Raw genomic sequence first — 225,079 nt, 5'->3', positions numbered from 1 at the left:
GCTCGCCGGACGCCTCTACTGGTTCGCGGTCCTGCCCTTCCACGGCATCGTCTTCAACGGCATGGCGAACCGGATCACGGCCACCGCGCTCGACCTGCCGGACGCGGGCGACGAGCGCTCCTCTGGCGGGCGCGGAGCGCAGCGGTGACAATGGAACGGCCGGAGAGCAGCGACACCGCTCCCGGCATCGATGAGAGGAGCACGATGAGCGATCTGTCGGACACGGACGCGGGGCGCGATCTCCAGCTGGGCACGGTCCTCTTCGTCGGGGACAGCATCATCCAGGCGGGCGCCTGGGACGAGTGGCTGACGGCGTCGACGGTCGTCGACGAGGGCCACGGAGGAGCGACCACGGCCGACGTCGTGGCGCGCCTTCCCGAGCTCGTCGAGCAGGCCCCCGACACGGTGGTGCTGCTGGTCGGCACCAACGATCTCGCCTGGCACCGCACGACCGAGCACATCGTGCGCAACATCGAGACGATCGTCGCGACGCTGCGCCGCGACCTCCCGGACGTGCGGCTCCTGGTCAACTCGGTCCTGCCGCGCGGGCACGAGTTCGCGCCGCAGATCCGCGACGTGAACCGCCACCTGTGGCAGTTCGCACCGACGGCGCACGCGGCGTACCTCGACCTGTGGCCCGTCTTCGCCACGGAGGACGGCGCGATGGACGACCGCTACAGCCCGGATCGGCTGCACCTCAACGAGGACGGCTACCGCGCCTGGCGCGAGGCGCTGGGCCCCGCTCTGGACGCCCTGCTGCGGATGCCTCCGCGGACGCGCCCGATCACGCTGCCGTTCGACGAGTTCGCGCGGCCCAAGACGGCGTAGCAGCAGCTCTGAGCTCAGCCCAGCGCCGCGGTGAACTCCTCGAGGGCGTCGTCCGAGAAGAGCACGAAGCGCACCTCCTCGATCGGGTCGTCGTCGGCGGTCGCTCCTCGGACGGCCGTCGCGGCGACCCGGGCGGCGTCGTCCATCGGCCAGCCGTAGACGCCGGCCGAGATCGCGGGGAACGCGACGGTCCGCGCGCCGAGCCCGCGGGCGACGGCGATCGACTCGGTGTACGCGGAGGAGAGGATCGCGGTGCGGTCCTCGCTGCGGGAGTGCACCGGCCCGACGGTGTGCACGACCCAGCGGGCGGGCAGCCGCCCCGCCGTCGTGGCCACCGCCGACCCCGCGGGGAGCCCGTCGCGGAGTGATCCCGCGCGCAGGCGACGGCACTCCTCGAGGATCTCGGGACCGCCCGCACGGTGGATCGCTCCGTCGACGCCGCCTCCGCCCAGGAGGGAGGAGTTCGCGGCGTTCACCACGACGTCGACCCGTTCGCGGGTGATGTCCCCGCGGAGCGCGACGAGCCGGGTCACGAGCGGTTGTTCGAGAGCTCGAAGATCTTCACGAGCTCGGCTATCGCCGCCTCACGCGCCTCGCCGCCCTCGTCGAACATCGTCGTCACGTGGGTGCGCAAGTGGTTCTCGACGATCAGCTTGTTCAGCGAGCCGAGCGACTTCTGGATCGCGAGGGACTGCGTGACGATGTCGACGCAGTAGTCCTCGTTCTCGATCATCTTCGCGAGTCCGCGCATCTGCCCCTCGAGGATGCGCGCGCGGTGGAGGGACCTCTTCTTCAGATCGTCGATCACTCCGCCAGCCTACGCCGACTCGGCGGATACCCGCCGGGGGTATCCCACCCGCCGCCCCGTACGATCGAGGAGTGAACGCTGCTCCGTCCTCCCGCGGCCCCGCCGGCCGGTACCCATCCCGCGCCACGTCGAAGATGGCGCTGGCTCCCGGTGTGCTCGCGGCGATCGTCCTCCTCGCCGGACTCGCCCTCGTCGGCGGCGACGCGTACGACTTCGTGCGGTACCCGGTCGCGATCCTCGCCGCCGTGATCGGCTGGTTCGCGATCCAGGCGCGGGCGCTGCTCTGGTTGATCGGGCTCGTGCCGATCCTCGTGCTCTGGAACCCCGTGCTGCCGTTCGCGTTCCCGGACGCGGTCTGGTCCTCCCTCCACCTGGCGGCCGTCGGCGTCGTCGTCGCAGCCGGGCTGATCATCAAGGTGCCCGTCGCGGAGTGATCCGCCGCGCCTCCTCGGGGCGGGCCGCACCGGGTCGGGGTGTGCCGCACCTCCTCGGGGTATGATGAGGGTGCACCCGCGCGCCGGGGATGCTGCGACCGGGTCTCAGATCCGTTGCTCGGAGCTCCCGACGGCCACCGGGTGCACCGACGCACGACCGCCTCCACGGAGGCGACACAGCGGCGGCAATGCCGACGGTAGAGCCCGGGAACCCCTCCTGCGCCCCCGTCGAACGTCGAGGAGGAGCATGGCTCGCAGCGGCCAGCGTCAGTCCGGTGGTCAGACGCGTCGTACGAACGCGGCCGGGAGCAGGCCGCGCTCGCGGCCCCGCGGAGGCGACAACGCCGGGATCATCCCGATCCTCGCGCGACGCGTCCGCGAGGTGGAGGCGAAGGCGCAGAGCGGCAAGGTCGGCCCGACCAACCGCACGAAGTTCCTCGTCATCGCCCTGCTCATGCGCGAGGAGCGCAAGCGGGTCAAGGTCGACACCGAGCTCAGCGACGCTCAGCGCGCCGAGGAGATGAAGCGCCTGGACGGCATCGCGACGATCCTCGCGAAGACCGCGGCGCGCGACACGAGCCTGATCAGCCTCCTCGAATCGGAGGCGGGATACACGGCCGCCGCGCAGAAGCTGCGCCGCGACTGGCTGCTCGAGGCCGGCGCCGAGCTCACTCCCGACGAGCTGCTCATCGTGACCGAGCCGGAGCCCAAGCCGGAAGCGCCCGTCAACCAGGTCGTTCCGCCGTCGGTCCGCGCGCGTCAGCTCGCCAACCCGTTCCTCCCGCCGGACTTCTCGATCGCCGCCGCTCCGGCGCCGACCCGCCGTCGACTCGACGACTGGGAGCTGCTCGGACCGCTCTTCAAGGCGTTCGAGTACGGCGCCGGCGGACGCGCCGCGAGCATGGAGCTGCCCGAGCCGCCTACCCTCGACCGGGTCTCCCCGCGCGGCCGGGAGCTGATGGAGCACCAGGCGCGCTTCATCGAGAGCGCTCGGGAGGGGCACCGCAGCTTCCTCCTCGCCGACGAGCCGGGCCTCGGCAAGACCGCGCAGAGCCTGCTCGCCGCCTCCGTCACCGGGTCGTACCCGCTGCTCGCCGTGGTGCCGAACGTCGTCAAGATGAACTGGGCGCGCGAGGTCGAGCACTGGACGCCGCAGCGCCGCGCGACCGTGATCCACGGCGACGGGACGACCCTCGACGCGTTCGCCGACGTGGTCATCGTGAACTACGACATCCTCGACCGCCACCTGGGCTGGCTCGGGAGCATGGGCTTCCGCGGCATGGTCGTCGACGAGGCGCACTTCATCAAGAACCTGCGGTCGCAGCGGTCGCAGAGCGTGCTCGCGCTCGCCTCGAAGATCCGCGAGACCACTCCGGGTCACGATCCGCTGATGATCGCCCTGACGGGCACGCCGCTGATCAACGACGTCGACGACTTCCGCGCCATCTGGCGCTTCCTCGGCTGGATCGACGAGACGAAGCCCGGCACCGAGCTGATGAGCCGCCTCGAGGACACGGGCCTCACTCCGGCCGACACGGCCTTCTACCCGGAGGCGCGCGAGGCGGTCATCGACCTCGGCATCGTCCGGCGCAAGAAGATCGACGTCGCCGCCGACCTGCCGTCGAAGCGGATCGTCGACCTGCCCGTCGAGCTCGACGACGACCTCGGCCGCTCCATCCAGAAGGCCGAGCGCGAACTGGGTGCCCGGATGCTGCAGCGGTACAAGGCCGTCACGGCCTCGATCACGCACGAGCTCGACACCGACGAGAGCGAGCGGTTCATCCGCATCGTCGCGCAGAGCGAGCTCGAGGAGTCGAAGTCGGCGAAGACCGGCGAGAACGTGTTCACGATGGTGCGGCGCATCGGCCAGGCGAAGGCCGCGCTCGCCGCGGACTACGCCTCGCAGCTCGCGCGCTCCGTCGGCAAGGTCGTCTTCTTCGCCAAGCACGTCGACGTGATGGACCAGGCCGAGGACACCTTCGAGAAGCGCGAGCTCGCCTCCGTCTCGATCCGCGGCGACCAGACGGCGACCTTCCGCCAGTCGCAGATCGACGCGTTCAACACCGACCCCGACGTCTCGGTCGCGGTCTGCTCGCTGACGGCGGCCGGAGTGGGCGTGAACCTGCAGGCCTCCTCGAACGTGGTCCTCGCGGAGCTGTCCTGGACGTCCGCGGAGCAGACGCAGGCCATCGACCGCGTGCACCGCATCGGTCAGGAGGAGCCGGTCACGGCGTGGCGCATCATCGCCGCGCACACGATCGACGCCAAGATCGCCGAGCTGATCGACGCCAAGGCTGGTCTCGCCGCCCGCGCCCTCGACGGGGCGGACGCCGAGACCGCCTCGGCGGACACCGTTCAGCTGGACGCGCTCATGCACGTCCTCCGCGAGGCGATCGGCTGAGCGGAGCCGCGAAGAAGTCGCGCTCGAACAGGCTGGAGCGCAGGAACGCGTCGCGCATCGCGGCGCGTTCCGCGTGTCCGGCCCGGGCGGACGCCGCCTCGGTGATCGCGATCGCCCGCTCGGTCGCCGCTGCGAATCCGGGGTCGGCGTAGGTCGAGAGCCAGTCCTCGTAGGGATGGCCCGGCCGGTTCGCGGCCCCCAGTCGCTCGCCGATGTCGGCGTAGAGCCAGAAGCACGGGAGCAGCGCCGCGACGACCTCGCCGTAACCGCCCCTGGCCCCCACGGCTGTCAGGTGGTCGACGTAGCCGCGGGTGGTGTCGGACGGGCTCTCGGAGCGTCCGCCGAGGCGGTCGCGGTGCAGCTGAGCCTCCGTCGCGATCGCCTGCGCGGAGCTCTCGGCCCAGAAGACCTGCTCCTGGGCGGTGGGAGCCTTCTGCGCCGCGACGGCGAGCACGCGCGCGTACTCCGAGAGGTACAGCGCATCCTGGGCGAGGTACCACTCGAAGTCGTCGCGCTCCAGGGTGCCGTCGCCCAGCGCGGTCACGAAGGGCAGCGCGTCGATCGCGCGGCGCAGCGGCTCCGTCTCCTCCCAGACGGCGCTGCAGAACGGCGGGGTCCTGTGCCGGTGGAAGTGGTCGATCGGGCCGTTGCCGCTGCCGACCTCGAGGGCGTCGGCCGCGCGCAGGGCGCCGGTCAGCCACTCCTTCGCCTGCGTCAGCGCCTCGGCGAGATCGTCGGCCGAGGTGGAGCGTCCGGCGAGGAGCACGGCCAGGGCGGAGGAGAGCGAGCAGCCCGTGCCGTGCGTGTTCGCAGTGGCGACGCGCTCACCCGGGACCTCGCGCACCTCGCCCTCGGGCGTGACCACGGCGTCCGGAGTCGAGGGGCCGTCGAGGTGGCCGCCCTTCACGAGCACGGCGGTGCCGAGGCTGCGGGCGAGCTGCGCGCCCTGCTGCAGCGCCTCGTGCCAGTCCTCTGCGGGCGCTGTCCCCGCGAGCACCGCGAGCTCGGGGAGATTCGGAGTGACGAGGTGTGCCCGACGGACGAGCCCGCGGACGCACTCCTCGGCCTCGGGGTCGAGCAGGCGGTGGCCGCTGGTCGCGATCATGACCGGATCGACGACGATCAGCGGCGGCTGCACCGTCTCGAGCCAGTCGAGGATCTCGGCGCCGATCGCGGCGGTCGCGATCATCCCGATCTTCACCGCGTCGATCTCGACGTCGTCGCTGACGGCGTCGAGCTGCTCGCGGAGGAAGGAGGTCGGGGGCAGATGGACGGAGCGCACACCGTGCGTGTTCTGCGCGACCAGCGCGGTGACGACCGCCATCCCGTAGCCGCCGAGCGCCCCGATCGACTTGAGGTCGGCCTGGATGCCCGCGCCGCCGGTCGGGTCGGTGCCCGCGATGCTGAGCACGCGGGGGATCCGCGCGGTCATCGGTCCCACTCCGAGCGCAGGCTCCGAGCGGCGTCGGCGGGGTCGGCCGCCGTGCAGATCGCGGAGACGACGGCGAGCCCCGCCGCGCCCGCCGCCCGCAGGGGAGCTGCGTCGCGGGCGTCCACGCCGCCGATGGCGACGCAGGGGAGCGCAGTCGCGGCGGCGAGAACGGCGAAGCCGTCGATCCCGAGCGGCGCCGGGTGGTCCGGCTTCGTCGTGGTCGGGCGGATCACTCCGACTCCGAGGTAGTCGACGGTGCCGGCGGGCAGGGCGTGGACGGCGTCGAGGTGGGCGGTCGTGTTCGCCGTCAGCCCGACGACCGCGTCAGGTCCCAGCAGCGCGCGCGCTGCGGCGACGGGCAGATCGGACTGCCCGATGTGCACGCCGTGCACCCGGGCGCCGGCGAGCCGGGCGGCGAGGGCGACGTCGACGCGGTCGTCGACCAGGAGGGTCGTGCTGTCGTCGAGCACCTCGGCGACGGCCAGGACGAGAGCGAGCAGCTCGGCGGCGGAGGCCTCGTGGTCGCGGATCTGCACCGTGCGGACACCGCCGACGACGGCTGCAGCGACCACCGCGGGCACCCCGCGCACCCCGCACTGCCGGGTGTCGGTGACCAGGTAGACGGAGAGGTCGAGGGGCCTCATGCGATCCTCGCCTCCTCCGCGACGACCGTCGCGTCGAGGGCCGAGACCGCGTCGAGCAGCGCCACGGCGAAAGATCCGGGGACGGCCGACACGGAGGCCGCGTGCTCGGCCGCGAGGCCCCACACGACCGATCCCGCGACGGCGGCGCGCAGCGCTGCTGCGGGAGTATCGTCCGACGCCCCGAGGAACGCGGCCATCACCGCGCCGAGAGCGCAGCCTCCGCCGGTCACCCGGGTGAGGAGGGGGTGCCCGCCCGTGACGCGCACGACCGTGACCCCGTCGGTCACGAGGTCCACCGGACCCGAGACGGCGACAGCGGCGCCGGTGCGCAGCGCGAGCTCCTTCGCGGCGTCGAGCGCGTCCTCGGCGCCGTGAACCGCGTCCACTCCGCGCCCGCCTGCTCCGAGTCCCGCCAGCGCGAGGATCTCGGAGGCGTTGCCGCGGATGATCGAGGGCCGCAGGGCGACGATCTCGGCGGCGAAGGCGGTGCGCACCGGCAGCGGGCCGACGGCGACCGGATCGAGCACCCACCGGCCGCCGGCGGCGATCGCCTCGCGGGCGCCGGCGCGCTGCTCGGCCCCGGGAGTGCCGAGGTTCACGAGCGTCGCGGAGGCGATCGCGGCGAAGACCCCAGCCTCTCCGGGCAGGTCCGCCATCGCCGGACTGGCGCCCAGCGCGAGGAGGCTGTTGGCCGTGAATCCGGTCACCACCGCGTTGGTGATGCACTGGACGAGCGGCGCCTTCCGGCGCAGCTCCTCGAGGTCGCGGCCGACGGCGGCCCCGTCGAGGTCGTGGAGGGTCGGGTGGGCAGGCGTGCGAATGCTCATTCGCGACATCCCTTCGCTAGTACGAACTAGATCAGGTTCAACGGGTCTTCTCTCAGCCCTGGCGGGCACCCCGTGTCACTGCGCACGACCCTAGCAGCGGCTCCGACCCTCCCTGGAGGCCACGAGCGCGGCGGGCGCGAGCGGGAGGAGCTCGATCTCCCGCGCCCCGCAGGGGCACTGCAGGTAGCTGAGGATCCCCTCGCTGGTCGGGTGGCGGGAGAGTCGTGTCCATCGGTGCTCGTGCATGCGCCGATCCTCACGTCATGCCTCGGTGACGTTCAACCATTACAATCGGCGGATGAGCTTCGACCACCGCCACCAGGTCGGCCCGCGACTCGCGGCCGCGCTCGTGAACGCGGCGCCCGACGACGCGATCGAGCCGCTGCTGCGCGAGCAGGGCGTCCGCGAACCGGCGCTCGCTCCCTCCGCGACGCTCGCGCTGCGGACCTGGGGGAGGCGGATGCGGGCGGTCTTCGCCGCGACCTCCGTCCAGGCCCGCTGCGACGAGGTGAACGCCCTGCTCGCCGAGGTCGCCGGGTCGCTGTTCGTCGCGACCCACGACGGCATGCCGCCGCACCTGCACCTCGTGCCGGACTGCAGCGACGTCGTCACCCGCGTCCGCTCGGTGACCGCGGGCGGCCTCGCGTTCTTCGTGTCCTCCTCCGCCGGGCTCCGGATGGGCGTCTGCGCGCGCGAGAGCTGCGACCGGGTCTTCGTCGACGAGTCCCGGGCCGGTCGGCAGCGCTACTGCTCCGCGCGCTGCGGGAACACGGACGCGGTCGCGCGGCACCGCCGATCGGCGCGGTAGCGCTCAGTCCGTGCGGAGCGTGCTGTCGCCGCGATCGCCGACCACGACACGGAGCCCGATCGGCAGCCGCTCGCGCATCGCGTCGACGTGGCTGATGAGTCCGATCGTGCGACCGCCGGACCGGAGCGCGTCGAGCGTGCCCAGCGCGGTCTCGAGGGTCTCGGCGTCGAGCGAGCCGAAGCCCTCGTCGATGAACATCGTCTCGAGCGTGATGCCGCCCGACTGCGCCGTGACGACGTCGGCGAGACCGAGGGCGAGGGCGAGCGACGCGAGGAACGTCTCGCCTCCCGAGAGCGAGGCGGGCTGGCGGCGCACGCCCGTGAACGCGTCGAGCACCTCGATCCCGAGGCCGGAGGAGGTGTTGCGGTAGGCGAGGGAGTCGTCGTGGAGCAGCGAGTAGCGGCCGCTGGTCATCGCGCCGAGGCGCAGGTTCGCCGCGCCCACGATCTCCTCGAGGCGGCCCGCGAGCGCGAAGGCCTCGAGATCCATGCGGCGGGTGTTCTGGCCCCGGCCGTCGATCGTCTCGGCGAGAGCACGCAGCTCCTCGTGCCGACGGAGCCGGCCCTCGAGCGAGCGCAGCCTGTTCTCGGCGAGGGCGGCCAGCTCGGCCAGTCGTGCGGCCCGGTGCTCGAGCACCGAGAGCCGCGAGCGCGCCTCGTCGCGGCGGGCGGAGGCGAGTCGGGCCGCTTCCTCGGCGCCGGCGAGGTCGACGGGGGTCGTGGGAAGCCCCTGCAGCTCGGGCTCCGCGAGCACCGCGTCGACGGCGGCCCTGCGCCGCTCGTGCTCGGCGACGACGGCCTCGGCTCGCGCGCGCTCGCCCGCGGTGAGCGCCGCCGCCTCGGCGGAGGCCGCGCTCGCGAAGCCGCGCTCGGCGAGCACCGACTCGAGGTGCTCCTGCGCCTCGTCGGCGGCACGGGTGCGCGCGACCAGGAGGTCCTCCGCCGCGACGAGGGCGTCGGCGACGCGGCGCCGCTCGGTCAGCTCGGCCACGCGGGCGGCGATGCTGTCGGCGCCGTCGCGCTGCGCCTCGACCCTCTCGAGGAGGGTCCGCAGCGCCTCGGCCGCGATCGTCGCCTCCCGGGTCAGGTGGTCGTCGTCGGTGCGGGCGCTCTCGCGGAGCGCGGTCAGCTCGTCGAGCCGGCGGCGCAGCGTGCCGCGCTCGCTCCGCAGGGCTTCGCAGCGCGACGCGGCGGCGCGGGCGGCGGCCAGCCGCTCGCGCCCCTCGATCAGCGCGAGGTCGAGAGACTCGGGGGTGTCCACTCCCGCCCGCTCCTCGAGCGCGGCGAGCGCGAGCGCCGCGGTGCTCTCGCGATCGCGGGCGCGGTCCATGGTTCGAGCGGCCGCGTCGACCGCCGCTCGGGCCCGGTCGAGGTCCTCTGTCGAGACCGGGGCGAGGTCGCCGTGCTCGGCCGGACGCGGGTGCTCGCGAGCACCGCAGACGGGGCAGGGCTCCCCGGGGATCAGGGCCGTGGCGAGCTCCCCGGCGAAGCCGGCGAACCGGCGGGAGATGAGGGCCGAGTGCTCGGCCGCGAGGTCGCCGTGCCGGCGTCCGGCCTCGGCGTAGGCCGAGCGGAGCGACGCGAGCGACGACGCGGCGGCCTCGCGCTCGGCGGCGGCCGCGATGCGTCGCTCCAGCGCGGCGAGCTCGTCGGTGCGGGAGGGGACGGTCGCCGCCTCGGGAGTGAGCGACTCCTCCTCGGCGGCGAGGGCGTCGAGCCGGACCGGCAGCTCCTTCAGCTCTCCCTCGAGCCGCTCGAGCGAGGCGAGAGCCTTCGCACGAGCGCGCTCGGCCCGCTCCACCGCCTTCTCGGCATCGGGGATACGGCGCTCCTCCGCGAGCGCGTCAGCCAGAGCCCCCAGCCGGCGCCCGAGAGCCTCCGACCGTTCGGCGGCCCGGGCTCGCTCGGCGGGCTCCGCGAGCACGGCGCCGAACAGCTCGGCCGCACCGTCCCTCTCGGCGGCCGCCCTCTCGGCCGCGGTCCGGGCGGACGCCGCGGACCGGAGCACCGGGAGCACACCGTCGGCCCGACGCGCGAGCTCGACGCGCTCGCGCTGGGCGACGACGACGGCCTCGGCGACCGCCAGCTCCTCGCTCTCGCGCAGGGCTCGGGAGCGGCGATCCTGGGCGCGACGGAGGAGCGACGCGGCGTCGAGGGCCGCCCGCGCCTCGACCTGCGCGTCGTCGGCCCGATCGACCTCCGACCGCGCCTCGAGGAGCGCCGGCTCGAGGGAGGCGACGAGGCCCGCGAACCACGCCGCATCGATCGCCTCGGCCTCCTCCGTTCCGCCCAGTCGGCGCGCCTCGTCGGCGAGGGCGGCGACGGCGGTTCGCTCCTCCTCCAGCGAGGCGGCGCTCTCCTGGCGCTGGTCGAGGAGGCGTCGGCGGAGCAGTTCGTAGCGCTCGGTCGCGAAGAGGGTGCGCAGCAGCTTCTGCCGGTCGTCGTTCTTCGCGAGCAGGAACTCGTGGAAGCGGTTCTGGGCCAGCAGGATCACCTGCAGGAACTGGTCCTTCGTCAGGCCGACGATGCGGCCGATCTCGACCCCCGTCTCCTTCGCGCTCGACGAGACGCCGCTCCAGGCGCCGCCGACGCATTCGAGCAGCGAGACCTTCGCCGCCTGCCTCGTCGTGCCGCCCCCGCGCTTGGCCGGGCGCTCGTACTCGGGGGAGCGGCGGATCCGGTAGAGCCGTCCGGCCGCCTCGAAGTCCAGCTCGGCGAAGGTCTCGTCCTCGGGGGCGCTGTGGTCGCTCCGGAGCCGCGCGGACGTTCCGTCGAAGCGGGGCACGGATCCGTAGAGCGCGAAGCTGATCGCATCGAGGATCGTCGACTTGCCCGCACCGGTCCGGCCGGCGATCAGGTAGATGCCGACGTTCTCGAGCCGGTCGAAGTCGATCTCCTGCGGGTCGCGGAACGGGCCGAGTCCGGCGAAGGCGAGACGCCGGATCCTCACCGCAGAGCCTCGGCGTCGACCGCGGCGAGAGCGTCGAGGACCGTCTCGCGCTCGGCGTCCGACGCACCCCGCCCCCGCACGTGAGCGAGGAAGTCGTCGACGATCTCGACGTCGCTGCGCCCGCGGATCCGCTCGGCGTACGCGGTCGGTTCGGCGGCCGGAGCACTCGGCGGCCGGTGCTCGAGCGTCACGCAGCCCGGGAAGCGCGACTGCAGCCGCGCCATCGCGTCCAGGGGCCGCACCTCGTCGGTCAGCACCGCCGAGACCCAGTCGAGCTCCTTCCCGGCGAGCGAGGGGTCGACCAGCAGCTCGTCGAGCCGCCCCTCGATCACGCTGAGGCGGCGGGGGACCGGCAGCGCGGACCAGCGCACCTCCTCGAGCCCCTCGGCACCGAGCTCGACGAGCCAGCCGCCGCGGAGCTTCGCGGCCTCGCCGAAGGAGTAGTGCAGGGGCGCCCCGGAGTAGCGGACGTTCGGCAGCAGCTCGGCCCGCCCGTGGATGTGGCCGAGCGCCGCGTAGTCGGCGTCGGCGAAGTGGTCGACCGAGACGTAGTCGATGCCTCCTGCGGTGATGTCGCGCTCGACGGTGCCCGCGGGCGCTCCGACCGCGAAGCAGTGCGAGAGGACGACCCAGCGGCGCCCGGCGGCCTCGGCGGAGGCGCGGATCCGGCGCATCGCGAACGCGAGCACGTCCTCGTGCCGGCGCAGCGCCTCCTCCGGGTGCCGATGACGGTAGAGGGCCGGCTCGAGGTAGGGGATGCCGTAGACGCCGACCTCGCCGTGCTCGTCGCCGAGGACGACCGGCTCGCCGTAGGCCTCGGGATCGGTGAGGACGTGCACGCCCGACGTGCGCAGGAGGCCCGCCTGGAAGCCGAGGCGCGCGGGAGAGTCGTGGTTGCCGCTGGTGAGGACGACCTCGGCGCCGGCGCCGCGGATCGCCTCGAGCACACGCGTCAGCAGGGCGTAGTGCTCGCCGGCCGGCACCGCGGAGTCGAAGACGTCGCCCGAGACGAGCACCACGTCGACGGCCTCCTCGCGCACGGTCGCCACGAGCGCGTCGAGCACCTGCGACAGCGCGGCGACCGTGGAGTGGCCGTGGAAGGTGCGGCCGATGTGCCAGTCGGAGGTGTGGAGCAGCTTCACCGACGTCGTCCCTCCTGGCGTGCGGGGTGGCCCCCTCTCGTCCCTCCAGGCTACTGACGGCCTCCGACACGGGCCGACCGCCGGGCCGCGGGCGGGGGCACCCGCTCGGACATCTCCTGTTCACCCCGGGGTGCACAATGGGTCCTCGGCGAAGGCGGAAGGAGTCGATCGTGAAGCTTCCCCGCGTCCCCTCCCTCGGACTCGGCTCGCGCACCCGCGCCGCCGCCGAGGACACCGCTCCGATCGAGCGGCTCCTCCCGCCGCCAGCGCCGTCCCGCACGAGCACGGTCGACAACGCGATCTACCAGGACGGCCGCCGGATCGTCTCGCCGAGCAGCATCCCGGAGGCGCTCGCCGCCCTGCAGAAGCTCCCCGACGCGATGGCGTGGATCGGCCTGTACCGTCCGACCCAGTCCGAGCTCGCGGCGCTCGAGGACGAGTTCTCGATGCACCCGCTCGCCATCGAGGACGCGATCAGCGCACACCAGCGGCCCAAGCTCGAGCGCTACGGCAGCGACATGTTCGTGGTGCTGCGCGCCGCGAGCTACGCCGACCAGCGCGAGGAGGTCGATTTCGGCGAGCTGCACCTGTTCGTCGGCCCGAACTTCGTCGTCACGGTCCGCCACTCCGAGAAGCCCGATCTCTCCCTGGTGCGGCGCCGGATGGAGGCCGATCCCGAGCTGCTGCGGAAGGGCCCCGTCGCGGTCCTCTACGCGATCCTGGACGCCGTCGTCGACCAGTACTCGCCGGTCGTCGCCGGGCTCGAGAACGACATCGACGAGATCGAGGCGCAGGTCTTCGAGGGCGACCCGGCGGTGTCCCGGCGCATCTACGAGCTGAGCCAGGAGGTCCTCGACTTCCAGCGCGCGACGCGTCCGCTGACCGGCATGCTCGGCCGCCTCGTCACCGACTTCGAGGTCTTCCGCGAGGACGTGGAGCTCCGGCGCTACCTCCGCGACGTCGCCGACCACGTCGCCGTCGTCGACGAGCGCGTCGAGGGCTTCCGGACGACCCTCCGCGAGATCCTCGCGGTGAACGCGACCCTCGTCGCGCAGCGGCAGAACGAGGACATGAAGCGCCTCGCCGAAGCCGGCAACCAGCAGAACGACGAGGTCAAGCGCATCTCGGCCTGGGCGGCGATCTTCTTCGCCCCGACCATGATCTCGAGCGTCTACGGCATGAACTTCGACGTCATGCCGGAGCTGCACGTGGCGTGGGGCTACCCGGCCGCGCTGGGACTGATGGTCGCCTCGAGCGTCGTGCTGCACCGGCTGTTCAAGCGCTGGGGCTGGCTCTAGCCGACTCCGGACCCTAGTCCTCGGTCCCGGGCTCCGCGATCTTCTCCCCGTCGGCCCCGGAGGCGTCGCCGTCGGTGTGCAGATCGGTGTCGCCCGGGATGCTGAAGTCGCTCAGCGGGTCGAGGGGCTCGTCGGCGGGCGTCCTGTCGGGGGTGCTGTCGTGGCTGCTCATACCTGAACCCTACGAGCGTCCGACGAGCCGCTGCACGGCCGTCACCGGGATCGACAGCCACTCGGGACGGTTGCGCGCCTCGTAGATGGCCTCGTAGACCGCCTTGTCCAGCTCGAACGCGTCGAGGACGGCGCGGTGGGCCTCGACGGCGTCGCCCGCGCGCTCGGAGTAGCCCTCGAGGAACGCGGCCCGGCTCGCCGCGGCCCACTCCGCGCGGCTCGAACCGGGCGAGGACTGCTCGTGCGCTCCGGCCGCGTAGTCGAAGGAACGCAGCATGCCGGCCACGTCGCGCAGGGCCACGTCGGGCATCCGGCGCTCGTTCATCGGCCGCAGCGGCTCGCCCTCGAAGTCGAGGAGCACCCAGCCGCGGTCCGGCACCAGCAGGACCTGACCCAGGTGGTAGTCGCCGTGGATGCGCTGCAGCAGCGGCCACGGAGCGCTCGCCGCGGCGCGGAACACGGCGTCGATCGCCTCGGAGTCCTCGGCGATCACCGGGACCTCGGACGAGGCGATGCGGAGGCGGCGGCGCATGGTCGCGACGATGCGCTCGACGACCTCGGGGGTCGCCTCCTCGGTCTCGAGCACGTCGGCGAGGGTCGCGTGCACCTCGGCGGTCGCGAGGCCCAGCGCCCGCGCGGGGCCGGTGAAGTCGGAGTCGGCGGCGACCGCCTCGAGGGCGACCCGCCACGCGTCCTGCACGCCGGGGAGGAACTCCTGCGCGAATGCCAGGTGCCCGAAGGCGCGGCCGGACGGCTCGCCCTCGTCGTCCCACTCGCCGGTGACGTTGCCGATCACCGGAGGCACGAGCGCGCTGCCGGCGGCGTTGAGCGCCGACTGCACGGTCACGTCGGGATTGTCGCCGTGGTGCAGGGCGCGGAAGACCTTCACGATCACCGGCGTCCCGATCGAGCCGTCCTCGGCCGTGGTCGACACGATGATCGAGGTGTTCGACTGCTCGCCGCTGAGGACCTTCGACGAGGCGAAGGCGCCGATCACGGCACCGGGCTGCCGGTGGCCCTCGGCCCGGGCACCGCCCTCGGCGCCGTCCGTGTCGGAGCGGCCGCCGTCGGCGATCATCGCCAGCAGCGCCCGCGCGAAGAACGGGTCGCGCGGTGCGTCGTAGACCCAGCGCTCGCCGTCGGAGTAGACCAGCGCGTCCTCGAGGCCGGCGACCGGAGCGGAGTGGACCGTCACCGGCACCTGGTAGAGCACGGGGCTCGTCCCGGCCGTGTCGATGAACAGATGGTCGACCACCTCACCGCCGTCGGGGCGCAGCGTCCACGCGCCGCGCACCTCGAGCTCGGGGCGCCGCCCCTTGCTCGCGTACCACCTCTGGTCCGCCACCCATGCGGCGATCCGGTCGATCGACAGGCCTGCGCTCATGCTCTTCCCCTTCGTCGGCACCCCGAACCCTACGCGTCGGGGACGACACCCGGCTGGGGCTTGCGGCAGGACGCTGCGGTCCGGAGCGGCGCACCGCCGATCGGGGTCGATTGCTCGCGTCGGCCCTCAGGACAGCCCGAGCACGTCGAGCGTCCACGCGTACTCGAACGCCACCTCGCGCCAGCGCTCGTAGCGCCCGCTCACGCCGCCGTGACCCGCCGTCATCTCGATCTTGAGCAGAGCGGGTGCACCGACCTCGCGCAGCCGCGCCACCCACTTCGCCGGTTCCACGTAGAGCACGCGCGTGTCGTTCAGGCTGGTCGTCGCGAGGATCCGCGGGTACCGCACTCCCTCCCGCACGTTCTCGTAGGGGGAGTAGGACTTCATGTAGGCGTAGACCTCGGCGTCGTTCAGCGGGTCGCCCCACTCGTCCCACTCGATGACCGTCAGCGGCAGCGACGGATCGAGGATCGACGTGAGCGCGTCGACGAAAGGGACCTGCGCGAGGACACCCGCGAAGAGCTCCGGGGCGAGGTTCGCGACCGCGCCGACCAGCAGACCGCCGGCCGAGCCGCCCTGGGCGACGAGCCGCTCCGGAGTCGTGAACCTGAAGTCGACCAGGTGACGAGCGGAGTCGACGAAGTCGGTGAAGGTGGCCTTCTTGGAGAGCGTCTTGCCGTTCTCGTACCAGGAGCGGCCCATCTCGCCGCCGCCGCGCACGTGCGCGATCGCGAAGACGACTCCGCGGTCGAGCAGCGAGAGCCGGGGGATCGAGAAGCCGGGGTCGATGCTCGCCTCGTAGGAGCCGTAGCCGTAGAGGATCAGCGGAGCAGGGGCCGCGTCGGGATCCGCGGCGTCGCGGCGCCAGACCAGCGAGAGCGGGATCCGCGTGCCGTCCTGGGCCGTCGCCCACTCCCGGCGCTGTACGTACTCCTCGGGGTCGTAGTCGCCGAGCACCGGCTGCTGCTTGAGCACGGTGCGTTCGCCCGTCGCGACGTCGAGAGAGAGCACCGTCGAGGGAGTGACGAACGAGGTGTAGGCGAGCCGGAGGGACGTCTGCGCCCACTCCGGGTTGCCGGCCAGCCCCGCATCGTAGAGCGGCTCGTCGAAGACGATCTCGTCCAGGGTCGCCGCAGCTCCGCCCTCGTGCAGGAGACCCAGCCGGGTCGCTCCCTCCGACCGGTACGAGACGACCACGTGGCCCGCGAAGGCGTCGACCCCCTCGATCCGGCGGCCGGGAAGGTGCGGGACGACGACACGGCGCTGCGCGGCACGCTCGGCGGCGTCGAGGGAGAGGTCCGCCGGCTCTTCGACGATCTCGAAGTCGAGCGCGTCGTCGTTGTGCACGATCAGGAGGCGGTCGCGCCCGTCGAGGACGGCGTGCTCGACCTCGTACTCCACTCCCTCGCGCCGCGGCCAGACGGAGCGGAACTCGCCGGTCGGGTCCTGGGCGTCGAGCAGGAGGCACTCGCTGGTGATCTTGCTGCCGATCTCGATCACGAGGAAGCGGCGGCTGCGGGTGAGGCCGACGCCGATCCAGTAGCGCTCGTCGGGCTCCGAGAAGACGACGGTGTCGGCGGAGGAGTCGGTGCCGACCTCGTGCCGCCAGACCGTGTCCGGTCGCCAGGACTCGTCGACGGTCGGGTAGAAGACGAACCGCGCGTCGGCGCCGAAGGTCGCTCCGCCGCCCGTGCCCTCGACGACGTCGGCGAGGTCCTCGCCGGTCGAGAGGTCGCGGATGCGGAGGGTGTAGCGCTCGTCTCCCTCGACGTCGGTGCCGAAGAGCAGGTAGCGGCCGTCGGCGCTGATGTCGAAGCTGCCGAGCGAGAAGAAGTCGTGCCCCTCCGCCTCGGCGTTGCCGTCGAGGACGACCTGCTCGCCCGGGAGCTCGCCTCCCTCGCCGAGGGACGGCGGGGTCCAGTCGTCCGGTCCGCTGATCGGCGCGCGGCAGTGCACGGCGTACTGGCGCCCCTCGAACGAGCGCGAGAAGTACCACCAGCCGCCCTCGCGCACGGGGACCGAGAGGTCGGTCTCCTTCGTCCGCGAGCGGATCTCGTCGAACAGGCGCTCGCGCAGCGGGGCCAGGGGCTCGAGCACGGCATCGGTGTAGGCGTTCTCGGCCTCGAGGTGCGCGAGGACCTCGGGGTCCTCCTTGCGCCGCAGCCACTCGTAGTGATCGAGGACCGTGTCGCCGTGATGACGGCGTTCCAGGGGGATGCGGCGGGCGACGGGCGGGACGGGCGCAGTCATCCCCTCAGCCTAGGCCGGAGCGGCTCCTCGGCGCCCCCGGGTGCGCGGCACCGCTGCGCCGTGCGCAGAATGGACCATGCCGAGCGCGAAGAAGACGAAGAAGCCCGCTCCGACCGCGCAGCGCGCCTCGCACACCCAGACGGAGGTCGAGCGCAAGTACGACGTCGGCGCCGACACCGCGCTGCCCGATCTCGTGGGTGCCGGGCCGGTGGCCGGGAGCGTGAGCGAGACCCCGGTCGCGCTCCGTGCCGAGTACTTCGACACGTCCGGTCGCGCCCTCTCCCGCGGCCGCATCACGCTGCGCCGACGCGCGGGCGGGGCGGACGAGGGCTGGCACGTGAAGCTCCCGGGATCGGCGGGGCGCACCGAGATCCACGCGCCGCTGACCGAGTCCAGCGCGGTACCCACGGTCATCCGCTCGGCTGTTCTCGGGCATGTGGGCCGCTCGCGGCTCGAGCCGCTCGCCCTCCTCGAGACCCGGCGCGGCATCACCCGCGTCCTCGACGCGTCGGGTCGTCAGCTCGCCGAGGTCGCCGACGACCTCGTGGTGGCCGTCGACGCCCGCACCGGAGTCGAGCGGCGGTGGCGCGAGTGGGAGGTCGAGCTCGTCGACGCGTCCGGCCAGGAGGGCGAGGCCGTCCTCGACGCGATCGAGGAGCGCCTGCTGGCGGGCGGTGCCCGGCCGGCCGAGAGCGCCTCCAAGCTCGCCCGCGCCACCGGGGGCCCGATCGACGACCGCCGACCCGCCCCTCGCGACGGGGGAGAGGCGGCGCTCGCCGCGATCGCCGCGCTCCTGCGCGAGCTGCGCGCGGTCGACCCCTTCGTCCGGCTCGAGGGCGAGAACGCCCTGCACCGGATGCGCACGCTCAGCCGGCGTCTGCGCAGCGTCCTCGCCGCCTCCCGCTCGGTGCTGGACCGCACCGCGACCGACCCGATCCGCGACGAGCTGCGCTGGCTCGGCTCGGTGCTCGGTGCGGCGCGGGACGAGGAGGTGCTCGGGGCGCGGCTCCGGACCGACCTCGACGCCGCGGCCGAGCAGCTCCCGGCGGCGGCGGTCGCGCCCGGCACGATCCTCGAGGAGGTCGAGCGGAGGCACGGCGTCGCGGTGCGCCGCGTCGCGCGGACCCTGCGCGGCGGTCGCTACCTCGACCTGCTGGCCTCGCTGGACGAGCTCCTGGGCGACCCCCCGCGGCTCCCGAAGGCCGCGTCGAGAACGAAGAAGCTCGTGAAGCGGTCGCTGAAGAAGGAGCTCTCGCGACTCGAGACGGCGAGGAGCGGACCCGACCGCCACGAGGTCCGAAAGGCGGCGAAGCGGCTGCGCTACGTCGTCGAGGCCTGGCGGTCCGTCGTCCCCTCGGCGGTCGGATCGACGATCCACCGCCTCGGCAGCGCGGCCGAGGACATCGCGGACTCTCTCGGAGAGCAGCGCGACGCCCTCGCGGCACGTCGTGCGCTGGGCGAGCACGCGGCCCGGGCGACCCGTCTCGGAGAGCCCGCCGCCGCCCTCGGCGTCGCCTTCGCCGAGGAGGGCCACCGTGCCCGCGATGCGGGACAGGCGGCGGAGGAGGCGTTCGCCCGATTCGACTCCCTGTCAAGGTGAACCGGCGGTAACGCGCAGGAAACGGGCGGCGGATAATGTGAATCATGCCTTCCGTCCGTGCTCTCCCGTCACCGCTCCTGCGTCCCCGCCATTTCGACCGCGACGACGTGGTCGTCCATGCCGGTCTGTTCTCGCTGGTGAACTCGAGTACGACGCCCAAGGCAGCGTGGACCGAGGATCTGATCGCGATCGGCGAGGTCCTCGACGAGGCCGAGTTCCCGTACCGCCTCATCCGCGGCACCGATGGATCGCCGTTCCTGGCCGTCGACCGCTCGCTCGGCACCGAGCTGGCCACTCTGCTCTCCCGTGCGTTCGCGACCGAGCCCTTCTACGTGAAGACCCTCGACAAGCGTGGCACCCCGCCGCACCTGGTCGCTGAGGGGATGATCGCGCCGTACCCGCGCGCCTACGTCTTCTCACTCTTCCGCCCTCGCGTCTCTTCGACCGGATCGCTCCGCTACGGCGCCCGCAGCGGCGTGCGCCTGGAGCTGTGGAAGGTGGGCGAGGAGGAGATCACCACTCCTGCCGAGAACGCCCTCATGCGGAGCAGCCTCCCCGTCGCCGAGGCGATCGACGCGCACGTCGAGGCCTACGGCCGCACCTGGCCGACCTTCGAGGGCATGTTCGAGCCGCTCGTCAGCGACATCCGCTTCGACGTCGACATCGTCTTCTCCTGGGTCGACGGCACCGATCTCGAGTTCCAGCGCGCCCGGGCGGCCCGCATGGCCAGCTACGTCGTGGGCGAGGGCGACGACGCTCCCGCGCGCTTCCGTCAGATCGACGAGCTCAAGTACGCCCTGCGCAGCGTCTACATGTACGCGCCGTGGATCCGGCACATCTACATCGTCACCGACTCGCCGCGCCCCCGCTGGCTCGACGAGCACCCCGACGTGACCCTCGTGCGCAGCGAGGACCACTTCCGCGACCTCTCGGTGCTGCCCACCCACAACTCGCACGCCGTCGAGAGCCAGCTCCACCGCATCCCGGGCCTCGCCGAGCACTTCCTCTACTCCAACGACGACATGTTCTTCGGGCGACCGGTCGATCCGTCGATCTTCTTCTCACCCGGAGGGATCACGAAGTTCATCGAGGCCACGACGCGCATCGGCATGGGCGATTCCAACTCCACGCGCAGCGGTTTCGAGAACGCCGCGCGCGTCAACCGCCGCCTCCTGCGCGAGCGCTTCGGAGCGATGACCACCCGTCACCTCGAGCACGCGGCGACTCCGCTGCGCAAGAGCGTCATGAGCGAGCTCGAGGCCGAGTTCGAGCCCGAGTTCACCGCGACCGCCGCGAGCCGCTTCCGCTCGGCGAGCGACGTGTCGGTGACCAACTCGCTGTACCACTACTACGCGCTGATGACCGGCCGAGCGGTCGTGCAGGAGAACGCGAAGGTCAAGTACGTCGACACCACGATGCACCAGGGCCTGAAGGACATGAAGAAGCTCCTGAAGAACCGGGCCGTCGACTTCTTCTGCCTGAACGACGGCAGCTTCCCCGAGATCTCGGCGGAGGCGCGCACGAAGGCCGTCATCGGGTTCCTCGAGGAGTACTACCCGATCGCCGCCCCGTGGGAGCGCGAGGACTGACCGTGCTCTGGACCGTCGGCGGCGCGGTCGTCGGACTGCTGCTCGGGATCGCGAGCTCGCTCGTGTTCCCGGGCATCGGAGTGTGGGCCGGCGTGGGTGTCGGCCTCGCGCTCGGCGCCGCGCTGGCCTTCGCCGGCCACCTGTTCGCGCGCGACCGGGAGCGGGGCCGCTCGGAGCGCTGAGGACTCGCTTCGCGTGTTCTCCTAGGGCTTCTCCCGGAGCCGGGCGACCGCCGCGCGAATGGTGTCGACCTCGCGGAATCCGGAGAGCCGGGTCGCCTCGGCGAGAGTGAACCTCTCCTCCGCCCTCAGATAGGCCAGTGCGAGGGTGGCCCGCCCCTACCTCACTACCGCTCGGGCGGTGCGACCGTGTGCGGGGAAGGCTGTGCGCGGGTGGCGGTCCGAGACGTGCAGCTCGGCAGCGGTCACCAGGCTGCGGCAGCCGGGTGGACGTCCGCGAGCACCTCGGCGACCGTTCTCCGTCGATCGGAACTGAGCTTCGTCTTCTCCTCGTCAGAACGCGGGCAGATCGACGTCACGCGCCGGTGCGTTCTGCCCTGCGAAGAACTGTTCTGGAGGCTCCGGCGGCTCCGGTGCGGTGGTGTGGTGTCGTCCGGTGGGGCTGGTCCACTCGAGGATCCCTCCCGGTCGATGGTGGACCTGCCAGGTGGTGGTGTGGCGGAGTCGGTGGTGGTGGCGGCAGAGGTGGGCGAGGTTGTCGGCGTCGGTGGGTCCGTCGTGCTGCCATTCGACCGTGTGGTCGACGTCGCTGTCGCGGGCGGACCGGGTGCAGCCGGGGAACCGGCAGGTGACGTCGCGGTGTGCGAGGGCCCGGCGCAGGTCGGCGGGGACGCGGTAGGTGGTGCGCCCGACGGAGAGGACGGCGCCGGTCTCCGGGTGGGTGAGGATGCGGGTGAACGAGGGCGCATCGGCGGTGAGGCGCCGTGCGGTGGCGGGGTCGATGGGGCCGTAGCCGTCGAGGACACCGGGTTCGTCGGAGCGTCCGAGGAGGGTCAGGACGGGAACGGTGACGGAGACCTGCGGTCGGATCCCGTGGGGCACCCTCGTCGTCGGTGGCGAGTCGTCGGAGCCCGGCGCGGTCTCGCCGTCGAGGAGGAGGGAGGCGGCGACGTCGGCGCGCAGCTGTCCGAGAGGCCGAACCTCCTCCGGAAGATCCTGCAGGCTGCGCGCGGCGTGGTCGATCCGGTCGAACGCTCCGTGTGCTTCGGAGGCGGGTAGGTGCAGATGGAGGGTGGCCATGCCGTCGAGGTCGCTGTCGAGCCAGACGCCGCGGCGGGCGGCGCACCGCGTGTGCCGGTCGGTGAGCGACTCCGGATGGAGACGCTCGCGCAGCGACCGCAGGCGCCGCCGGAGCTGGGGAGGGGTGCACTCGCGGGCGATGACCGCTGCGGAGTCGTCGAAGCGGCCGCGCACCTCCGCGGGGAGATCCAGTGCGGCCCGGATGATGACGCGGGCGTGCTCGGGCGCGATCGCGGCCTCCCGCAGAGCCGTGAGTGTGTCCGGCAGTTCGTTCACGAGCATCCGGCTCTCCTCCACGAGGACGCCCGCCAGGGACTCCGAGACCCGCATGCCTGTCGCGAGCTCGGCGACCAGTGCCCGCATCGCGGCTTCCTCGCGGTCGACGTGCGCCTGCACGCTCGGATCCACGAGCGCATCCGGGAGCGTCATCGCCGTGCGGCGGGCGAGCTCGATCAGCTCGGCCCGCTGCGCCTCGGCTCGCGAGCGGAACGCATCGACCGCGCACGCGGCTCCGACGGCGGCGACGAGGGCGTCGTCGAAGCACTCGCGCACGCTCGGACCACCGCCTGCCGGCCTTGCTTCGACATCCAGGAGAACCATACGAGGATGACACTAGGGACCACTGACACCACGGGCGCGATCGCGCCAGGAGGCGGTGGAACGCGCCAGGGAGGGGGTCGGAGGCGGCGCTGCTGGTGGACGTGGATCTCGATACGCCCGCTGCGCGGGCTACTCGATCAGCAAGAAGGAGGGAGCTGCACGATCAGCGAGGAAGGGCCGCTCGGTCAGCGAGAAGGTCTCCCACTGCGAGGGCTCCTCGGTCCGAGCCTCGCCCTAGGCGCTGACGCCGACGCGCTCCTCGAGCGGCGGGTAGAGCGCCTCGTCGCGCGTGACGGGAGCCGCGGTGGCCGGGGCGATCTCGACGCCGGCGGCCGCGAGGATCCGCTCGGTCTCGTTCGCGGAGACGTACGAGACCTCGGTCGAGGTGCCGATCGGCACGACCGAGTGCAGCACCGTGCCGTCGTAGACGTGGATGAGGTTGAACGCCTGGGCGCCGTTGCGCGCGCGGGTGCCGCCGACCGGGACGTTGAGGTCCTGGGTGTAGCAGGTGGCCGAGGCGACCGACACCGGGATCCCCGCGAATGTGGCGGTGGAGGAGTAGTGGAGGTGCCCCGCGATGATGCTGCGGACGTCGGACCCCTCGAGGACCTCGGCCAGCGCCGGCTGGTCGCGCAGCTCCACGAGCACCGAGAGGTCGAGCACGGACGGCACCGGCGGGTGGTGCAGCGCCAGGATCGTGCCGTGCGGAGCGGGGCTCGCCAGCTCCTCGGCGAGCCAGTCGAGCTGCGCGTCCGAGATCTCGCCGTAGTGGGCGCCGGGCACGGTCGAGTCGAGCGCGATGATGCGCAGCCCGTTCACGTCGTGCACGCGGTCGACGGGCTGCGTCGTGGGGAGCTGGTCGAGCAGTCCCGAGCGGAACGCGCCGCGGTCGTCGTGGTTGCCCATCACCCAGATCACCTCGGCGCCGAGGCGGGCGGCCGCGGGCTCCACGACGGCGCGGAGCTTGGCGTACGCCTCGGGCTCGCCCTTGTCGGCGAGGTCACCGGTGATGACGATCGCCTCGGGGCGCCCGCCCGACTCCTCGAGCTCGTCGAAGAGCCGACGGAGCTGCGCCTCGCTGTCGACGTCGGAGCCGTAGAGGCCTCCGTCGCCCGCGATGAAGTGCGTGTCGCTGAGATGAAGGATGAAGTGGTTGGGCCGCGGGTACTCGGCCTGACGGACGGTCATGATCCTCGGGTTTCACGATCGGCGGGAGCTGAATCGGTTGTTCCAGCATCGACACTAGCGAAGGTACGACGCGGGATCCAGGACTGCACCCGCTGACGCCAGTCCATCATCGCGGGGTGAACGAGGGGCCAACGCGGCACGGCGCGTCATCGAACGCTTTTCCCAGGAACCGGCGCGAACCGAAGGAACGAGTGCCGGTCGGCTCAGAGCCGGTGCAGCATCCGCTCGTAGAACACGATCGCGCGCTCGAACTGGTCGACCTCGACCGACTCGTCGGCCCCGTGGATGCCGAGCTGCTGCTGAGGGCTGATCTCGAAGGGGATGAAGCGGTAGACGCCGTCGCTGATCGCGTGGAAGTGCCGCGCGTCGCTGCCGCCGGTCTGCACGTACGGCGCCACGATCGCCTCGGGGAACACCTCGCGGATCACGGAGCGCAGCACGTCGTACGGTCCGCCGTCTCCGGGCTCGCCGGTCGAGGAGACCGGGGAGGGCTCGTGCGCCACCCGCACCTCGACCTCGACCTGCGGGTCGTCGATGACGTCGCGGATCCGGGCGACCACGCCCGCGACGGTGCCGCCCGGGTTGATCCGGACGTTCGCGACCGCGCTGGCGGTCGAGGCGAGGACGTTGGCCCCGGTGCTGCCGCGGAGCTGGGTGACCGCGACGGTGGTGCGCAGCATCGCGGCCGAGCGGTTGGAGTGCGCGGCGAGAGCGCCGACCACCGCGTCCGGGTGCTCGTGGGGGTGGGAGTACCAGACGGCGTGAGCCGCGTCGGCGTGCGGAGCCGCCGCCTGCACGAGCTCGGCGATCGGCTCCGGGAGCGTGGACGGGAACGGATTCTCGGTCAGCCGGTGGATGGCTCGGGCGAGCCGCTGCGTGGCGAGGAGCCCCGGGAAGGGCGGGGGAGCGGAGGCGTGGCCACCGGCGTCGCGGCAGGTCAGCTCGAGGTTCATGATGCCGCGCTCGGTCACTCCGACGACGGCGATCGGAGTGGTCACGCCGGGCAGGATGCCGCGGCGGACGTTGCCGCCCTCGTCGAGCACGAAGCGGGGCCGCACGCCGCGGGCGGCGAGCAGGGCGACGACCGAGGGCGCGCCGTCGCCCGCCGTCTCCTCGTTGTGCGTCGAGAGGAGGTAGACGTCGCGCTCGGGACGCTCGCCGCGCAGCACCGCGGCCTCGACCGCCTCGAGCAGGGCCACGAGGGAGCCCTTGTCGTCGAGCGCGCCCCGTCCGATGACCGACGTGCGGCCGTCGGGCCGCAGGACGGTGTCGGCGGCGAACGGCGAGCTCGACCAGTCCTCCGGCGTGACGCTGACGACGTCGTAGTGGGCCATCAGCACCGCGGGGTCGCCGTCGACGGTGCCGCGCCAGCGCCAGAGCAGCGAGTGCCCGGCGACGATCTCGCGCTCCAGCGTGCCGTGCAGGGCGGGGTAGAACTGCTCGAGCAGCTCGACGAAGACGTCGAAGCGCGACCAGTCGGTCGCGGATTCGTCGGAGTGCGACACCGTGTCGACCCGCAGCAGGGCCTGGAAGCGCTCGAGCGCGGAGGTGGTCGTCACCGGGCTAGCCTACGACGGCGGTCAGCGGCCTCCGGCCCGCGCGGAGCGGAGGTGCGCGGTGACTCCACTGCCCGAGGTGTGCGTGGTCTATGTGCTGCGCGAGAGCGACGGAACCGCCGAGGTGCTGCTCGGCGAGAAGCGCCGCGGTCTGGGACTGGGCCGGGTCGTCGCTCCGGGCGGGAAGCTCGAGCCGGGGGAGTCGCCGGTCGAGGCCGCCGTGCGCGAGCTCGCCGAGGAGGTCGGGCTGCACGCCGAGCCGGGCGATCTCGTCGCGCACGGGATCCTCGACTACTCGTTCCCGCACCGGCCCGCGTGGAGCCAGCGCTCGCACGTCTTCCTCTGCCGCCGCTGGCGGGGAGAGGTGACGGAGTCGGCCGAGCTCGCCGCCGAGTTCGTCCCGCTGCGCTCCGTCCCCTACGAGCGGATGTGGGACGACGCGCGCTGGTGGCTCCCGGGCGTGCTGCTCCGGGGCGAGCGCGCGCGCTTCCGCTTCGAGTTCGGCGAGGACCTCGCGACCGTCCGCGCCACCGACGTCCCCGGGTTCATCTCCGCGGGCTGAGCTCAGACCTCGAGGACGTCGCCGGGTTCGAGCGCGTGGTACTCCCCGCCGCCCTCGCGGGTCGCCCAGCCGAGGCGGTCGTGGCCCACGCCCCGGCCGGCCTCGGACAGCACTCCCTCGTGCGTCGCGAAGGCGTGTCGCGGCGAGAGGGCCAGCACGTGGTCCATCGACTCGGCGATCTTCATCCAGGGAGCGCCGGAGGGGGCGGCCAGGATCTCCACGTCGACGCCGTCGGGCCGGGTGAAGGAGTCGCCCGCGTAGTAGAAGCGCTCGTTCACCAGCACCGCGACGTTGTCGATCACGGGGATCGAGCTGTGGATGACCGCGTGCCGCGAGCCGAAGAACCGCAGCTCGAACGGTCCGACCTCGACGCGGTCGCCGTCCGAGACGGTCTCGATGGCGAAGCCCTCGGCGGCCGCAGCGACCCCCGCCGGTCCGAAGAAGCGGATCGACGGGTTCGCCGAACGCAGGCGCTCGAGCTGCTCGGGCGTCCAGTGGTCGGGGTGCTCGTGGGTGAGGACCACGGCCACGGTCTCGGCGGTGCCCTCCACGGGGCGGGTGAAGGCTCCGGGGTCGATCACGAGGCGGGATCCCGCCTCCTCGACGAGGACGGCGGCGTGCTCGAGCTTGGTCAGTCGCATGGCTCCGAGCTAACCGCCCTCGCCGCCCGGTCGCAAGGCGGTGCCGTCAGGCGAGGCGGTGCCGTCACGCCCGGCGGGCGGCCAGGGCGCCGGCGAACGCGGCGGCGGAGGAGGGCGAGCTGTCGATCCGCCAGTCCACCTCCTTGTCGTGGTGGAACCAGACCAGGCCGACGACGTCCGGCTGGACGTTCAGGTACCCGACCAGGTCGCTGATCCACGCGGCCTTGGAGCCGCCGGCCTCGGCGGACGCCGTCTCGCCGATGATGATCGGGGTGCCGGGGGACAGCGACCGCACCTGATCCAGTCCCTCGGCGAAGAGCGCGCCTGCAGTGGTCCAGGAGCTCCAGGTCGTCGCCGTGCCCCAGTTGTAGCCGTCCAGCGCGAGGACGTCGACGGAGGCGGAGCCCGGGTAGAGCGTGTCGAGCGGCACCGATCCGGAGTAGGGCACGTTCGGGCTCCACACCCACTGCACGTTCGTCGCGCCCTGCGCCTGGAAGATCCCGTGCACGTGGTTCCAGGCGGCCGCGTAGGAGCCCGGAGCGTTCCCGTTCACGCCGTCGGACCAGGGGTACCAGTCGCCGTTCATCTCGTGCGCGTAGCGGAGCAGGACGGGCGAGCCCCAGGCGGCGAGGTCCCGCGCCCAGCTCGTGAGGTAGGCGTCGTGGTCGCCGGCGAGGATGCGGGCGGAGGAGTACGCGGGCTGGTCGACACCGCCGCCCCAGCGCCAGGGCTCCCAAGTGATCAGGCTCGTCGCCCCGCGGGCGGCGACGCTGCGCAGATCGGCGAGCGGAGCCGGCTGCCCGAAGTCCTGGTACGAGACGACGATCGACGGGCTCTCGCCCGCCAGCGTCGCCACGGCGTCGAGCTCGGCGTTCGCCGAGGCGCCACCGGGGGTGGTGACTCCGAAGCGGAGCCGGGCACTGCTGATGACGGGTGCCGCAGGAGGAGCGGTGACGGTGAAGACCGCCGTCGACGAGGCGGTGCCGGCGCGAGCCGTGATCGTGGTCGGGCCCGCCGGCGCGCTCGGGATCGCGATCGGCGCCTGGAAGACTCCGGAGCCGTTCGTCGTGATCCGGACGGACGTGCCGAGCACCGTCAGGGATCCGCTCGTCTTCTTCGGGAAGGCCGCGCCGGTGACGACGACGGTCGTCCCGACCGGACCGGACGCGGGGGAGAGGGTGATCGACGGCGGAGTCGGCGCCGCGGCCGCCGCAGGAGCGGCGAGCAGCGCCGAGAGGACCACTCCGAGCGCGGCGATCGCGGTCAGGAGTCGGGGTCGGGAGTGCGGGCGGATCGGCATCGGACGGCTCCTCGGGGACGTGCCCCCGCCGATCGGCGGTGGGGGGACCTCGAGCGTAGGAGCCGGGTGCCCTGCGTCCCGCGCCCCGGAGGGGGGCTGTCCGCGCTGAGATTCCCGCCGGTCGGGCAGGCGGCCCCCTCGATTTGCATCGATGCGGATCCGTGTGCAACACTCTTCGAGTTGCAAAAACGCGGCCCCATCGTTTAGCGGCCTAGGACGTCGCCCTCTCACGGCGGTAACGCGGGTTCAAATCCCGCTGGGGTCACCACGGCAACACCAGGAGAACCCCCGGCTCAGGCCGGGGGTTCTTCTGCGTTAACAGCGCGTCACCGCACCTGGGCCGAGCGGTTCCGGCGACGATCGTGGGCCTGCGGAACCCCGGCCGACCCCCTCCCGCGGCACGCCGCCGACGGTAGGATCGCAACCGCGAAGGGGAGCGAACCGGCCTTCCCGCTCCCTCCGATCACGCCGCACCGCGCGCGCCGGGCGGAGCGAGCGCCGGACCCCGTCCGCGTGGTCCGCCTGCGGACCCGCTCCGCCGCATCCTCTTCACCCCTGAAAGGCCCCCATGCTCGATCTGCCCGTCTGGTTCGTCGTCGGCTCCTTCATCGGCCTGACGCTGATCCTGGCCGCCGACCTGCTGATCGTCTACAAGCGGCCGCACGTGCCGAGCCTGAAGGAGTCGAGCCTCTGGGTCGCCTTCTACGTCAGCCTCGCGCTGATCTTCGCCCTGCTGATGCTGATCCTGGGCGACGGCGAGCACGCGGGCCAGTTCCTCGCGGGCTGGCTGACCGAGTACAGCCTCTCGATCGACAACCTCTTCGTGTTCGTCATCATCATGGGGCGCTTCGCGGTGCCGCCGAAGTACCAGCAGGAGGTGCTGATGGTGGGCATCATCATCGCGCTGATCCTGCGCGGCATCTTCATCCTGCTCGGCGCGCAGCTGATCGAGAGCTTCAGCTGGATCTTCTACCTCTTCGGCGCGTTCCTCGTCTACACGGCCTACAACCAGGCCTTCGGCAAGGAGGACGAGGACGAGGGCACGGACAACCTGCTCATCCGCCTGCTCCGCCGCCGCGTGAACATCTCGGACAGCTTCGACGGCTCGAAGATCCGCACCGTCATCGACGGAAAGAAGTTCTTCACGCCGATGCTGATCGTGTTCCTGGCGATCGGATCGACGGACCTGCTGTTCGCGCTCGACTCGATCCCCGCGATCTTCGGCATCACGCAGAGCCCGTTCATCGTCTTCACCGCGAACATCTTCGCCCTGATGGGCCTGCGCCAGCTCTACTTCCTGCTGGGCGGCCTGATCGACAAGCTCGAGTACCTCAAGTACGGCATCGCGTTCATCCTCGCCTTCATCGGCGTGAAGCTCGTGCTGCACGCCCTGCACGAGAACGAGCTCCCCTTCATCAACGGCGGCGAGCCCGTGCCGGTGTGGGACATCGACACCTGGACGTCCCTCGCCGTGATCATCGTGAGCATGGCGGTCGCGACGCTGGCGAGCCTCGTCAAGATGCGGCGCGAGCACGCGCACATCGAGATGCACGACGGGCACCCCGAGGTCGTGGCGGACGCCGACGCGACGCGTCCCTCCGACGAGAGGTGACGGCCGGATGACCCCCCTGGACGTCGACCTGCCCCAGGGCGTGCTTCACCTGAGCGTGACCAGCAGCACCGACGTGGGGAACGTGCGGCGCGTCAACGAGGACGCGCTGCTGGCCGACGAGCTGCTCCTGGCCGTCGCGGACGGCATGGGCGGTCACGCGCGCGGCGACCTCGCCAGCGCCACCGCCGTCGACGCCCTGCGGGCGAACACCCCCGCGGTCATCGGACAGGTGGACGCCGTCTTCGATCTCGTCGAGGCCGCGAACGCCGCGGTCCGCGGGCTCGACGTCGGAGGAGCGCTCTGCGGCACCACCCTCACCGGGCTCACCCTGGTGCGGCCCGACGGGGCGGGGCCCGCGCGCTGGGCGCTGTTCAACGTCGGCGACTCCCGCGCGTACCGCTGGGACGGGTCCGACCTCGAGCAGCTCACCGTCGACCACTCCGCCGTGCAGGAACTCGTCTCGGCGGGCCTGCTCACCCGGGAGCTCGCGGAGACGCATCCGGACCGCAACATCGTCACCCGCGCGCTCGGCGCCGACGACGAGGTCGAGACGGACGTCTGGACCCTGCCGGTCCTCCCGCGCTCGAGCTACCTGCTCTGCTCCGACGGTCTGACGAAGGAGCTCTCGGACGCCGAGATCGCCGCTCTGTTCGCGCGCCGGGACGCGGGCGCGATCGGCGCTCCCGACCTCGCCGCGGCCCTCGTCCGCGCCGCGATCGAGGCGGGCGGGCGCGACAACGTGACCGTGGTCGTGATCGACGCGGTCCTCGAGCAGCGGCGCTGAGCCGCGAGGATCCTCCGCCGCGATCGGCCGGGAGCGGCCTCGTGGCGTCCCCGGGAGCAGGGCCGCCGCGGTGCTAGTCTCTGGGGATGCTGACCGGCCGGCTCCTTCTTCTCCGCCGCGACGAGACCTCGATCTGACAGGCCTCCCTCGTCGCGGTGTCTCCCGTGGGCTGACCACCATTCCTGAGGAAGAGAAACCCGTCATGAACGACAGCTCCATCGAGTCCGGGACCGCCCGGCCGCGCACCCTCGCCGAGAAGGTCTGGGACGACCACCTCGTCGCCAAGGGCGAGGACGGCACCCCCGACCTCATCTACATCGACCTGCACCTCGTGCACGAGGTCACCAGCCCGCAGGCCTTCGACGGACTCCGCCTGGCCGGCCGCCCCGTGCGCCGCCCCGATCTGACGATCGCGACCGAGGACCACAACACCCCGACCCTCGCCATCGACAAGCCGATCGCCGATCTGACGAGCCGCACCCAGATCCACACGCTGCGCCGCAACGCCGAGGAGTTCGGCGTCCGCCTGCACTCGCTGGGCGACATCGAGCAGGGCATCGTGCACGTGGTCGGCCCGCAGCTCGGGCTGACGATGCCCGGCATCACCGTCGTCTGCGGCGACTCACACACCTCGACGCACGGCGCGTTCGGCGCGATGGCGTTCGGCATCGGCACCAGCGAGGTCGAGCACGTCATGGCCACGCAGACCCTGCCGCTCAAGCCGTTCAAGACGATGGCGATCACCGTCGAGGGCGAGCTGAAGGAGGGGGTGACGGCGAAGGACATCATCCTGGCCGTCATCGCGAAGATCGGCACCGGAGGCGGACAGGGCTACGTGCTCGAGTACCGCGGCTCCGCCATCCGCGCGCTCTCGATGGAGGGCCGGATGACGATCTGCAACATGTCGATCGAGGCCGGCGCCCGCGCGGGCATGGTCGCCCCCGACGAGACGACCTTCGCCTATCTGAAGGGCCGCCCCCACGCCCCCTCGGGTCAGGACTGGGACGAGGCGGTCGCCTACTGGCGCACGCTGCCCAGCGACGAGGGCGCCTCCTACGACGCCGAGGTCGTGCTGGACGCCGACGCGCTCGAGCCCTTCGTGACCTGGGGCACGAACCCCGGCCAGGGAGTGTCGCTGTCGCAGTCCGTCCCGGACCCGGAGGCCATCGCCGACCCGAACGAGCGCTCCAACGCCCGTCGCGCGCTGGAGTACATGGACCTCGAGGCCGGCACCCCGATGAAGGAGATCCCGGTGGACGCGGTCTTCATGGGCTCCTGCACCAACTCCCGCATCGAGGACCTGCGGGCCTTCGCCTCCGTCATCAAGGGCCGGACCAAGGCGCCGGGCGTGCGCGTCATGGTGGTGCCCGGCTCCGCCCGCGTGCGGATCGAGGCCGAGGCCGAGGGCCTGGACCGCGTGTTCACCGACTTCGGCGCGGAGTGGCGGTTCGCCGGCTGCTCGATGTGCCTGGGCATGAACCCGGATCAGCTCGCCCCGGGAGAGCGCTGCGCCTCGACGTCGAACCGCAACTTCGAGGGACGCCAGGGCAAGGGCGGACGCACGCACCTCGTGTCCCCGCTCGTCGCCGCCGCGACCGCCGTGCGCGGCACCCTCTCCAGTCCCTCCGATCTGGAGCCCGCTCGAGAACTGGTGGAGGCCTGATCATGGACAAGTTCGAGACCGTCACCGGCATCGCCGCGCCGCTGAAGCGCAGCAACGTCGACACCGACCAGATCATCCCGGCGGTGTTCCTCAAGCGCGTCACCAAGACCGGTTTCGAGGACGCGCTGTTCCACGGCTGGCGCCAGGAGGAGGACTTCGTCCTCAACCGGCCGGCGTTCCAGGGGGCGCAGATCCTCGTCGCGGGTCCCGACTTCGGCACCGGCTCCAGCCGCGAGCACGCGGTCTGGGCGCTGCGCGACTTCGGCTTCCGGGTCGTCCTGTCCTCCCGCTTCGGCGACATCTTCCGGGGCAACTCCGGCAAGCAGGGGCTGCTCGCCGCGGCGGTCGCCGAGGAGGCGATCGAGCGCCTCTGGGAGCTCATCGACGCGCAGCCGGGAATAGAACTGACCGTCGATCTGGTTGCGCGTACGGTCACCGCCGGTGGCGAGTCCTTCCCCTTCGAGGTCGACGACTACACTCGTTGGCGCCTGATCGAGGGGTTGGACGACATCGGTCTGACTCTGCGCGACGAAGCGCGCATCTCCGAATTCGAGACCCGCCGCGAGAGCTGGCGGCCCAAGACATTGCCGGTGAAATAGCGTGAACACACTTCTTCAGGATGCGAAGGCCCTCCAGGACGCGAAGGCGTCCGGGGCGCGGGTGGGGATGATGACCGAGCGGATCACGATCAACGGCGGTCGCCCGCTGAAGGGCCGCATCGAGCTCAAGGGCGCGAAGAACCTCGTCACCAAGGCCATGGTCGCGGCGCTGCTCGGCGAGACCGCCTCGACGCTGCGCGACGTCCCGGACATCAGCGACGTCCGCGTCGTGAAGGGCCTCCTCGAGGTGCACGGAGTGAAGGTGCAGCAGGGCCCCGAGGTGGGCGAGCTGATCCTCGACCCCTCGAACGTCGAGTCGGCGCACTTCGCCGACATCGACGCGCACGCCGGCTCCAGCCGCATCCCGATCCTCTTCTGCGGACCGCTCCTGCACCGCCTGGGCGAGGCGTTCATCCCCGACCTCGGCGGCTGCCGGATCGGCGACCGTCCGATCGACTACCACCTCGAGGTGCTGCGCAACTTCGGCGCCATCGTCGAGAAGCTGCCCTCCGGCATCCGGATGTCGGCCCCCGAGGGCCTGCACGGCGCCAAGGTCGCGCTGCCCTACCCCAGCGTCGGCGCCACCGAGCAGGTGCTGCTGACCGCGGTGCGCGCCTCGGGCATCACCGAGCTGTCGGGTGCGGCCATCGAGCCCGAGATCATGGATCTCATCAACATCCTGCAGAAGATGGGCGCCATCATCTCGGTCGACACCGACCGCGTGATCCGCATCGAGGGCGTGGACCGCCTCGAGGGCTACACCCACCGCGCCCTGTTCGACCGCAACGAGGCCGCCTCCTGGGCGGCCGCGGCCCTCGCGACCGACGGCGACATCTTCGTCGGCGGCGCCCGCCAGCAGGAGATGACGACGTTCCTCAACGTCTTCCGCAAGGTCGGCGGCGCGTTCGAGATCGCTGAGGACGGCATCCGCTTCTACCACCCCGGTGGCGAGCTGAAGCCGGTCATCATCGAGACCGACGTGCACCCCGGCTTCATGACCGACTGGCAGCAGCCGCTCGTCGTGGCGCTCACCAAGGCGAAGGGCGTGTCGATCGTCCACGAGACCGTCTACGAGCAGCGCTTCGGCTTCGTCGACGCCCTGGTCGAGATGGGTGCGACCATCCAGATCCACCGCGAGTGCCTCGGCGGGCAGGCGTGCCGCTTCGGCCAGCGCAACTTCATGCACTCGGCCGTCATCTCCGGTCCGTCGAAGCTGCACGGCGCGGACATCGTGGTGCCGGACCTGCGCGGCGGGTTCTCGCACCTGATCGCGGCGCTCTCGGCCGAGGGCACCTCGACGGTCTCGAACGTGGGCATCATCAGCCGCGGCTACGAGAACTTCCTGACGAAGCTCGAACTGCTCGGCGCCGACTTCTCGCTCGACGCGTAGCCGCACCGCCCGTCAGACCCTCCGGAGGAGCCCGCATCGTCGGGCTCCTCCGTCGTTCCCGGGGGTCTTGCCGAGCTCCTCGTCCTGGGCGTACGGTGTGCGCATTCTCAGGCGGAGGGGTCCGCCGGAGCCGCCGCGGACGAGGAGCGACCATGGACGATCCGGCCGTCTCCACTGAAGGGCTGGTCAAGACGTTCGGCACGACCCGAGCGATCGACGGCGTCGATCTCGAGATCCCGCGCGGCGGGGTGCACGGCTTCCTCGGCCCGAACGGTGCCGGCAAGACGACGACCATCCGCGTCCTCGCGACACTCCTGCGGCCGGACGCCGGACGCGCACTGGTGCTGGGGCACGACGTCGTCACCGAGGCGAAGGAGGTGCGGCGGAAGGTCAGCCTCACGGGCCAGTTCGCGTCGGTCGACGAGGACCTCACCGGCCGCGAGAACCTCCGGCTGATCGGGCGGCTCTTCGGCTACACCGGCTCGCGCGCGTCGCGACGGGCCGACGACCTGCTCGACGCGTTCCACCTGGGCGAGGCGGCCGACCGGCAGGTGAAGAAGTTCTCGGGCGGGATGCGGCGCCGGATCGACATCGCGGCGAGCATCGTGGTCACTCCGGAGCTGCTGTTCCTCGACGAGCCGACGACCGGGCTGGACCCGCGCAGCCGCAACGAGGTGTGGGACATCGTCCGCGCGATGGTGGCGAGCGGCACGACGGTGCTCCTGACGACCCAGTACCTCGACGAGGCCGACCGGCTCGCCGACCGCATCAGCGTCATCGACACCGGCCGGGTGATCGCCGAGGGCACGCCGGGGGAGCTGAAGGCGTCGGTCGGATCCGGGTCGCTGCACGTCCGCGTGCTCGATCCCGCGTCCCGGGGCGAGGCGCGGCGGCTCCTCGAGGCGGTGCTCGGAGTCGAGGTGCGGGAGGAGGCCGATCCGGCAGCCCTCGCGGCGCGCGTGGACGGCTCCGCCCGTGACGTCACCCGTGCCCTGACCGCGCTGGAGGGCGCCGGCATCGAGCTCGCCCAGTTCTCGCTCGGCCAGCCCTCCCTCGACGAGGTGTTCCTCGCGCTGACCGGCAGGCCGCAGACCACGAGCACGGAGGAGGCCGCATGAGTCTCGACACCGCCCGCGAGACCGCACCGGATCGCGAGGCTCTCCTCGCCGTCCTCGTGCAGGGCGAGCGGCCGACTCCGCCGGGGCCCCTCTCGACGTCCCTCACGTTCGGCTGGCGCGCGCTGCTGAAGATCAAGCACGTGCCGGAGCAGCTGTTCGACGTGACGGTGTTCCCGATCATGTTCACGCTGCTCTTCACCTTCCTCTTCGGCGGGGCGCTGGCCGGGAGCACGGTCGACTACATCCAGTTCCTGCTGCCCGGGATCCTGGTGCAGGGCGTGATCATGATCACGATGTACACGGGCACGACGCTGCGGACCGATCTGGATCGCGGGGTCTTCGACCGCTTCCGGTCGCTGCCGATCTGGCGTCCCTCCGCGCTCGTCGGCATGCTGCTCGGCGACGCGGTGCGTTTCACCATCTCGGCGGTGATCACCGTCTGCCTCGGCCTCCTGCTGGGCTTCCGACCGGGCGGAGGAGTGGTCGGCGTCGTGCTCGGAGTGCTCCTGCTGCTCGTCTTCGCGTTCGCGCTCGGCTGGATCTGGACGTTCCTCAGCCTGGTGCTGCGCACCTCCGGCTCCGTGATGGGCGTGAGCATGCTCGTGATCACGCCGATCACCTTCGGCAGCAACATCTTCGTCGACCCCGCCACGATGCCGGGCTGGCTGCAGTCCTTCGTCGAGGTCAATCCGGTCTCGCACCTGGTCACCGCCGTGCGGGCGCTGATGGCGGGAGCGGACCCGGGTGCGGAGCTCGTGCTGACGCTCGTGTGGGCGACGGGGCTCGTCGCGGTGTTCGGGACGCTGACGATGTGGCGCTACCGCGACGCTCGGTAGCGGGAGCGTCAGCCGCGACGCGAGCCCCAGACTGCGCGGGACTTCGGCCGACCGACAGCGGGGATCCGCTGCTGCAGTCGGGCGTGCAGCCGGTCAGCCGTCTCCTCAGGAGCTCGCCGCAGTCCCAGCAGCCCGGGTCCCTCGACGAGACGGAGCGTCAGGAGGCGGGCACGGGCTCCCCTCGTGACGCCGAGCACGAGGACCGAGCCGTGGCGTTCCACTCCTCGAGTGCGCGACCACGGGATGCGCGACTCGTGCTCGCCGGTGGCGATCACCAGGTGGTCCGGCTCCGGGCGGACGACGACGAACGTGCGCAGGAGCGGTGACGGAGCGTCCGGGTCCAGCCAGCGCAGCAGTCGGTGCAGGCGACGCGTCCCGACGGCGGCGACTCCGCCGGAGGCTTCGGCGCGCACGAGCACGAGCGGGCCCGCCACGTGCCGGACGATCACCGTCGCGACCAGGCCGAGCACGAGGACGAGGACGATCGCGCCGGCGACGATCGGGGTCGTGCTCAGGATCTGCTCCAGCACGGCGTCGCGAGACCCGCTGTCGACTCCGATGGCGGAGAGCACCGCCCACAGAAGCAGAGGGCCGAGGAAGGCGAGCGCCGGGAGGCTCTCGCGCAGGACCCGGCCCGCCGCCCTCACAGTGCCGGAGGCACTCGGATTCAGCGGTCGCTCGGGCACGATCGAACGCTACAGCCCCGCGGAACGGAGCACCGGCCCGGGCGCGGCGGGCGTGGGCGGGCCGCGTCGACGAGGGTCGATGGCAGGATGGGCGGGTGTCTGAACGCAGCCGTCCGTCCGTCTTCTGGTTCCTCGCGGCCGCGGTGATCCCCGCGATGACCGCCTCCGTCGACCTCCGCGTCCGCGACGGCCACAAGGTCCCGAGCACCGGCGCCTTCGTCTTCGCGCCGAATCACTACAGCGAGATCGACCCGATCATCACCGGGTGGACGCTCTGGAAGCTGGGGCGCGCGCCGCGGTTCCTCGCGAAGGCGTCGCTGTTCAAGGTCCCCGTCCTCGGGGCGCTCCTGCGCGCGTCGGGGCAGATCCCGGTCGAGCGCGCCGGGACCGTCCGCGGGAACGAGCCGCTCAAGGCGGCGAAGGCGCTCGTCGACGAGCAGCGCTCGGTGATCATCTACCCCGAGGGCTCGCTCACCCGTGACCCCGAGCTCTGGCCGATGCGCGGCAAGACCGGGGCGGTGCGCATGGCGCTGCAGTACGACCTGCCCGTGATCCCCGCGGCGCACTGGGGCACGCAGCAGCTGATGGGCCGCTACTCCAAGAAGCTCACGCTCTTCCGGCGCAAGCGCGTCGACATCCTGATCGGCGATCCCGTCGACCTGTCGGCGTTCCGCGGGCGCAGCCTCGACGCCGTCACGCTGAACGAGGCGTCGGCGGTCGTCATGGCCGCGATCACCGCACTGCTCGAGGAGCTGCGCGGCGAGACCGCGCCGGCCACCCGGTGGAACCCGTCCGAGCACAACCAGAAGGGGACGGGACGCTTTGAGTCCGAGCAGTAGGAGATCCGCTCCGATCCCGGTCCCGCGCCGTGTCGCGGTTCTGGGAGCGGGGAGCTGGGGGACCACGTTCGCCAAGATCCTGGCGGACGGAGGATCGGACGTCGTGATGTGGGCGCGCCGGAGCGAGCTCGCCCGCGAGATCACCGAGGCCAAGCGCAACAGCGACTACCTGCCCGGCATCAACCTGCCGCGCAAGATCCGCGCGACACCGCGCATCGAGGAAGCGCTCGAGGGCGCCGACCACGTCTACCTCTCGATCCCGTCGCAGTCGCTGCGCGGCAACCTCGAGGCGATCACTCCGTTCCTCACCGAGCGCACGGTGCTGATCAGCCTGATGAAGGGCGTGGAGAAGAGCACGGGACTGCGGATGAGCGAGGTGATCGCGCAGATGCTGCCGATCGATCCGAGCCGCATCGCGGTCGCCTCCGGGCCCAACCTCGCTCTCGAGATCGCGAAGGAGCAGCCGACAGCGGCGGTCATCGCCTCCGAGAGCCTCGTCACCGCTCAGGAGGTGGCCCTCGCCGCCACCAACCGCTACTTCCGCTCCTACGTGAACACCGACGTGATCGGCACCGAGTTCGGCGGCGTGCTGAAGAACCTGATCGCGGTGGCCATCGGCATCGTCGACGGGGTCGGCTACGGCGAGAACACGAAGGCGTCGATCATCACGCGCGGCCTCGCCGAGATGACCGACTTCGCGGTCGCCTACGGGGGCCGGCCGGAGACGATGTCCGGTCTCGCGGGGCTGGGCGACCTCATCGCCACCTCGAGCTCGTCGCTCTCGCGCAACAACACCGCCGGGCGGCTGCTCGGGCAGGGCTACAGCTTCACCGACGTGGTGAAGTCGATGCAGCAGACGGCGGAGGGACTCGCGTCCGTGGCCCCCGTCCTGGAGCTCGCCCGTGCGCGCGGAGTCGACATGCCCATCGTCCAGCAGGTGTCGCAGGTGCTCGCCGGTACGCTCGACCCGAAGGACATCGCGCCGCACCTGACCACGGATTCGGACGAGCCACAGGGTGAGAGGAACCTCGATGACCAGCAAGCTCCGCGTCGCCGTTCTGTTCGGGGGGCGCTCCAGCGAGCACTCGATCAGCTGCGCCACGGCGGCAGGGGTCCTGAGGGCGATCGACCGTGACCGCTTCGAGGTGATCCCGGTCGGGATCACCGTCGACGGCGCGTTCGTGCTCGAGGAGGACCGTCCCGAGAAGTTCGCGCTCGACGCGGCGGCCCTGCCCCGCGTGCACGACGACGGCAGCCGCGTGCGCTGGCCGGAGTCGGTGCTCTCGCGCGAGCTGAGCGTCACGCGGGCCGACGGCTCGACCGAGTCGCTCGGGGACGTCGACGTCGTGTTCCCGATCCTGCACGGGCCGTGGGGCGAGGACGGCACGATCCAGGGGCTCCTCGAGCTCGTGGGCCTGCCCTACGTCGGCTCGGGCGTGCTCGCCTCGGCGCTCGGCATGGACAAGCACTTCACCAAGACGGTGCTGCGCGCGGCCGGCATCGAGGTCGCGCCCTGGTACACGGTGACCGAGGCGGAGTGGCGCGCGGCCCCCGGCGACGCCGAGGCGGCGCTCGACGAGCTCGGGTTGCCCGCTTTCGTGAAGCCGGCGCGAGCCGGCTCCAGCGTCGGAGTGAGTCGGGTCGACGACCGCGCGGACCTCGCTGCGGCTCTCGACGAGGCGTTCTCGCACGACTCCCGCGTGCTCGTCGAATCGGCGATCGTGGGCCGCGAGGTCGAGATCGGCGTGCTCGGCGGTCGTCGCGGGGAGCTGCCGCGCTCCTCCGTCGCCGGCGAGATCGTGATCTCGGGCCGCGGCTTCTACGACTTCGAGGCCAAGTACCTCGGGGCGGCAGGCATCGACCTGGTCTGCCCCGCCGACCTCAGCGCCGACGAGCTCGCCGAGATGCGCGAGCTGGCGGTGCGCGGGTTCGAGGCGATCGGGGCAGAAGGACTGGCCCGCGTCGACTTCTTCCTCACCGCCGACGGCTTCGTGGTGAACGAGATCAACACGATGCCCGGATTCACGCCGATCTCGATGTTCCCGCGGATGTGGGGGGCGAGCGGCGTCGAGTACCCCGACCTCATCACGGAGCTGATCGAGCTGGCCCTCGAGCGCCGCCCGGTCGCGGTGGCGTGACGGATCCGGCCCTGGGGCTGCGCCTCGAGGCGGGACCGACCGCTCCCTTCGAGCAGATCCGGGAGCAGATCACCGCGCAGGTGGCCGACGGCGCGCTGATCGTCGGCACGCGGCTCCCGCCGGTGCGCGCCCTGGCAGAGACGCTGGGCATCGCCGCGGGGACGGTCGCGCGCGCCTACAAGGAGCTCGAGGCGGCCGGTGTCGTCGAGACGCGCGGTCGCTCCGGCACCGTCGTCGCGCGCGGAGCGGAGGGTGTGGGCCACGAGGCGCAGCTCGCGGCGGTCGCGTTCGCCGAGCGGATGCGCGCGCTCGGCGTCGCTCCGGACGAGGCACTGCGGATGGTGCGGACGGCGCTCGGCCGCTGAGCTCAGCCCTCGGGCGTCCCGGTCGTGTCGAGGGTGTCGGTCTCGGACACGTTCGTGCACTCGCCGACCTTCGGCAGGTAGGACACCGACTCGGCCAGGTCGACGACGGCCGAGGTGCCGGAGGCGCGGCTCTGGTCGACGGTGATCTCGACGGCCGGATCGCGCCCGTACGTCGTCAGCGTGTACACGTCGTCGGCCGCCTGCGACTCGTCGATGATCCAGTCGACCCCGCTGACCGAGACGCAGAGGTCGGTCGTGGGGCCGGGCACCTCGACTCCGCAGTGCAGGATGACCGCGGCCGGGGTGCCCCAGGCGCCGGTGCCCTGCGCGTTCGTCTCGCGCTCGGGCTGGCCCGCCACGACATCCGGCAGTCGGACCGAGACCTCGGCGCACTCGGCGCTCGTCGCGTCCGCGGCCGGTTCGAGCGCGACCGGGGCGGAGCAGCCGCTGAGCAGGAGCACGGCGGACAGGGCGGCGAGGGGGCAGGCGAGGCGGCGGGGGGACATCGCGAGCCAGGCTAGCGTGTCAACCATGGCACCGGATCAGAGCTCCACCGCGGCCGACGCCGCCTCCCCGCCGGCCGCCCCGTCGCTGGCCGAGCTGAGCGAGCGCGAGGTCCTGACTCGGGTGCTCGCCCGGCTGTCCGCCGGATCCGCGGGTGCCGAGACGCTGGTCGGGCCCGGCGACGACTGCGCCGTGGTGCGTGCTCCCGACGGCCGCTTCGTCGTCACCACGGACATGATGGTGCACGGCCCGGACTTCCGGCTCGCGTGGTCCACTCCGTTCGACCTCGGCTGGAAGGCGGCGGCGTCCAACCTCTCGGACGTCGCGGCGATGGGCGCCCGCCCGACGGCGCTGGTGGTCGCGATCGCCGCGCCGCAGGAGCTCGGCGTCGACGTGCTGGAGGGGATCGCCGACGGTCTGGCCGCGGGGTGCGCGGCGATGGCTCCGGGCTGCGGGGTGGTCGGGGGAGACCTCTCGGCCTCGGCGACCCTCACCCTCTCGATCACCGCGTTCGGCTCGCTCGACGACCGGGCGCCCGTGCTGCGGAGCGGAGCCCGTCCGGGTGACGTGCTGGCCGTGGCGGGGAACCTGGGCGCGGCGGGCCTCGGACTGCGGCTGCTCTTCGAGCGGGCGCAGGAGGACGGCGTGCCGTCCTCGCGACTCGCGGCGCGGCTCCGGGAGCGGCTGCCGGCGGTCCTCGACGCACAGCTGCGGCCGACCTCGCCGATCGCGGCGGGGATCGCCGCCGGCGGCTCCGCCACCGCGATGATGGACGTCTCCGACGGCGTCGTCCTCGACGCGCGGCGGATGGCGCGTGCGAGCGGAGTGGTCCTCGACCTCGATCCGGCGGCGGTCGACGCGCACGCCGCTGCACTGACCGATGTCGACGGCATCGACGCCTCGCTGGCCCGCTCGCTCGTGCTGGGCGGCGGCGAGGACCACGCGATGCTCGCCTGCTTCCCGGAGGGCGTCGCGCTCCCCGTCGGCTTCACCGTGCTCGGGCGGGTCCGCGAGGGCGCTCCCGAGGTCCGGCTCGGCGGAGCGGCTCTCGAGGACCGCGGCGGATGGGACCCCTACCTCGGCTGGGACGGCGCCGCGGGGTGACCCGCTAGTCGGCCTCGGAGCGGGAGGCCCACCAGATCGTGGTGTCCCCGTAGTCCTTGCGGCGCTCGCGCTCGAGTCCGGCGGGCCACGTCGGCTCCGGGCTGCGGGAGCTCCGCTCGACGACCACGACGGCGTGCTCGTGCAGCAGCGGCAGCACGCCCGCCAGATCGGCCGCGAGCTCCTCCTCGGTGACGTCGTAGGGCGGGTCCAGGAGCACCGTGTCGGCGAGCAGTCCTGCGGCGCGGTCGAGGAACGAGCGGACGGACGAGGTGACCACCTCGATCCGCGGGCGCGGCAGCCGTCCGGCCGCAGCCGCCGAGACGACGGCCCGGGCGTTCGCATCGATCGTCCGGGCGGCGGAGGGATCGCGCTCCACGAGCACCACGTAGGCGGCTCCGCGGCTGGCGGCCTCGAGCCCGAGTGCTCCGGATCCGGCGTAGAGGTCGAGGACCGTCGCCTCGTCGAGGGCGTCGCGCGCCTCGAGTGCCGAGAAGACGGCCTCGCGGACACGATCGCTGGTGGGACGGGTGCCGGCGCGCGGGACCTTGAGGGTGAGCGACCCGGCGTAGCCGGAGATGATCCTGGTCACCGTCCGAGGATACGGGGGCGCCCGCAGCTGGGAGACCGCCCGATCCGACCGCCCGTTACCGGTTCGAGACTGAGAGAATCGATGATCATGACGTCCCTGGATGACACCCTCGCCCCTGTCGGCGGCCCCGCGGGCCCGAGCGGGGCTCGGGCGCCGATGTCCCGCGAGGAGTTCACCGCCCACTGCGGTGCGATCCTCCGCAATCTGACCAGCGTGATCGACGGCAAGGACGCTGAGGTCTCGATGGCGCTGACCGTCTTCCTCGCCGGCGGCCATCTGCTGATGGAGGACGTGCCGGGCACCGGCAAGACCGTCCTCGCGAAGTCCCTCGCCGCCTCGGTCGGCGGCAGCGTCGCCCGCATCCAGTTCACCCCGGACCTGCTGCCCTCCGACGTCACCGGCGTCTCGGTGTACAACCAGGCGACCCGGGACTTCGAGTTCAAGCCCGGCCCGGTCTTCGCGAACATCCTCATCGGCGACGAGATCAACCGCGCCTCGCCCAAGACGCAGTCGGCCCTGCTCGAGTGCATGGAGGAGCGCCAGGTGTCGGTCGACGGCATCACGCACCTCCTCCCTCGCCCCTTCGCGGTCGTGGCGACGCAGAACCCCGTCGAGATGGAGGGGACCTACAGCCTCCCCGAGGCGCAGCGCGACCGCTTCATGGCCCGGCTCTCGCTCGGCTACCCCGACGAGCGCGCCGAGCTCGAGATGATCCGCACCCGAGACGCGGCCAGCCCGCTCGACGCTCTGCGGCCCGTCGTCACGCGCGACGAGCTCGAGCGGATAATCGACTACGTGCAGTCGGTCTACGTCGCGCCCCCCGTGCAGGAGTACGTCGTCGCGATCATGCAGGCGACGCGCATCGATCCGGAGCTGCGTCTGGGCGGGAGCCCCCGCGCGACGCTGCAGCTCATCGCCGCGGCGAAGTCGCTCGCAGCGATCAACGACCGCGACTTCGTCGTGCCGGACGACATCGACGCGCTCGCGGTGCCCGTCCTCGGCCACCGCCTGCTCCCTGCGACCCGTCTGCCGGGACGCTCCGGATCGGGCGCCTCGCACTCGGTGACCGAGATCGTGCAGCGCATTCTGGCGTCGACGCCCGTGCCCTTCAGCGGCCGTGGCGACTGAGCGCCGCGGCCTCGACGGGCCCTCTCCGCGCATCGGCTCCCTCCCCGCGCTGGGCGGGGTCGCGCTCACGCTGCGCGGCTGGGCCTTCGTCGTGCTCGGCACGGCGGCGATCGTGGCCGCGCCTCTGATGGACTTCCGCGAGCTGCTGTTCCTGGGGCTCGTGCTCCTCGGACTGCCCTTCGGGGCCGTCGTGTCGCTCGCGGTCTCGACGCCGGTCGTGCAGGTGCAGCGGCGCTTCGAGCCGCGCGTCGTGGCGGTCGGCGACGTCGTGGACGTCGACGTGGTGCTCGAGAACCGCGGCGGGCCGCTGCGCTCGGCCCGCGCCGAGGACCGGCTGACGCGGAGGGACCGCGGCGACGACTCCGGCCGCTCCGTCGCGAGCGGCGGGTTCGGACTGCCTCCCGTGGCGCGTGCAGGACAGCGGTCGAGCCGCGTCCGCGCCCGGTACCGCCTGCCCGCGGGACGACGCGGGATCCACCGCCTCGGGCCGCTGCGGATCGTGCGCAGCGAGGCCCTCGGGCTGGCTCTGCGCGAGAGCATCGTCGGCTCGGCGCAGCCGTTCGTCGTCACTCCGCGCGCGGTGCCGCTCGAGAGCGACGTGCTCGACGCGTTCGGCGCCGGCGGATCGAGCCCGGTCGCGCACGCGACAGCGGGATCGGGCACCGACGACGTCATCCCGCGCGACTACCGGCCCGGCGACGCCATGCGCCGGGTCCACTGGCGCGCGAGCGCGCGCTCCGGCGAGCTGATGGTGCGCCAGGACGAGCAGAACACCGATCCGCACGCGTGGATCCTGCTCGAGTCGCGGGCGAGCCGCGTCCTGGACCGGCCCGCCGGTGACGGCCGTCGAGCGCGCGGCGACGGCGACCGACTCGAGTGGGCGGTCTCGATGACCGCCTCGCTGGCCGTCCACCTGCTCGACCGCGGATTCGAGACCCACCTCGTCGAGACCGGCGCGGGGCCCGACGTGCAGCACTCGGAGGACGAGCGCGAGGTCGCGCACGACGTCCTGCTCCGGCTCGCGGAGCTCGTGCCGTCCGAGGAGTCGGCCGACGCCGCCGCGCGGATCGCCGGCGAGATGCGCGAGGCCGGGGGAGTGCGTCCGGTCTTCGCCGTGCTCACCCGCCTCCGCGAGGAGGACCTGGACGCGCTCTCGTCGCTCGCCTCGCACGCCCGGCCCGCCATCGCGTTCCTCGTCGAGGGGACCGCGGAGGAGGAGGCCGCGCTCTCGTCGCTGGGCTGGTACCCGGTCGCCACGACCGCGCGCACGAGCATCGAGGAGGCCTGGTCCGAGGCCCTCGCGCTGAGGGCGATCGCATGAGCCGGCGCACCGATCGCGACCCGCGGGCCGGCTCCGCTCTGCTCTCGCTCCTGCTCTGGCTCGCCCTCGTCTCGGCGGCGTCGGGCACGGGCCGACTGCTCGAGGGCATCGGCTGGCTCGTCCAGCTGACCCTCGCCGTCGGAGTCGTGCTCGCGGTGCCCGCGGGTGCGCGGGCTCTCCGCGCGCACCCCGTCGTGCCGCCCGTGCTCGGCACGCTCACGGCGGTCGTCGTCCTCACCGCGATGTTCGTGCCGGCGCGCGCACTGTTCTTCCTGCTGCCGACCCCGGCGGCGATCGCCGACGCGCAGACCCTCGCCCAGGCCGGATTCACCTCGATCGCCCAGCAGGGCCTGCCCGCCACCGCCGACAGCGGCATCGCGTTCCTCCTGGTGGGCGGCGTCGTCGTCCTCGCCTGGGCCGCCGACCTCTTCGCCTTCTCGGTGCGGCTGCCCGCGCTGACCGGGCTGTTCCTCCTCGCGCTGCTCGCGGTGCCGGCGATCATCGACCCCTCCGAGGTGTCCTGGCCGAGTCTCGTGCTGACCGCGCTGGCCTACGCGGGGGTGCTCGCCGCGGGATCGCGTCCCGAGCGCCGGGCTCCCGCCCGCCGACTGTCCGCCGCCTCCGCCCTGCCGTCGGTCGCGGTCGTCGGCGTGGTCGTCGTCTCCGCGGGGCTGCTCGCGGGCTCCGCATCCGGCTACGTCCGCACGCCGTCCTCCTCCGGGGTCTCGGGCACCCTGTTCAACGGGTCGATCGATCCCGTCGTGGCGCTGGGCGACGACCTGCGCCGGCCCAACCCGGTGACGGTGCTGCGCTACTCCACCGACTCCGATCTGCCCGTGTACCTCCGCGTGCTCACGGTCTCGGACTTCGACGGCGAGAACTGGGCGCCGAGCGGCACGGAGGCGACGGCCCCGGTCGAGGAGCCGATCGCTCCCGAGGGCCTCGCCGAGAGCGTGCCGCGCGAGACCGAGCAGGTCGAGGTCGAGGTCGAGACCCTCCGCAGCCAGTGGCTGCCCGTGCCCTACCCGGTCTCCTCCCTCGAGGGCGTCGGGGACGGCTGGCTGCAGGACGTGCAGGACGGCTCGATCCGCGGCGACGCGACCACCCGGGCCGGCGACGAGTACCGGGTCGAGGCGCTGCGCCTCGCGCCCGACCCGCAGCAGCTGCTCGCCGCACCGGCGTCGGGCGACGCTCTCGAGCGCTACCTGGCTCTCCCGGCCGACGTGCCCGACGTGGTGGGCACCACCGCGGCCGACGTCACGGCCGAGGCGGGGAACGCGTACGACCGGGCGCGCGCGCTGCAGTCGTTCTTCCGCTCCTCCGAGTTCACCTACTCCGAGGACACCCCGGCCGAGGAGGGCTACGACGGCGACGGCGTGGGCGTCCTCGAGGCGTTCCTCGAGGTGCGCGAGGGCTACTGCGTGCACTTCGCCTCGGCGATGGCGGTCATGGCGCGCGAGCTCGGGATCCCGTCCCGCCTGGCGATCGGCTACCAGCCGGGATCCGTGGTGCCCTCCTCGGGCAGCGACCTGACGGACTACCGCCTGCTCTCGTCCGATCTGCACGCCTGGCCCGAGCTGTTCTTCGAGGGCGTCGGCTGGCTGCCCTTCGAGCCCACCCCGAGCCGGGGCGCTCCGGCGTCGTACACGCTGCCCAGCGCGACGTCCTCGGCCGGCGCGACGCCCGGGGCGTCGGCCGGTGCCGCTCCCGAGCAGTCCGAGGAGGCGGAGGCGACCCCGACGCCGACCGCGTCCTCCGCCACGGCGACCCCCGGTGCGGTCGGCTCCTCGACGGCGGCGACGGCGCCCGTCGTCACCGCGTGGGTGCTCCTGCTGCTCCTCCTGCTGGTCCCGTGGCTCCTCCGCCTCGTTCAGCGCTCGCTCCGGCGGCGTGCAGCCGCGACCGGGTCGGCGGAGGCCGCCTGGGCGGAGGTGCTGGCGAGCGCCAGGGATCTCGGCGTGCCGGTCGAGGAGACCGACTCCCCGCGTGCGCAGGAGGCGCTGCTGCGCGACGCCCTCGGCGAGGACGCGGCCGCGCGGAACGACCTGTCGCTCCTCCGCGACACGGTCGAGCGGGCGCGCTACGCCCCCGTGCCCGCAGCGGAGGCGGCGGGCTGGGCCGCCGGCGCGCGGGTGGTGCGGGCGCTGCGGATCGCGGCGGGCACTCCGCGCCGCGCGTTCGCCGCGGTGCTCCCGCGCTCCGCGCTCGGCGCCTTCTCCCACGTCGGACGTCCGAGCTCCGACCTATGATCGACGGGTGATCCCGGACCCCCTCGACGCCTCCCTCGCGCCGGTGATCGGCCCGCGCACGGCCACCGCGGTCGAGAAGGCGTTCGGGTACCGCACCGTCGGCGAGCTGCTCGGCCACTACCCGCGCCGCTACGCGCAGCGCGGCGAGCTCACGGAGCTCTCGCGGCTCCCGGTCGGCGAGAGCGTCACGATCGTGGCGGAGGTGCGCGAGGTGCGGGAGCGGCCGATGCGCAACCGCCGCGGCTCGCTCCTGGAGGTCGTCATCTCGGACGGCACGGGCACGCTGTCGCTGACGTTCTTCGGGCAGCCGTGGCGGGCGGCGAAGCTCCGCCGCGGCGTGCGGGGGATCTTCGCGGGGACGGTCTCGATGTTCCGCGAGACGGTGCAGCTCACGCATCCCGACTACCGGCTCTTCGAGGACGAGGAGGCCGCGACCGCTGAGGCCGACAAGGGGTCGGCGCTGGCGAAGGACTGGGCCGAGCGCCCGATCCCGATCTACCCGGCGACGAGCGCGATCTCGAGCTGGCAGCTGCAGGCCGCGATCGGCGTGATCCTCGACGGTCTGCGCGACGTGCCCGATCCGATGCCGGAGTCGGTGCGCGCGAGTCGCTCGCTGATGCCGCTCGGCGAGGTGCTCGAGCTGATCCACCGTCCCGCGCGCGAGGGCGAGGAGAGGCGGGCGCGCGAGACGCTGCGGTTCCACGAGGCGTTCCTCCTGCAGCTCGCGCTCCTCGAGCGCCGGGCCGCCGCGAGGGCGACCCCCGCCACCCCTCGCGTGCCCGGGCCGGAAGGCTGGCTCGAGCGCTTCGACGCGGCGCTGCCGTTCTCGCTCACGGGCGACCAGCGCTCGGTCGGCGCCGAGATCGCCGCCGACCTCGCGGGCGAGAGCCCGATGTCGCGACTCGTGCAGGGCGAGGTGGGCTCGGGGAAGACCCTCGTGGCGCTGCGGGCGATGCTCGCGGCCGCCGAGAGCGGCGGGCAGGCCGCGCTGCTCGCGCCGACCGAGGTGCTCGCCGGGCAGCACCTGCGCTCGATCGTGCGGACGCTCGGGCCCGAGCTGTCCACCGCGCTCGTGCCGACCCTCCTGACGGGCGGTCTCGGAGCGGCGGAGCGGCGCGCGGCGCTCCTGCGGATCGTCTCGGGCACGGCGAAGATCGTCGTCGGCACCCACGCGCTGCTGGGCGACAAGGTCTCGTTCTACGATCTGGCGCTGGTCGTGATCGACGAGCAGCACCGCTTCGGAGTGGACCAGCGCGACGCTCTGCGGCGCAAGGGGGCGCAGCCGCCGCACGTGCTCGTGCTCACGGCCACGCCCATCCCGCGCACGGTCGCGATGACGGTGTTCGGCGATCTCGACACGTCCACGATCCGCGAGCTGCCGGCGGGGCGCCCGGGCATCACGAGCCACGTCGTGCCGCTCACCGACAAGCCGGGCCTCATCGCCCGGGCGTGGGAGCGCGCCGAGGAGGAGATCCGGCAGGGCCACCAGGTGTACCTCGTCTGCCCGGCCATCGAGCCCGGCGAGGTCGCGGAGGGCGCCGCGGCGACGGCTCCGGAGGAGGCGGCCACCCCGCTGTCGACGGTCGCGCAGACGCTCGAGGGCGTGCGGTCGCACGCCCTCCTCAAGCACCGCCGCTCGGCCGCCCTGCACGGACGGATGAGCGCGGAGGAGAAGGACGCGGTCATGCGCTCCTTCGCCGCGGGCGAGATCGACGTCCTCGTCTCGACGACCGTGATCGAGGTGGGGGTCGACGTGCCCAACGCGTCGATGATGATCGTGCTGGACGCCGAGCGCTTCGGCGTCTCGCAGCTGCACCAGCTGCGGGGGCGCATCGGGCGCGGCGGCGTACCGGGGGTGTGCCTCTTCGTCACGGCGGCGGAGGCGGGCACTACGGCCCGCGAGCGGGTCGAGGCCGTCGCCGCGACGCTCGACGGCTTCGAGCTCGCCGAGGTCGACCTCGAGCTGCGGCGGGAGGGCGACGTGCTGGGCGACTCGCAGTCCGGCGGCCGCTCCTCCCTCCGCCTGCTGCGCGTCGTGCAGGACGCGCACCTGATCGTCGAGGCCCGTGCCCTCGCCGAGCGGCTGCTCGAGGAGGACCCCTCGCTCTCGGCGCACGACCGGCTCCGCGCCGCGCTCGAGCGCCGCGTGCAGGACCGCGACCGCGAGTTCCTCGCGAAGAGCTGACCCCGGACGGGTGGCATCCGCTCCCGGGAGGGCGCCGGAGTCGGCCGGTACGCTGTCGGCATGGCCCGCATCGCCGTCGTCCCCGGCTCGTTCGACCCCGTCACCCTCGGCCACCTCGACGTCATCGAGCGCGCCGCCCGGCTGGTCGACGAGCTGCACGTGGTCGTCGTCCACAACCCGTCGAAGACCGCGCTGCTGCCCATCGCCCAGCGCGTCGCCCTGATCGAGCAGTCGATCAGGGAGGCGGGGATCGAGGGCTCGATCGTCGTCGCGTCGTGGAGCATGGGGCTGCTGGTCGACTACTGCGTCGACGTCGGCGCGAGCATCCTGGTGAAGGGAATCCGCTCGCAGGTCGACGTCGCCTACGAGACGCCGATGGCGATCGTGAACCGCAACCTCGCGCACGTCGAGACCGTCTTCCTCCTGCCCGACCCGGCGCACGCGCACGTCTCCTCCTCCCTCGTCCGGCAGGTGTCCTCGCTCGGCGGCGACGTCTCCCCGTACGTGCCTCCTGCGGTCGCGGCGTACCTCTCGGCCTGAGCGCCGCGTCGGGCGAGCGCTCGGGGCGGGGGAGAATGGAGCGATGAGTGCGACACGCGTCCAGGCCTGGGCCCTCGACGGGATCCCCGAGGTCTCGCCCGGTGACGACCTGCTCGAGCTGATCCTCGCGGCCGTCGCCGGCGCCGCCGAGGAGGACCGCCCGCGGGGCGGAGACGTGCTCGTCGTCACGAGCAAGATCGTCTCGAAGGCCGAGGGTCGCGTCGTCGCCGCCGAGGACCGCGAGGAGGCGATCACCGCCGAGACCGTGCGCGTCGTCGCCACCCGCGCTCACGCGCACGGGATCACCCGCATCGTCGAGAACCGGCTGGGCATCGTGCAGGCCGCCGCCGGCGTCGACGCCAGCAACGTCGCCGAGGGCACCGTGCTGCTGCTCCCCGTCGATCCCGACGCCTCGGCGCGGGCTCTGTGCGGGGGCCTCCGCGAGCGCCTCGGAGTCGAGGTGGGGGTCGTCGTCAGCGACACCCTCGGCCGCGCGTGGCGGGTCGGGCAGACCGACGCCGCGATCGGCGCGGCGGGACTGCACGTGATCGACGATCTGCGCGGCGCCGTCGACGCGCTCGGCCGCACCCTCGGTGTCACGATGCCCGCCGTCGCGGACGAGATCGCCGCGCTCGGCGACCTCGTGAAGGGCAAGTCGAGCGGGCGCCCGGTGGCGGTCGTGCGGGGGCTCGGGCGCTACGTGACCGGGCTGGAGGCGCCGGGCGCGCGGAGTCTCACCCGGACCGGGCCGGAGGACATGTTCCGCCTCGGAGCCGACGAGGCGTACGCCGAGGGCCGGGCGGCGGCTCGCGCGGAGCTCGGGGCGGCTCCGGAGTGACCGGCCGCTGGAGTGCCGTCGTGGTCTTCAAGGGCCGCGGCACGTCCAAGACCCGCCTCGAGCTCGAGGGGAGGGCGGCGCTCGCGGAGGCGTTCCTGCTCGACACGCTCGCGGCAGTCACCGCCGCGGAGCGCGTCGGGACGATCGTGCTCGTGACCTCGGACGAGGCCGCCGCCTCGCTCGCCCGGCACGAGACCCCCGGGCTCGTCGTCGTGCCCGATCCCGGCGCGCTGAACCCGGCGGTGACGGCCGGGATCGAGGCAGCCCTCCTCCTGGATCCCTCCGCGTCCGTCGTCGCCCTGACCGGCGACCTGCCGGCGCTCGATCCCGCGGCGCTCGACGAGGTGCTCGCGGCGGCCGCACCGCTGCCCGCCGTCGTCGCGGACCGCGCGGGAACCGGCACCACGGCGCTCCTGGTCGGGACGACGGAGCGCGTCGACCCGGCCTTCGGACCCGGATCCCTCGCCCGTCACCGGGCGGCGGGCTGCCGCGTCCTCGACGTCCCCGTCGGGTCGACCCTGCGACTCGACGTCGACACCCTCGAGGACCTGCGGGACGCGGAGGCGGTCGGAGTCGGCCCCCGGACCGCGCTCGTGCTCGCGGCGGCGGCCTGAGCTCAGTCGGCGAGCAGGCCCTGCTCGAACGCGTCCGTGAGCTCGCGGTCCAGGCGCAGCCCGACTCCGTCGACCGAGCGGATCGGCACGGCGCGGCGGGTGCTCGAGACGAGCCACGCGGAGTCGGCAGCGCCGAGGGCAGCGGCGGGCAGCTCCCGTCGCGCGGTCTCGAGTTCTCGACCGGCACCGATCGCCAGGATCCGGGCGACCGTCGTGCCGTCGAGGATGCCGGAGCCCGCAGAGGGCGTCAGCAGCGCACCTCCGGTGAGCAGCACCAGACTCGACGTCGCTCCCTCCAGGAGCAGCCCGTCGCTCGTGCGCCAGACGACGTCGTCGGCTCCGCGGCGGTGCGCCTCGCGCAGGGCGGCCCGGGTCACCGCGCCCGAGGTCGACTTGACGCCGCCGAGGAGCCACGGAGCCGACTCCTGCGCGCCGCTCGGGTAGCCGCGGTCGAGCACGACGACGGCGACCCCGTCGCGCCGGAGGGCGCTCGCGTCGGCGGTGGGCTCGGCGCGCACTGTGCAGCGGGCGGCGGAGGCGCGGTGGCTCGCGACCAGGCGCACCGACAGATCGTCGACGGCGTCGTGCTCGGCGACCGCGAGCGCCACCGCCGCTGTCCAGGCCGCCCGGGGCGGCAGGGCGAGGTCCACGGCCGCCGCGGACGCCTCCAGTCGGCTCAGGTGCTCGTCGAGACCGTGCGGGCGGCCCCGAATGACGGCGAGGGTCTCGAAGACGCCGTCGCCGCGCAGGTAGCCGGGCTCGTCGACCGCGACGAGTCCGCTCGAGGGATCGCGCAGGACGGCGGTGCCGGAGTCGTCGATCTCGACGAGGACGGGGGAGGTCATTCCCCCATCCTGGCCCGCGCGCCCGGTCAGCGCCCGTCGAGTCCTTCGCGGACGTCCTCGGGGGAGGAGAGCTCGCGGCGGAGCTCCTCTGGCCGCACGCGCGCGCTGCCGAGGACGTCCGCCGCAGCGAGCGAGGAGACGTCCAGCGCGGTGAGGGCGCCGATCTCGGCGACCGGCACCTGGAACGTCCTGAACGCCCCGGGGCCGGGGACCGCGCTCTCGCGGACGGTCTCGACGAGCTCCGACTGATCGAGGAGGTACGCGCTCGTCGCGAGGCCCTCGCCGTCCGGACTCCAGGCCGCGATCTTCCAGAACCGACGCGGGATGCCGACACCGCGGTAGACCGGATCGCCGTCGGCCAGCACGGGGCCGGTGAAGACGCTCAGTCGCGACCGCGAGGTCTGCGCGTACTCGAGCACGAAGTCCTCGAGCCCCAGCCACAGCTCCTTCGACTGGTTGAAACCGCTCGCCTGCGGGGCCGCGTTCGTGTAGCAGAAGCTGTCGTAGTTGGCCGCGCGGGCCTCGGCAGGCGCGCCCCACACCGGATCGCGGCGACGGACGAGGTGCCCGCGGTCGAGGTCGTTGCGGGCGTAGACCTCGGGACCGGTCTGCTCCGACTCCGGCACCCGGTCGTCGAGGTGCCAGTCGTCGCCGCGCCCGAGGTCGAGCAGCGCCGCCCCGTCGATGTTCACCGCGGTCGAGAGCGCGAGGCGCCGCACCGGATCCAGCAGGACCTCGAAGTGCGTGTACGCCAGCACGCGGACCGGGCGGTCGGCCGAGGGAGCCGGCGCGACGAGCGGCGCACCGAGGAACGCCGGGTCGAATCCGGTGCTCATCCGTCGACGTCCGGGGTCGCGGTCGCCGTCGGGACCGCGGTGGCCGTGGCGGTGGGCTCCGGCACCGGCGTCCCGGTCGCGGCCGGAGCCGTCGCGGTGGCGGTCGGCGTCGGCTCCTGCGTCTCGGGCGCCGGGGCGGGCACCTGGGAGCCGTTGCTGATCAGGAGCGTGATGCTCGAGTAGCGCGCGATGGCGGTGCCCGAGGCGGGGTCCGTTCCGGCGACCGTGCCGGCGGGAGCGGCCGAGTCGACGGTGGCGCCCTCCTCCACGTCGAACCCGAGGTCCTCGAGGACGTCCGTCGCGGAGTCGACCGATCGGCCGGTCACGTTCGGGATGGTCACCTGGCGGCCGTTCAGCAGGGCCGAGCTGGGGTCGGCGAAGTCGTCGCCGCCGTACTTCTCGTCGGCCCGGGTCATCACCGCGTTCCAGATGTAGTGGCGGAGGTTGGAGGCGTAGGCGCGGTTCCCGGTCTCGGTGCTGCGCACGCGCACCTGGCGCATGGAGGCGTCGCCGGTGATGTTGCCGACCCAGACCACCGTGGCGACCCTCGTCGACGCGCCGTCCATCCAGGTGTGGATCGCGTCGTCGGTCGTGCCGGTCTTGCCGATGTGCTCGATGCCGTCGTCGGGATCGGACGCGGCGGCGGTGCCGCCGGTCACCACGTCCTGCAGCGCGTCGTTCGCTACCGCGGTGAGCTCGGGGGAGAGGGCCTGCGTGCAGGTCGACACGGGCGCCTGCACGGGCGCGCCCGCCGCATCGGTGATGGTGTCGATCGCGATCGCGGTGCAGGCGGCGCCGTTGTTGGCGAAGCCGGCGAAGGCGGTCGCCATCGAGAGCGGGGCGATCTGGTCGGCCGAGCCGAGGATGGCCGACGGGAGGTACTGCAGCTGCGCACCGGACGCCGTCTTCACGCCGAAGGCGGCCGCCTGGTCGCGGATCGCGCACAGGTCCAGCTGCTGGGCCATCGCCACGTAGACGGTGTTGATGGAGCGCATCGTGCCCTGCAGCACGCTGAAGACGCCGGTCTCGTCGTCGTCGTTGCTCACCGGGAACTCGCCGTACCACTCGCCGTCGGGAGCGCACGACGCGGGGAACTCCTCGAAGGTCCGCTCGCGGCCGTTCACCGTCTCGTAGATGGTGTGACCGTTCGCGATCCACTGCGCGAGCGTGAAGACCTTGTAGGTCGATCCGACCTGGAACCCGTTCGAGCCGCCGTACGCCGTATCGGTGTTGAAGTTGATGGCCGAGAAGTTCTCGCCGTTCACCGAACCGGCCGCGTCGTAGTCCTTGTTCTGCACCATCGCGAGGATCCGACCCGTGCCGACCTCCATCGAGACCGTCGAGCTGCCGATGTTCACCTCGTCGATCGGGGTCTTCGGCACCCACTCGTTCGTCGCGGCGGTGGCGACGTCCTGCAGATCGCGGTCGAGGGTCGTGTAGATCTTGTAGCCGCCGCGCTGGAAGTTCGCCAGGCGCGTCGCCTCGTCGGCGCCGAACGCCGGATCGTTCTGGATGACCCGCGAGACGTAGTCGCAGAAGAAGGCGGCGTTCCCGGCGGTCTGGCAGCCGGTGGGCGTCTCCTTGATCGCGGGCACGACCTCCTCCGCGACCGCGGCGTCGTGGTCGGCCTGCGAGATCTTCCCCTCCTCGAGCATGCGGCCCAGCACGTAGTCGCGGCGCTCCTTGTTCGCGGGGATGTTCTCGGGCACGTCGATGCGGAGCCCGTTGGGGTTGTTGACCGTGGCGATGAGGCTCGCGGACTGCGCGAGCGTGAGAGCGGAGGCGGTGGTCGAGAAGTAGTACTCGGCCGCGGCCTGGATGCCGTACACCTGACCGCCGAAGCCGGCGATGTTGAGGTAGCCCAGCAGGATGTCGTCCTTGCTGTACTTCTTCTCGAGGTCGACGGCGAGCTTCATCTCCTTGAGCTTGCGCGCCGGAGTGGTGGCGGTGGCCTCGTCGTACGCCGCCTGCGAGGCCGCCGGGTCGCTCAGCGCCTCGGCCTGCTGGATGAGCACGTTCTTGACGTACTGCTGCGTGATCGACGAGCCGCCCTGCAGGTCGCCGCCGATCACGTTGCTCACGACGGCGCGGATGGTGCCCTGCAGGTCCACTCCGCCGTGCTCGTAGAACCGCGGGTCCTCGGTCGCGAGGGCGGCGTCCTTGACGGACTGGGCGACCTGGTCGAAGGCCACCTCCTCGCGGTTCTGCGCGTAGAAGGAGGCGAGGAGGCCGTCGGTGCCGTCGGCGTTCTTCGCGTAGATCTCGGTCTTCTGGGCGAGCTGGCCCAGCTCGAGGTACTCGGGCACCGTCTCGAACAGGCCGATCGGATTGTTCGAGGCGAGACCGGTGACGGCGAGAGCGGGGGTGACGCCGACCGTGATCAGCAGACCACCGGCGACGCTCGCCCCGACGATCCCGAGGACGCGGGCGAGCACGCCGCCGCGGGCGGTTCCTTGCGCAGACATGGCTACGAGAGTAGGCGACGAGCCTGAGGAGCGCTCGCCGGAGCGCCCGGGAGTAGCGTGAGCGGATGAGCCGGACCCGCACGTGACCGCCGCCGCACCCGCCTCGCCCGAGGAGGAGCGCCGCCGCCGGGCCGTCCTCGTCGTCGCGATCCTCGCCTCCTTCGTCGCCTTCCTCGACGGCACCGTGGTCAACGTCGCCCTGCCCGCGATCACCGACGAGCTCGGCGGCGGGCTGGCCGTCCAGCAGTGGGTGGTCGACGGCTACCTGATCACCCTCGGCGCGCTGATCCTGGTCGCGGGGTCGCTCGCGGACCGCATCGGCCGGGCCCGCAGCATGATGATCGGCCTGGTCGGCTTCGGAGTCACGTCGCTGCTCTGCGCCGTCGCCCCGACCGCGGAGGTGCTGATCGTCGCGCGGATGCTGCAGGGCGCGGCCGGCGCGATCCTCGTGCCGAGCTCGCTGGCCCTGATCATCGCCACGGTGCGCGGTGCCGCGCAGGCGACGACGATCGGCGCGTGGACCGCGTGGACCGGGACCGCCACGATCGCGGGCCCGGTGCTCGGCGGACTGCTCGTGGACGCGGGCTCCTGGCGCTACGTCTTCGCGCTCAACGTGCTCCCGATCCTCGTGACGATCGTGCTCCTGCGCCGCCTCGGGCACGTCGACACCGGCAGCAGGGTGCCGATCGACGGGGTGGGCGCGGTCCTCGGGATCGTCGGGCTCGGCGGTCCGGTCTTCGCGCTGATCGAGCAGGAGCGGCTCGGCGCCACGGATCCGCTCGTGCTGGGAGCGCTCGTCGTCGGGCTCGCGGCGCTCGTGGCGTTCGTCGTCTGGGAGCGGCGGGCACCGCATCCGATGCTGCCCCTCTCGCTGTTCGCCTCGCGCAACTTCACCGTCGGCAACGTCGCGACCGCGTTCGTCTACGGCGCGCTCTCGTTCGGATTCTTCGCCCTCGGGCTGTTCCTCCAGCAGAGCCTCGGCTTCTCGGCCACGCTCGCCGGACTCGCCACCCTGCCGCCGACGATCCTGCTGCTGCTCTTCTCGCAGGTGTCCGGATCGTTGTCGGCCCGCTTCGGACCTCGGCTGTTCATGGGGCTCGGGCCGCTCGTCGCCGGCGGCGGGTTCCTCCTGATGGTCGGGGTCCGCGAGCCGGCGGACTACCTCACCCAGCTGCTGCCGGGGATCCTGCTGTTCGGTCTCGGGCTCGCGGTCACGGTCGCTCCGCTGACGTCGACGATCCTGGGCGCAGTGGCGAGCGAGCACAGCGGAGTCGGCTCCGCCGTGAACAACGCGGTGTCGCGGATCGCGGGGCTGGTCGCGATCGCAGCGACCACCCTGGTGGTCGGCGACACGCTCGACGACGGCGGCTTCTCGCGCGCGGCGTTGGCGACGGCGGTCCTGCTGATCCTCGGCGGACTGGTCTCGCTGCTGGGGATCCGGAACCCGGCGCGCGAGCCCGCATCCGCCACGCCCGGGCCGTCGGAAAATTAGTTGTAGCTACATGGAATAGCCGGATCCTCGATACGCTTGCATGTATCGGACGGGGAGCAGCTCTCCGCATCGACCACATCCTCGAGGAGTAATCATGACCGACACGCTTTCCATCCCCGGTTACAAGGCCGGCTCCTGGGTCATCGACCCCACGCACAGCGAGGTCGCCTTCAGCGTCCGCCACCTCATGATCAGCAAGGTCAAGGGCAAGTTCGAGCGCTTCACCGCGACGTTCACCACCGGTGAGAACGCGCTCGACTCGACCGTCGAGGCCACCGCCGAGGTCGCCTCCATCAACACCAACGAGCCCAACCGCGACGGACACCTCCGCACCGGCGACTTCTTCGAGGCCGAGACCTACCCCGAGATCCACTTCGCCTCGACCGGTGTGCGCGCGAACGGCGACGACTTCCTCGTCGACGGGAACCTCACCATCAAGGGCGTCACCAAGCCCGTCACCTTCGAGGTCGAGTTCGGCGGCTTCGGCACCGACCCCTACGGCAACTACAAGGCCGGTCTGACCGCGAAGACCACCATCGACCGCACCGACTTCGGCCTCACCTACAACGCCGCGCTCGAGACCGGCGGCGTCCTCATCGGCGAGAAGGTCACCATCACCCTCGACCTTCAGGCCGCGCACCAGGCGTAGTCCGCTCCGTCCGCTCCGACGCCGTCCGCTCCCACGGGAGTCGGACGGCGTCGGCGTTCCCGGGGGAGCGCGACCGAGCGGTCAGAGCAGTCCGAGCTCCGTCAGCTGCTCGGCGATGCCGGCGCCGTCCGGCGCGTAGACCCAGTGGGTGCCGCTGGTCTCGGAGCGGTCGGCCGCCTTCGAGCGGCCACCGGCCAGCACGGCCTCACCCGTCGACAGCTGCCGGATCGCGATCGCCGCGACCTTGTCGGGGTGCTCGCTAGCGAAGTCCGAGTAGATCTCCTCGTCGTGCTGGCCGTCGTCGCCGACCAGCAGCCACTGCACGTCCGGGAACTCGGCGGCCAGGCGGCGGAGGTTCTGCTCCTTGTGCTGCTTGCCGCTGCGGAACCAGCGGTCGTGCGTCGGACCCCAGTCGGTCAGCAGCAGCGCGCCGGCGGGGTAGAGGTGGCGCGAGAGGAAGCGAGTGAGCGCCGGAGCGACGTTCCAGGCTCCCGTGGAGAGGTAGATGACGGGCGAGCCGTCGTTCTGCCGCGAGAAGCGGTCGAGGAAGACCGCCATGCCCGGCGTGGGCATCCGCGCGTGCTCGTTCAGCACGAAGGTGTTCCACGCGGCGATGAAGGGGCGGGGGAGCGCGGTGACCATGACCGTGTCGTCGATGTCCGAGACGACGCCGATGCGCGCCTCCGGCCGCACGATGAACACGGGGGCCTCGACCGGCTTCGCGTCGGCCGTGGTGAAGGTGATCGTGTGCCAGCCGGGCTCGAGCGTGATCGGGATGTCGGAGTCGACCACGCCGCCGCGGTCGGCCACGATGTCGTGCCGCTGCCCGTCGACCTCGACGGACACGACGGCTCCGCTCACGAAGACGCTCGTGAAGCTCCGCCAGCCGCGCACGCCCTCGACCGGCCGCACCTCCTCGGATCCGGGAGGGGTCGGCCGCGTGTAGAGGACACGGGCGAGCACGCGGAGCTGCCCGGTCGAGCCGTAGCCGGTGTAGGGGATCACGCGGGCGACGTAGCCGCGGCGCTTCACGCGGCGCATCCGGAAGCGGTGGATCGCGTCCTCGAGGCGTGCGGCGCGGTGCATGACCTCGGCCGCTCCCGCGCTCATGGGCTTGCTTGCAGGCGTCAGCGGCATCCGCCCAGTCTGGCAGACGGTGCCTCCCGCCGCCGAGTGCTCCCGGCGGCGCCGGTCAGAGGGGCCGGATGAGCTCGGGGCCGTTGTTCGACACGGTGCCGACCGCCGGGCCGACCTCCGCGATCCCGAGCTCCTCGGCCAGCTCCGCCGCGCCGTCGGCGGCCGCGCGCAGCAGCGAGCCGTCGGGCTCCGCCAGCGGGTCGAGCCAGTCCTCGATGAGCTCCGGCTGCAGCAGCACCGGCATCCGCTCGTGCACGTCGGTGAGGGCACCCGCCGACGGGCGGGTGAGGATCGTGGCCGACAGCAGCCACGGCGAGCCGGGTGCCGCCGCGCGCCACCACTCGTACACGCCCGCGAAGAGCACCAGGGAGTCGCCACCGGGAGAGACGAAGACCGGGGTCTTCGCGCCGTCGGCGCCGACGCGCCACTCGTACCAGCCGGAGGCGGGCACGATCGCCCGGCGGGCGGCGTAGGACTCGCGGAAGGCCGGCTTCTCGGCGACCGACTCGATCCGCGCGTTGAAGAGCGGCGCACCGGCCGACGGGTCGGCCGCGGAACGGGGCACGAGGCCCCAGCGGGCCCCGGCCAGGCGCCGCCTCGGCGGGCTGCCCTCCTCGACGCCCTTCATCGACTCGGCGACCACCGGGATCCGCTGCGTCGGCGCGATGTTCCACGACGGGCCGGGCAGGTCCTCGCCGACATCGTCGATGTCGAAGAGCGCGACGAGGTCGGCCGTGGTCTGCGAGAGGACGAAGCGTCCGCACATGGGTCCTCCTGATGAGGGCGGTCCGTCCGAGCGCGGCGTCGCCCTTCGGGGGGCGACAAACACGAGGGACATTCGGCGAAGTGACGCGGACGGCGTGTCCGCGTGCGTACGATTGTAGGAACCGTCAGCGAAGGAGCCCGCCGTGCCTCTAGGAAATCTCGTGGATCGACCCTTCGGCGAATCCCCCCAGGTCCGGAACGAGCCCGTCCAGGTCCGCAGCGCCGCGCGCCTCGCCTCGCTCCTCGATGCCGCCGCCGCGGTCGTCGACGAGGTCGGCTTCGACCGGCTGACGACCGCCATGGTCGCCGAGCGCGCCGGTGCCGCGATCGGCACCGTCTACCGCTACTTCCCCGACCGCATCGCGGTGCTGCAGGCCCTGCGCGAGCGCGCGCTCGAGCGCTTCCGCAAGAAGGTCATCACCGAGATCCGCGACACCCACCCCGACAACTGGTGGGGCGCCGTCGACTGCGCGGTCGACGCCTTCTGCGACATGCACCGCACCGAGGCGGGCTTCCGCTCGATCCGGTTCGTCGACACCATCCACGCCCCCGAGGTCGCGGGCGAGGCGTTCGAGGCCGGGTTCTTCGCGCGCCGCTTCGCCGAGATCCTCGCCTCCGAGTACGGACTGCCGGGCGGCGCCCAGCTCTCGTTCCGCCTCGAGGTCACGGTCGAGGTGGCCGACGCCCTGCTCACCCGGGCGTTCCTGATCGACCCGAACGGCGACCAGCGCTTCATCGACGAGAGCCGCGCGCTGCTGCGCAACTACCTGTCGATGCACTACGGGCCCGTCGAGGGCTGACGCGGCCCGGTCCCTTCGGCGCTTAGTCCCTCCGGGGCCGGATCGCAACACTCCGCCATCCGGTTGGCGGCCGTCTCCGAATGATGTTTTGCTGACTGCCGGGTTCCCAGGGGGCCTCGGTCCGGGACGGGCTCGGTACAGCGGAGCGAGGGCAGGCACAGGCGTGATCGAATTCCGCGGAGTGAGCAAGCAGTACCCGGACGGCACCCGGGCGGTCGACGACTTCTCGCTCGTCCTCCCGTCGCGGCGCACCACCGTCTTCGTCGGCTCGTCCGGCTGCGGCAAGACCACGATCCTCCGGATGATCAACCGCATGATCGAGCCCACCGGCGGCACGATCGAGATCGACGGCGAGGACATCTCGACGCTCCCCGCCGTGGCGCTGCGCCGGCGCATCGGCTACGTCATGCAGAACTCGGGCCTCCTGCCGCACAGGAGGGTCGTGGACAACATCGCGACCGTTCCGCGGCTGAACGGGGTCGCGAAGCGCACCGCCCACGACCGCGCGCTCGAGTTGATGGACACGGTGGGCCTGGACCGCTCTCTCGCCGCGCGCTACCCGAGCCAGCTCTCGGGCGGCCAGCAGCAGCGCGTCGGAGTCGCCCGCGGCCTCGCCGTCGACCCCAACATCCTGCTGATGGACGAGCCCTTCGGCGCCGTCGACCCGCTCGTGCGCGCCGATCTGCAGCGCGAGACCCTCCGCCTGCAGCGCGAGCTCGACAAGACCGTCGTCTTCGTCACCCACGACATCGACGAGGCGTTCCTCCTCGGCGATCAGGTCGTGATCCTCGAGAAGGGCGGCCGGATCGCGCAGAAGGGCTCGCCCGCCGAGATCCTCGCCGCCCCTGCGAGCGACTTCGTCGCCGGGTTCATCGGCGCCGACCGCGGCAAGCGCTCGCTGCACATCGAGGAGCGCGACGGCGCGCGACTCGTCGTCGACGGCGACGGGCGGGCGACCGGGGTGCTCCGGCCCGCGGACGGCGGCACCGCGTGAACTGGGTCGTCAACAACGTCGACTCGATCGTCGCGAACCTGATCGCGCACCTGGTCCTCTCGGTGCCGCCGATCCTGCTGTCGTTCGTGATCTCGGTGCCGTTCGGCTGGTTCGCCAACCGGTACCGCTGGAGTCGCGGCACGCTACTCACCGCGCTCGGGGTGCTCTACGCGATCCCGTCGCTGGCGATGTTCATCCTGCTGCCGGCCGTGCTGGGCATCCCGCTGCGCTCGACCGCGAACGTGATCATCGGCTTGACCCTCTACGGCATCGCCCTCATGGTCCGCACGACCGCGGACGCGCTCTCGGCGGTGTCGGAGGACGTGATCCAGTCGGCGACGGCGATGGGCTACTCCGCCTGGGCCCGGTTCTGGAAGGTCGAGTTCCCGCTCGCCGGCCCCGTGCTCCTCTCGGGACTGCGCGTGGTCACCGTCAGCACGGTCAGCCTCGTGACGGTCGGCGCCGTGCTCGGCATCCAGAGCCTGGGGCTGCTGTTCACCGACGGCTTCCAGCGCGGCATCACGGGAGAGATCGTCTCGGGCATCGTCCTCACCATCGCGCTGGCGCTCGCGCTCGACGCGCTCCTGGTCCTCCTCGGCCGCCTGCTGATGCCGTGGACCGCGGCCGACCGCACCCGCTCGGCGCGCAGGGCGCCGGCCGACCGGACGGCGGTGTCGGCGTGAACCTCATCCTCGACGCGTTCGCCTGGATCGGCGACCCGGAGCACTGGACCGGGATCTACGGGATCCCCACCCGCGTGGCGCAGCACCTGGGCATCAGCCTGCTCGTGCTCGTGATCGCCGCGGTGATCGCGATCCCGATCGGCTACCTCATCGGCCACACCGGCAAGGGCAAGGGCATCGCCGTCCCGGTCGCGGGCGGACTGCGCGCCCTGCCGACGCTGGGCGTCCTGGTGCTCGCGGCCATGAGCCTCGGACTCGGGCTCGGCGCGCCGCTGATCGCGCTCGTCATCCTGGCGATCCCGTCGATCCTCGCCGGCGCCTACTCCGGCCTCGAGGCGGTCGACCGGCGCACCGTCGACGCCGCCCGCTCGGTCGGCATGACGGAGTGGCAGATCCTGACGAAGGTCGAGATCCCGCTCGGGCTGCCGCTGCTGATGGGCGGCCTCCGCTCGGCGACACTGCAGATCATCGCCACCGCCACGCTCGCCGACTTCATCGGCGCCGGTGGCCTCGGCCGCTACATCTTCCAGGGCGTGAAGGCGGGGGACTACCCGCAGATGCTCGCCGGGTCGATCATCGTCATCGTGCTCACTCTGATCAGCGAGGTCGTCTACGCCGTCCTCCAGCGGGTGGCCGTCCCGCGCGGAGTGGTCCTGGGTCTCGCCGGCAGCGCCGCCGGCCGTTCGAGCATCCGCGCCTCGTCGCCCCGACGACGCGCGGTGGTGGGGAATCCCACCGAGGAGAGGAAATAGCAATGTTCACAGCACACTTCACGAAGGGCCGTGTCGCGCTGGGCGCACTCGCGGTCGGTGCCGTCGTGGCACTGGCAGGGTGTTCCTCGAGCGATCCGCTGGACGAGGGATCGGGTGCCGCCGAGGGCGGCGACACGATCGTCATCGGCTCGCAGGACTACTACTCGAACGAGATCGTCGCCGAGATCTACGCGCAGGCGCTGGAGGACGGCGGCTTCACCGTGCAGCGCGACTTCCGCATCGGCCAGCGCGAGATCTACCTCCCCGAGATCGAGAGCGGATCGATCGACGTCTTCCCCGAGTACGGCGGCAGCCTGCTCCAGGCGCTCGAGCCCGACACGACCGCGACCACGGCCGACGACGTGTACTCGGCTCTGACCGAGGCGCTGCCCGACGGCCTGCGCGCTCTGGACGCGGCCGACGCCAGCGACCAGAACTCGTACACCGTGACCCAGGCCTTCGCCGACCAGTGGGGCCTCACCGACATCGCCTCGCTCTCCTCGGTGACCGACCCGATCGTGCTGGGCGGCAACTCCGAGCTGCAGACCCGCCCCTACGGACCGGACGCGCTGCTCGAGAAGTACGGCGTCGAGACCACCTTCCAGGCGATCGAGGACAGCGGCGGATCGACCACCGTCGACGCGCTGACCAGCAACCAGATCCAGCTGGCGAACATCTACACCGCCGACCCGAACATCGAGTCGAACGACCTGCTGCCCCTCGAGGACCCGGACGGACTCTTCGTGGCCGACAACGTGGTGCCGATCGTCTCCGACAAGGTCGAGGACGACGCGGCCGAGGTCCTGAACGAGGTCAGCGCGAAGCTGACCGCCGAGGACCTGGTCTCGCTCAACTCCGAGAGCGTCAACGAGCAGAAGTCGGCCGCGTCCATCGCGACCGAGTGGCTCACCTCGGCCGGCCTGCTGGGCTGACCCGGGGCACGATGCCCTGATCGGCTCCGGCCGATCGCACCGCGCAGAGGCGCGTCACTCGTCGAGGTGGCGCGCCTCTGCTCGTGAGAGCAGCTTCTTGCCGCAGACGACGAGCAGGACGAAGAGCACGATCACGCCGACGAAGAGGTAGCCGGCCCAGTGCAGCGTGTCCGCGAGCTCGCGGTACCCGCCGGCGACGGCCGTGCCGACCCCGACGTAGGCGAAGGACCAGATGACGCACGCGGGTGCCGTCCAGGCCATGAAGGTGCGGTAGGTCATGCCGCTCATCCCCACCGTGAGGGGGATGAGCGAGTGCAGCACCGGGAGGAAGCGCGAGAGGAACACCGCGATCCCGCCGCGCCGCGCGAGGTAGCGTTCGGCGCGCAGCCAGTTCTTCTCGCCGAGGCGCCGCCCCAGGCGCGAGGCGCGGATCCGCGGCCCGAAGAAGCGGCCGAGCGCGAAGCCGACCGACTCGCCTCCGAGCGCCCCGAGGATCACCGTGAGGGCGAGCGCCAGGAACTGCAGGGGAGTGGTGACGCCGGTCGCGCTGACGATGACGACCGTGTCGCCGGGCACGATCAGCCCCGCGAGGATCGTCGTCTCGAGGAAGATGGCGAGGCCCGCCAGGAGCGTGCGCCACACGGGCGGCACCGCGACGACGAAGTCGAGGATCGCACTCAGCGCGTCGTTCATCCGGACCCGGGCCTCAGCGCACGCGCTTGAGCAGCGCCCAGAAGGTCTCGACGATCGAGCCCATGTCGACCGAGTCGTCCAGGAGCCACTGCACCTGCAGTCCGTCGGACAGGGCGATGATCATGCGCGCGGCGGTCTCGGGGTCGACGTCCTCGGCGATGAGGCCCTCGTTCTGGTCCTCGCGCACCCGTGACGCGAGCGTCTCGGTGACCGTGCGGTAGCGCTCGAGGAAGAACGGGTGCGCGGGGTGGGACTGGTCCGTCCCCTCGGCCGAGAGCGTGGCGTAGAGGTGGACGAGGCCGGGCACGTCGCTGTTGTGCCGGATGAGCCGCACCAGCTGCTCGATCGCGGCATCGCCGGTGCGCCCCAGGTCGTAGGCGGCGCTGTCGAGCTCGTCGCGCTTGCGGAGGACCTCGGCGAAGAGCTCCTCCTTCGAGTCGAAGTAGTGCAGGAGACCCGCCTGCGTGAGGCCCACCGCCTCCGAGATCTCTCGCAGCGAGGCCTTCCGGTACCCCTGGCGCGAGAACACCTCGAGTGCGGTCTGCAGGATCTCCTCGCGCTTGGCGACACCCTTGGCGTAGCTCCCCTTGCTCGGCATGGCTAAAGCGTACGGGGCGTCGCAGGGCGAGCGGTGCGCAGGCGCCGGTGCCGGCGTCAGGTGCGGCGAACGGATGTTCACCGCTCCCGTGCGGTTCGTGCAACCTGGGAATCCACCGAGATTGAATGAGCGGGCTCCTCAGGTTCGACGATCCAGCGGAGTCGCTCGCCGTCGAGAGGAGTGCGGCAGCGGCTCCGACGGCGGGGAGGGCCGTTCGCCCGTCGCCCGGCGGTGGTGTCCCTCGACGTCGAGACACTCCCTCTCGACGTCGACAGACCTCCTGCACGCGGGCGTCGAGACGGGCTCGCCGACGGCCCGCGGAAGGGTGTCGTCGGAGGGGGCCCAGGGGCCGCACATCCGCTCCAGTACTGGGATCCGAGGCCGTCCGGCCCTCGTCGCCGACCTAGGCTCGGGGCCGTGAACGAACTCCTGGATCCGCTCCTGCTGTCGAGGTGGCAGTTCGGCCTGACGACGATCTACCACTTCCTCTTCGTGCCGCTGACGATCGGCATGGCGCTCACCGTCGCGATCTTCCAGACCGCCTGGGTGCGCACCTCGAAGATCCACTACCTGCAGCTCACCAAGTTCTTCGGGAAGCTCTTCCTGATCAACTTCGCCATGGGCGTGGTCACCGGCATCGTCCAGGAGTTCCAGTTCGGCATGAACTGGAGCGACTACTCCCGTTTCGTCGGCGACGTGTTCGGCGCTCCGCTGGCCTTCGAGGGGCTGCTCGCGTTCTTCCTCGAGGCGACGTTCATCGGCCTCTGGATCTTCGGCTGGGACAAGCTGCCCGAGAAGCTCCACCTCGCGACCATCTGGCTCACCTCGCTCGGCACGACGCTCTCGGCCTACTTCATCATCGCCGCGAACGCGTTCATGCAGAATCCGGTCGGCTTCCGGATCAACGAGGCGAAGGGCCGCGCCGAGCTGACGGACATCTGGGCGCTGCTCACGAACAAGGTCGCGCTCGCCGCGTTCCCGCACACGATCTTCGCCTGCTTCATGGTCTCGGCCGCGGTCATCATCAGCGTCGCCGCCTACCACCTCTCGCGCAGCCAGCACCTCGAGACCATGCGCCCGGCGCTGAAGTTCGGCGCCTGGATGATGCTCGTCAGCGGCGGACTCACCCTCCTCACCGGAGACCAGCTCGGCCTCGCCATGGTCGACACGCAGCCGATGAAGATGGCCGCGGCCGAGGCGCTCTACCGCACCTCGACCGGCGTCGACGCCTCGTTCTCGGTCTTCACCTGGGGCACGCCCGACGGCTCCAGCGAGCTGTTCTCGATCCGCATCCCCTACCTGCTCTCCTTCCTCTCGACCCACACCTTCACCGGCACCGTCGAGGGCATCAACGACCTGCAGGCGCAGTACGAGCAGGTCTACGGCCCCGGCGACTACACGCCGATCATCTGGGTCACCTACTGGTCGTTCCGCTGGATGATGGCGCTCGGCGTCCTCGCCATCGGCGTCGCCGCCGCCGGCCTCTGGTTCACCCGCAAGGGCCGCGAGCCGAAGCAGTGGATGTGGAGGATCGCGATCTGGGCCGCTCCGCTGCCCCTCTTCGCGATGATCGTCGGCTGGGTCTTCACCGAGATGGGCCGCCAGCCGTGGCTGGTCTTCGGCCTGCTGAAGACGGCCGACGGCGTCTCTCCCGGCGTCAGCGGAGTCGAGGTGCTGATCTCGCTCCTCTCCTTCACCGCCATCTACGGCGCTCTCGCCGTCGTGGAGTTCCGGCTCATCAAGCGCGCGGCCCAGGCCGGACCCGACGACGCTCCCGAGGTCGACGAGGAGAGCGGTCGCCCGCAGCTCGTCGGCACCGTCTACTAGGAGGCACCCGTGGATCTCCCCACACTCTGGTTCTGGATCGTCGCCGCGTTCTTCATCGGCTACTTCGTCCTCGACGGCTTCGACTTCGGCGTCGGCATGTCGCTCCCGTTCCTCGGTCGCGACGACACCGACCGCCGCGTGCTGATCAACACGATCGGCCCGGTCTGGGACCTCAACGAGACCTGGGTCATCGTCGCGGGCGCGGCCATGTTCGCGGCGTTCCCGGAGTGGTACGCGACGCTCTTCAGCGGGTTCTACCTGCCGTTGCTGCTGATCCTGCTCGCGCTGATCGCGCGCGGCGTCTCGTTCGAGTACCGCCACCAGCGTCCGGAGGCGCAGTGGAAGTCGCGGTTCGACCGGATGATCGTGGTCGGCTCGGCGCTGCCCGCGTTCCTCTGGGGAGTCGCCTTCGCGAACATCGTGCAGGGCGTGCCGCTGGACGCCGACCACAACTACATCGGCACGGTCTTCGACCTGCTCAACCCGTACGCGCTCCTGGGCGGACTGACGACCCTCCTGCTGTTCTTCACCCACGGAGTGGTCTTCGTCTCGCTCAAGACGGACGGAGAGATCCGCGAGCGGGCGCGACGGCTGGCGACGAAGGCGGGGCTCGTGACCATCGTGGTCGCGGCGGTGTTCCTCGCCTGGACGAACCTGCAGTCGGGCAACGGCCCCTCGTGGCTGCTCTCCCTCGCCGCTGCCGGCGCGCTGATCCTGGCGTGGCTCGCGAACATCCGGGGAAGGGAGGGACGCGCGTTCGCGCTGCTCGCCGGCACGATCGCCCTCGCGGTGCTCGCGCTGTTCACCACGCTGTTCCCGGCGGTCATGCCCGCGTCCAACGACATCGCGAACAGCCTCACGATCGAGAACGCCTCGAGCACCCCGTATACGCTGACGGTCATGAGTTGGACCGCCCTGGTGTTCGTGCCGCTCATCGTCGGCTACCAGGCCTGGACCTACTGGATCTTCCGCAAGCGCATCACCCGGACGCAGATCCCGGTGGACGCGCACTGACGTGACCGCCCCTCGTCCGTGAAGCCCCTCGATCCGCGGCTGCTCCGCTACGCCCGCGCCGCACGCCTGTTCCTCGTGCTCGGCGGCGCCCTCGCGCTCGCCCGCACGCTGGGCACGATCGCGTTCGCGTGGCTGGTCGCGCAGCTCGTGTCGGGAGCGGTCGACGGGCGCTCGGCCCGGGAGCTCGCTCCGCTGCTCGGCGCGCTGCTCGCCGTGATCGCCGCGCGGGCGGCCCTGGCGTGGGCGACCGAGGTGAACGCGGTGCGCGGCGGAGTGGGGGCCAAGGCGCAGCTGCGCGCGGCGGTGCTCGAGGCCCTCGTGGCGCTCGGTCCGTCGGGGCGGCCGGCCGGCGGCTCCGGCGGTGTCGTCGCGCTGCTGGGCGGCGGGCTCGACGCGCTGGACGGCTACTTCGCCCGCTACCTGCCGCAGCTGATCGCGACGGCGGTCACGACTCCGATCCTCGTCGGGGTGGTGCTGCTCGCGGATCCGCTCAGCGCGCTGTTCCTGATCGTGACGCTGCCGCTCATCCCGGTCTTCATGATCCTGATCGGCTGGGCGACGCAGGCGGTGCAGAAGCGCCAGTGGGATCGGCTCCAGGCGCTCGCGTCGGGGTTCGTCGACACGGTCGGCGGACTCGCGACGCTCAAGATCTTCGGCCGGGCCGAGCGCCAGTCGGCGCGGATCCGCACGCTGACGGAGGACTACCGCGTGCACACGATGAAGGTGCTGCGGGTGACCTTCGTGAGCGGATTCGTGCTCGAGCTGGCCGGGTCTCTCTCGGTCGCCCTCGTCGCGGTCTCGATCGGCCTGCGGCTGGTCGACGGCTCGCTGGCGCTGGCGGTCGGGCTCTTCGTGCTCGTGCTGGCGCCGGACGTGTTCCTGCCGGTCCGCCAGGTCGGCGCCGAGTTCCACGCGGCGGCGGACGGCGTGCAGGCGGCGGACGAGGCGTTCGCGGTGATCGAGCGGGCGGCACTGCTGCCCGCGGTGGCCGGAGGCACGGCGACGCGCGGCGACCTCGAGGTGCGCGGCGTCTCGGTCGACGACGGCTCGGGCCGCGTGCTCGCGCGGGTCGACGCGACCTTCGCCGTCGGCACGATCACCGCGGTCACCGGAGCGAGCGGCTCGGGCAAGTCGACCCTCCTCGCGGTCCTCGCCGGGTTCGTGGCCGCCGAGGGGACCGTGCTGCTCGGCGGGGAGCCGGTCGCGCCCGCCGCCGTCCGCGACCGGATCGCCTGGGCGGGGCAGCGCGCCGATCTGCTGCCGGGCACGGTCGCCTCGAACGTCACTCTGGGCGCGCGATCGGTCGATCCCGCGCTCCTCGACCGCGCACTCCGGCTGGCCGCCGTGGACGTCGATCCGACGCGCCGCGTCGACGCGGAGGGCACCGGGCTCTCGGGGGGTCAGAGCGCGCGCGTCGCCGTCGCCCGCGCGATCCACCGGCTGCTCGAGCGCGATGGCGCGCTGCTCCTGCTCGACGAGCCGACAGCGGCGCTGGACGACGCGACGGAGCGGCGGCTCCTCGCGGGGCTCCGTGCGCTGGCCGACGAGGGCGCGACCCTGATCGTCGCCACGCACCGCCCCGCCACGATCGCCGCCGCCGACGCCGTGCTCGCGCTCTCGAGTGCCGAGGCGGTGCTCCGGTGAGGCGCGCCGACGTCCTCCGCGCCGCGATGCCGCCGGCCCGCCGCTTCCTCCCCGGACTCTCGTTCGGACTGCTCTCCTCGGCCTCGGTCGTCGCCCTGCTGGCGTGCTCGGCCTGGCTGATCGTCCGCGCGGCGGAGCAGCCGCCCATCCTCTTCCTGTCGATGGCGGTCGTCGGGGTGCGCGCCTTCGCGCTCGCGCGCGCGTTCTTCCGCTACCTCGAGCGGCTCAGCGGCCACGACGCGGCGTTCCGCGCGCTCGCGGAGCTGCGGGCGGGCGTCTACGAGCGGCTCGTCCCGGTCGCTCCCGACGGACTCGGCCGCGTGCGCCGCGGAGACCTCGTCTCGCGGGTCGTCGCGGACGTCGATGCGCAGCAGGACGTGCCGCTGCGGATCGTGCAGCCGCTCGTCGTGGCGCTCGTCGTGTCGACTCTCGCAGTGGTGGGCGTCTGGCTCCTGCTCCCGGCCGCCGGGGTCGTGCTCCTCGCGCTCCTCCTGCTGGCGTTCGGGGCGGGAGCGGTCGGCTCCGGTCTCGTGTCGGCGCGCGCCGACCGCGAGCTCGCGCCGCTGCGCGGAGAGCTGGCCGAGCGCCTCAACCTCCTCGTCACCCGTCTCGACGTGCTGATCGCGTTCGATGCGGCCGACCGGGCCGTGGCCGACGTGGCGGAGGCGGAGGAGGCGCTCACCCGTGCCGCCCGCCGCCGGGCCGCGTCGGCGGGCCTCGCCGCCGCGGTGCTCGCGCTCTGCTCGGGAGGCGCGGTGTGGGCGTCGCTGGCCCTCGGCATCCCCTCGATGGACGCCCTCGGCGGGCCGGCGCTGGGCGTCCTCGCCCTGGTGCCGCTCGCCGTCTTCGAGGTGGCCGCCGCCGCCCCGCTCGCCGTGCAGTCGGCGCGCACCGCGCGCTCGAGCGCTCAGCGCCTCGCGGACCTCGACCGCGAGGCGTCGTCACCCGCCCTCGCGGCCGACGCTGACGTCGATCCGCTCGCCCCCGACCCGCACGGATCGGATCTCGTGCTGCAGGACCTCTCGGTGTCCTGGCCCGGCTCCCCGGCCCCGGCGCTCGCGCACGTGTCGCTCGAGCTGCGAGCGGGCGAGCGGATCCTCGTGACCGGCGCGAGCGGATCCGGCAAGACCACGCTCGCGCACGCCCTCGTGCGCTTCCTCGACTACTCCGGCTCGTACCTCGTCGGCGGAGTCGAGGCGCGGACGCTCCCGCAGGCCCGGGTGCGCCGGCTGGTCGGCCTCGTCGAGCAGCAGCCCTACCTGTTCGACGACACGATCCGGCAGAACCTGCTCTTCGCGCGGCCCGCCGCCGACGAGGAGGAGCTCCTGTCGGTGCTGGACCGTGTCGGGCTCGGTGGGTGGACCGCGTCCCGCGGAGGGATCGACGCACGGGTGGGGGAGCGCGGCTCCCTCGTGTCCGGCGGGCAGGCGCAGCGCCTCGCCCTCGCGCGGGCGCTGCTGGCCGACTTCCCCGTGCTGGTGCTGGACGAGCCGACCGCCTCGGTCGACGCTCCGGTCGCGGATGCGCTGCTCGCCGATCTGCTCGCCGCGGCGCGGGGCCGCACGGTCGTCCTGATCGCGCACCGCGTGGATCCGTCGTTCGTGTTCGACCGGCGCGTCGCCGTGACCGACGGGACCGCCGTCAGCTCCTGACGCGCGCCACAGCTCGGGCGAGCATCCCGCCCTCGTCGGCCCACCGGTCGAGCACCGCGTCCATCCGCCGTCGTGCTCGGTCGTCGAGGGCGGCGCGCAGCGGGCGCACGACGTCGGCCGCGAGAGGATCGACGAGCTCGGGCACGCGCCCGTCGCGGACGAAGCCCTCGAGCCGGGTGAGGTCCGACGCGCGCAGGAGCGCGACGCGCGTCTGGAGCAGGACGACGGCCGCGAGGCGGTGCTCGAAGACGGGCGGGTCCCAGAGCTCCGAGGAGAGCGCGGTGACGTCGTCGTGCGTCAGGCCGCGGAACTTGTTCAGCGCGTCGCGGACGCCGCCGCGGACGGCGCCGACGGACGCCCCGGTCGCGTCGAGGCCGTGACCGAGCCGCTCGCGCACGTCCTGCGCCCGCCACTGATCGCCCTCGTAGGCGAGCACCTGGCGGAGGAAGTCACCGGGCCCGCTCATCGCGCCCGGGCCGGAGGAGTTCCCGGCACCTCCGCGCACGCGGTCGATCGCAGGACCCGCGTCGGGATGCCCGCGGCCGGGACGCCGCGGACGGACGTCGTCGGGGAGGAGCGTGCCACACCTCCATCCTGCCCGAGGGACGCGCGGCACGGCGGGCCCGGCACTCCGAGCCCGCCGTGTCGGGATCAGAGACCGCGGCTCGCCCAGACCGCCCGGTTCCGGCCGTCGTACTGCACGAGGTTGCCGTCGTTCTGCATGACCAGGCGGAACGGCGCCAGTGCTGGGCCCACGTTCACGAAGTAGCGCGGGGACGCCAGCCAGAACGCGTTCGGGCCCCATCCACTGACCGTGAGGGTGCCGTCCGCACCCATCACGAACCGCGACGGGGAGAGAGCGTCGCTCGCCGATCGGGTCCCGGTCCACCAGGTCGGGCCACCCGGTCCGGAGACGACGAAGTTCCCGTCGGCCTGCATCACGGAGCGCCAGGCGCCGTTGGAGGAGACCAGCGCCTCGTCCTTCCCCAGCGCCCCCGACCCCGAGAGGGTGTCGGTGGTGACCGGCGGCCGACTGGTCCAGACGACTCCTGCTGCGCCCTGCAGAACGAGCGCGCCGTCGTTCCCCAGGATCAGGACGGCGCCCGGATTGCCGCTGGTCACGGTGGTCCACCTCACCGAGCCGTCCGCTCCGTAGATCACGACGTTGCCGTCGGTCTGCATCGCGAGCCGACTGCCCGACCCGGACGTGCCCGTCGACCATCGCGGACCCCCAGGGCCGTAGACGACGAAGTTGCCGTCCGCCTGCATCACGGCCTCGAACCGGCCGTCGGGCGACGAGAGCCGTGTGCCCGACGTCAGGACGTCGCCGCCCTCGAGCCGGTCGAGTGCCGGTGCGGCGATCAGGCCGCCGACGCTGGTCGCCCAGGCAGGAGAGCCGTCCGCGCGGTAGACGACGAGATTGCCGTCGTCCTGGACCGTCAGGACGGCGCCCGGCAGTCCGCTCGTCCCCGTGAACCAGACGGGGCGGTCGTCGGCGTCGTAGACCACGACATTGCCGTCGTTCTGCATCGCGAGGTGATCGCCGCGCCCCTGGGTGCCGCTGCTCCAGATCGCGCCGGCGCCGATGCGGTAGACCACCGCGTTGCCGTCGGTCTGGAAGACGAACTCGAACACCCCGTTCGTCGAGACGAGGCGCTCGCCGCGAGCGAGTTCCTCGCCGCCCACGAGCGCGTTGACGACGGTCTCGGAGGCGCGTGCGGCTTCGGCGTCCGCCACCACGGCCGAGTCGCCCGTCGAGGGGACGGCCGGAGCGTCGTGGGAGTAGGAGAGCGGACCGGACTCCGCCGCGAGCGCGGGAGGGGCGCCGAGGAGCAGAGCCCCGCTCGCGAGGATGGCGGTGATCCTCCAGGCGTGGGTACGGACGGAAGGTGCAGGGGTCATCGACGGTCCTTCTCGGAAGACGGCGGGTGGGTCCTGCGCAGACTGCCACACGCGGCCCGCGGGGACGAGCGCTGCGCGGGAACCGGGGCGATGTCGTCGCCCGAGGGCGGCACGGTGCTCGACGTCAGGGGAGGGGGCGACGCAGTGCGTCCAGGCGACGGCGCCAGGAGTCGAGCCGGCCCGGCTCCGCGGCGAGCGCCGGTCCGCCGACCCACGAGGTCGCCAGGCGCGCGCCGTGCAGCGCGTTGACGACCCAGACCTCGCGGCCGTCGAGCGACTCCGGCTCGGTCGGCGCCTCGAGCACGTCGACGCCGAGCGCGCCCGCGAGCACCGAGATCGTGCGGGCGGTGACGCTGCGCACCCGGGGGCTCGTGGGCGGAGGGAGGACGAGGGTGTCGCCGAGCCACCACAGGACCGCGCTGGTCGCGCCGTCGAGGATCGCGCCGTCCGCGTCGAGGAGCACCGCCTCATCGGCTCCGTTCGCGATCGCCCGCTGCCGCAGCAGCGCAAGACGGGCGATGTCGGGTCCCTTCCACTCCGGCACCCGCCGCGGATCCACGGGACTCGTCCACAGCACGACCGAGCGGGTGCGCGGCGGTGCCGATCGCAGGCGCAGGTGCAGTCCGGCGGAGTCGAGCTCGACGCGGGGGAAGTGGTCGCCGGTGCGGGGGAGCGCGGCGACGGAAGCGTCGAAGAACGCGCCCGCGTCGTCCGGCCCGTCCGCCGCCCGGACGGCGTCGAGGAAGCGCTCGCGGTGCAGCTCGAGACCGCGCACGCGGCCGTCCGAGACGAGCCACGAGTCGGCGGCCAGCAGCGCCACCGTGCCGGGCTCGCGCGGGGAGGCGAGCTCCCGCCCGTTCCAGTCCCGCACCTGCTCGCCGTCCACGACGGCCTACGCTAGCCCAGTGGTCGGCGCCCTGCTCCCCGATGGCCTGCACGAGGTCGTCCTGCCGTGGGTCGACCCCGAGCGGGCGTTCCTCGCCCTCTACCGCGAGGCGGACGCCGCCTTCTGGCTCGACTCCGGCCCCGACGCGGTGGCGGGTCGCTCCTACCTCGGGTCCTGCCGCCCCTCCGACGCGATCGTCGTCGAGGCCGGCCACGACGTGTCCGCGGCACTCGCCCGGGTGGAGGCGGAATCGACCGGTCGCGACCGCGCGCTCGGTCGCTACGGCCACCTCTCCTACGAGGCGGGTGCGCCCTTCGTGTCCCTGCCCGCCGTCGGAGCGACCGAGGGCGATCCGCCCGCGCTGGTCCTGCTCCGCGGCGACCCCGTGCTCGAGTTCGACCACGCCGCCCGCACGCTGCGCGTCGTGGCGACGGCGGAGCGGCGAAGGGAGGCGGACCCCCTGGTCGCGGCCCTGGCGGCGCTCGCCGACGAGCCGCTGGGCGATCCCGCTCCCGCCGAGCCCGTGGCCTCCGTGCGGCGCCGGCACGACCGGGCCGCCTACTCCGCTCTCATCGCGCGCTGCCAGGCCGCGATCCACGCGGGCGACGCCTACCAGCTCTGCCTCACGAACGAGGTCGTCGTGGAGGGCCGGTTCGACCCGGTCGAGTGCTACCGGCGCCTGCGCCGCTCGAGCCCCAGCCACCACGGCGGGCTGATCCGCTTCGGGGGCCGGGCGCTCGTGAGCGCGTCGCCCGAGCGCTTCCTGACGCGTGACGCCGGCGGGCTCGCGGCCACGCATCCGATCAAGGGCACCCGGCCCCGCGGCCGCGACACCGCGGAGGACGAGGCCCTGCGCGCCGAGCTGTTGGCGAGCGTCAAGGAGCGCGCCGAGAACGTCATGATCGTCGATCTCGTCCGCAACGACCTCGCGCGCATCGCCGAGCCGGGCTCCGTCCGCGTCGACCGGCTGCTGGAGGTCGAGACCTACCCGCACGTGCACCAGCTCGTCAGCGAGGTGTCGGCGCTGCCCGCGGAGGGGATCGGCGTCGCCGCTCTGATCGCCGCGACGTTCCCGGCCGGCTCGATGACGGGGGCGCCGAAACGGCGGGCCGTGGAACTCCTCCGCGAGTGGGAGGGCGGACCGCGCGGTGTCTACTCCGGAGCCTTCGGCCGCCTCGGCTCTGACGGCTCGATCGACCTGGCCATGACCATCCGGAGCCTCGTGATCGAGCCCGAGCGAGCGCGCCTCGGCACCGGCGGCGGCATCACCGCACTCTCGGTGCCCGAGGAGGAGGTCGAGGAGACGCTGCTCAAGGCGCGCGCCCTGCTGGCAGTGCTCGGAGTGCCCCGCGAGGTCGCGGAGGATTCGTCGCCCGGTCGCTGAGGGCCAGTAGGGTTGTTCGTCGGACGCCGCCCCCGACGGGCGCTGCGCGTCCGATCCCACCCTGATGAAGTAGGACACACCTGTGGCAGACGAGACCTCCCAGCAGACCGGCGCGAACGACGAGGACCGCTACGACTTCCGCGCACTGCAAGAGAAGTGGCTCCCGATCTGGGAGGAGACCCGTCCGTTCTCGACGGACCTCCCCGACGACAAGCGCCCCCGCAAGTACGTGCTCGACATGTTCCCGTACCCCTCGGGCGACCTGCACATGGGCCACGCCGAGGCGTACGCGCTCGGCGACGTCATCGCGCGCTACTGGCGCCAGCAGGGCTTCAACGTGCTCCACCCGATCGGCTGGGACAGCTTCGGCCTGCCCGCCGAGAACGCCGCGATCAAGCGCGGCCTGAACCCCCGCACCTGGACCTACGACAACATCGAGCAGCAGAAGCGCTCGATGAAGCGCTACGCCGCGTCCTTCGACTGGGACCGCGTCATCCACACGTCCGACCCGGACTACTACAAGTGGAACCAGTGGCTGTTCCTGAAGATGTACGAGAAGGGCCTGGCCTACCGCAAGGACAGCTGGGTCAACTGGGACCCGGTGGACCAGACCGTCCTCGCGAACGAGCAGGTCCTCGCCGACGGCACGTCCGAGCGCTCGGGCGCCGTCGTGGTGAAGAAGAAGCTCACCCAGTGGTACTTCAAGATCACCGACTACGCCGACCGCCTGCTCGACGACCTCAACCAGCTCGAGGGCTCGTGGCCGTCGAAGGTCATCGCGATGCAGCGCAACTGGATCGGCCGCTCGATCGGCGCCGACGTCGAGTTCGAGATCGAGGGCCGCGACGAGCGCGTCACCGTGTTCACGACGCGTCCCGACACCCTCTACGGCGCGACGTTCATGGTCGTCGCCCCCGACTCCGATCTCGCGACCGAGCTGGTCGAGGGCTCCGAGCCGGAGCTGCGCGACGCGTTCCGCTCGTACCTCGAGAAGGTGCAGAAGTCGAGCGAGATCGAGCGCCTCACGGCCGACCGTCCGAAGACCGGCGTGTTCCTCGGCCGCTACGCGATCAACCCGGTGAACGGCGAGCGCCTGCCGATCTGGGCCGCCGACTACGTGCTCTCCGACTACGGCCACGGCGCGGTCATGGCCGTGCCCGCGCACGACCAGCGCGACCTCGACTTCGCCCGCGCCTTCGACCTGCCGGTCCGAGTCGTGGTCGACACCTCCGCGCCCGTCACCGGTGCGATCCCCGTGATCCCCGAGGACCCGGAGGAGCTCGCCGCTCTCGAGGCGCGCTACTCGGCCGACCCCGCGATCACCGGCGAGGCGCTGACCGGCGACGGCCGCCTGATGAACTCCGGCCCGCTCGACGGCCTCTCCAAGCGCACCGCGATCGAGCGCGTGATCAAGCTGCTCGAGGAGCGCGGCCGCGGCCGCTCGGCGAAGAACTACCGCCTCCGCGACTGGCTGATCTCGCGCCAGCGCTACTGGGGCACGCCCATCCCGATCATCCACGGCGAGAACGGCGAGCTGATCCCCGTTCCCGAGGACCAGCTGCCGGTGGTCCTGCCGCCGACCGAGGGACTCGACCTGCAGCCCAAGGGCTCGTCGCCGCTGGGCGCGGCGGAGGACTGGGTGAACGTGCCCAACCCGGTCGACGGCAGCCCCGCGCGCCGCGACCCGGACACGATGGACACGTTCGTCGACTCCTCCTGGTACTTCCTCCGCTTCCTGTCTCCGAACGACGACACGCAGGCGTTCGATCCGAAGCTCGCCGAGAAATGGGCGCCCGTCGACCAGTACGTCGGAGGCGTGACCCACGCGATCCTGCACCTGCTGTACGCGCGGTTCATCACCAAGGTGCTCTTCGACCTCGGCTACGTGTCCTTCACCGAGCCGTTCACGGCGCTGCTCAACCAGGGCATGGTGCAGATGGACGGCGCCGCGATGTCGAAGTCCAAGGGCAACATCGTGCGCCTGTCGGAGCAGCTCGACGAGTACGGCGTCGACGCCGTGCGCCTGACCATGGCGTTCGCCGGCCCGCCCGAGGACGACATCGACTGGGCCGACGTCTCGCCGTCGGGCAGCGCGAAGTTCCTCGCGCGCGCCTGGCGCCTCGCGAAGGACGTCACCTCGAAGCCCGACATCGAGTGGAAGAACGGAGACGCGGCGCTCCGCCGCCACACGCACCGCTTCCTCTCCGAGTCGCCGTCGCTGATCGAGGCGTTCAAGTTCAACGTCGTCGTCGCGCGACTGATGGAGCTCGTCAACGCGACCCGCAAGACGATCGACTCGGGTGCCGGAGGCGGCGACGCCGCGGTGCGCGAGGCCGCCGAGGTCATCGCGATGGCGCTCAACCTCTTCGCGCCCTACACGGCCGAGGACATGTGGAGCCGCCTGGGCTACCAGGGCCCCGTCGCGCACGTCGTCTGGCGCAAGGCCGACCCGACGCTGCTCGTCGAGGAGAAGGTCACCGCGATCCTCCAGGTCGACGGCAAGGTCCGCGACCGCCTCGAGGTGTCGCCCAAGATCTCGTCCGACGAGCTCGAGGAGAAGGCGCGGGCCACGGCCGGCGTCGCGCGTGCTCTCGTCGGCCGCGAGGTCGTCAAGGCGATCGTGCGGGCTCCGCGCCTGGTGAACCTGGTGACGAAGGCCGTGTAGCCCGTCCTCTCGAAGGGGCTCCTCCACAGCGGAGGAGCCCCTTCGTCGTCCACGGATCGTCGCGGTGCCGCCGCTCCGGGCCGCGTCGCGCTCCTACCGTTCTCGGATGCGGACGAGCGACGAGACGGACGACCTCGCCCTCCTGCTGCGCCCGCGGCGTCCCCGGGCGCGCTGGCGGATGGGGATGGGCGCCGCCGTCGTGCTCGTCCTCGCGGCGGCCGTGATCGCCGTGCTCCTGGCCGGGGCTCAGGCGAGCGGCAGGAGCCGCGTGCTGCCGGTGGCGTCGTCCGCCGGTACCGCGCCGCCCTCCGCGGCGGCCACGACCGGTCCGCCGACGCTCTACGTGCACGTCGCGGGGGAGGTCGTCGCTCCGGGGCTCTACCTGATGAAGGAGGGAGCACGCGTCGCGGACGCGCTCGCGGCGGCCGGAGGGCTGACCGAGGCGGCGGAGAGCGACGCGGTGAACCTCGCGCGACGGATCGTCGACGGGGAGCAGCTGATCGTGCCCGAGGTCGGTGCGGCCCCCGCGCCGGGAGCGGTTCCCGGTGCCGTCGCCGGCTCGGGCCCGATCAGCCTCAGCACGGCGACGGCCGCCCAGCTCGAGGAGCTGCCCGAGGTGGGTCCGGCGACCGCGGCGAAGATCATCGCCTACCGCGAGGCGAACGGTCCCTTCGCGTCCGTCGATCAGCTGCTCGAAGTCCCCGGGATCGGCGAGAAGACGCTCGAGGGCTTCCGCGACCAGGTGGCGCCGTGAGGGCGGCGGATCTGCGGCTGCTCCCGGTGGCGGTGCTGACCTGGACGGCGGCCGCGCTCTGCGGGCTGCTGCCCGTCTCGGTCGTGTCGGCCGCCGGTCCGGGGATTCTGCTCGCGGCCTGGGCCGCCGTCGCCCTCCTCCTCGCGCTCCTCGTCCTCCTCCCGGGTCGGCGGACGCTCCTCGCCGTCGTCGCGGTCCCGGCGGCGGGAGCGGCCCTCGCGATCACCGCGGTCGTCCTCTCGGCACCGGGGGCGCATCCGGAGCCGCTCGTCGAGGCGGCCGAACGGCGCACCCGGATCGCGCTCGAGATCCGGGTCGAGACCGCGGCGCGCCCGCTCGCGACGGGCGGCGTCTGGTTCGACGCCGTCGCGCTCTCGATCGACGCCGAGGAGATCGCCGCGCCCGTGAGGGTCTTCCTGGCGGAGCCGGGAGGGCGCGTCCCGGTCGGCTCCGAGCTCCTGCTGGAGGCACGGGCCGACGGCGGACCCCGGGACCCCGTGGGGGAGCGCACGCTCGTCACGGTGTCCGGGATCCTCGACCGGAGCGCGCCGACGGGGATCGCCGCCGTCGCGGAAGTGCTGCGCTCGAGCTTCCTCGAGCGCACGGCCGTCCTCGGCGGTGACGTGGCGGGTCTGCTGCCCGGTCTCGCGACGGGTGACACGACCGCGCTCACCGCCGACCTCGAGGAGGACATGCGAACGGCCTCCCTCACCCACCTGACCGCGGTCTCCGGCGCGAACTGCGCGGTCGTGGTCGTCGCCGGCTGGCTGCTGGCGTCGCTGCTCGGCGTGAACCGGCTCCTCCGCACCCTCAGCGCCCTGCTCGCCCTCGCCGCCTTCGTCGTCCTCGTCACCCCCGAGCCGAGCGTCGTCCGCGCGGCGACGATGGCGACCGTCGTGCTGCTGGCCCGTCTGGGGAGGCGGTCGGGAGCCGCGGTGCCGGCGCTGCTGGCGAGCGTCGTCCTGCTCGTGATCGCCGATCCGGCCATCGCGGGGAAGCTCGGCTTCGTGCTGTCGGTGCTGGCCACGGCCGGTCTGCTGCTGCTCGCGGAGCCGATCGCGCGCCGACTCGGCGAGGTGCTGCCCCGGCCCCTCGCACTCGTGCTCGCCGTGCCGACGGCCGCCCAGCTCGCCTGCCAGCCCGTCGTGCTGCTGGTGGACCCCACCGTCCCCGTCTACGGCGTCCTGGCGAACCTGCTCGCCGAACCGGCGGCTCCTCTCGCGACGGGGCTCGGACTGATCGGGTGCCTGCTCGCGCCGTGGTGGCCGTGGGGGGCCGATGCGGCCATCCGCTTCGCCGCGGTTCCGACCTGGTGGATCGCGTCGATCGCCCGCGCGGTGTCGAGCTGGCCGATGCCCCGGCTCGCCTGGTGGCCCGGGCTCGCCGGGGTGCTCGCCCTCACCGTGCTGACCGTCCTCGCGCTGCTCCTGCTGACGCGGACGCGTCGCCTCGCGGTGCTGCGCCGCGCGGTCGCGGCCGCGCTCGCCGCCCTGCTCGCGGGCACGGCGGCGGCCGGAGTGGCCACGCCGCTGCTGCGCTCCGGGTCCGTTCCCCAGGACTGGCGGGTCGCGATGTGCGATGTGGGCCAGGGCGACGCGATCCTCCTCCGGGGCGACGGGGGAGTGCTGCTGGTCGACACAGGGCCGCTCCCGGAGCGTCTCGACGCCTGCCTGTCCCTCCTCGGAGTCGACCGGATCGCCCTGCTCGTGCTGACGCACTACGACCTCGACCACGTCGGCGGGCTCGAGGCCGCCGCTCACCGGGTCGACTCCGCGCTCGTCGGTCCCTCCGCCGAGGCCGGCGACGAGCGCGACCGGGGCGTCCTCCGCGACGCCGGGGCGGAGGTGCGCGAGACGGAGCGGGGCGAGGAGGGTGCCCTGGGGTCGCTCCGCTGGCGGGTCCTCTGGCCGGAGCGGGGCAGCTCGCTGCGGGGGAACGCGGCCAGCGTGACCCTGCGCGTCGACATCGGCCCCGACTCGGTCGGCGGGCCCCTGTCGATCGCCCTGCTGGGCGACCTGGGGGCGGAGGAGCAGGGGCGCCTCGCGCGGCTGCCGATCGGACCCGTCGACGTGGTCAAGGTCGCGCACCACGGCTCGGCGGACCAGGCGCCCGCCCTCTACGACGCACTCGACGCCGGTGCCGGGCTCGTCTCGGTCGGTGCAGACAACGACTACGGGCATCCGGCGCCCTCGCTGCTGTCCCTCCTCGCCGAACGCGGGGTCGAGGCGCTGAGGTCGGACGTCGAGGGTACGGTCGTCCTGGCCTCGCGCAGCGACGGGATCGCGGTGTGGGCGAGCGGTCCGACGGCCGTCCCCGCCGCCTCGGGCGGGCACGGGCAGACCGTAGGGTGGAGGGCGCTCGATCGGGCGGGCGACGGAAGGACGACGGCATGGCAGGCAGAGCTCCCGCGCGCGCGAAGGCGGCGCCCTCGAAGGCGGCGATCCCGCAGCTCGCCTGGAACGAGACGAGGCCCGCCCCCGTCGTCCTGATCACCGGACCCGAGCAGTTCCTCGCCGATCGCGCGCTGCGCTTCCTCCGCGACTTCCTCCGCGCCGAGGATCCGAGCCTCGAGGTCAGCGACATCGACGCCGGCGGCTACGCTCCCGGTGAGCTCCTGACGCTCGCGAGCCCCTCCCTGTTCGACGAGCCGCGTCTGCTGCGCGTCTCGAACGTCGAGAAGTGCACCGACGCCTTCCTGATCGAGGCGGTGGAGTACCTGTCGTCGCCCGCAGACGGAGCGACCGTGGTGCTGCGGCACGGCGGCGGCAACCGCGGCAAGAAGCTGCTCGACGCGATCCGCTCGGGCGCGGGCGGCGGCATCGAGATCGTCTGCGCCGAGCTCAAGCGCGAGAGCGACAAGGTCGACTTCGCCGTCGCCGAGTTCCGCTCCGCCGGCCGAACAGCGACGACCGGCGCGGTCCGAGCCCTCGTGTCGGCCTTCTCGGACGACCTCGACGAGCTCGCCTCGGCGTGCCAGCAGCTGATCTCGGACGCCTCGGGCGAGATCACCGAGGCGACCGTCGCCCAGTACTACGGCGGCCGCGTCGAGACCACCGCGTTCACCGTCGCCGACGCCGCGATCGCGGGGCGGCACGGAGAAGCGCTGCTGGGCCTGCGCCACGCGCTGGCGTCCGGAGCGGACCCGGTGCCGATCGTGGCCGCCTTCGCGAGCAAGCTCCGCACCATGGCGAAGGTCGCCGGCTCCCGCGAGGGCTCCGGCCAGATCGCCTCGCGTCTCGGCCTCGCCCCCTGGCAGGTCGACCGCGCCCGCCGCGACCTGCAGGGCTGGACCGGCGACGGCCTCGGCACCGCCATCGAGACCGTTGCCGACGCCGACGCGAACGTCAAGGGCGGCGGCCGCGACCCCGTCTACGCCCTCGAGCGCATGGTCTCCGTCATCTCCGCCCGCGGCCTGCACAACTGACGGGGGGTCTCGGTACGCCCCTGCGGGGCTACTCGACCACCGGGTCCGGAGGCGGAGGCCCGGCGGCGCGCTGCTCCGTCCCCCCTCTTCTGCTGATCGAGTAGTCCGCGCAGCGGACGTATCGAGATCTCCGTCCTCCCGGAGTCGCCGGGTCTCGGTACGCCCCTGCGGGGCTACTCGACCACCGGGTACGGCGGCAGAGGCTCCGTTACGTGCTTCTCCGTCCCCTCGTGATCTGCTGATCGAGTAGTCCGCGCAGCGGACGTCTCGAGATCCCCGTCCTCCAGGACTCGTCGAGTCTCGAGACGCGCCTCCGGCGCCACCCGAAGGGTGGCCGCATCGTCCATCGAGCGCACCCCTCGACTTCCGCATCACCCCACGCCCCCGCAGGCGTACCCGACCCGCGCAGCGGGAGCCCTCCTCAACCAGCCTGCGCCCCCGCAGCGTCACCCTCGATCCGCGTGCGAGCGGATCGAGGTACGCGGAACGCAGGCCGCTCCTCCCACCGCGACCGCCTGCGAGAGCCGACCGCGCGACGAGCGACGAGGAACGAGGAGCTCGTCGACCGCGAAGCGGAAACGACGAAGGGCCCGGCCATCGGCCGGACCCTTCGTCGTTGCAGCGAAGCGCAGAACTACAGCGCCGCGACCTGCTTCGCGATGGCCGACTTGCGGTTCGCGGCCTGGTTCTTGTGGATGACGCCCTTGCTGGCGGCCTTGTCGAGCTTCTTGGCGGCGAACGCGAGGGCGGTCGCGGCCTGGGCGGCGTCGCCGGAGGCGATGGCGGTGTGCACCGAGCGGACGGCGGTCTTGAGCTGGCTCTTGACGGCCTTGTTGCGCTCGTTCGCCTTCTTGTTGGTGAGGTTGCGCTTGATCTGCGACTTGATGTTTGCCACGTGGATTACCTTTTCTCGAATGTGCGTGTGTGCAGCCGGCTACTCGTCGGAGTGCCCCTTCCGGGCGGCGCGGGCCGTCCCGGTGCGACTGGAGGTCGCCGGCTTCTGATCACTCCACACACGTGCCGGTGGTGGAGCGCAAGCCAACAAGGAACTTTAGCGCACCCGTCCTCCCGCTTCAACCGCGCCCCGCCGGGCGGAAGCGGGCAGGGGCGCGCTCGGGCGATACGGTGATCAGCGATGCCACGTCTCGCCGATCACATCCCCGCGGTGCCGCCGTCCGGCATCCGCCGCCTCTTCGAGATCGCCCTCCGTCTCGAGGGCGTCACCTTCCTCTGCGTCGGCGAGCCCGACGTGCCGACCGCTCCGCACATCATCGAGGCCGCGCGCGCCGCGTGGGCGGCCGACGACACGGATTACGGCCCCAACGGAGGCATCCCCGAGCTGCGGCGCGCGATCGTCGACAAGCTCGCCCGCGACAACGGGATCACGGCCGACGTCGAGCAGGTCTGGCTCACCGTCGGCGGCACGCAGGCGCTCTACCAGGCGATGACGCTGACGCTGCGCGCGGGCGACGAGGTCCTCGTCCCGGATCCGGGCTACACCACGTTCACCATGAATGCGCGGATGATCGAGGCCGTCCCGGTGCCGTACACGCTCCGTCCCGAGAACGGCTTCCTCCCCGACCTCGACGAGCTCGAGCGCATCGTCACCGATCGCACTCGCGTGATCATCGTGAACAGCCCGTCGAACCCGCTCGGAGTCGTGCTCCCGCGCCCGCTGCTCGAGCGCCTCCTCGACTTCGCCCGGCGGCACGACCTGTGGATCATCAGCGACGAGGTCTACGAGTACTTCACCTACGGACGCCCGCACACGAGCCTCGCGAGCATCGCGCAGGAGCTGGGCCACGACGACGACCGCGTCTTCAGCGTCTTCTCGTTCTCGAAGTCGTACGCGATGACCGGCGTGCGCGTCGGCTACCTCGTCACCCCGCCCGGGATGACCGCGACGATGGTCACCGTGCAGGAGGCGGCGATCAGCTGCGTCGCCTCTCCCGATCAGCGCGCGGCACTCGCCGCCCTGACCGGTCCGCAGGAGGCGGTGGCGGAGGCCTCCGCGCACTACCTCGCGAACCTGCGGCTCGCCACGGCGATCCTCGACGAGCGCGGTATCCGCTTCCGCGAGCCCGAGGGCGCCTTCTACCTCTGGATCGACATGTCGCACGCGACCGGCGGAGACGTCGCCTCGTGGGTCGAGGCGTTCCTCCTCGAGACGCTCGTCGCCGTCGCTCCGGGCAGCGCCTTCGGTCGCACGGGCGAGGGCTGGATCCGGATCTGCCTCGCGGCGGATCCGGCCGACATCGAGCACGGCCTGCGCACGCTGCCTGCTCCGGTCCGCCCGTGAGCGCGGAGGGGATCCTCGTGCGCCGCGTGCGCGAGGACGAGCACGCGGAGGTCTCGCGACTCCGCCTCGCCGCGTACGCCCACGACTACGCGCTGGGGGAGGAGTACGCGGCCGACGTCGCGGACGTCGCCCGGCACGACCGCGAGGGCGAGGTCTGGGTCGCCGAGGACCCCGACGGCCGGATCCTCGCGACCGTCACCACGGCGGCCCCCGGAGCGAACCTCTACTCCCTCGGCCGCCCCGGCGAGCTCGACTGGCGGCTGCTCGCGGTCGCCCCGGAGGCGCGCGGGCGCGGCCTCGGGCGCCTGCTCACCGAGTTCGTGGTGATGCTCGCGAGCGAGCGCGGCCTCGAGCGCGTCGTCATGAACAGCGGGACCGACATGGTCGCCGCGCACGCCCTCTACGAGAGCATGGGCTTCGTCCGCCTGGCCGAGCGCGAGAACCCGCCGGGCGTCGAGCCGACGCGCACCTACGGCCTCGACCTGTAGACCATCGAGGGAGCCCGTCACGGCGCCCGCCCGCCGCCGCACCCCGGCCGTGGGACAATGGCCCCACGATGTCTCCACGTGCACACCTCGGGCTCGAGCCCGCCGCGACCGATCCGGCGTCCATCCGCAACTTCTGCATCATCGCCCACATCGATCACGGCAAGTCCACCCTCGCCGATCGCATGCTCGGCATCACGGGCGTGGTCGAGGACCGTGCCATGCGCGCGCAGTACCTCGATCGGATGGACATCGAGCGCGAGCGCGGCATCACCATCAAGTCGCAGGCCGTGCGCATGCCGTGGGAGCACGAGGGCCGGACCTTCGCCCTCAACATGATCGACACCCCCGGGCACGTCGACTTCTCCTACGAGGTGAGCCGCTCGCTGGCCGCCTGCGAGGGCGCGATCCTCCTGGTCGACGCTGCGCAGGGCATCGAGGCGCAGACCCTCGCGAACCTCTACCTCGCGCTCGAGAACGACCTCACGATCATCCCGGTCCTGAACAAGATCGACCTCCCCGCCGCCGACCCGGACAAGTACGCGAAGGAGCTCGCGAGCCTCATCGGCGGCGACCCCGACGACGTGCTGCGCGTCTCGGGCAAGACGGGCATGGGCGTCGAGGCCCTCCTCGACCGCGTCACGCAGCTCATCCCGCCGCCCGTCGGCGACGCCGACGCCCCCGCGCGCGCCATGATCTTCGACTCGGTCTACGACGCCTACCGCGGAGTCGTCACCTACGTCCGCATGATCGACGGCAAGCTCTCGCCGCGCGAGAAGATCCAGATGATGTCGACCCGGGCGACGCACGAGATCCTCGAGATCGGCGTTTCCAGCCCCGAGCCGGTCGCCACGAAGGGCCTCGCGGTCGGCGAGGTGGGCTACCTGATCACCGGAGTGAAGGACGTCCGCCAGTCGAAGGTCGGCGACACGGTCACGACCGCGGCAAAGCCCGCGACGCAGGCGCTGCCCGGCTACACCGAGCCGCTCCCCATGGTCTTCTCGGGCCTCTACCCGATCGACGGCAGCGACTACCCCGACCTCCGCGAGGCCCTCGACAAGCTCAAGCTGTCGGACGCGGCGCTCGTCTACGAGCCCGAGACCTCCGTCGCGCTGGGCTTCGGCTTCCGCTGCGGCTTCCTGGGACTGCTGCACCTCGAGATCGTGACCGAGCGCCTCGACCGCGAGTTCGGCCTCGACCTCATCACCACGGCGCCCTCCGTCATCTACGAGGTGACCACGGAGGACAAGAAGACCGTCACCGTGACGAACCCGAGCGAGTTCCCCGGCGGCAAGATCGCCTCGGTCACCGAGCCGATCGTCAAGGCCGCGATCCTCGCGCCGAAGGACTACGTCGGCACGATCATGGAGCTGTGCCAGAGCCGGCGCGGCACCCTGATCGGCATGGAGTACCTCGGCGAGGACCGGGTCGAGATCCGGTACCACATGCCGCTCGGCGAGATCGTCTTCGACTTCTTCGACAACCTCAAGTCCAAGACCGCCGGCTACGCCTCGCTCGACTACGAGCCGGCCGGCGACCAGGAGGCCGACCTCGTCAAGGTCGACATCCTGCTCCAGGGCGAGCAGGTCGACGCGTTCAGCGCGATCGTGCACCGGGAGAAGGCCTACGCCTACGGGGTCCTCATGACCGGACGCCTGCGGAAGCTCATCCCGCGTCAGCAGTTCGAGGTCCCCATCCAGGCCGCGATCGGCGCCCGCATCATCGCGCGCGAGTCGATCAGCGCGATGCGCAAGGACGTCCTGGCCAAGTGCTACGGCGGTGACATCACCCGCAAGCGCAAGCTCCTCGAGAAGCAGAAGGAGGGCAAGAAGCGCATGAAGATGGTGGGCCGCGTCGAGGTGCCGCAGGAGGCGTTCATCGCCGCGCTCTCGGGCGACGTCGAGACCAAGGACAAGAAGTAGCGTTCTCCCTCCGCTTGTGTGACGTCCCCGGACGGGGGACGTTGCGGCCGCACCGGATACCCCGATAGCTTTCAGACGCCAGACGCGGCTGCAGGTCATCTGCACGGGGGGCTCGAGCGTCGATGGTCGGCCCTTCACCAATTCAACGGAGGGTGGGGACCGTGCAGCTCACGCGCGCGCAAGTCTCGAACAGGAACAGAGTGCGAGCGGCAGTAGCGCTCGCCGGAGTCGCGGCAGTGGCGGCGAGCACGCTCGCCGCGGCAGGACCGGCGGCCGCGATCAACCGGACGGTGCCGGTCTCGCCGTCGCCGTACGTGTGGTCGGACACGTACAAGTACTCGACCGCGCAGGTGGAGGCCGTGTCAGGGGACGCGACGACGCTCGACATCGTCCTGCCGTCGACCGCGAAGCCTGCGGCGTTCACCGAGTGGTCGCATCCCGCCTACGAGACCATCGGATGGGAGATCCAGGACGGCGACGGCATCCTCCTCTCGGGCGACTCCACGCTGAACGCGACGACGAACTCGATCACTCTGACCCTGGAGCAGCCACTCGGCTCCTTCGGCCTGCCCGGGGCCAAGATCTCCCTCTTCGACGCGGTAGGACCCGCCGCGGACGCCGTCGCTCCGCAGGGAGCCGCGACGAACACCGGCTTCATCCTCGACATCGACACCTTCGTGAGCGTCGCGGCACCTGGCGCGGGAGCCGACAACGTCATCGACCTGTCGACCTCCACCGCCGCCGCGAAGGTCAACGGCGGCATCTTCTGGGCGGGCGGAGGACGCCTGTCTCCCGTCGCCTCGGGTGACGCACTCGTGCTCGAATCCGGAGTCCCCGGGTTCTTCGACCTCCAGGGTGCCGGCGCGAAGGTGGGCATCGGAGCGAACCCCGACATCACCGCGCCGTTCACGGTCGACAGCGACGCGTCGGCGATCTCGGTCACGCCCCCGCAGTCCTTCTTCGACCGCTACGCCGGCCAGGTCGGCACCACGCCCGACGCCGGCCCCTCCGTCGTGATCACGGGTGTGAGCAAGGGCGACGAGCAGCCTGCAGGCTCCGTCGTGCGCGTGAAGGCCCCCCTCACCGTCGACGGCACCCCGGTCACCCCGCCGCCCGCCGGCGGGCCGACCGTCACCCGCCTCGCCGGCACCGACCGCCAGGGAACGGCCGTCGAGGTCTCCAAGTCGGTCTTCCGGACCCCCGGCGTCCCGGTCGTCTACATCGCCACCGGCTCGAACTTCCCCGACGCCCTCAGCGCCGGCCCGGCGGCGGCGAAGCAGGGCGGACCGCTCCTGCTCGTCGACACCGACTCGGTGAGCAAGGTCGTCACGGATGAGCTGACGCGCCTCGCGCCGAAGAACATCGTCGTGGTCGGCTCCGCGCTCAGCGTCAGCGACCGCCTCCTCGGCCAGCTCTCCGCCTACGCGCCGGCCGGCAAGACCGTGCGCATCGGCGGAGTGGACCGCTACGACACGTCCCGTCAGCTCATCTCGCGGGTCTTCTCGGGCGGTTCGTCCGACGCGTGGCTCGCCACGGGTGAGAAGTTCCCCGACGCCCTGAGCGCCAGCGCGGCGGCCGGCTCGTCCGACGCCCCGGTGGTCCTCGTCAACGGCGGACTGCCGTCGGCCGACGTGACGACGCAGCGGATCGTCTCGGGGCTGCGCGTGTCCGATCTGACCATCGCGGGCAGCGCGCTGTCGGTCAGCACCGGCATCGAGAACTCGCTCACCGTGGCGAAGAAGACCCGCATCGGCGGAACGGACCGCTACGACACGTCGGAGCAGCTCAACCGTGCCGCCTTCGGCAAGGCCAGGACGGCGTTCTTCGCGACCGGTGAGAAGTTCCCCGACGCCCTCGCGGGAGCGGCTGCGGCGGGCTACGCCAACGCGCCCCTGTTCGCCGTCCGGCCGGACTGCGTCCCGCAGGCCGTCCTGAACGACCTGAAGAACGCGGGAACGACGCGGGTCGTCCTGCTCGGCGGTGAGGGCACCCTGTCCGACGCCGTCGCGAAGCTCACGCCCTGCGCCTGAGTCGACTCCCCGGAGCCCGGGTCCTCTCTGCCGACGGCAGGAGGGCCCGGGCTCTTCCCGTGCATCGGGCCCACCCGGCACACTGTCGGATACGCTGGGTCGAATGGACGGACATGCCCGCGGGACGGGATCGGCGATGCTGACGGACTCGAGGACCTCACCTCTCGGCGAGGCCGCACCGGCGACGGGGGCCGCGAAGTGAGCGTCCGGCGCTCGAGCTTCGAGGGGCAGCCGCAGGTCACCTACGCGGCCGTCGGCGGCACCCTCGCCCCCGACCTCCTCGAGTACCCGCCGGACGGCTTCACAGCGGAGCGGTTCGAGGCGCGCCTGGGCTCGGGCGACGAGCGCTTCGCCATCACGACCGCGTCGCTCATGACGTGGGGCGTGCAGCGCGGCAGCGGCATCCGCGTCGAGGACATCACCAGCGGCAGCGGCGTGCAGTACACCGGCGTCAACTTCGATTCGGCCGGCACCCCCATCGACCTCACGAGCCGCCCCACGGAGGAGCGGTTCGGCCCGGACGGCACCCCCTACATCACCGCCGGCGTCACCGCCGTGCTCAAGATCGACCTCCTCGGCCGGACCTTCGACGCCCCCGTCCGCGTCGTCTACGTCGTCGACGAGCCCGATCAGGTCGGCTTCGCCTACGGCACGCTCGAGGGGCATCCCGAGAGCGGCGAGGAGTCCTTCGTGGTCGAGAAGCGGGCCGACGACTCCGTCTGGCTCGTCATCCGCGTCTTCTCGCGTCCCTCCACCCGCCTCTACCGGCTCGGCACGCCCGTGCTGCGCGCGGTGCAGAAGAGGCAGGTCAAGAAGTACCTGCGCGCCCTGCTCCCGGCGCGCGTCAGCTGACGTGGGCAGCGCCCTCCCTCTCGCCGATCCCGCTCCGCTCGACGGGCTCCTGCCCGCCTCCGTCGCCACGGGCGCGGAGCAGCGCGACCTCGGCCTGTACGTCCACGTCCCGTTCTGCCGGGTGCGCTGCGGCTACTGCGACTTCAACACCTACACCGCGACCGAGCTGCGCGGAGCGAAGCAGTCCGACTACGCCGAGCAGGCCGTCGCCGAGATGACCCTCGGCGCCGAGGTGCTCCGGCGTGCCGGGCTCCCCGAACGGCCGGCCGCCACGGTCTTCTTCGGCGGAGGGACGCCCACGCTCCTCCCGGCCGAGGACCTCGTCCGCATGCTCGACGGGTTGCGCACCCGCTTCGGCATCGCCGAGGGCGCCGAGATCACGACCGAGGCGAACCCCGACTCCGTCGACGCCGCCTACCTGCGCACGCTCGCCGACGCGGGATTCACGCGGGTCAGCTTCGGGATGCAGTCGGCCGTGCCGCACGTGCTCGCGACCCTCGAGCGCACGCACGACCCCGAGCGCGTCCCGCTGGTGGTCGAGTGGGCGCGCGAGGCGGGCCTGCAGGTGAGCCTCGACCTCATCTACGGCACGCCGGGGGAGTCGCTCGCCGACTGGGAGCGCTCGCTCGACTCCGCCCTGGCGAACCGCCCCGACCACCTCTCGGCGTATGCGCTGATCGTCGAGGACGGGACGAAGCTCGCGCGCCAGATCCGGCGGGGCGAGGTGGCGACCCCCGACGACGACCTGACGGCGGACATGTACGAGCTGGCGGATGCCCGACTCGCGAGTGCGGGCTACTCCTGGTACGAGGTGAGCAACTGGGCGATCGACGACGCGCACCGGTCGCGGCACAACCTGTCGTACTGGCTCGGGCACGACTGGTGGGGCGTCGGACCGGGCGCGCACAGCCACGTGGGCGGCGTGCGCTGGTGGAACGTGAAGCACCCGGCGGCCTACGCCGACCGGCTCCGCGCGGGATCCTCCCCGGCGGCCGGCCGGGAGACGCTCGACGGGGCGACGCGCGGAGTCGAGGACGTGCTGCTGCGCTCGCGCCTGTCGGACGGGCTGCCGATCGACTCCATCGATCCGGAGCGCCGCCGCGAGGTCGCGGGCCTCATCGCCGACCGGCTGATCGAGGGGCGCGCAGCACTGCAGGGCCGCGTGGTGCTGACGTTGCGCGGCCGTCTGCTGGCCGACGCGGTCGTGCTACGCCTGACCGACGGCTGAGCCGGCGCCTCGAGACCCGCCGTTCCCGGGGACGCGACCAGCGGGGGTGCGGTGATCTCGTGCTTGCTGGTCGAGTAGCCCGCGCAGCGGGCGTATCGAGACCGACCCCTGCAGAGGACGTGGGTCTCGATACGCCGCCCGCGGCGGCTACTCGACCAGCGAGGAGGAACGCCGCCCGCGGCGGCTGCTCGACCAGCGGGGGCGACGTCACTCCACCGGTCGAGCAGCCCGCGCAGCGGGCGTCTCGAGACCCGCGACTCCCGGACCTACTTGAAGAACGGGATGCTCAGCGGGTACGTGTAGTACTCGCCGGCGCTCGCGCGCACCGAGGCGATGATCGCGAAGACGATCACGAGGATCGGCACCACGAGGAACACGATGAAGCCGACCAGCACGAACGACAGGATCGTGCCCGCCACGTAGGCGATCAGCGTCGTGAGGTGGAAGTTCAGCGCGGTCTTCGCGTGGGCCTCCAGGAACGGCCCGCGGCCCTTGAAGACCAGGTACACGATCAGCGACGGGATGAAGCTGAAGAAGATGCCGAGGACGTGGGTGACGATCGCCCAGGTCTTCTCGTCGGCCGGGTTCAGCGGCGGCGCGGGAGTGCTGTACGCGGGGGGCGGGGGAGGGGGCGGCGTGGTCGACATGTGGGCTCCTGATTCCGACGTGATCGCGCCGGGCGACCCCCGTGCGCACGGCGTCCATCGTGGCACGTCGTGCGGCGCGCTGTCCCGCCACCGCGCGGATCGCGGTCGGACCCCTCCGCGGCCCTGCTCGCGGGTATGATTGGCACTCGGAGTTGCGGAGTGCCAAGCTCCGAGCGGCGCGACGGCGCCGCGGTGGTCCGTGCCGCGAGGCACGCGGAGCCCGGCGGGAGGTCGGTCGTATGGTGACGGAGCGCGGTCTCCAGGTCCTGCGCGTGATCGTGCAGGACTACGTGGCCCATCGCGAGCCCGTGGGCTCGAAGTCGATCGTCGAGCGGCACGCCTTCGGCGTCTCGGCTGCGACCATCCGGAACGAGATGGCGCAGCTCGAGGAGGAGGAGCTCATCGCGGCTCCGCACACCTCCTCCGGGCGCGTGCCGACCGACAAGGGCTACCGCCTCTTCGTCGATCGGCTCACCGATCTGCGCCCGCTCACCGCGGCGCAGCGGCAGGCCATCGAGACCTTCCTCGGGCAGAGCCCCGATCTCGACGAGGTGCTGGTGAAGACCGTACGGCTGCTCTCGCAGCTCACGAACAGCGTCGCCCTCGTGCAGTACCCCTCGTTCGGAGCCGCGCGGATCCGCCACGTGGAGCTCGTCGCCCTCGCGCCGCGCCGCCTGCTCTCGGTGCTCATCACCGACACCGGCCGGGTGGATCAGCGCGTCCTCGAGACCCCCGCCGACATCGACGACGAGTTCCTCGGCGAGATCCGCGCCAAGCTGAACACGGCCGTCCTGGGCCTGGGGCTCCAGGCCGCCGCCGAGACGCTGCAGTCGGCCGCCGAGCGCTTCACGCCCGAGCGGCGCGACGTCCTGGCCCCGATCCTGCAGACCCTGCTCGAGCAGGTCGGCGCCAACCGCCAGGACCGCCTGGTGATGGCCGGCGCGGCCAACCTCGTCCGCACCGAGGAGGACTTCTCGGGCAGCATCTACCCGGTGCTCGAGGCGATCGAGGAGCAGGTGGAGCTGCTGCGCCTGTTCGCCGAGATGGTCCCGGATCCGCGCGGCATCTCGGTGCGCATCGGCCGCGAGAACGCGCCCTTCGGTCTCCAGGAGACGTCCGTCCTCACCAGCGGCTACAACACCGCCGGCGGCCAGGTCTCGCGCCTGGGGGTCCTCGGACCGATCAGGATGGACTACTCCGGCAACATCGCCGCGGTGCGCGCCGTCGCCCGCTACCTCTCCCGCCTCCTCAGCGAGGACTAGCCCGCTCTTCCCGACTCGCCGGTCGCCCCGGCTCCCATCAGGTCCGCCGTGCCCGGTGCACCGACCCACGAACGAAGGACGAAGCCACCTGTGGCCGATCACTACGAAGTGCTGGGCGTCGCCCGCGACGCCTCCGCCGACGAGATCAAGAAGGCGTACCGCCGACTCGCCCGCGAGCTCCACCCCGACGTCAACCCGAGCGCCGACGCCTCCGAGCGCTTCAAGCTCGTCACGCACGCCTACGACGTCCTGAGCGACGCGCAGCAGCGCCAGCAGTACGACCGCGGACCCCAGGAGGGCTTCCCCGGCGGCGCACAGGGCTTCGGCGGATTCGGCGACATCTTCGAGACGTTCTTCGGCCAGGGTGCGCAGGGCTCGTCCCGCGGGCCCCGCTCCCGTCGCGAGCGCGGCCAGGACGCTCTGCTGCGCGTCGAGGTGTCGCTCGACGAGGTCATCTTCGGCACGCACCGCGACCTCGAGGTCGACACGGCGGTGCTCTGCGAGACCTGCCAGGGCTCGTGCTGCCAGCCCGGCACCTCGCCGGTCACCTGCGACATCTGCCACGGCTCCGGCCAGATCCAGCGCACCGTCCGCTCGCTGCTGGGCAACGTGATGACGGCCAGCCCCTGCGGCACGTGCCGCGGCTACGGCACCGTCATCGCCACCCCGTGCTCGACCTGCCAGGGCCAGGGTCGCGTGCGCGCGCGCCGCACGATCCCCGTCGACGTCCCCGCGGGCGTCGACACGGGCCTCCGCCTGCAGATGCCGGGCAGCGGCGAGGTCGGCCCGGCGGGCGGCCCCAACGGCGATCTCTACCTCGAGATCAAGGTCAAGCACCACGACGTCTTCAGCCGCAACGGCGACGACCTGCTCGCCACCCTCGAGGTGCAGATGACCGACGCGATCCTCGGCTCCACGACGACGCTCGCGGCGCTCGACGGCGACATCGAGATCGAGATCAAGCCCGGGACGCAGAGCACCGAGATCGTCACGATCAAGGGGCGCGGAGTGACGAAGCTGCGCGGCAACGGCCGCGGCGACCTGCGCGTGGGCATCCAGGTCGTCACCCCGACCAAGCTCGGGCACCGCGAGCGCGAGCTCGTGCAGGAGTTCGCGAAGCACTACAAGCCGCAGAAGCCCGCGCTGACCCACTTCCAGCAGGGCCTCTTCTCGAAGCTCCGCGACCGCTTCCTCGGCTGATCGGAGCGCGGCCGTGGCCCACCACTACATCGACGAGTCGCTCGACTCCGGCGACGTCGTCGTCGGCGGTCGACTGGCCCTGACCGGCGCGGAGGCGCGCCACGCCGCGACGGTGAGCCGGATCCGCGCCGGTGAGACGATCCGCGTCGGAGACGGGCGCGGCCGCGTCGCGACGGCCGTCGTCGAGAGCTCGGAGTCGTCGCGGGTGGTGCTCGTCGTCGAGTCCGTGGAGGAGGCGGCCCCGCCGTCGCCGAGGCTCGTGCTCGTGCAGGCCCTCGCGAAGGGCGACCGGGACGAGCTCGCCGTGCAGGCCGCGACCGAGCTGGGGGTCGACGAAGTGGTGCCGTGGCAGGCCGCCCGCTCGATCTCGCGCTGGAGCGGCCCCAAGGAGGAGAAGGGCCGCGAGCGCTGGCGCAGCATCGTCCGCGAGGCGAGCAAGCAGTCGCTCCGGGCCCGGGTGCCCGAGGTCTCGCCGCTCGCGTCGACGCGCGCGCTCGCGGACCGCGCGGCGACCGACCGCGTCCTCGTGCTGGAGCCGTCGGCCGAGGTCCGCCTGTCGGCCATCGAGCCCGACGGCCGCGATCTCGTGCTCGTCGTGGGTCCCGAGGGCGGCGTCGCTCCGGAGGAGCTGCGGCTGCTCGCGGAGGCGGGCGCCGAGGCCGTCGCGCTCGGCGACACCGTGCTGCGCACCTCCACCGCCGGCCCCGCGGCCATCGCCGTGCTCTCGGCGAGGCTGGGCCGCTGGTAGCCGGAGCGCGCGCTGACGGCGAACGGGGCCCCGTTCGAGGCCGCCCGCCGTTTAAGATGAAGGCATGAGCGAACCCACCGTCTTCACGCGCATCGTCCGGGGCGAGATTCCCGCCGACGTGGTGTTCGAGAACGAGCGGGTTCTCGCCATCACCGACATCGCGCCGAAAGCGCCGGTCCACCTCCTGATCTTCCCCAAGACCCAGGAGTACGCGACGGTCGCCGAGCTCGGCGCCGCCGACCCGGCCCTCCTCGCTGAGATGGTGCAGGTCGCGCAGACCCTGGCCGACGCACATTGCGGCGGGCAGTTCCGCCTCGTCTTCAACTCGGGCGAAGCGGCCGGCCAGACCGTGTTCCACGTCCACGCCCACGTCCTGGGCGGACATCTGACGGAAGGCTCCCTTGCCACCGGTTGACCACGCGGGCGACGAGCCCGTCTCTCCGACCACCGCCGAGTCGCTCGCGACCGGCTCGACGACACCCGGCCCGACGCGGCGCGTCGTCGCCGTCGACGGAGTCGCCATGGTGCGCCTCCTCGGACCTCAGGACCGCCTTATCCGAGCGGTCGAATCGCGATTCCCCGACGTCCAGGTGCACGTGCGCGGCAACGAGGTGACGCTCGAGGGTGAGCGCGCACCCGTCTCCGCGGCGACGCGACTGGTGGAAGAACTGGTGACCATGACAGCAGGCGGCCACGACCTCGACCCCGAGGGAGTCCGCGAGTCCGCTCGCATCCTCGAGAGCGGCGGGCCGGTCAGCCCGGCCGAGGCGTTCGGGCAGGCGATCCTGACCGCGCGCGGCAAGAGCATCCGCCCGAAGACTCTCGGGCAGCGCGAGTACGTCGACGCCGTCGACCAGAACACCATCGTGTTCGGCATCGGCCCCGCCGGAACGGGCAAGACCTACCTCGCGATGGCGAAGGCCGTCCAGGCCCTGCAGCGCAAGGAGGTCGAGCGGATCATCCTGACCCGCCCGGCGGTGGAGGCGGGGGAGCGGCTCGGCTACCTGCCCGGCTCGCTCACCGACAAGATCGACCCGTACCTGCGCCCGCTCTACGACGCCCTCAACGAGATGATGGACCCGGAGATCGTTCCCAAGCTCCTGGCCGCCGGCACGATCGAGGTCGCTCCGCTCGCCTACATGCGCGGTCGCACGCTCAACAACTCGTTCGTCGTGCTCGACGAGGCTCAGAACACCACGCCCGAGCAGATGAAGATGTTCCTCACCCGGCTGGGCTTCGGCTCGCGGATGGTCGTCACCGGCGACATCACGCAGGTCGACCTGCCCACCGGCGCCAGCGGTCTGCGGCTCGTCACGCGCGTGCTCGACGGGATCGACGACATCCACTTCTCGAGGCTGACCAGCGAGGACGTGGTGCGCCACAGCCTCGTCGGCCGCATCGTGGACGCGTACACCGAGTACGACCAGCAGAAGCAGGCGCAGCACTACGAGCGCGAGCAGGCGCGCGAGTTCGCCAACCGCGCGGAGCGGCGCGCGGGCTCGGCCCGCTCCGCCGGCGACGCGCAGCCCAAGCGCCCGCGCGGCTGACCCGCGCACCCGACCCACTCCGACGAAGAGGAACACCGCCCCCGTGAGCATCGAGATCAACAACGAGTCGAGCGTCCCCGTCGACGAGGCGGCGCTGCTGCGCCTCGCCGGCTACGCGCTCGACTCGCTGCACGTGCACCCCGACGCCGAGCTCGCGATCGTCCTGGTCGACGAGGGCGCGATGGAGCAGCTGCACGTGCAGTGGATGGACGAGCCGGGCCCGACCGACGTGCTCAGCTTCCCGATGGACGAGCTGCGCCCCGGCACCGAGGACGAGCAGACCCCGGCGGGCCTGCTCGGCGACATCGTCCTCTGCCCGCAGGTCGCGCAGACCCAGGCCGAGGCCGCGGGCCACTCCGTCCTCGACGAGCTGCTGCTGCTGACCGCGCACGGGCTCCTGCACCTGCTCGGCTTCGACCACGCGGAGGCGGAGGAGGAGCGCGAGATGTTCGGCATCCAGCGCGACATCCTCGTGGGCTTCCACATCAGCGAGCGACGCCGCTAGGCCTCGGCGTGCTGACCCTCCAGCTCCTCATCGCCGCTCTGGCGCTCGTCGCCGTCGGCGGCTGGTTCGCCGCCACCGACGCCGCTCTGGGCGTCCTCTCGCGCAGCGACGTGCTCGAGATGGCGAACCACTCCCGCAGCGCCCGCGCCCTGCGCGCCATCGCGGGCGACATGAGCGCGCACGTCAACGTGGTCAACTTCTCGCGGATCGCCGCCGAGACGACCGCCGCCGTGTTCGTCACGACGGTGCTCGTCGTGGTCGTCGACCAGCTCTGGCTCGCTCTGCTGCTGGCCATCCTGATCATGGCGGCCGTCTCGTTCGTCCTGGTGGGCTCGAGCCCGCGCAGCGTCGGTCGTGCGCACGCCCGGGCGGTCCTGGCCACGAGCGCGTCCCTGGTGCACGTCCTGCGGGTCGCGCTGGGCCCCGTGGCCCACGGACTGGTGGCCCTCGGCAACCGCGTCACTCCGGGAACGGGTCGCTCGGCGGGCTTCTCCTCCGAGGAGCAGCTGCTCAGCATGGTCGACGAGGCCACCGAGCAGTCCGTCCTCGAGCAGGACGACCGCGAGCTCATCCACTCGATCTTCGAGTTCAACGACACGCTCGTCCGCGAGGTGATGGTGCCGCGCACCGACATGGTGACGATCGAGGCGACCGCGTCGATCGGAGCCGGCATGGGGCTCCTCCTCAGCCGCGGCATCTCGCGGCTCCCCGTCATCGGCGAGGGCGTCGACGACGTGCTGGGCGTGCTCTACCTCCGCGACGTCGCCCGCCACACCTACGAGCGCCCGGACGACGACGACGTCGTCGCCGACCTCGCCCGGCCCGCGCTCTTCGTGCCGGAGTCGAAGAAGGCGGACGAGCTGCTGCGCCAGATGCAGCTCGAGTCGAACCACCTCGCGATGGTCGTCGACGAGTACGGCGGCATCGCCGGACTCGTCACGCTCGAGGACCTCATCGAGGAGCTGGTCGGCGACATCTCGGACGAGTACGACCGCGAGGTCGACCTGTTCGAGGAGATCGAGCCGGGCGTGTACCGCGTCTCGGCGCGCCTCCCGGTCGACGAGCTCGGCGAGCTCTTCGAGATCGACCTCGAGGACGACGACGTCGACTCGGTCGGCGGACTTCTCACCAAGGCCTACGGACGACTGCCGGATCGCGGAGCCAGCGCCCGGATCGGCGGTGTGATCCTCGAGGCGGAGCAGGCCGACGCCCGCCGGGGCACGATCTCGACGGTCCTGGTGCGGCGCGATCCCGACCACGATCCCGCGAACGAGTCGGGCACCGGCCCGGTGCCGATCGTGGTCGACGGCGGCGAGGACGCCGCCGAGGTCGCGCGGACCGGGGATACTCGGAGCCGGGACCCCCGCTCGCGCGACACGCGTGCGCGGGACGGACGGGCCGCCCAGGCACGTGCCGACCGGGCCCGGGCAGCGGGCACCCCCGCCGAGGACAGACAGAACGAGGACGCACGATGACCGACACCAGCCCGCCCACGACGCCCTTCCGAGCGGGATTCGTGTCGTTCGTCGGCCGCCCGAACGTCGGCAAGTCGACCCTGACGAACGCCCTCGTCGGCGAGAAGATCGCCATCACGAGCTCGAAGCCCCAGACGACCCGCCGCGCGATCCGCGGCATCGTGCACCGGCCCGACGGCCAGCTGATCGTGGTCGACACCCCGGGCATCCACCGCCCCCGCACCCTGCTGGGCGAGCGGCTCAACTCCCTCGTCACCTCCACGCTCGGCGACGTCGACGTGATCGGGATGCTCTTCCCGGCCGACGAGCCGATCGGCCCCGGCGACCGCTTCATCAACGAGCAGCTCGACGCGTTCCCGCGGGCCCGCAAGGTCGCGATCGTCTCGAAGGTCGACCTCTCGTCGAAGAAGTCGGTCGCGAAGCAGCTGCTGGCCGTCTCGGAGCTGCGGGAGTGGGACACGATCGTGCCGATCTCGGCCGTGACCGACGAGCAGCTCGACGTGCTCGCCGTGGAGCTCCTCCGCCTGATGCCCGTGTCGCCCGCCCTCTACCCCGAGGAGGCCGTGACGGACGAGGACCTCGGCTCCCGCATCGCCGAGTTCATCCGCGAGGCCGCCCTCGAGGGCGTCTCGGACGAGCTGCCGCACTCGCTCGCCGTGACCCTCGACGACATGGTCGAGCGCGAGGACGGCTCGTTCATCGACATCTACGCCAACGTCTTCGTCGAGCGCGACAGCCAGAAGGGCATCATCATCGGCAAGGGCGGCCAGCGCCTGCGCGAGGTCGGCGCCGTCTCCCGCGAGCAGATCGAGCGGCTCCTCGGCCGCCGCGTGTTCCTCTCGATCCGGGTGAAGGTCGCGAAGGAGTGGCAGCGCGACCCGAAGCTGCTGGGCCGACTGGGCTTCTGATCCCGTCGGCGCACGCCGATCAGCCGCCGGGACGACGACGCCGCCGCGCTCGACGTCTAGCGTGAGAGGCATGCGCGTGCTCCTGGACCGTCCGGCGACGCTCCCGATCGCGGGGGTGCTCCTCGCGGCCGCGCACCTGCTGGCGCTGGCGAGCGGCGTGTCGAGCGCGCATCCGTCCGCAGGCCTGCTGCTCGGTCTCGCCCTCGCACTGGCCGGCTACCTGCCCGCGCTCGCGCCGACCCTCGCCGCCTCGGGCATCCTCCTCGGCGGCGCGGTCCCGGTCGCCGGGCTGCCGCTCGACGGCGTCGTCGTCGGAGTGGTCGTTCTCTGGTCGACGGCGCGCCGCCTCGGCCCGTGGACCCGGTCGCTGACACTGGTGGGCGCCCTCCTGCTCTCCGGGATCGGCGGCATCGTCGCGTCGGCGTCGCTCCGACCGTCGATCGACGCCCCGGAGCCGTCGCCGAGCATCGACTTCCTCGTCCTGGTCGCGGTGGCCGTGCTCGTCGCCGCGGTCCTTGCGGCGGTCGCGGTGCTGTCCTTCCTCCGCGGGGTCCGCTCGCCGGTCGGCGTCGACGACCCGACCGAGCGCCTGCTGGTCCGCCTCGCCGGGCCCCAGGACGCCTTCGCGGTCGGATCAGCCGGTGCGCAGGCGCTCGTGCTGCTCGCGATCTCGGTCGTCCCGTACTCGGTGGACGTCGATTCGCTGCACCCGTTCGTGGCCGGAGTGCTGGCCGTGGCGCTCGTGCTGCACCGCCGCGCGCCCGGACTCGCCCTCGGCATCGCGTGGATCGGCGCTGTTCTGCAGATGAGCGTCCGGCTGGAGCCCGCTCCCTCCGATCTGGCGATCCTCGTGGTGCTCTTCGGTGCAGGAGCGGCCGCGTCGAAGCGGGTGCGCACGGCAGGGGCGGTCTCCGCCGTCGCCGGCTCGATGGTCGCGGTGGCGTACCTCTCGGTCGCCTTCGGGCTGGCGCAGGGATCACCCAGGGATCTGATCTCCCTCGTGGCGTCGTTCGGCGGGATCCTCGCGACGCTCGGACTCTCGTGGACGATCGGACTGCTCTCCCGGGCCGCCCGACGCGCCCGCGAGGGGCAGGCGCTCCGCGACGAGGCCGAGCGCGAGCGGGCACGGGCCCAGCGCGAGCTCGACACCGTCGAGGAGCGCAACCGCATCGCCCGCGACATGCACGACGTCGTCGCGCATTCGCTCGCGGTCGTCATCGCCCAGGCCGACGGCGCCCGCTACCTCGGCGCGGGCAGCCCCGAGCAGACCGATGCGGCGCTGCTCACCATCTCGGGAGTCGCGCGCGACGCGCTCGGCGACGTCCGTCAGCTCCTCGCGCAACTGCGGCACAGCCAGGCCGACGGCCCCCAGCCCGAGGCGCGCGACCTGCCCGCGCTGCTCGAGAGCGTGAGCGGCACGGGTGCACCGGTGCGCTCGGAGCTCGGGCTCGACCTCGAGTCCGTGCCGCGTGCGACCGGGCTGGCGCTCTACCGCATCACCCAGGAGGCGACCACGAACGCCCTCCGCCACGGCCGCCCCGGCGCTCCGCTCGACGTCGCCCTGCGCCGCGACGGCGCCGACGTCGTGCTCACGGTCCGCAACGCCCGCTGCGAGGACGCGCTCGCGACGCCGGGGGAGGGCCACGGCCTCATCGGGATGCGCGAGCGCGCCGTCCTCGCGGGCGGAGTCCTCCAGGCCGGGCCGGTGGGCGACGACTTCGTGGTCGACGCCCGACTGCCCGCTCCCGTCGTCCCGTCGCGCACCTCACCCGTCCCGCTCGTCCCGCCGCTCGCCTCCGGAGGCACCCCGTCATGACCGATCCCATCCGCATCGTCCTCGTCGACGACCAGGCGCTCTTCCGCGCCGGCATCCGCATGCTCCTGAGCTCGCAGCCCGATCTCGAGGTGGTCGGCGAGGCGTCGGACGGTGCGGAGGGCGCCGAGCTCGTCGGCCGCGTCGCACCGGACGTGGTGCTGATGGACATCCGGATGCCCGGCGTCGACGGGATCGAGTCCACCCGGCGGATCCTCGCGCGGGCCGCCGAGACGGGGACCGAGCCGCCGCGCATCCTCGTCCTCACGACCTTCGACCTCGACGAGGCGGCCGCCCGCGCCATCCGCGCCGGGGCGAGCGGCTTCCTCCTCAAGGACACCGAGCCGGGGTTCCTCCTCGCCTCCGTGCGGACGGTGCACGCCGGAACGGCCGTCGTGGCCGCCTCCGCGACCCGGGAGCTGTTCGAGCACTTCGGAGCGCCGGGCAGCGGACGCGAGACGCCCGCCGCGTTCTCGACGCTGACCGATCGCGAGCGCGAGATCTTCCACCACGCCGCGAGGGGCCTGAGCAACACCGAGATCGCGACGGCCGAGTTCCTCAGCGAGGCGACGGTGAAGACCCACATCAGCCGGACCCTCGGCAAGCTCGGGCTCCGCGACCGCGTGCAGCTCGTCGTCTACGCCTACGAGAACGGCCTCGTCGCCTGAGCCCCCGCGGGTGACCCGGGCGCCGCGCAGTGCTAGCCTGGCCGCGTGCGCTTCGGTCTGCTCCTTCTTAGCTGCCGCGACGAGTCCTAACCCCCAGGCCTCCCTCGTCGCGGAGTCCGTCGACGCCTGATCGCAGTTCCCTTCGCGAGGTCGCATCCGACACCGGATCCCCGCGAGACCGACACGGGCGCGCATCCGCGCCAGGAGACCCCATGAAGAACACGCAGAAGCCCTCGTCCATGCCGATCCACAAGTACCGGCCCTACCACGAGCAGATCACCGTCGATCTGCCCGACCGCACGTGGCCGACCAAGCGGATCACCACGGCCCCGCGCTGGTGCGCCGTCGACCTCCGCGACGGCAACCAGGCGCTGATCGACCCGATGAGCCCCGAGCGCAAGCGGATCATGTTCGACCTGCTCGTCTCGATGGGCTACAAGGAGATCGAGGTCGGCTTCCCCAGCGCCAGCCAGACCGACTTCGACTTCGTGCGCAGCCTGATCGAGGAGGGCGCGATCCCCGAGGACGTCACCATCCAGGTGCTGACCCAGGCCCGCGACCACCTCATCGAGCGCACCTACGAGTCGATCCGCGGCGCCCGCCAGGCGATCGTTCACCTCTACAACTCCACCAGCGTGCTGCAGCGGGAGGTCGTGTTCCGCAAGGACCGGCAGGGGATCATCGACATCGCCCTCGCCGGTGCGCGCAAGTGCCGCGAGATGGAGGCGTCGGTCCCCGGGACCACCGTCTACTACGAGTACTCGCCCGAGAGCTACACCGGCACCGAGCTCGAGTTCGCCCGCGAGATCTGCGACCGCGTCGTCGAGGTCTTCGAGCCGACCCCCGACCGCAAGGTCATCCTGAACCTGCCCGCCACCGTCGAGATGGCGACTCCGAACGTCTACGCCGACTCGATCGAGTGGATGAGCCGGAACCTGGCGCAGCGCGAGAACATCATCCTGTCGCTGCACCCCCACAACGACCGCGGCACCGCCGTCGCCGCCGCCGAGCTGGGCTACCTGGCCGGCGCCGACCGCATCGAGGGCTGCCTCTTCGGCAACGGGGAGCGGACCGGCAACGTCGACCTCGTCGCGCTGGGCGTCAACCTGTTCACGCAGGGCATCGACCCGCAGATCGACTTCGGCGACATGGACGGCATCAAGCGCACTGCCGAGTACTGCAACCAGCTGGCCGTGCCCGAGCGCAGCCCCTGGGCGGGCGATCTGGTCTTCACCGCGTTCAGCGGCTCGCACCAGGACGCGATCAAGAAGGGCTTCGAGGCCATGGAGGCCGAGGCCGAGCGCAGCGGTCGCGGCGTCGACGAGCTGACCTGGGCCGTTCCCTACCTGCCGGTCGACCCGAAGGACCTCGGGCGCTCCTACGAGGCGGTCATCCGCGTCAACTCGCAGTCGGGCAAGGGCGGAGTCGCGTACCTGCTCAAGACGGACCACGCGCTGGACCTGCCGCGCCGCCTCCAGATCGAGTTCTCGGGCGTCGTGCAGGCCAAGACCGACGCCGAGGGCGGCGAGGTCACGAGCGAGCAGATCTGGACGATCTTCCAGGACGAGTACCTGCCCGCTCCTGCGCACCGCGCCGACGAGAAGTGGGGCCGCTTCGAGCTGACCCGCACGAGCACCTCGAGCGACATGGGCGGCACGATCGCCCTCAACGCGGTGCTGCGCGTCGGCGACGAGGTCATCGAGGCGAACGCCTCCGGCAACGGCCCGGTCAACGCCTTCGAGTCCGTGCTGGCCCAGCACGGCGTCGAGGTGCGGGTGCTCGACTACGTCGAGCACGCTCTCAGCGCCGGCGGCGACGCGCTGGCCGCCTCCTACGTCGAGTGCTCGGTCAACGGCCGCACGCTCTGGGGCGTAGGCGTTGACGCCGACATCTCGACCGCCTCCCTGAAGGCGATCGTCTCGGCCGTGAACCGCGCCCTGCGCGAAGAGGCGCCCGCCCTCGAGCTGGCCGCCACCTTGGTCTGATCCGTCCGGCCGAGAGAACCCCGGCCTGTCGAGGGAGCCTGCACCAGCGGGTTCCCTCGACGGGTCGGGGTTCCCTCGGCTCACGGCGTGTCTAGGCGCGGCGACGCCAGTGGAGGCGGGGGACGCGGTTCAGGGCGCGCTGCTCGGGCAGGCTCCAGCCGTAGCGCACGGCGAGCAGGCGGATCAGCGTGGTGACGCCCACCGCGAGCGGCGCGGCGAAGTCGATGAGCATCCCGAAGCGCAGTCCCGCCACGAGCACGGCCGTGCCCGCGGTCGCGGCGATCGCGTAGAGCGAGCCGACGTGCATCAGCGCGATCGGCCGGTTGAGCAGCACGTCCCGGATGACCGACCCGCCGACCGCCGACACGGTCCCGACGAAGACGGCCGGCACCTCCGGCACGCCGAGCGCCAGCGCCTTCGTCGTCCCGATCGCGCCGAAGAGCCCGAGCGTCAGGGCGTCGAGGGCGGTGATCGTGCCGTCGACGCGGTTCAGCACGTGCTGGAGGAGCATCCCGACGAGCGAGGCGGCGACCGCGACGATCAGGTAGGCGTTGGTGTGCAGGGCGACGAGCGGAGTCTGCAGCAGCAGATCGCGCAGCACGCCGCCTCCCAGACCGGTCGCCGTGCCGATGATCGTCACGCCGAGCAGGTCGATGCGGCGGTCGCGGAACTCGCCCGCGAACATCGCGCCCTGGAGGCAGCCGATCGCGATCGCGAGCAGGTCGGCCCAGGCGGGGATCACGAAGAGGGTGGCGGCCACCGGCCCATCGTTCCACGCTCCGCACCCGCCTCCGGCCCGGCGGCCGGGGCGCTGTCAGTGGCGGGGAGGATAATCGGGGTCATGCCCACTTATCGTGACGAAGCCGTGGTGCTCCGCACGCACAAGTTGGGCGAGGCCGATCGCATCGTGACCCTGCTCTCGCGCGGGCACGGCAAGATCCGCGCCGTCGCGAAGGGCGTCCGCAAGACCGGCTCCAAGTTCGGCTCGCGGCTCGAGCCGTTCATGGTGGCCGATCTGCAGCTCTACGAGGGCCGCAGCCTCGACATCGTCACCCAGGCCGAGTCGATCGGCGCGTACGGCGCCCTGATCGCCGCCGACTACGACTGCTACACCGCGGCCAACGCGATGGTCGAGACGGCCGACCGGCTGACCGACTCCGACGCCTCCCTGCAGCAGTACCTGCTGCTCGTCGGGGCGCTGCGCTCGCTCTCGCGGCGCGAGCACGAGCCGGTGCTGACGCTCGACTCCTACCTCCTGCGCGCGCTGTCGATCGCGGGCTGGGCGCCGAGCTTCGAGGACTGCGCCAGGTGCGGCGCCCCCGGCCCGCACGGCGCCGTGGTCGTGCAGCTGGGCGGGGTGGTCTGCGAGGACTGCACTCCTCCCGGCGCCCCGCGCGTCGCCCCGGAGGTCGTCGTGCTGCTCGGCGCGCTGCTCTCCGGAGACTGGGTGCACGCCGAGTCCACCGAGCCCTCGACCCGATCGCGCGCGAGCGGAGTCGTCGCCGCCTACACGCAGTTCCACCTCGAACGAGGACTGAGATCCCTGGAGCACGTCACCCGATGAAGCCCTTCACGCACAAGGACGCCGAGCCCTACCGCGAGCTCGACTGGACCGGGCTCTACCCGCCGGACGTGCCGCGGAAAGCCGTGCCCGGGCACGTCGCCATCGTCATGGACGGCAACGGCCGCTGGGCGAACGGGCGCGGGCTCACCCGCATCGAGGGGCACAAGCGCGGAGAGGCGGCGCTGCTCGACGTCGTGGCGGGAGCGATCCAGATCGGCGTCAAGCACCTCAGCGTCTACGCGTTCTCGACCGAGAACTGGAAGCGCTCGCCCGAGGAGGTGCGCTTCCTGATGGGGTTCAACCGCGACGTCCTGCACCGCCGACGCGACCAGCTCAACGAGTGGGGCGTGCGCATCCGCTGGGCCGGGCGGAAGCCCCGGCTCTGGGCCTCGGTGATCAACGAGCTGCAGTTCGCCGAGAAGCTGACCGCGGGCAACGATGTTCTGACCCTCACCATGTGCGTCAACTACGGGGGCCGCACCGAGATCGCGGACGCCGTGCAGCGCCTCGCCGGCGAGGTCGCGGCGGGCAGGCTGAAGCCGTCGGGCATCACCGAGAAGACGATCGCGAAGGCGCTCTACGTGCCCGAGATGCCCGACGTCGACCTCTTCCTGCGCTCCTCCGGCGAGCAGCGGACCAGCAACTTCCTGCTCTGGCAGAGCGCGTACGCCGAGATGGTGTTCCTCGACCGCCTCTGGCCCGACTTCTCGCGGACCGACCTGTGGGAGGCGATCGAGCACTACTCCGGTCGCTCCCGCCGCTTCGGCGGTGCCGTCGACGTGCCGGGGGCGTCGACGTGATCCGCGTCGCGATCGTCGGCTACGGGCTGGCGGGCAGCGTGTTCCACGGTCCGTTCCTGGCCGCCGATCCCTCGTTCGAGGTCGTCGCGGTGGCGACGTCGAACGCGGAGCGCGCCGCGAGCGCCGCCGCCGCGCATCCCGGAGCACGGATCGTCGCCGACACCGCCGCGGCCCTCGCCGAGAGCCCTGACCTCGTGGTGCTCGCGTCTCCGCCGTCGGTGCACCGCGAGCAGGCGGTCGCCGTGCTCGAGGCGGGCGTCGCGGTCGTGATCGACAAGCCGTTCGCTCCGAGCGTCGCCGACGCCGAGGCGATCCTCGCGGCGTCGGAGGCGAGCGGCGCCCCCGTCCTCGTGTTCCAGAACCGGCGCTGGGACGCCGACTTCCTGACGCTGAGGCGGTTGCTCGACGAGGGCGCTCTCGGAGAGGTCGTGCGCTTCGAGTCGACGTTCGAGCGCTGGAGCGCGCCGAAGACCGGGCGCTGGCAGAGCGCGATCGGCCGGGAGCAGGGCGGCGGGATCCTCTTCGACCTCGGCAGCCACCTCGTCGACCAGGCGCTCGTGCTCTTCGGACCCGCGACCGTGACCGCCGCCGAGACGCGAGTGGTGCACGCGGGCGGCGCGAGCGAGGACGACGCCTTCGTCTCGCTCCTGCACCGCGGTGGGGTCCGCTCGCATCTCACCATGAGCCGGGTCGCGCGGGCGACCGGACCGCGGTTCCGCGTCCTCGGCACCGGAGCCGCCTTCTCGGTCGACGGGCTCGACCCGCAGGAGACCGCGCTGCGGCACGGGGGAGCGCGGGTCGACGATGCCGGCTTCGGCGAGGTCCCGCGCGAGGAGTGGGGAGTGCTGACGGACGACTCCGGACGCCGCCCCGTGCCTAGCCAGCGCGGCCGCTACGCGTCCTTCTACGAGGGTGTCGCGCGCACCCTGCAGGACGGCGCCCCGGCCCCCGTCGACGTGCACGAGGCCCTCGCCGTCGTCGCGGTGATCGAGCAGGCGCACGCCTTCGCCGCCCGCTGAGGATCGACGCGCCCGGCGTGGGAGCGCTCTTGGCGATCCGGCGGGGGAGGGGGATCCTCGAAGGGTGAGTACTCCAGGCCCGTCCGTGACCGCCCTGCGCGAGCGGTTCGCCGGCGCGCGCGGCTATCACAACGCCTGCACGCTCGGCCTGCCGCCGCGCGAGAGCGTCGAGGCGCTGCGTCTCGACCTCGACCGCTGGGCCGCGGGCGAGAACACCGCCGCCGGCTACGGCGACGTCGCCGAGCGCGCCCGGTCCTCCTTCGCGGGGATCGTCGGCGTCCCCGTCGAGCGCGTCGCGATCGGCTCGCAGACCTCGGCGATGGCCTCGGTCCTCGCCGGCTCGCTGCCGGACGGCGCGCGGGTGCTCTGCGTCGACGGCGACTTCTCCTCCATCGTCTTCCCGTTCCTCGCCCAGGCCCACCGCGGCGTCGTGGTGCGCTCGGTGCCGCTGGAGGCGCTGGCCGACTCCGTCGAGCCCGCCGACGACCTGGTCGTCTTCTCGGCGGTGCAGTCCAGGAGCGGGGCGCTCGCCGACCTCGACGCGGTCCTCGAAGCGGCCGCCCGATGCGGTGCGCGGACCGCGTGCGACCTGACCCAGGCGGCGGGCGTGCTGCCCGTCGACGCCTCCCGCTTCGACGCGACGCTCACCCACGCGTACAAGTGGCTGTGCTCGCCCCGCGGAGTCGCGTTCCTCACGGTCTCGCCGGAGTACGCCGCCGAGCTCGTGCCGCTGCAGGCGGGCTGGTACTCCGGAGAGGACGTCTGGTCGTCCTGCTACGGGCCGGCGATGCACCTCGCCGAGAACGCCCGCCGCTTCGACGTCTCGCCCGCCTGGCAGGCGTTCGTGGGGGCGGAGGCGTCGCTCGCCCTGCTCGGCTCGCTCGACCTCGACGAGGTGTGGCGGCACGCCTCCGGTCTCGGCGACCTGCTCTGCGAACGGCTCGATCGCGACCCCCAGCGCCGGGCGATCGTCTCGTGGCCGGACGAGGACGGCGCGGACTTGGCGCGCCTGCTCGAGGCGGGGATCAAGGTGTCGGGGCGCGGCGGACGGCTGCGGGTCGCGTTCCACGTCTGGAACGACGAGTCCGACGTGGACGAGCTGGTCCGGCTGCTGCGGGAATAGCGGCGGCCCCGCTCGGTTGTCCTCGGAGTGAGCGACTCCCAGCCCCCCATCACCGTCGACGTCTGGTCGGACATCGCGTGCCCCTGGTGCTACATCGGCAAGCGCAAGTTCGAGCGCGGGCTCGAGGCCTTCCGCCTCGCGCACCCGGAGGCACCCGCCGTGGCGATCGAGTACCGCAGCTTCGAGCTGTCGCCGGACACGCCCGAGGACTACCGCGGCGGCGAAGCGGCGTTCCTGGCCGAGCACAAGGGGATCCCCGAGGCGCAGGCGCAGCAGATGCTCGACACCGTCACCGCCATCGCGGCGAGCGTCGGCCTCGACTACCACTTCGAGACGGTGCGGCACGTCAAGACCGTCACCGCGCACCAGGCGCTGCACCACGCGAAGTCGCAGGGCCTGCAGCTCGAGCTGAAGGAACGGCTCCTGAGCGCGTACTTCGTCGAGGGCCGCGATCTCGCGGACTCAGCGGTCCTCGCGTCGCTCGCCGCCGAGGTCGGCCTCGACGAGGCCGAGACGGCACAGGTCCTCGCGGAGCAGCGCCACCTGCCCGACGTGCAGGCCGACATCGCGCAGGCCCGCGAGTACGGGATCACCGGCGTTCCGTTCTTCGTCCTCGACGGCCGCTTCGGCGTCTCGGGTGCGCAGGAGCCTCAGGCGTTCACCGAGGTGCTCGAGCACGTCCTCGAGCAGCGGGTGGGCGCGTCGTGAGCTTCGAGATGCTCGGAGCCGCCGGCGTGCCCGTCTGCGAGGACGAGGTCTGCGCCGTGCCGACCGTCGCTCCCGATCCCGCCGCCGTCAGCGCGGAGGCTCCTCGACGCTGATGTCGGCCACCTCGGCGCCGTAGGCCTCGATGAGCGCGTCGGCGTCGACGAAGGCGCTGCGCCCCGGAGTCCCGGCGCCCATCGCGATGCGCCGGCCCCGGATCCGCTCGTCGGCGACGACGGGCCAGGCGGTCGTGGAGCCGATCGGCGTGATGGTTCCGCGACGGTACCCGGTGGCCTCGAACGCCACCGACTCCTCGGGCATCCTCAGCTTGTTCACTCCGACCACCGCGCGCAGCTTCGGCCACGAGATCTGCCGCCCGCCGGGGATCAATGCGAAGAGCAGACCACCGTCGTGGCGCTTCACGACGAGCGACTTGACGATCGTGCCCGGCTCGATGCCGAGCAGCCGCGAGGCCTCCTCGAGGCTCCCGGCCTCGGGCCGCTCGACGACCTCGACGTCCAATCCACGTGCCCGGGCGTCCGCCTCGAAGCGCGTCGGCCCGTCCTCCCCAGCATCGATCGTGCTCATCGATCCGCCTCCTCTGCTCGTCTCGCCTTCCCCAACACAGGATCTGGGAGAATCGATACCGATGTCCTCCACTCTTCTGGCCCCACCGCCCGCGCGACCCGCGCCGGCGCTGCGCATCGGCCCCCTCGAACTCGACGCGCCGGTCGTCCTCGCTCCCATGGCGGGGATCACCAACACCGCGTTCCGCCGCCTCTGCCGCGAGTTCGGCGCGGGGCTCTACGTGAGCGAGATGATCACCTCCCGGGCGCTCGTCGAGCGCACGCCGGAGTCGATGCGCCTCATCCGCCACCACCCCAGCGAGGCGGTCCGCTCCATCCAGCTCTACGGAGTCGATCCGAAGACGGTCGCCGAAGCGGTCACCATGCTCGTCGCGGAGGACCGCGCCGATCACATCGACCTCAACTTCGGCTGTCCGGTCGCCAAGGTGACCAGGAAGGGCGGGGGAGCGGCGCTGCCGTGGAAGCTGCCCCTCTTCCGGCAGATCGTCGAGGGAGCGGTGAAGGCCGCCGGCGACGTGCCGCTGACCGTCAAGATGCGCAAGGGTATCGACGCCGACCACCTGACCTACCTCGAGGCCGCCCGAGCCGCCGAAGGTGCCGGAGTCGCCTCCATCGCCCTCCACGCCCGCACCGCGTCCGAGTTCTACAGCGGCCACGCCGACTGGTCGGCCATCGCGACGCTGAAAGAGGCGATCACGAGTGTCCCCGTGCTCGGCAACGGCGACATCTGGTCGGCCGAGGACGCGCTGCGGATGATGTCCGAGACCGGCTGCGACGGTGTCGTGGTCGGCCGCGGCTGCCTCGGTCGGCCGTGGCTGTTCGGCGACCTCGCCGCGGCCTTCGCCGGCTCGGAGGAGCGCTTCCGCCCGACGCTCGGCCAGGTGGCTCTCGCCTTCCGCCGCCACGCCGAGCTCATCTGCGAGTTCTTCGAGAGCGAGGAGCGCGGCTGCCGCGACATCCGCAAGCACGTCGCCTGGTACTTCAAGGGCTACCCCGTGGGCGGCGAGCTGCGCGCCCGCATGGCGTCGGCCGAGACTCTCGCCGAGCTCGACGAGCTGCTCGCGCAGCTCGACCCCGAGGAGCCCTACCCGGGCGAGGCGGCCGAGGGCCAGCGCGGCCGCGCGGGATCGCCGAAGGTCCCGTCGCTGCCCGACCGCTGGCTCGAGTCCCGCGAGCTCGACGCCGGCCAGCGCGCCGACGTGTCCGCCGCCGAAGTCCACCACAGCGGTGGATGACCGCGCGCTCTGGGGGTACTCGCTCGTCGACGTCGAGCGGTTCCTGCCGGAGGAGCACTCCACCCGCCGCTCCGACTTCGCACGTGACCGCGCGCGGCTGTTCCACTCCAGCGCCCTGCGCCGCCTCGCGGCCAAGACGCAGGTGCTCAGCCCCACGGCCGGAGTCGACTTCGCCCGCAACCGCCTGACCCACTCGCTCGAGGTGGCGCAGATCGGCCGCGAGCTCGCGACGAGCCTCGACCTCGACCCCGACGTCGTCGACACCGCCTGCCTCGCGCACGACATCGGCCATCCTCCCTTCGGCCACAACGGCGAGCGGGCGCTCAACGCCTGGGCCGACGGCATCGGCGGCTTCGAGGGCAACGCGCAGACCTTCCGCCTGCTCACCCGCCTCGAGCCGAAGGTCTTCGGCGACGACGACCGCCCCTACGGTCTGAACCTCACCCGCGCGAGCCTCGACGCCAGCTGCAAGTACCCCTGGCCCGACACGCGCTCCGTCGCGGATCCCTCCGGCCGGGCGAAGTTCGGGTTCTACGCCGACGACGCACCGGCGTTCGCCTGGATGCGCGAGGGCGCCCCCGAGGGCGTGCGCTGCATCGAGGCCGAGGTGATGGACCTCTCGGACGACATCGCCTACTCGGTGCACGACTTCGAGGACGCCGTCGTCTCGGGCTACATCGACGTCGAGGCGCTCGGCTCCCGCAGCGACCACGACGACCTCGTGGCCTCGATGCACGCCTGGGTCGGCGACGAGATCGAGCACGCCGAGCTCGTCTCCGCCTTCGACCGCCTCGACTCGCTCGACGTCTGGCTCGACTCGTGGGACGGGTCGCGCCGCGATCAGGCTCGCCTGAAGAACCTCACCAGCCAGCTCATCGGCCGCTTCGCCGCCGCCGCCACCGAGGCGACCCGCGAGGCATATTCGCACCCCGACCTCGTCCGCTTCGGCGGCCACGTCGTCGTGCCCCGCGAGCAGCAGGCCGAGATCGCGGTACTCAAGGGCATCGTCGCGACGTTCGTGATGTCGCGGAACACCCGCCAGCCCATCTACGCCCAGCAACGCGAGGTCCTCACCCGCCTCGCCGACACCCTCCTCGAGCGCGGCGAGGGCGTCCTCGAGCCCGGCTTCGCCGAGGACTGGCGCGCGAGCGACTCCGACGACGCCCGCCGCCGCGTCGTCGTCGACCAGGTCGCCAACCTCACCGACCAGAGCGCCCTCGCCTGGTTCGAGAGGTTGTGCCCCTGACGGGGCCGGTCCCTGCCCGGCCCCGCGCAGTCGGCTTCCGCGGATGCGCGCGTTCCGCAGAGCGGGTCGCGTCCGCCTAGGTCGATCCGCTCGCACGCGGATCGCCCGTTCGGCGGTGCCGATACGGGGCCGGTCCTCGCCCGGCCCCGCGCGGTCGGCTCGAGCGGATGGTCGCGTTCCGCAGAGCGGGGTGCGTTCGCGTAGGTCGATCCGCTCGCACGCGGATCGCCCGTTCCGCTGTGCCGATACGGGGCCGGTCCCCGCCCGGCCCCGCGCGGTCGGCTCTCGTGGATGGTCGCGTTCTGCAGAGCGTGTCGCGTTCGCGTAGGTCGATCCGTTGGCACGCGGATCGACCGTTCCGCTCGGTGTGGTCAGTGTGCCGGTGCGCTCCTCTCTTGCTGATCGAGTAGGGCGCGCAGCGGCCGTATCGAGATCCGCGTCCGCTCGGAGGGTGGGTCTCGATACACCCCTGCGGGGCTACTCGACCAGCAGGGGGAGGCGGAAGCCTCGTCGGAGCGGCGACGCGATGCGCAACGTCAGCTGCCAACGGGGTTCAGCCCCTGTCAGCGGTCGCACTCCTTCCTCAACTCCTGTTCTGCGCCGGAAGCGAGCTGCAGCGGCGGGTGGGCGGCCCCATTCGAGCCGAACCGGTGATCCGCGTGTCAGCGGATCGCCGTAGGCGGACGTGACCCGCTCTGCGAGACCGGCACCGTCGAAAAGCCGACCGCGAGTCGCCGGGCGAGGACCGGCGACTACGATGGTGGGGTGCCAGGACGGATTCGACAACAGGATGTCGAGGAGGTCAAGGCGCGGGTCAACATCGGCGACGTCGTCGGCGAGTACGTCACCCTGAAGTCGGCGGGTGTCGGGTCGCTCAAGGGTCTCTGCCCCTTCCACGACGAGCGCAGCCCCAGTTTCCACGTGCGCCCGCAGGCCGGGTTCTACCACTGCTTCGGCTGCCAGGAGTCGGGCGACGTCTACAGCTTCATCATGAAGATGGACCACACCTCGTTCAGCGAGACGGTCGAGCGGCTCGCCGCCCGGGTCGGCATCGTCCTCCAGTACGAGGAGGGCGGCGGTCAGGCGCCCGAGACCGGCGGTCGCGTGCGCCTCCTCGAGGCGAACAGGGCAGCGGAGGAGTACTTCCGCGAGCAGCTGGCCACTCCGGGCGCCCACGTCGGCCGCAGGTTCCTCGGCGAGCGGGGCTTCGACCGCGCCGCCGCCGACCGCTTCGGCGTCGGCTTCGCGCCCGACGGCTGGGACGGACTGACGACCGCGCTCAAGCGGCGCGGCTTCTCCGAGACCGAGCTCACCGCGGCGGGCCTGGTCAGCAGCAGCAACCGCGGAGGCGTCTACGACCGGTTCCGCGGTCGCCTCGTCTGGCCGATCCGCGACGTCACCGGGCAGACCGTCGGGTTCGGCGCCCGCCGCCTCCTCGAGGAGGACAAGGGCCCGAAGTACCTGAACACCCCCGAGACGCCCGTCTACCACAAGTCGCAGGTGCTGTACGGGCTCGACCTCGCCAAGCGCGACATCTCGCGCGGGCACCAGGTGGTGGTGGTCGAGGGCTACACCGACGTGATGGCGTGCCACCTCGCGGGAGTGACGACCGCGGTCGCCACGTGCGGCACCTCCTTCGGCGTCGACCACATCAAGGTGCTGCGCCGGGTGCTGGGCGACGACAGCGGAGTGGGCGAGGTCGTCTTCACGTTCGACCCCGACGCCGCGGGTCAGAAGGCGGCGATGCGCGCGTTCCAGGAGGAGCACCGCTTCGCCGCGCAGACGTTCGTCGCCGTCGCGCCCGAGGGCCTGGATCCGTGCGACCTGCGGCTGAACCGCGGCGACGACGCGGTCCGCCGCCTCATCGACGACAAGAAGCCGATGTTCGAGTTCGTGATCCGGCAGCTGCTGTCGCGGTACGACCTCGAGACGGTCGAGGGCCGGGTCGCCGCCCTGCGCGCGGCCGCCCCGGTGGTCGCCGAGATCCGCGATCCCGCGCTCCGGCCCGGCTACTCCCGCGAGCTCGCCCGGATGCTCGGCCTGGACATGTCCGAGGTCAACTCCGCGGTGCGCTCCGCCGGCTCCCGTCCCCGCGGCTCCCGCGAGGAGCGCCGCGAGCCCGAGCGCGAGACCGCGGCGACCGAGCCGCCCGCGGGCGCGCGCCTCGCCGACCTCCCCGTCGACGTCGTCACGCGCATCGAGCGCGAGGCGCTGATGGCGATGCTCCAGCTCCCGCAGGCGATGGGCGTCGAGCTGCTCACCCGCGCCGCGCACGCCGCCGTGACCAACGAGACGCTGCGCGTCGTGCGCGACGCGGTCGTCGCGAACCTCGAGCGCGCAGAGGACCGCGACTGGGTCGAGCACGTCGCGAACGACGTCCCCGGCCCGTTCGCCTCCCTGGTCCGCCAGCTCGCGGTGGCGCCGATCCCTGCCGCCGACGAGGCGAAGCTCGCGCGCTACGCCCGCGACGTCGCGGTCTCTCTGATCGAGCGCGACCTGCTCCGCGAGATCGCCGAGCTGCGCGGGGCTCTGCAGCGCGCCTCCGCCGACCCCGTGATGTCGCGTGCGGTGCAGGTGCGCCTCGTCGAGCTCGAGCGCGAGAAGCGCGCTCTGCGGAGCGAGTGACCAGCGGAGGAGCAATCGTCACCCTTCCAGGGGCGTGTTGCAGTCGTGTGAAGATTCCGCCGCGGCGGAGCGCTCGGGCTCGGAGAGCGCTTCCACATGTGTTACCACTGAACAACAGCACTGCGGACGCCCGGCACGGGTGCGCTGGTGCGCGCCCCGGAGAACGGGTCCGCCGCACGACCGCGCGCGCCACGAGCGCATCCGCAACAGATCCTTACCAGGAAGAGGTAGACGGACGATGACATCCGCATCCACCCGGGGCGCTCGCGCGCTCTCCGCCGCCGCAGGTTTCGCCGCGGTCGCGATCGTGCTCGCGGGCTGCTCCGCCGGCGGCTCCGACTCCGCGGGCGACAGCGCCGCAGGAGGCGCCCTGACGATCGGCACGACCGACAAGATCACGACGCTCGACCCGGCCGGCTCGTACGACAACGGCTCCTTCGCCGTGATGAACCAGGTCTACCCGTTCCTCATGAACACGCCCTACGGCAGCCCGGACGTCGAGCCCGACATCGCCGAGTCCGCCGAGTTCTCGGCGCCCACCGAGTACACCGTGACCCTCAAGGAGGGTCTGAAGTGGGCGAACGGCAACGACCTGACCTCCTCGGACGTCAAGTTCTCGTTCGACCGCCAGCTGGCGATCGCGGACGCGAACGGCCCGTCGTCGCTCCTCGCGAACCTCGACAGCGTCGCGGCTCCGGACGACACCACCGTCGTCTTCACGCTCAAGTCCGAGAACGACCAGACGTTCCCGCAGATCCTCTCGAGCCCCGCCGGCCCGATCGTCGACGAGGACGTCTTCTCGGCCGACGCGCTCACTCCGGACGACGAGATCGTCTCGGGCGACGCCTTCGCCGGTCAGTACACGATCGCGAACTACGACGTGAACAACCTCATCCAGTACAAGGCCTACGAGGGCTACGAGGGCGTGCTCGGCGCGGCCGAGACCGGCACCGTCAACGTCAAGTACTACGCCGACTCGTCGAACCTCAAGCTCGACATCCAGGAGGGCAACATCGACGTGGCGTTCCGGAGCCTCTCGGCCACCGACGTCGAGGACCTCCGCGGCAACGACGCGGTCAAGGTCGTCGACGGCCCCGGCGGCGAGATCCGCTACATCGTCTTCAACTTCGACACCCAGCCCTTCGGCGCGACGACCGCCGAGGCCGACCCGGCCAAGTCGCTCGCCGTGCGCCAGGCCGTGGCCGACCTGATCGACCGCGAGGAGATCGCCGACCAGGTCTACAAGGGCACCTACACCCCGCTCTACTCGTTCGTCCCCGAGGGGCTGACCGGAGCGACCGAGCCCCTGAAGTCGCTCTACGGTGACGGCGAGGGCGGACCGGACGCCGACAAGGCGAAGGCGACCCTCGAGGCCGCCGGCGTCACCGAGCCGGTGAACCTCAGCCTCCAGTACTCGAACGACCACTACGGCCCGTCCTCGGGCGACGAGTACGCGCTGATCAAGGACCAGCTCGAGTCCTCGGGCCTGTTCACCGTCGACCTGCAGACCACGGAGTGGGTGCAGTACTCGAAGGACCGCAGCTCGGACGTCTACCCGGCGTACCAGCTGGGCTGGTTCCCGGACTACTCGGACGCCGACAACTACCTCTCGCCGTTCTTCATCAAGGAGAACTTCCTCGCGAACCACTACGACGACGCCGAGGTCCAGGGCCTGATCGCGGAGCAGGTCTCGACGACCGATCCCGACGCCCGCACCGCGGTCATCGAGGAGATCCAGGACAAGGTCGCGGCGCAGCTGTCGACCGTCCCGTACCTCCAGGGCTCGCAGGTCGCGGTCGTCGGGAGCGACGTGAGCGGAGCAGAGGACACCCTCGACGCCTCGTTCAAGTTCCGCTACGCGGCGCTCAGCAAGGGCTGATCCACCCCTCCGAGGCCGGCGCCTCCCCGATCGGGAGGCGCCGGCCTTTCTCCACGAAAGGCATCACGTGACGACAGCCACGACGGCTGCGGCGACGACGCCCACCCGGCGATCGCGCGGCTCCGGAGGCGGACTCGGGCGCTACCTGCTCGTCCGCTTCCTGCTCATCATCCCCACCGTCTTCATCCTCGTGACGCTGGTGTTCCTGCTCATGCGCACCACGGGCGACCCGATCACGGCCGCCCTCGGCGGACGCCTGACCGCCGACCAGCTCGCCGAGCGCGTCGCGGCCGCGGGCTACGACCGGCCGCTGATCTTGCAGTACGTCGAGTACCTCGGCCAGCTGCTCACCGGCGACTTCGGCACCACGCTGAGCGACAACCGGCCGGTCACCGAAGTGCTGCTGACCTACGGAGCGGCGACCGTCGAGCTGGCGTTCTACGCGCTCCTCGTCGCGTTCCTCGTCGGCATCCCGCTCGGCATGCTGGCCGCCTACCACCGCGACCGCACGCCCGACGCGGTGCTGCGCATCTTCGCGATCCTCTGCTACGCGACTCCGGTGTTCTTCGCCGGCCTGCTGCTCAAGCTCGTCTTCGCGGTCTGGCTGAAGTGGTTCCCGGTCGCCGGGCGCGCCTCGACCAGCACGGAGCTGTCGCTGCAGTTCCTGGAGAACAAGACCGGTATCTACCTGATCGACGCGTTCCAGACCGGTGACCCGGCCGCGGTGTCCGACGTGCTCTCGCACGCGGTGCTGCCCGCCGTCGCGCTGGGCCTGCTGACCGCCGGCATCTTCCTCCGCCTCGTCCGCACCAACGTCATCGGCACCCTCGGCACCGACTACGTCGACGCGGCGCGCTCGCGCGGTGTCGGCGAGTTCCGCCTGGTCCGCACGCACGCCTACCGGCCCGCGCTCATCCCGATCATCACCGTGATCGGACTGCAGATCGCCCTGCTGCTCGGCGGCGCGGTCCTGACCGAGACCACGTTCGAGTGGAAGGGACTCGGCTTCCAGCTGGCCGAGTACCTCCAGGCGCGCGACTTCGTGGCCGTGCAGGGCATCGTCGCCCTGCTGGCGGTCATCGTGGCGCTCACCAACTTCATCGTCGACGTCATCGCGGCGCTCATCGACCCGCGAGTGAGGTACTGAGCATGAGCACCACCACCGCCTCCGCCGCGCGTCCGCGGCGCCGCCTCGTCGACCGGCTCCCCGTCGTGCACCAGCTCCGCCAGAGCGTGGGGCTGCAGCGCGGGATGCTCGTCACAGGCCTCGTCATCACCGGCGCGTTCCTCCTGGTCGCCCTCTTCGCTCCGCTGATCGCGCCCTACGGCTACTCGCAGCTGCGCTCGGACAGCGGGGCGTTCGGCGCGCAGCAGCCGCCGAGCGCCGAGCACCTGCTCGGCACCACCGTCGGCGGCTACGACGTCCTGAGCCGCGTGCTCTGGGGCGCGCAGACCGCGTTCCTCGTGATCGTCGTCGCGGTCGTGCTGTCGATCTTCGTCGGAGTGTTCCTCGGGCTGGTCTCGGGGTACCTCGGCGGCTGGCTCGACCGCGTGCTGGTCGTGATCTGCGATGCGATCTACGCCTTCCCGACCCTGCTGCTCGCCATCGTGATGTCGATCGTGATCTCGGGCGGGCAGTCGAACCTCTGGGCGGGCATCTTCGCCGCCGCCGTCTCGATCACGGTCGTCTACATCCCGCAGTACTTCCGGGTGATCCGTGCCGAGACGGTGCGGATCAAGGGCGACGCCTACGTCGAGTCCGCGAAGGTCGTCGGAGCCTCGACGAGCCGGATCATGTTCCGTCACGTCCTGCGCAACGCCACCCGCACCCTGCCGCTGATCTTCACGCTCAACTCGTCCGAGGCGATCCTGACCCTCGCCGGGCTGGGCTTCCTCGGCTTCGGCATCGAGCCGACCTCGGCGGCCGAGTGGGGCTACGACCTCAACAAGGCGCTCTCGGACGTGACGAGCGGCATCTGGTGGACCTCGGTCTTCCCGGGCCTCGCCATCGTCCTCGTCGTGCTGGGCATCACGCTCGTCGGCGAGAGCCTGAACGACCTCGCCGACCCGCGCCTGCGCGGTCGGCGCGCGGTGGCCGCCGGAGCCGGCGACGTCGCCGCGACGTCCGTCGTCCCGGGCGGCGTGCTCGCCGCGGACGGCCTGGAGACGCCGGGGCACGACCCCGTCGCCGGAGTGGAGGGGACGCGATGAGCGACCAGAGGCCGATCGTCGACATCACCGATCTCGAGGTGGCCTTCGCCAGCGACCGGGGCGCCGTGCGCGCCGTCGCCGGAGTGAGCCTGCGGGTCGAGCGCGGCGAGGTGCTCGCCATCGTCGGCGAGTCCGGCAGCGGCAAGACCGTGACGGCCAAGACGATCCTGGGCCTCCTGCCCGAGACCGCGACCGCGTCGGGGGTCGTGCTGCTCTCGAAGAAGGACGGCAGCTCCTCCACCGATGTCGTGTCCGTGCCGAAGGCGCGACTGCGCGAGATCCGCGGCACCGACGTGGCGATGGTCTTCCAGGAGCCCTCGACCGCGCTCAACCCCGTCTTCACGGTCGGCTGGCAGATCGCCGAGGGGCTGCGCGCCCACGGCAGCGTCTCGAAGAAGGAGGCGCGCGCCCGCGCGATCGACGTCCTGCGCACGGTCGGCATCCCCGAGCCGGAGAAGCGGGTCGACTACTACCCGCACCAGTTCTCGGGCGGGCAGAAGCAGCGCGTCGTGATCGCGATGGCGCTCGTGCTCGATCCGGGGCTCATCGTCGCCGACGAGCCGACCACGGCGCTCGACGTCACGGTGCAGGCCGAGATCCTCGATCTCCTCCGCCGGTGCCGCGACGACTTCGGGACCTCGATCGTGCTGATCACCCACAACATGGGCGTGGTCGCCGACCTCGCCGACCGCGTCGCGGTCATGTACCAGGGCGAGCTGGTCGAGGAGGCGCCCGTCGCCGAGCTCTTCGCCTCGCCGAAGGCCGAGTACACGAAAAAGCTGCTCGCCGCCGTGCCGCACGTCGGCCAGGGCGTCGAGCGGGCGAGGGACCGCGCCATCGAGCGGGCGAGCCTGCCCGAGGCCGAGACCCTGGTCGAGGCCGACGGGCTCCGGATCCAGTACCCGGGCCGGCTCGGCCGCTCCGGCTTCGTCGCGGTCGACGGAGTCTCGTTCCGCATCCGCGCCGGCGAGGTCCTGGGCCTCGTGGGCGAGAGCGGATCGGGCAAGACGACGATCGGGCGCGCGATCGCGGGCCTGACGACCGTCACCGGCGGATCCCTCCGCGTGCTGGGGAAGGAGATGCGCGGCATCCGCGAGCGGTCGTTCCGCCCGGTGCGCGGCGACATCGGTTTCGTCTTCCAGGACCCGGCGTCGAGCTTCAACCCGCTGCTCACCATCGCCGAGTGCGTCGCCGAGCCGCTGATCGTGCACGGGCGGTTCCCGGATGCGGGCTCCGCGAGATCGCGCGTCGACGAGCTCCTCGAGGCGGTGCAGCTGCCGAAGTCCTACGGCGACCGCTACCCGCACGAGCTCTCGGGCGGGCAGCGTCAGCGCGCGAGCCTCGCGCGCGCGCTCGCGCTCCAGCCCAAGCTGCTGATCGCCGACGAGCCCACCTCGGCGCTCGACGTCTCTGTGCAGGCCCGCGTGCTCGAGCTGTTCTCGGAGCTGCAGCGCGAGTTCGGCTTCGCCTCGCTGTTCATCAGTCACGACCTCGCCGTCGTCGACCTCCTGGCCGACCGGATCGCGGTGCTCTACCGCGGCGAGCTGGTCGAGGAGGGCACGGGCGAGGAGGTCCTCGCGACGCCGAAGCACCCCTACACGCAGCGCCTGCTCGCGTCCCTGCCCGTCCCGGACCCGGCTGAGCAGGCCGAGCGCCGCGAGCTCCTGCGCCGCATCACCCGCGCGGAGCGCGACGCGTGAGCACGGAGTCCGCGCCGATCGTCGTCGACGATCTGAGCGTCGAGTACCCGCCGCGCGGCATCAGCCGCCGCTGGACGGCCCTGCGCGGCATCAGTCTCCGCGTCGAGCCGGGGGAGGTGCTCGGGATCCTCGGCGGCAGCGGCTCGGGCAAGTCGACGCTCGCCCGGGTCCTGGGCGGCGACGGGCTGGGCGGTGACGGCGACCGGGCCCGTCCGGTGATCGTCGGAGGCGACGCGACCGTCGCGGGCCACCGGCTCCGCCACCTGCCCGCCCGCGAGATCAAGCGCTTCACGTTCGACGTGGCCTACCTGGCGCAGGACGCGGGAGCCACCCTCCGGCCCGAGCTGACCGTCTCGGAGCTCATCGCCGAGCCGATCTTCCTCCGCGATCGCCACTACGACCCGAAGAGCGCCGCCGTGCGCGTCGCGACCCTGCTCGACTCGGTGCACCTGCCGCTCTTCCTGCTCGACCGCTTCCCGTACGAGCTCTCGAGCGGCCAGCGGCAGCGCGTCGCCATCGCCCGGGCGCTCGTGCTCGGCCCGAAGGTCCTCGTCGCCGACGAGCCCACCTCGGGCATCGACGCCACCGTCCGCGAGTCGATCGTCGATCTGCTGGCCGACCTGCGCCGGAGGGAGGGGTTCGCCGCGGTCGTCGTCAGCCACGACATCGACGTGCTCAGCCGCGCGACCGACCGCATCGCCGTGCTCGTGGGCGGGGAGGTGGTCGCCTACGGCCCGCTCCTGGACGTGCTGGTCGAGTCGCGCCACCCGTACGTGCAGGAGCTCGGCGCCGCGTTCGCGGAGTACGAGCGGTTCGACGCCTCGCGCGCCCAGCGCGTCGCTCCGGCCGAGGAGGCGCTGTGACGACGCCGCGCGTGGCGGTGCTGCCGCGCACGAAGGACGTGTTCACCCGGGCGATCGAGGACGGCGGCGGCCGGGTCGTCGGACTCGACGGCAAGCCCGACGCCCTGCTCTGGCTCTCGTACGGCCGCGTGGACGAGCTCGAGGACGTCCTCGAGCAGCACCCGTCGATCCGCTGGGTCCAGCTGCCCTGGGCCGGAGTCGACGCGTTCGCGTCCACCCTGCGCAGCGCCACTCGACCGGGTCTGACCTGGACGAGTGCGAAGGGCGCCTACTCCGAGCCGGTGGCCGAGCATGCGCTCGCCCTCACCCTGGCGCTGCTGCGGTCCCTCCCCGAGCGCGCGCGGGCGACCTCGTGGGGTGCGAAGCACGCCGCGACCCTGCACCGCGCCCGCGTCGTCGTCGTCGGCGCCGGAGGCATCGCGCAGGAGCTCCTGCGGCTCCTCTCGGTCTTCGACGCGCACGTCACGGTGGTGCGGCGCCGCGCCGACCCGGTGCCGGGCGCCGAGCGCACTGTGACGGGCGACGGGCTCGCCGAGGTCGTCGCCGACGCCGACGTGCTGATCCTCGCCGCCGCCGCGACGGGTGGGACGCGGCACCTCGTCGACGCGGAGCTGCTCTCGCGTCTCGCGCCGCACGCGGTCCTCGTGAACATCGCGCGGGGGACCCTCGTCGACACGGACGCGCTCGTCGCCGCGCTGGCCGAGGGCCGGCTCGCGGGAGCCGCGCTCGACGTCACCGACCCGGAGCCGTTGCCCGACGGGCATCCCCTCTGGAGCGAGCCCCGGTGCCTCATCACTCCTCACTCCGCCGACACCCCGGAGATGACCGCGCCGCTGCTCGCCGAGCGCGTCCGGATCAACACCGCTGCCTTCGCCGCGGGGGAGGACCTGGTCGGCGTCGTCGACCCGGACGCGGGCTACTGACGGACCCCGCCGCCCGATTTGGTCTTCCCGCAGAGTTTGCTAAAGTAGTCCTGCGCTGATCGCCTCCGGGTGGTCGGATGATCCTCGATAGCTCAATTGGCAGAGCAATCGGCTGTTAACCGGTAGGTTCTTGGTTCGAGTCCAAGTCGGGGAGCGAAGGGCCTGGGACTCCACTCTCGGGCCCTTTTTCTTTGCCCTGGTGAGGGTCGCGGCTCCACGGTCCCGCGCCATCCGCGGAACGGAGGCGCGATGCGCGAGGACGTCCTCGGCCTCCTCCGTCGACGCCCCGACGTCGAGGCCCCGTCCCTCGTGGCGGTCGACGCGTCCGACCGGCTCCTCCTCGACCTGCTCGAGCAGCGCGGCCGCATCGCGGTCGTCGGAGACGCCTACGGAGCACTCGCGCTCGCCCTCGCCGCCGAGGGCGTCGCGGTGAGCGTCGTCCAGGACTCGATCACCGCCGAGCGGGCCCTCGCCGCGAACGCCGAGGCGGTGCGCGCAGCGGGCATCGAGCTCGCCGCCGTGACCGTCGCCGAGAGCGTCGAGGCCGCCGTCGGCGGGAGCGACGCAGTGCTCCTCCGGCTGCCCCGCTCTCTCGACGCCCTCGCCGCGATCGCCGCCGGCACTGCCCGAGCCGCCCCCGCTGCCCCGCTGATCGCCGCGGGCCGCATCAAGCACATGAGCCACGGCATGAACGACGTGCTGCTCGCCCGCTACGAGCGCGTCGACGTCAGCCCGGCGCGGCAGAAGTCGCGGGCCCTGCTCGCGACCGCCGCCCGTGCCGACCAGGCCCCCGCCCCCGGCCCGGAGCGCCGCCGTCTCGACGATCTCGACCTCGACGTGGTCGCCGTCCCCGGAGCCTTCGCCGGCGCCCGCCTCGACATCGGCACCCGGGCGCTGCTGGCCGCTCTCGACGTCCGGGCGCTGCCCGCGGGCACCGCCGTCGATCTCGGCTGCGGCACCGGGATCCTCGCCGCCGTGCTGGCCCGCTCCCGCCCCGACCTCGAGGTCGTCGCCACCGACACCTCGCGCGCCGCGACCGAGTCGGCCCGAGCCACCGCCGAGGCCAACGGCCTGCGCTACCGCGTCCTCCGCGATGACAACGCCTCGACGCTCGACGGCGGATCGGTCGACGTCGTCGTCTGCAACCCGCCGTTCCACTCGGACGGAGCCGTCACCGACCTCGTCGCGCGGCGCATGATCCGCGCGGCCGGCCGCCTCCTGCGCCCGGGCGGCGAGCTCTGGACCGTGTTCAACTCCCACCTCGCCCACCCGGCCGAGCTGCGCCGGTCGATCGGAGCGACGTCCGTCGTCGCCCGCGATCGCAAGTTCACCGTCACCCGTTCGGTCCGCGCCGCCGACCGCTGAGCGCAAGCCCCGTCGCGGGCTCAGCGAGCGGCCGCCGCACGCGGGTACCATCGCTCTCCGGCGTGCCCTCGCGCCGATCCCCGTCACCGCACCGGAGGCCGTCGTGCTCGAAGTCGTCCTCGTCCTGGCACTGATCGTCGCCGTCGGCGCGATCGTCCTGTGGCGCCGCTCCGCCACCGCCGAGAAGGAGCTGCGCGAGCGGCACTCCCGCGAGACGGAGCGCGTCGCGCGCCTCGAGCTGGCCGTCGGCGAGCAGGAGGCGCGCCTGCGCATCGTGGGCGAACTCGAGCAGCTCGCCGTCCGCAGCGCCTCGCTCGTCGTCGAGGAGGCCGAGAGCGTGCGGCTGACGATCGAGCGCGACCCGGCCGCCGCCGAGCGCTCCGCGGTGAGAGCGGTGCGCGCCGCCGAGTCCTCGCTCGCGCAGCTGCGGCGCATCGCGGTCGTCGCCGCCGTCGACCCGCGGGAGCTGCCCGCCACCGACGGCGCCGAGACCCTGACAGCCCTCGCCCGCGACCGCGGCCTCGCCGTCCACGAGGAGACCTTCGGCGAGCCGTTCCCGCTGCAGGACGGAGCCGAGGTGGCCGTCCTGCGCGTCCTCGAGTACGCCTTCGACCAGGCGTCGGCGACCGGTGGCACCGGCACCGAGGTCCGGATCAGCTCGCGCTGGACGTCGACCGGCCTCCGGGTCGAGATCGACGACGACCGCGAGCGGCATGGAGCCGCGCAGGCGGATGCGAGCGCCGTCGAGGCGGATCTGCACGCGCTGACCGAGCGGATCGACAGCCCCGCCCTCCTGGAGCTGCGCGAGCGCGCCGCCCTCTTCGGCGGCGACGTGACCGAGAAGCGGACGCCGGGCGTGGGCCGCTCCGTCACCGCCTCGTTCCCCGCGCTGCGCCACCACAACGGCGTGCACGGGGTCGACCTGGGCTGAGCGGAGGTCAGTCCTCGAGGTTGTCGACTCCCGGCATCCACGACGTGCCGGGAACGCCCCAGCCGCGCTTGCGGGTGATCTTCGCGACCGGCTTCCGGTACTCGTGCTCGAGGCGGTCCGTGTAGAGGATGCCGTCGAGGTGGTCGAACTCGTGCTGGAACACCCGCGCGAACCAGCCCTCCGCCTCGATCTCGAAGGGCGCGCCCTCGAGGTCGACGGCGCGCAGGATCGCCTTCTCGGAGCGGCGCAACGGGAAGCGCTCGCCGGGGAACGAGAGGCATCCCTCCGACTCCGTGTCCTCGTCGGCCTCGCCGAGGGGCACGGGCGAGACGAAGAGCTCCGGATTGATCACCACGCCGCGGCGGGGGGTGCCGTCGTCGGCGGCGTAGTCGTAGACGAAGAGGCGCAGTGCGACTCCGACCTGCGGGCCCGCGAGGCCGACGCCGGGAGCCGCCTCCATCGTCTCGAACATGTCGGCGACGAGCGTGCGGAGGGAGTCGTCGAACACGGTGACGGGGGCGGCGGGGGAGTGCAGCACGGGGTCGCCGGCGATGAGGATGGGGAGGACGGCCATGGAGCCCAGGGTATCGCGGGGGTCCTCCAGCCCCGTCCTCGGGGGTCATCCGCTGGGCTTCCCGCGTCACCCGTGCGCCGGACGGCCCGCGGAGGATATGTCGGTAGGGTCGAGCGCATGTCCGCAGATCTGACCGAGTTGACCGAGCAGTTCACGCTCGACCCGGTGCAGTTCATCGGCATCCCGATCGCGCTCGTCGGCGCGGTCTTCCTCTCTCTGGGGGCGCAGTTCCAGCACCGCGGAGTCGCGAAGGTGGAGCGGTTCTCGGGCCGCTCCGGCTCCTCCGGATTGAACGGCGGTCAGCTCTTCGCCCTGCTCTCGCGGCCCTCGTGGGTCGTCGGGACGCTCATGCTCGGCCTCGCCGTCGTGTTCCAGCTCACGAGCCTCGGCTTCTCGCCGCTCATCGTGGTGCAGCCGCTCGGCGCGGTCGCCCTGGTCATCACGGCCGTCATGAACGCGCGGGTGAGCCGGGTCCGTCTCAACAAGGCCTCGATCCGGGCGATCGTGCTGTGCGTCGGCGGCGTGGGCACGTTCGTCCTCGTCGCGGCCTTCAACGCGGTCGACAAGTCGATCCGCACGCCCCAGCTGATCACGATCCTCGTGATCCTGGGGGTCGTGCTCGTGGTGTTCGTCGTCGCGTTCCGGGTGTTCCGGCGGAAGGCGCGCGCCATCTTCTACATCCTGGGCGCCGGAGTGGTCTACGGCTTCGTCGCGACACTCGCGAAGGTCGTCCTCAACCGGATCAAGTTCGGCGAGTTCGACCCGCTCACCGTCGTCTGCATCGTCGCGCTCCTCGCCGCCAGCGCTCTCGGCGGCTACTTCGTGCAGAACGCCTACTCGTCGGGCCCTCCCGACCTCGTCGTCGCCGGTCTCACCGTCATCGATCCGCTGGTCGCCGTGGCCATCGGCATCATCGTGCTCGGCGAGGCGCAGTACGCGGCCCCCTGGGCGATCCCGCTCTTCGTGATCGCCGGAGCGGTCGCGATCTGGGGCGTCCTGCTGCTCGCGAAGCACCACCCGCAGGCCCGCTGACCCGGGCGACGCGGCCCGCCAATCCGCGGATCCCCGAGGCCCGCTGTCTACACTGGGACCGCGCCGAGGTGAGCCGAAGCCGACCGACCACTCGCCGATCGACACCCCGCCACGAGCGGACCACACCGTGAGGAACCACCCCGTGTCAGACCCCCGCGCCGCCTCAGGACCGGAGTCACCCGTGCCGAGCGAGTCATCGGACGCTCCCGACGACTCCGTCCCGCACGTCACGGAGGCGACCTCCTCGGACTCGGGCCCCCGACCGCTGAAGGTCGTGATCGGCTGCGACACGTTCGCCCCGAACGTCAACGGCGCCGCGAAGTTCGCCGAGCGCCTCGCCGCCGGCCTCGTCGCCCGCGGCCACGAGGTGCACGTCGTCGCCCCGTCGGCCGACGGCTGGAGCGGCACGCGGTTCGAGACCCACGAAGGTCAGCGGATGATCGTGCACCGCCTCCACAGCTGGCGCTGGTTCCCGCACGACTGGTTGCGCTTCGCGATGCCGTGGCGCATCAAGCAGAACAGCGCGCGGATCCTCGACGAGGTGAAGCCCGACGTCGTCCACTTCCAGTCGCACATCATCGTCGGTCGCGGACTGGGCATCGAGGCGGCCAAGCGCGGCATCCGCATCATCGGCACCAACCACTTCATGCCCGAGAACATGCTCGAGTTCACGCTGCTGCCCAAGGCCGTCCAGGCGAAGGCCGTGCAGATGGCGTGGCGCGCCGCCCGCCGCACCTTCGGCCGCGCGGAGGCCGTGACCACGCCGACCCGCAGGGCCGCCCAGTTCCTCGAGCAGTACACCGGCCTCCGCGGCGTGCACGCCATCTCCTGCGGCATCGACGCCGACAACTACACCCCCGACTTCACTCCGCGCGGCGAGAACCGCATCCTCTTCGTCGGACGCGTGACCGGCGAGAAGCACATCGACGTCCTCCTGCGCGCCGTCGCCCTGCTCGATCCGTCCCTCGACGCGCAGCTCGAGATCGTCGGCGGCGGCGACCAGATGCGCAACCTCCAGCAGCTGGCCGCGAGCCTCCAGCTGGGCGAGCGCGTCCGCTTCACCGGCTACGTCTCGGACGCCGAGCTCAAGCAGGCGTACTCGCGCGCCACCGTCTTCGCGATGCCCTCGATCGCCGAACTGCAGAGCATCGCGACGATGGAGGCGATGGCCTCGGCCCTCCCCGTCGTCGCCGCGGACGCGATGGCCCTCCCGCACCTCGTGCACGACGGCGAGAACGGCCATCTCTTCGAGCCCGGCAACGCGCAGGCCCTCGCCGACCGCCTGACCGACGTCCTGACCAGCACCCCCGAGCACCTCGAGGAGATGAAGCGCGCCTCCCTGCGCATCGTCGCCGCCCACGACATCACCCGCACGATCAGCACATTCGAGAGCCTGTATCGTGGGGAGCCGGTGGCCGATCCGACCATCGACGCAGCCTCCGCCACGGCTGGCCGAGCCTGACGGCTCTCCCGCCGGCGGGGTCCGCGGGGCGTTAGCTCAGCCGGTCAGAGCAGCGGACTCATAATCCGTCGGTCACGGGTTCAAGTCCCGTACGCCCTACCAAGTGAACACTGAGGAGTAGGGGTCTCGGGTCGGAAGCTCCAGAAGCGGAACCCCTCCAGAAACCCTCGGCTGACCCGATCCCCTCGATGGGTAGCGAGCTCGACATGGCGGCTGCCAAACTCTGGCAATGGGGAACTTCGAGGGGCTGAACCAACGACAGGCGATAGCCCTGATCGAGGAAATGGACTCGGCGAAGCACCTGCTGGCCTATGGCGAACGGACCGTTCGTTCGGCCGCGTTCGCTGACACCACCCGCGACCCGATCTTGACGATGCTGTCGATCGGTGTTGAGAAGCTGTTGAAGGTGGCAGTGGGGCTGGTGGCTTTGGACGAGAGCGGCGCCTGGCCAACGCAGACGGTCATGAAACGGGAGTTCGGTCACGGCGTTGTAAAGCTCGACGGGCTCCTTCGAGAGAAGCTGCGGGCCGGTATCGGCGACAAATCGAGCTATGCCCAAGGCTGGTTTGCTAAGGTCGAAACCGATCCCGTATGGCCGATCCTGCTCGATGCACTCGATGCTTACGGACGGTCGGGGCGCTTCTACAACCTGGACTTGCTCGCGGACGAACCCCAGTCTTGGGACAGCCCCTCAGCACAGTGGACTCTCGTAGAGAACTGCGCGATTGACGCGTCGCCAGAGCTACAGGCGCTGAGAGATGCTGGCTTCGCTGGCGATATGGCGGCTTTCAACCGGCTGACTCGCGGCACCAATACCGCCATCGCCGACAGTCTGCACCGTTGGTGGGAAGCGATCGCGGTCCTCGGTCGCCACGGATTGATGGGCGAACACAATAAGGCATTCGGCTTCGAGGTTCATCCGAATGCCGTGGGACGGCAGATTGAAGGCGACGCACAATAGCAACACCTAGTCGGTTAGAGCATCGCCCTTAGAGTCAACGGCGCCTCGGCGGCTTTGCGGCCACGGTCGGGTGAGAGGTACGAGTCGAGGCGATCCATGTCGGCGGCGTGGTCATCGAGGGAGAAGTGCAGGGACACCTTGTTAGGTGGTCGCGGTGTCGGCGTGGCCGAGGATTCGGGCGACCCGCGCCAGCGGCATCCCAGACGCGGCGAACAAGGACGCTGCGGTGTGGCGAAGGTCATGGAAGCGCAGGTCCAGCTGGCCGATGGCCTTGGCGGCGTCACGGAACCGGCGCAGGTAGAACGAGTTGTAGTGCATGCGCTTGGACCAATTGAGCCCGCCGCGGAAGTCGCCGCACCCGCCGTAGTTTCGCCCCGGCCACAGCGACGCGGTCGGCTCGGCGGCGTGTGGGCGGGTGGCCATGTATTCGCCTTGCTCATCCGGCAGTTTTCGAAGAACGCGAGCGTGGCCGAGCAGGAGCGCCAAGGCGGCCGCGTCCTCCGTGAGCAGCCTTGGTTTGCTCCGGCACGCGTGCCATAGCGGCCCAGGGGCGGGGCAGCGAACCGGGCCGCCGCCGCCCTCTCCAGAGTCTGGATAGGATCACCGCGTGCCGACTGCTTCCACCGCAACTGTTCCCGACCCTGTCCGCCACTTCTTGCGTCGCGCAGAGGTGGCAGCCCAAGTGGGCCGACTGGTCTTCTTCGTCGTGATCGCCGGCAGTCTCGTACTAGTCGGCAGCGGCATCTTTGGCGCCGTGCAGCATTCGTACCGGGCAGACGCGTCGGCGGCATCTGCCGCTTCCGCTGCCTCGCACCTGACGGAGGCAAAGCGCGATGCAAAGGGGGCGCAGTACCGGAAAGACGTCGCCTGGGAAGAACTGCAGTACGACCAGCAGAACGCCGCACAGATCTATGACGTGTCGGTCGCTCGCGGAGTAAAGAATGGGTCCATTCCGGCCCCTGCTTGGCCGGCCACTGTCGGCTATGACGCGGGCTTGAAGGCGGAACTGGACACCGCAGTCGCAGCCTCAGCGGCCGAGTATAGCCCTGTAGTCGAGGAATTCGAGGACGCAACCGAGCGCCTTGAGGACGCGACGGACGCGAGCGCAGACGCGCTTGCGACCGCAGCCGCTGATCGCGCCGTCGTAAATGGTGCATGGTCCTGGGTCGGGGTGGCCGCTTTAATTGCGGCTGTAGCTACCGTCGTGGCTGCGGGTCTGTGGTTCGTGCTCTCGAACGCGCTCGTTCGCGCTCGTGCGACAGTGGCCCTGTCCGAGCGCACGGGTTCGCGGGTCTAATTCACACGATACAAGTCTCTCCGAAAACCGCTCGACTGCACCCGGCCGAGGTTGTCCGAGCCGTACCGAGACGAGTCGCAAGTCGAGTGTCGAAGGCTGGTTTGTTCGAGCTACGGCGTGAATCTTTAGGTTCCCTGTGCGTTGCGGCAGGGTGTCTCCGTTCGGGCCGGTGAGGAGTGGGCGCCGCGCTGATGATCCGCCGGTCACGGGTTCACGTCCCGTACGCCCTACTTCCGCGCCGCGTCTGTCCGCACGGCCTCGGTGGCCCGACGGTCGCCGGCGCGGACAGCGGTGAGATTCCGCGGGCGCCCAGGAAGGCGGCTCGAGAACCTACGCGACACGCGTCGTCCAGTGCGCGTTCACGAGCGCTCGCTGCTGCGAAGATCCGAGGACTGCCCGCCAGCCAGAGGAGAACCGCGGATGCCCCTCACCTTCACAGCGATCGACTTCGAGACGGCGAACGCGCAGCGAGGCTCGGCCTGCGCTGTCGGTGTCGCTCGGGTGACCAACGGGGTGATCAGCTATCGCGCGTCGACCCTCATCCGGCCGCTGACAGGAGACGACTTCTCCCTGAGGAACACGGGTATCCACGGGCTGAGATGGGAGGACTGCGAGACCGCTCCGGACTGGGCGGCGGTCGCAGGATGGTTGGACACGGTCATCGGAGACGATCCGGTCATCGCTCACAACGCGCCCTTCGAGAAGGGAGTGATCGCAGCCGCACACAAGTTGGCGATGCTTGACGCGCCTGTTCCGGACCTCCTGTGCACGGTGGTGCTGGCGAAAGCTCATCTGGCCCTGGACTCCTACCGTCTGCCGACCGTCGCCGCACACCTCGGGGTGGTCCTCGACGACCACCACGATGCGGAAGCCGATGCTGTCGCCAGCGCTGAAGTGGCTCTCGCCCTCGGGCGCCGTCTCGGGCGTCACGATGTTCATCATCTCTGGAGTGACAGTCGGGTGCCGAAGACGTCCGCCCGCGCTGCCTACACTCGTCTCGCGGATTTCCCGGCCCCCGCCGCGGACGCCGATCCGACCGGTCCGCTGTTCGGGGAGACAGTCGTCTTCACCGGGGAGATCGACGGCATGCCGCGGAAGAAGGCTCAGGCGCTGGTCGCCGCGCACGGAGCCAGCATCGGCTCGAACGTCACGAGAAAGACGACCCTCGTGGTGATGGGCACTTTCGGTCCGGGAGAGCTCAAGCCGGGCGAGATCGTCAGTGCGAAAGTGCTGAAGGCGCGGGAACTCGCGCTAGCGGGTCAGAGGATCGAGATCCTCGATGCCCCGAGATTCGGCGAACTGCTCGCCGTCATCGGCGCGTCCGTCTAGCCACACGACATCGGGTCAGGTGCCTGAGACCCCGCGGACGCTTGGAGTGTCGAGCTTCGCAGATGCGACCGGGTGAACGCAGTCTCTCCGGACTCGAGGTCCTTCGAGTCAGCGGAAGTCGTCGTACTCGACGCCGAGTACGACAATTTCTGCGGAGTCGGGGGCCGTCAGGCGGAGGGCGACTTCTTCAGGCGGGACTTCGCGGCACGCTCGGTGAGCACCGAGAGGTAGTCGCGGACCGGGCGGTCGGCGAGGGCGTCGAGCTCGGCGCGGACGGTCGCGTCGACCTCCTCGGCCGAGTGGTCGGGGAAGCGGGCGCGCAGGCGCGCCGCAACTTCGGAAGCGATCTCGTCGAGGTTCACGTCAGCAGCCACCGGAGAATGATGCACCAGCCGGGTGAACAGCAGGTGCCGCCGTCCATGACGGGGGGCGCGGCGCGGGACCTCTCCTCTCTACCCTGGGTCGTGGAGGCGACGGAGCGTTCACCCGCACTGCAGGAGGCCTGCCGCGGGCGAGAGGGCCCGCCCGTCTCGTCCCCGCCGGCCGCGAGGGACGACGGAGGATCACCGGTGGAGCACATCGAGCTCGTGACGCGGCTGCACGATCTGGGGCGGGGCGTCCTGTCCGACGCGGTGACCCGCGCGGTGAACAGGGGGGACCTGACGGTCGCGCCGCTCCCCGTCCGGTCGGCGACCCGGATCCACACCGGTCGAGGGCGGCGGTCCGTCGACGCGACGGTCGAGACGGCCGGGGTGAACGCATGGCTGCTCGACGACGACACGGCGGTGGCGCTCGCGCGCGGCGGGATCCTGCTCCGCGACCCCGCCGACGGGGTGTTCAGCGCGCCGACGATCGCCGGGCTCGCGGAGGCCCGGGAGACGGCCGCGCTGCTCGGCTACCTGGCGGACGCCGAGGAGCTCGTGGTCGCCGTCCTCGGACCGCGGCCGGAGTCGACGGCGTGATCGCTAGCACGTCCGCCGCCCGGACGCCCGTACTGGCCGCCGACTGCCGGACATGATTCCCTGGTCCTGTGCCTGACCTCCCGATGTTCCCGCTCGGCTCCGTGCTCCTGCCGCACATGCCGCTCCCGCTCCGGCTCTTCGAGCCGCGGTACCTGCGGATGCTCGGCGACGTGCTCGAGGACGAGAGCCTGTCCTTCGGCGTGGTCCTCATCGAGCGCGGCCAGGAGGTGGGCGGTGGCGATCAGCGCTTCGCGGTCGGCACCGTGGCGCGCATCCTGAACATCGACGGCGCGGAGTCGTTCGTCACCATCGACTCGGTCGGCGAGCACCGCTTCGAGGTCGTCCGCTGGTACGAGGACGACCCGTACCCGCGCGCCGAGGTCCGCCTGCTGCCCGACCTGGAATGGGAGCCGCGTCTCGCCGAGGCGCTGACCGCCGCGGAGTCCGCGGTGCGCACGGCGCTGGCCGTGGCGAGCGAGTTCGTCGAGCAACGCTACGGCGCCGTCGTCGAGCTCGCCGAGGATCCGGCCGCGCACGCGTGGCAGCTCGCGGGCGTCGCCCCGGTGACGGAGCTCGACCGGCTGGCGTTCCTCCGGAGCGAGTCGATGGAGCAGCTGCTCGAGGCGGTGCGCGAGAGGTCGACCGAGGCGACGGAGTCGTTCCGCGCCGGCTGGGCCTGAACCGAGGCGCGCCCTGCTCAGGGCTCGAGGTCGACGCCGCGGTCCTGGGCGAGCTTGGCGAGGTCGTCGATGACGACCAGCGCCATCCGCACGGAGCGGTCGCGCCGGTACTCCTCGTCGTCCGGGTCGATCCGCGGTGCGCGGTCGAGGGTCTCCTCGATCGACTGCGAGAGCTCGCGCCAGGCGTCCTGCCTCGCTCCATCCACGAGTCCGGCGAGGTACTCGTCGTCCTCGGCACGGCGGCGGAGGGTGTCGGCGACCGCCAGCGAGAGCCGCTCGCGGTGGTCGAGATTGTCGACGTCGGCCGAGCGGTAGTCGTGCACGTGGTCGGAGCGACCGCCCACCGAGGTCGCCTCGGCGGCGATCGCGCGCAGGCGCTCGGCCGCGGCCACGGACTCGTCGGCGAGCTTCGTCAGCTCGAGCGCGGCGGCCCGCGAGTAGTGGCCTACGTCGAAGGGGACGTCGGCGGTGAGCCCGTCCATGAGCACGCGGTTCTTCACGGCCATCCGGCTCGCGTACTCGGCGAGCATCAGACCCTCCTCGGTCGCCTCCTCGACCGAGACCGGCTCGCGCGAGGGGTTCTCATCGGGGTCGTACGGCTTCATCTTGAGTCGGCGTCGACGGCGGAACCACACGCGCGTCACCTACATCCCGAGCACGGCGCTCCGCCCGCCGGAGCACCTCTTCGAGAGTACCGGTCGGGGGAGCGGCGCGGGGAGTCGCTCAGGCCTCACGCCAGTCGTCCTGCAGCAGGTGCGAGCCGGCCTGCGGGCCCATCTGCAGCATGCCGCCGTCGACCACGTACGAGGAGCCGGTGACGTAGGCGGCTCCGGGGGAGGCGAGGAACGCGATGACGGCGGCGATCTCGCGCGCGTCGCCGGGACGGCCGAGCGGGATGCCGGGACGGTCGATCGTGAAGGGATCGACGTCGTCCGCGTCGTTCATCGGGGTCGCGATCTCGCCGGGAGCGACGGCATTGACGGTGATCCCGTGCGCCCCGAGCTCGAGTGCGGCGACCTTGAGCAGCCCGCCGAGTCCGTGCTTGGCCGCGACATACGCTCCGGCTCCGACGCGGGGCTGGTGCTCGTGCACGCTGGTGACGGCGATCAGCCGTCCTCCGGTGCCCGCGTCCACCATCCGCCGCGCCGCACGCTGCAGGCAGACGAAGGCCCCGTCGAGGTTCAGCGCCACCGTGCTCCGCCAGCTCTCGACGCTCTGCTCGAGGAAGGGCTCGCCGCCTCCGCCACCCGCGTTGTTCACGAACACGTCGAGGCCGCCCAGGCGCTCGGCGAGATCGTCGATCACGTCCCCCGCCCGGTCGAGCTCTGTCGCATCGAGCTGCGCGATCTCGGCGCGGCGGCCGTGGGAGCGGACCTCCTCCGCGGTGCCGTTCGCTCCCTCCTCGTCGCTGTGCCAGGTGATGCCGACGTCCATCCCGGCCCGGGCCAGGGCGACGGCCGTCGCTCGGCCGATGCCGGAGTCCGATGCCGTCACGACGGCGCGCGTCGGCTGGAAGTCTCGAGGTCCGTGGGTCATGTCGTCTCCTGATGCCGAGTGGGTTCGTCGTCGTCACCTCGATCCGAGCATCCGGAGGAGGCCGACGGGACCGGCTTGACACGAGCGCGAGACGCGCGTCCGGCGTGGGAGGGTCCCTCCGGCCCCTCGCATCGCGTTGACTGGGCGGATGGAACACCGTCGCATCTCGGTCGTCGTCCCCGTCAAGGACGACGCCCGCCACCTCGAGCGGCTGCTCGCCCTCCTCGCCGAGCAGACCCTCGCCCCCCTCGAGGTCGTGGTCGTCGACGACGGCAGCACCGACGACAGTGCCGAAGTGGCTCGGGCGTTCGGCGCCCGGGTCGTCGTGCACGAGGGGAGCGGGATCCCCGCGAGCACGGCGTTCGGCTTCGACGCCGCCGAGGGCGACGTGCTGGCGCGGCTGGACGCCGACTCGCAGCCGGGACCGGACTGGATCGCACGGCTCGCCGGCCACTTCGCGGATCCGACGGTCGGAGCGGTGACCGGCCCGGGCCGCTTCGTCGAGCTGAGCCCCGTGCCCCGCCTGCTCGCCCGCGTGGTCTACATGGACGCGTACTTCGCCCTGATGGGCTCCGCCCTGTCCCACTGGCCGCTGTTCGGGTCGAACTGCGCGATCCGCCGCTCCGCGTGGCAGGAGATCGCGGAGGAGATGCACCGCGAGGACTCGTACGTGCACGACGACGTCGAGATCAGCGTGCACCTCGGCGTGCGCCACCGCATCGTGCTCGACCGTCACCTCGAGGTCGGCATCTCGGCGCGGCCGTTCGGCGCGGCGAGGGACATGATGCGCCGCCTCGACCGCGCGCTGCACACGCTCCGTCGGCACCCGGGTCTCGGCGACCCCGTGCTGCGTTGGACGCACCGGGTCCGTCGCTCCCGGATCGTACGGCTGCAGCGGATCGCTTCGTCGCGCCGCGCGATCGCCGCAGGAGCCGATCGCACGCGCGACTGATCAGACGGCGTCGGGGCGCCCCTCCTTCGGCATCGCCGCGACCGCCGCGAGCATGCCGATGGCGACGACCGCGAGCGCGATGCACACGAACCGCGTCCCGGCGGCCAGATCCTCGGGGGCGGGAGTGCCGTCGCCGGTCGCGGCGTTGACGATCGCGCCGAAGACCGCGACCGCGACCGCGCTGCCGATGTTGCGGGCGAAGAAGTTGGTCGAGGACACGACGCCGCGCTCGCTCCACTCGACGCTGGACTGCGCCCGGATGAGGGTCGGAGTCGCCACGAGACCCATGCCCGCACCGATCAGCACGCAGAATCCTGCGATGTGCCAGAGCGTCGAGGTGCTGCCGAGGAGGATCGTCAGCGCGGTGCCGACGACGACGAGCCCCGCTCCGATGAATCCCGTGCTGCGGAAGCCGATGCGGAGGTAGAGGCGCCCCGACAGGCTCGCCGCGACGGGCCAGCCGAGCGTCATCGCGGCGACGGCGAAGCCCGCTCCGAGCGCCGAGCTGCCGAGCACGCCCTGGGCGAAGGTCGGGAAGTAGGACGTGACGCCGAGGGTGATCGCGCCGACGGCGGCGGACACGAGACTCGTCGACAGCAGGAGGCGACGGCTGAGCACCCAGAGCGGCAGCACCGGGGCACTGGCGCGCCGCTCGATCGCGACGAACACGGCGAAGGCGAGGGCCGAGAGGGCGAACACTCCGATCCCGGCCGGCGAGAGCCACGGCCAGGCCGTCCCTCCTTCGAGCAGGCCGAGGATCAGCAGCGCGGTGCCGACGGCGAGGACGGCCGCTCCGGCGACGTCGATCGGCTGCCGCTCGCCTCTGGTCGTCTCGCGGAAGCTCCGGATGAGGAGGAACGCGGCGAGCAGGCAGAGCGGGATGTTGATCAGGAAGATCCCGCGCCAGGCGCCGAGGTCCGACAGCACACCGCCGAGGGTCGGCCCGACGACGGAGGAGATCCCCCAGACGCTCGCCAGGTAGCCCTGGGTCTTCGCGCGCTCGGCGACCGTGTAGATGTCGCCCGCGATGGTGATGCCCATGGGCTGGATCGCACCCGCGCCGAGCCCCTGCAGGGCCCGGAAGGCGATCAGCGCCGGCATGCTCCAGGCCAGCCCGCAGAGCAGGGAGCCGAGGAGGAACAGCCCGATGCCGATCAGCATGATGGGCTTGCGCCCGATCACGTCCGAGAGCTTGCCGTACAGGGGGACCGAGACGGCCTGCGCGAGCAGGTAGATCGAGAACAGCCAGGGGAACTGGGCGAATCCGCCGAGGTCGTCGACGATCGACGGCACGGCCGTCGCGAGGATCGTGGCGTCGAGGGCGACCAGTGCGGTCGAGATCATCAGCGAGAGGAGGATCGGACCGCGCTCGGAGCGCAGTCCGACGCTGGCACGGGTCGGGGCGTCGGTCACTCCTCCGACGGTATTCCATAGCCGGGGGATGGAAGGAGGACTCGACGCGCTCGGTAGACTCGTCGTATGGAACTCGTGCTCTGGCTCGTCATCGCAGGTATCACCGCCGCCGGCCTCGTCTCGGGCACTGCCGCCCTGATCGCCATGACCGTGGCGCCCTGGTCGGCCGACAAGTAGCACCGGCGCCGTCGCGCCTCACTCGTACACCCGCACGACGCTCCAGCTCGGTTCCGTCGACGCGATGACGTCGAGGACGAACGATCCGCCCGTCTCGACGTGGGTCGCCTGGAACCGCCAGCCCCCGATGCTCACGGGCGGTCGTCCGAACGTGGGCCGGAAGCCCTCGAGCGGTGCCCACCAGGCGCTCGTGCAGGTCCACACCGTCGGCCGGTCGGTCACCCGGTAGCGCCCGCCCCGCCAGTCGAGTGCGATCGGCACGCCCTCGCCGTCGGTCGAGACCAGCGCCGTCTCGTCGATCACCGCCATCCTCGCGCCCCGTTCCTCCTCGTCGGCGACCCGCCCGGATGCTCCGGTGGCGGTTGGCCGTTCGAACATGTGTTCGATAGTCTGCGAGTGTACGCCGCGGCGAAGTCACCCGCCACGGCCACGAGCGAACGGCGGGGAGGCGCGATGATCGAGTGGAGTCCACTGCAGATGCTGCGCAGCAGCGGCCCGGACGAGTGGGTCATGGTCGACGCCGTGCGCACCGGCCGAATCGGACTCGTGCGCCGGATCGAGACGGGCCCGTACCGCGAGACCTGGTTCCGTGCGGTGACCTGGGCGGCCGAGCCCGAGAAGCGGACGCTCGTCGGCTACTCCCGCGACATGGAGACCATCGCGAAGGCGCTCTGGGAGCGTCAGCCGCCGACCGCGCAGGAGAAGCCCTTCCCCGGCTACCCGGCCTCGCAGCGTCAGGGATGAGCGGTCCCGGCGCCGGGGGCGTCCGCTCGCCGGAGGAGAATGGACGGATGCTCCTCGTCCTCGCCGGTTCACCCTCGGGTGCCTGGTGGGCCGTCTCCGTCGCCGAGACGGGGGAGTCGTCGCCCGAGGGGAGCGGTCGCGGCGCCGGGGACCTCGCCCGGTTCGTCCGGGTGAACGAGTCCCGGCGTCCGCGCTGGGTGTGGGACGACACGTCGCGCTGGTATCCCGCGCTGCTCGATGCCGACGTCCGCGTGTCGCGGTGCCACGATCTGCGGCTCGGCCGCGCGATCCTCCGCCGCTCGGTCGCCGCAGCGGGCTCGCCGCTCGCACGAGCTCCCCGCGACGCGTGGGACTCGGACGCCGTCGCGCCCGCCGCCACCGACACGCTCGTCGGCTTCGAGGAGGCCGACGCCGACCCCGCCGAGCTCGACCCCGTCGTCGAGCTCGCCCGGCAGGAGGAGGCGGTCACGGCGTCCTCGCAGCCGGGCCGACTGCGCCTGCTCCTCGCGGCGGAGTCGGTCGGCGCGCTCATCGCGCGCGAGATCGCCGCCACGGGCCTGCCCTGGCGCGCCGACGTGCACGACCGCGTGCTGACGGAGGCGCTCGGTCCGCGGCCCGTCTTCGGCGGTCGCCCCGCCCGTCTCGAGGCGCTGGCCGATCGCATCCGCTCGGCTCTGGCGGCACCCGAGCTCAACCCCGACTCGCCCGCCGACCTCATCCGCTCGCTCCGCCGCGCCGGTCTGGCCGTCGAGTCGACCCGCTCGTGGGAGCTCCAGTCCCTCGAGCACCCGGTGATCCCGCCGCTCCTGGAGTACAAGAAGCTCTCGCGGCTGCTGACCGCGAACGGCTGGGCGTGGCTCGACGCCTGGGTGCACGGCGGCCGGTTCCGGCCGGAGTACGTCGTGGGAGGCGTGGTCACCGGTCGCTGGGCGACGTCGGGCGGAGGCGCGCTGCAGCTCCCGCGGCAGATCCGCGCCGCCGTGGTCGCCGACGACGGCTGGAAGCTCGTCGTGGCCGACGCCGCGCAGCTGGAGCCCCGGATCCTCGCCGCGCTGGCGGGCGACTCCGCCATGGCCGCAGCGGGGCGTGGACGCGACCTCTATCAGGGCATCGTCGACGCCGGGGTCGTCCCCGACCGTCCGCGGGCCAAGGTCGCGATGCTCGGTGCGATGTACGGAGCGACCAGCGGGGAGGCGGGGAGCCTCCTGCCGCGGCTCACCCGGGCCTACCCGCGTTCCGTCGCGCACGTCGAGGCCGCCGCCCGCGCGGGGGAGCGGGGCGAGAGCGTCTCGACCTGGCTCGGCCGCAGCTCCCCTCCGGGAGCGGTCGGAGCGAACGACGAGAGTCCCGACGCGCGCAGCGCTCAGCGGGCGCGGGACTGGGGCCGCTTCACCCGGAACTTCGTCGTGCAGGGCACCGCCGCCGAGTGGGCGCTCTGCTGGATGGGCGATCTGCGCGCCCGACTGCGCGACGGCGGCCCGGGCCTGGATCGGGCGCACCTGGTGTACTTCCTGCACGACGAGGTGATCGTGCACGCACCGGCGGACGTCGCCGAGCAGGTCGCCGGGATCGTCCGGGAGTCGGCCGCCCGCGCGGGCCGCGCCCTCTTCGGCGGAGCGGACATCGACTTCCCCGTGACCGTGGCGGTGGTCGACGCCTACGACGAGGCGAAGTGAGACGCGGGCTCAGTACCAGTGCGGCGAGCGGGAGTTCCACTTCGCCCAGGCGTTGCAGGGCGATCCGTACGAGCTCTTGATGTACGAGAGGCCCCAGTTCACCTGCGTCGCCGCGCTGGTCTGGTAGTCCGACCCGGACGAGGCCATCTTGCTCGCCGGCAGCGCCTGCGGGATCCCGTAGGCGCCGGAGGAGCGGTTCAGAGCGTTCCAGCGCCAGCCGGACTCCCCGTTCCAGAGTGGGACGAGGCACGAGTCCATCTGGTCCTGCCCCCAACCGTAGTTCCCGAGGACCGTCCGTGCGTACGCCTGCGCCTGCGAGGGGGACAGGCCGTCGGTGCGGCCCGCGTAGGTGCTGAGGGCCGCGATGGTCTCGGCGGAGCTGTTGCGCGCTCCGGTCGGGTCGTCGTTCCCGAGCTGCAGCGGCCCGCCGCCCGGAGCGGCAGGGGCGGGAGCAGCGGCAACGGGACGCGAGCCGGCGGACGGCGCGGTGCGGATCGCCTCCTGCTGAGCGGCCTCCCTGGCACGGCGCTGCTGGTCCTCGAAGACCGCCTTCTCCTGCTGCCCGGTCGCGTACTGCTCCTCGAGCGCGGCGGTCGTGTCCTTGAGCTCGGCGAGCTGGGCGTAGAGCGTCGAGCTGTACTGCTCCTGCTCGGCCACCTTCGCGTCGGCCGCCGACTGCGCCGCCTCGGCCTCGTCGAGGGCGCGGCCGGCCGCGTCGGCGAGCGCGACCCGCTCGGACCGGGCCTTCTCGGCCTGGGCGGCGAGAGCGCCGGCCTCGTTCTCGCTCGTCTCGGCCGCCGTCTGCAGCGTGCTCGTCTGGAGCGTCAGCTGGCTCATCGTGCCGATGTGGTACAGCAGCTCGTCCGACTCCTGTCCGCCGACGAGGAGGTTGAGCGTGGCGTCGGTGCCGCCGGTGCGGTAGAGCTGGGCGGCGAGCCGACCGGCCTGCTCCTTCGCGGCGTCGGCGGCGGAGCGCGCCGCATCGGCGCGGCTCTCGAGCGCGGTGACGCGCTGACCCGCTTCATCGAGGGCGGTTCGAGCGGCGTCGGCTTCGGATGCCCGGGCGATGGCGGCGTCGGTGAGCTCGGCGGCCTGATCGCGGAGATCGGCCAGGAAGGCCGTGATCCTGTCGACCTCGGCCGCCGTGGCGCCTTCGCTGTCCTTCGCGGCCTCGACGTCGGACCACGACGGGTAATCGGCCGGATCGTACGCGGCGGACGCGGTGAGCGGCGAGGCGAGGGAGGCGCAGAGGACGAGGAGAGTGCCGGTACCCGCCGCGATCAGGCGTCGACGCGTGCGCGAGGCGACGCGGAGGCCGAGAGGGGAGCGGGACATGCGCTCCAGCCTAAGCGACGGCCCCTTCGCCTGTCTCGTCCCGGGACACCGCTCTCCGGCCCCGGCGCGGACGCTCGAGCGTGAAGCCGCGGACGCCCGCCGCCGCCTCCGCTCCGGACAGCTCCTCGCGGGCCGCGTCGAGCAGGCTCCGCAGGGCGTCGTCGCGGACCCGGAGGGCGCGGGCGGCGAGGCGGCGCTGCGGGTGGTCGTCGACGGGCTCCTCGTCCTCCGGGAGCGCGACCGAGTACGCGGCCAGGACCGCATCGAGGTCGGCCTCCTCGAGGGTCGACGCGAGCAGGATGCGGTCGAGGACGTCGTCCCAGTCCTCCTGCGCCGAGGCGCCGTCGCCGTGGAGCCAGGCGGACGCCTCCGCGCGGCCGTCGTCGGTCAACGCATGCAGAGGGAGTCCGTCCTCCGTCGCTCCGGCCGGGACGACGAGACCGCGCTCGCGCAGGCGCTCGAGCGTCGAGTAGATCTGGCCCACGTTGACGCGGCGGCGGTGCGCCGCGCGATCGAGGAGCTCGGAGTGCAGCTGCAGACCGTAGGCGGGACCGAGGGTGAGGAGCGCCAGGAGACCGTCGCGGACCGACACGGGACTCCTCTCGGACGGGCCCGAGCGGGAGCGGGCACCGGACATGCCGAGTATAGGCAGGGGATCCGGGCGCGCCCCGGGCGGGCGCGGCGAGCCGCCTTGTCGGCGCGGGACGGCTGATGCATACTCTGACGTGGTGGCTCGTCCACCGCACAATCGAAGAATGCACCGCTAGTCGTACGTGGTCCGGGTCGTTGGGGAAGACGCACCGGGACGAACGGAGGACAGCATGGTGGCGCAGCAGACTCGGGGTGTGCTCTTCGTGCACTCCGCCCCTCGCGCGCTCTGCCCCCACCTCGAGTGGGGAGCCGGGCGCGCTCTCGGTCGTGCCGTGAACTTCGAGTGGATCGATCAGCCGGTCCTGCGCGGAACGCAGCGCGCCGAGTTCGCGTGGGAGGGTGCCCCCGGCACCGGCGCGAGCATCGCCTCCGCTCTGCGCGGCTGGGAGGACGTCCGCTACGAGGTCACCGAGGAGCCGTCCCCCGGAGTCGACGGCGGCCGCTGGATGCACACTCCCGGCCTCGGGATCTTCTTCGCCCAGACCGACAGCGTCGGCAACACCGTCATCCCCGAGGACCGCGTCCGCGCCGCGATGGAGACCGCCGGCGCCGACCCCATCGAGCTGCACCGCGAACTCCGCCTCGCCCTCGGCCAGGCGTGGGAGGACGAACTCGAGCCGTTCCGGTACGCGAGCGACTTCGCGCCGGTTATCTGGATGCACGGAGTCGGCTGACGCCGACTCCGTGCATCGTCGACGCCGCTCCTCGCGCGGCGTCGCGCGGTCGGCTGTGCTTGTGCCGACGCCGCTCCTCGCGCGGCGTCGCGCGGTCGGCTTCGCGACGGGGTCGCGTTCTGCAGAGCGGGGTGCGTTCGGCGACGGCGATCCGCTGGCACGCGGATCGCCGGATACGCCTCGCGGGGCTCGGCGATCCGGGTGCGGAGGCGAGCTCGGGAGTTTCGCGCGGTGGAAGCCGGCCGGGTGCCGCAGCCTCGGCTCGTGGAAAGCGCTGAGGATCGCCGGATCTCGCGAGCCGAGTGCGATTCTGCGATCCGGAGTTTGGTCCAGGAGGTCATCAGACCTTTGGGGATGGCGGGGAACGGGCCGAGCCCGTTCACACCTGGCGATCGGCCCGACGGGAGGGCCGTCGCCGCCCGGAGGTGCCAGAGCGCGTGTTCTCCATGTTTCGGCTCGTGGGATCGGGACGGGCTCGTTGGAAGCCGGTGGTCTCGCGAGCCCGACGCGATTCGGCGAGCCGGGGACGCGATCCGCGGGTCCCGGAGACGAGTGCTGATGCTCGGCACGGCGCGCGGCATGGCTGATGCCCTGTCGGCGATCCTGATGCGGGAGCCGGACGGCGGAAGCTGTGCGCCGAAGACCGATCGGGTGAGTTGTCCACCAATGCCCGGTAGGGCGGCCTGTGTGCCGTTGCTCGGTCGGGCGAGCCGCGCGCCGATGCCCGGTCGGGCGGGTCGTCTGCTGATGCCCGATAGGGCGAACTGTGCGCCGATGCCCGATATGGCGAGCCGTGTCTCGATGCCCGGTAGGGCGAGCCGTCTGCCGATCCCCGGTAGGGCGAGCACCGCGCCGATGCCCGGTAGGGCGAGCACCGCGCCGATGCCCGGAGGGCAGCGCGCAGCCCACCCGAGCGCCGCGAGGCGTATCCGGAGATCCGCGTCCCAGCGGATCTCCGTCGCCGCACCGCACCGGCCCTCGGGAACTCAGCCGCGTAGGGAGCGGACGCGCCTTCGTTGCGCTACGCGCAACGAAGCCCGCGTTCCGCTCGGTCCACGGGGCGAAGCCCCGTCAGACCGACCGGAACGCGGCCACAGCATTGTGCCCCCCGAACCCGAAGGAGTTCGAGAGGGCGACGAGGGGGCCGTCGCCGAGGGCGCGGGGGCTGGTGACGACGTCGAGGGGGATCTGGGGGTCCTGCTCGGTGAGGTTGATCGTCGGCGGGGCGGTGCGCTCGTGCAGGGCGAGGACGGTGAAGATCGCCTCGAGGGCGCCGGTGCCGCCGAGGAGGTGGCCGGTGGCGGCCTTCGTCGCCGACACGGCGATGTTCGGGAGGTGGTCGCCGAACACGCGGGCGAGGGCGCGGTACTCGGCGATGTCGCCGACGGGGGTGCTGGTCGCGTGGGCGTTGACGTGGACGACGTCGGTGCGGTCGGCGCCGGCCTGCTCGAGGGCGGCGATCATCGCCCGGGCGGCGGCGGAGCCCTCGGGGTCGGGGGCGGTGATGTGGTACGAGTCGCTGGTGACCGCGCCGCCGGCGAGCTCGGCGTAGATGCGGGCGCCGCGGGCCAGGGCGTGCTCCTCGGTCTCGAGGACGAGCGAGGCGGCTCCCTCGCCCATGACGAAGCCGTCGCGGCTCACGTCGTAGGGGCGGGAGGCGGTGGCCGGGTCGTCGTTGCGACGGGAGAGGGCCTGCATGGCGGCGAAGGCGGCGAGCGGGAGCGGGTGGATGACCGACTCCGTGCCGCCGGCGATGACGACGTCGGCGAGGCCGCGCTGGAGGTGCTCGTAGGCGTTCGCGAGAGCCTCGGTGCTCGAGGCGCAGGCCGAGACGTCGGTGCGGGCGTAGGCGCGGGAGGGGATGGACATGCTGATCGCCGCGGCGGCGGCGTTGGGCATGAGCATCGGGATGGTCATGGGCAGCACGCGGCGGGGTCCGCGCTCGCGCAGGGTGTCCCACGCGTCGAGCAGCGTCCAGAGTCCGCCGATGCCGGTGGAGTAGTCGACGCCGACGCGCAGCGGATCGACGTCGGTGATGCCCGCGTCGGCCCAGGCCTCGCGAGCGGAGATCACGGCGAAACGGGCGGAGGGATCGAGCCGCTTGAACTCGGCACGGGGCAGGACGTCCTCGGGACGGACCTTGGCCTGGCCGGCGAACGTCACGGGCAGCTCGTGCTTCGCGACCCACTCGGCCTCGATGGTGCTGATGCCGGACTCCCCCGCGAGGAGGGCGTTCCACGAGTCCCGGGCGGTCCCGCCGAGGGGCGTGGTGGCTCCGATGCCGGTGACGACGATTTTCTTGGTGCTCATGACGACGATCTCTGTTCCGTGACGGGGTGGGTGCCGGGCGCACCCCGGCCGGGCGGATGCCGGGCCGGGGTGTCCGCCTCAGGGGCGCGGAAGTGCTACTCGGACGCCTTGACGATGAAGGTGACCGCGTCGCCCACCGTCTTGAGGTTCTTGACCTCGTCGTCCGGGATCTTCACGTCGAACTTCTCCTCGGCGTTGACGACGATGGTCATCATCGAGATGGAGTCGATGTCGAGGTCGTCGGTGAACGACTTGTCCATCTCGACGGAATCGGTCGCGATGCCGGTCTCGTCGTTGACCAGCTCGGCCAGGCCGGCGAGGACTTCTTCGGTGGACAGTGCCATGGTGCTCTCCTTGAGGGGTTCGGTTCGGGTTGTCGTCGAGTGACCGTGAGTCAGTTTAGGGGTGGGGCGGTGCCCCCTAAGGGAGCACCACGACCTGCGCGCCGAACACGAGTCCGGCGCCGAACCCGATCTGCAGGGCGAGTCCGCCGCTGAGCTCGGGGTGCTCCTCGAGCAGGCGGTGGGTCGCCAGCGGGATGGACGCGGCGGAGGTGTTGCCGGTCGTCTCGATGTCGCGGGCGATCATCACGGTGTCCGGCAGCTTGAGCTGCTTGGCGAACTCGTCGATGATGCGCATGTTCGCCTGGTGCGGGATGAACGCGGCGAGATCCGAGGGCTCGACGCCCGCCTCCGCCAGCGCCTGCTTCGCGACCTTCGCCATGTCCCAGACGGCCCAGCGGAAGACGGAGGGGCCGTCCTGCCGGAGGGTGGGCCACTCGGCGCGGCCCTCGCGGTATGCGAGCATCGGGTTGTCCATGCCGACGGTGTCCCAGCGGGAGCCGTCCGATCCCCAGACGGTCTTCGAGATGCCGGCCGAGTCGCTCGGCCCGACGACCGCCGCGCCCGCGCCGTCGCCCAGGAGGAACGAGATGCTGCGGTCGGTGGGGCTGACCAGGTCCGAGAGCTTCTCGGCGCCGACGACGAGCACGTACTCGGCGAGACCCGAGCGGATGAACGAGTCGGCCTGCGCGATGCCGTAGGTGTATCCGGCGCAGGCGGCCGAGATGTCGTAGGCCGGGGCCGGGTTGGCGCCGATGCGGTCGGCGAGGAGGGCCGCGAGCGACGGGGTCTGCACCGTGTTGCTGATGGTCGAGACGAGGACGACGCCGATCTGGTCGGGGCGGATGCCGGCCTTCTCGATCGCCTCGAGGGAGGCGGTGGTCGCGAGGTCGACCGCCTGCACGTCGGCCGAGGCGCGGCGGCGCTCGATGATGCCGGTGCGCTGGCGGATCCACTCGTCGGAGGAGTTGATCGGCTCGATCAGGTCGTCGTTCGGCACGACGCGGTCGCCGCGCGCCGCTCCGATGCCGAGGATCCGGGTGTAGGCGGTGCCGCTGGACTGGGTGAGGGAAGGGGTCGTCATGGTTCTCTCCTGCTAGGCGGCGTGCTCGTCGACGAAGGCGCGGGCGGCGTCGAGGTCGTCGGGGGTCTTGACCGCGAGGGTCGGCAGCCCCTTGAGGCCGCGCTTGGCGAGGCCCACCAGGGCGCCGGCCGGGGCGAGCTCGATGAGGCCCGTGACTCCGGCCTCGGCGAACGCCGCCATGCACAGGTCCCAGCGCACCGGGGACGCGACCTGGCCCACGAGGAGGTCCAGGAAAGCCGGGCCGGACTCGACGACCGAGCCGTCGCGGTTGGTCCACAGCCGCAGGGTCGGGTCGGCCGGAGTGATGCCGGCGGCGACGTCGGCGAGCGAGTCGCGGGCGGGCGCCATGTAGCGGGTGTGGAACGCTCCGGCGACCTGGAGGGGGATGACGCGGGTGCCGGCGACCGGCTCGTCCTTCAGCGCCTGCAGGGCGTCGACGGCGCCGGCGACCACGATCTGCCCGCCGCCGTTGTAGTTGGCCGGCTCGAGGCCGAGCTCGTCGAGGCGGGCGAGGAGCGCCTGCTCGTCGCCGCCGAGGACGGCGCTCATCGCCGTCGGCTCGGCGGCTGCCGCCGCGGCCATGGCGCGGGCGCGCTCGCGGACGAAGACCAGGGCGTCGGCCTCGGAGAGGACTCCCGCTCCGGCGGCTGCGGTGATCTCGCCCACCGAGTGCCCGGCGATGCCGGCGATCCGGTCGCGGCGTCCGCCCTCGAGGAGGGCGGCGATGCTGACGAGTCCGGCGGAGACGATCAGCGGCTGGGCGACGGCCGTGTCGCGGATGGTGTCCGCGTCCGACTCGGTGCCGTGCGCCGCGAGGTCGATGCCGACGGCCTCGGAGTGGGCCGCCACCTGCTCGGCGACGGACGGGACGGCCAACCAGGGCGCGAGGAATCCGGGGGTCTGGGAGCCCTGACCCGGGGCGACGACGACGATCACGTGTCCAGTCTTCCGATCCGCGCCACACTGGGCGCCGCTTGTTCGTACGGAGAAACCACAAAGAGCTTGTGGCGGGTCTACAAGAAGCGGAGGTCAGCTGCGCGCGGGACGGCGGCGGACGGCTCCATCGGGGTCGCTCATCGACCCGAGGATGAGCGCCGACTGCAGGATGAGCGCCTCGCGGGCGCCCGTCGCGTCCCAGCCGATCACCTCGGCGACGCGCTTGAGCCGGTAGCGGACCGTGTTGGGGTGCACGAACAGCTCGCGGGCGGTGGCCTCGAGCGAGCGCCCGTTGTCGAGGTAGGCCCACAGCGTGGTGAGCAGCTCGGTCGAGTGCTTCTGCAGGGGCTTGTAGATCTGGGTGATGAGGCTCTGCCGGGCGAGCGGATCGCCGGCGAGGGCGCGCTCGGGCAGGAGGTCGTCGGCGCTGACCGGGCGCGGTGCGTTCCGCCAGGAGCGGGCGACCGCGAAGCCGGCGAGAGCGGCCCGGGCGCTGCGGGACGCCTCGACCAGCGTCGGGACCTCGTGGCCGAGCACCAGATGGCCGGTGCCGAAGCCGGGCTCGAGCGCCTCCGCGATCTCGAGGAACGCGACCGGGGGACCGGTCTCCTCCGTCGCGTTCTCGCTCGGCTCGGCGCGGCCGATCACCAGCACGAGGCGGCTGCCCTGCACTCCGATCAGCACGTCGGCGTCCATGTGCCGCGCGGTGCGCCGCAGCTGGTCGACGTCGAGCATCTTGGGCGCCGTGCCGACCAGGACCGCGACCTCGCCGTGCCCGTGCCAGCCGAGAGCGGCGATGCGGCTGGGCAGCTCGTCGTCGGCCTCTCCCGTGAGGATCGAGTCGACGACGAGGGCCTCGAGGCGCGCGTCCCAGAGTCCGCGCGCCTCGGCGGCGCGCGCGTAGACGTCGGCCGCCGCGAACGCGACCTCGCGGGAGTAGAGGAGGATCGCCTCGCGGAGGTCCTCGCTGCCGTTGCGCACCCGGTCCTCGACCACCTCGACGGTGACCTTGATCAGCTGCAGCGTCTGGGTCAGCGACACCGAGCGGAGCAGCTCTCGCGGGGCCGCGCCGAAGACGTCGGCCGCGATCCACGGGGTCGCCTGCGGATCGTCGAACCACGAGATGAACGACGTGATGCCGGCCTGGGCGACCAGGCCCACGGCCGACCGCCGACCCGGAGGCATCGCTCCGTACCAGGGGAGCGTGTCGTCGAGGCGCTTGATGGTCTGCGTCGCGAGTTCGCCGGCGATGGTGCGCAGCCACGCGAGGGTCTGCTCCTTGGTGCGCGCAGCGCCCGGCCGTGAGGCCGGGGCTGCGGGAGCAGACCCTCGCGTGGTCGACGACGACGACGCGTCGGAGGAGAGCACCGACTTGTCCGTCAGCTCTCGCCGCCCGCGTTGCCGGTGGTGCCGGCGTTCACGTCGTGCAGCCGGTACTTCTCGATCGCCTGGACCGACAGCGAGGGGTCGACCTCGCCGCGCTTGGCGAGCAGCTGCAGCGTGCGCACGACGACAGACGGGCCGTCGATCTTGAAGTGGCGACGAGCGGCCGCGCGGGTGTCCGAGAAGCCGAAGTCGTCCGCTCCGAGCGTCGCGAAGTCGCCCGGGATGAACTGGCGCAGCTGGTCGGGCACCTGGTGCGAGAAGTCGGAGACGGCGACGAAGGGTCCCTTCGCGTCGGCGAGCTTCTCGGTGACGTACGGAACCTGCTGAGCGTCCTCGGGGTGGAGGAAGTTGTGCTGCTCGGCCTTCATGCCGTCGCGGCGCAGCTCGTTCCACGAGGTGACCGACCAGACGTCGGCCGAGACGCCCCAGTCCTCCGCGAGGAGCTTCTGCGCCTCGATCGCCCACGGCACCGCGACGCCGCTGGCGAGCAGCTGCGCCTTGGGGCCGTCCCACTGGCCCCAGGACACGCGGTGGATGCCGCGGACGATGCCGTCCACATCCACGTCCTCGGGCTCGGCGGGCTGCACGATCGGCTCGTTGTACACCGTGAGGTAGTACATGACGTTCGGGTCAGAGTGCTTCCCGCCGTACATCCGCTCGAGACCGGACTGCACGATGTGCGCGATCTCGTAGCCGTACGCCGGGTCGTAGCTCACGACGGCCGGGTTGGTGGCCGCGAGGATCGGGGAGTGCCCGTCCGCGTGCTGCAGGCCCTCGCCGGTCAGCGTGGTGCGGCCGGCGGTCGCACCGATCATGAAGCCGCGGGCCATCATGTCGCCCGCCGCCCAGATCGCGTCGCCCGTGCGCTGGAACCCGAACATCGAGTAGAAGACGTAGACCGGGATGAGCGGCTCGCCCTGCGTCGAGTACGAGGTGCCGACCGCGGTGAACGCCGCCAGGGCGCCCGCCTCGTTGATGCCGACGTGCAGGATCTGACCCTGGGGGCTCTCCTTGTACGCCAGCAGCAGCTCGCGGTCGACGGAGGTGTAGTGCTGCCCGCGCGGGTTGTAGATCTTCGCGTTCGGGAAGAACGCGTCCATGCCGAAGGTGCGGGCCTCGTCCGGGATGATCGGGACGACGCGGTTGCCGAAGTCCTTCGAGCGGAGGATGTCCTTCAGGATGCGGACGAACGCCATGGTGGTGGCGATCTCCTGCGTCCCGGAGCCCTTCTTGCCGATCTTGTACGCGGAGTCGTCGGGGAGGTTGAGCTGCGTGTACTTCGAGCGGCGCTCGGGCAGGTAGCCGCCGAGCGCGCGACGACGCTCCTGCAGGTACTCGATCGCCTCGTCGTTCTGACCGGGGTGGTAGTACGGCGGGAGGTAGGGGTTCTCCTCGAGCTGCGCATCCGTGATCGGGATCCGCATGGTGTCGCGGAACCCCTTCAGGTTGTCGAGCGTCATCTTCTTCATCTGGTGGGTCGCGTTGCGGCCCTCGAAGCTGCGGCCGAGACCGTAGCCCTTGATGGTGTGGGCGAGGATGACGGTGGGCTGGCCCTTGTGCTCCGTCGCGGCCTTCATGGCCGCGTAGATCTTGCGGTAGTCGTGGCCGCCTCGGCGCAGACCCCAGATCTGCTCGTCGGAGTAGTCCTCGACCAGCTTCTTGGCACGCTCGTCGCGGCCGAAGAAGTTCTCGCGGACGTAGGCGCCGTCCTCCGTCTTGTAGGTCTGGAAGTCGCCGTCGGGCGTCTTGTTCATGAGGTCGAGCAGCGCGCCCTCGGTGTCGCGGGCGAGCAGGTCGTCCCACTCGCGGCCCCAGATGAGCTTGATGACGTTCCAGCCGGCGCCGCGGAAGTACGACTCGAGCTCCTGGACGATCTTGCCGTTGCCGCGGACGGGGCCGTCGAGGCGCTGGAGATTGCAGTTGACGATGAAGTTGAGGTTGTCGAGGCCGTCGTTCGCGGCGACCTGGAGCTGACCGCGCGACTCGACCTCGTCCATCTCGCCGTCGCCGAGGAACGCCCAGACCTGCTGGTCGGAGGCGTCCTTGATGCCGCGGTTGGTGAGGTACTTGTTGGCCTGGGCCTGGTAGATCGCGTTGATCGGCCCGAGGCCCATCGACACGGTCGGGAACTGCCAGAACTCCGGCATGAGGCGCGGGTGCGGGTAGCTCGAGAGCCCTCCGCCGCTGTGCGAGCGCTCCTGGCGGAAGCCGTCGAGCTGGTGCTCGGTCAGGCGTCCCTCGAGGTAGGCGCGGGCGTAGGGGCCGGGTGAGGCGTGACCCTGGATGAAGACCTGGTCGCCTCCTCCGGGGTGGTCCTGGCCGCGGAAGAAGTGGTTGAAGCCGACCTCGTAGAGCGACGCGCTCGACGCGTACGTCGAGATGTGGCCGCCGACGCCGATCCCGGGGCGCTGCGCGCGGTGCACGAGGATCGCGGCGTTCCACCGGATCCAGGCGCGGTAGCGGCGTTCGACGTCCTCGTCACCGGGGAACTCGGGCTCGTTCTCGGGCGCGATGGTGTTGATGTAGTCCGTGGTCGGCACCATCGGCACGCCGAGGTGCAGCTCCTTGGAGCGCTTCAGGAGGCTGAGCACGACGTCGCGTCCGCGACCCGCACCCCGCTCCTGCACGAGCGCGTCCAGCGACTCGTTCCACTCCGACGTTTCCTCGGGGTCCGAGTCCACGTGACCGACGGAATACGGGTCCTGATCGTTAACAGTCACCCTCGACCTCTCTCTGGGGGCAGATCGTGCCCGAGACATCATTCTCATGAAGCGGTGCGGATCCACGCGCGGGTGCTACGGATGACGAGCTGCGCGCAGGCACCTGGGCAAGCCTAGCGATTCCCGCCTACTGTGGCGATCCACGACGGAAGCGTTCAGCGGTCTGTGGGGTTCCACCATCCGGAGGGCCCTCCGCGGCCATCGGGGAGCCGGCTCCGATCGCCGGTTCGCCGATCCCCCTTGGTGGGGGCGCGAAGCGGGTCTAGCATTGCCCCTCGTGCTCGCGCGAATCTCGTGCGCACGGAAGGACATCGGACCGATGGCTCTCGAGAAGCTGACGCTCGCTCCCGACTTCGAACTCGCCAACCAGTACGGCGAGCGGATCCAGCTCGGCGACTTCCACGGGCGGCGCAACGTCGCCCTCGTCTTCTTCCCCCTCGCGTTCTCGGGTACCTGCACGGGGGAGTTCTGCGCTCTGCGCGAGAACCTGTCGCTCTTCGAGCACGCGGACGTCGAGGTGATCGGCATCTCCGTCGACTCCAAGCACACGCTGCGCGCCTGGGGCGAGAAGCAGGGCTACGACTTCACGCTCCTCTCGGACTTCTGGCCGCACGGCGACGTGGCGAAGCAGTACGGCGTCTTCGTCGAGAGCAAGGGCTACGCGACGCGCGCGACCTTCCTCATCGACCGGGAGGGCGTCATCCGCGACACCTTCATCACCGAGCCCGGCGAGGCGCGCTCGATCGACGCCTACCGCGCCGCGATCGAGGCCCTGCAGCCGGCGCACGCCTGACGCTTCTCGCGAGATGCCACTTCGGTACGGCTCCTGCGGCGTGTCGTGCACCGGAGTGGCATCTCGCGGAGACGCAGCCCGAGTGATCGGGTACCGGGTCAGTTCAGGATGTTGACCGCGCGGGCGATGACCAGCGCGAGCAGGACGAATCCGGTGACGCCCTCGACGGCCATCAGGAGCTTCGCCCGGCTCGAGAGCGGCATGGTGTCGGTCGGGCTGAACGCCATGGTGTTCGTCGTCGAGACATAGAGGTAGTCGACGAAGCCGGGCCGCCAGTCTGCGCGCTCGGAGGAGGTCGCCGAGACCTCCTGCACCGTGTCCCGGTAGCCGTCCTGCGGGAACGCGAAATCGGCGGCGGGCAGCCCGCTCCGCGGGAGGGTTCCGCGGGCGACGGGGCCGCCGCGGTCGAGCTCCCAGTAGAGCAGCGCGTAGGCGACCACGTTCGTCACCCAGACCTGCAGAGCGGTGAGCAGCAGGAGCGGCCCGTCCGTCGATCCGTCGACCAGCGCCGTGACCAGGGCGACGACGTTCACCTGGTTGGCGACGGCGAGGACGACCGCCAGCGAGATCGAGACGACGCGCGACCACTTCGTCTCGGTGTCGAGGCGGCGCGGGTTGACGACGAACAGCGGGACGAGGAGGACGAGGGTGAGCGCCGCCGCGGCCAGCCTGACCGCCGACGTGCGGTCGTCGTGGCCGACGACGTTGAGGGCGACGGCGACGAGGATGGCGGCGGAGGCGGGCCAGCGGCTCTCGGCGCGCCGCCTCGCCCGGTCACCGGGTGCGTCGGTCATGTGCCGAGGCTAGCGGCGCCCGACGGCCGGGGACGCGGGAGAGGGTGTCGTACGATGGGGACGCTCGTCGGCGGCCAGGCCGCGACGGGGGCCTTTAGCTCAGTTGGTAGAGCGCCACGTTTACACCGTGGATGTCATCGGTTCGAGCCCGGTAGGGCCCACTCCGGATCGCGCTCGGCGGGCCGCGCGGATCCGTTCTCAGCGCGTCTGGCGGCGCTTGTAGGGCTTGGGCTGGCCCTTGACGATCTGGGCGCGGCCGGTGCCCTTCGAGGCCTTCGCCTTGCCGCCGGCGGGGGGAGCCGCCTCGGGCTCGTCGCCCAGGGCCGCGAGCTCCGCTCGGGCGGAGGCGAGCCGTTCGCGTCCGGCCGCGGTGAGCACCGTGCGGGACGCGCCGGGCTCGAAGAGCGGACGCCCGAGGTCGAACTCGACGGCGGCGACGGAGGAGTCGAGCTTCTTCCGCGAGATGCCGAGCTTCTCGGCGGCGCGCACGAAGTGCAGCTCCTCGGCGACCGCCACGAAGTGGCGCAGCTGGCTGATCTTCATCCGGAACCCTTCGCGGCCGCGGGCACGGCCTCCTGAACCCTACGCGGTCGGGAAGGAGACGCCGACCCGTCGATCGCCGCCGATCCCTTCGCTCCGTGTTGTGTGAGAGCGCTCTCGCGTCTAGCCTGCGCTCGTGGGCGGAACCCGAACCCGCCCGCGGAGGAGGCCGACGTGGGCGCGCTCGTCTACAGCGGGATCGCCTCGGTCGACGGGTACACCCAGGACGAGGCCGGCGGCTTCACCTGGGCGGAGCCGCGTCCCGAGGTGCACCGCTTCATCAACGAGACCGAGGCGGAGGTGCGCACCTATCTCTACGGCCGGAGGATGTACGAGACCATGAGCGGCTGGGGCCCGGGATACGCCCTCGCCGAGCAGTTCGCCTTCATCCGCGACTTCCAGGAGATGTGGCGAGCGGCGGACAAGATCGTGTACTCGCGGACACTGGACGACGTCCGGACCGTGCGCACCCGGCTCGAGCGGCGCTTCGACCCCGAGGCGGTGCGCGAGCAGGTGGACGCGCTCGACCACGACGCCTCGATCGGAGGGGCCGACCTCGCCGCTCAGGCTCTGCGCGCCGGCATCGTGGACGAGATCCGCTGGTACGTGGTGCCCGTCGTGGTCGGAGGCGGGACGCGGTTCCTGCCGTCCGGGTTCCGCACGGCGCTCGATCTGCGCGAGCAGCGGCGCTTCAGCGACGGGACGCTCTTCCTCCGCTACGGCGTCCTGCGCTGAGGACGCGTCAGGCGCCGACGAGCTCGGCGATCCTGCTCGCGATCCGGGCACCCTGGGCGCGACCGGCCTCCGCCGAGGCGGCGCGCACCGCGGGGTCGAGCGAGTTGGGTCCGAAGGCCCGGATCGAGGCCTCGTCGGCGTAGACGACCTCGACCCGCGAGGACGCGAGGGCGTCGAGCTCGGCTGTCGGCACAGTGCCCACGCCGGGTGCGCCGATGCCGGGCAGCGGAGTGACGACGAGGACCCAGTCGGCTCCGGCGGCCAGGTCGGCGTTGCTCCCCGAGCGCACGCCTCCGTCCATGTAGCGCACGCCGTCGATCGTGACCGGCGGCCAGACGCCGGGGACGGCGCAGCTCGCGGCGATCGCGTCGACCAGCGGGACGCCGCTCGTGCGGTCGAAGACGACGAGGGCGCCGGTGGCGGTGTCGACGGCGGTGATGAGGAGGCGCCGATCGGGCCAGTCCGCGTCGGCGACGCGAGCGGCGATGACCTCGCGGCGCGACTCCTCCGACAGGGTCGACGTCGACAGGGCGAGCACGCCGATGCGACGGCGGGCGTCCTCGGGCGAGGTCGCGCCCTCGATCGCGGCGGCGAAGCTGGCCTGCAGGGCCTCCGAGTCGATGACGGCGCCGATCTCGGCCGACTCCTCGCGCAGCTGCGAGGCGTAGGCCTCGTCGAGGCCGACGGAGGTGCTCAGCTGGGCCGCGACGGCGGACCCCGCGGACGTGCCGAGGAACGTGGTCGAGGGGTCGAGCAGGAGCCGGGCGGCCTCGGGGGACGCGTCGGCGATTCCGCGCACGACGCCGAGCTCCCAGGCGATACCGGCCAGTCCGCCTCCGGCGAGGACGAGGGCACCAGGCATGGACGAGTTCCTTCCGCAGGGGGTCCGCGCCTGTGGTCCGGACGCGGTTCCTCCCACGCTGGCACACGGTCCTGGGCGTCGGCTCCCGCGTCCGGGGGGAGCGCTCAGGAGCGCTTGCGCTCGCGCACGATCGTCCAGACGTTCTGCCCGTCGACGCGGCGGTGCTCGAAGCTGGTCACGAGGGCCTGGATGAAGGGGATGCCGCGGCCGGCCTCCTCCCACTCGTCGGGCATGTCGCGGCGCTCGGCCACGTCGATGTCGGCCGCCTCGCCCGAGTCGCTCAGAACGGCGCGCATCTCGAGGTCGTCGACGCGGATCTCGACGCGGCAGACGACGGGCCGGGAGGAGCGCGCGTGCTGGACGACGTTCGACGTCACCTCGACGAGGGCTGTGGTGAAGGACATGCGGTCCCACGATCCCAGTCCCGGGCTCTCGGCCCAGAGCTCCTCGAGCGCCTCGTGGATCGCGGTCATGCCGTCGTCCGGGGGCGTGTGCAGGACGAAGGAGCGCTCAGGCACGGCGCGCACCGCCGGCACCGCGGACGACGTCCGCTCCGATGCGGGTGCGATGCTGCATGAGTCCTCCTGCGAGCGCGCGCGCCCTGCGGCCCGAGCGGCGGATCCGCGGGGGCGGTCCTGGACGGGCGGTCGTGCGACTCCGGTTCCGGCGCTCGTCGCCCGGGAAGTCGATCCGGGACGACGGTACAAGCAAACGGCCCGATCGGGCGACGGCGGGCCGCGCGGGAGACACCACGGCTCAGCCGCGGGAGGCGGCGATCGCGTCGGCAGCCAGGCGGGCGGAGGTCTCGCGGTCGCGGAGCCAGAGGGGCACCGAGCGCGTCCTCAGATCGGCCGCCTCGAGCGCGGAGACGGCTCCGGCATCCTCCTCGCCGACCAGCCACGCGTCGAGCAGCCCGCCCGTGGAGCGGGAGCCGTAGTGCAGGCCGACCGCCTCGGCCGAGGTCTCGACGCCGATCGCGGCGAGGCACGCGTCGGCCATCCCGCGCACCACGGCGCCGCCGATGACGGGGGACACCCCGACGACGGGGGCGGCGGTGGCGCGCAGGGCGTCGGCGATGCCCGGCACGCCGAGGATCGTGCCGATCGACACGACGGGGTTCGACGGTGCGACGAGCACCGCATCCGTGTCGGCGATCGCCTCGAGGACGCCGGGCGCGGGGCGCGCGGTCTCGACCCCCGTCTGCACGAAGCGGCTGGCGGGCACGGAGGCGCGCAGACGCACCCACCACTCCTCGAAGTGCAGCAGCCGGACGCCCTCACCGGGGATCTCGACCTCGACGTGCGTCTCGACGTCGTCGTCGGACATGGGGAGCAGGCGGACGCCGAGCGGCCAGCGCGCCGTGATCCGCTCGGTCGCCTCCGACAGGGTGAGACCGTCGCGCAGCATCGAGGTGCGGGCGATGTGCGTGCCGAGGTCGAGGTCTCCGAGGGTGAACCAGGGCCAGCCGACGCCGAACGCGGTGAGCTCGGCCGAGACCCGCTCCGACTCGCCGGCCCGGCCCCAGCCGCGCTCGGTGTCGTTCACTCCGCCCAGGGCGTAGGTGAGGGAGTCGAGATCGGGGCAGACCTTGAGGCCGGTGAGCCACATGTCGTCGCCCGTGTTCGCGACCACCGTGATCTCGGACGGGCCGCCACCCGCGGCCTCGAGGTCGCGGAGGTGCTCCCGCACGGCCGAGGTGAAGCGGGCTCCTCCGACGCCGCCGGCGAGGATCGTGATGCGCATCCGCCCACGGTACCGCCCTCGTCGAGCGGCGACGGAATCGGTGGAGCCGACTCCTTAATCCCACGGATTCCCACTCGAAACACGCGGGAAACGTCGGAGGACGACGATGAACCCCTGTCCACGGAGTCGGACGGGTCGTTGCCTTCGGGCGCTCGGCCCACCACAGTGGGACCACGGTCCCCCGACTCCGCATCCGCACGGTGCCGAGGCACCCGAGGAGTTCCGCCGTCGAAGCCCCGCTGGCGGATGGCCCCACTGTCATGGAGGTACCGATGACCATCGTCCGCGCAGCGATCACGCAGACCACCTGGACCGGCGACAAGGAGTCGATGCTCGACAAGCACGAGCAGATGGCCAGGGACGCCGCCGCCGACGGGGCGCAGATCGTCTGCTTCCAGGAGCTGTTCTACGGTCCGTACTTCGGCATCACGCAGGACAAGAAGTACTACCGCTACGCCGAGCCGGCCGACGGGCCGATCGTGCAGCGCTTCGCGGCGCTGGCGAAGGAGCTCGGGGTGGTGATGATCCTCCCGATCTACGAGGAGGAGCAGACCGGCGTCTACTACAACACCGCGGTGGTCGTCGACGCCGACGGCACGATCCTCGGGAAGTACCGCAAGCACCACATCCCGCACCTCGACCGGTTCTGGGAGAAGTTCTACTTCCGCCCGGGCAACCTCGGCTACCCGGTGTTCGACACCGCCGTCGGCAAGGTGGGCGTGCACATCTGCTACGACCGGCACTTCCCCGAGGGCTGGCGGGAGCTGGGCCTGAACGGGGCGCACATGGTCTTCAACCCCAACGCGACCAAGCCGGGGCTCTCCAACCGCCTGTGGGAGGTCGAGGGACCCGCTGCCGCCGTGGCGAACGGGTACTTCGTGCTGCAGCCCAACCGGGTGGGCCGCGAGGACAACGAGTACGGCGACCTCGCCGTCGACTTCTACGGCACGAGCCAGGTCATCGACCCGCGCGGCGAGTTCGTCGGCGAGCGCGGCTCCGGGGAGAGCGAGGAGATCCTCCTCCGGGACCTCGATCTCGACATGGTGCAGCAGATGCGCGACGACTGGCAGTTCTACCGCGACCGCCGGCCGGAGTCGTACACCAGCATCCCCAAGCCGTGACCGCGCGAACCATCCAGGAGCGACGATGAAGACCCTCATCACCAACGGCACGGTCGTGAACGCGGCCGGCACCGGCGCGGCCGACGTGCTGATCGACGGAGAGACGATCGCGGCGGTCCTCGCGCCCGGGTCGACTCTGCTCGGCTTCGATCTCGGGGCGAACGTCGACCGCGTGATCGACGCGACGGGGAAGTACGTGATCCCGGGCGGGATCGACGCGCACACGCACATGGAGATGCCCTTCGGCGGCACCTTCGCCTCGGACACCTTCGAGACGGGCACGCGGGCCGCCGCGTGGGGCGGCACGACCTCGATCGTGGACTTCGTGGTGCAGTACCCCGGCGAGAGCGTCGTCGAGCGGTATCAGGCGTGGCAGGCGAAGGCGGCGGGGGAGTGCGCGATCGACTACGGCTTCCACCAGATCCTGTCGGACGTGCAGGACTCGTCGCTGGTCGCGATGGACGAGCTGATGGACGAGGGGGTGACGAGCTTCAAGCTCTTCATGGCCTACAAGGGCGTGTTCCTGTCGGACGACGGGCAGATCCTCCGCGCGTTCCAGAAGGGCGCCTCCAACGGGGCGATGATGATGATGCACGCCGAGAACGGCGCGATCATCGACGAGCTCGTGAAGCAGTCCCTCGCGGCCGGGAACACGTCTCCGTACTTCCACGGCACGTCGCGTCCGTGGCAGGCGGAGGAGGAGGCCACGCACCGGGCGATCATGATCGCCGACCTCACCGGTGCACCCCTCTACGTCGTGCACGTGTCGGCGAAGCAGGCGGTCGAGCAGATCGCGCAGGCCCGCGACCGCGGCATGAACGTGTTCGGCGAGACCTGCCCGCAGTACCTGTACCTCTCGCTCGAGGAGCAGCTGGGCGCTCCCGGGTTCGAGGGCGCGAAGTGGGTGTGCTCCACGCCGCTGCGCTCGAAGGCGGAGGGGCACCAGCACCACATGTGGCAGTCGCTGCGTACGAACGACATCCAGATGGTGTCCACCGACCACTGCCCGTTCTGCATGAAGGGCCAGAAGGACATGGGCGTCGGGGACTTCTCGAAGATCCCCAACGGCATCGGCTCGGTGGAGCATCGGATGGACCTGATGTACCAGGGCGTCGTGTCCGGGCAGATCTCGCTCCCGCGCTGGGTCGAGCTGACGTCCACGACTCCGGCGCGGATGTTCGGGATGTACGGGAAGAAGGGCGTGATCCAGCCCGGCGCGGACGGCGACGTCGTCGTCTACGACCCGAACGGCCACACCTCGATCGGCATCGGCGAGGGGCGCAGTCACCACATGAACATGGACTACTCCGCGTGGGAGGGGTTCGAGATCGACGGGCACGTCGACACCGTGATCTCCCGCGGCAAGGTCGTCGTCGACGACGGGCAGTACGTCGGCACGAAGGGCGACGGCAAGTACATCAAGCGGGGGCTCTCGCAATATCTGATCTGACCTCTCCTCGTCCGACCGCAGCACAAAGGAACCCCATGGACTTCGGAGTCGTCCTCCAGACCAACCCGCCCGCCTCGCGCACCGTCGCCCTCGCCGTCCTGGCCGAGACCTACGGCTTCGACTACGCGTGGACGTTCGACTCGCACCTGCTCTGGCAGGAGCCCTACGTGATCTACTCGCAGATCCTCGAGAAGACGCACCGCATCACGGTCGGCCCGATGGTCACCAACCCGGCGACGCGCGACTGGACGGTCATCGCCTCCCTGCACGCGACGCTGAACGAGATGTACGGCAACCGCACCGTGTGCGGGATCGGCCGCGGCGACTCCGCGGTGCGCGTGACGGGCGGGGCGCCGACCACGCTCAAGACGCTGCGGGAGTCGATCCACGTCATCCGCGAGCTCGCCAACAGCCGCTCGGTCGAGTACAACGGCTCGACCCTGCAGTTCCCGTGGAGCCGCGGCTCCTCGCTCGAGATGTGGGTGGCCGCGTACGGCCCGCTCGCGCTGAAGCTGGCGGGCGAGGTCGGCGACGGCTTCATCCTGCAGCTGGCCGACGTCGACATCGCGCGCTGGATGATCACCACGGTCAAGGAGGCGGCCGCGAACGTGGGCCGCGACCCCGAGTCGCTGCAGTTCTGCATCGCCGCGCCGATGTACATCGGCACCGACCGCGCCCACATGTACGAGCAGTGCCGCTGGTTCGGCGGCATGGTCGGCAACCACGTCGCCGACATCGTCGGCCGCTACGGGAGCAGCGGCGCGGTGCCGCAGGCCCTCACCGACTACATCGCGGGGCGCGAGGGCTACGACTACAACGAGCACGGGCGGGCGGGAAACAGCCACACCTCGTTCGTGCCGGACGAGATCGTCGAGCGCTTCTGCGTGCTGGGCACGGCCGACGAGCACATCGCCAAGCTCGAGGCGCTCGCCGAGATCGGCGTCACGCAGTTCGCCGGCTACCTCCAGCACGACAACAAGGAGGAGACGCTGCGCGTCTACGGCGAGCGCGTGATCCCGGCTCTCGGCCCGCACATCACGGCCAAGGCATGAGGGCTCCGGCCGCGGCGCGCGGGATCCTGCTCGGCGCGGCCGGCCTGCTCCTGCTCGCTCTCGTCTGGGAGGCGTACAAGGCGCTCGGCCCCGAGACCGGCGTGGTCCTCGGAGGCGTCACCGTGCTGCCGCGCACCAGCGCGATCGCGATGCCGCACCTCTGGGAGATCGCGGCGCGCCTCGTCGAGCCGGTGACCGGAGCCCGCGGCGCTCCGGCGCTCTGGCTCGCTGTGCTGCAGGCGAGCGCCTTCTCGCTCGGGATCGCGGCCGTCGGCTGGGTCGTCGGGGTCGTCGTCGGGATGCTGCTCGCGCTGCTCATGCAGCGGTTCCGCACCGCGGAGTCGGCGGTGCTGCCCTGGATCGTGCTCAGCCAGACGGTGCCGCTCATCGCCATCGCACCCCTCGTGCGCCGCTGGGGCTCGCAGCTCGAGCTCGGCGCGTTCACCTGGGAGAACTGGATGTCGGTGGCGCTGATCGCCTCCTACCTCGCGTTCTTCCCCGTGTCGATCGGCGCGCTCCGCGGGCTCGGCTCGCCGGCCGCCCATCAGGTCGAGCTGATGCACGTTTACGGGGTGGGCTGGTGGAAGACGCTCGTGCGGCTGCGCCTGCCGGCGAGCGTGCCGTACCTGCTCCCCGCCCTGCGCCTCGGAGCGGTCAGCGCCGTCATCGGGACCGTGGTCGCCGAGGTCTCGATCGGCCTGCGCGGCGGCATCGGCCGCATGATCATCGAGTTCGCTTCCGCCGCCGGCGGAGACCCCGCCAAGCCCTGGGCGCCGATCCTGGGCGCGGTGCTCGTCGGCCTCGCGGCCGCCGGCGCCGTCGCGCTGATCGGGGTCGTCCTCCGTCCGTTCCGCAGAGGGGAGCAGCCCGCATGAGCGCTGCCGAGTCCGCCGTCGTCGTCGACGCCGTCACCAAGACGTTCAGCACGAAGAAGGGCGCGAGCGTCGTCGCGCTCGAGGACGTGTCGCTCGAGATCGCGGCGGGGGAGTTCGTCTCGCTGATCGGACCCTCCGGCTGCGGCAAGTCGACCCTGCTGCGACTGATCGCAGATCTCGACGAGCCCACGTCGGGAGCGATCTCCGTCTTCGGCAAGACCGCCCGGCGCGCGCGGCTCGACCAGGACTACGGCATCGCGTTCCAGCAGGCCGGGCTGCTGCCGTGGCGCAGCATCCGCGCGAACATCGCCCTGCCGCTCGAGCTGCACGGGGTGGGAGCGTCGGCCCGGCGCTCGCGGGTCGACGAGCTCCTCGCGCTGGTCGGGCTCGGCGACTTCGCCGACTCCTACCCCGACCAGCTCTCGGGAGGCATGCAGCAGCGCGTCGCCATCGCGCGTGCGCTCGCCGAGAGCCCGCGGCTGCTCCTGATGGACGAGCCCTTCGGAGCGCTGGACGAGATGACGCGCGAGCGGATGCAGACGGAGCTGCTGCGGATCCGCACCGAGACCGGAGCGGCCGTCGTCTTCGTCACCCACTCGATCCCGGAGGCGGTGTTCCTCTCGGACCGCGTCGTGGTGATGTCACCCCGCCCGGGGCGGATCCGCGACGTGCTCCCGGTGCGCCTGCCCGACGCCGCCTCGCGCGACGAGGGCGTGCGCGAGGACGAGTCGTTCTTCCGTGACGTCGGCGCCGTGCGCGAGCTCCTGCACGGCGAGGCCGCGGCGCTGCCGCGCGGGGTGGAGAACCGATGACGACTCCGGCGCTCGCGCGCACCGTCCTCGCGCCGCTGCTGCTCGGGCTCGCGGCCCTGATCCTGTGGCAGGTGGGCGTCACAGCGTTCGACGTGAAGCCGTTCGTGCTGCCGTCGCCGGTGTCGATCGGCGCGGAGTTCGCGCAGAACCTCGGCACGGTGGCGTCCGGCAGCCGTGTCACCGGAGGGAACGCGCTGATCGGCCTCGTCGTCGGAGCGGTCGTCGCGGTGGTCGTCGCGAGCCTGTCGGCGCTGCTGCGGGTCTTCGACGGCCTCGTCGCTCCGATCGTCGCGGCGGCCGCCGTGGTGCCGATCGTGGCGCTGGCGCCGGTGCTCTACACGATGTTCGGCGCGAGCGTCGAGACGGCGCGGCAGCTCGTCGCGGCACTCGCGGTCTTCGTGCCGGTCTACGTGAACACCCTGCGGGGGCTGCGGCAGGCGACTCCGGTGCACCGCGATCTGATGCGGGCGTACGCCGCGACGCCGTGGCAGAGCACCCTCGCGGTCACCCTCCCCGCCGCCGTTCCGTTCTTCTTCACGGGACTGCGCATCGCCTCCTCGCTCGCCGTCATCTCGGCGCTGGTCGCCGAGTACTTCGGCGGACCGGTCGGCGGGCTCGGCAAGTCGATCACGACGGCGGCCTCGGGCAGCGACTACGCGCTCGCCTACGCCTACGTGCTCGGCGCCGTGCTCGTCGGCCTCCTGTTCTACTGCGCCACCGCGGGGCTCGAGGCCTTCGCGCTCCGGCGCAGTCGCGCGCGCTGATCCCAGCCGCTCCCGGGCCCGCCCGGTGCTCCACCGTTCCACCCGGGTCCGCCCGGCGCTCCATCCGCACCACGGCACGTCGCTCCACAGCACCGCCCGCACGGGCACGTCCTGCACCACACCATCTGGAGGAACAGTGAACAGACGCACGCGCATCGCGACGACCACGACGGCGGGGCTCGCCGCCGTCGGTCTCGCGCTCACCGGATGCAGCGCATCCGGAACCGACGACGGCGGCTCGGGCGGAGGCTCGGGCGACCTCGCGCCGGTCACCCTGCAGCTGCAGTGGGTCGCACAGGCCCAGTTCGCCGGGTACTACGCCGCCCTCGACCAGGGCTACTACGAGGACGAGGGCCTGGACGTCACCATCGCCGAGGGCGGCGGCGACATCGTGCCGCAGGACGTCCTCGCCTCCGGAGACGCGGACTACGCGATCTCGTGGGTGCCGAAGGTGCTCGGCTCGATCGAGCAGGGCGCGGCGATCACCGATGTCGCGCAGATCTTCGAGCGCAGCGCCACCACGCAGATCTCGTTCAAGGACAAGGGCATCACCTCGCCCGCCGACCTGTCCGGCAAGACGGTCGGCAGCTGGGGCTACGGCAACGAGTGGGAGCTCTTCGCCGGCATGCAGCAGGACGGAGTGTCGCTCGAGGACATCTCGCTCGTGCAGCAGCAGTTCGACATGAACGGCTTCCTCGCCGGCGACATCGATGCGGCGCAGGCGATGACCTACAACGAGTACGCGCAGGTGCTCGAGAGCGTGAACCCGGAGACGGGCGAGCTGTACACGCCCGACGACCTGAACGTGATCAGCTGGAACGACGTCGGCACGGCGATGCTGCAGGACGCGATCTGGGCCGACGCCGAGAAGCTCGAGAGCGACGACGCATACGCGGAGCAGACCGTCGCGTTCGTGAAGGCCTCGATCAAGGGCTGGATCTACGCGAAGGACAACCCGGAGGAGGCGGCCGACATCGTCACCGCCGCCGGCTCGACGCTCGGCACGAGCCACCAGCTCTGGATGACCAACGAGGTCAACAAGCTGATCTGGCCCTCGACCGGAGGCATCGGCATGATCGACGAGGCCGCCTGGCAGCAGACGGTCGACATCGCCAAGGAGACGCAGAACGAGACCGGCGCGACCATCATCAGCGACGACCCGCCGGAGACGGCGTACTCGAACGAGTACGTCGAGAAGGCGCTGGCCGAGCTCGAGGAGGAGGGCGTCGACACGAGCGGCGCCGACTTCGAGCCGATCGAGGTGACGCTGCAGGAGGGCGGCGCCTGATCCGTGTTCCCCGGGCCGGGGCCGTCGTCCGCGACGGCTCCGGCCTTTCGTCGTGCGGCGGCCGTCGTCCTCGGCCGGTCCGTGACTTGAGGCTCTCCAGCCCGCTCGGCGCCGTCGCGCGTAAGATGGACCCTCGTGACTACTTTCCGAAAGACGCCGTTCACCGTGCACGTGCGCGATCTCATCGGCCGTCCGGGGGAGATGCGCGAGCACCGTCTCGCCATCGACGCTCCCGAGCAGTACGGCGAGGGGATCGTGGCGGTCCGACAGGGCGCGCCGATCGACCTCGACGTGCGCGTGGAGTCGGTGCACGAGGGGATCCTGGCCAGCGTCGAGGTGTCGGCGGAGGCCGTCGGTGAGTGCAGCCGGTGCCTCACCGACATCTCCCTGCCTGTCGATGTCGAGTTCCAGGAACTTTTCGCGTACTCTTCTGACGAAGCTTTCGACTATGAGGTTCACGACGACCACGTGGATCTTGAACCTCTGGTCAGGGATGCGGTGGTTTTGTCGCTGCCGTTCCAGCCGGTCTGCCGGCCGGATTGTCCGGGCCTCGACCCCGTCACGGGGGAGCGGCTGGCCGATTCCTCCGAGCGCGAACCGGATGCGCCGCACGACCCCAGGTGGGCCGCGCTCGCCGGGTTGAGCGAGACGGGGAACGGTGGGGCCGCAGCGCCCGGAGCTTCCGCAGACAGCGGTGCAGGCCGTCAGGCCGGCACCGAAACCGACTAGCCCCGACTCGGGACACACGTAGAGAAGAGAGAATCATGGCTGTTCCCAAGAGGAAGAAGTCCCGCGCGAACACCCACGCCCGTCGTTCGCAGTGGAAGGCCGAGGTCCCCACCCTGGTCAAGACCGTCGAGAACGGCAAGGTCGTCTACAGCCTCCCGCACCGCGCCAAGGTCGTCGAGGACTCCGCGGGCACCGCGCTGTTCCTCGAGTACAAGGGCCGCAAGGTCGCCGACGTCTGATCCGACTCCTCCGGCGGCCCGTCGCTCCGCGACGGACGTCGAGTGGTCCATGGTGAACCAGACCTCCGCATCACCCTCCAGCGACGACCGGTCGCGTCTGGAGGCCACGCTCGGCGTGAGCCTCGACGGTGAGCTCTTCGAGCTCGCCCTGACGCACCGGTCGTTCGCTTTCGAGCACGGCGGCATCCCGCACAACGAGCGCCTCGAGTTCCTCGGCGACTCGATCCTCGGGCAGGCCGTGACCGTCATGCTCTACACCGAGTACCCCGCCCTGAGCGAGGGCGACCTGGCCAAGCGCCGCGCGAGCCTCGTGTCGACGGTCGCGCTGGCCGAGATCGCCCGCGGCATCGGCCTGGGCGAGTTCCTCCGGCTCGGCCGCGGCGAGGAGCTGACCGGCGGTCGCGAGAAGGCGTCGATCCTCGCCGACACGGTCGAGGCGATCATCGGAGCCGTCTACCTCGGCACCGGCCCCGATGCCGCGCGCGACCTCGTGCTGCGCCTCATCGCTCCACTGCGTGCCGACCCGGGCCGCTTCGGCGTCTCGATGGATCCGAAGACGAGCCTGCAGGAGGCGGCCGCCGAGCACGGCGCTCCCGCTCCCCGCTACGAGATCGCCGCGACCGGCCCCGACCACAACAAGGTCTTCGTGGCGACGGTGATCGTCGGTGGTCTGGTGACCGCCCGCGGTGAGGGGACCAGCAAGAAGGCGGCCGAGATGGCCGCGGCGCTGGACGCCTGGACGCGCCTGGCCGCGCTGCCGCCCGCCTCCGGAGCCTGACGTGCCCGAGCTGCCCGAGGTCGAGGTGGTGCGCGCCGGCCTCGCCCCGGCCGTCACGGGATCGCTCGTGACCGGTGTCGAGATCGTCGACGAGCGTTCGCTGAAGCGGCACGTGCATCCGCACGGCACGTTCGAGCGGCTGCTGGTCGGGCGCCGGCTCGCGGGCGCCGTGCGCCGCGGGAAGTTCCTCTGGATGCCCGCGGGCCGCGACGAGGCGCTGCTGGTGCACCTCGGGATGAGCGGGCAGGTGCTGCTGCGCGCCGCGGACGCGCCGCCCGCCAGGCTGACGCGCATCCGGATCGGGATCGAACACCCCGAGCACGGGGAGCTCGCGCTCCACTTCGTGGATCAGCGGATCTTCGGCTCGATGGCGATCGACACGCTCGAGCCCACACCGGACGGGGCTCCGGGCGGCTACTCGGGCGACGGGCCCCTCGGCGACTGGGCCGCGCGCGTCCCCTCGCAAGTGGCGCACATCGCGCGTGATCCGCTCGACCCCTTCTTCGACCTGCCCGCCATCGTGACGGCGCTCGGGCGCCGGAACAGCGGGATCAAGCGGGCGCTGCTCGATCAGACCCTCGTCAGCGGCATCGGCAACATCTACGCGGACGAGTCGCTGTGGGCGGCGGAGCTGCATCCGGAGCGCTCGAGCGCATCGCTGAGCGAGCCGCGCATCCGCCGGTTGTTCGCGGAGGTGCGCTCGGTGCTCGAGCGCGCGCTGGCCGAGGGCGGCACGAGCTTCGACGCGCAGTACGTGAACGTGAACGGGGCGTCGGGGTACTTCTCGCACAGCCTGAACGCCTACGGGCAGACCGGGAAGCCGTGCCCGCGCTGCGGCGAGGCGATCGTGCGGGTGCCGTTCATGAACCGCTCCTCGCACCTGTGCCCGCACTGCCAGCTGCTGCCGCGGGTGGCGTAGGAGCGGAACGTCTGCTGCGAGAGGGGCACAGGCCCTGACAGCAGACAGACCGCTCTCTGAGCTGAGCTTGTGCGGGGAGTGTCAGGCCGCGGCCTTCTCGGGCGCCGGAGCGTGCTTCGCGTGCGCGACGAGGTGGCCGAAGAGCGAGGCGATCAGGGTGATCGCGGCCGCGATCGCGAGGCCGAGCCAGAGGCCGACGTTCAGGGCGAGGGCACCGACTCCGGCACCGGCTCCGATCAGCACGACGGCCGCGAGGCGGCGGAACCAGGGCTGGCCCTTGCCGCTGCCGAGCCACGAGTCCGCGGCGAGGCCGGTGATGGTCGACGTGACGACGACGGTGGTGACGTCCTTCACGGCGATGTGGCGGGCGGTCGCCGCCTGCAGACCCATGGCGAGGCCGAGGATCCCGGTGACGGTGAGCGCGAGCGGCTCCGGGTGCTCGGGGACGACGCCGAGGACGATCGCGAGGACGGCCATCAGCAGTCCGACGACGGTGAAGAGCCAGGTGGAGCGGGTGGTCCAGCCCGTCTTCACGGGGCGCAGCACGCGGCCGCCGAGCGCGGCGCCGAGCATGAAGCCGACGAGCGCGATGATCGGGCCGACGACGGGCAGGTCGTCGGCTCCCGCGAGGGCCATGCCGAGGATCACGACGTTGCCGGTCATGTTGCCGGTGAAGACGCGGTCGAGGCCGAGGTAGCCGACGGCGTCGATGATGCCGGTCGAGAAGGTCAAGGCGAGCATGAGGCCGAGGTGGACGTTGTCGGTGCGCGTGCGCAGGCGTCGGAACACGGGGGTCCTGTCGTCGGAGGGAGGGGGAGGCGCCCGCGAGACGCCACGTCGGCACGCTCGCACCGGCGTCTCTCGTGCGGGAGTGCCGTCTCGCGGGGTGGAGCAGGGGCTGAGCTCCGCCGATCCTGCCACGGATGCGCGCGAAGAGACGAAACACGGCTTCGGTACTGTCGGACGGTCGCGGGAGGCTCCCGCGCGGGAAGGCGGGCGGCGCATGCGGTTGGCGGAGTGGGCGGTGCAGCCCGGTGAGTCGATCCCGGAGGGCGTGGAGTACCTGCCCGCGAGCCCCCACTCGGTGCTCTGGGGGCGGCTGCCCTGCGCGAGCGACCGCGCAGTGCTGAGCATCGACTCCGGTACCGAGGTCGTCATCGACACCCTCAGCCACGAGGGCGTGCTGGAGGATCAGGGCCGCGATCCGGTCGCGTTCTTCGGTCGGCACGGCGTCGCTCCCGAGGGCGTGCTGCGCGACGCGATCGAGCTCGCCGCCTCCGGTCCGTTCCGCGACGCGGAGGTCGACGGTCCGCACGTCGTCACGGGTCCCATCGCCGTCCGGGGCGCGCGGCCCGGCGACCTGCTGCGGATGACCCTCCTCGAGGCCGAGCCGCGGGTGCCGTACGGAGTGATCTCGAATCGGCACGGGCGCGGCGCGCTGCCGGGGGAGTACCCGCTCGCGGCGGGGCCCTTCAGCGCCTTCGCGCACGTCGAGGACGCAGCGGACGGCGTCCGCCGCGGAGTGCTGCCGCTGGTACCGGGAGGCGAGCGCTCGGCGCGCTTCGAGCTGCACCCGTTCCTCGGGATCCTGGGCGTCGCGGTCGCGGGCGACGAGCGCCCCCACTCCGTGCCGCCCGGCCCGCACGGCGGCAACATCGACATCTCGCTGCTCACCGCAGGGACGAGCCTCTACCTGCCGGTGCAGGTGCCGGAGGCACTCGCGTACGTCGGCGACCCGCACTTCGCGCAGGGCGACGGCGAGGTCGCGCTGACGGCGATGGAGGCGAGTCTCCGCGTCCGGGTCCGGTTCGAGGTGGTGCGGCGCGCCGACGCGCTCGAGGCGTTCGGCGAGCTCGTCGGGCCGCTGGGCGAGACGAGCGAGTTCCTGGTGCCCACCGGGATGGACGCCGACCTCGACATCGCCGTGCAGAACTGCGTGCGCGCGGCCATCGCGCTGCTGCAGGCGCGCTACGGGATGGACGCGAGCCTCGCCTACGCGTATCTCAGCGCCGCGACCGACTTCAACATCTCGCAGGTCGTCGACCTCGTGAAGGGCGTGCACGCCCGCGTGCGGACGGCGGACTTCGATGTCTGACCCGCGCGTGACCTCGCTCGAGGGCGAGCTGCCGGACGGCCTCGTCGACGCGGTCCTCGCCTACGAGGCAGCGCTCGCGGCCGACGACGTGCCGGCGCTGGCGGACGCGTTCGTCCGCGCGCCGACGACGCTCCGGGGCGACGCGTCGGGGCTGCTGGTCGGCCACGACGCGATCACCGGCTTCCGCGGACGGCGCGGCGGGACTCCTCCGCGCGGCCTGGCCGAGCTGCACGTGCGGGCGGTGGACGCCGGCACCGCGCTGGTCGTCACAGTGAACACGCCGTCCCGCGGCGGGCGCGGTCTCGTCACGCAGCTGTGGTCGCTCGACGAGGGCGTCTGGCGGGTGCGCGCCGCGCAGGTGCAGGCGCCCGCGCCGGCCCTGGATGCGCGGGTCTGGCGGGTCGTCGGCGCGCCGCTGGTGCCTCCGACCGGCTCGGGCGAGCTGGACGGGCTCGAGATCGCGGTCAAGGACCTCTTCGCGATCGAGGGGCAGCGGATCGGCGCCGGCGTGCCCGCGCGCCTCGCCGAGGCCGCCATCGAGACCGGGACGGCTCCGGCCGTGGCGGACCTGCTCGAGGCGGGGGCGGCCGTCCGCGGTCTCGCGCAGACGGACGAGTTCGCGTACAGCATCGCGGGTCGCAACTCCGGCTACGGGACGCCGCCGAATCCGGCCGTGCCGGGCGCGATCCCCGGCGGCTCCTCGAGCGGACCGGCGACCGCCGTCTCGCTCGGGCAGGCCTCCGTCGGGCTCGCGACCGACACGGCGGGCTCGATCCGCGTGCCCGCCTCGTACCAAGGGCTCTGGGGACTGCGGACGACGCACGGCGCCGTGCCCGTGGCGGGGCTGCTGCCGCTGGCGCCGAGCTTCGACACCGTCGGCTGGCTGACGCGGGACGTCCTGACTCTGCAGCGCGTCGCGCGGGTCGGGCTCGCGCGAGCCGAGCAGCACGCTCCGGGCCGCGGAGTCGTCACGGCGCCGGGCCTGCTCGCGGCGGCCGATCCGGCGGTGCAGGAGGCGTTCGCGCGCCGCGTCGAGGCGCTGGTCGCCGACGGCGCGCTCGAGGAGCCCGAGAGCGTCGTCCTGCCGCCCGTGGCCGAGATGTTCGCCGACTTCCGCACCGTGCAGGCGGCGGAGGCGTGGGCCGCCGACGGCGAGTGGGTCTCGGCGCATCCGGGTGCCCTGGCTCCGGACGTGCAGGGGCGTTTCGATGCGGCGTCCCGGCTGGACGAGGCGACGGTCGCCGCCGCCCGGGAGCGCCTCGCCGTTCACCGCGCCGCCCTCGACGCGGCTCTCGGTGACCGGGTGCTGCTCCTCCCGTCCGCCTCCTCGCCCGCCCCCCCGCTGGACGCCTCGGCGGAGCGGATCGACGCGGTGCGCACCGCGACGCTGAGCATGACCTGCGTCGCGGGGATCGGCGGCTACCCGGCTCTGTCGGCGCCGCTGCTCTGGGTCGACGGCGCTCCGGTGGGACTGTGCCTGGTCGGACCGCGCGGCGCGGACCTCGCCCTCCTCGAGAGGGCGGCCGCGTTCGGCTCCCCGAAACACGGGTGAAACGTCTGTTCCGTAGAATGACCGATTGAAACAGGTCTTCCGCCTGCGTTCCCCGTCCGTGAAGAGGTGGTTCCCATTCCGACCGCGCCCGCGATCTCGACGTTCCTGCCGATCGACCCGCCCCCGCGGCTCCTGATGGGCCCCGGTCCGATCAACGCGGACCCCCGCGTGCTGCGCGCCATGTCGGCGCAGCTGGTCGGCCAGTACGACCCCTCCATGACCGCCTACATGACCGAGACGCAGGAGCTCTACCGCCGCGTCTTCGTCACGGAGAACGAGAAGACGATGCTCGTCGACGGCACCAGCCGCGCGGGCATCGAGGCCGCCCTCGTCTCGATGCTCGAGCCGGGCGACCGCGTGCTCGTGCCGGTCTTCGGCAGGTTCGGCCACCTCCTCCGCGAGATCGCCGAGCGCTGCGGCGCCGAGGTGCACGTGATCGAGGCGGAGTGGGGGCAGGTGTTCCCCGTGTCGGTGATCGCCGAGGCGATCGAGAGGGTCCGCCCGAAGGTGCTCGCGGTCGTGCACGGCGACACCTCGACCACGATGGCGCAGCCGCTCGAGGAGCTCGGCGCAATCTGCGAGAAGCACGGCGTGCTCTTCTACACCGACGTCACGGCGTCCCTCGCCGGCAACCCGTTCGGCGCCGACGAGCTGGGGCTCGACGCCGTCTCGGCGGGGCTGCAGAAGTGCCTCGGCGGTCCCTCCGGCTCGGCGCCCGTGACCTTCTCGGAGCGGGCCGTCGCCGTGATCGAGTCGCGCAAGAGCATCGAGGCGGGCATCCGCGACGAGGGCGACGCGGTCAGCGCGCACCCCGTCCGCTCCAACTACTTCGACCTCGGCATGGTCTTCGACTACTGGGGTCCGCGCCGGCTCAACCACCACACCGAGGCGACCACGATGCTCTACGGCGCGCGCGAGTGCGCCCGGATCATCGTCGAGGAGGGCCTCGAGAACACGATCGCCCGGCACCGGCTGCACGGGGCGGCGATGCTCGCCGGCGTGCAGGGCCTCGGGCTCGAGGTCTTCGGCGACGTCGCGCACAAGATGAGCAACGTCGTCGCGGTCCGGATCCCGGAGGGAGTGAACGGCGACGCGGTGCGCGGCGCGATGCTCGAGGACTTCGGCATCGAGATCGGCACGTCGTTCGGGCCGCTGCACGGCAAGGTCTGGCGCATCGGCACCATGGGCTACAACGCCCGCACCGACACGGTCCTGACCACGCTCGCCGCGCTCGAGGCGGTCCTGCGACGCGCGGGCGCCTCCGTCTCTCCGGGCGGCGGGGTGGACGGCGCCTACGGCGTCTACGGGAGCGCGGCGTGAGCGCCGTCGACGCCGCGCTGATCATGGAGCGCTGCGATCTGCTCGCGGCGGTCTCGAGCACGCGCGGGGCGATCGAGCGCGTCTACCTCTCTCCGGAGCACGCCCGTGTCAACGCGATGGCGGCCGCCTGGATGGAGGAGGCGGGCATGCGCACGTGGCAGGACGCCGCCGGCAACCAGTGCGGCCGCTACGAGGGCGCGAGTGCCGGGCAGCCCGCCCTGATGCTGGGGTCCCACCTCGACACGGTGATCGACGCGGGACGCTACGACGGGATCCTCGGCGTGATGCTCGCGATCGGAGTCGTCTCGCGCCTGAACGCCGCGGGTGTGCGTCTGCCGTTCGCGATCGAGGTCGTCGCGTTCGGCGACGAGGAGGGCACCCGCTTCGGCACTGCACTGCTCGGCTCGCGCGCCGTCGCCGGCACCTGGGACGAGCACTGGTGGGAGCTCGAGGACGCGCAGGGCACCACGCTCGTCGAGGCGTTCCACGAGTTCGGGCTCGACCCCTCCCGCATCTCCACCGCGGCCCGCGCGGCCGACGACCTGCTCGGCTACCTCGAGGCGCACATCGAGCAGGGCCCGTACCTCGAGGAGGCGGACCGCGCCCTCGGCGTCGTCTCCTCCATCGCCGGCGCCCGGCGGTTCGCCCTCACGCTCACCGGCAAGGCCGGTCATGCGGGCGGAGTGCCGTTCGACCGCCGCCGCGACGCGCTCACCGGGGCCGCGGAGGCGGTGCTGGCGGTCGAGCGGATCGCCCGCGACAACGGCTGCATCGCGACGGTCGGGCGCCTCGAGGCGTTCCCCGGCGCGGTCAACGTGATCCCGGGGCGGGTCGAGTTCAGCCTCGATCTGCGCGCCGAGTTCGACGACGTGCGCGACCGCGTCTGGGACGAGATCCAGCACGCGATGTCCGAGACGGCGCGCCGCCGACGCCTCTCTCTGACCGTCGAGGAGACGCACGGCGCCCCCGCTGTCGTCGCCTCCGATCGGCTGCAGGACGTGATCCGCGAGGGCATCCGCGCGACCGGCGACGAGGAGCCGATGGTGCTCTTCTCGAAGGCCGGTCACGACGCGATGGCGATCGCCGAGCTCACCGAGTACGCGATGCTCTTCCTCCGCTGCGAGGGAGGCGTCAGCCACCACCCGGAGGAGAACGTCACCGAGGCCGACGTGGCCGTGGCACTGGACGCCTTCGAGGCGGCGGTGCACGCCTTCGCGAGGTCGCGCGCGTGACCGGGGCCGCCCCCTCCGATGCCGAGGCGCCGCCCAGCATCGGGCACCGCATCGACGCGGGCTACGCCTCGCTCTCGCGGCAGGAGCAGCGGGCGGCCGATTTCATCCTCGACCACCTCGGCGACCTGGCGATCTACACGGCGACCGAGCTCGCGCAGCACAGCGGAGTGTCCAAGGCCACGGTGTCGCGGCTGTTCCGGCGCCTCGGGTTCTCGAACTCGCAGGAGGTGCGCGAGCACGCCCGCGCGCTGCGCAGCTCGGGAGTCCCGGTCGGCCCCGCCTCGACCGCCGGCGACCCGATCGCCGCGCACCTCGAGAGCGAACGCGCCAATCTGCAGCGGCTCGCCGCGGCGCTCGGCGACGGACGGCTCGACGCCGCCGTGCGCCTCGTCTCGGACGCCCGCGAGATCGTGGTCGTCGGGATGCGCAACAGCTACCCGGTGGCGCTGCACCTGCGCCAGCAGCTCGCCCAGGCCCGCGCCCGCGTCCGAGTGGCGCCGCAGCCCGGTCAGTCGCTCGGCGAGGAGGTGGTGGGGCTCGGCGCCGAGGACGTCGTCGTGCTGGTCGGCTTCCGCCGGCGCCCCTCCTCCTTCGCCGCGCTCCTCGACGTGCTCGCCGCGCGCGGGGTGCCGGTCGTGCTGCTCGCCGACGCCCAGGCCCGCCGGTTCGCCGACCGGGCGGCGGTCTGGCTCGAGTGCCCCGTCGACAGCGACTCGGCGTTCGACAGCTACGCCGCGGCGATGAGCGCCGTCGCACTGCTCGCCTCGGGGGTGCTCGGGGCACGTCCGCGGGACGCCCGCGAGCGGATCGCCGGGATCAGCACCGTCTATGCCGAGCTGTCCGAGATCGAGGACCGGGCATGAACGCGGTCGAGGCCGCCGACCTCCTCCGGCTGCACGCCCGGCACCCCGTGGGGCGAGTCGCCGAGGACGCGTCCGAGGACGTGCTCGGACGCGTCGAGCTGCTCACGCCGACCTGCGGCGACCGGCTCGCGCTGCGCGTCGTCCGCGTCGACGGCGGTCTGTCGCTCCGCTGGACGGGGCGGGGCTGCGAGCTGTCGCAGGGCTCCGCGTCGATGCTCGTCGACGAGCTCGACGGTCTCGGAGCGGAGGCGCTGGCCGGTCGCGTCGGCGCGCTCCTGACCTCGATGAGCCTGCGGGTCGCGGATCCGGTGCTCGGCGACGAGGCGGCCCTGCTCGCGGTGGCCGCGAATCCGGTGCGCTCGGTCTGCGCCACGCTGGCCTGGCGCGCCCTGCGCGACGCCCTCGCTCAGGCGGGGCCGTCGTGATCGCGGCCGTCGGCGAGGTCGCCGCACTCGACGGCCAGCGCCCCGTGCTCCTCCAGGTGGTCGCGCGCGCCCGAGTCGCCGTGGACCTCCGCGCGGATCGCCGCCCAGTGCGCGCGTCCTATCAGCACGGGATGACCGGGCCGGCCGTCGTGCACGGCTCGAGCGAGGGCCTCCGGACCCGGGGGAGCCGCCGCGAGGACGCGCGCGCCGACCGCGGTGGGCTCCTCCGGCAGGTCCACGAGCGTCACCAGGGCGGCCTCGCCGGTCGCGGCCGCGAGTCCCGCGCGCAGCGACGCGGACATCCCGTCGCCCCAGTCCGCGGCGACCACGATCCCGGCCTGCGGAGGAACGAGACCGCGCGCGTCGTCGGCTCCGGCCCCCAGGACCACCAGCACCCGGCCGCAGCCGACCGCCCGCAGCCGCCGCACGGCGAGCTCGACCCACGGAGTGCCGTCCGCATCCCGCCGCAGAGCCTTCGGGCCGCCCGCGCGACGCCCTGCGCCCGCCGCGAGGACGATCCCGGTGACGACGGCCGCATCCATCCCACCATCGTGCCCCACCCCGCCGCCCGACGAGGAGAGACCATGACCACTCCCGCCCCCGCCCCGCTCCGGGACGCCCTGCTCGCCTGCCTCGCCGTGCCCCGCTGGGCCGACGAGGTCGCCCACGGAGCGCCCTACGCCTCGACGGAGGAGCTCGCCGAGGCCGCTGACCGCGTCGCGCGCACGCTGACGACGGACGAGATCGACGCCGCCCTCGCCGACCACCCGCGGATCGGCGAGCGGCACGCCGCGTCGGGACGCGCCTCCGCCTTCTCGGCCGCCGAGCAGGCCGCGAGCGCGTCGAGCGACGAGGACCTCGCCGAGCGTCTGATCGCCGGCAACCGCGCGTACGAGGAGCGGTTCGACCGCGTGTTCCTGATCCGCGCGGCCGGGCGCTCGCGCGCCGAGATCGTCGCCGAGCTCGAACGGCGTCTCACCCTCGACGACGCCGTCGAGCGGGCGATCGTCGCCGATCAGCTCCGCGAGATCACGGTGCTGCGCGTGCGCGCCCTCGGCTCCGAGTCGGGGGCCGTCGTCGAGGAGGCCGCCCGATGAGCGCGCACGCCAGCCACGTCACGACCCACGTGCTCGACGCCGTGCGGGGACGGCCGGCCGAGGGGGTGCCCGTCGTGCTCGAGGCGCGCGCCGACTCCGGCTGGGAGCGTCTCGCCGAGGAGCGCACCGACGCCGACGGGCGCGTCTCCGCGTTCGGCCCGGAGTCGCTGCCCGCCGGCGTCTACCGCGTCGTCTTCGACACCGCCGCCTACTTCGGCGACACGGAGTCGTTCTACCCCGAGGTCGTCATCGCGTTCCGGCTCGCCGACGAGGGCGCGCACTACCACGTGCCGCTGCTGCTCAGCCCGTTCGCCTACTCGACGTACCGGGGGAGCTGAGCGTGCAGCTCCAGGACGTCCTCGACGCGCCGCAGCTGCGGATCCGGGCCGTGTACACGACTCCCGAGGCGCTCGCGCGGCCCGTGAACTGGACCTTCACCACCGACCTGCTCGACCCGCGCCGCTACCTCGCCCGCGACCAGCTCGTGCTGACCGGCATGATGTGGCGCCGCACCCCCGAGGACAGCGACGTGTTCGTCTCGGCGGTCGCCGCCTCCGGGGCGGTGGCGCTGCTCGCGGGCGAGGGCCTCTACGGCTTCGTGCCCGACGACGTGATCGAGGCGTGCCGCGCGCACGGAGTCGCTCTCTTCGCGGTGCCGGCGGACGTCTCGTTCGCGTCGATCACGGCGCACCTCTCGAACGCCCTGGCCGGCGACCGGGTGGCCCGCCTCACGGCGGGGCTCGCCCGCCAGCGCCAGCTGCTGACCGACGTCTACCGCGGGCAGCTGCTCGACGAGCTGATCGCGCGGACGTCGAGCGAGCTCGGCCGGCCGGTCCGCGTCCTCACCGGGACCGGGCGCGCGGCCGCCGCCGCCGAGCCGCTCGGATTGACCGAGATCGAGCGCGTGGTCCACGCCGGACTGACCGCGCGGCAGAACCCGGTCACCGTGCCGGACGCGCACGGCGGGACCCTGTCGGTCTTCGCCGTCACCGGCGCCGACGAGCACCGCGCCACGGCCTGGTTCGTCGTGGTCGCCGGCGACTGGAACGGCTGGCACCCTTCCCTGCTCGACGCCGTCACCGAGCTCACCGGAGTGGTGGGGCTCTACCGGCTGCAGCGCGACGCCGAGACGCTCGCCGACACCGCGCTCGCCGACCGGCTGCTCGAGCTCGTCGAGGAGGACAGCGAGCAGCCCGAGACGGCCGTCTACCTCCGCCAGCTGGGGCTCGGTGGGGTCGGGCGTTGCGCCGTGATCGCCGCGGGCTTCGACGACGACTCCTCCGCGGATCTCGCGCGCCGGCTGCTGACCGACGCCGCCTCGCACCTGGGTCGCGCGGTCGTGGGCCGCGACGCGGAGGGGCGCGTAGTGGCGGTGCTGCCGGTCGACGCGACCGACGCGATCCCGACCGGAGCGGATCCGCTGGCCGTCGTGACCGCCGCCCTGCGGCGCGTGGGACCGGGACTCGACGGCCAGGTCCTGCGGGTCGGCACGAGTGCGGCGACGTCGCTCGCGGCACTGGGCGGAGCACTGCGCTCGGCGCGCTACGGGATGCTGCTGCCGGGCGTCCCCGGTGACGGCTCCCGCGTGCGGATCAACGACGCGGGCGAGGTGACCTCGGCGGTGCAGCTGCTGACCGCGGTGCCGGACCACCTGCGCACGGTGTTCGTGGAGCTCGTGCTGGGCCGCCTGATCGAGCACGACGCGCGGTACAACTCCGCGCTCGTCGCGACCCTGGCGGCGTTCCTGGAGTCGGGCGGGTCGTGGGTGCGGACCGCGGAGCAGACGCACCTGCACCTGAACACGGTGCGGTACCGGATCGCGCGGGTCGAGGAGCTGACGCAGCGGGACCTGTCGAACACGTCGGACCGGGCGGACCTGTTCCTGGCGCTGCAGCTGCGCTGAGGCGCGCCTGCGGAGGGCGCGGTGTTCGATCTGCAGGGGATCCGGGGGCCGACCGACCCCGTGATGCTGAGGAAGGCGCGTTCCCGCGCGGATCCCCTGCAGATCGTGCGGATGCCTGCAGATCGTGCGGATGCCTGCAGATCGTGCGGATGCCTGCAGATGGTGCGGATGCCTGCAGATGGTGCGGATGCCTGCAGATCGTGCGGACCCCGCAGAGCGTGCTCGCGCTACTCCGGAGCCCGCACCTCGCGACCCTGCACGTGCACCGCCGCGATCGCCGGCTCGCGGATCCCCATCAGCAGCGCGAAGAGCAGCTGCGCCGTCCCCGTCTCCTCGTCGTCCGCCCGGATCCCGTGCTCGAGCACGTCCGCCAACGGCTCCCAGCGCGACGGCTCGATCCGGAGGAAGTCGGCGTCCTTGCCGACGTCGAGGTTGCCGAAGCGGTCCTCCATGTCGAGCGCTCGGGCACCCGCGAGGGTCGCCGAGAACAGCAGCTCGGCCGGGTGCAGCGCCACCGACGCGTCGCCGGGCTCGGACAGGTGCACCTTGAACGCATCGTTCGCGACGCGCGGCAGGAGCCACTCGTCACCGGCCCCCACGTCGCTCCCGAGCGCCACCGTCACTCCGCTCGCGACGGTGCGCCGCCAAGGCATCGTGCCCGAGCCGAGGAACTGCTGCGACGTCGGGCAGTGCGCGATCGAGGTGCCCGTCTCGGCCATCCGGTGCAGCTCCGCGTCCTGGCAGTGCACCGCGTGCGCGAGGATCGTGCGCCGACCCAGCAGCGACGAGCCGCCGCGCTCGGAGCCGGGGAGGAACAGCCCGTCGTAGGTGTCGAGGTAGCTGCGGGTGCCGAACGAGGCGAGCACCGCGGCGATCTCGCCGTCGCCCGGGCGGTCGTTCTCGTTCAGGTGCGTGTGCACGTACACCCCGCGGCCGCGCACGTCGTCGTACAGGTCGCCGAGGGCGCCGAGGGTCGTCGGAGTGACGGAGAGGGAGAACCGCGGCACGATCGCGACCTGCAGCAGCGCCGTCGCGGGATCGCCGGTGTCGACGGCGTGCCAGCGCTCGATCTCGTCGGCGACCAGGTCGATCGCCTCGGCCTCGCCGGTGAGCAGCGGCGCCGCGGAGTCGGGCCCGACGGTCTGCACGCCCCGTCCCGAGACCAGGCGCAGTCCCGCGTCCCGGCTGCGCTCGAAGAGGGCGTCCTGCGCATGCGGGAACGCGGATCCGAAGACCATCGCCGCGGTCGTGCCGGCGGCGATCCGGCGTCGGGTGAAGTCGCGGGCGATGCGGGCGGCGAACGCCTGATCGGCGAGCCGCGCCTCCGCCGGGAAGATCGTGCCGTCGAGCCACTCGAGCAGCTGCCCGCCGCCGTAGCCGTCGAGCGAGTAGGTCTGCGGGAAGTGCACGTGCGCGTCGACGAAGCCGGGCACGAGGATCGCGGAGGAGTCGCCCGTCACCGGCAGGGCTCGGTACGCATCGGGCAGGTCGGCGTAGCGGCCGGTCCAGGCGATGACGCCCGCGTCGTCCACGACGAGCGCGCCGTCCGGGATCGACACGAGGGACGCGCGCGCCTGCTCGAGCGCGGGCCGGCCGGCGACGTGCAGGAGGTGCCCGCGGTGGACGGCGGCGGTCACACCAGTCCCGTGTAGGCGTACCAGGCCGGTCCGGCGTCCGGCGCGTCGTCGCGCACGACACTCGCCTGGATGAGCCCGTACGGGCGGTCGTCGGCGTGGAAGACCTCGTTGTCGTTCGTCACTCCGAACGGCGAGAGGTCGTAGACGAAGTGGTGCTTGTTCGGGGCCGACAGGCGCATCTCGACGATCTGCGGGAACTGCTCCAGCACCGCCTTGCCCATCTCGAACAGCGTCTGCTGCAGCGCCAGCGAGTGCACCGTGGCGAAGCGGCTGATCATCAGGGCCTTCACGCCGGAGTAGACCGCCTCCCAGTCCATCGCGGCGAGCTCGTCCGGAGTGAGCGCGAAGCGCCACTTCGCCACCAGCGACGTGGCCATCACCCGGTCGTTCGTCGGCTGCAGCACCGTGTACGGGTCGGTCAGGAACCCGTGGAACTCCGACCCCGTCGACTTGAGGATCGTGAGGTCCTTGAAGCCGCCGGTGATCCAGATCCGCTGGTCGTCGCCGACGCCCTCGACGGTGACCGAGGCGGTGCGCACCTCCTGACCCTTCCTGACCCAGGTGTGGTCGTGCTCCTGCCCGTCGACGAGCACGCGCTCCCACGCGAACTCCTCGATCTCGACGCGCGCGCCGTGGACGGGCGCGTAGCCGTCGACGAAGTGCCGGGCGAGCTCGAGACCGTAGGCCTCGATCGAGCGCAGCCCCTTCTCCTTGGCGAAGGAGTAGGCGGTCTGCTTCTGCGTGTCGGTGGGCAGCACCGCGGACTGGTCGCCCTCGAGGTGCGCGGCCTCGAAGTCTCCGCGCAGCGCGGTCGAGACGTTGACGTCGTGGATCTCGTGACGCGGGGAGTCGCGGTAGATCCTGACGACGCGGTTCTCGGCCTTCCCGTACTGGTGGTCTCCGAGGATGATCGACATGTCCGCTCCTGTTCGCGTTCGAGGGTGGGCGGCGGCGGGTGCCCGTCTGCCAGGATGCCGCTCCGGAGCCGGGTGCCGCTTCGTCGGAGCGTTCAGCATCACGCGCTCCTCGCGGCCCAGTCTTGTGCGATCCGCCCGGATCCCGCCCCGGACCCGCGGGCGTTCACACGCCCGAAACGCGACCGGAACACGGTGATCAGGGGCGGTCGAGCAGACGGCCGACCGGTGACTCCGCACCCGCGTCGATCCGCCGGCCGCCGACCCAGGTCCCGGTGACGGCTCCGCGCACCGTCCGTCCGTCGTAGGCCGACACCTTGTTCTTGTGCGCGAGGGCCTCGACGTCGACGCGCGACTGCGCCTCCGGATCGAACGCCACCAGATCGGCGTCGGCGCCCGCCCGCAGCAGGCCCTTCTGGCCCAGGCCCGCGAACGCCGCCGTTCCCGTCGACATCCACGCGACGACCTGCTCGAGCGGGATCCCGCGCTCGCGGGCTCCGGTCCAGACGGCGCGGAAGCTGAGCTCGAGGCCCGAGATGCCGCCCCAGGCGAGGCCGAAATCGCCGTCGTGCGCGAACTTCAGCTCCTTCGTGGCGGGGGAGTGGTCGGAGGCGATGATGTCGATCGTGCCGTCGAGCAGGCCCTTCCAGAGCAGTTCGCGGTTGCGCTCGTCCCGGATGGGCGGGCAGCACTTGTACTGCGTGCCGCCGTCGGGGATCGTCTCGGCGTCGAAGGTCAGGTAGTGCGGGCAGGTCTCCGCGGTGATGCGCAGCCCCTCCGCCTTCGCCTCGCGCAGCAGCGGCAGGGCCTTCGCGGAGGAGAGGTGCAGGATGTGCGCGCGCCCGCCGGTCTCGCGGACCGCCTCGATCACGTGCAGGATCGCGCTGCTCTCGGAGGCGTCGGGTCGGGAGGCGACGAACGCGTCGTAGGAGGTGCCTCCGTCGTTCGTGTGCGCGTCGAGCTCGTCCGGGTCCTCGGCGTGCACGATCAGCAGCCCGTCGAACGCGGCGATCTCGTGCATCGCCTCGAAGAGCTGATCGGTCGAGAGGTGCGGGAACTCGTCCACACCGCTGGGCGACAGGAAGCACTTGAAGCCGAAGACGCCGGCGTCGTGCAGCTCGCGGAGGGTGCCGAGGTTGCCGGGGACCGCCCCGCCCCAGAAGCCCACGTCGACCAGCGCCTGCGGACCGGCCGCGGCGCGCTTGGCCTCGAGGCCGGCGACGGTGGTCGTCGGCGGGATCGAGTTGAGCGGCATGTCCAGGATCGTGGTGACGCCTCCGGCGGCGGCGGCGCGGGTGGCGGAGGCGAACCCCTCCCACTCGGTGCGGCCCGGCTCGTTGACGTGCACGTGCGTATCGACGATCCCCGGGATCAGCACCTGCCCGGCGGGCAGCTCGACGACCTCCCGCGCCTCCCAGGGCGCGTCGATCGCGCTGACCGCGACGATCAGCCCCTCGGCCACGGCCACGCTGGCGGGCTGGAACCCGTGCTCCGTCAGAACGGCGGAGGAGCGGATCACGAGGTCGAGGGAGGGGGAGTCCGAAGGCATGGATCGACCTTATACTCGGCATGTTTCGTGCGGACGAGCCCTCCCGGCCGACCCCGCGCCCCGGCAGCGCCGCCTCCCACCCGCTGCCCGAGGAGGCCGCCATGCTCGAGCTCGCCGTCCCGATCCTGCAGCGCGTCGACGCGGGCGAGCGGCTCGCGGTGGTGACCGTCACCCACGTGTTCGGCTCGGCTCCGCGCGCCCTCGGCTCGTCGATGGCGGTCGACGGGAGCGGAGCCGCGATCGGCTCGATCTCGGGCGGCTGCGTCGAGGCGCAGGCCTACGCGCTCGCGCAGGAGGTGCTCGGCACGGGCGCCTGGGCGGCCGACCACTTCGGCTTCGACGACGAGGCCGCGTTCTCGGCCGGCCTCTCCTGCGGCGGGCAGCTGCGGGTCTTCGGCCACGCGATCGACGCCGGCTCCGGGGCCGTGCTCGCCGAGCTGCGGGCCGCCCGTGCCGGCCGCCCCGCCGCTCTGGCGATGATCGTCGGCGGGCCGGAGGAGCTCGTCGGCCTGGTGCTGACCGGCGCCACCCGCGCGCAGGACGTGGTCGGCCCCTCCCTCGACGACGCCACGGTGCGCCGGATCCTCGCCGAGCGTGAGGCGCGGCTCCACTCCGGCCGCTCGGCCACGATCGAGATCGACTGCCGGGGTCGAGAGCTCGAGGTCACCTTCGTCGTCAGCGCCGAGAAGCCGCGCCTGCTCGTCTTCGGCGCCGTCGACTTCTCGGCCGCCCTGTGCGCCGCGGGATCGCTGCTCGGCTACCGCGTCACCGTGTGCGACGCACGCCCGGTGTTCGCGACGGCCGAGCGCTTCCCCGCCGCCGATGAGGTCGTCGTGGAGTGGCCCTCCGACTACCTCGCGCAGACGACGGTGGACGAGCGGACGGTCGTCGCGGTGCTCACCCACGACGAGAAGTTCGACATCCCTCTGCTCGAGCTCGCCCTGACGCTGCCCGTGGGCTACGTGGGCGCGATGGGGTCCCGTCGGACCCACGAGCGGCGGCTGGCCCTCCTCCGCGAGGCGGGGGTGGCCGAAGAGGCGCTCGCCCGGCTGCACTCGCCGATCGGCCTCGACATCGGCGCTTCGACACCGGAGGAGACCGCGGTGTCGATCCTGGCCGAGGTGCTGGCGACGCGGACGGGGGCGTCGGGGGCGCCGCTGCGCGCCGGCGCCGGTCCGATCCACGCCGCGACCGCCTGACCGGTCCTCCGACCGCGGGAAACCGCCGCGAAACACTCCGCTGCCATGCTCGGAGGATGCAGCGCCACATCATCACCGGAGCCCACGTCGCGACCGTCGACGCCGCGGGCACCGAGCATCCGAGCGGCCACGTCGTGGTCGACGACTCGCGGATCGTCGCCGTCGGCGCCGGGGAGGCTCCCGCGTGGGCCGTCGAGGGCCGCGCGCCGACCGGGCTCCCCGCGCAGGAGGCGATGGCGATCACCCGCGTGGACGGACGCGGCCACCTGCTGACCCCCGGCCTGATCAACACGCACCACCACCTGTACCAGTGGCTGACCCGCGGCTGGGCGCAGGACTCGATCCTCTTCGACTGGCTCGTGGCGCTCTACCCGGCCTGGTCCCGGATCGACGCGGACCTGACCCGGTCGGCCTCGCTCGGCGCGATGGGCGTGCTCGCCCGCTCCGGCTGCACGACGGTCGGCGATCACCACTACGTCTTCCCGCGCGGCTCGGGCGACATCGTCGGCGGCATCGTCGACGCGGCGTCGACCCTCGGAGTGCGGCTGCACGCGACCCGCGGGTCGATGGACCTCGGCGAGTCGCAGGGCGGGCTGCCGCCGGACTTCGCCGTCGAGACGACCGCGGCGGCGCTCGAGGCGAGCGGGGCGGCCGTCGAGCGCTACCACGACGCCTCGTTCGACTCGATGGTGCGCGTCGCGATCGCGCCGTGCTCGCCGTTCTCGGTCACTCCTGACCTGCTGCGCGAGTCGGCCGTGCTCGCCCGGCAGCTGGGCGTCCGGCTGCACACCCACGGCTCCGAGACGATCGAGGAGGACGCCTACACCCGCGAGGCGTTCGGGATGTCGCCCACCGACTACCTCGAGTCGCTCGGCTGGCTCGGCGACGACGTGTGGATGGCGCACTGCGTGCACCTCGACGACGACGCCATCGCGAAGTTCGCCGCGACCGGCACCGGGGTGGCGCACTGCCCGTCGTCGAACGGCCGACTCGCCGCGGGCATCGCCCCGGTGCCGCAGCTGCTGGCGGCCGGGGTGCCGGTCGGGCTCGGGGTCGACGGAGCCGCGTCGAACGAGTCGGGGCAGCTGGGCATCGAGATCCGCGAGGCCGTGCTGATGAACCGGCTGCGCGCGGGGGCCGATCGGATGAGCGCCCGTCAGGCGCTCTCGATCGCCACGATCGGAGGAGCGCGGGTCCTCGGCCGGCAGGACGAGATCGGCTCGATCGAGGTCGGCAAGCTCGGCGACCTCGCGCTCTGGAAGGTCGACGGGATCGAGCACGCGGGCATCGCGGATCCGGTCGCCGCCCTCGCCCTCGGCTCGCAGCCGCCGCTGTCGCTCCTGCTGGTCAACGGCCGCCCGACGGTCTCGGACGGCCGCCTCGTGAACGCCGACGAGGATGCGATCGCCCGCGAGGTCGCTCGAGCGAGCGCTGACCTCGCCTCCCGGAGCTAGCCGACGCGATTCTGTCGCTTCTTGATAGATCGTCGGCCTTTCGACCCATCGGAAAGTTGGCAGCGCTCAATTATCTGCTTCCGCAAGACCTCAACGGAACCCTACTCAGCTTCCTTAGTTTTTGCTGCTCGCATCAAATCGGACTCCAGCCACGACCAATCCGAAAGTGGTGGACTCTCGACAAGTTGTCTTACGAATGTCTTCTCACGGTTATCTAGCTCCTCTTGGCTCAGCGGAAGCCATTCGAATGGATCTCCGCCAAGAGTCATAATCGGATGGGGATCAAGTATTTGGTCGTAGCAAAGCGTGATGCAATGTCGTGAAGGCCCGCTACGGATCCCTCGATCCACGAAGTCCTGCGAAGCATTGAGTCCGTGATCCGCTACGATTAAGGCCATCCAAGGCGCATGAAATTCGTCGGCAATGGCTGCAAGTTTGCTGACCTCTAGATCAGTCATTCCTGCGTAAGACCGCTTGACCTCCATTGGAATAAGATCTCCGGATTCGAACAGAACGGTCAAGTCCGATTCGCCAAGAACATTACCGGAGCCGCTGATCTTAACGTCGATTCCGGGATGAGAGCCGGTAATAGTCCTACCTCGACGCACCATTGCACCGAAAAGACTTTCGAAATATCGAAGGGCCAAAATGTGACCCATTGCGTCGACCTCATATACTCTTCGAAGCGACTCGCTAAGTCGATAGTAAAAATTGACAGTCGAACTCACTCCAAATGGCGCGAGCATTTGACGGCTACAGCCTCGACAAACAATCGGCGGAACGAAACCCGCAACGGGTATCCATTGTTTTGCATGACAGAATTCACAACGTAACTGAAATCCTCGAACAATAAGGCCTCGCCTTTCAGCCCAAAAAACCCAGTTTTCAGCCGCTTTTGTATTGTTTCCCAACGCTTTCTTGAAGGTATCAAAACGAACCTCCGGTAGGTCGTCGACAATGGGGGCAATCATAGGCTCTTCGTCTTGAGACGGAGAATTGCTTTCTCTCAATCTCCTTTTCGCCCACGACATGCCGGTACGCGATGCCATGTTTTCAAGGGCCTTTAGTAAAGGCGCGTGCGCTATGTACTGAACTTCCCAAACCTCATTCAAAGCTGAAAGAAATACAGAAGCGATCCGGCCAGGCTCCGATTCGGCGAGATCAACCCCGCGCATTTTTCCTACCGATTTGAGGGCTAGAGCTGGCGACGGCCACTCGAACCGGATCGGTGCGAACTCTCGAGTCGAGAAGGATTGTGTAAGCCCCCCTGCGAAGAAGTCGCCGTTCAGAGCATGCTTTCGAAGGTCCGCGCCTCTTGGAAATGGTGCCTCGGGAACGCGCACCGTAACGACCAGACTGGAGAAGCGGTTCGCATCGCTCGGTAAAGCTTTACGGACTGCATCTCGTTTCGGAATGTAGTCCATCTTGCCGTCGTTCCAAGCTACCGGTTCTTCGGAATAGATGCCGGGAGCTGGGCCGAAGGAGAGGGCCTCCTCGTGTGACATTACTCCGCAATTCCGCGTCGCCGCCGCGAAGGCTTGCAGCTTCTCGGCGGACACCGAAGTGCTGGTGAGATAGACGGAGTGGATCGGTAGGCCCGACAAGGCTATTCCATGTTTCGCGAGAAGTTTGAAGATCTGTCCGGGTGAATAGTCATCCAATGGAATCCCAATTGGTACTGCGTAAGAGTTGCCCCATGCTGCCCTTAAGTTCCAAAGCAGCGCCAGATCTTCCGTCGAGTTATCCGAGCATATTACAACTATGTTGGGCCCAGCGTCATGCGCCTTCTCCCGCGGATTCGGCATGAATGAATTACCGGATCTCAGAGAAGTCGACGGCTGTGATCCATAGGCTAGGCCGAGCATGGTAGTGATTCGCGGATAAACCTCTCCCTGTTTTCCCTGCAGGCGCTCAATTAAATCGTCGAAAGAACCGGTCACGTTGGGGCGAGTGACTTGGAGGAAGTCATCGAGCTTCAAATCAGGTCGGTAACCAGCGTTCTCCAATTCTGCTTGACTGAAATGCTCCGGGAAGATTCCCAGAGCGGCCTTGTAGATGCCGTACCAAGGGTCCTGTTCGTCAAGGCGAGGTTCGACAACTGTTGCGTACTTCTTCGCTCGGCCGTATTTGATAGATGCGAAAAAGGGTGTCGTCGTAAAGTCGTGTTCTCTCTCGGGTAAGAATTTGGCCCTCTTGGCCGAATAATCATCGTACGAATCGTTCTCCCAGCCGACGATATTATCGACTTCGGCTCCGGGAATCAGCGAAGAGTACGCTAAATCGAACTGCCCGTCGGCGTCAGCTGGAATCAGCGGCGAACTGCCTCCACCCCACATCTTCCCTACCCTGGCCACTGCGTCAACGAAGGCATTCCTATCGGAGTTGAGGTAGGGAAGTGCGCGCCGGTACGGCCGTAGGCATATTGATGTAACAACAACGCCATTCAGTCGTTCTTCATCCAGTAGACCTTTAATGATGAACTCCGTCCTTCTGTGCATCGAAGCGACTGTGATTCGAAGACAGGCTGCTGATTATGGAAGTTTTCTTAGTTGATGCATATCGAAAATTGGAATACTTTTTCTTAATCCGCGCAGTTGCGACAGTTCTGAGCCCGCACATCGCCATGTCCGCTCAGCCCTGCGGGGCCTGCGCGTCCACCGTGCGGATCGGCGCCGCATCCGGGTGCAGCATCCGCCAGACGCGGTCGCGCGACACCGGCAGCGCGAACGGACGCACGCCGACCGCGTCGCGCACCGCGTTCGCGAGCGCGGGAGCCACCGGGTTGTACGGCGCCTCGCTCATCGACTTCGCCCCGAACGGCCCGAGGTCGTCCGCCGTGTCGGCGAAGAAGACCTCGGTCACGGGCACGTCCGCCATCTGCGGGATGTGGTAGTTCCGCAGGATCGCCGTCGTCACCGTGCCTTCGCCGTCGAGGATCACCTCCTCGTAGAGCGCCGAGCCGATCGCCTGCGCCGAGCCGCCCTCGACCTGGCCGCGGCACTGGTCGGGATTCAGCACGTAGCCGGCGTCGGCCGCCTGAACGGACTGCAGGATGCGCACCTCTCCCGTGGGCACGTGCACTGCGACGCGGAAGCCGTGCACGTTGAAGGCGAGCGAGCGCTTCGCTCCGTCCTCGGTGCCGGTCGCGGTGACCGGACCGCCGGCGGCGCGCACCAGCTCGTCGAAGGTCACCCGCGTGCCGTCGGGCGCGAGGAGCCCGGAGTCGTCGGGCTCGAAGTCGTCGTGCCCCGTGATCCGCTTGGCGAGCGAGCGCAGGTCGGCGAGCAGCCGCACGGCGGCCGAGTAGACGGCCTTGCCCGCCACCACCGTGCCCGCGCTCCCGAAGGCGCCGGTGTCGTAGCGCGCGGCGGCCGTGTCCGACTGCCGGATGCGCACGCGATCGGCCGAGGCGCCGAACGCGCTCGCGACGAGCTGGGTGTGCACCGTCGTCGTGCCGTTGCCGAACTCGGACGTGCCGACGCCGACCGTCAGGATCCCGTCGGCGTCGACGGTGACCGTCGCCTCCGAGAAGTGGCCGCGCGGAGGGATCGTCGCGATCATCGCGACGGCCATCCCCTCGCCGACTCGCCAGTCCTCACCCGTCGGCGCCGCGACGCCGTTCCCGCGCGCGAGCGCCTGCTCGGTCAGATCCAGGCACTGGTCGAGCCCGTACGAGGCGAAGCCGATGTCGTCGCCCTCGACGTGCGTCACGACGAGCGGATCGCCGGGGCGCACCGCGTTGATCCGCCGCAGCTCGAACGGGTCGATACCGAGCTCGCGGGCGAGCTCGTCCATCGCGGATTCGATGCCGAAGATCACCTGGCCCAGGCCGTAGCCGCGGAAGGCGCCCGACGGGATGTTGTTCGTGTAGACGGCCTGCGCGTCCACCCGCTTGCTCGGCGCGTTGTACACGGCGACCGACTCCGAGGTGCCGTGGAACATCACTCCGGGACCGTGGTTGCCGTAGGCGCCGGTGTCGGAGAGCACGTCGACGCTCAGGGCGGTCAACCGGCCGTCGCGTCGCGCGCCGAGGCGCACGCCGACCCGCATGGGGTGCCGGCACGGCGCCATGGTGAACTCGTCGGAGCGGGTGAACTCGAACTGCACCGGGCGCCCGGTCGCGAGGACCGCGAGGGCGACGACGTCCTCTGTGAGGATCTCCTGCTTGCCGCCGAAGCCCCCGCCGACGCGCGCCGTGAAGACCCGGACGCTGGAGGGATCGCGGTCGAACAGGCGCGCGATCTCGTCGCGGACGAGGAACGGGACCTGCGTCGAGGTGCGCAGCACCAGCTCGTCGCCCTCGAGCCAGCCGATGGTGCCGTGCGTCTCGAGCGCGGTGTGCGCGACGCGGGAGGTCGTCCAGGTGCCGCCGACGACGACGTCCGCCTCGGCGAAGCCCGCCTCGACGTCGCCGTACTCGCCGTGCAGCTCAGCGACGACGTTCGACTCCGGCTTCGCGATGCGCGAGGCGATCGGGTCCTTCTCGCCGTGCAGGAGGGGCGCGCCGGGTGCGCGGGCCTCCTCCGGGTCGAAGACGGCCGGCAGCACCTCGTACTCGACCTCGATCGCGCGGCAGGCGATCTCGGCCTGCGCTACCGACTCGGCGACGACCACGGCCACCCGCTGCCCGCGGAACCGCACGACGGTGTCGAGCATCCGGGTGTCGTCGGGATCGTCGAGACGCGACTCGTGCCGGGCGGTGGAGTAGAGCACGTCGGGCACGTCGTCGGCGGTCAGCACGGCGACCACGCCGGGCAGCTCCCGCGCGGCGCGGGTGTCCATCGACACGATCCGCGCGTGGGCGTGCGGGCTCTGCAGGACCTTCAGGTGCAGGAGCCCCGGGACGGCGACGTCGAGCGTGTACGGCTCCTGTCCCGAGACGATGCGCCGGCCCGCGGGGGCGCCGAGCGAGCGGCCGACCCGCGACTCGTCGGCGGTGGGCCTGCCGGTGCGGCGCACGGGGGTGAGCCCGGTCGGATGCTCGTGATCGCAGCTCGCGATCGCTTCGCCGATCGCCCGGTACCCCGTGCAGCGGCAGAGGTTGCCCTTCATCAGTCGCGGCACGTCGACGGGGTCGGCGCCCTGGATCGCGGTGGCCGTGACGACCATGCCCGCGGTGCAGAAGCCGCACTGGAACGCGCCGGAATCGACGAACGCCTGCTGCACCGGGCCCGGCTCCTCCGGGGTGCCCAGCCCGGCGGCGGTCGTGACCGAGCGCCCCTCGACGCGGTGGGCGGGGTAGAGGCAGGAGTGGAAGGGGGTCCCATCGACGAGCACCGAGCAGGCGCCGCAGTCGCCGGCGTCGCAGCCCTTCTTCACCTCGAAGTGCTCGTGGTCGCGCAGCAGGGTCCGCAGGACCTGACCGGGGCGCGGCGTCGCGTCGATCTGCTCGCCGTTCACGGTGAATCTCATGCGACGCCTCCGTCGGGCTCGGTGCGGGCGAGCTCCTCGCGGATCTCCTCCGCGAGGACGCCGACGACCGCGTGCCGCCAGTCCGCGGCTCCGTGCGGGTCGGTGAACCAGGTGCCGATCCCGTCGATCGCCGCGGCCAGCTCGGGGGCGGACGGCGCCCGGGGGAAGCTCAGCACCTCGGGCCGGATCGTCGCGGCCGTCACCGCGAGCACGAACGCGCCGTCGCGGTCGAGCCGGCCGATGACGACCGCTCCGGATCGGCCCAGCGGCGACAGCGCGATCTTGCGGTAGGCGGTACGGGCGTCCAGAGCGTGCGCCGGGAACTCGATCGATCGGATCACGTCGCCGTGCTCGAGCAGCGTCGTCATGTTCCCGGTGACGAGCTCGGCCACCGGCACGAGGTCGTCGGAGCCGTCGGCCCGCCAGACGAGCGCACAGGCGTCGAGCGCGGCCGCGAGGCTGATCATGGGCCCGGCCGGCAGTGCGTTCGCGATGTTGCCGCCGACGGTCGCGACGTTCCAGATCTTGAACGAGCCGAGCAGCGCCGTGCAGCACTGGAAGAAGAGGCGGTGCGCCGCGCGGCCCGTGTCCGGCATCGCCGCGAGCTCGGCGAAGGTGCACGTCGCGGCGACCGAGAGGCCGTCCGCGCTCGAGCGCAGCGGCTCCCAGCCGAAGCCCTGCAGGTCGAGCAGCTCGTCGAGGTGGTCGTGGGGGAGCGAGAAGACCCAGGAGCCGCCTCCGATGACCGCCGTGCGCGGCCCCATCGCGGCCAGCTCGCCGCGCTCGCGCACCACGCGCACGCGCTGGATCGTGCTGAGGTCCATGCTCCGCCTCTCGCCGGTGCCCGCGGGGTGCGCGCTCCTCCAGTGAACAGCACGCGTGTGACACCCGTGTTACCCGCGCTCGGCGCTCCACCGGCGTCCGGAGCCGCACCCTGGCGGATCCGCCAGAGGCTCAGCCCAGCGACGCCACCCACTCGGAGCTGCCGTCGACGAACGACTGCTCCTTCCAGATCGGCACGGACGCCTTGATGTCGTCGACGAGCGCCGCGCAGGCCTCGAAGGCGGCGGCGCGGTGCGCGGAGGCGACCGCGCAGGCGAGCGCGAGATCGCCGACGACCAGGTCGCCGACCCGGTGCACGGCGGCCACGCGCACCTCGGGGAAGCGCTCGGCGATGCGGCGGGCGGAGTCGGCCAGTGCGGCGGGCGCGTCCGGGTGCGCCTCGTAGGCCAGCCGGAGCACTCCGCGTCCCTCGTCGTGATCGCGGACGACGCCCGCGAAGGTCACGACCGCGCCGTGGGCGGGGGAGTCGACCGCCTGCTCGCACTCGTCGACCGTGATCGCCTCGCGGGCGATGCGGGCGAGGGCGACGCCGTCATCGGACATGGTCGCCGCCTCCCAGCTGGTCGAGGAGATGCCCGATCACCGGGTCGAGGACGTCGATGCCGTCTCGGACGCCGCCCGGCGAGCCGGGCAGGTTCACCACGACGCTGCGACCGGCGACCCCCGCCGTGCCACGGCTCAGCACCGCGGTCGGCACCTTGGCCGCTCCGCGGGCGCGGATCGCCTCGGCGAGTCCCGGCAGGGTCCGCTCGAGCAGCGGTGCGGTCTGCTCCGGAGTGACGTCGCTCGGCGCCACGCCGGTGCCTCCCGTCGTCACGATCACGTCGGCGCCGGAGGTGAGCGCGTCGCCGATCGCCTCGCCCACCGCGTCTCCGTCGGCCACCACGACCACCTCGCCGCTCCAGCCGCGGCTCTCGAACCAGGCCAGCAGCGCCGGGCCCGTGCGGTCCTCGTACACTCCGGACGCGGCGCGGGTGGAGGCCACGACCGCGACGGCGCGGCGTGTCACTCCCTGCTCCACGATCCGCTCCTCCCGCCGTCCTTCGCCAGCACCTGGATGCCGGTGATGACGGCGCCGCGGTCGACGGCCTTGATCATGTCGTAGACGGTCAGCGCCGCGACGCTGACGGCGGTGAGCGCCTCCATCTCGACACCCGTGCGCCCGCTCGTGCGCACCCGCGCCTCGATCCGCACCCGGTCCTCGAGCGTCTCGAGATCGATGTCGACCCCGTCGAGCGCGAGCGGGTGGCAGAGCGGGATCAGGGTCGAGGTGGCCTTGGCCCCCATGATCCCGGCGATGCGGGCGACCCCGAGCGCCTCGCCCTTGGGCAGCTCGCCCTGCTCCAGCAGACGCACCACCTCGGGGGTCGTGACGACGACGCCCTCGGCGACGGCGGTGCGCGAGGTGACGTCCTTCGCTCCGACGTCGACCATGTGCACGGCCCCGTCGCCTCGGACGTGGGTCAGGTTCTCAGTCATCGATCCTCCAGATCTCGACCGTGTCGCCGGTCGCGGCGTGCTCGGTCCCGACCGGGACGTGGATGAGGACGTTCGAGCGCGCGTAGGACGCGAGCAGGTGGGAGCTCGGCCCGCCGACGGGGTGCACGAGGCCCTCGTCGTCGAGGGCTCCCCGCCGGATCTGGTGCAGGTGGGCGGGCGAGTCGAGCGCGGTGCCGAGCCGGGCCCGGAGCCGCGGCCGCTCGGCCGGCGAGCGGCCCGCCAGCGAGCGGAGGACCGGGCGCAGGAACACCTCGAACGAGACGAGGGCGCTCACCGGGTTGCCGGGGAGCGAGACGATCGGCAGGTGCGCGTCCGGCGACACCGCGACCAGGCCCAGGCCCTGCGGGCCGCCCGGCTGCATGGCGACGTGCCCGAACTCGGAACCCGCGGGACCGAGAGCGTCGCGCACCACCTCGTAGGCGCCGGCACTCACTCCGCCGACCGTGATCGCCAGGTCGGCGTCGCCCGCCCGCGAGCGGAGGATCGCCAGCAGGTCCTCGGCGCGGTCGCTGTCGCAGGGAGCCACGACGGGCAGCGCGCCCGCCTCGCGGACCGCCTCGGCGAGCAGCGCGCCGTTCGCGTCGTAGATCTGGGCGGCCTCGAGCTCGGTCCCCGCGGGGCGGATCTCGTTGCCGGTCGGCACGATCAGCACCCGGATCCTGGGCAGCACCTCGACCTCGACGAGACCGAGCGAGGCGAGCAGACCGTAGTGCGCGGCGCGGAGCACGGTGCCGGCCGCCAGCGCGACGGAGCCCGCCGCGGAGTCGCTGCCCCGCGCGCGCACGAAGGTCGTCGGAGTGACGGGGGCCGCGAACGCGACGCGGGCGCCGGTCGCCGACGCGCCGGGGAAGCGCGGCGGGTCGACCCGCTCGATCGGCACGACGGCGTCGGCGCCCACCGGGAGGGGCGAGCCGGTCATGATCGGCACGGCGGTGCCCGGCGAGTGCCGCGGCGCGCTCTCGCCGGCGGGGACCGGCGCGGCGACCGGCAGCACGACCGGGGCGCCGGCGGACGCCTCGTCCAGGTCCGCCGCCCGCACGGCGTAGCCGTCCATCTGCGAGTTGTCGAAGCGGGGGAGGTCCAGCGGCGAGTGCACGGTGCGGGCGAGGACGCGCCGGTCGTAGGCACCCGGATCCGCCGCCACACTCCTCGGGTCGAGCGACAGGGCCTCGCGGGCACCGCGCGCCGCGAGCGGGGCCAGCAGAGCGCGCACCCGGGCGGCGTGGATGTCGATCGAGGTCATCGGGTCCTCTCGGCGGGTCCCCCACGAGGGGTGGGCGGGTTCCCTATCTTGCCGGGTCGCACACGGTTCCGCCGCGTAGTCTGACCGGATGAGCACCGTACTCGGGATGCCCGGCATCCGACCTCGCCAGCGGGGGGCGGAGCTCCCGGCCGACCGGCCCGAGACCCCGCTGCTCGTGGACACCCACGGACGTGCGGCCGACGACCTGCGCATCTCGTTGACCGACAAGTGCAACCTGCGCTGCACCTACTGCATGCCGGCCGAGGGACTCCCGTTCCTCCCTCCCGCCGCCCTGCTGACCCGCGATGAGATCGTGCGTCTTGCGCGCATCGCGGTGGAGCAGTTCGGCGTGCGGCAGATCCGCTTCACCGGAGGCGAGCCGCTGCTGCGCAAGGACCTGGTCGAGATCATCCGCGGCGTCGCGGCCCTCGAGCCCCGCCCCGAGATCTCGCTGACCACCAACGCCATCGGCCTCTCGGGCCGGGCGACGGCGCTCGCCGAGGCGGGCCTGGACCGCGTGAACGTCTCGCTCGACTCCATCTGCGCCGAGACCTTCGCGAAGGTGACCCGCCGCCCGTTCCTCGACCGCGTGCTCGCCGGCATCGACGCCCTGGCCCCCGCGGGCCTTGCGCAGACCAAGATCAACGCGGTGCTCCTCCCGGGGATCAACGACCACGAGGCGCCCGAGCTGCTCGCCTGGGCGCTCGCCGGAGGCCACCAGCTGCGCTTCATCGAGCAGATGGCCCTCGACGCCGACCACGGGTGGGACCGGGAGACGATGATCACGGCGGCGCGGATCCGGGAGCTGCTCTCGGAGCGCTTCGTGCTGAGCCCGCACGCGGCCCCACGCGACGGCGCGCCCGCCGAGCTGTTCGACGTGCGCGATCGCGAGGGCGGTCCGCTCCTGGGTCAGGTCGGGATCATCGCGTCCGTGACGGAGGCGTTCTGCGCCGACTGCCGCCGCACTCGCCTGACCGCCGAGGGCGGCGTGCGCAGCTGCCTCTTCTCGAACGAGGAGACCGACCTGCTCGGCCCGATGCGCGCCGGCGTCGACGACCACCACGTGGCCCAGCTCTGGCGCGGCGCGATGTGGGCTAAGCCCGCCGGGCACGAGATGAACCGCATCGGGTTCGTGCAGCCCGAGCGCACGATGAGCGCGATCGGCGGATGAGCGTGCGGGTCCGCTACTTCGCTGCGGCGAAGGCCGCGCTCGGGCGAGCCTCGGACGAGTTCGACGAGCTGCCCGACGTCGCAGCACTCGAGGCGCGCCTCGTCGAGGACTCGCCGGAGTCCGCCGCGGTGCTCGGCCGGTGCAGCTACCTGGTCGACGGAGTGTCGACGACCGACCGCGCGACTCCGCTGGCCGCGAACTCCTCGGTCGACGTGCTGCCGCCCTTCGCGGGCGGCTGAGCCTCAGACCCCCAGCGCCGCGGCCCCGCCGACCAGCGAGTCGGCGCTGATGCCGACGGCCGCCGCCCGGTCGGCCGCGATCCGCGAGCGCACGCCCGACGCGCAGTGCAGCACGAGCGGGCCGGCGGGCAGCAGCGCCGGGTCGAAGCCCGACATCGGCATCCGCACGGCACCCGGCACCGACACGGACCGGTCCTCCGAGTCCTCGCGCAGGTCGACGACCGTGAGCGGCTCGTGCGCCGCCAGCCGGGCGCGGAGTTCGTCGGCGGTGACCGCCCCGGCGACTCCGCGGGGTCGCGGCGGCTCCGGCGCCCGCCGCTCGAGCGGAAGCTCCGTCCACGACCCGTCGAGCGCGTCGTGCACCACGATCCGTCCGAACAGCGGAGTGCCGACACCCGTCACGAGCTTCACGACCTCGCTCGCCATGGCGGAGCCGATCGTCGCGCAGAGCGAGCCGAGCACGCCCACCGTCGCGCAGCTGTCGGCGGCGTCCTCGGCCTCCGGATGCAGAGCGCGCAGCGTCACTCCGCCGCCGGGAGCGTGGGACCAGAACGTGGAGAGCTGGCCGTCGAAGCCGAGCGCCGAGCCCCAGACGTGCGGCACTCCCGCGCGCGTCGTCGCGTCGGAGGCGAGGTAGCGGGAGCCGAACGTGTCGAAGCCGTCGACGACGACGTCCCAGCCGGCGACGAGCGCCTCGGCGTTGGCCGCGGTGAACGCGACCGGGTAGGCGCGGGCGTCGATCCCGGGCGAGAGCCGCCGCGCGGTCGCGACCGCCGACTCCGCCTTCGAGAGGCCGACCGAGGAGTCGTCGTGGGCGGTCTGCCGCGACAGGTTGGACGGTTCGACCACATCGGCGTCGACGACGCCGAGCCGCCCGACTCCTGCCGCGGCGAGCGCCGTGATCACCGGCGAGCCGATGCCGCCCGCGCCGAGCACGAGCACCGCCGCGTTCCGCAGGCGCCGCTGCCCGAGCTCCCCGATCGGGGAGAGCCGGATCTGCCGGGCGAAGCGCTCCTGTTCTGCGGCGGTGAGCGGGGGCCCGGGTTCGACCGGGAGCGTCACGGGGGAGAGCGGAGGAGTCACCTCCCCAGTGTGCACGCCGCGCGGCGGCGAACGCCCGCCTCCGCGGATCGGCGCTGGTCGTCCAGTACCGTGGGGAGAGTTTTCCGACAGGAGCGAGGCCGGCGGGTGCATCTGAAGAGCCTGACCCTCAAGGGGTTCAAGTCCTTCGCTCAGCCGACCACGTTCGCCTTCGAGCCGGGCGTCACGTGCGTCGTCGGTCCGAACGGCTCGGGCAAGAGCAACGTCGTCGACGCGCTCGCCTGGGTGATGGGGGAGCAGGGCGCGAAGACGCTCCGCGGCGGCAAGATGGAGGACGTCATCTTCGCCGGGACGTCCACCCGCGGTCCGCTCGGCCGGGCCGAGGTCGCGCTCACCATCGACAACACCGACGGCGCCCTGCCGATCGAGTACACCGAGGTGACGATCACCCGGACGCTCTTCCGCAACGGCGGCAGCGAGTACGCGATCAACGGGCGCTCGTGCCGCCTGCTCGACGTGCAGGAGCTGCTGAGCGACTCCGGTCTGGGCCGGGAGATGCACGTCATCGTCGGCCAGGGGCAGCTCGACGCCGTGCTGCACGCGACCCCGGAGGAGCGGCGCGGCTTCATCGAGGAGGCCGCCGGGATCCTCAAGCACCGCCGCCGCAAGGAGAAGACGCTCCGCAAGCTCGAGGCGATGCAGACGAACCTCACGCGTCTGTCGGACCTCGCGGGCGAGATCCGGCGGCAGCTGAAGCCGCTCGGCCGCCAGGCCGAGGTCGCCCGGCAGGCGCAGACCATCGCGGCGGTCGTGCGCGACGCCCGCGCGCGCCTGCTCGCCGACGACGTCGTGACCCTCCGCACCGCCCTCGACGGCTTCGCGCGCTCCGAGAGCGAGCGGCACGGCGAGCGCATCGTGCTGCAGGAGAAGCTCGAGCAGGCGACCCTGCGGATGGCGCGCATCGAGTCCGAGCGGGTGGGCGACGCCGTCGACGACGCGCGCCGTACGACGTTCGAGCTGGAGTCGGTGCAGGAGCGGCTGCGCAACCTGCAGGCGCTCGCCGGCCAGCGCCTGGCACTGCTCGACGCGGAGTCGGAGCAGCCGCAGGTGCAGCCCCGCGTCACCCCTCGGGACATCGCCGAGGCGCGGGAGGAGCTCGAGCGCTTGAGGCAGGGCGTGCTCGACGCCGAGGCGGCGTGGGCCGCCTCGCAGAAGGGCACCGTCCGCGCGCGGCAGGTGCTCGACGCGCTCGACGACGAGATCGCCGCGCAGTCCGCCCTCGTCTCGCGGCACGACCTCGAGATCTCGCAGCTCACCGGGAAGGCCGATTCGGCGGCGTCGCGACTCGCGGCCGTCCGGGGCGAGGTGCTCCGCGCGCAGAACACCCTCGACTCCGCCGTGCAGCGCCGGGATGCGGCGGAGCGCCAGCTCGACGCACTGGAGGACGAGATCGGCGAGGCGGGCGGCGGCACCGACGGGTCGCTCGACGAGAGCTACGAGCTGGCGCAGTCCGCGGTCTTCGAGGCCGAGGGCGAGATCGAGCGCCTGCGGGAGGAGCTGCACGCCCACGAGCGCGAGCGCGACGGTCTCGCGGCGCGCACCAGCGCCCTCTCGCTGGCCCTCGACGTCTCGGACGGCTCCTCCGAGCTGCTCGCCGCGCGCCTCGACGGCATCGAGGGCCGGGTCGCCGAGCGGATCCAGGTGCGGCCCGGGTACGAGGCCGCGGTCGCCGCCGCACTCGGCACCCTCGCCGACGCCGTCCTCGCCGGCACTTCCGAGCAGGCCGAGGCCGCGCTCGACGAGGCCGTCCGCCGCGACCTCGGGCGGGTCGAGCTGCTGGTGGGTAGCGCCTCGCGTCCGCCGCTCGAGCTGACCCTGCCCGACCCGGCGCTGCGCGCCCGCGACCTCGTCACCGGTCCGCCCGCCGTCCTCGCCCTGCTCGAGCAGGTCGTCGTCGTCGACGACCTCGCCGCAGCGCGCGCGGTCTGGCCCGCCCTGGCCGGACGCGCGCATCCGGTCACGGTCGTCACCCGCGACGGAGCCGCGCTCTCGGACTTCGTCGTGAGCGGCGGCTCCGGCGGGCAGCGCAGCCGGATCGAGCTCGTCTCGGAGCGCGACGCGGCCGACTCCGCCCTCGAGGAGATCGTGGGACGCATCGACCGCCTCCGCTTCGACCTCGCCGAGCAGAGCGGCGCCCTGAAGGGCGCCAAGGAGCAGTCGCGGCTCGCCCTCGCCGCCCTGCGCGAGCACGACTCCGCCCGGGCCGCGCACACCGAGCGCCTCGGCCGGGTCCGCGCGCAGCACGAGGCCGCAGTGGCCGAATCCGGCCGCGGGCAGAAGGCGCTCGCGATCGCCGCAGAGCGCGTCGGCGACGCCGAGCGCGCGGCGACCACGGCGAAGAGCGAGCTCGACACCGCGCGCTCGCGTCCGCGGCCGATCCTCGACGTGAGCGGCAGGGACGCGCTGCAGCAGGCGGTCGACGCCGCCCGCGAGCACGAGATCGAGGCGCGGCTCGGAGTCGAGACCGCCAAGGAGCGCGTGCGCGCCGAGCAGTCCCGCGGCGAGTCGCTCGAGCGTCAGCTCGCCGCTGACCGCGCCGCGGCCGACGAGGCCGCCCGCCGCGCCGTCATCCGCCGACGGCAGCACGACGCGGCGGCCGACGTGACCTCCGCGATCCCCGCGGTCCTCGCCTCCGTCGACCGCTCGGTGCAGCAGGCGCGCGCCGAGCTCGTGCAGGCCGAGGCCGCCCGCTCGCAGCAGGACGAGGAGCTGCAGGGGCTGCGCCGCCAGGAGTCGGCCCTGCGCGAGCGGCTGCAGTCGGTCACCGAGACCGTGCACGGGCTCGAGCTGCAGATCTACGAGAAGCGCCTGCAGCTCTCCGGGCTGCTCGAGCGCGCCGGCTCCGAGCTGGGACTCGTCGAGGACGTGCTGGTCGCCGAGTACGGTCCGCTGGTCGGCGTACCGGACGAGACGAGCGAGCAGGAGGACGCGCCGACGCGCCCCTTCGTGCGGGAGGAGCAGCGCCGCCGGCTCGAGAAGGCCGAGAAGCAGCTCGCGCAGCTCGGCCGCGTCAATCCGCTGGCCCTCGAGGAGTTCGCGGCGCTGGAGCAGCGGCACGCGTTCCTGACCGAGCAGCTCACCGACCTCACCGACACCCGCCGCGATCTGCTCCTCATCATCGAGGAGCTCGACGAGACCATGCAGACGGTCTTCGCCTCGGCCTTCGCCGACACCCAGGCGGCCTTCGCAGACGTGTTCCCGGTGCTGTTCCCCGGCGGCACGGGCAGCATCCGCCTGACGGACCCCGACAGCCTGCTCACGACCGGGATCGAGGTCGCCGTGCGCCCCGCGGGCAAGAAGATCGAGCGCCTGTCGCTGCTCTCGGGAGGCGAGCGCTCGCTCGCGGCGGTGGCGTTCATGGTCGCGATCTTCAAGTCGCGGCCGAGCCCGTTCTACATCATGGACGAGGTCGAGGCGGCGCTGGACGACGCGAACCTCGGCCGGCTGCTGTCGATCTTCCAGGACCTGCGGACCTCCAGCCAGCTCATCGTCATCACGCACCAGAAGCGCACCATGGAGATCGCCGACGCCCTCTACGGCGTCTCCATGCGCCAGGACGGCGTCTCGGCCGTCGTCGGCCAGCGCGTCGCGGCCCCCGCCGACTGACCGTCGCCCCGCGCACGACGACGCGCCAGCGGAGTCGGGGCCGCCGGGCGTCACTACCGTCGCGGGATGATCCCCCTGGAGCACGTCGTCCTCACCCGGTTCAGCGTCGTGTTCACGGCGGGGCAGCCGACTCCGGACGATGCGTGGCTGCGCTACCGGCTGGGCTTCTTCCGCGACGCGACGGTCGCCTCCCTCCGCTCCCAGACCTCGACGGGCTCCTCCTGGCTCGTGTTCCTCGACGATCGGGCGCCCGACTGGCTGCGGTCAGAGATGGCGGAAGTGTCCTCCGACGGGCTGTTCGACGCCGTGTACGTCCGAGGACCGTTCTCGGCCGAGGTGGTGCGCGCCGAGATCGTGCAGCGGGTGGACCCCGCTGCGGCACTCCTGACGACTCGTCTCGACAGCGACGACGCCCTCGGCCGGCGCTTCGTGGAGACCGTGCGTCGGGAGGCGAGTGCGGCGCTCGTGCAGGGGGTCGGGGAGGACGGGCTCTATCTCAACTGCACCCGCGGTCTGCAGATCGACCGCTCCGGCGCGGTCTTCCGCTACGACTACGCCTCGAACCCGTTCATCAGCCTCCTCGAACCCCCGCGGGGAGCACTCGGACCTCGGACGGTGCTCCAGGACGGACGGCACAGCTCCTCCCGCCTCCACGCCCCGGTGCGCAGCATCAGGGCCGAGCCGCTCTGGCTCCAGGTCGTGCACGGCTCGAACCTGATGAACGACATCCGCGGAGTGCGGATCGGCCCCGCCGCCGTCGACAGGTCCTTCGGGATCGACCTCGAGTACCGCCGGTCGACCGGAGCCGCGCTGCTCGCGAAGGAGTCGCTGCTCTCGCGACTCGCGCTCCTCCGGCTCTGGTGGCGATCGCCCGGGCTGGCGAGACAGTTCGCCGAGGGACGGCTGGAGTGGCTGCGCGGTACCCGGACGGCTCCTCGACGGCCTCCCCGCTCCCGTTCCCGCCGGTACCCTGGATCACATGGCTGAACGCACCTCCTGGTCGCTCGGTCGCGCACTGCGCGGCCTGTTCGAGAAGCGCACGATCGACGACCAGACGTGGGACGACCTCGAGACGGCGCTCATCACCGCCGACTTCGGCCCCGACATCACCGAGGAGATCGTCGAGGACCTCCGTGCGAAGGTCGAGCGCTACAGCACGACCGATCCGCGCGACCTCCAGCGCATGCTCCGCGAGTCGATGGAGGAGCGGCTGTCGAAGTACGACACGACCCTCAAGCTCAGCGAGCGCCCGGCCGTGATCCTCGTCGTCGGCGTGAACGGCGTCGGCAAGACCACGACCATCGGCAAGTTCGCCAAGTTCCTCCGCAACTACGACCGCAGCGTCGTGGTCGGAGCTGCCGACACGTTCCGCGCGGCCGCCGTCGATCAGCTCGCCACCTGGGCCCAGCGCGCCGATGCGCAGATCGTGCGCCCGCAGCAGGAGCGCCAGGATCCCGCGTCCGTCGCGTTCCAGACCGTGCAGTTCGCGAAGGACAACGGCATCGAGATGGTCATCATCGACACCGCCGGCCGCCTGCACACGAAGGGCGGGCTGATGGACGAGCTCGGCAAGATCAAGCGCGTCATCGAGAAGCAGGCGCCGATCTCCGAGATCCTGCTCGTGCTCGACGCGACGACCGGTCAGAACGGTCTCAGCCAGGCCGAGGCGTTCATCGAGCACGCCGGAGTGACGGGGCTCGTCATCACGAAGCTCGACGGTTCCGCGAAGGGCGGCTTCGTCCTCGCTGTGCAGGAGCGCACCGGCATCCCGATCAAGCTCGTCGGCCAGGGCGAGGGCATCGGCGACCTCACCGGCTTCACCCCGCACGTCTTCGCCCAGCAGCTCGTCGGCTGAGTCGAGCGGCGCGGGACGCGACCGGGCAGCCGACGGGGACGCTGCGGGTCAGGCGCGTCGCGCGCGGAGTGCGACCGCGAGAGGAACCGGCTCGTCGTCGAGGATGCCGATGATCAGCTCCGGCTGGATCCGGAAGTACTCGTGCACGATCACGGCGCGGAGCCCCGCGATCGCCGACCACGGCACGTCGACGAGGGCGGCACGCGCCTCGTCGGGCAGCGCGCGCACCGCCTCCCCGATCACCGCGAGGATGTCCGCGAAGCGCTCCTCGCCGATCTGCTCACAGGGGGACCATGTCACGGCGGGCCGTCGCTGCCACCGGTTCCCGGAGCAGCTGCTCGGTGACGACGTCCACCCGCACGCCGAGGATGCGACTGAGTTCCTCGCCGATGCCGGCGACGCGCAGAAGCGGGTTGCCCGCTCCGCTCTCGAGGTCCACGGAGAGGTCGACGTCGCTCCCCGGGCGCGCGTCTCCGCGTGCGACGGAGCCGAAGAGCCTCGGGTTGCTCGCCCCGTACCGAGCGAGCACCTCCGTGACGGAGTCGCGGTGAGCACCGACAGCGGCCCGCAGGCTCCTCGCGTGCTCGGTGACGGTCGACATGCCGTCAGGATACGCGGCCGCTGTCGACTCCGTCCTGCCCGTAGACGGCCTGCGCGCGGGAGGGCTTCAGAGGAGCGTTCACACCGCCTGCGAGAACCCCAGTGCCGCGTCGGCGAGGTGCCGCAGGTGCTCCGGGACCGGCCGCCCCTTCGACTCCATCGACTGCGCCCAGAGCCGGCCCGCGCGGTAGGAGGAGCGCACGAGCGGCCCCGAGAGCACGCCGAGGAACCCGATGTCCTCCGCCTCCTCCTTGATCGCCACGAACTCCTCCGGATGCACCCAGCGATCGACCGGCAGGTGCCGCGGCGTCGGCCGCAGGTACTGCGTGATCGTCAGCAGGTCGGTGCCCGCGTCGTGCAGGTCCTGCAGCGCCTGCGAGATCTCCTCGCGCTCCTCGCCCATGCCCAGGATGAGGTTCGACTTGGTGATCAGACCCGCGTCGCGCCCCTGCGTGAGCACGTCGAGCGAGCGCTCGTAGCGGAACGCGGGCCGGATCCGCTTGAAGATCCGCGGGACGGTCTCGACGTTGTGCGCGAACACCTCCGGCCGCGCCTCGAACACGCGGCCGAGGTGCTCCGGGCGCCCGGTGAAGTCGGGCACGAGGATCTCGACACCCGTGCCGGGGGACTGCGCGTGGATCTGGCGGATGGTCTCGGCGTAGAGCCAGGAGCCCTCGTCCGCGAGGTCGTCGCGCGCGACTCCGGTGACCGTGGCGTAGCGGAGATTCATCCTCGCCACCGATTCGCCCACGCGCCGCGGCTCGTCGGCGTCGTAGTCGGCGGGCTTGCCGGTGTCGATCTGGCAGAAGTCGCAGCGGCGCGTGCACTGGGCGCCGCCGATGAGGAACGTGGCCTCTCGGTCCTCCCAGCACTCGAAGATGTTGGGGCAGCCCGCCTCCTGGCAGACCGTGTGCAGCTCCTCGCTCTTCACGAGCGATTGCAGCTGCCGGTACTCCGGGCCCATGGTGGCCTTGGTCTTGATCCAGTCGGGCTTGCGCTCGATCGGAGTCTCGGCGTTGCGGATCTCGAGTCGGAGCAGCTTGCGTCCGCCCACCTCGGCGCTCATGCGGCCACCACCGCGGCCTGCTCGGCCGTGAACTCGAGCGAGCACTCGCGGAACCGCTGGTCGACCAGAGCGCGCACCGCCTCCATCGACACGGCGCTGCCCGTCTCGCGCTCGATCGTCGTCACTCCGGCGTCCGAGATGCCGCAGGCGACGATGCGGGAGTAGGGCTCGAGGCTGTTCGAGACGTTGAGCGCGAAGCCGTGCATCGTCACGCCGCCGGCGACGCGGATGCCGATGGCCGCGATCTTGTCCGCACCGAGCGGTCGCCGGATCCACACGCCCGAGCGCCCGTCGATCCGCTCGCCCGTGACCCCGAGGTCGGCGAGCACGGCGATCAGCATGCCCTCGAGGGAGCGGACGTAGGCGACCACGTCGACCGGCTCGCGCAGCCGCACGATCGGGTAGCCGACGAGCTGACCGGGCCCGTGCCAGGTGATCCGGCCGCCGCGGTCGACGTCGACGACGGGGGAGCCGTCGACCGGGCGCTCGTGCGCCTCGGTCCGCTTGCCCGCGGTGTAGACGAAGGCGTGCTCGCAGAGCACCAGCACGCCGTCGCGCCCGGCGACCACGTCGTCGTGGAGGCGGCGCTGCAGCTGCCAGCCGTCGCGGTAGTCCAGAGGAGCTGCGGAGTCGCCCGCCAGAAGTGTCTCGATCACGTCGCCACCCTAGACGTTTTCCTGCACCGAGCCCAGTTAATCGAGCCGAGCCCCCGCAGAACCGAGCACTCCGCGGCTCCGGTAGAATTCCGGGCATCATGGCTACTTTCGGCACCCTCTCCGATCGACTCGTCGAGACCTTCAAGAACCTCCGCACGAAGGGCAAGCTCTCGGCCTCGGACGTCGACGGCACCGTCCGCGAGATCCGGCGCGCGCTGCTCGACGCCGACGTGGCGCTGGACGTGGTCAAGGCCTTCACCGGGAAGGTGCGCGAGCGCGCCCTCGGCGACGAGGTCAACAAGGCGCTGAACCCGGCGCAGCAGGTCGTGCAGATCGTCAACGAGGAGCTCGTCGCGATCCTCGGCGGGCAGTCGCGCCGCCTCGAGTTCGCGAAGCGCCCGCCGACCGTCATCATGCTCGCGGGCCTCCAGGGTGCGGGCAAGACGACCCTCGCCGGCAAGCTCGGCAAGTACCTCGGCAAGGACGGGCACACCCCGCTCCTCGTCGCCGCCGACCTCCAGCGCCCCAACGCGGTGCAGCAGCTGCAGGTCGTCGGCGAGCAGGCCGGAGTCGCGGTCTACGCTCCCGAGCCCGGCAACGGGGTCGGCAATCCGGTCAAGGTCGCGCAGAACGCGATCAAGTTCGCCGTCGACAAGCAGTACGACACCGTCATCATCGACACCGCCGGCCGTCTGGGCGTCGACGCCGACATGATGAAGCAGGCGTCCGACATCCGCCGCGTCACGAACCCCGACGAGGTCCTCTTCGTCATCGACGCCATGATCGGACAGGACGCGGTCGCCACCGCGAAGGCCTTCCAGGAGGGCGTCGATTTCACCGGAGTCGTGCTGTCGAAGCTCGACGGCGATGCGCGAGGCGGCGCAGCGCTGTCCGTCGCCTCGCTGACCGGTCGGCCGATCCTCTTCGCCTCCACGGGCGAGGGCCTCGACGACTTCGAGCAGTTCCACCCCGACCGCATGGCGAGCCGGATCCTCGACCTCGGCGACGTGCTGACCCTCATCGAGCAGGCGCAGTCCGCGTTCGACGAGGACGAGGCGCGCAAGGTCGCCGAGAAGATCATGAGCGACTCGTTCACGCTCGACGACTTCCTCGGCCAGATGCAGCAGCTGCGCAACATGGGCTCGATCAAGAAGATGATCGGCATGCTCCCGGGCGCCAAGGGCATGCGCGACCAGCTCGACCAGTTCGACGAGCGCGAGATCGTGCGCACCGAGGCCATCATCCAGTCGATGACCAAGGCCGAGCGCGTGAACCCGAAGCTGCTCAACGGCTCCCGCCGGCTGCGCATCGCGCGGGGCTCGGGCATGACCGTGACCGACGTGAACCAGCTCGTGCAGCGCTTCGAGCAGGCCGCGAAGATGATGAAGACCGTGGCCAAGGGCGGCATGCCGAACGTGCCCGGCATGGGTCCCGTCCCCGGAGCCGGCTACCAGGGCCGTCCGAAGCCGCAGAAGAAGAAGACGTCGAAGTCGGGCAACCCGGCGAAGCGCGCGGCCGAGAACGCGGCCATCACCTCGGGCCCGCGTCCCGGCGACGCCGGCGGATCGGGCTTCGGTCTCGGCGGCGGCACGGGCGCGCAGGCGCAGCCGACCCCCGAGGAGCTGGAGCAGCTGCAGAAGTTCCTCGGCCGATGACGGTGGGGCGACGGGTCACCGCGGCGGCTCTCGCGGCCGCCGCTGTCCTCGGGCTCGCGGGCTGCGCCGAGACGTCCGGAGCCGACGCGATGTCGGCGCCCGCTCCCGAGGAGCTCGTCGGCCGGTGGGTCACCGGAGTCGCCTACGAGTCCCCGGACGTGCCGTTCCTCCTGATCGCCGACGACGGCACCTGGACCGGCTCGGACGGCTGCAACGGCGTGCAGGGCGAGTGGTCGATCGACGGCGAGGGCGGGCTCAGCGTCGACGCCGGGCCGAGCACGATGATCGCGTGCGACGGAGTGGCCCTGCCGACGATCTTCTCCGAGGCGTCGATGGCCGCGATCGACGGCGGACGCCTCCGCCTCTTCGACGACGCCGGCGCCACCACCGTCAAGCTCGCCCGCTCGACCTGCGACGACGCCCCGACCACCGCCCCCGACCCCGCTGGCGAGTAGCCGCCGGGCCTCCCTGCTCGAGCAGCCCACCCGTCGAGCACCCCTTGCTGATCGAGCAACCCGCGCAGCGGGCGTCCCCCCTGCTGATCGAGTAGCCCGCGCAGCGGGCGTATCGAGATCCACGTCACCCGGAGCCGGTGGGTCTCGATACGCGCCTGCGGCGCTACTCGACCAGCAAGAAGGGGCGCCTGCGCTACTCGACCAGCAGAAGGGGCGCCTGAGGCACTCCTCTCCCAGCGACGGAAGACGCGTCCCCGTCACTCCCGAGGTCTAGCGTGGAGAGCATGACAACCACCACCGCGCGCCCGGTCCGCATCGGCGTCCAGATCGCCCCTCAGCACGTGTCCTACGAGGTCATCCGCGACACCCTCGCCGAGATCGAGGACCTCGGCGTCGACATCGCCTTCAATTGGGATCACTTCTACCCGCTCTCGGGCGAGCCCGACGGCCTCCACTTCGAGGGCTGGAGCATGCTCGCCGCCTGGGCCGAGCAGACCAGCCGCATCGAGTTCGGCCCGCTCGTGACCTGCAACAGCTACCGCAACCCCGACCTGCTGGCCGACATGGCCCGTACGGTCGACCACATCAGCGCGAAGGGCGCGGAGGGCCGCTTGATCTTCGGCATCGGCTCCGGCTGGTTCGAGCGCGACTACCAGGAGTACGGCTACGAGTTCGGCACCGCCGGCTCGCGACTGGACGAGCTGTCCGAGGCCATGCCGCGCATCCGCAGCCGCTGGGAGAAGCTGAACCCCGCTCCCACCCGCGACATCCCCGTGATGATCGGTGGCGGGGGAGAGAAGAAGACCCTGCGGATCGTCGCCGAGCACGCCGACATCTGGCACAGCTTCTCGGACGTCCCGACCCTCGAGCGCAAGCTCGGAGTCCTGGGCGACTGGTGCGCGAAGGTGGAGCGCGATCTCTCCGCGATCGAGATATCGACCGGTGTGAACATCCCCGCCGAGGGCGGCGACGGCGCGTTCGCGGTCGCCGACCAGCAGTTCGACCTCGGCGCGCGCCTGTTCACCCTCGGCATCACCGGGCCCGACATCGATCTCGCGCCGGTGCGCGAGCTCCTGTCCTGGCGCGACGGCAAGAACAGCACCACCCGCTGATCGGGGAGGGGCGGGAGCTCGGCTCCCGCCCTACTCCGTGACCGTCGGCGCCGAGTCGGTCGGGACGCTCTGCCCGAGCCCGGCCTTCTCCGCCGCCAGCGCGAAGGCCTCCGCGAGGGCGAGCTGGCCGGCCTCCGTCGGGTGGATGCCGTCCTCGGCGAGCAGCCCGTCGGCGCGGAGCGGATCGGGGTACTCGAGCGCTCCGCCGCCGGCCGCGGTCACCGCGTCCACGAGCGCCTGGTCGTAGGCGGCGAGGTCGGCGGGCCGCGGATCGGGCCCCCAGACGGAGTCGACCGCGATCAGTCGCGCGGACGGGACGGCAGCGGCGATCGCCTGGACCGCCGGAGGGATCGCGGCGACGACCTCGTCGACGGACGATCCGAGATCGTTGCTGCTCGCCAGGACGACGACGGCGTCCGGATTGGTCGCGGCGATCTCCTCGGCGCGCTCCCCGATCGGGGATCCGCACGTCCCCGGCCTGACGAAGCCGCCGCCGTCGCAGCCGAGGTTGGTCACCGTCCAGCCGAACGCGTCGCCGACGAGGACGGGCCAGGCGGCTTCCGCGTCGAGTCCGTAGCCGCGCACGATGCTGTCGCCGACGAAGGTCACCTGCGCGCCGGCCGGGATCGCTCCTCCGACGACGAGCGGGTTCGGGGCCTCGGCGTCCCGAGTCGGGGCCGGAGTCGCGGTCGCGGCACCGGTCGCCGCGGGCTCCGCTGCGGACGAGCACCCGGCCAGCCCCAGCACGAGGGCCGCGACCAGCACGAGCCGCCGCGTCGCACTCATGCCCGCGGGTCCCGCAGTCCGTCGCGCAGCTCGCCGGCGAGTGCCCGCACGACGGACTTCAGGTCGCCGTCGTTCGCCGCGGCGACCGTCAGCTGCCGCTGGTAGCTGGCGCCGGCGACGAGGATCAGCTCGACGTCCGCGAGCTCGGCCGTGCAGTCCAGGCGCTCGGCGACGGGCGCGAGCGTCACGAGCAGATCGCGGATGTCGTCGGTCACGAGGCGCTCGGCCCCCGCGCTGTCCAGGATGATCTCGGCGTCGAGTCCGTACCGCGCCGCGCGCCACTTGTTCTCGCGTACGTACCAGGGCTGCATGGTCGGCAGTTCCTCGCCCTCGTCCAGGCGCGTCGACAGGTGCTCGACGAGGCACTGGATGAGCGCGGCGACCGCGCCGATCTCCTCCGCCGACGAGAGGCCGTCGCACGCGCGCATCTCGAGCGTGCCCCACTGCGGCGAGGGGCGGATGTCCCAGCGGACCTCGGTGTGGTCGTCGATGACGCCGGTGCGCATCATGTCGTCGACGTACTCCTCGTAGTTCGCCCACGCGCCGAACTGGGGAGGAAGGCCCGCCGTGGGCAGCTGCTGGAACATCAGGGCGCGGTTCGAGGCGTACCCGGTGTCCACTCCGCCCCAGAACGGGCTCGACGCCGACAGAGCCTGGAGGTGCGGGTAGTAGTCGAGCAGCGAGTTCAGGATCGCGAGCACCTTGTCGCGGTCCTCGATGCCGACGTGCACGTGGATGCCCCAGATCATCATGTTCCGGCCCCACCACTGGGTCCGGTCGATGAGCCGGTGGTAGCGCTCCTTGTCGGTGATGCTCTGGTCGTACCACTGCGCGAAGGGGTGGGTGCCGGAGCAGACGAGGTCCAGGCCCATGGGGTCCGTGATCTCGCGCACCTGCCGCAGCTGGTCCTGCAGATCGGCGACGGCGTCGCGGACGGTCGTGTGCACACCGGAGACGAGCTCGACGGTGTTGCGTAGCAGCTCGCCGGTGATCCGCGGATGCGGCTCGCCGTCCTCCCCGCGGAGGGCCTCGAGCACGACGTCGGCGACGTTGGCCAGATCGCCCGTCTGCCGGTCGACGATCGCGACCTCCCACTCGATCCCGAGCGTGGAGCGGTCGGACTGGGCGAAGCTGATCTCCATGGCGTCGTCTCCGTCGATCCGGCGTCCACCGGGTCGGGACGCACGGCTTTCATCGTCCCACGACTCGCGGAGGCGGACGTGTGGGCTGTCCGCGCGGGGTCACAGGTGGTCGTCCGGTCGCGATCCGCGGCTCCGCGGCCCCGGGAGATGCATGTCGCGCCCGCGCGCCGGGCGTTTTTCTGGCAGAATGATCCGTCGGGTCCGAGGCGGTCGACCCTCTACTCACCGCCGAAGAAACCCCCTCGAGCTTCCGGCCGGGTGTGCACCCCACGCTCACGGCTCAGTTCATCCATCATCGACCTCATCGGTCAACGACCACACAGGAGAATTGTGGCTGTCAAGATTCGTCTGAAGCGCCTCGGCAAGATCCGAGCGCCCTACTACCGCATCGTCGTCGCCGACTCGCGCACCAAGCGCGACGGCCGCGTCATCGAGGAGATCGGCAAGTACCACCCCACCGAGGAGCCCTCGTTCATCCAGGTCGACTCCGAGCGTGCGCAGTACTGGCTCGGCGTCGGCGCGCAGCCGACCGAGCAGGTCGCCGCGATCCTCAAGCTGACCGGAGACTGGGGCCGCTACAAGGGCGACGCCGACGCCGTCAGCACCGTCAAGGTGAAGGAGCCCAAGGCGCCCTTCGTCATCGACGCCAAGAAGAAGCCCGTCCTCAAGCCCAAGACCGAGGCTCCGGCCAAGGCCGCCCCGGCCGAGGACACCGCCGACGAGACCTCCACCGAGGCGTAGTCCATGCTCGCTCCTGCCGTCGAACACCTCGTCAAGGGGATCGTCGAGAACCCCGATGAGGTCCGTGTCGTGGCGACGAGCTCCCCACGCGGAGAGGTCCTCGAGGTGCGCGTGCACCCCGAGGACCTCGGCCGCGTGATCGGACGTTCCGGCCGCACCGCCAAGGCCGTCCGCACCCTGGTCGCCGCTCTCGCCGACGGCCGTCGCGTCCGCGTCGACGTCGTCGACACCGACAAGTAGAGGTGGCGACCCCCGGAACGGGCACGACGCAGCTCCGCGTCGCCCGACTCACCAAGGCCCACGGCCTCAAGGGCGCCATCAAGCTCGAGCTCTACACCGACGAGCCCGACAAGCGCTTCACGCCCGGATCCACGTTCACGTTGCAGGTGCCCCGCACCTCCGAGTGGCACGGGAAGAAGCTCGAGCTCGTCGAGCTGCGCTGGTACAACAGCCACCCCGTCGCGTTCTTCAAGGGCGTCGACGACCGCAGCGCCGCCGAGACGCTCCTGAAGGCGATCCTCTGGATCGACGAGGAGGTCCGCACGACGCCGGGCGAGGACGACTCCTGGTACGACTACCAGCTCGTCGGAATGAAGGTCGTCCGCGACGGAGCCGAGGTCGGCACCGTCCGCCGCGTCGATCACTTCCCGGCACAGGATCTGCTCATCGTGGCGACTCCCTCCGGCGAGGTCATGGTGCCGTTCGTCACCGCGATCGTGCCGTCCATCGACCCCGTTGCCGGTGTCGTCACCGTCACTCCTCCGACCGGACTCTTCGAGGAGATCGTCGAGGTGGAGCCGACGCAGGTGGATCTGACGGGCGTCGACCTGTCCGATCCCGAGCTCGCGACGATCGCCGGGACCGATTCCGGGGACGGCGATGCCGATCAGGACGCGATCGCGACCGACGCCCCCTCCTCCGAGGACGACTCGACCGACGCGACCCCCGCGGAGGACCCCCGGTCGTGAGGATCGACATCGTCACGATCTTCCCGGAGTTCTTCGGGGTGCTCGACATCAGCCTGCTCGGGCGTGCGCGCCAGAGCGGGCTGATCGAGCTCGGCGTGCACGATCTGCGCTCCTTCACCCACGACCGGCACCGCACTGTCGACGACACTCCCTACGGCGGAGGCGCCGGCATGGTCATGCGCCCGGAGCCGTGGGGCGAGGCGCTCGACACGATCCTCGAATCCGCCGGCGACGCGGATCCGCTCGTGGTCTTCCCCTCGCCGGCCGGTGAGGTCTTCACGCAGGCCACCGCTCGGCAGCTCGCCGACGAGAAGGCGCTCGTCTTCGGCTGCGGCCGCTACGAGGGCATCGACCAGCGCGTCGTCGACCACACCGCGACCCGCGCCCGCGTCCGGATGATCAGCCTCGGCGATTACGTGCTGAACGGTGGCGAGGTCGCCGTCATGGCCATGATCGAGGCCGTCGGCCGACTCGTCCCCGGCGTCGTCGGCAACCCGGCGAGCCTGGTCGAGGAGAGCCACTCCGACGGTCTGCTCGAGTACCCCAGCTACACCAAGCCCGCGTCCTGGCGCGGCCTCGACGTCCCCCCGGTGCTGCTCAGCGGCAACCACGGAGCGATCGCCGCGTGGCGCCACGAGCAGAGCGTCGAGCGCACCCGCCGCGTTCGCCCGGAGCTGCTGCCCTAGGGTCTGCCCTCGGCGCGCCGCTCGGCGAGGCGCCGCTCCCGCATCGCGAGGAACAGCGGGAACGCGAAGGCGAGCGCGACCAGCGGAGCGAGCAGCACGTAGACCCAGAGCCGCTTCATCCTGAGACGCCGTCCTTCGGCGACGATCAGGGCCACCGCCGCGATCGCGACGATCAGCAGATCGGTCGTCAGCGACGACACCGCCGGCCCGCCGTCGAACCAGGCGCCGAGGAAGTCGACGCTCTCGAGCACGGCGCGGATGTTGTGCGTCCAGGTGCCGACGAGCCCGAGGACCGCGAGGACGAGGTAGACCAGCGCCAGCGGCGTCCAGTTCTTCAGCAGTCGGTTCATCGCGGGACCTCCGGGGTGCGCGGTCGGGTGAGCACGGCGACGGCGCCGCCGAGCAGGAGGAGGGCGAGGCCGAGACCGACGGCCGCGGTGAGCGCATCCGGAGCGACGATCGACTGGCCGCGCAGCGCCTGCCAGCAGGTGATCGCGACGACACCGGCCCACCCGACGGAGGCGAGCACGAGCAGTCGGGCGCGCACGGCCGAGTAGGCGAGCAGCGGGACGCGTCGTCCGAGCAGACGCAGGCCGATCGCCAGCAGCGGCAGACCCTGCAGGGCGTGCATCCCGACGAAGTGCGGGATGCGGAGGTCGCCGCCCGTGGTGCTCCAGCCGAGCAGCGGCAGGCCCGTGCCGCCGTCCGGCACGCCGACGGCGTGCGCTCCGACGACCCCCTGGTAGTCCGAGATCTGGTCCGCGGTCGGACCGGTCATCAGGAAGGCCAGCGCCATGCCCACCAGGCCGATCACGAGTCCTGCCCGTACGGCGACCGTCAGGGCCGCATCGCCCAGGGGGGCCCGGGCCAGGAGGAGCGCCAGGACCAGGGTGGCGAGCCAGACGACCACGATCGACACGGCCATGGTCGTCCACATCACCGAGTGCAGGGGCGTGCTGACGTCGAAGTGGCTCGCGGCCCCGACGGCCGCGGCGCCGCCGATGACGACCATCTCGATCACCAGGCCCGCTGCCGCGACGGTGCCGAGGATCCGTCCGAGGCGGCGGCGGCGGGGGAGGAGTCCGATCAGCCACGCGAGGGTCAGCGCGTAGACGGCGATCGAGAGGCAGAACTTGAGCGGCTTCGCCCAGACGGGCTGCCCGGCGAGCTCGCGCGGATCGACGAGGAGCGCGACGACGCAGAACGCGGCCCCGACGGCCATCGCGATCGCGAGGGCGAGGAGGGGACGGTGCGGACGGGCGGGGGCCTCGGAGACCGGCGCCTCCTGCACGGCGGTCATCGCGATGCGCCCTCGGCCGGGCCGAACCGGCGCTGCGTCTCGCGGGCCTGGGCCACTCGGCGCAGCGACTGCAGGACCACGTCGCCGAGAGCCGACCCGACCGCCGCGATCGACGCCTGCTCGCTCACGCTCTCCCTCGCCTCGAGCTCGTCGAGGTCGGCGCGGGCGACGAGCTCGGCCGCCTCCTCGTAGCGCTCGAGCCAGTCGGGGGTCATCGCTCCGCCGGAGGCCTCCAGGGCGTCCAGCGCGCGGGCCGCCGTCGCGACCGCGGGGTGCTCGCACAGCATCGGGCCGACGAGCGAGCGGATGCGCTCCAGCGAGCCCTCCGTCGCCGGGGCCTCCGAGTCGGCGTTCGCCGAGACGACGTCCTGCGCCACCTCGAACGCGTGCGCAGGGGGTGCCCCGCTGTCGAGGACCGCTGTGATGCGCTTCGCGCCGGCGATGCCGACTCCTCCGCTCTCGATGAGACCGCGGAGCAGGCGGAGCCGCGCGACGTGGGCGTCGCCGTACTCCGCCCGCTGGGGCACCGAGGACTCGCCCGTGGCGAGGATCCCCTCCCGGATGTAGTACTTGATCGTGGCGACGCTGACGCCCGTGAGGCGAGCGAGCTCGGAGATGCGCATACGGAGAGTATGGCTATCCGATAGTGCCGCTGTCCAGCGCTGTCGCCGACGCGGTCTTCTCCGCGTCAGTCCCGGGCGGTGAGGACCAGCGCCCCGGTCTCGGTGATCGCGATCGTGTGCTCCATGTGCGCCCCGCGCGAGCCGTCGCGGCTGCGGAGGGTCCAACCGTCCTTGTCGGTGAAGATCTCGTCGGTCGTCTGCAGGAACCACGGCTCGATCGCGACGACCAGGCCCGGCCGCAGCGGGTAACCGCGCCCGGCGCGTCCGTCGTTCGGGACGTGCGGGTCCCCGTGCATCGTGCGCCCGACGCCGTGGCCGCCGAAGTCGGTGTTGATGCTCAGCCCCTCGGCGCGGGCGACCGCGGCGATCGCGGCCGAGATGTCGCCGATCTTCCCGCCCGGCTTCGCGGCGGCGATGCCGGCCTCGAGCGCGCGGGTGGTGGTGTCGATGAGGGCGAGGTCCTCGTCGCGCGGCGCGCCGACCACGACGCTGACGGCGGAGTCGGACACCCAGCCGTTCACGGACGCCGCGAAGTCGAGCGTCAGCAGATCGCCGTCGCGCAGGCGGTAGTCGAACGGAAGCCCGTGCAGCACGGCGTCGTTGACGGACGTGCAGAGCACCTTGCCGAAGGGGCTCGCGCCGAAGGAGGGGTGGTAGTCGATGTAGCAGGACTCGGCGCCCGCCCTGCGGATCATGTCGTGGGCGAGGCGGTCGAGCTCGAGCAGGTTGACGCCCACTCCGGCGGCGGCGACGGTGGCCTGCAGGACCTCGGCCACGAAGCGGCCGGCGGGTCGCATCTCCTCGATCTCGGCGGGCGTGCGCAGCTCGATCATCCTGATCCTCTCGGGGGTCGCTGAGGCGTTGCTCAGCGGTGGTGGGTACGGTCGGTGCATGCGCACGCGACGGGCTTTCGGTTCCTGGCAGTATCCGGCGGCGATCGTCCTGCCCCTGTGGATCCTCCTGGGGTACGGACTCTTCGGGGGATCGAGCGGGTGGACCGTTCTCGGCCTCGTCATCGCTCTCCCCATTCTGGCGCTCAGCCTCGCCGTCGTGGCGAGCATCGTGGCGTTTCGGGTGACTGTGCGGCCGACACGCACCCCGGCGTGGGGCGACGTCGCTGCTCTGGGCGCCTGGCACGCGTCGCTGATCGCGCTCGGGTTCTTCCCTCCGGGTGCGTGGGCGCTGGGGCTGCTCTCGGTGCTGCTCGGAGTCGTGGCGCTCGGCCACTCCGTCTGGCGCTTCCTCCACGATGCGCGGGCGACGCTCGTGGCCTTCGCCGAGGCGTCGACTGTTCAGGCCCAGGGGGGCCGGCCGGTGACGGGCGAGGGCTTCGATCCGGAGCGGCCGCAGGACGGCCAGACGATCGTCCTCTGAGCGGACCGCTTCCCCGCTTTGACGCGGATCGACGCGCCGTGACAGAATAAGCGCTTGTGCCTCGCGCAGGCTCTGCCACAGGGGAGCCGCTACGACGCGGGGCGCGCACCGACTTCCCACCCACGAAACGGTGCTCGACCTGTGGCGGGCACGGAGAGCGATAGAACATGCACATCCTCGATAACGTCGATGCGGCGTCACTCCGGACCGACATCCCCGACTTCCGTGCGGGCGACACCGTCAAGGTCCACGTCAACATCGTCGAGGGAACCCGCTCGCGCGTCCAGGTCTTCCAGGGCGTCGTCATCGGCCGCTCCAACGAGGGCGTCCGCGAGACCTTCACCGTCCGCAAGGTCAGCTTCCAGGTCGGCGTCGAGCGCACCTTCCCGGTGCACTCCCCGGTGATCGACCACATCGAGGTCGTCACCCGCGGAGACGTGCGCCGCGCGAAGCTCTACTACCTGCGGAACCTCCGCGGCAAGAAGGCCAAGATCAAGGAGAAGCGCTGACCCCCAGCGGGTCTCCGCACACTCTTCCCGAACCCCGGTCCACTTATGATGGACCGGGGTTCGACCCTTTCCGGGGGCCGGTCCTGCCGGTGAACCCGGCCCGGTGATGCTCGGTCCCGGACGAACCACAGCTAGGGGCGACGGCACGCGATGACAGACAGCACGGCCCCGGTCCGGCTCGAAGGCGACGGCGAGCACGCCCGCCACACCGCGGAGCCGGAGCGGCCCCGCAGGCGCCGCGGCCTGCTCCTCTTCCTCCGAGACGTCCTGATCATCTTCGTCGTCGCGGTGCTGGTCTCGTTCCTCGTGAAGACGTTCCTGATCCGCTCGTTCTACATCCCGTCGTCCTCGATGGAGCAGACGCTCGTCGAGAACGACCGCATCCTCGTGAACGAGCTGGTCCCCGACCTGGTGCCGATCTCGCGCGGTGACGTCGTCGTCTTCCGCGATCCAGGTGGATGGCTCTCGCCGAGCACCGAGCCGGACGTGCCGCCGTTCCAGGCCGCCGTCGACTCCGCCCTCGCGATCGTCGGCCTCACCGCTCCCGACAGCAACGATCACCTGATCAAGCGCGTCATCGGCCTGCCCGGCGACCGGATCACGTGCTGCACCCCGCTCGGCCAGGTCGAGGTCAACGGCAACCCGATCGACGAGCCCTACGTGAAGCTCCCCGACGGTGTCCAGGCCGTCTCGGCGACCCCGTTCGACGTGACCGTGCCCGAGGGCTCGCTCTGGGTCATGGGCGACAACCGCTACAACTCGGCCGACTCGCGCTACAACACCGACAAGCCCGGCAACGGCTTCGTCCCGATCGACAACGTCGTCGGCCGGGCGGTCCTGGTGACCTGGCCGGTGGAGCAGTGGGCATGGCTGGACGACTACCCGGCCGTGTTCCGCGGGGTCGAGAAGGACGCGTCGGAGTCGTCCGAGTCGTCCGAGTCCTCCTCCGAGGCCGGGCAGGGCTAGGTGGTCGTCGCCGAACCGACGCTGTCGATGGAGCGGCGCCTCTTCCGCCAGGGCTACGAGAGCATCATCGGCTGCGACGAGGTGGGCCGCGGAGCGATCGCCGGCCCCGTCTCGGTCGGTGTCGTCTCGATCGCCCGCCGCTGCGGCCGCTTCCCTGAGGGGCTGCGCGACTCGAAGCTGCTGGCTCCGGCCCGTCGTGAGGCGCTGCTGCCCGGCGTGGTGAAGTGGGTCTCGGGCTGGGCGATCGGCGAGTCCTCCGCCGACGAGATCGACGACTCCGGCATCATCGCCGGCCTCGGCCGCGCCGCGTCCCGGGGCATCGAGCGCCTCGTCGACCAGGGCGTCGACCTGGCGACGTCCGTGGTGCTGCTCGACGGCAAGCACGACTGGCTGACGCCGGCACTGGGGGAGTGGGCCGCCGAGCTGACCATCGTCACCCGCATCAAGGCCGACCGCGACTGCGCGTCCGTCTCGGCCGCCTCCGTGCTGGCGAAGGTCGGCCGCGACGGTCAGATGGTGCGCCACCACGACGAGTTCGCCGACTACGCCTGGGACAGCAACAAGGGCTACGGCAGCGCCGCGCACTGGGCGGGCCTGGACCGCGTCGGGCCGTCTCCGCTGCACCGCGTCACGTGGCTGTCCAAGCCGCGCGAGGCCGTCGCCGTCGAGGAGCCCGCGGCGTCCGGCGCTCCCGCACCCGCGTAGGATTGACGGACGATGGATGAGGACGAATTCGAGGACTACGACCGCGAGGTCGAGCTGGCACTGTACCGGGAGTACCGCGACGTCGTCTCGCAGTTCTCGTACGTCGTCGAGACCGAGCGCCGCTTCTACCTCGCGAACGAGGTCGATCTCGTGCGACGCGACACCGAGCACGACTTCTACTTCGAGCTGACCATGCGCGACGTGTGGGTCTGGGACGTCTACCGCTCCGACCGCTTCGTGAAGTCGGTCCGCGTGCTGACCTTCAAGGACGTCAACGTCGAGGAGCTCTCCCGCAAGGAGTTCGAGCTCCCCAAGGAACTCGCCCTCGACGAGTAGCGCTCCGCGCCCGTCTCACCGCGGCGCTCACTGAGGGCCTCGCGCGCCTCCCTCCTGCTGGTCGAGTAGCCGCCCTCGGCGGCGTATCGAGACCCGCTTCCTCCAGGAGCGAGCTTGCTGAAGCGTCTCCGCTGCCCCGGACTCGGAAGCAGCGCACATCCGCTGGTCGAGTAGCCGCCCCTGGCGGCGTGTCGAGACCCACCTCCCTTCGACGTGATCCCTCCACAGCCGGTCATCGAGCCTTCTCTCCCGATATCGTCCCCGGTTCTCTCCGCGTTACTCCGCCATCCGTGAGGGTTCGTGCGGGAGGTCTTGATGGACAAGGACGAGTTGGGTCGGCGGGGCGAGGAGATCGCTGCGGCGCATCTGAGGGCGCAGGGCTTCGAGCTCCTGGACCGCAACTGGCGGGTGCGGGAGGGCGAGCTCGACATCGTCGCGCGTGAGGGTGCGGCGTTGGTGGTGGTGGAGGTGAAGACGCGCTCCTCCGCGCGGTTCGGGATGCCGATCGAGGCGATCACGCGCGCGAAGGCGCAGCGGCTGCGGCGGTTGGCGTATGCGTGGGCCCGGGAGCACGATTAGCTCGCTGTCGTCAGCCTTCACCCTGATGGCGATGGGTCGCAGGATCGAGTAGGCCTTCTCGCCCTTCTTCACGTGGTAGCAAAGCTCCTGCCATCGCTTGAACGTGGCCACAGGGGACGGCGAGCAGCCCTGCATGGCAAGGAACCCGAGGTTACTCAGGCTGTAGTTGTGAAAGCAGTTGTAGCTGCTACCGAACGATCCCTCGACGGTGAGGATCGACTCCAGCAGCTCAGCGTTGGTCGGAACGTCGATGGGTGGCTGGCGCTCCGGCATCGGGCGCCCCGAATATTGGATAGCTGTGCTTCATATTAGCTCCTTTGATGTAGTCATTTCGATTACGTTGCGCGCAACTGCTTGGTTGAGGCGACAAAGTTGCATGCGGTATGCGACAATGCGGCTCTACGTATCAGAGGAGCAGCAATGACGCTGATCGGTACTGTCGCGGTAGTCCTGCTTGCCCTCGCGGGTCTTGGCATCCTGATCACCGCAATCGGATTCTCCCTATTTCTAAATGCGATCATGGCTCCGCCGCCGGTAGTACGAGGCGTGGTCGCAACACCTCCCCAAACGACGCTCACAATGAGCCAGGCAATAGCAAGAGCGATTGCTGAGCTAGGAGCGGCGGTCTCTAAGTTCTTCAGATTTGCTTTTGGAGAGCCTGCGAAGTACTTTGCATCGGCGAGAGCTGCGCGGAGCCCCGTAAAGGAACGAAAGTTTTACGGTCTCGCCTTCATCTACCTCGGTATCGACATCGCGCTTGCCACGGGCATCCTTGCCGTCATAGCGCTTCTGGCCAACCAGCTTGTGGCGACTCCTGCGTCAGACACACCGACCGAGTCCCCGTCGCTCTCGCCGACGCCCACTGAAACGCCAACCGACCCGGCTTGAGCGCGCCCCGAAGCGAACGGCGGTTGTGCGGCACCAACGATTAGTTGATGACACCATGCGCTCGTCGGGCCGCTGCCTGTCCCCAGGATTTTCTGAGATCGTTGAATATGAATATCAACGTGACATGGCAGAAACACTACGAGACCGCACCGAACGCGGACTTGTGGAAGAAGATCGCGATGCCGGTCAGCAGCAAGAACACCAGCGAGAAGTACGCGTGGCTCGGCAATGTGCCCGGTCTGCGTGAGTTCAAGTCAGAGCGCATCCCTGGGACGCTCAGCAAGTTCGAGTACGAGATCACGAACAAGAAGTACGAATCGACTCTCGACGTTGACCGCGACGCGCTTGAGGACGACCAGACCGGTCAGATCATGATCGCGCTCAGCACGATGGCGACCAAGGCTGGGAAGCACTACACCCGCCTCGTGTCGAGCGCCTTCGACCTCGCGTTCACGACTCCGATCTTCGACGGCCAGAACTTCTTCGACGCGAACCACGCTAGCGGAGGCAACTACCTCGGCACCGCGAAGGACCTGAACGTCGCGAACCTCGACGCCGCTGAGCTCCTGCTTGCAGCGATGAAGGACGACCAGGACGAGGTGCTCGGCTACCAGGGCACAGCCCTCATCGTTGGTCCAGCGCTCGTTGCTGCGGCGAACAAGCTCGTGAAGAGCAAGACGATCGTCGAGGGCGGCGCTGCCGTCGACAACCCGTACTACGGCCGCTACGAAGTGATCGTGCTGCCACACCTCGGTGCGACAAGCAAGAAGTGGGCCGTTGCCAACCTCGGAGAAGGGCTCGTGCCGTTCATTCTTCAGATCCGGGTAGCGATCAACCTGATCTCGAAGACCGACATCAACAGCGACCGCGCGTTCGACAAGGACATCTTCACTTGGGGTACACGCGCTCGTCACAACGCCGGCTACGGCAACCACCAGCTCATCGTTGGTGCGGTAGCGAGCTAGGAGGTTGACCATGGCTGACACGAACTACAGGGTCACGCTCCCGTGGAACTTTCCGTACGACCAGCCCATCCGCGCTGGCCTCACGGTGACGAAGGCCTACGGCTACGAAGGTCCGCTCACCGACGAGCAGGTCACCGAGATCACTGAGGACGGCCAGTTCGTCATCGAGGCGATCGAGGCGGCGACGCAGGAAGAGCAGGTCACGAAGCCGCTCACGAAGGCTGAGCTGCTGGCGCAGGCGGAGGCCGATGGGCTGACGCTGGACGTGACGATCGACAACAAGCGCGACGAGATCGAGGCGGCGACGCAGGACTAGGACTTGACCGGCTCAGAACTAGGAGCACCCTCATCCGGGGTGCTCTTGTCTTCCGCGCTCGTTTCGGTTTGAAGTGCCCGAAGCCGCTCCTTAAGCTCGTTCATACTTGCGCGAATTGTCGAGTCGACCTCTGGCCTCTCTACAGCGTCGCCAATCAATCGCATCACCTGCCCAACAGACTTCTCGAAGTTGCCATCGATTAGCTCGGCGTCAGCACTTTTCTTGAGCGGCTTGCTTCCGCGGTCCTTCCTGACCTGATTCCGGAAGCTATCGGTAGCTATAGTTGATTTACCAAGCAGTACCTTAATTTCTTCATTGGTAAACAATGGCAGCATCAGCTGACTTGTAATACTAATTAGGTCTTTTGTTGCTCTTGATTCGACGGTTTTGAGTGGTGCTTCAATTCGAAAAGTCTCGACAGCTTCTTTGAAAGAATTCAACCCGGGCAGCATGTGCTTAGTGTATACAGTGAGGTATTCTAAGTCATTTCTGCTCAACCGCTTGAGTGCAATCTCTCGAATCGCGCCAGCAGCAGAAAGGAGTTTTATGCTAGCACTCAGTAGATCGTCTCTCTCGCGGGATTTGATGGCCCGAGTCTCCTTGGCCTTCTCGTTGATCCTTGAGCCGATCAAAGTCAGCAATGTTCCGAGAAGTGTGAAACCGCCCGCCAATCCGGCCACGAAGAACCAGGGCGCGGTTGAAGTTGTGAAGTCCATTAATTACTCCTGTGATGCTCGTCGTCTGACTCTCCACGGTATGCCTGCAGACTCTCGGAGGGCGATCGTGAACTGAGTTAGGACCGCAATGTCAGGGCGCGCGGGAGGAAGTGGCTTAATTTCAACTTCGGCCTGAACGTCACCAAAGAGTCGACCAAATTCTAGAACCGCTGTCGCAACATTTTGCGGTGCAATCAACTGGAGGTGTATCTGGTCCCGGGTGAATTGCTTCACGGTGTCTTTCGCAACTACGAGCTTCTCACGCACCTCGGGAGACGTGATCCCGCTGCCGTCGTTGGCCTGCAATTGTCTGTTTATCTCTTCCTGAAGCGCGTAGTTAGCAGTGTACGCCGCATCCATTGATTCTATGAGGAGCCCTGCTCGTTTCAGCAGTTCCTCATCCCATCGTTGTTCGTCGGCGTGACGTGTCTTACGGCGGTCCGTGATCCACGCCGTGAAGGTGGAGATGAGCGCCCCCGCAACCAGGAGTGCAAGTGAGTTGATCGTCGATGCCCACCACGGCGCTGGCGTAATGTCTGTAACGGCCTCAAGCAAGATCGCTCTTAGGGGGCACAGGTCCAGTCAGTCGATCTCTAACGGTCTGTGCTAGCACGTCTCCGGCCTTTCTCGCCTGGGGGAAGGACACGGTGTCGCCCGGTTCGATGGCGGCAGCGTTTTGCACTGCGGAGACGTAAGAAAGGGCAGCCTCTGCCACTTCGTCGCTCGAGATAAGGCTGACCGCAATGTTGAGCGCCCACATTCGAGGTATATCCTCGACAGTGGCCTGTTCTAGCTCGTCCACGGTCTCAGCGAACACCACACTGTCCTCCCAAGCTTTCCGTTGTATAGCGTTTGCTATGATCTTTTCACCTATGAGCGTTAGTTCTCCGACGTGAATTCGGAGTGGGTCATCGAAGCGATGGTAGTCCTCACGACGTTCAGCGATACCGCGCAGTGCGTCTTCTCGCGCCTCGCGACGTCTTTCTAGAACGTAGGTGCTTACACTGCCGATTGCAGCACCCACAAGAAGTAATGCTGCCGAAATCGCAGGCTGGACCCAAGCTGGGTCGGCTGCGCCCCTGACCATTTCCACGAGTAAAGGCGAAGGGGTCGGCGAGGAGATGCCTGAAAGGAGCGGGCTCGACGGCAGAGAAGTGCTCAAGTTGATCATCAAAGACCCTACATCTCCTTCATTGTTGAGGTCGTGTCGACGCCAAGTTCCTCACGAACGACCGAGTAGAAATGCTCGATGTCACCCTCGAAGGCCGTGAGTGTCTCTGGGTGCCGAATCGGAAACTCAAGAGCTGAAAGGGTGTGTAAGAGGCCGTTGACGGCCAGGTAGACGGGTTCGGGAGCTGTGAGACGAAGCATCGCATACGCCGTCTCAAGCTGAGACGACGCTAGTGCTATCGCACCCTTTGCTTCTTCAAGCCTCATGCGTGCGCTCTTCTCATCCCTTGGATGGAAGTGACCGTCGAGCAGCAGGCGCTTGTCGTTAAAGCGCTGATGGACCAGCCCATTGAGGTGCCGAGCGAGGACGGCGACCTCGACGGTCGTCGCCTTCATTCCTGCTCTGCGGTCGAGCAGATCCTGTCGCTCGCTGTTGCGCCGAAAAGCGCGACCTTCGTCTGCTACCGCGATTCGACGTGTCACTAGGGTGGTGATCACTGTGGCGATAACAGTTACTAGACCAGTCGCGAGAATCGTCCAAATCTGTTCCATCTCGCCTCCGGTCTGTTCAGGCTTCTCGTAATGTGATTAATTGATAGTAGATGCAATTGGATTCCCACAAGAACCTCGCTCAGTCTCTCCTGGCCGCCGTGCCAGTCGATCGAGTGACAGGCACAGCCTTCAAAGTCTCGCCCAGTGACGGTCAGCTCTTCGCTCCCAACATGCCTGTGACACTAGCGCCGTACGGCAAGGACCCGAGCTACGACAACGCGGAGATCGCGCGCATCACCTCGGTAAGCGGAGACAGTGTTGTCCTCGCACGTGGGACCGAAGGTTCAGTCCCCAAGATCGTCCAGGTTGGGTGGGTCATTGCCGGCACCGTGACCGCTGGCACCCTCGAGGCGATCGAGGACGCGGTACTGACGAAGGCGGACCAGACCTACGTCGACGAGCTCGTTGATGGGCTCGACCTAAGCGGCGACGTGCGCACCGTCGTCGGCCGCACAGGCAACGTCGTCCTCTCCAAGTCCGATGTCGGCCTCAGCCTGGTCGACAACACGTCTGACGCAGCGAAGCCCGTCTCCGCGGCCGTACAGACGGCTCTGAACGCGAAGTACAACGCCGGCAACGCAGCGGACTACGTCGATGCCTTCCAAGCTGCTGCATCCGCGCCCGTTCAGTCGGTCGCGGGCAAGCAGGGCGCCGTCACCCTCGCGAAGGTTGACGTGGGGCTCGGGAGCGTCGACAACACGAGCGATGCGAGCAAGCCGGTGTCAGCAGCCACGAGCAGCGCGTTGGCGACGAAGGTCGACAAGATGGCCGGGCTCGGACTGAGTAGTAACGACTACACCGCGCCCGAGAAGACGAAGCTCGCAGGGGTCGCCGCTGGAGCGACGGCCAACGCTGCGGACGCGAGTCTCCGGGATCGCGCGACGCACACCGGCTCCCAGGCGGTGGCGACAGTAGTGGGGCTCCAGACGGCGCTGGACGCGAAGGCTCCTCTGGCCTCACCGTCGTTCACCGGAACGCCGACCGGCATGGCGAAGGCGCACGTTTGGCTCGGGAGCGTCGACAACACGTCTGATATGTCAAAACCCATCTCTTCGGCGGTTCAGAACGCGCTCGACCTCAAGCAAGACATCATCCTCATCAGTGTCAAACGGTTCGGAGCGGTAGTGGACGCCCGACTGCTCACGGACGTCGCCATGACCAGCGGATCCGCGGTGATGGCGTTCTCGTCAGCAAGCTTCAGCGCAGCGGACGTAGGCAAGGGCGTCTCCGTCTACGGAGTTCGCTCTACTGCGTGCCCGCTGCTGACAACCATCCTGTCCGGTTCAGTCCGCGACGCAGGCGACACTTTCGGCTGCCGCATCGACGTCCGTGACTGGCGCGCAGTCGACCTACGGGACTAACGACACGACCGCTCTCGCAAACGCCGCAACCGCCGCCGCCAGCAGCGGAGGGACGATCTATCTGCACAACGGCTCTTATTTCAACAACAACCCAGTGGTCTTACAGAATTGTGTATCTCTTCGGGGCGAGTCGATGACAGGTGCGTCGCTGTTCAATAACGGCGTCACGATCGCGGGTTATAGCTGCGAAGTGGCAAACCTGACCGTCGAGCTAAACGGGCGGCGAACATCCGGTGCTCGCTACAACGGAATTACGGTCCAGGGTGCGAATCACACGATCGATAACGTAACGATCCGCAATTCTACAAATTAACGTGATCGAGCTGCACAACAACAGCGCCTTTGGCGGCGGCTGCAAAAATGTCTTTATCTCGTGTGCTGACATCGCCAATCTTCTTAGCGCTAATGTCAATGGTGGAAGCATCCTCGTACTCGCAGGCTACAACAATATTCACATCGAGGGCTGTTCTCTCGGTATGAACTCGAACAACGGTAACCCAATCGAACTCTACGGCGTTGGAGATGTTGCAAACCCTTCCGCCAACACCCACTTCTACTTCCGGGACAACAACGTCATAGGCCCATTCAGTAAGTCAGGCTACTTTGTGGGCAAGAAGGTGCACATCACTGACAACGACTTTTTCTGCGACATCCAACTTGCCTCGGCTGGTGGTAACGAGAATCTAGCGGACCCAGCGCTCGCGTTCACATCTGATTCAATTGTGTTCGACGGCAATACGATAGACACAAAGACCGGGACGACAAGCTCCGCATATGTGGCGATCGTGGCAGGCGCTCACCCTTACACCGCTCACATAACCAGCGACATCGTCTTGAGTAACAATGTCTTCAAGGACGGGTTCCTGAAGATCAGTGACTCGGACGGGGATAGCGGATACGTCGAGGAGTTTGCAAGGATCAGTGTCAAGGCTAACCATTTCTGGAGCGCTTACCAATCAAACATTCAGCTCATCTGCCGCGGCAATACGATGACGATGAACAACCTGTCGATCGATGACAACACCTTTTATCAATGGAACAGCTCGAACGTGGGAGCGCGATACGCCATCCAGATCGCTTCGTTAGCCGCCGCCGCTCCAAACGGTGTTATTGCTTTTTCGCGCGCGTCGATCCGCGGCAACAAGTTTGGTCCAGGCATGTCGGGCCGAACTGTTGCGATCCGAATTCAGAACGGAAACACAACCTTCAACAGCTTCACCGGATCGATAAATGTGGACAACAACGACTTCTCGGGCGTCACGATCACGGAGGACACGCCGGGCATCTTCGTCTACAACAATCTGCGCACGATCTCGACGCAGGTCACCCAGCGCTCCGCCGCGACCACCCTCGACGCCACCCACTGCTCCATCGAGCTGAACACCGCCGCCACCCAGACGCTGCCCGCTCTCGCGACCTGCCAGGGCCGCATGTATGAGTTCGTCAACATCAACGCCGCCGCCGCGACCATCAAGGGCAGCGGAACCAAACTGATCGGCAACGTGACGACGGCCAACGCCGACACACCGCCGTCCGGCGCGGCCGTGACGCTCAAGGCGTTCCCGAGTGCGTGGAGGGTCGTCAGCTCGTAGCGCAGCCGTTCAGAAGCACCAATGGGATCGCCATAGTCGTGTCGGCCGAGCACAGACGTCCCCGTCGTGAGCGTGAAAGTACTTTTTACCTGGTGCACGCGGCACGGTTCCTGCCAGAGTACGTTCCATGACCTTTGACGGCTGGCAGGCAAGCCGCGACGCGGATCGCAAGCGTGAGAATGATCGTGTCGATGAAGCGGAACGCAGACGGGCGGCACAACGCCAGGGAATCCGCGAGGTTATCGCTGATGCAATAAAGGCGATCAGGGAAGCTGGTATCCGTCTGACGCGGATTTATGCCACTGAGTACGCAGAGTACGGCGGTCGGCAGTACGGTGGCTCACGATACTTTACCGGAGTCCTCGTTGGGAGCGGCTGGTTATTCGTCGTGATCGAGGAGGGCGATGCTGCTACCAGGACACTGTGGGTGCTTACAGAAGAAGGCAGAATGGCTCCAGTTGTGGACAACTCAGGATCTGGAGCTCCTCTTATGGAGAGCGTGCGCGCTCGAAGACGATTCTTGAGGCCCGCGTGGGCGCCGTCCGGGGAGTGGATTGCAGTGCAGGGTGAGGGGCGCTGGTCTACGCCGACGACTGCGCAATTGAAATACGGAATTATGCTGATGCTCAAGAACCGTGACTAAATAACGGGCTTTAGCAACTGTGAGCGTTTGTTTCGCATCGCCACCCAGTACGGCCCGTCGTGCGCCAACACGTCGTTCAGCGGCGGCATCAGGTCGCCCACGATCAGCCGCTCATGCATCCCCGGCTCGGGCGTCTCGTGCCACGTCACGTTCAGGTGGCTCGCCATCCAGTGAGTAACGAGTGAGTCGCCCTCCGCCGTGAGCCCAAACTTCTGCCCTGGACCGGGCGCGATCTGATCTCGTAGCTCCAGCTCGTCGACGAGCAGGGCGACGAGGGATCGCCTCAGCGTGGACATCCGCGTCGTCTTGAGGTGCATCTCCGATCCGCGTACCGCGAGCGTCGTCCTGGCGATGCCGACGTAGAGCGGCCGGCTCGTCCCGACGGCAGGGAAGCCCGTAGGCCAGTGAGGCGTCAGCGCCCCGTGTAGATCCCACCAGGCGTAGAGGCCGGAGGAGTGCACGTCTCGGAGGGCTTCGGGCGCGACGGGTGCGGCGCTGAGGAGAGCGTCACGCTGAAGGGTCCAGTCCATGGCCGGAGTCTAGGGGCCGGTACGGTAGCGGAATGGAGCAATGGTGGACCGGCGTGCTGGGATGGCTCGGCACCTTCCAAGTCGGCACGGTCGGGGAGTGGGTTGCTGGAGTAATCGCAGGCGCGGCGCTGTGGGTGACTGTCGGAACTCAACGTCGCCAGCTCGATGAGTCCGCGCGTGCCGAAGCACTTGAGCTACAGACTCGACTTCGATTCACGCTCATTGAGGAACCGGA

General features: G+C 71.4%; 218 protein-coding genes, 4 tRNA genes, 1 pseudogene and 1 riboswitch (2 of these 224 running past the window's edge). Of the genes and pseudogenes, 142 read left to right on the top strand and 81 right to left on the bottom strand.

Annotated features, from left to right (window positions below; all coding sequences use genetic code 11):
* Positions 1–148, top strand: the 3' portion of a protein-coding gene (locus LRG51_RS04220; protein ID WP_055794729.1) for an SDR family oxidoreductase. The gene continues 1,400 nt to the left of window position 1, outside the view; the window shows 148 of its 1,548 coding nt (coding positions 1,401–1,548); its start codon lies beyond the left edge, outside the window; its stop codon occupies positions 146–148.
* A 56-nt stretch (positions 149–204) separates the two neighbouring features.
* On the top strand, positions 205–828 hold the full coding sequence (locus LRG51_RS04215) for a GDSL-type esterase/lipase family protein (protein ID WP_107575847.1): 624 nt from the start codon (positions 205–207) through the stop codon (positions 826–828).
* Between the two features lie 14 nt (positions 829–842).
* Here the strand turns inward: LRG51_RS04215 and LRG51_RS04210 are convergent, their stop codons facing one another.
* Positions 843–1,361, bottom strand: coding sequence for an O-acetyl-ADP-ribose deacetylase (locus LRG51_RS04210; RefSeq protein WP_230671324.1), 519 nt, complete (start codon positions 1,359–1,361; stop codon positions 843–845).
* A complete protein-coding gene (locus LRG51_RS04205) occupies positions 1,358–1,636 on the bottom strand; it encodes a metal-sensitive transcriptional regulator (RefSeq protein WP_055794622.1) in 279 nt (92 codons plus the stop codon). Before LRG51_RS04205 ends, LRG51_RS04210 begins: the two co-directional genes overlap by 4 nt.
* A gap of 71 nt (positions 1,637–1,707) precedes the next feature.
* Between LRG51_RS04205 and LRG51_RS04200 the strand changes: the two genes are divergently transcribed.
* Together LRG51_RS04200 and LRG51_RS04195 are read left to right on the top strand one after the other, a co-directional pair.
* Positions 1,708–2,070: a DUF6804 family protein gene (locus tag LRG51_RS04200; protein ID WP_157603243.1), complete on the top strand. Its 363-nt coding sequence runs from the start codon at positions 1,708–1,710 to the stop codon at positions 2,068–2,070.
* Between the two features lie 247 nt (positions 2,071–2,317).
* Positions 2,318–4,471, top strand: coding sequence for a DEAD/DEAH box helicase (locus LRG51_RS04195; protein ID WP_055794618.1), 2,154 nt, complete (start codon positions 2,318–2,320; stop codon positions 4,469–4,471).
* Here LRG51_RS04195 and thiD read toward each other — a convergent pair.
* The 3 genes from thiD to thiM all read right to left on the bottom strand — a co-directional run bounded on the left by thiD (position 4,440) and on the right by thiM (position 7,374).
* Entirely contained in the window at positions 4,440–5,903 is a 1,464-nt protein-coding gene (gene thiD / locus LRG51_RS04190) for a bifunctional hydroxymethylpyrimidine kinase/phosphomethylpyrimidine kinase (RefSeq protein ID WP_230671322.1), read from the bottom strand. The two genes, LRG51_RS04195 and thiD, sit on opposite strands and share 32 nt — an antisense overlap.
* A complete protein-coding gene (thiE, locus tag LRG51_RS04185; protein WP_230671320.1) occupies positions 5,900–6,547 on the bottom strand; it encodes a thiamine phosphate synthase in 648 nt (215 codons plus the stop codon). The genes thiD and thiE overlap by 4 nt, the downstream gene beginning before the upstream one ends.
* A complete protein-coding gene (thiM, locus tag LRG51_RS04180; protein WP_230671318.1) occupies positions 6,544–7,374 on the bottom strand; it encodes a hydroxyethylthiazole kinase in 831 nt (276 codons plus the stop codon). Before thiM ends, thiE begins: the two co-directional genes overlap by 4 nt.
* A riboswitch (TPP riboswitch) is annotated at positions 7,366–7,457 on the bottom strand. It overlaps the preceding gene by 9 nt.
* Before the next feature lie 215 nt (positions 7,458–7,672).
* Here thiM and LRG51_RS04175 point away from each other — a divergent pair.
* Complete coding sequence (locus LRG51_RS04175; protein ID WP_230671316.1) at positions 7,673–8,182, top strand: CGNR zinc finger domain-containing protein; 510 nt, start codon at positions 7,673–7,675, stop codon at positions 8,180–8,182.
* A 3-nt stretch (positions 8,183–8,185) separates the two neighbouring features.
* On the opposite strand, the gene LRG51_RS04170 is transcribed toward LRG51_RS04175, so the two are convergent.
* Together LRG51_RS04170 and LRG51_RS04165 are read right to left on the bottom strand one after the other, a co-directional pair.
* Positions 8,186–11,131 carry an AAA family ATPase gene (locus tag LRG51_RS04170; RefSeq protein WP_230671314.1) on the bottom strand — a complete coding sequence of 982 codons (2,946 nt, stop codon included), beginning with the start codon at positions 11,129–11,131 and terminating at the stop codon, positions 8,186–8,188.
* Entirely contained in the window at positions 11,128–12,273 is a 1,146-nt protein-coding gene (locus LRG51_RS04165; RefSeq protein WP_230671312.1) for an exonuclease SbcCD subunit D, read from the bottom strand. Before LRG51_RS04165 ends, LRG51_RS04170 begins: the two co-directional genes overlap by 4 nt.
* Positions 12,274–12,443: 170 nt before the next feature.
* Here LRG51_RS04165 and LRG51_RS04160 point away from each other — a divergent pair, with 170 nt between their 5' ends.
* The gene (locus LRG51_RS04160) at positions 12,444–13,571 is read left to right on the top strand and encodes a magnesium and cobalt transport protein CorA (RefSeq protein ID WP_442965584.1); all 1,128 of its coding nucleotides are present in this window, start codon (positions 12,444–12,446) and stop codon (positions 13,569–13,571) included.
* A gap of 13 nt (positions 13,572–13,584) precedes the next feature.
* On the opposite strand, the gene LRG51_RS04155 is transcribed toward LRG51_RS04160, so the two are convergent.
* From LRG51_RS04155 to LRG51_RS04145, 3 genes are all read right to left on the bottom strand, one after another.
* Complete coding sequence (locus LRG51_RS04155; RefSeq protein ID WP_230671310.1) at positions 13,585–13,743, bottom strand: hypothetical protein; 159 nt, start codon at positions 13,741–13,743, stop codon at positions 13,585–13,587.
* A 9-nt stretch (positions 13,744–13,752) separates the two neighbouring features.
* Positions 13,753–15,126, bottom strand: coding sequence for a maltokinase N-terminal cap-like domain-containing protein (locus LRG51_RS04150; RefSeq protein ID WP_230671308.1), 1,374 nt, complete (start codon positions 15,124–15,126; stop codon positions 13,753–13,755).
* 126 nt (positions 15,127–15,252) lie between these two features.
* Positions 15,253–17,376 carry a S9 family peptidase gene (locus tag LRG51_RS04145; RefSeq protein WP_230671306.1) on the bottom strand — a complete coding sequence of 708 codons (2,124 nt, stop codon included), beginning with the start codon at positions 17,374–17,376 and terminating at the stop codon, positions 15,253–15,255.
* A 76-nt stretch (positions 17,377–17,452) separates the two neighbouring features.
* Between LRG51_RS04145 and LRG51_RS04140 the strand changes: the two genes are divergently transcribed.
* From LRG51_RS04140 to LRG51_RS04130, 3 genes are read left to right on the top strand one after another with little or no spacing between them, the layout of a single operon-like run.
* Entirely contained in the window at positions 17,453–18,976 is a 1,524-nt protein-coding gene (locus tag LRG51_RS04140; protein WP_230671305.1) for a CYTH and CHAD domain-containing protein, read from the top strand.
* A gap of 44 nt (positions 18,977–19,020) precedes the next feature.
* Positions 19,021–20,565 (top strand): stealth family protein, encoded by a 1,545-nt coding sequence (locus LRG51_RS04135; RefSeq protein WP_056866879.1) that lies wholly within the window; start codon positions 19,021–19,023, stop codon positions 20,563–20,565.
* Positions 20,566–20,567: 2 nt separating this feature from the next.
* Positions 20,568–20,747, top strand: coding sequence for a hypothetical protein (locus tag LRG51_RS04130; protein ID WP_230671303.1), 180 nt, complete (start codon positions 20,568–20,570; stop codon positions 20,745–20,747).
* 330 nt (positions 20,748–21,077) lie between these two features.
* On the opposite strand, the gene LRG51_RS04125 is transcribed toward LRG51_RS04130, so the two are convergent.
* The 3 genes from LRG51_RS04125 to LRG51_RS04115 all read right to left on the bottom strand — a co-directional run bounded on the left by LRG51_RS04125 (position 21,078) and on the right by LRG51_RS04115 (position 25,171).
* Positions 21,078–22,424, bottom strand: a complete 1,347-nt coding sequence (locus LRG51_RS04125; RefSeq protein ID WP_230671301.1) for an HNH endonuclease signature motif containing protein — start codon at positions 22,422–22,424, stop codon at positions 21,078–21,080.
* 234 nt (positions 22,425–22,658) lie between these two features.
* Positions 22,659–23,612 (bottom strand): phosphodiesterase, encoded by a 954-nt coding sequence (locus LRG51_RS04120; protein ID WP_077223515.1) that lies wholly within the window; start codon positions 23,610–23,612, stop codon positions 22,659–22,661.
* Between the two features lie 203 nt (positions 23,613–23,815).
* Complete coding sequence (locus LRG51_RS04115) at positions 23,816–25,171, bottom strand: M20/M25/M40 family metallo-hydrolase (RefSeq protein WP_230671299.1); 1,356 nt, start codon at positions 25,169–25,171, stop codon at positions 23,816–23,818.
* A gap of 58 nt (positions 25,172–25,229) precedes the next feature.
* Between LRG51_RS04115 and LRG51_RS04110 the strand changes: the two genes are divergently transcribed.
* Positions 25,230–25,730 (top strand): 8-oxo-dGTP diphosphatase, encoded by a 501-nt coding sequence (locus LRG51_RS04110; RefSeq protein ID WP_230671297.1) that lies wholly within the window; start codon positions 25,230–25,232, stop codon positions 25,728–25,730.
* 2 nt (positions 25,731–25,732) lie between these two features.
* Here the strand turns inward: LRG51_RS04110 and LRG51_RS04105 are convergent, their stop codons facing one another.
* Positions 25,733–26,371 carry an MBL fold metallo-hydrolase gene (locus LRG51_RS04105; protein WP_230671295.1) on the bottom strand — a complete coding sequence of 213 codons (639 nt, stop codon included), beginning with the start codon at positions 26,369–26,371 and terminating at the stop codon, positions 25,733–25,735.
* A 64-nt stretch (positions 26,372–26,435) separates the two neighbouring features.
* Positions 26,436–27,671, bottom strand: coding sequence for a glycoside hydrolase family 26 protein (locus tag LRG51_RS04100; protein ID WP_107574981.1), 1,236 nt, complete (start codon positions 27,669–27,671; stop codon positions 26,436–26,438).
* Between the two features lie 192 nt (positions 27,672–27,863).
* On the opposite strand from LRG51_RS04100, the gene LRG51_RS04095 reads away from it, so the two are divergent.
* From LRG51_RS04095 to LRG51_RS04060, 8 genes are all read left to right on the top strand, one after another.
* A tRNA-Glu gene (locus LRG51_RS04095) sits at positions 27,864–27,939 on the top strand.
* 300 nt (positions 27,940–28,239) lie between these two features.
* Positions 28,240–29,283 (top strand): TerC family protein, encoded by a 1,044-nt coding sequence (locus LRG51_RS04090; RefSeq protein ID WP_107574982.1) that lies wholly within the window; start codon positions 28,240–28,242, stop codon positions 29,281–29,283.
* Between the two features lie 7 nt (positions 29,284–29,290).
* Positions 29,291–30,067: a PP2C family protein-serine/threonine phosphatase gene (locus LRG51_RS04085; RefSeq protein WP_055793041.1), complete on the top strand. Its 777-nt coding sequence runs from the start codon at positions 29,291–29,293 to the stop codon at positions 30,065–30,067.
* Between the two features lie 202 nt (positions 30,068–30,269).
* On the top strand, positions 30,270–31,730 hold the full coding sequence (gene leuC / locus LRG51_RS04080) for a 3-isopropylmalate dehydratase large subunit (protein WP_230671293.1): 1,461 nt from the start codon (positions 30,270–30,272) through the stop codon (positions 31,728–31,730).
* 2 nt (positions 31,731–31,732) lie between these two features.
* Complete coding sequence (gene leuD, locus LRG51_RS04075) at positions 31,733–32,329, top strand: 3-isopropylmalate dehydratase small subunit (RefSeq protein WP_055793035.1); 597 nt, start codon at positions 31,733–31,735, stop codon at positions 32,327–32,329.
* A gap of 70 nt (positions 32,330–32,399) precedes the next feature.
* Positions 32,400–33,719: a UDP-N-acetylglucosamine 1-carboxyvinyltransferase gene (gene murA, locus LRG51_RS04070; RefSeq protein WP_170116425.1), complete on the top strand. Its 1,320-nt coding sequence runs from the start codon at positions 32,400–32,402 to the stop codon at positions 33,717–33,719.
* 152 nt (positions 33,720–33,871) lie between these two features.
* Positions 33,872–34,837 carry an ATP-binding cassette domain-containing protein gene (locus tag LRG51_RS04065; protein ID WP_055793028.1) on the top strand — a complete coding sequence of 322 codons (966 nt, stop codon included), beginning with the start codon at positions 33,872–33,874 and terminating at the stop codon, positions 34,835–34,837.
* The gene (locus LRG51_RS04060) at positions 34,834–35,673 is read left to right on the top strand and encodes an ABC transporter permease (RefSeq protein ID WP_055793025.1); all 840 of its coding nucleotides are present in this window, start codon (positions 34,834–34,836) and stop codon (positions 35,671–35,673) included. Before LRG51_RS04065 ends, LRG51_RS04060 begins: the two co-directional genes overlap by 4 nt.
* Positions 35,674–35,681: 8 nt before the next feature.
* Here the strand turns inward: LRG51_RS04060 and LRG51_RS04055 are convergent, their stop codons facing one another.
* Complete coding sequence (locus tag LRG51_RS04055; RefSeq protein WP_157603172.1) at positions 35,682–36,359, bottom strand: hypothetical protein; 678 nt, start codon at positions 36,357–36,359, stop codon at positions 35,682–35,684.
* Between the two features lie 155 nt (positions 36,360–36,514).
* Between LRG51_RS04055 and LRG51_RS04050 the strand changes: the two genes are divergently transcribed.
* The 4 genes from LRG51_RS04050 to LRG51_RS04035 are packed head-to-tail and all read left to right on the top strand — an operon-like array spanning position 36,515 to position 39,701.
* Positions 36,515–37,198: a lysophospholipid acyltransferase family protein gene (locus LRG51_RS04050; RefSeq protein WP_082481546.1), complete on the top strand. Its 684-nt coding sequence runs from the start codon at positions 36,515–36,517 to the stop codon at positions 37,196–37,198.
* Positions 37,182–38,333, top strand: coding sequence for an NAD(P)H-dependent glycerol-3-phosphate dehydrogenase (locus tag LRG51_RS04045; protein ID WP_230671291.1), 1,152 nt, complete (start codon positions 37,182–37,184; stop codon positions 38,331–38,333). Before LRG51_RS04050 ends, LRG51_RS04045 begins: the two co-directional genes overlap by 17 nt.
* Positions 38,230–39,336, top strand: coding sequence for a D-alanine--D-alanine ligase family protein (locus LRG51_RS04040; RefSeq protein ID WP_055793013.1), 1,107 nt, complete (start codon positions 38,230–38,232; stop codon positions 39,334–39,336). Before LRG51_RS04045 ends, LRG51_RS04040 begins: the two co-directional genes overlap by 104 nt.
* A complete protein-coding gene (locus LRG51_RS04035) occupies positions 39,333–39,701 on the top strand; it encodes a GntR family transcriptional regulator (RefSeq protein WP_200931015.1) in 369 nt (122 codons plus the stop codon). Before LRG51_RS04040 ends, LRG51_RS04035 begins: the two co-directional genes overlap by 4 nt.
* Before the next feature lie 2 nt (positions 39,702–39,703).
* On the opposite strand, the gene LRG51_RS04030 is transcribed toward LRG51_RS04035, so the two are convergent.
* Positions 39,704–40,234, bottom strand: coding sequence for a DUF3515 domain-containing protein (locus LRG51_RS04030; protein WP_230671289.1), 531 nt, complete (start codon positions 40,232–40,234; stop codon positions 39,704–39,706).
* Here LRG51_RS04030 and thiL point away from each other — a divergent pair.
* Positions 40,233–41,309: a thiamine-phosphate kinase gene (gene thiL, locus LRG51_RS04025; protein ID WP_230671287.1), complete on the top strand. Its 1,077-nt coding sequence runs from the start codon at positions 40,233–40,235 to the stop codon at positions 41,307–41,309. The genes LRG51_RS04030 and thiL overlap by 2 nt on opposite strands.
* Before the next feature lie 4 nt (positions 41,310–41,313).
* Here the strand turns inward: thiL and rsmD are convergent, their stop codons facing one another.
* Positions 41,314–41,898, bottom strand: a complete 585-nt coding sequence (rsmD, locus tag LRG51_RS04020) for a 16S rRNA (guanine(966)-N(2))-methyltransferase RsmD (protein WP_055793007.1) — start codon at positions 41,896–41,898, stop codon at positions 41,314–41,316.
* A gap of 156 nt (positions 41,899–42,054) precedes the next feature.
* Between rsmD and LRG51_RS04015 the strand changes: the two genes are divergently transcribed.
* From LRG51_RS04015 to cofC, 7 genes are read left to right on the top strand one after another with little or no spacing between them, the layout of a single operon-like run.
* Positions 42,055–43,026 carry an AAA family ATPase gene (locus LRG51_RS04015; protein ID WP_230673079.1) on the top strand — a complete coding sequence of 324 codons (972 nt, stop codon included), beginning with the start codon at positions 42,055–42,057 and terminating at the stop codon, positions 43,024–43,026.
* Positions 43,016–44,347 (top strand): DUF58 domain-containing protein, encoded by a 1,332-nt coding sequence (locus LRG51_RS04010; RefSeq protein ID WP_055793004.1) that lies wholly within the window; start codon positions 43,016–43,018, stop codon positions 44,345–44,347. The genes LRG51_RS04015 and LRG51_RS04010 overlap by 11 nt, the downstream gene beginning before the upstream one ends.
* Entirely contained in the window at positions 44,344–46,596 is a 2,253-nt protein-coding gene (locus tag LRG51_RS04005) for a DUF3488 and transglutaminase-like domain-containing protein (RefSeq protein ID WP_055793003.1), read from the top strand. The genes LRG51_RS04010 and LRG51_RS04005 overlap by 4 nt, the downstream gene beginning before the upstream one ends.
* A 7-nt stretch (positions 46,597–46,603) precedes the next feature.
* The gene (locus tag LRG51_RS04000; protein ID WP_442966649.1) at positions 46,604–48,781 is read left to right on the top strand and encodes an ATP-dependent DNA helicase RecG; all 2,178 of its coding nucleotides are present in this window, start codon (positions 46,604–46,606) and stop codon (positions 48,779–48,781) included.
* 60 nt (positions 48,782–48,841) lie between these two features.
* A complete protein-coding gene (gene coaD / locus LRG51_RS03995) occupies positions 48,842–49,321 on the top strand; it encodes a pantetheine-phosphate adenylyltransferase (protein WP_055792997.1) in 480 nt (159 codons plus the stop codon).
* 43 nt (positions 49,322–49,364) lie between these two features.
* Positions 49,365–50,159, top strand: a complete 795-nt coding sequence (locus LRG51_RS03990) for a coenzyme F420-0:L-glutamate ligase (RefSeq protein WP_055792994.1) — start codon at positions 49,365–49,367, stop codon at positions 50,157–50,159.
* Entirely contained in the window at positions 50,156–50,773 is a 618-nt protein-coding gene (cofC, locus tag LRG51_RS03985; RefSeq protein WP_055792990.1) for a 2-phospho-L-lactate guanylyltransferase, read from the top strand. Before LRG51_RS03990 ends, cofC begins: the two co-directional genes overlap by 4 nt.
* Before the next feature lie 2 nt (positions 50,774–50,775).
* On the opposite strand, the gene LRG51_RS03980 is transcribed toward cofC, so the two are convergent.
* From LRG51_RS03980 to LRG51_RS03970, 3 genes are read right to left on the bottom strand one after another with little or no spacing between them, the layout of a single operon-like run.
* Positions 50,776–51,618 carry an aminotransferase class IV gene (locus LRG51_RS03980; RefSeq protein ID WP_055792987.1) on the bottom strand — a complete coding sequence of 281 codons (843 nt, stop codon included), beginning with the start codon at positions 51,616–51,618 and terminating at the stop codon, positions 50,776–50,778.
* A gap of 26 nt (positions 51,619–51,644) precedes the next feature.
* Positions 51,645–52,454, bottom strand: coding sequence for a DNA/RNA non-specific endonuclease (locus LRG51_RS03975; RefSeq protein WP_055792985.1), 810 nt, complete (start codon positions 52,452–52,454; stop codon positions 51,645–51,647).
* Positions 52,451–54,919 carry a transglycosylase domain-containing protein gene (locus LRG51_RS03970; RefSeq protein ID WP_082481495.1) on the bottom strand — a complete coding sequence of 823 codons (2,469 nt, stop codon included), beginning with the start codon at positions 54,917–54,919 and terminating at the stop codon, positions 52,451–52,453. Before LRG51_RS03970 ends, LRG51_RS03975 begins: the two co-directional genes overlap by 4 nt.
* Positions 54,920–55,001: 82 nt before the next feature.
* Here LRG51_RS03970 and LRG51_RS03965 point away from each other — a divergent pair, with 82 nt between their 5' ends.
* Both LRG51_RS03965 and LRG51_RS03960 read left to right on the top strand, forming a co-directional pair.
* The gene (locus LRG51_RS03965) at positions 55,002–56,411 is read left to right on the top strand and encodes a DHA2 family efflux MFS transporter permease subunit (RefSeq protein ID WP_055792979.1); all 1,410 of its coding nucleotides are present in this window, start codon (positions 55,002–55,004) and stop codon (positions 56,409–56,411) included.
* 94 nt (positions 56,412–56,505) lie between these two features.
* The gene (locus LRG51_RS03960) at positions 56,506–57,060 is read left to right on the top strand and encodes a YceI family protein (protein WP_230671285.1); all 555 of its coding nucleotides are present in this window, start codon (positions 56,506–56,508) and stop codon (positions 57,058–57,060) included.
* Between the two features lie 81 nt (positions 57,061–57,141).
* Here LRG51_RS03960 and LRG51_RS03955 read toward each other — a convergent pair whose 3' ends face one another.
* Both LRG51_RS03955 and LRG51_RS03950 read right to left on the bottom strand, forming a co-directional pair.
* Complete coding sequence (locus LRG51_RS03955; protein WP_055792970.1) at positions 57,142–58,197, bottom strand: App1 family protein; 1,056 nt, start codon at positions 58,195–58,197, stop codon at positions 57,142–57,144.
* A 55-nt stretch (positions 58,198–58,252) separates the two neighbouring features.
* The gene (locus LRG51_RS03950) at positions 58,253–58,963 is read right to left on the bottom strand and encodes an SOS response-associated peptidase (RefSeq protein ID WP_230671283.1); all 711 of its coding nucleotides are present in this window, start codon (positions 58,961–58,963) and stop codon (positions 58,253–58,255) included.
* A 160-nt stretch (positions 58,964–59,123) separates the two neighbouring features.
* Between LRG51_RS03950 and LRG51_RS03945 the strand changes: the two genes are divergently transcribed.
* From LRG51_RS03945 to LRG51_RS03925, 5 genes are all read left to right on the top strand, one after another.
* Positions 59,124–59,762 (top strand): TetR/AcrR family transcriptional regulator, encoded by a 639-nt coding sequence (locus LRG51_RS03945; protein WP_230671281.1) that lies wholly within the window; start codon positions 59,124–59,126, stop codon positions 59,760–59,762.
* A 163-nt stretch (positions 59,763–59,925) separates the two neighbouring features.
* Complete coding sequence (locus LRG51_RS03940) at positions 59,926–60,756, top strand: ABC transporter ATP-binding protein (protein WP_230671279.1); 831 nt, start codon at positions 59,926–59,928, stop codon at positions 60,754–60,756.
* Entirely contained in the window at positions 60,753–61,439 is a 687-nt protein-coding gene (locus LRG51_RS03935; RefSeq protein ID WP_055792959.1) for an ABC transporter permease, read from the top strand. Before LRG51_RS03940 ends, LRG51_RS03935 begins: the two co-directional genes overlap by 4 nt.
* The gene (locus tag LRG51_RS03930; RefSeq protein WP_055793228.1) at positions 61,436–62,191 is read left to right on the top strand and encodes an ABC transporter permease; all 756 of its coding nucleotides are present in this window, start codon (positions 61,436–61,438) and stop codon (positions 62,189–62,191) included. The genes LRG51_RS03935 and LRG51_RS03930 overlap by 4 nt, the downstream gene beginning before the upstream one ends.
* A gap of 2 nt (positions 62,192–62,193) precedes the next feature.
* The gene (locus LRG51_RS03925) at positions 62,194–63,123 is read left to right on the top strand and encodes an ABC transporter substrate-binding protein (RefSeq protein ID WP_230671277.1); all 930 of its coding nucleotides are present in this window, start codon (positions 62,194–62,196) and stop codon (positions 63,121–63,123) included.
* Positions 63,124–63,177: 54 nt separating this feature from the next.
* On the opposite strand, the gene LRG51_RS03920 is transcribed toward LRG51_RS03925, so the two are convergent.
* Positions 63,178–63,816: a DedA family protein gene (locus LRG51_RS03920; protein WP_230671275.1), complete on the bottom strand. Its 639-nt coding sequence runs from the start codon at positions 63,814–63,816 to the stop codon at positions 63,178–63,180.
* Positions 63,817–63,829: 13 nt separating this feature from the next.
* Positions 63,830–64,414 (bottom strand): TetR/AcrR family transcriptional regulator, encoded by a 585-nt coding sequence (locus LRG51_RS03915; protein WP_055792949.1) that lies wholly within the window; start codon positions 64,412–64,414, stop codon positions 63,830–63,832.
* A 417-nt stretch (positions 64,415–64,831) separates the two neighbouring features.
* Here LRG51_RS03915 and LRG51_RS03910 point away from each other — a divergent pair, with 417 nt between their 5' ends.
* Genes LRG51_RS03910 through cydC form a run of 4 tightly spaced genes read left to right on the top strand, consistent with a single transcriptional unit; the run spans position 64,832 to position 70,551 of the window.
* The gene (locus LRG51_RS03910) at positions 64,832–66,241 is read left to right on the top strand and encodes a cytochrome ubiquinol oxidase subunit I (RefSeq protein WP_230671273.1); all 1,410 of its coding nucleotides are present in this window, start codon (positions 64,832–64,834) and stop codon (positions 66,239–66,241) included.
* Positions 66,242–66,250: 9 nt separating this feature from the next.
* Entirely contained in the window at positions 66,251–67,255 is a 1,005-nt protein-coding gene (gene cydB / locus LRG51_RS03905; protein WP_055792944.1) for a cytochrome d ubiquinol oxidase subunit II, read from the top strand.
* A gap of 18 nt (positions 67,256–67,273) precedes the next feature.
* Positions 67,274–68,899, top strand: a complete 1,626-nt coding sequence (gene cydD / locus LRG51_RS03900) for a thiol reductant ABC exporter subunit CydD (protein ID WP_230671272.1) — start codon at positions 67,274–67,276, stop codon at positions 68,897–68,899.
* The gene (gene cydC, locus LRG51_RS03895; protein WP_268788520.1) at positions 68,896–70,551 is read left to right on the top strand and encodes a thiol reductant ABC exporter subunit CydC; all 1,656 of its coding nucleotides are present in this window, start codon (positions 68,896–68,898) and stop codon (positions 70,549–70,551) included. The genes cydD and cydC overlap by 4 nt, the downstream gene beginning before the upstream one ends.
* Here cydC and LRG51_RS03890 read toward each other — a convergent pair.
* The 3 genes from LRG51_RS03890 to LRG51_RS03880 all read right to left on the bottom strand — a co-directional run bounded on the left by LRG51_RS03890 (position 70,541) and on the right by LRG51_RS03880 (position 73,339).
* A complete protein-coding gene (locus LRG51_RS03890; protein ID WP_230671270.1) occupies positions 70,541–71,017 on the bottom strand; it encodes a DNA alkylation repair protein in 477 nt (158 codons plus the stop codon). The genes cydC and LRG51_RS03890 overlap by 11 nt on opposite strands.
* A 185-nt stretch (positions 71,018–71,202) precedes the next feature.
* Positions 71,203–72,453, bottom strand: coding sequence for a hypothetical protein (locus LRG51_RS03885; protein WP_055792935.1), 1,251 nt, complete (start codon positions 72,451–72,453; stop codon positions 71,203–71,205).
* 124 nt (positions 72,454–72,577) lie between these two features.
* Positions 72,578–73,339 (bottom strand): aminotransferase class IV, encoded by a 762-nt coding sequence (locus LRG51_RS03880; protein ID WP_230671269.1) that lies wholly within the window; start codon positions 73,337–73,339, stop codon positions 72,578–72,580.
* A gap of 19 nt (positions 73,340–73,358) precedes the next feature.
* Here LRG51_RS03880 and LRG51_RS03875 point away from each other — a divergent pair, with 19 nt between their 5' ends.
* The 5 genes from LRG51_RS03875 to holA all read left to right on the top strand — a co-directional run bounded on the left by LRG51_RS03875 (position 73,359) and on the right by holA (position 81,566).
* Positions 73,359–74,723 carry an anthranilate synthase component I family protein gene (locus LRG51_RS03875; RefSeq protein ID WP_230671268.1) on the top strand — a complete coding sequence of 455 codons (1,365 nt, stop codon included), beginning with the start codon at positions 73,359–73,361 and terminating at the stop codon, positions 74,721–74,723.
* Between the two features lie 82 nt (positions 74,724–74,805).
* Complete coding sequence (leuS, locus tag LRG51_RS03870) at positions 74,806–77,388, top strand: leucine--tRNA ligase (RefSeq protein WP_055792932.1); 2,583 nt, start codon at positions 74,806–74,808, stop codon at positions 77,386–77,388.
* A gap of 106 nt (positions 77,389–77,494) precedes the next feature.
* Positions 77,495–78,142: a ComEA family DNA-binding protein gene (locus tag LRG51_RS03865; RefSeq protein ID WP_055793217.1), complete on the top strand. Its 648-nt coding sequence runs from the start codon at positions 77,495–77,497 to the stop codon at positions 78,140–78,142.
* Complete coding sequence (locus LRG51_RS03860; protein ID WP_230671267.1) at positions 78,139–80,631, top strand: ComEC/Rec2 family competence protein; 2,493 nt, start codon at positions 78,139–78,141, stop codon at positions 80,629–80,631. The genes LRG51_RS03865 and LRG51_RS03860 overlap by 4 nt, the downstream gene beginning before the upstream one ends.
* Positions 80,532–81,566 carry a DNA polymerase III subunit delta gene (gene holA, locus LRG51_RS03855; RefSeq protein WP_055792927.1) on the top strand — a complete coding sequence of 345 codons (1,035 nt, stop codon included), beginning with the start codon at positions 80,532–80,534 and terminating at the stop codon, positions 81,564–81,566. The genes LRG51_RS03860 and holA overlap by 100 nt, the downstream gene beginning before the upstream one ends.
* Positions 81,567–82,200: 634 nt before the next feature.
* On the opposite strand, the gene rpsT is transcribed toward holA, so the two are convergent.
* The gene (rpsT, locus tag LRG51_RS03850) at positions 82,201–82,461 is read right to left on the bottom strand and encodes a 30S ribosomal protein S20 (protein ID WP_055792923.1); all 261 of its coding nucleotides are present in this window, start codon (positions 82,459–82,461) and stop codon (positions 82,201–82,203) included.
* A gap of 240 nt (positions 82,462–82,701) precedes the next feature.
* Between rpsT and LRG51_RS03845 the strand changes: the two genes are divergently transcribed.
* The 6 genes from LRG51_RS03845 to hemW all read left to right on the top strand — a co-directional run bounded on the left by LRG51_RS03845 (position 82,702) and on the right by hemW (position 90,382).
* Positions 82,702–83,865 (top strand): pyridoxal phosphate-dependent aminotransferase, encoded by a 1,164-nt coding sequence (locus LRG51_RS03845; protein WP_055792920.1) that lies wholly within the window; start codon positions 82,702–82,704, stop codon positions 83,863–83,865.
* On the top strand, positions 83,862–84,353 hold the full coding sequence (locus LRG51_RS03840) for a GNAT family N-acetyltransferase (RefSeq protein WP_055792917.1): 492 nt from the start codon (positions 83,862–83,864) through the stop codon (positions 84,351–84,353). Before LRG51_RS03845 ends, LRG51_RS03840 begins: the two co-directional genes overlap by 4 nt.
* 68 nt (positions 84,354–84,421) lie before the next feature.
* Positions 84,422–86,272: a translation elongation factor 4 gene (lepA, locus tag LRG51_RS03835; RefSeq protein ID WP_055792916.1), complete on the top strand. Its 1,851-nt coding sequence runs from the start codon at positions 84,422–84,424 to the stop codon at positions 86,270–86,272.
* Positions 86,273–86,472: 200 nt separating this feature from the next.
* Positions 86,473–88,302 (top strand): cell wall-binding repeat-containing protein, encoded by a 1,830-nt coding sequence (locus LRG51_RS03830; RefSeq protein WP_230671266.1) that lies wholly within the window; start codon positions 86,473–86,475, stop codon positions 88,300–88,302.
* Positions 88,303–88,500: 198 nt separating this feature from the next.
* Positions 88,501–89,154, top strand: coding sequence for a DUF1990 family protein (locus LRG51_RS03825; protein ID WP_055792909.1), 654 nt, complete (start codon positions 88,501–88,503; stop codon positions 89,152–89,154).
* A gap of 1 nt (position 89,155) precedes the next feature.
* Complete coding sequence (gene hemW, locus LRG51_RS03820; protein WP_230671264.1) at positions 89,156–90,382, top strand: radical SAM family heme chaperone HemW; 1,227 nt, start codon at positions 89,156–89,158, stop codon at positions 90,380–90,382.
* Between the two features lie 266 nt (positions 90,383–90,648).
* On the opposite strand, the gene LRG51_RS03815 is transcribed toward hemW, so the two are convergent.
* Positions 90,649–91,029 (bottom strand): DUF4870 domain-containing protein, encoded by a 381-nt coding sequence (locus tag LRG51_RS03815; RefSeq protein WP_055792903.1) that lies wholly within the window; start codon positions 91,027–91,029, stop codon positions 90,649–90,651.
* Positions 91,030–91,268: 239 nt separating this feature from the next.
* Between LRG51_RS03815 and hrcA the strand changes: the two genes are divergently transcribed.
* The 11 genes from hrcA (at position 91,269) to leuA (ending at position 103,140) form a co-directional block, all read left to right on the top strand.
* Entirely contained in the window at positions 91,269–92,291 is a 1,023-nt protein-coding gene (gene hrcA / locus LRG51_RS03810) for a heat-inducible transcriptional repressor HrcA (protein ID WP_230671261.1), read from the top strand.
* Positions 92,292–92,381: 90 nt separating this feature from the next.
* On the top strand, positions 92,382–93,491 hold the full coding sequence (gene dnaJ / locus LRG51_RS03805) for a molecular chaperone DnaJ (protein ID WP_055792897.1): 1,110 nt from the start codon (positions 92,382–92,384) through the stop codon (positions 93,489–93,491).
* Between the two features lie 13 nt (positions 93,492–93,504).
* Positions 93,505–94,239: a 16S rRNA (uracil(1498)-N(3))-methyltransferase gene (locus LRG51_RS03800; protein ID WP_230671260.1), complete on the top strand. Its 735-nt coding sequence runs from the start codon at positions 93,505–93,507 to the stop codon at positions 94,237–94,239.
* Between the two features lie 64 nt (positions 94,240–94,303).
* Positions 94,304–94,654, top strand: coding sequence for a histidine triad nucleotide-binding protein (locus LRG51_RS03795; RefSeq protein WP_055792890.1), 351 nt, complete (start codon positions 94,304–94,306; stop codon positions 94,652–94,654).
* A 106-nt stretch (positions 94,655–94,760) separates the two neighbouring features.
* Positions 94,761–95,786, top strand: coding sequence for a PhoH family protein (locus LRG51_RS03790; RefSeq protein ID WP_230673077.1), 1,026 nt, complete (start codon positions 94,761–94,763; stop codon positions 95,784–95,786).
* 43 nt (positions 95,787–95,829) lie between these two features.
* Positions 95,830–96,291 carry an rRNA maturation RNase YbeY gene (gene ybeY, locus LRG51_RS03785; protein WP_055792884.1) on the top strand — a complete coding sequence of 154 codons (462 nt, stop codon included), beginning with the start codon at positions 95,830–95,832 and terminating at the stop codon, positions 96,289–96,291.
* Positions 96,292–96,299: 8 nt separating this feature from the next.
* Positions 96,300–97,766, top strand: coding sequence for a hemolysin family protein (locus LRG51_RS03780; protein ID WP_082481493.1), 1,467 nt, complete (start codon positions 96,300–96,302; stop codon positions 97,764–97,766).
* Positions 97,763–98,674, top strand: coding sequence for a GTPase Era (gene era / locus LRG51_RS03775; protein ID WP_055792880.1), 912 nt, complete (start codon positions 97,763–97,765; stop codon positions 98,672–98,674). The genes LRG51_RS03780 and era overlap by 4 nt, the downstream gene beginning before the upstream one ends.
* Positions 98,675–98,744: 70 nt before the next feature.
* The gene (locus LRG51_RS03770) at positions 98,745–100,490 is read left to right on the top strand and encodes a sensor histidine kinase (protein WP_055792878.1); all 1,746 of its coding nucleotides are present in this window, start codon (positions 98,745–98,747) and stop codon (positions 100,488–100,490) included.
* A complete protein-coding gene (locus LRG51_RS03765) occupies positions 100,487–101,155 on the top strand; it encodes a response regulator (RefSeq protein ID WP_055792875.1) in 669 nt (222 codons plus the stop codon). Before LRG51_RS03770 ends, LRG51_RS03765 begins: the two co-directional genes overlap by 4 nt.
* A gap of 212 nt (positions 101,156–101,367) precedes the next feature.
* The gene (gene leuA, locus LRG51_RS03760; protein WP_230671257.1) at positions 101,368–103,140 is read left to right on the top strand and encodes a 2-isopropylmalate synthase; all 1,773 of its coding nucleotides are present in this window, start codon (positions 101,368–101,370) and stop codon (positions 103,138–103,140) included.
* Positions 103,141–103,231: 91 nt separating this feature from the next.
* Here the strand turns inward: leuA and LRG51_RS03755 are convergent, their stop codons facing one another.
* Positions 103,232–103,900 (bottom strand): trimeric intracellular cation channel family protein, encoded by a 669-nt coding sequence (locus LRG51_RS03755; protein WP_055792869.1) that lies wholly within the window; start codon positions 103,898–103,900, stop codon positions 103,232–103,234.
* Between the two features lie 81 nt (positions 103,901–103,981).
* Here LRG51_RS03755 and recO point away from each other — a divergent pair, with 81 nt between their 5' ends.
* From recO to LRG51_RS03730, 5 genes are all read left to right on the top strand, one after another.
* Positions 103,982–104,704: a DNA repair protein RecO gene (recO, locus tag LRG51_RS03750; protein WP_055792866.1), complete on the top strand. Its 723-nt coding sequence runs from the start codon at positions 103,982–103,984 to the stop codon at positions 104,702–104,704.
* Positions 104,701–105,504 (top strand): isoprenyl transferase, encoded by an 804-nt coding sequence (locus LRG51_RS03745; protein ID WP_055792863.1) that lies wholly within the window; start codon positions 104,701–104,703, stop codon positions 105,502–105,504. The genes recO and LRG51_RS03745 overlap by 4 nt, the downstream gene beginning before the upstream one ends.
* On the top strand, positions 105,501–106,523 hold the full coding sequence (locus LRG51_RS03740; RefSeq protein ID WP_230671255.1) for a Gfo/Idh/MocA family protein: 1,023 nt from the start codon (positions 105,501–105,503) through the stop codon (positions 106,521–106,523). Before LRG51_RS03745 ends, LRG51_RS03740 begins: the two co-directional genes overlap by 4 nt.
* A 64-nt stretch (positions 106,524–106,587) precedes the next feature.
* A complete protein-coding gene (locus LRG51_RS03735; protein ID WP_230671253.1) occupies positions 106,588–107,646 on the top strand; it encodes an aminotransferase class V-fold PLP-dependent enzyme in 1,059 nt (352 codons plus the stop codon).
* 27 nt (positions 107,647–107,673) lie between these two features.
* Positions 107,674–108,354 carry a DsbA family oxidoreductase gene (locus LRG51_RS03730; RefSeq protein WP_230671251.1) on the top strand — a complete coding sequence of 227 codons (681 nt, stop codon included), beginning with the start codon at positions 107,674–107,676 and terminating at the stop codon, positions 108,352–108,354.
* A gap of 87 nt (positions 108,355–108,441) precedes the next feature.
* Here LRG51_RS03730 and LRG51_RS03725 read toward each other — a convergent pair whose 3' ends face one another.
* On the bottom strand, positions 108,442–108,939 hold the full coding sequence (locus tag LRG51_RS03725; protein ID WP_230671249.1) for an aminoacyl-tRNA deacylase: 498 nt from the start codon (positions 108,937–108,939) through the stop codon (positions 108,442–108,444).
* A gap of 61 nt (positions 108,940–109,000) precedes the next feature.
* Here LRG51_RS03725 and dusB point away from each other — a divergent pair, with 61 nt between their 5' ends.
* From dusB to LRG51_RS03665, 12 genes are all read left to right on the top strand, one after another.
* Complete coding sequence (gene dusB, locus LRG51_RS03720; RefSeq protein ID WP_230671248.1) at positions 109,001–110,173, top strand: tRNA dihydrouridine synthase DusB; 1,173 nt, start codon at positions 109,001–109,003, stop codon at positions 110,171–110,173.
* The gene (locus tag LRG51_RS03715) at positions 110,166–111,419 is read left to right on the top strand and encodes a deoxyguanosinetriphosphate triphosphohydrolase (protein ID WP_107575015.1); all 1,254 of its coding nucleotides are present in this window, start codon (positions 110,166–110,168) and stop codon (positions 111,417–111,419) included. The genes dusB and LRG51_RS03715 overlap by 8 nt, the downstream gene beginning before the upstream one ends.
* 765 nt (positions 111,420–112,184) lie before the next feature.
* A complete protein-coding gene (dnaG, locus tag LRG51_RS03710) occupies positions 112,185–114,044 on the top strand; it encodes a DNA primase (RefSeq protein WP_230671246.1) in 1,860 nt (619 codons plus the stop codon).
* A 238-nt stretch (positions 114,045–114,282) separates the two neighbouring features.
* Positions 114,283–115,923, top strand: coding sequence for an ABC transporter substrate-binding protein (locus tag LRG51_RS03705; protein ID WP_055792838.1), 1,641 nt, complete (start codon positions 114,283–114,285; stop codon positions 115,921–115,923).
* Between the two features lie 67 nt (positions 115,924–115,990).
* Positions 115,991–117,070: an ABC transporter permease gene (locus LRG51_RS03700; RefSeq protein WP_230671244.1), complete on the top strand. Its 1,080-nt coding sequence runs from the start codon at positions 115,991–115,993 to the stop codon at positions 117,068–117,070.
* Positions 117,071–117,072: 2 nt separating this feature from the next.
* Positions 117,073–118,134, top strand: coding sequence for an ABC transporter permease (locus LRG51_RS03695; protein WP_055792832.1), 1,062 nt, complete (start codon positions 117,073–117,075; stop codon positions 118,132–118,134).
* Positions 118,131–119,834: an ABC transporter ATP-binding protein gene (locus LRG51_RS03690; RefSeq protein ID WP_230671242.1), complete on the top strand. Its 1,704-nt coding sequence runs from the start codon at positions 118,131–118,133 to the stop codon at positions 119,832–119,834. The genes LRG51_RS03695 and LRG51_RS03690 overlap by 4 nt, the downstream gene beginning before the upstream one ends.
* Positions 119,831–120,697, top strand: a complete 867-nt coding sequence (locus LRG51_RS03685) for an ATP-binding cassette domain-containing protein (RefSeq protein ID WP_230671241.1) — start codon at positions 119,831–119,833, stop codon at positions 120,695–120,697. The genes LRG51_RS03690 and LRG51_RS03685 overlap by 4 nt, the downstream gene beginning before the upstream one ends.
* Positions 120,694–121,620: a D-isomer specific 2-hydroxyacid dehydrogenase family protein gene (locus LRG51_RS03680; protein WP_230671239.1), complete on the top strand. Its 927-nt coding sequence runs from the start codon at positions 120,694–120,696 to the stop codon at positions 121,618–121,620. The genes LRG51_RS03685 and LRG51_RS03680 overlap by 4 nt, the downstream gene beginning before the upstream one ends.
* An 81-nt stretch (positions 121,621–121,701) precedes the next feature.
* A tRNA-Asn gene (locus LRG51_RS03675) sits at positions 121,702–121,774 on the top strand.
* A gap of 95 nt (positions 121,775–121,869) precedes the next feature.
* On the top strand, positions 121,870–122,985 hold the full coding sequence (locus tag LRG51_RS03670) for a class I SAM-dependent methyltransferase (RefSeq protein ID WP_055792826.1): 1,116 nt from the start codon (positions 121,870–121,872) through the stop codon (positions 122,983–122,985).
* Positions 122,986–123,088: 103 nt separating this feature from the next.
* Positions 123,089–123,916: a hypothetical protein gene (locus LRG51_RS03665; protein WP_055792824.1), complete on the top strand. Its 828-nt coding sequence runs from the start codon at positions 123,089–123,091 to the stop codon at positions 123,914–123,916.
* Between the two features lie 7 nt (positions 123,917–123,923).
* On the opposite strand, the gene def is transcribed toward LRG51_RS03665, so the two are convergent.
* Positions 123,924–124,490 carry a peptide deformylase gene (def, locus tag LRG51_RS03660; RefSeq protein ID WP_230671237.1) on the bottom strand — a complete coding sequence of 189 codons (567 nt, stop codon included), beginning with the start codon at positions 124,488–124,490 and terminating at the stop codon, positions 123,924–123,926.
* Between the two features lie 117 nt (positions 124,491–124,607).
* Here def and LRG51_RS03655 point away from each other — a divergent pair, with 117 nt between their 5' ends.
* The 4 genes from LRG51_RS03655 (at position 124,608) to LRG51_RS03640 (ending at position 127,945) form a co-directional block, all read left to right on the top strand.
* Positions 124,608–125,522 carry a DMT family transporter gene (locus LRG51_RS03655; protein ID WP_055792818.1) on the top strand — a complete coding sequence of 305 codons (915 nt, stop codon included), beginning with the start codon at positions 124,608–124,610 and terminating at the stop codon, positions 125,520–125,522.
* A 181-nt stretch (positions 125,523–125,703) separates the two neighbouring features.
* On the top strand, positions 125,704–126,984 hold the full coding sequence (locus tag LRG51_RS03650) for a glycosyltransferase (protein ID WP_442966645.1): 1,281 nt from the start codon (positions 125,704–125,706) through the stop codon (positions 126,982–126,984).
* 25 nt (positions 126,985–127,009) lie between these two features.
* Positions 127,010–127,086: transfer RNA gene (locus LRG51_RS03645), tRNA-Ile, on the top strand.
* 127 nt (positions 127,087–127,213) lie between these two features.
* Positions 127,214–127,945 carry a hypothetical protein gene (locus tag LRG51_RS03640; protein WP_055792815.1) on the top strand — a complete coding sequence of 244 codons (732 nt, stop codon included), beginning with the start codon at positions 127,214–127,216 and terminating at the stop codon, positions 127,943–127,945.
* 141 nt (positions 127,946–128,086) lie between these two features.
* Here LRG51_RS03640 and LRG51_RS03635 read toward each other — a convergent pair whose 3' ends face one another.
* On the bottom strand, positions 128,087–128,431 hold the full coding sequence (locus tag LRG51_RS03635) for a tyrosine-type recombinase/integrase (protein WP_230671235.1): 345 nt from the start codon (positions 128,429–128,431) through the stop codon (positions 128,087–128,089).
* A 121-nt stretch (positions 128,432–128,552) separates the two neighbouring features.
* On the opposite strand from LRG51_RS03635, the gene LRG51_RS03630 reads away from it, so the two are divergent.
* Together LRG51_RS03630 and LRG51_RS03625 are read left to right on the top strand one after the other, a co-directional pair.
* Positions 128,553–129,242 carry a hypothetical protein gene (locus LRG51_RS03630; RefSeq protein WP_157603169.1) on the top strand — a complete coding sequence of 230 codons (690 nt, stop codon included), beginning with the start codon at positions 128,553–128,555 and terminating at the stop codon, positions 129,240–129,242.
* Between the two features lie 420 nt (positions 129,243–129,662).
* Complete coding sequence (locus LRG51_RS03625; protein WP_055792806.1) at positions 129,663–130,571, top strand: exonuclease domain-containing protein; 909 nt, start codon at positions 129,663–129,665, stop codon at positions 130,569–130,571.
* A gap of 167 nt (positions 130,572–130,738) precedes the next feature.
* Here the strand turns inward: LRG51_RS03625 and LRG51_RS03620 are convergent, their stop codons facing one another.
* Positions 130,739–130,945 (bottom strand): three-helix bundle dimerization domain-containing protein, encoded by a 207-nt coding sequence (locus tag LRG51_RS03620; RefSeq protein WP_230671233.1) that lies wholly within the window; start codon positions 130,943–130,945, stop codon positions 130,739–130,741.
* A 195-nt stretch (positions 130,946–131,140) separates the two neighbouring features.
* On the opposite strand from LRG51_RS03620, the gene LRG51_RS03615 reads away from it, so the two are divergent.
* Positions 131,141–131,533 (top strand): hypothetical protein, encoded by a 393-nt coding sequence (locus LRG51_RS03615; protein WP_230671231.1) that lies wholly within the window; start codon positions 131,141–131,143, stop codon positions 131,531–131,533.
* A 68-nt stretch (positions 131,534–131,601) separates the two neighbouring features.
* On the top strand, positions 131,602–132,213 hold the full coding sequence (locus LRG51_RS03610) for an LON peptidase substrate-binding domain-containing protein (protein WP_230671229.1): 612 nt from the start codon (positions 131,602–131,604) through the stop codon (positions 132,211–132,213).
* Positions 132,214–132,230: 17 nt separating this feature from the next.
* On the opposite strand, the gene LRG51_RS03605 is transcribed toward LRG51_RS03610, so the two are convergent.
* Positions 132,231–132,857 carry a hypothetical protein gene (locus LRG51_RS03605; RefSeq protein ID WP_230671227.1) on the bottom strand — a complete coding sequence of 209 codons (627 nt, stop codon included), beginning with the start codon at positions 132,855–132,857 and terminating at the stop codon, positions 132,231–132,233.
* Between the two features lie 79 nt (positions 132,858–132,936).
* Positions 132,937–133,749 (bottom strand): SDR family oxidoreductase, encoded by an 813-nt coding sequence (locus LRG51_RS03600; protein ID WP_230671225.1) that lies wholly within the window; start codon positions 133,747–133,749, stop codon positions 132,937–132,939.
* 148 nt (positions 133,750–133,897) lie between these two features.
* Here LRG51_RS03600 and LRG51_RS03595 point away from each other — a divergent pair, with 148 nt between their 5' ends.
* A complete protein-coding gene (locus LRG51_RS03595; RefSeq protein WP_230671223.1) occupies positions 133,898–134,701 on the top strand; it encodes a glycosyltransferase in 804 nt (267 codons plus the stop codon).
* Here the strand turns inward: LRG51_RS03595 and LRG51_RS03590 are convergent, their stop codons facing one another.
* The gene (locus LRG51_RS03590; RefSeq protein WP_230673076.1) at positions 134,702–136,045 is read right to left on the bottom strand and encodes an MFS transporter; all 1,344 of its coding nucleotides are present in this window, start codon (positions 136,043–136,045) and stop codon (positions 134,702–134,704) included.
* A 264-nt stretch (positions 136,046–136,309) separates the two neighbouring features.
* On the bottom strand, positions 136,310–136,669 hold the full coding sequence (locus LRG51_RS03585) for a hypothetical protein (RefSeq protein WP_230671221.1): 360 nt from the start codon (positions 136,667–136,669) through the stop codon (positions 136,310–136,312).
* 75 nt (positions 136,670–136,744) lie between these two features.
* Between LRG51_RS03585 and LRG51_RS03580 the strand changes: the two genes are divergently transcribed.
* Together LRG51_RS03580 and LRG51_RS03575 are read left to right on the top strand one after the other, a co-directional pair.
* The gene (locus LRG51_RS03580; protein ID WP_055792776.1) at positions 136,745–137,035 is read left to right on the top strand and encodes a hypothetical protein; all 291 of its coding nucleotides are present in this window, start codon (positions 136,745–136,747) and stop codon (positions 137,033–137,035) included.
* A 47-nt stretch (positions 137,036–137,082) separates the two neighbouring features.
* The gene (locus tag LRG51_RS03575; protein WP_230671219.1) at positions 137,083–138,711 is read left to right on the top strand and encodes a bifunctional 3'-5' exonuclease/DNA polymerase; all 1,629 of its coding nucleotides are present in this window, start codon (positions 137,083–137,085) and stop codon (positions 138,709–138,711) included.
* A gap of 9 nt (positions 138,712–138,720) precedes the next feature.
* Here LRG51_RS03575 and LRG51_RS03570 read toward each other — a convergent pair whose 3' ends face one another.
* Both LRG51_RS03570 and LRG51_RS03565 read right to left on the bottom strand, forming a co-directional pair.
* Positions 138,721–140,046 carry a hypothetical protein gene (locus tag LRG51_RS03570; protein WP_230671217.1) on the bottom strand — a complete coding sequence of 442 codons (1,326 nt, stop codon included), beginning with the start codon at positions 140,044–140,046 and terminating at the stop codon, positions 138,721–138,723.
* A gap of 10 nt (positions 140,047–140,056) precedes the next feature.
* The gene (locus LRG51_RS03565) at positions 140,057–140,638 is read right to left on the bottom strand and encodes a PadR family transcriptional regulator (RefSeq protein ID WP_055792768.1); all 582 of its coding nucleotides are present in this window, start codon (positions 140,636–140,638) and stop codon (positions 140,057–140,059) included.
* Positions 140,639–140,867: 229 nt separating this feature from the next.
* On the opposite strand from LRG51_RS03565, the gene LRG51_RS03560 reads away from it, so the two are divergent.
* A complete protein-coding gene (locus LRG51_RS03560) occupies positions 140,868–141,371 on the top strand; it encodes a DUF3145 domain-containing protein (RefSeq protein ID WP_055792765.1) in 504 nt (167 codons plus the stop codon).
* Positions 141,372–142,442: 1,071 nt separating this feature from the next.
* Here the strand turns inward: LRG51_RS03560 and LRG51_RS03555 are convergent.
* The 6 genes from LRG51_RS03555 to aceE form a co-directional block, all read right to left on the bottom strand.
* The gene (locus LRG51_RS03555) at positions 142,443–143,681 is read right to left on the bottom strand and encodes a beta-ketoacyl-[acyl-carrier-protein] synthase family protein (protein ID WP_055792760.1); all 1,239 of its coding nucleotides are present in this window, start codon (positions 143,679–143,681) and stop codon (positions 142,443–142,445) included.
* Positions 143,682–143,776: 95 nt separating this feature from the next.
* Positions 143,777–144,025: an acyl carrier protein gene (locus LRG51_RS03550; protein ID WP_055792757.1), complete on the bottom strand. Its 249-nt coding sequence runs from the start codon at positions 144,023–144,025 to the stop codon at positions 143,777–143,779.
* 76 nt (positions 144,026–144,101) lie between these two features.
* Positions 144,102–145,106, bottom strand: a complete 1,005-nt coding sequence (locus LRG51_RS03545) for a beta-ketoacyl-ACP synthase III (RefSeq protein WP_230671215.1) — start codon at positions 145,104–145,106, stop codon at positions 144,102–144,104.
* A gap of 12 nt (positions 145,107–145,118) precedes the next feature.
* On the bottom strand, positions 145,119–146,042 hold the full coding sequence (locus LRG51_RS03540) for an ACP S-malonyltransferase (RefSeq protein WP_230671214.1): 924 nt from the start codon (positions 146,040–146,042) through the stop codon (positions 145,119–145,121).
* A 93-nt stretch (positions 146,043–146,135) separates the two neighbouring features.
* Entirely contained in the window at positions 146,136–147,302 is a 1,167-nt protein-coding gene (locus LRG51_RS03535; protein ID WP_055793208.1) for a PucR family transcriptional regulator, read from the bottom strand.
* A 119-nt stretch (positions 147,303–147,421) separates the two neighbouring features.
* Positions 147,422–150,148 carry a pyruvate dehydrogenase (acetyl-transferring), homodimeric type gene (gene aceE, locus LRG51_RS03530; RefSeq protein ID WP_055792750.1) on the bottom strand — a complete coding sequence of 909 codons (2,727 nt, stop codon included), beginning with the start codon at positions 150,146–150,148 and terminating at the stop codon, positions 147,422–147,424.
* 319 nt (positions 150,149–150,467) lie between these two features.
* Between aceE and LRG51_RS03525 the strand changes: the two genes are divergently transcribed.
* Positions 150,468–150,941, top strand: coding sequence for a peroxiredoxin (locus LRG51_RS03525; RefSeq protein WP_077222641.1), 474 nt, complete (start codon positions 150,468–150,470; stop codon positions 150,939–150,941).
* Positions 150,942–151,039: 98 nt separating this feature from the next.
* Here the strand turns inward: LRG51_RS03525 and LRG51_RS03520 are convergent, their stop codons facing one another.
* Positions 151,040–151,735 carry a hypothetical protein gene (locus tag LRG51_RS03520; protein WP_230671213.1) on the bottom strand — a complete coding sequence of 232 codons (696 nt, stop codon included), beginning with the start codon at positions 151,733–151,735 and terminating at the stop codon, positions 151,040–151,042.
* An 88-nt stretch (positions 151,736–151,823) separates the two neighbouring features.
* Between LRG51_RS03520 and LRG51_RS03515 the strand changes: the two genes are divergently transcribed.
* Positions 151,824–151,896 (top strand) — tRNA-Val (locus LRG51_RS03515).
* A 37-nt stretch (positions 151,897–151,933) separates the two neighbouring features.
* On the opposite strand, the gene LRG51_RS03510 is transcribed toward LRG51_RS03515, so the two are convergent.
* Positions 151,934–152,278: a helix-turn-helix domain-containing protein gene (locus LRG51_RS03510; RefSeq protein WP_230671212.1), complete on the bottom strand. Its 345-nt coding sequence runs from the start codon at positions 152,276–152,278 to the stop codon at positions 151,934–151,936.
* 171 nt (positions 152,279–152,449) lie between these two features.
* On the opposite strand from LRG51_RS03510, the gene LRG51_RS03505 reads away from it, so the two are divergent.
* Complete coding sequence (locus LRG51_RS03505) at positions 152,450–153,010, top strand: dihydrofolate reductase family protein (RefSeq protein ID WP_230671211.1); 561 nt, start codon at positions 152,450–152,452, stop codon at positions 153,008–153,010.
* Positions 153,011–153,017: 7 nt separating this feature from the next.
* Here the strand turns inward: LRG51_RS03505 and LRG51_RS03500 are convergent, their stop codons facing one another.
* From LRG51_RS03500 to cofD, 3 genes are all read right to left on the bottom strand, one after another.
* Positions 153,018–153,872 carry a patatin-like phospholipase family protein gene (locus LRG51_RS03500; RefSeq protein WP_230671210.1) on the bottom strand — a complete coding sequence of 285 codons (855 nt, stop codon included), beginning with the start codon at positions 153,870–153,872 and terminating at the stop codon, positions 153,018–153,020.
* Between the two features lie 104 nt (positions 153,873–153,976).
* Complete coding sequence (locus LRG51_RS03495; RefSeq protein ID WP_157603168.1) at positions 153,977–154,390, bottom strand: ATP-binding protein; 414 nt, start codon at positions 154,388–154,390, stop codon at positions 153,977–153,979.
* 238 nt (positions 154,391–154,628) lie between these two features.
* Complete coding sequence (cofD, locus tag LRG51_RS03490) at positions 154,629–155,615, bottom strand: 2-phospho-L-lactate transferase (protein WP_230671208.1); 987 nt, start codon at positions 155,613–155,615, stop codon at positions 154,629–154,631.
* 272 nt (positions 155,616–155,887) lie between these two features.
* On the opposite strand from cofD, the gene LRG51_RS03485 reads away from it, so the two are divergent.
* From LRG51_RS03485 to mutM, 11 genes are all read left to right on the top strand, one after another.
* Positions 155,888–156,736, top strand: a complete 849-nt coding sequence (locus LRG51_RS03485) for a nitrilase-related carbon-nitrogen hydrolase (RefSeq protein ID WP_055792728.1) — start codon at positions 155,888–155,890, stop codon at positions 156,734–156,736.
* 25 nt (positions 156,737–156,761) lie between these two features.
* Positions 156,762–158,186, top strand: a complete 1,425-nt coding sequence (gene hydA, locus LRG51_RS03480) for a dihydropyrimidinase (RefSeq protein ID WP_230671206.1) — start codon at positions 156,762–156,764, stop codon at positions 158,184–158,186.
* 35 nt (positions 158,187–158,221) lie between these two features.
* Complete coding sequence (locus LRG51_RS03475) at positions 158,222–159,238, top strand: TIGR03842 family LLM class F420-dependent oxidoreductase (RefSeq protein ID WP_055792722.1); 1,017 nt, start codon at positions 158,222–158,224, stop codon at positions 159,236–159,238.
* Positions 159,235–160,113: an ABC transporter permease gene (locus LRG51_RS03470; RefSeq protein WP_230671204.1), complete on the top strand. Its 879-nt coding sequence runs from the start codon at positions 159,235–159,237 to the stop codon at positions 160,111–160,113. The genes LRG51_RS03475 and LRG51_RS03470 overlap by 4 nt, the downstream gene beginning before the upstream one ends.
* Positions 160,110–160,925 carry an ABC transporter ATP-binding protein gene (locus tag LRG51_RS03465; RefSeq protein ID WP_230671202.1) on the top strand — a complete coding sequence of 272 codons (816 nt, stop codon included), beginning with the start codon at positions 160,110–160,112 and terminating at the stop codon, positions 160,923–160,925. Before LRG51_RS03470 ends, LRG51_RS03465 begins: the two co-directional genes overlap by 4 nt.
* Positions 160,922–161,689: an ABC transporter permease gene (locus LRG51_RS03460; RefSeq protein WP_230671200.1), complete on the top strand. Its 768-nt coding sequence runs from the start codon at positions 160,922–160,924 to the stop codon at positions 161,687–161,689. The genes LRG51_RS03465 and LRG51_RS03460 overlap by 4 nt, the downstream gene beginning before the upstream one ends.
* 136 nt (positions 161,690–161,825) lie before the next feature.
* Positions 161,826–162,977 carry an ABC transporter substrate-binding protein gene (locus LRG51_RS03455; RefSeq protein ID WP_230671198.1) on the top strand — a complete coding sequence of 384 codons (1,152 nt, stop codon included), beginning with the start codon at positions 161,826–161,828 and terminating at the stop codon, positions 162,975–162,977.
* Positions 162,978–163,112: 135 nt separating this feature from the next.
* Positions 163,113–163,706 (top strand): YceD family protein, encoded by a 594-nt coding sequence (locus tag LRG51_RS03450; RefSeq protein WP_230671196.1) that lies wholly within the window; start codon positions 163,113–163,115, stop codon positions 163,704–163,706.
* 35 nt (positions 163,707–163,741) lie between these two features.
* Positions 163,742–163,945, top strand: a complete 204-nt coding sequence (gene rpmF, locus LRG51_RS03445; protein WP_055792711.1) for a 50S ribosomal protein L32 — start codon at positions 163,742–163,744, stop codon at positions 163,943–163,945.
* A 49-nt stretch (positions 163,946–163,994) separates the two neighbouring features.
* Positions 163,995–164,723 (top strand): ribonuclease III, encoded by a 729-nt coding sequence (gene rnc / locus LRG51_RS03440; RefSeq protein WP_055792708.1) that lies wholly within the window; start codon positions 163,995–163,997, stop codon positions 164,721–164,723.
* Position 164,724: 1 nt separating this feature from the next.
* Entirely contained in the window at positions 164,725–165,642 is a 918-nt protein-coding gene (mutM, locus tag LRG51_RS03435) for a bifunctional DNA-formamidopyrimidine glycosylase/DNA-(apurinic or apyrimidinic site) lyase (RefSeq protein ID WP_230671194.1), read from the top strand.
* Between the two features lie 81 nt (positions 165,643–165,723).
* Here the strand turns inward: mutM and LRG51_RS03430 are convergent, their stop codons facing one another.
* Complete coding sequence (locus LRG51_RS03430; RefSeq protein ID WP_329958719.1) at positions 165,724–166,431, bottom strand: YoaK family protein; 708 nt, start codon at positions 166,429–166,431, stop codon at positions 165,724–165,726.
* A 214-nt stretch (positions 166,432–166,645) separates the two neighbouring features.
* On the opposite strand from LRG51_RS03430, the gene LRG51_RS03425 reads away from it, so the two are divergent.
* The 6 genes from LRG51_RS03425 to LRG51_RS03400 all read left to right on the top strand — a co-directional run bounded on the left by LRG51_RS03425 (position 166,646) and on the right by LRG51_RS03400 (position 173,129).
* Positions 166,646–167,737 carry an acetamidase/formamidase family protein gene (locus LRG51_RS03425; RefSeq protein ID WP_230671192.1) on the top strand — a complete coding sequence of 364 codons (1,092 nt, stop codon included), beginning with the start codon at positions 166,646–166,648 and terminating at the stop codon, positions 167,735–167,737.
* Complete coding sequence (locus LRG51_RS03420) at positions 167,730–169,289, top strand: AtzH-like domain-containing protein (RefSeq protein WP_230671190.1); 1,560 nt, start codon at positions 167,730–167,732, stop codon at positions 169,287–169,289. Before LRG51_RS03425 ends, LRG51_RS03420 begins: the two co-directional genes overlap by 8 nt.
* A gap of 135 nt (positions 169,290–169,424) precedes the next feature.
* Positions 169,425–170,609, top strand: coding sequence for a pyridoxal-phosphate-dependent aminotransferase family protein (locus tag LRG51_RS03415; protein WP_230673074.1), 1,185 nt, complete (start codon positions 169,425–169,427; stop codon positions 170,607–170,609).
* Positions 170,606–171,841 carry an allantoate amidohydrolase gene (locus LRG51_RS03410; protein ID WP_055792696.1) on the top strand — a complete coding sequence of 412 codons (1,236 nt, stop codon included), beginning with the start codon at positions 170,606–170,608 and terminating at the stop codon, positions 171,839–171,841. The genes LRG51_RS03415 and LRG51_RS03410 overlap by 4 nt, the downstream gene beginning before the upstream one ends.
* Positions 171,838–172,704, top strand: coding sequence for a MurR/RpiR family transcriptional regulator (locus LRG51_RS03405; RefSeq protein WP_055792693.1), 867 nt, complete (start codon positions 171,838–171,840; stop codon positions 172,702–172,704). Before LRG51_RS03410 ends, LRG51_RS03405 begins: the two co-directional genes overlap by 4 nt.
* Positions 172,701–173,129, top strand: coding sequence for an iron-sulfur cluster assembly scaffold protein (locus LRG51_RS03400; RefSeq protein ID WP_230671188.1), 429 nt, complete (start codon positions 172,701–172,703; stop codon positions 173,127–173,129). Before LRG51_RS03405 ends, LRG51_RS03400 begins: the two co-directional genes overlap by 4 nt.
* On the opposite strand, the gene LRG51_RS03395 is transcribed toward LRG51_RS03400, so the two are convergent.
* On the bottom strand, positions 173,111–173,671 hold the full coding sequence (locus tag LRG51_RS03395; protein WP_230671186.1) for a nucleotidyltransferase family protein: 561 nt from the start codon (positions 173,669–173,671) through the stop codon (positions 173,111–173,113). The genes LRG51_RS03400 and LRG51_RS03395 overlap by 19 nt on opposite strands.
* 42 nt (positions 173,672–173,713) lie before the next feature.
* Here LRG51_RS03395 and uraD point away from each other — a divergent pair, with 42 nt between their 5' ends.
* The 3 genes from uraD to LRG51_RS03380 are packed head-to-tail and all read left to right on the top strand — an operon-like array spanning position 173,714 to position 176,129.
* Complete coding sequence (gene uraD, locus LRG51_RS03390; RefSeq protein ID WP_055792685.1) at positions 173,714–174,226, top strand: 2-oxo-4-hydroxy-4-carboxy-5-ureidoimidazoline decarboxylase; 513 nt, start codon at positions 173,714–173,716, stop codon at positions 174,224–174,226.
* Positions 174,223–174,564: a hydroxyisourate hydrolase gene (uraH, locus tag LRG51_RS03385; RefSeq protein WP_230671184.1), complete on the top strand. Its 342-nt coding sequence runs from the start codon at positions 174,223–174,225 to the stop codon at positions 174,562–174,564. The genes uraD and uraH overlap by 4 nt, the downstream gene beginning before the upstream one ends.
* A 2-nt stretch (positions 174,565–174,566) precedes the next feature.
* Positions 174,567–176,129: a helix-turn-helix domain-containing protein gene (locus LRG51_RS03380; RefSeq protein WP_230671182.1), complete on the top strand. Its 1,563-nt coding sequence runs from the start codon at positions 174,567–174,569 to the stop codon at positions 176,127–176,129.
* Positions 176,130–176,356: 227 nt separating this feature from the next.
* On the opposite strand, the gene LRG51_RS03375 is transcribed toward LRG51_RS03380, so the two are convergent.
* The 3 genes from LRG51_RS03375 to allB all read right to left on the bottom strand — a co-directional run bounded on the left by LRG51_RS03375 (position 176,357) and on the right by allB (position 180,229).
* Positions 176,357–177,766: an amidohydrolase family protein gene (locus LRG51_RS03375; RefSeq protein WP_230671180.1), complete on the bottom strand. Its 1,410-nt coding sequence runs from the start codon at positions 177,764–177,766 to the stop codon at positions 176,357–176,359.
* Positions 177,763–178,683, bottom strand: coding sequence for a factor-independent urate hydroxylase (gene pucL, locus LRG51_RS03370; protein ID WP_230671178.1), 921 nt, complete (start codon positions 178,681–178,683; stop codon positions 177,763–177,765). The genes LRG51_RS03375 and pucL overlap by 4 nt, the downstream gene beginning before the upstream one ends.
* A 196-nt stretch (positions 178,684–178,879) precedes the next feature.
* On the bottom strand, positions 178,880–180,229 hold the full coding sequence (allB, locus tag LRG51_RS03365) for an allantoinase AllB (RefSeq protein ID WP_230671176.1): 1,350 nt from the start codon (positions 180,227–180,229) through the stop codon (positions 178,880–178,882).
* Positions 180,230–180,249: 20 nt separating this feature from the next.
* Between allB and LRG51_RS03360 the strand changes: the two genes are divergently transcribed.
* Both LRG51_RS03360 and LRG51_RS03355 read left to right on the top strand, forming a co-directional pair.
* A complete protein-coding gene (locus LRG51_RS03360) occupies positions 180,250–181,428 on the top strand; it encodes an XdhC family protein (RefSeq protein ID WP_230671174.1) in 1,179 nt (392 codons plus the stop codon).
* Between the two features lie 56 nt (positions 181,429–181,484).
* Positions 181,485–182,882, top strand: coding sequence for an 8-oxoguanine deaminase (locus tag LRG51_RS03355; protein WP_230671172.1), 1,398 nt, complete (start codon positions 181,485–181,487; stop codon positions 182,880–182,882).
* A 101-nt stretch (positions 182,883–182,983) separates the two neighbouring features.
* Here LRG51_RS03355 and LRG51_RS03350 read toward each other — a convergent pair whose 3' ends face one another.
* The 7 genes from LRG51_RS03350 to LRG51_RS03320 all read right to left on the bottom strand — a co-directional run bounded on the left by LRG51_RS03350 (position 182,984) and on the right by LRG51_RS03320 (position 191,880).
* Complete coding sequence (locus LRG51_RS03350; protein WP_230671170.1) at positions 182,984–185,380, bottom strand: hypothetical protein; 2,397 nt, start codon at positions 185,378–185,380, stop codon at positions 182,984–182,986.
* A 133-nt stretch (positions 185,381–185,513) separates the two neighbouring features.
* Entirely contained in the window at positions 185,514–188,294 is a 2,781-nt protein-coding gene (locus LRG51_RS03345; protein WP_230671169.1) for a molybdopterin-dependent oxidoreductase, read from the bottom strand.
* A complete protein-coding gene (locus LRG51_RS03340) occupies positions 188,291–189,118 on the bottom strand; it encodes an FAD binding domain-containing protein (RefSeq protein ID WP_055792657.1) in 828 nt (275 codons plus the stop codon). The genes LRG51_RS03345 and LRG51_RS03340 overlap by 4 nt, the downstream gene beginning before the upstream one ends.
* Before the next feature lie 130 nt (positions 189,119–189,248).
* Complete coding sequence (locus LRG51_RS03335) at positions 189,249–189,680, bottom strand: molybdenum cofactor biosynthesis protein MoaE (protein WP_055792655.1); 432 nt, start codon at positions 189,678–189,680, stop codon at positions 189,249–189,251.
* Positions 189,670–190,146, bottom strand: coding sequence for a MogA/MoaB family molybdenum cofactor biosynthesis protein (locus tag LRG51_RS03330; RefSeq protein WP_055793191.1), 477 nt, complete (start codon positions 190,144–190,146; stop codon positions 189,670–189,672). The genes LRG51_RS03335 and LRG51_RS03330 overlap by 11 nt, the downstream gene beginning before the upstream one ends.
* A complete protein-coding gene (gene moaC / locus LRG51_RS03325; RefSeq protein WP_055792652.1) occupies positions 190,143–190,616 on the bottom strand; it encodes a cyclic pyranopterin monophosphate synthase MoaC in 474 nt (157 codons plus the stop codon). The genes LRG51_RS03330 and moaC overlap by 4 nt, the downstream gene beginning before the upstream one ends.
* Positions 190,609–191,880: a molybdopterin molybdotransferase MoeA gene (locus LRG51_RS03320; protein ID WP_055792650.1), complete on the bottom strand. Its 1,272-nt coding sequence runs from the start codon at positions 191,878–191,880 to the stop codon at positions 190,609–190,611. Before LRG51_RS03320 ends, moaC begins: the two co-directional genes overlap by 8 nt.
* An 88-nt stretch (positions 191,881–191,968) precedes the next feature.
* On the opposite strand from LRG51_RS03320, the gene moaA reads away from it, so the two are divergent.
* The gene (gene moaA / locus LRG51_RS03315; protein ID WP_082481478.1) at positions 191,969–193,051 is read left to right on the top strand and encodes a GTP 3',8-cyclase MoaA; all 1,083 of its coding nucleotides are present in this window, start codon (positions 191,969–191,971) and stop codon (positions 193,049–193,051) included.
* On the top strand, positions 193,048–193,290 hold the full coding sequence (locus LRG51_RS03310) for a MoaD/ThiS family protein (protein WP_055792644.1): 243 nt from the start codon (positions 193,048–193,050) through the stop codon (positions 193,288–193,290). Before moaA ends, LRG51_RS03310 begins: the two co-directional genes overlap by 4 nt.
* Positions 193,291–193,293: 3 nt before the next feature.
* Here LRG51_RS03310 and LRG51_RS03305 read toward each other — a convergent pair whose 3' ends face one another.
* Complete coding sequence (locus LRG51_RS03305; protein WP_230671168.1) at positions 193,294–194,373, bottom strand: ThiF family adenylyltransferase; 1,080 nt, start codon at positions 194,371–194,373, stop codon at positions 193,294–193,296.
* 105 nt (positions 194,374–194,478) lie between these two features.
* On the opposite strand from LRG51_RS03305, the gene smc reads away from it, so the two are divergent.
* From smc to ftsY, 3 genes are all read left to right on the top strand, one after another.
* Positions 194,479–197,997, top strand: a complete 3,519-nt coding sequence (gene smc, locus LRG51_RS03300) for a chromosome segregation protein SMC (RefSeq protein WP_230671167.1) — start codon at positions 194,479–194,481, stop codon at positions 197,995–197,997.
* Positions 197,998–198,063: 66 nt separating this feature from the next.
* Positions 198,064–198,984 (top strand): glycosyltransferase, encoded by a 921-nt coding sequence (locus LRG51_RS03295; protein WP_230671166.1) that lies wholly within the window; start codon positions 198,064–198,066, stop codon positions 198,982–198,984.
* Positions 198,977–199,852: a signal recognition particle-docking protein FtsY gene (gene ftsY / locus LRG51_RS03290; protein ID WP_055792633.1), complete on the top strand. Its 876-nt coding sequence runs from the start codon at positions 198,977–198,979 to the stop codon at positions 199,850–199,852. Before LRG51_RS03295 ends, ftsY begins: the two co-directional genes overlap by 8 nt.
* 48 nt (positions 199,853–199,900) lie before the next feature.
* Here the strand turns inward: ftsY and LRG51_RS03285 are convergent, their stop codons facing one another.
* The 4 genes from LRG51_RS03285 to lipB all read right to left on the bottom strand — a co-directional run bounded on the left by LRG51_RS03285 (position 199,901) and on the right by lipB (position 202,174).
* Positions 199,901–200,152, bottom strand: coding sequence for a HepT-like ribonuclease domain-containing protein (locus tag LRG51_RS03285; RefSeq protein ID WP_230671165.1), 252 nt, complete (start codon positions 200,150–200,152; stop codon positions 199,901–199,903).
* Positions 200,133–200,453, bottom strand: coding sequence for a nucleotidyltransferase family protein (locus tag LRG51_RS03280; protein WP_230671163.1), 321 nt, complete (start codon positions 200,451–200,453; stop codon positions 200,133–200,135). The genes LRG51_RS03285 and LRG51_RS03280 overlap by 20 nt, the downstream gene beginning before the upstream one ends.
* A 78-nt stretch (positions 200,454–200,531) precedes the next feature.
* Entirely contained in the window at positions 200,532–201,518 is a 987-nt protein-coding gene (gene lipA, locus LRG51_RS03275) for a lipoyl synthase (RefSeq protein WP_077223252.1), read from the bottom strand.
* The gene (gene lipB / locus LRG51_RS03270; RefSeq protein ID WP_230671161.1) at positions 201,515–202,174 is read right to left on the bottom strand and encodes a lipoyl(octanoyl) transferase LipB; all 660 of its coding nucleotides are present in this window, start codon (positions 202,172–202,174) and stop codon (positions 201,515–201,517) included. Before lipB ends, lipA begins: the two co-directional genes overlap by 4 nt.
* A gap of 98 nt (positions 202,175–202,272) precedes the next feature.
* Between lipB and ffh the strand changes: the two genes are divergently transcribed.
* The 3 genes from ffh to LRG51_RS03255 all read left to right on the top strand — a co-directional run bounded on the left by ffh (position 202,273) and on the right by LRG51_RS03255 (position 205,396).
* The gene (gene ffh / locus LRG51_RS03265; RefSeq protein ID WP_230671158.1) at positions 202,273–203,829 is read left to right on the top strand and encodes a signal recognition particle protein; all 1,557 of its coding nucleotides are present in this window, start codon (positions 202,273–202,275) and stop codon (positions 203,827–203,829) included.
* Positions 203,826–204,284 carry an META domain-containing protein gene (locus tag LRG51_RS03260; RefSeq protein ID WP_230671156.1) on the top strand — a complete coding sequence of 153 codons (459 nt, stop codon included), beginning with the start codon at positions 203,826–203,828 and terminating at the stop codon, positions 204,282–204,284. Before ffh ends, LRG51_RS03260 begins: the two co-directional genes overlap by 4 nt.
* A gap of 284 nt (positions 204,285–204,568) precedes the next feature.
* The gene (locus LRG51_RS03255; RefSeq protein ID WP_055792618.1) at positions 204,569–205,396 is read left to right on the top strand and encodes an LLM class F420-dependent oxidoreductase; all 828 of its coding nucleotides are present in this window, start codon (positions 204,569–204,571) and stop codon (positions 205,394–205,396) included.
* A 30-nt stretch (positions 205,397–205,426) separates the two neighbouring features.
* Here the strand turns inward: LRG51_RS03255 and LRG51_RS03250 are convergent, their stop codons facing one another.
* Positions 205,427–206,182, bottom strand: a complete 756-nt coding sequence (locus tag LRG51_RS03250; RefSeq protein ID WP_230671154.1) for an SGNH/GDSL hydrolase family protein — start codon at positions 206,180–206,182, stop codon at positions 205,427–205,429.
* Positions 206,179–207,324, bottom strand: coding sequence for a glutamate--cysteine ligase (locus LRG51_RS03245; RefSeq protein WP_230671152.1), 1,146 nt, complete (start codon positions 207,322–207,324; stop codon positions 206,179–206,181). Before LRG51_RS03245 ends, LRG51_RS03250 begins: the two co-directional genes overlap by 4 nt.
* Before the next feature lie 330 nt (positions 207,325–207,654).
* Between LRG51_RS03245 and rpsP the strand changes: the two genes are divergently transcribed.
* From rpsP to trmD, 4 genes are read left to right on the top strand one after another with little or no spacing between them, the layout of a single operon-like run.
* Positions 207,655–208,065 (top strand): 30S ribosomal protein S16, encoded by a 411-nt coding sequence (gene rpsP / locus LRG51_RS03240; RefSeq protein ID WP_055792609.1) that lies wholly within the window; start codon positions 207,655–207,657, stop codon positions 208,063–208,065.
* Between the two features lie 3 nt (positions 208,066–208,068).
* The gene (locus tag LRG51_RS03235; protein ID WP_055792605.1) at positions 208,069–208,305 is read left to right on the top strand and encodes an RNA-binding protein; all 237 of its coding nucleotides are present in this window, start codon (positions 208,069–208,071) and stop codon (positions 208,303–208,305) included.
* Positions 208,306–208,307: 2 nt separating this feature from the next.
* Complete coding sequence (rimM, locus tag LRG51_RS03230; protein WP_055792602.1) at positions 208,308–209,033, top strand: ribosome maturation factor RimM; 726 nt, start codon at positions 208,308–208,310, stop codon at positions 209,031–209,033.
* Entirely contained in the window at positions 209,030–209,719 is a 690-nt protein-coding gene (gene trmD / locus LRG51_RS03225; protein WP_055792599.1) for a tRNA (guanosine(37)-N1)-methyltransferase TrmD, read from the top strand. The genes rimM and trmD overlap by 4 nt, the downstream gene beginning before the upstream one ends.
* Here the strand turns inward: trmD and LRG51_RS03220 are convergent.
* The 4 genes from LRG51_RS03220 to map form a co-directional block, all read right to left on the bottom strand.
* A complete protein-coding gene (locus LRG51_RS03220; protein ID WP_230671150.1) occupies positions 209,716–210,069 on the bottom strand; it encodes a DUF2834 domain-containing protein in 354 nt (117 codons plus the stop codon). The genes trmD and LRG51_RS03220 overlap by 4 nt on opposite strands.
* A complete protein-coding gene (locus LRG51_RS03215; protein WP_055792594.1) occupies positions 210,066–211,019 on the bottom strand; it encodes a hypothetical protein in 954 nt (317 codons plus the stop codon). Before LRG51_RS03215 ends, LRG51_RS03220 begins: the two co-directional genes overlap by 4 nt.
* Positions 211,016–211,642 (bottom strand): MerR family transcriptional regulator, encoded by a 627-nt coding sequence (locus LRG51_RS03210; RefSeq protein ID WP_230671148.1) that lies wholly within the window; start codon positions 211,640–211,642, stop codon positions 211,016–211,018. Before LRG51_RS03210 ends, LRG51_RS03215 begins: the two co-directional genes overlap by 4 nt.
* A gap of 65 nt (positions 211,643–211,707) precedes the next feature.
* On the bottom strand, positions 211,708–212,475 hold the full coding sequence (gene map, locus LRG51_RS03205) for a type I methionyl aminopeptidase (protein ID WP_230671146.1): 768 nt from the start codon (positions 212,473–212,475) through the stop codon (positions 211,708–211,710).
* Positions 212,476–212,533: 58 nt separating this feature from the next.
* Between map and LRG51_RS03200 the strand changes: the two genes are divergently transcribed.
* From LRG51_RS03200 to LRG51_RS03175, 6 genes are all read left to right on the top strand, one after another.
* Positions 212,534–213,016 carry an MFS transporter permease gene (locus tag LRG51_RS03200; RefSeq protein ID WP_107575080.1) on the top strand — a complete coding sequence of 161 codons (483 nt, stop codon included), beginning with the start codon at positions 212,534–212,536 and terminating at the stop codon, positions 213,014–213,016.
* A 167-nt stretch (positions 213,017–213,183) separates the two neighbouring features.
* Positions 213,184–213,525, top strand: a complete 342-nt coding sequence (gene rplS, locus LRG51_RS03195; protein ID WP_055792582.1) for a 50S ribosomal protein L19 — start codon at positions 213,184–213,186, stop codon at positions 213,523–213,525.
* Between the two features lie 150 nt (positions 213,526–213,675).
* On the top strand, positions 213,676–214,491 hold the full coding sequence (lepB, locus tag LRG51_RS03190) for a signal peptidase I (RefSeq protein ID WP_055792579.1): 816 nt from the start codon (positions 213,676–213,678) through the stop codon (positions 214,489–214,491).
* Complete coding sequence (locus tag LRG51_RS03185; RefSeq protein ID WP_082481471.1) at positions 214,492–215,196, top strand: ribonuclease HII; 705 nt, start codon at positions 214,492–214,494, stop codon at positions 215,194–215,196.
* Between the two features lie 12 nt (positions 215,197–215,208).
* The gene (locus tag LRG51_RS03180) at positions 215,209–215,532 is read left to right on the top strand and encodes a DUF2469 domain-containing protein (protein WP_055792576.1); all 324 of its coding nucleotides are present in this window, start codon (positions 215,209–215,211) and stop codon (positions 215,530–215,532) included.
* A 315-nt stretch (positions 215,533–215,847) separates the two neighbouring features.
* Positions 215,848–216,111 (top strand): YraN family protein, encoded by a 264-nt coding sequence (locus LRG51_RS03175; protein WP_230671144.1) that lies wholly within the window; start codon positions 215,848–215,850, stop codon positions 216,109–216,111.
* A gap of 24 nt (positions 216,112–216,135) precedes the next feature.
* Here the strand turns inward: LRG51_RS03175 and LRG51_RS19620 are convergent.
* A pseudogene (locus tag LRG51_RS19620) lies at positions 216,136–216,384 on the bottom strand (ArdC family protein); the annotation flags it as partial.
* Positions 216,385–216,531: 147 nt separating this feature from the next.
* Here LRG51_RS19620 and LRG51_RS03170 point away from each other — a divergent pair.
* Genes LRG51_RS03170 through LRG51_RS03160 form a run of 3 tightly spaced genes read left to right on the top strand, consistent with a single transcriptional unit; the run spans position 216,532 to position 218,280 of the window.
* Complete coding sequence (locus LRG51_RS03170; RefSeq protein ID WP_230671142.1) at positions 216,532–216,999, top strand: hypothetical protein; 468 nt, start codon at positions 216,532–216,534, stop codon at positions 216,997–216,999.
* 47 nt (positions 217,000–217,046) lie between these two features.
* A complete protein-coding gene (locus tag LRG51_RS03165) occupies positions 217,047–217,964 on the top strand; it encodes a Mu-like prophage major head subunit gpT family protein (protein ID WP_329958718.1) in 918 nt (305 codons plus the stop codon).
* Positions 217,965–217,974: 10 nt separating this feature from the next.
* Entirely contained in the window at positions 217,975–218,280 is a 306-nt protein-coding gene (locus tag LRG51_RS03160) for a hypothetical protein (RefSeq protein WP_230671138.1), read from the top strand.
* Here the strand turns inward: LRG51_RS03160 and LRG51_RS03155 are convergent.
* Genes LRG51_RS03155 through LRG51_RS03140 form a run of 4 tightly spaced genes read right to left on the bottom strand, consistent with a single transcriptional unit; the run spans position 218,277 to position 220,718 of the window.
* Positions 218,277–218,996, bottom strand: a complete 720-nt coding sequence (locus LRG51_RS03155; protein ID WP_230671136.1) for a hypothetical protein — start codon at positions 218,994–218,996, stop codon at positions 218,277–218,279. The two genes, LRG51_RS03160 and LRG51_RS03155, sit on opposite strands and share 4 nt — an antisense overlap.
* Before the next feature lie 3 nt (positions 218,997–218,999).
* Positions 219,000–219,551, bottom strand: coding sequence for a hypothetical protein (locus tag LRG51_RS03150; protein WP_230671134.1), 552 nt, complete (start codon positions 219,549–219,551; stop codon positions 219,000–219,002).
* Complete coding sequence (locus LRG51_RS03145; RefSeq protein ID WP_230671132.1) at positions 219,544–220,167, bottom strand: hypothetical protein; 624 nt, start codon at positions 220,165–220,167, stop codon at positions 219,544–219,546. Before LRG51_RS03145 ends, LRG51_RS03150 begins: the two co-directional genes overlap by 8 nt.
* An 8-nt stretch (positions 220,168–220,175) precedes the next feature.
* Entirely contained in the window at positions 220,176–220,718 is a 543-nt protein-coding gene (locus tag LRG51_RS03140) for a hypothetical protein (RefSeq protein ID WP_230671130.1), read from the bottom strand.
* A 170-nt stretch (positions 220,719–220,888) separates the two neighbouring features.
* Between LRG51_RS03140 and LRG51_RS03135 the strand changes: the two genes are divergently transcribed.
* From LRG51_RS03135 to LRG51_RS03125, 3 genes are all read left to right on the top strand, one after another.
* On the top strand, positions 220,889–222,079 hold the full coding sequence (locus tag LRG51_RS03135; protein WP_230671128.1) for a hypothetical protein: 1,191 nt from the start codon (positions 220,889–220,891) through the stop codon (positions 222,077–222,079).
* Positions 222,080–222,393: 314 nt separating this feature from the next.
* Positions 222,394–223,671 carry a hypothetical protein gene (locus tag LRG51_RS03130; protein WP_230671127.1) on the top strand — a complete coding sequence of 426 codons (1,278 nt, stop codon included), beginning with the start codon at positions 222,394–222,396 and terminating at the stop codon, positions 223,669–223,671.
* 127 nt (positions 223,672–223,798) lie between these two features.
* Positions 223,799–224,314: a hypothetical protein gene (locus tag LRG51_RS03125; protein ID WP_230671126.1), complete on the top strand. Its 516-nt coding sequence runs from the start codon at positions 223,799–223,801 to the stop codon at positions 224,312–224,314.
* Here the strand turns inward: LRG51_RS03125 and LRG51_RS03120 are convergent.
* Positions 224,311–224,844 carry a GIY-YIG nuclease family protein gene (locus LRG51_RS03120; protein ID WP_230671124.1) on the bottom strand — a complete coding sequence of 178 codons (534 nt, stop codon included), beginning with the start codon at positions 224,842–224,844 and terminating at the stop codon, positions 224,311–224,313. The genes LRG51_RS03125 and LRG51_RS03120 overlap by 4 nt on opposite strands.
* A gap of 32 nt (positions 224,845–224,876) precedes the next feature.
* On the opposite strand from LRG51_RS03120, the gene LRG51_RS03115 reads away from it, so the two are divergent.
* Positions 224,877–225,079 carry the beginning of a hypothetical protein gene (locus tag LRG51_RS03115; protein WP_230671123.1) on the top strand. The gene runs 421 nt beyond the window's last position, so 203 of the gene's 624 nt are visible here — the first part of the coding sequence; it begins with the start codon at positions 224,877–224,879; its stop codon lies beyond the right edge, outside the window.

The sequence above is a fragment of the Rathayibacter sp. Leaf248 genome (genome assembly GCF_920939495.1).
Taxonomy (GTDB): domain Bacteria; phylum Actinomycetota; class Actinomycetes; order Actinomycetales; family Microbacteriaceae; genus Rathayibacter; species Rathayibacter caricis.
Note: the sequence above shows the minus strand (reverse complement) of the source record. Positions and strands in the feature narration are given on the sequence as shown.

What these genes read in the sequence shown, in the direction of transcription:
- lepA (WP_055792916.1), top strand. Translation starts at nt 84,422, where the DNA reads ATGTCTCCACGTGCACACCTCGGGCTCGAGCCCGCCGCGACCGATCCG.
- LRG51_RS04050 (WP_082481546.1), top strand. Translation starts at nt 36,515, where the DNA reads ATGACCGCCTCCGTCGACCTCCGCGTCCGCGACGGCCACAAGGTCCCG.
- LRG51_RS03525 (WP_077222641.1), top strand. Translation starts at nt 150,468, where the DNA reads ATGGCTCTCGAGAAGCTGACGCTCGCTCCCGACTTCGAACTCGCCAAC.
- LRG51_RS03165 (WP_329958718.1), top strand. Translation starts at nt 217,047, where the DNA reads ATGACACCATGCGCTCGTCGGGCCGCTGCCTGTCCCCAGGATTTTCTG.
- thiE (WP_230671320.1), bottom strand. Translation starts at nt 6,547, where the DNA reads ATGAGGCCCCTCGACCTCTCCGTCTACCTGGTCACCGACACCCGGCAG.
- LRG51_RS04140 (WP_230671305.1), top strand. Translation starts at nt 17,453, where the DNA reads ATGCCGAGCGCGAAGAAGACGAAGAAGCCCGCTCCGACCGCGCAGCGC.
- LRG51_RS04125 (WP_230671301.1), bottom strand. Translation starts at nt 22,424, where the DNA reads ATGGTTCTCCTGGATGTCGAAGCAAGGCCGGCAGGCGGTGGTCCGAGC.
- LRG51_RS03845 (WP_055792920.1), top strand. Translation starts at nt 82,702, where the DNA reads ATGCCACGTCTCGCCGATCACATCCCCGCGGTGCCGCCGTCCGGCATC.
- LRG51_RS03460 (WP_230671200.1), top strand. Translation starts at nt 160,922, where the DNA reads ATGACGACTCCGGCGCTCGCGCGCACCGTCCTCGCGCCGCTGCTGCTC.
- LRG51_RS03360 (WP_230671174.1), top strand. Translation starts at nt 180,250, where the DNA reads ATGTTTCGTGCGGACGAGCCCTCCCGGCCGACCCCGCGCCCCGGCAGC.
- coaD (WP_055792997.1), top strand. Translation starts at nt 48,842, where the DNA reads ATGGCCCGCATCGCCGTCGTCCCCGGCTCGTTCGACCCCGTCACCCTC.
- LRG51_RS03180 (WP_055792576.1), top strand. Translation starts at nt 215,209, where the DNA reads ATGGATGAGGACGAATTCGAGGACTACGACCGCGAGGTCGAGCTGGCA.
- LRG51_RS03500 (WP_230671210.1), bottom strand. Translation starts at nt 153,872, where the DNA reads ATGCCTGGTGCCCTCGTCCTCGCCGGAGGCGGACTGGCCGGTATCGCC.
- LRG51_RS03580 (WP_055792776.1), top strand. Translation starts at nt 136,745, where the DNA reads ATGATCGAGTGGAGTCCACTGCAGATGCTGCGCAGCAGCGGCCCGGAC.
- lepB (WP_055792579.1), top strand. Translation starts at nt 213,676, where the DNA reads ATGACAGACAGCACGGCCCCGGTCCGGCTCGAAGGCGACGGCGAGCAC.
- LRG51_RS03280 (WP_230671163.1), bottom strand. Translation starts at nt 200,453, where the DNA reads ATGTCGACCGTCACCGAGCACGCGAGGAGCCTGCGGGCCGCTGTCGGT.
- allB (WP_230671176.1), bottom strand. Translation starts at nt 180,229, where the DNA reads ATGCCTTCGGACTCCCCCTCCCTCGACCTCGTGATCCGCTCCTCCGCC.
- LRG51_RS04105 (WP_230671295.1), bottom strand. Translation starts at nt 26,371, where the DNA reads ATGCGACTGACCAAGCTCGAGCACGCCGCCGTCCTCGTCGAGGAGGCG.
- LRG51_RS04195 (WP_055794618.1), top strand. Translation starts at nt 2,318, where the DNA reads ATGGCTCGCAGCGGCCAGCGTCAGTCCGGTGGTCAGACGCGTCGTACG.
- LRG51_RS03890 (WP_230671270.1), bottom strand. Translation starts at nt 71,017, where the DNA reads ATGAGCGGGCCCGGTGACTTCCTCCGCCAGGTGCTCGCCTACGAGGGC.
- thiM (WP_230671318.1), bottom strand. Translation starts at nt 7,374, where the DNA reads ATGAGCATTCGCACGCCTGCCCACCCGACCCTCCACGACCTCGACGGG.
- moaA (WP_082481478.1), top strand. Translation starts at nt 191,969, where the DNA reads ATGAGCACCGTACTCGGGATGCCCGGCATCCGACCTCGCCAGCGGGGG.
- rnc (WP_055792708.1), top strand. Translation starts at nt 163,995, where the DNA reads ATGGTGAACCAGACCTCCGCATCACCCTCCAGCGACGACCGGTCGCGT.
- LRG51_RS03260 (WP_230671156.1), top strand. Translation starts at nt 203,826, where the DNA reads ATGACGGTGGGGCGACGGGTCACCGCGGCGGCTCTCGCGGCCGCCGCT.
- LRG51_RS03320 (WP_055792650.1), bottom strand. Translation starts at nt 191,880, where the DNA reads ATGACCTCGATCGACATCCACGCCGCCCGGGTGCGCGCTCTGCTGGCC.
- LRG51_RS04135 (WP_056866879.1), top strand. Translation starts at nt 19,021, where the DNA reads ATGCCTTCCGTCCGTGCTCTCCCGTCACCGCTCCTGCGTCCCCGCCAT.
- LRG51_RS03545 (WP_230671215.1), bottom strand. Translation starts at nt 145,106, where the DNA reads ATGACGACCCCTTCCCTCACCCAGTCCAGCGGCACCGCCTACACCCGG.
- LRG51_RS03340 (WP_055792657.1), bottom strand. Translation starts at nt 189,118, where the DNA reads ATGGACCTCAGCACGATCCAGCGCGTGCGCGTGGTGCGCGAGCGCGGC.
- LRG51_RS03725 (WP_230671249.1), bottom strand. Translation starts at nt 108,939, where the DNA reads ATGAGCACGATCGATGCTGGGGAGGACGGGCCGACGCGCTTCGAGGCG.
- LRG51_RS04150 (WP_230671308.1), bottom strand. Translation starts at nt 15,126, where the DNA reads ATGAGCGCAGGCCTGTCGATCGACCGGATCGCCGCATGGGTGGCGGAC.
- leuD (WP_055793035.1), top strand. Translation starts at nt 31,733, where the DNA reads ATGGACAAGTTCGAGACCGTCACCGGCATCGCCGCGCCGCTGAAGCGC.
- LRG51_RS03745 (WP_055792863.1), top strand. Translation starts at nt 104,701, where the DNA reads ATGAAGCCCTTCACGCACAAGGACGCCGAGCCCTACCGCGAGCTCGAC.
- uraD (WP_055792685.1), top strand. Translation starts at nt 173,714, where the DNA reads ATGACCACTCCCGCCCCCGCCCCGCTCCGGGACGCCCTGCTCGCCTGC.
- LRG51_RS03510 (WP_230671212.1), bottom strand. Translation starts at nt 152,278, where the DNA reads ATGAAGATCAGCCAGCTGCGCCACTTCGTGGCGGTCGCCGAGGAGCTG.
- LRG51_RS03925 (WP_230671277.1), top strand. Translation starts at nt 62,194, where the DNA reads ATGTTCACAGCACACTTCACGAAGGGCCGTGTCGCGCTGGGCGCACTC.
- hrcA (WP_230671261.1), top strand. Translation starts at nt 91,269, where the DNA reads ATGGTGACGGAGCGCGGTCTCCAGGTCCTGCGCGTGATCGTGCAGGAC.
- LRG51_RS03145 (WP_230671132.1), bottom strand. Translation starts at nt 220,167, where the DNA reads ATGATCAACTTGAGCACTTCTCTGCCGTCGAGCCCGCTCCTTTCAGGC.
- LRG51_RS03600 (WP_230671225.1), bottom strand. Translation starts at nt 133,749, where the DNA reads ATGACCCACGGACCTCGAGACTTCCAGCCGACGCGCGCCGTCGTGACG.
- LRG51_RS03415 (WP_230673074.1), top strand. Translation starts at nt 169,425, where the DNA reads ATGGGCCCCGGTCCGATCAACGCGGACCCCCGCGTGCTGCGCGCCATG.
- LRG51_RS03955 (WP_055792970.1), bottom strand. Translation starts at nt 58,197, where the DNA reads ATGCCGCTGACGCCTGCAAGCAAGCCCATGAGCGCGGGAGCGGCCGAG.
- LRG51_RS04175 (WP_230671316.1), top strand. Translation starts at nt 7,673, where the DNA reads ATGAGCTTCGACCACCGCCACCAGGTCGGCCCGCGACTCGCGGCCGCG.
- pucL (WP_230671178.1), bottom strand. Translation starts at nt 178,683, where the DNA reads ATGTCGATCATCCTCGGAGACCACCAGTACGGGAAGGCCGAGAACCGC.
- map (WP_230671146.1), bottom strand. Translation starts at nt 212,475, where the DNA reads ATGATCGAGCTGCGCACGCCCGCCGAGATCGAGGAGATGCGACCCGCC.
- LRG51_RS03135 (WP_230671128.1), top strand. Translation starts at nt 220,889, where the DNA reads ATGCCTGTGACACTAGCGCCGTACGGCAAGGACCCGAGCTACGACAAC.
- LRG51_RS03915 (WP_055792949.1), bottom strand. Translation starts at nt 64,414, where the DNA reads ATGCCGAGCAAGGGGAGCTACGCCAAGGGTGTCGCCAAGCGCGAGGAG.
- LRG51_RS03695 (WP_055792832.1), top strand. Translation starts at nt 117,073, where the DNA reads ATGAGCACCACCACCGCCTCCGCCGCGCGTCCGCGGCGCCGCCTCGTC.
- LRG51_RS03465 (WP_230671202.1), top strand. Translation starts at nt 160,110, where the DNA reads ATGAGCGCTGCCGAGTCCGCCGTCGTCGTCGACGCCGTCACCAAGACG.
- LRG51_RS03655 (WP_055792818.1), top strand. Translation starts at nt 124,608, where the DNA reads ATGTCCGCAGATCTGACCGAGTTGACCGAGCAGTTCACGCTCGACCCG.
- LRG51_RS03170 (WP_230671142.1), top strand. Translation starts at nt 216,532, where the DNA reads ATGACGCTGATCGGTACTGTCGCGGTAGTCCTGCTTGCCCTCGCGGGT.
- LRG51_RS03250 (WP_230671154.1), bottom strand. Translation starts at nt 206,182, where the DNA reads ATGAGTGCGACGCGGCGGCTCGTGCTGGTCGCGGCCCTCGTGCTGGGG.
- LRG51_RS03640 (WP_055792815.1), top strand. Translation starts at nt 127,214, where the DNA reads ATGGGGAACTTCGAGGGGCTGAACCAACGACAGGCGATAGCCCTGATC.
- LRG51_RS03210 (WP_230671148.1), bottom strand. Translation starts at nt 211,642, where the DNA reads ATGCGCATCTCCGAGCTCGCTCGCCTCACGGGCGTCAGCGTCGCCACG.
- LRG51_RS03590 (WP_230673076.1), bottom strand. Translation starts at nt 136,045, where the DNA reads ATGATCTCGACCGCACTGGTCGCCCTCGACGCCACGATCCTCGCGACG.
- LRG51_RS03140 (WP_230671130.1), bottom strand. Translation starts at nt 220,718, where the DNA reads ATGGAACAGATTTGGACGATTCTCGCGACTGGTCTAGTAACTGTTATC.
- LRG51_RS03765 (WP_055792875.1), top strand. Translation starts at nt 100,487, where the DNA reads ATGACCGATCCCATCCGCATCGTCCTCGTCGACGACCAGGCGCTCTTC.
- LRG51_RS03770 (WP_055792878.1), top strand. Translation starts at nt 98,745, where the DNA reads ATGCGCGTGCTCCTGGACCGTCCGGCGACGCTCCCGATCGCGGGGGTG.
- cofD (WP_230671208.1), bottom strand. Translation starts at nt 155,615, where the DNA reads ATGCGCATCACGATCCTCGCCGGCGGCGTCGGAGGAGCCCGCTTCACC.
- thiD (WP_230671322.1), bottom strand. Translation starts at nt 5,903, where the DNA reads ATGACCGCGCGGATCCCCCGCGTGCTCAGCATCGCGGGCACCGACCCG.
- LRG51_RS04145 (WP_230671306.1), bottom strand. Translation starts at nt 17,376, where the DNA reads ATGACTGCGCCCGTCCCGCCCGTCGCCCGCCGCATCCCCCTGGAACGC.
- LRG51_RS04100 (WP_107574981.1), bottom strand. Translation starts at nt 27,671, where the DNA reads ATGCCGATCCGCCCGCACTCCCGACCCCGACTCCTGACCGCGATCGCC.
- rpmF (WP_055792711.1), top strand. Translation starts at nt 163,742, where the DNA reads ATGGCTGTTCCCAAGAGGAAGAAGTCCCGCGCGAACACCCACGCCCGT.
- LRG51_RS04085 (WP_055793041.1), top strand. Translation starts at nt 29,291, where the DNA reads ATGACCCCCCTGGACGTCGACCTGCCCCAGGGCGTGCTTCACCTGAGC.
- LRG51_RS03220 (WP_230671150.1), bottom strand. Translation starts at nt 210,069, where the DNA reads ATGAACCGACTGCTGAAGAACTGGACGCCGCTGGCGCTGGTCTACCTC.
- LRG51_RS03670 (WP_055792826.1), top strand. Translation starts at nt 121,870, where the DNA reads ATGCGCGAGGACGTCCTCGGCCTCCTCCGTCGACGCCCCGACGTCGAG.
- LRG51_RS04215 (WP_107575847.1), top strand. Translation starts at nt 205, where the DNA reads ATGAGCGATCTGTCGGACACGGACGCGGGGCGCGATCTCCAGCTGGGC.
- LRG51_RS03980 (WP_055792987.1), bottom strand. Translation starts at nt 51,618, where the DNA reads ATGACCTCCCCCGTCCTCGTCGAGATCGACGACTCCGGCACCGCCGTC.
- LRG51_RS04120 (WP_077223515.1), bottom strand. Translation starts at nt 23,612, where the DNA reads ATGACCGTCCGTCAGGCCGAGTACCCGCGGCCCAACCACTTCATCCTT.
- LRG51_RS03215 (WP_055792594.1), bottom strand. Translation starts at nt 211,019, where the DNA reads ATGACCGCCGTGCAGGAGGCGCCGGTCTCCGAGGCCCCCGCCCGTCCG.
- LRG51_RS04040 (WP_055793013.1), top strand. Translation starts at nt 38,230, where the DNA reads ATGACCAGCAAGCTCCGCGTCGCCGTTCTGTTCGGGGGGCGCTCCAGC.
- recO (WP_055792866.1), top strand. Translation starts at nt 103,982, where the DNA reads ATGCCCACTTATCGTGACGAAGCCGTGGTGCTCCGCACGCACAAGTTG.
- LRG51_RS03295 (WP_230671166.1), top strand. Translation starts at nt 198,064, where the DNA reads ATGATCCCCCTGGAGCACGTCGTCCTCACCCGGTTCAGCGTCGTGTTC.
- LRG51_RS03815 (WP_055792903.1), bottom strand. Translation starts at nt 91,029, where the DNA reads ATGTCGACCACGCCGCCCCCTCCCCCGCCCCCCGCGTACAGCACTCCC.
- murA (WP_170116425.1), top strand. Translation starts at nt 32,400, where the DNA reads ATGACCGAGCGGATCACGATCAACGGCGGTCGCCCGCTGAAGGGCCGC.
- LRG51_RS03555 (WP_055792760.1), bottom strand. Translation starts at nt 143,681, where the DNA reads ATGAGCACCAAGAAAATCGTCGTCACCGGCATCGGAGCCACCACGCCC.
- LRG51_RS04015 (WP_230673079.1), top strand. Translation starts at nt 42,055, where the DNA reads ATGTCCCGCGAGGAGTTCACCGCCCACTGCGGTGCGATCCTCCGCAAT.
- hydA (WP_230671206.1), top strand. Translation starts at nt 156,762, where the DNA reads ATGAAGACCCTCATCACCAACGGCACGGTCGTGAACGCGGCCGGCACC.
- leuC (WP_230671293.1), top strand. Translation starts at nt 30,270, where the DNA reads ATGAACGACAGCTCCATCGAGTCCGGGACCGCCCGGCCGCGCACCCTC.
- holA (WP_055792927.1), top strand. Translation starts at nt 80,532, where the DNA reads ATGGCAGGCAGAGCTCCCGCGCGCGCGAAGGCGGCGCCCTCGAAGGCG.
- LRG51_RS03585 (WP_230671221.1), bottom strand. Translation starts at nt 136,669, where the DNA reads ATGTTCGAACGGCCAACCGCCACCGGAGCATCCGGGCGGGTCGCCGAC.
- LRG51_RS03690 (WP_230671242.1), top strand. Translation starts at nt 118,131, where the DNA reads ATGAGCGACCAGAGGCCGATCGTCGACATCACCGATCTCGAGGTGGCC.
- LRG51_RS03235 (WP_055792605.1), top strand. Translation starts at nt 208,069, where the DNA reads ATGCTCGCTCCTGCCGTCGAACACCTCGTCAAGGGGATCGTCGAGAAC.
- def (WP_230671237.1), bottom strand. Translation starts at nt 124,490, where the DNA reads ATGGCCGTCCTCCCCATCCTCATCGCCGGCGACCCCGTGCTGCACTCC.
- LRG51_RS03245 (WP_230671152.1), bottom strand. Translation starts at nt 207,324, where the DNA reads ATGGAGATCAGCTTCGCCCAGTCCGACCGCTCCACGCTCGGGATCGAG.
- moaC (WP_055792652.1), bottom strand. Translation starts at nt 190,616, where the DNA reads ATGACTGAGAACCTGACCCACGTCCGAGGCGACGGGGCCGTGCACATG.
- LRG51_RS03625 (WP_055792806.1), top strand. Translation starts at nt 129,663, where the DNA reads ATGCCCCTCACCTTCACAGCGATCGACTTCGAGACGGCGAACGCGCAG.
- LRG51_RS03575 (WP_230671219.1), top strand. Translation starts at nt 137,083, where the DNA reads ATGCTCCTCGTCCTCGCCGGTTCACCCTCGGGTGCCTGGTGGGCCGTC.
- LRG51_RS04065 (WP_055793028.1), top strand. Translation starts at nt 33,872, where the DNA reads ATGGACGATCCGGCCGTCTCCACTGAAGGGCTGGTCAAGACGTTCGGC.
- LRG51_RS03350 (WP_230671170.1), bottom strand. Translation starts at nt 185,380, where the DNA reads ATGCACAGAAGGACGGAGTTCATCATTAAAGGTCTACTGGATGAAGAA.
- LRG51_RS03345 (WP_230671169.1), bottom strand. Translation starts at nt 188,294, where the DNA reads ATGAGATTCACCGTGAACGGCGAGCAGATCGACGCGACGCCGCGCCCC.
- LRG51_RS03485 (WP_055792728.1), top strand. Translation starts at nt 155,888, where the DNA reads ATGACCATCGTCCGCGCAGCGATCACGCAGACCACCTGGACCGGCGAC.
- LRG51_RS03420 (WP_230671190.1), top strand. Translation starts at nt 167,730, where the DNA reads ATGTCTGACCCGCGCGTGACCTCGCTCGAGGGCGAGCTGCCGGACGGC.
- LRG51_RS03970 (WP_082481495.1), bottom strand. Translation starts at nt 54,919, where the DNA reads ATGTCTGCGCAAGGAACCGCCCGCGGCGGCGTGCTCGCCCGCGTCCTC.
- LRG51_RS03795 (WP_055792890.1), top strand. Translation starts at nt 94,304, where the DNA reads ATGAGCGAACCCACCGTCTTCACGCGCATCGTCCGGGGCGAGATTCCC.
- LRG51_RS04155 (WP_230671310.1), bottom strand. Translation starts at nt 13,743, where the DNA reads ATGAGCAGCCACGACAGCACCCCCGACAGGACGCCCGCCGACGAGCCC.
- dusB (WP_230671248.1), top strand. Translation starts at nt 109,001, where the DNA reads ATGTCCTCCACTCTTCTGGCCCCACCGCCCGCGCGACCCGCGCCGGCG.
- LRG51_RS04030 (WP_230671289.1), bottom strand. Translation starts at nt 40,234, where the DNA reads ATGGTTGACACGCTAGCCTGGCTCGCGATGTCCCCCCGCCGCCTCGCC.
- LRG51_RS03425 (WP_230671192.1), top strand. Translation starts at nt 166,646, where the DNA reads ATGCGGTTGGCGGAGTGGGCGGTGCAGCCCGGTGAGTCGATCCCGGAG.
- uraH (WP_230671184.1), top strand. Translation starts at nt 174,223, where the DNA reads ATGAGCGCGCACGCCAGCCACGTCACGACCCACGTGCTCGACGCCGTG.
- LRG51_RS03125 (WP_230671126.1), top strand. Translation starts at nt 223,799, where the DNA reads ATGACCTTTGACGGCTGGCAGGCAAGCCGCGACGCGGATCGCAAGCGT.
- LRG51_RS03355 (WP_230671172.1), top strand. Translation starts at nt 181,485, where the DNA reads ATGCAGCGCCACATCATCACCGGAGCCCACGTCGCGACCGTCGACGCC.
- LRG51_RS03475 (WP_055792722.1), top strand. Translation starts at nt 158,222, where the DNA reads ATGGACTTCGGAGTCGTCCTCCAGACCAACCCGCCCGCCTCGCGCACC.
- LRG51_RS03120 (WP_230671124.1), bottom strand. Translation starts at nt 224,844, where the DNA reads ATGGACTGGACCCTTCAGCGTGACGCTCTCCTCAGCGCCGCACCCGTC.
- LRG51_RS03865 (WP_055793217.1), top strand. Translation starts at nt 77,495, where the DNA reads ATGCGGACGAGCGACGAGACGGACGACCTCGCCCTCCTGCTGCGCCCG.
- LRG51_RS03550 (WP_055792757.1), bottom strand. Translation starts at nt 144,025, where the DNA reads ATGGCACTGTCCACCGAAGAAGTCCTCGCCGGCCTGGCCGAGCTGGTC.
- LRG51_RS03920 (WP_230671275.1), bottom strand. Translation starts at nt 63,816, where the DNA reads ATGAACGACGCGCTGAGTGCGATCCTCGACTTCGTCGTCGCGGTGCCG.
- LRG51_RS03975 (WP_055792985.1), bottom strand. Translation starts at nt 52,454, where the DNA reads ATGAGCACCGGATTCGACCCGGCGTTCCTCGGTGCGCCGCTCGTCGCG.
- LRG51_RS03705 (WP_055792838.1), top strand. Translation starts at nt 114,283, where the DNA reads ATGACATCCGCATCCACCCGGGGCGCTCGCGCGCTCTCCGCCGCCGCA.
- LRG51_RS03470 (WP_230671204.1), top strand. Translation starts at nt 159,235, where the DNA reads ATGAGGGCTCCGGCCGCGGCGCGCGGGATCCTGCTCGGCGCGGCCGGC.
- LRG51_RS03790 (WP_230673077.1), top strand. Translation starts at nt 94,761, where the DNA reads ATGGTGCGCCTCCTCGGACCTCAGGACCGCCTTATCCGAGCGGTCGAA.
- LRG51_RS03885 (WP_055792935.1), bottom strand. Translation starts at nt 72,453, where the DNA reads ATGACCCCTGCACCTTCCGTCCGTACCCACGCCTGGAGGATCACCGCC.
- LRG51_RS03200 (WP_107575080.1), top strand. Translation starts at nt 212,534, where the DNA reads ATGCGCACGCGACGGGCTTTCGGTTCCTGGCAGTATCCGGCGGCGATC.
- lipA (WP_077223252.1), bottom strand. Translation starts at nt 201,518, where the DNA reads ATGAGCGCCGAGGTGGGCGGACGCAAGCTGCTCCGACTCGAGATCCGC.
- LRG51_RS04005 (WP_055793003.1), top strand. Translation starts at nt 44,344, where the DNA reads ATGAGCCGGCGCACCGATCGCGACCCGCGGGCCGGCTCCGCTCTGCTC.
- era (WP_055792880.1), top strand. Translation starts at nt 97,763, where the DNA reads ATGACCGACACCAGCCCGCCCACGACGCCCTTCCGAGCGGGATTCGTG.
- rplS (WP_055792582.1), top strand. Translation starts at nt 213,184, where the DNA reads ATGCACATCCTCGATAACGTCGATGCGGCGTCACTCCGGACCGACATC.
- LRG51_RS03310 (WP_055792644.1), top strand. Translation starts at nt 193,048, where the DNA reads ATGAGCGTGCGGGTCCGCTACTTCGCTGCGGCGAAGGCCGCGCTCGGG.
- LRG51_RS03255 (WP_055792618.1), top strand. Translation starts at nt 204,569, where the DNA reads ATGACAACCACCACCGCGCGCCCGGTCCGCATCGGCGTCCAGATCGCC.
- LRG51_RS04060 (WP_055793025.1), top strand. Translation starts at nt 34,834, where the DNA reads ATGAGTCTCGACACCGCCCGCGAGACCGCACCGGATCGCGAGGCTCTC.
- thiL (WP_230671287.1), top strand. Translation starts at nt 40,233, where the DNA reads ATGGCACCGGATCAGAGCTCCACCGCGGCCGACGCCGCCTCCCCGCCG.
- LRG51_RS03335 (WP_055792655.1), bottom strand. Translation starts at nt 189,680, where the DNA reads ATGTCCGATGACGGCGTCGCCCTCGCCCGCATCGCCCGCGAGGCGATC.
- LRG51_RS03520 (WP_230671213.1), bottom strand. Translation starts at nt 151,735, where the DNA reads ATGACCGACGCACCCGGTGACCGGGCGAGGCGGCGCGCCGAGAGCCGC.
- LRG51_RS03595 (WP_230671223.1), top strand. Translation starts at nt 133,898, where the DNA reads ATGGAACACCGTCGCATCTCGGTCGTCGTCCCCGTCAAGGACGACGCC.
- LRG51_RS03175 (WP_230671144.1), top strand. Translation starts at nt 215,848, where the DNA reads ATGGACAAGGACGAGTTGGGTCGGCGGGGCGAGGAGATCGCTGCGGCG.
- LRG51_RS03400 (WP_230671188.1), top strand. Translation starts at nt 172,701, where the DNA reads ATGAACGCGGTCGAGGCCGCCGACCTCCTCCGGCTGCACGCCCGGCAC.
- LRG51_RS03960 (WP_230671285.1), top strand. Translation starts at nt 56,506, where the DNA reads ATGACCGACACGCTTTCCATCCCCGGTTACAAGGCCGGCTCCTGGGTC.
- LRG51_RS04090 (WP_107574982.1), top strand. Translation starts at nt 28,240, where the DNA reads ATGCTCGATCTGCCCGTCTGGTTCGTCGTCGGCTCCTTCATCGGCCTG.
- ffh (WP_230671158.1), top strand. Translation starts at nt 202,273, where the DNA reads ATGGCTACTTTCGGCACCCTCTCCGATCGACTCGTCGAGACCTTCAAG.
- ftsY (WP_055792633.1), top strand. Translation starts at nt 198,977, where the DNA reads ATGGCTGAACGCACCTCCTGGTCGCTCGGTCGCGCACTGCGCGGCCTG.
- LRG51_RS03950 (WP_230671283.1), bottom strand. Translation starts at nt 58,963, where the DNA reads ATGTGCGGACGCTTCGTCCTCTCGCAGACCACGGCCGACCTCGTCGCG.
- leuA (WP_230671257.1), top strand. Translation starts at nt 101,368, where the DNA reads ATGAAGAACACGCAGAAGCCCTCGTCCATGCCGATCCACAAGTACCGG.
- LRG51_RS03155 (WP_230671136.1), bottom strand. Translation starts at nt 218,996, where the DNA reads ATGGACTTCACAACTTCAACCGCGCCCTGGTTCTTCGTGGCCGGATTG.
- LRG51_RS03395 (WP_230671186.1), bottom strand. Translation starts at nt 173,671, where the DNA reads ATGGATGCGGCCGTCGTCACCGGGATCGTCCTCGCGGCGGGCGCAGGG.
- LRG51_RS03990 (WP_055792994.1), top strand. Translation starts at nt 49,365, where the DNA reads ATGAGTGCGACACGCGTCCAGGCCTGGGCCCTCGACGGGATCCCCGAG.
- LRG51_RS03570 (WP_230671217.1), bottom strand. Translation starts at nt 140,046, where the DNA reads ATGTCCCGCTCCCCTCTCGGCCTCCGCGTCGCCTCGCGCACGCGTCGA.
- LRG51_RS03560 (WP_055792765.1), top strand. Translation starts at nt 140,868, where the DNA reads ATGGTGGCGCAGCAGACTCGGGGTGTGCTCTTCGTGCACTCCGCCCCT.
- LRG51_RS03160 (WP_230671138.1), top strand. Translation starts at nt 217,975, where the DNA reads ATGGCTGACACGAACTACAGGGTCACGCTCCCGTGGAACTTTCCGTAC.